Origin of the sequence: Streptomyces sp. NPDC021356, assembly GCF_040641015.1 — a bacterium.
GTDB lineage: Bacteria > Actinomycetota > Actinomycetes > Streptomycetales > Streptomycetaceae > Streptomyces.
The window spans coordinates 113,231-335,738 of record NZ_JBFACU010000005.1 but is presented as its reverse complement, the minus strand read 5'-3'; the positions used below and the strand labels follow the sequence as shown (position 1 = coordinate 335,738).

General features: G+C 73.1%; 200 protein-coding genes, 1 tRNA gene, 2 rRNA genes and 8 pseudogenes (2 of these 211 cut by a window edge). 137 read left to right on the top strand and 74 right to left on the bottom strand.

Annotated elements, in window-relative coordinates; genetic code table 11:
- The 4 genes and pseudogenes from AB0G56_RS09365 to AB0G56_RS09350 form a co-directional block, all read left to right on the top strand.
- Positions 1 to 1,176, top strand: a 23S ribosomal RNA gene (locus AB0G56_RS09365) (it extends 1,794 nt beyond the left edge of the window).
- Between the two features lie 105 nt (positions 1,177 to 1,281).
- Positions 1,282 to 1,398: ribosomal RNA gene (gene rrf / locus AB0G56_RS09360) — 5S ribosomal RNA — on the top strand.
- Between the two features lie 106 nt (positions 1,399 to 1,504).
- Positions 1,505 to 2,356: pseudogene (locus AB0G56_RS09355) on the top strand (tetratricopeptide repeat protein); the annotation flags it as partial.
- Positions 2,357 to 2,746: 390 nt separating this feature from the next.
- Positions 2,747 to 3,580, top strand: a complete 834-nt coding sequence (locus tag AB0G56_RS09350; protein WP_360966072.1) for a hypothetical protein — start codon at positions 2,747 to 2,749, stop codon at positions 3,578 to 3,580.
- Positions 3,581 to 3,689: 109 nt separating this feature from the next.
- Here AB0G56_RS09350 and AB0G56_RS09345 read toward each other — a convergent pair whose 3' ends face one another.
- The gene (locus tag AB0G56_RS09345; protein WP_360966026.1) at positions 3,690 to 4,985 is read right to left on the bottom strand and encodes a DUF1015 domain-containing protein; all 1,296 of its coding nucleotides are present in this window, start codon (positions 4,983 to 4,985) and stop codon (positions 3,690 to 3,692) included.
- Positions 4,986 to 5,058: 73 nt separating this feature from the next.
- Between AB0G56_RS09345 and AB0G56_RS09340 the strand changes: the two genes are divergently transcribed.
- The 4 genes from AB0G56_RS09340 to AB0G56_RS09325 all read left to right on the top strand — a co-directional run bounded on the left by AB0G56_RS09340 (position 5,059) and on the right by AB0G56_RS09325 (position 9,147).
- Positions 5,059 to 6,087, top strand: a complete 1,029-nt coding sequence (locus AB0G56_RS09340; RefSeq protein ID WP_360966023.1) for an HAD-IIA family hydrolase — start codon at positions 5,059 to 5,061, stop codon at positions 6,085 to 6,087.
- 65 nt (positions 6,088 to 6,152) lie between these two features.
- Positions 6,153 to 7,196 (top strand): iron chelate uptake ABC transporter family permease subunit, encoded by a 1,044-nt coding sequence (locus tag AB0G56_RS09335; protein ID WP_360966021.1) that lies wholly within the window; start codon positions 6,153 to 6,155, stop codon positions 7,194 to 7,196.
- A 104-nt stretch (positions 7,197 to 7,300) separates the two neighbouring features.
- Positions 7,301 to 8,302 (top strand): iron chelate uptake ABC transporter family permease subunit, encoded by a 1,002-nt coding sequence (locus AB0G56_RS09330; protein WP_360966069.1) that lies wholly within the window; start codon positions 7,301 to 7,303, stop codon positions 8,300 to 8,302.
- Positions 8,299 to 9,147 (top strand): ABC transporter ATP-binding protein, encoded by an 849-nt coding sequence (locus AB0G56_RS09325; protein ID WP_360966018.1) that lies wholly within the window; start codon positions 8,299 to 8,301, stop codon positions 9,145 to 9,147. The genes AB0G56_RS09330 and AB0G56_RS09325 overlap by 4 nt, the downstream gene beginning before the upstream one ends.
- An 85-nt stretch (positions 9,148 to 9,232) precedes the next feature.
- On the opposite strand, the gene AB0G56_RS09320 is transcribed toward AB0G56_RS09325, so the two are convergent.
- A complete protein-coding gene (locus AB0G56_RS09320) occupies positions 9,233 to 9,580 on the bottom strand; it encodes an SCP2 sterol-binding domain-containing protein (protein WP_360966015.1) in 348 nt (115 codons plus the stop codon).
- A 42-nt stretch (positions 9,581 to 9,622) separates the two neighbouring features.
- Here AB0G56_RS09320 and AB0G56_RS09315 point away from each other — a divergent pair, with 42 nt between their 5' ends.
- The 6 genes from AB0G56_RS09315 (at position 9,623) to AB0G56_RS09290 (ending at position 16,374) form a co-directional block, all read left to right on the top strand.
- On the top strand, positions 9,623 to 9,988 hold the full coding sequence (locus tag AB0G56_RS09315) for a hypothetical protein (RefSeq protein WP_360966012.1): 366 nt from the start codon (positions 9,623 to 9,625) through the stop codon (positions 9,986 to 9,988).
- Between the two features lie 7 nt (positions 9,989 to 9,995).
- The gene (locus AB0G56_RS09310) at positions 9,996 to 10,811 is read left to right on the top strand and encodes a hemolysin (protein WP_360966009.1); all 816 of its coding nucleotides are present in this window, start codon (positions 9,996 to 9,998) and stop codon (positions 10,809 to 10,811) included.
- Positions 10,808 to 11,713 carry an NAD kinase gene (locus tag AB0G56_RS09305; protein WP_360966007.1) on the top strand — a complete coding sequence of 302 codons (906 nt, stop codon included), beginning with the start codon at positions 10,808 to 10,810 and terminating at the stop codon, positions 11,711 to 11,713. The genes AB0G56_RS09310 and AB0G56_RS09305 overlap by 4 nt, the downstream gene beginning before the upstream one ends.
- 152 nt (positions 11,714 to 11,865) lie before the next feature.
- Positions 11,866 to 13,593, top strand: a complete 1,728-nt coding sequence (recN, locus tag AB0G56_RS09300; RefSeq protein ID WP_360966066.1) for a DNA repair protein RecN — start codon at positions 11,866 to 11,868, stop codon at positions 13,591 to 13,593.
- Between the two features lie 155 nt (positions 13,594 to 13,748).
- On the top strand, positions 13,749 to 14,507 hold the full coding sequence (locus AB0G56_RS09295) for a hypothetical protein (protein ID WP_360966004.1): 759 nt from the start codon (positions 13,749 to 13,751) through the stop codon (positions 14,505 to 14,507).
- A 730-nt stretch (positions 14,508 to 15,237) separates the two neighbouring features.
- Positions 15,238 to 16,374: a glycosyltransferase family 4 protein gene (locus AB0G56_RS09290; RefSeq protein ID WP_360966001.1), complete on the top strand. Its 1,137-nt coding sequence runs from the start codon at positions 15,238 to 15,240 to the stop codon at positions 16,372 to 16,374.
- Positions 16,375 to 16,525: 151 nt separating this feature from the next.
- Here the strand turns inward: AB0G56_RS09290 and AB0G56_RS09285 are convergent, their stop codons facing one another.
- The gene (locus AB0G56_RS09285) at positions 16,526 to 18,196 is read right to left on the bottom strand and encodes a PucR family transcriptional regulator (RefSeq protein ID WP_360965998.1); all 1,671 of its coding nucleotides are present in this window, start codon (positions 18,194 to 18,196) and stop codon (positions 16,526 to 16,528) included.
- A 97-nt stretch (positions 18,197 to 18,293) separates the two neighbouring features.
- On the bottom strand, positions 18,294 to 20,096 hold the full coding sequence (locus AB0G56_RS09280) for a glycoside hydrolase family 15 protein (RefSeq protein ID WP_360966063.1): 1,803 nt from the start codon (positions 20,094 to 20,096) through the stop codon (positions 18,294 to 18,296).
- Between the two features lie 512 nt (positions 20,097 to 20,608).
- Between AB0G56_RS09280 and AB0G56_RS09275 the strand changes: the two genes are divergently transcribed.
- From AB0G56_RS09275 to AB0G56_RS09235, 9 genes are all read left to right on the top strand, one after another.
- Positions 20,609 to 22,258: a CTP synthase gene (locus tag AB0G56_RS09275; RefSeq protein ID WP_360965995.1), complete on the top strand. Its 1,650-nt coding sequence runs from the start codon at positions 20,609 to 20,611 to the stop codon at positions 22,256 to 22,258.
- Positions 22,259 to 22,347: 89 nt separating this feature from the next.
- Positions 22,348 to 22,974: an NUDIX hydrolase gene (locus AB0G56_RS09270; protein ID WP_360965993.1), complete on the top strand. Its 627-nt coding sequence runs from the start codon at positions 22,348 to 22,350 to the stop codon at positions 22,972 to 22,974.
- Positions 22,975 to 23,220: 246 nt separating this feature from the next.
- A complete protein-coding gene (locus AB0G56_RS09265) occupies positions 23,221 to 25,329 on the top strand; it encodes a tetratricopeptide repeat protein (protein ID WP_360965990.1) in 2,109 nt (702 codons plus the stop codon).
- Positions 25,330 to 25,463: 134 nt separating this feature from the next.
- Positions 25,464 to 26,588: an alanine dehydrogenase gene (gene ald, locus AB0G56_RS09260; RefSeq protein ID WP_360965987.1), complete on the top strand. Its 1,125-nt coding sequence runs from the start codon at positions 25,464 to 25,466 to the stop codon at positions 26,586 to 26,588.
- Between the two features lie 413 nt (positions 26,589 to 27,001).
- Entirely contained in the window at positions 27,002 to 28,138 is a 1,137-nt protein-coding gene (locus AB0G56_RS09255) for a ParA family protein (protein ID WP_360965984.1), read from the top strand.
- A complete protein-coding gene (locus AB0G56_RS09250; protein WP_360965981.1) occupies positions 28,123 to 28,710 on the top strand; it encodes a hypothetical protein in 588 nt (195 codons plus the stop codon). Before AB0G56_RS09255 ends, AB0G56_RS09250 begins: the two co-directional genes overlap by 16 nt.
- 441 nt (positions 28,711 to 29,151) lie before the next feature.
- Positions 29,152 to 30,207, top strand: coding sequence for a segregation/condensation protein A (locus AB0G56_RS09245; protein WP_360965978.1), 1,056 nt, complete (start codon positions 29,152 to 29,154; stop codon positions 30,205 to 30,207).
- On the top strand, positions 30,204 to 30,878 hold the full coding sequence (gene scpB / locus AB0G56_RS09240) for an SMC-Scp complex subunit ScpB (protein ID WP_360965975.1): 675 nt from the start codon (positions 30,204 to 30,206) through the stop codon (positions 30,876 to 30,878). Before AB0G56_RS09245 ends, scpB begins: the two co-directional genes overlap by 4 nt.
- Entirely contained in the window at positions 30,878 to 31,942 is a 1,065-nt protein-coding gene (locus tag AB0G56_RS09235; protein ID WP_360965972.1) for a pseudouridine synthase, read from the top strand. Before scpB ends, AB0G56_RS09235 begins: the two co-directional genes overlap by 1 nt.
- Positions 31,943 to 32,044: 102 nt before the next feature.
- Here the strand turns inward: AB0G56_RS09235 and AB0G56_RS09230 are convergent, their stop codons facing one another.
- Both AB0G56_RS09230 and AB0G56_RS09225 read right to left on the bottom strand, forming a co-directional pair.
- Complete coding sequence (locus tag AB0G56_RS09230; RefSeq protein ID WP_360965970.1) at positions 32,045 to 32,767, bottom strand: nucleotidyltransferase domain-containing protein; 723 nt, start codon at positions 32,765 to 32,767, stop codon at positions 32,045 to 32,047.
- Between the two features lie 22 nt (positions 32,768 to 32,789).
- Entirely contained in the window at positions 32,790 to 33,269 is a 480-nt protein-coding gene (locus AB0G56_RS09225) for a Rieske (2Fe-2S) protein (protein ID WP_360965967.1), read from the bottom strand.
- Between the two features lie 220 nt (positions 33,270 to 33,489).
- Here AB0G56_RS09225 and aroH point away from each other — a divergent pair, with 220 nt between their 5' ends.
- From aroH to der, 5 genes are all read left to right on the top strand, one after another.
- Positions 33,490 to 33,852: a chorismate mutase gene (gene aroH, locus AB0G56_RS09220; protein WP_360965964.1), complete on the top strand. Its 363-nt coding sequence runs from the start codon at positions 33,490 to 33,492 to the stop codon at positions 33,850 to 33,852.
- Entirely contained in the window at positions 33,849 to 34,934 is a 1,086-nt protein-coding gene (locus tag AB0G56_RS09215; RefSeq protein WP_360965961.1) for a prephenate dehydrogenase, read from the top strand. The genes aroH and AB0G56_RS09215 overlap by 4 nt, the downstream gene beginning before the upstream one ends.
- Positions 34,935 to 35,111: 177 nt before the next feature.
- Positions 35,112 to 35,807, top strand: a complete 696-nt coding sequence (gene cmk / locus AB0G56_RS09210) for a (d)CMP kinase (RefSeq protein WP_360965959.1) — start codon at positions 35,112 to 35,114, stop codon at positions 35,805 to 35,807.
- A 62-nt stretch (positions 35,808 to 35,869) separates the two neighbouring features.
- On the top strand, positions 35,870 to 36,457 hold the full coding sequence (locus AB0G56_RS09205; RefSeq protein WP_360966060.1) for a lysophospholipid acyltransferase family protein: 588 nt from the start codon (positions 35,870 to 35,872) through the stop codon (positions 36,455 to 36,457).
- Positions 36,458 to 36,535: 78 nt separating this feature from the next.
- A complete protein-coding gene (der, locus tag AB0G56_RS09200; protein ID WP_360965956.1) occupies positions 36,536 to 38,020 on the top strand; it encodes a ribosome biogenesis GTPase Der in 1,485 nt (494 codons plus the stop codon).
- An 89-nt stretch (positions 38,021 to 38,109) separates the two neighbouring features.
- On the opposite strand, the gene AB0G56_RS09195 is transcribed toward der, so the two are convergent.
- Both AB0G56_RS09195 and AB0G56_RS09190 read right to left on the bottom strand, forming a co-directional pair.
- Positions 38,110 to 38,487, bottom strand: a complete 378-nt coding sequence (locus AB0G56_RS09195; RefSeq protein WP_360965953.1) for a hypothetical protein — start codon at positions 38,485 to 38,487, stop codon at positions 38,110 to 38,112.
- A gap of 37 nt (positions 38,488 to 38,524) precedes the next feature.
- Entirely contained in the window at positions 38,525 to 39,364 is an 840-nt protein-coding gene (locus AB0G56_RS09190) for a hypothetical protein (protein WP_360965951.1), read from the bottom strand.
- Between the two features lie 639 nt (positions 39,365 to 40,003).
- On the opposite strand from AB0G56_RS09190, the gene AB0G56_RS09185 reads away from it, so the two are divergent.
- Positions 40,004 to 40,219: an I78 family peptidase inhibitor gene (locus AB0G56_RS09185; RefSeq protein ID WP_360965948.1), complete on the top strand. Its 216-nt coding sequence runs from the start codon at positions 40,004 to 40,006 to the stop codon at positions 40,217 to 40,219.
- A gap of 50 nt (positions 40,220 to 40,269) precedes the next feature.
- On the opposite strand, the gene AB0G56_RS09180 is transcribed toward AB0G56_RS09185, so the two are convergent.
- Both AB0G56_RS09180 and AB0G56_RS09175 read right to left on the bottom strand, forming a co-directional pair.
- Complete coding sequence (locus AB0G56_RS09180) at positions 40,270 to 41,292, bottom strand: phosphatase PAP2 family protein (protein ID WP_360965946.1); 1,023 nt, start codon at positions 41,290 to 41,292, stop codon at positions 40,270 to 40,272.
- Positions 41,293 to 41,518: 226 nt separating this feature from the next.
- Positions 41,519 to 42,694, bottom strand: a complete 1,176-nt coding sequence (locus AB0G56_RS09175) for a hypothetical protein (RefSeq protein ID WP_360965943.1) — start codon at positions 42,692 to 42,694, stop codon at positions 41,519 to 41,521.
- 275 nt (positions 42,695 to 42,969) lie between these two features.
- Between AB0G56_RS09175 and AB0G56_RS09170 the strand changes: the two genes are divergently transcribed.
- The gene (locus tag AB0G56_RS09170) at positions 42,970 to 44,571 is read left to right on the top strand and encodes an MFS transporter (RefSeq protein ID WP_360965940.1); all 1,602 of its coding nucleotides are present in this window, start codon (positions 42,970 to 42,972) and stop codon (positions 44,569 to 44,571) included.
- A gap of 84 nt (positions 44,572 to 44,655) precedes the next feature.
- The gene (locus AB0G56_RS09165) at positions 44,656 to 45,855 is read left to right on the top strand and encodes an acyl-CoA dehydrogenase family protein (RefSeq protein WP_360965937.1); all 1,200 of its coding nucleotides are present in this window, start codon (positions 44,656 to 44,658) and stop codon (positions 45,853 to 45,855) included.
- Between the two features lie 57 nt (positions 45,856 to 45,912).
- Here the strand turns inward: AB0G56_RS09165 and AB0G56_RS09160 are convergent, their stop codons facing one another.
- A complete protein-coding gene (locus AB0G56_RS09160) occupies positions 45,913 to 46,350 on the bottom strand; it encodes a cell division protein SepF (RefSeq protein WP_360965934.1) in 438 nt (145 codons plus the stop codon).
- Between the two features lie 288 nt (positions 46,351 to 46,638).
- Between AB0G56_RS09160 and AB0G56_RS09155 the strand changes: the two genes are divergently transcribed.
- On the top strand, positions 46,639 to 47,895 hold the full coding sequence (locus AB0G56_RS09155) for a DUF5685 family protein (protein ID WP_360965931.1): 1,257 nt from the start codon (positions 46,639 to 46,641) through the stop codon (positions 47,893 to 47,895).
- A gap of 43 nt (positions 47,896 to 47,938) precedes the next feature.
- On the opposite strand, the gene AB0G56_RS09150 is transcribed toward AB0G56_RS09155, so the two are convergent.
- Positions 47,939 to 48,898 (bottom strand): ABC transporter substrate-binding protein, encoded by a 960-nt coding sequence (locus AB0G56_RS09150; protein ID WP_360965929.1) that lies wholly within the window; start codon positions 48,896 to 48,898, stop codon positions 47,939 to 47,941.
- Between the two features lie 487 nt (positions 48,899 to 49,385).
- On the opposite strand from AB0G56_RS09150, the gene AB0G56_RS09145 reads away from it, so the two are divergent.
- The 7 genes from AB0G56_RS09145 (at position 49,386) to AB0G56_RS09115 (ending at position 57,919) form a co-directional block, all read left to right on the top strand.
- On the top strand, positions 49,386 to 50,252 hold the full coding sequence (locus AB0G56_RS09145; protein WP_360965927.1) for an amino acid ABC transporter permease: 867 nt from the start codon (positions 49,386 to 49,388) through the stop codon (positions 50,250 to 50,252).
- Positions 50,249 to 52,132, top strand: a complete 1,884-nt coding sequence (locus AB0G56_RS09140; protein ID WP_360965924.1) for an FAD/NAD(P)-binding protein — start codon at positions 50,249 to 50,251, stop codon at positions 52,130 to 52,132. Before AB0G56_RS09145 ends, AB0G56_RS09140 begins: the two co-directional genes overlap by 4 nt.
- Before the next feature lie 79 nt (positions 52,133 to 52,211).
- The gene (locus tag AB0G56_RS09135) at positions 52,212 to 52,973 is read left to right on the top strand and encodes an amino acid ABC transporter ATP-binding protein (RefSeq protein WP_360965921.1); all 762 of its coding nucleotides are present in this window, start codon (positions 52,212 to 52,214) and stop codon (positions 52,971 to 52,973) included.
- Positions 52,974 to 53,090: 117 nt separating this feature from the next.
- Positions 53,091 to 54,128 carry an LLM class flavin-dependent oxidoreductase gene (locus tag AB0G56_RS09130; RefSeq protein WP_360965919.1) on the top strand — a complete coding sequence of 346 codons (1,038 nt, stop codon included), beginning with the start codon at positions 53,091 to 53,093 and terminating at the stop codon, positions 54,126 to 54,128.
- Positions 54,129 to 54,512: 384 nt separating this feature from the next.
- Positions 54,513 to 55,292 carry a DUF1684 domain-containing protein gene (locus tag AB0G56_RS09125; protein ID WP_360965916.1) on the top strand — a complete coding sequence of 260 codons (780 nt, stop codon included), beginning with the start codon at positions 54,513 to 54,515 and terminating at the stop codon, positions 55,290 to 55,292.
- Between the two features lie 252 nt (positions 55,293 to 55,544).
- Entirely contained in the window at positions 55,545 to 56,447 is a 903-nt protein-coding gene (locus AB0G56_RS09120; RefSeq protein ID WP_360965913.1) for a S1 family peptidase, read from the top strand.
- A gap of 389 nt (positions 56,448 to 56,836) precedes the next feature.
- Positions 56,837 to 57,919, top strand: coding sequence for a S1 family peptidase (locus tag AB0G56_RS09115; RefSeq protein WP_360965911.1), 1,083 nt, complete (start codon positions 56,837 to 56,839; stop codon positions 57,917 to 57,919).
- Positions 57,920 to 58,102: 183 nt separating this feature from the next.
- Here the strand turns inward: AB0G56_RS09115 and AB0G56_RS09110 are convergent.
- A pseudogene (locus AB0G56_RS09110) lies at positions 58,103 to 58,258 on the bottom strand (DUF3533 domain-containing protein); the annotation flags it as partial.
- A gap of 222 nt (positions 58,259 to 58,480) precedes the next feature.
- On the opposite strand from AB0G56_RS09110, the gene AB0G56_RS09105 reads away from it, so the two are divergent.
- Both AB0G56_RS09105 and AB0G56_RS09100 read left to right on the top strand, forming a co-directional pair.
- On the top strand, positions 58,481 to 62,239 hold the full coding sequence (locus AB0G56_RS09105) for a DNA polymerase III subunit alpha (protein ID WP_360965909.1): 3,759 nt from the start codon (positions 58,481 to 58,483) through the stop codon (positions 62,237 to 62,239).
- Positions 62,236 to 63,210 carry a hypothetical protein gene (locus AB0G56_RS09100; RefSeq protein WP_360965906.1) on the top strand — a complete coding sequence of 325 codons (975 nt, stop codon included), beginning with the start codon at positions 62,236 to 62,238 and terminating at the stop codon, positions 63,208 to 63,210. The genes AB0G56_RS09105 and AB0G56_RS09100 overlap by 4 nt, the downstream gene beginning before the upstream one ends.
- A 17-nt stretch (positions 63,211 to 63,227) precedes the next feature.
- Here AB0G56_RS09100 and AB0G56_RS09095 read toward each other — a convergent pair whose 3' ends face one another.
- Positions 63,228 to 63,602: a cupin domain-containing protein gene (locus tag AB0G56_RS09095; RefSeq protein WP_360965903.1), complete on the bottom strand. Its 375-nt coding sequence runs from the start codon at positions 63,600 to 63,602 to the stop codon at positions 63,228 to 63,230.
- 107 nt (positions 63,603 to 63,709) lie between these two features.
- Between AB0G56_RS09095 and AB0G56_RS09090 the strand changes: the two genes are divergently transcribed.
- Together AB0G56_RS09090 and AB0G56_RS09085 are read left to right on the top strand one after the other, a co-directional pair.
- Positions 63,710 to 64,156, top strand: a complete 447-nt coding sequence (locus AB0G56_RS09090; protein WP_360965900.1) for a MarR family winged helix-turn-helix transcriptional regulator — start codon at positions 63,710 to 63,712, stop codon at positions 64,154 to 64,156.
- Between the two features lie 242 nt (positions 64,157 to 64,398).
- Positions 64,399 to 65,256: an alpha/beta fold hydrolase gene (locus AB0G56_RS09085; protein WP_360965897.1), complete on the top strand. Its 858-nt coding sequence runs from the start codon at positions 64,399 to 64,401 to the stop codon at positions 65,254 to 65,256.
- Here AB0G56_RS09085 and AB0G56_RS09080 read toward each other — a convergent pair.
- Both AB0G56_RS09080 and AB0G56_RS09075 read right to left on the bottom strand, forming a co-directional pair.
- Positions 65,249 to 65,374, bottom strand: a pseudogene (locus AB0G56_RS09080) (LPXTG cell wall anchor domain-containing protein); the annotation flags it as partial. The gene AB0G56_RS09085 and the pseudogene AB0G56_RS09080 overlap by 8 nt on opposite strands.
- A gap of 469 nt (positions 65,375 to 65,843) precedes the next feature.
- Entirely contained in the window at positions 65,844 to 65,978 is a 135-nt protein-coding gene (locus AB0G56_RS09075; RefSeq protein ID WP_360965895.1) for a hypothetical protein, read from the bottom strand.
- Positions 65,979 to 66,117: 139 nt separating this feature from the next.
- Between AB0G56_RS09075 and AB0G56_RS09070 the strand changes: the two genes are divergently transcribed.
- Positions 66,118 to 66,756, top strand: coding sequence for a class I SAM-dependent methyltransferase (locus AB0G56_RS09070; RefSeq protein WP_360965892.1), 639 nt, complete (start codon positions 66,118 to 66,120; stop codon positions 66,754 to 66,756).
- A gap of 82 nt (positions 66,757 to 66,838) precedes the next feature.
- On the opposite strand, the gene AB0G56_RS09065 is transcribed toward AB0G56_RS09070, so the two are convergent.
- Together AB0G56_RS09065 and AB0G56_RS09060 are read right to left on the bottom strand one after the other, a co-directional pair.
- Positions 66,839 to 67,339, bottom strand: a complete 501-nt coding sequence (locus tag AB0G56_RS09065) for a DUF402 domain-containing protein (protein ID WP_360965890.1) — start codon at positions 67,337 to 67,339, stop codon at positions 66,839 to 66,841.
- Complete coding sequence (locus AB0G56_RS09060) at positions 67,320 to 68,249, bottom strand: GNAT family N-acetyltransferase (protein WP_360965887.1); 930 nt, start codon at positions 68,247 to 68,249, stop codon at positions 67,320 to 67,322. Before AB0G56_RS09060 ends, AB0G56_RS09065 begins: the two co-directional genes overlap by 20 nt.
- A 105-nt stretch (positions 68,250 to 68,354) precedes the next feature.
- Between AB0G56_RS09060 and AB0G56_RS09055 the strand changes: the two genes are divergently transcribed.
- Positions 68,355 to 68,723 carry a GntR family transcriptional regulator gene (locus AB0G56_RS09055; RefSeq protein ID WP_360965884.1) on the top strand — a complete coding sequence of 123 codons (369 nt, stop codon included), beginning with the start codon at positions 68,355 to 68,357 and terminating at the stop codon, positions 68,721 to 68,723.
- Between the two features lie 342 nt (positions 68,724 to 69,065).
- On the opposite strand, the gene AB0G56_RS09050 is transcribed toward AB0G56_RS09055, so the two are convergent.
- Complete coding sequence (locus AB0G56_RS09050; RefSeq protein ID WP_360965882.1) at positions 69,066 to 69,845, bottom strand: DUF72 domain-containing protein; 780 nt, start codon at positions 69,843 to 69,845, stop codon at positions 69,066 to 69,068.
- 66 nt (positions 69,846 to 69,911) lie between these two features.
- On the bottom strand, positions 69,912 to 71,006 hold the full coding sequence (locus tag AB0G56_RS09045) for a DUF5925 domain-containing protein (protein ID WP_360965879.1): 1,095 nt from the start codon (positions 71,004 to 71,006) through the stop codon (positions 69,912 to 69,914).
- Positions 71,007 to 71,012: 6 nt separating this feature from the next.
- Here AB0G56_RS09045 and AB0G56_RS09040 point away from each other — a divergent pair, with 6 nt between their 5' ends.
- From AB0G56_RS09040 to AB0G56_RS09030, 3 genes are all read left to right on the top strand, one after another.
- Complete coding sequence (locus AB0G56_RS09040; RefSeq protein WP_360965877.1) at positions 71,013 to 71,183, top strand: hypothetical protein; 171 nt, start codon at positions 71,013 to 71,015, stop codon at positions 71,181 to 71,183.
- Between the two features lie 553 nt (positions 71,184 to 71,736).
- Positions 71,737 to 72,543, top strand: a complete 807-nt coding sequence (locus AB0G56_RS09035) for an SGNH/GDSL hydrolase family protein (protein ID WP_360965874.1) — start codon at positions 71,737 to 71,739, stop codon at positions 72,541 to 72,543.
- Between the two features lie 364 nt (positions 72,544 to 72,907).
- Positions 72,908 to 73,174, top strand: a complete 267-nt coding sequence (locus tag AB0G56_RS09030) for a hypothetical protein (protein ID WP_360965871.1) — start codon at positions 72,908 to 72,910, stop codon at positions 73,172 to 73,174.
- A 240-nt stretch (positions 73,175 to 73,414) separates the two neighbouring features.
- On the opposite strand, the gene AB0G56_RS09025 is transcribed toward AB0G56_RS09030, so the two are convergent.
- Positions 73,415 to 74,197: an ABC transporter permease gene (locus AB0G56_RS09025; RefSeq protein ID WP_360965868.1), complete on the bottom strand. Its 783-nt coding sequence runs from the start codon at positions 74,195 to 74,197 to the stop codon at positions 73,415 to 73,417.
- Positions 74,194 to 75,150 (bottom strand): ATP-binding cassette domain-containing protein, encoded by a 957-nt coding sequence (locus tag AB0G56_RS09020; RefSeq protein ID WP_360965865.1) that lies wholly within the window; start codon positions 75,148 to 75,150, stop codon positions 74,194 to 74,196. Before AB0G56_RS09020 ends, AB0G56_RS09025 begins: the two co-directional genes overlap by 4 nt.
- A 64-nt stretch (positions 75,151 to 75,214) precedes the next feature.
- Here AB0G56_RS09020 and AB0G56_RS09015 point away from each other — a divergent pair, with 64 nt between their 5' ends.
- Positions 75,215 to 75,928, top strand: coding sequence for a TetR/AcrR family transcriptional regulator (locus AB0G56_RS09015; protein ID WP_360965862.1), 714 nt, complete (start codon positions 75,215 to 75,217; stop codon positions 75,926 to 75,928).
- 183 nt (positions 75,929 to 76,111) lie between these two features.
- Here AB0G56_RS09015 and AB0G56_RS09010 read toward each other — a convergent pair whose 3' ends face one another.
- Genes AB0G56_RS09010 through hmgA form a run of 3 tightly spaced genes read right to left on the bottom strand, consistent with a single transcriptional unit; the run spans position 76,112 to position 79,421 of the window.
- Complete coding sequence (locus AB0G56_RS09010; RefSeq protein ID WP_360965859.1) at positions 76,112 to 77,302, bottom strand: type ISP restriction/modification enzyme; 1,191 nt, start codon at positions 77,300 to 77,302, stop codon at positions 76,112 to 76,114.
- A 26-nt stretch (positions 77,303 to 77,328) separates the two neighbouring features.
- On the bottom strand, positions 77,329 to 78,078 hold the full coding sequence (locus AB0G56_RS09005; RefSeq protein ID WP_360965856.1) for a GntR family transcriptional regulator: 750 nt from the start codon (positions 78,076 to 78,078) through the stop codon (positions 77,329 to 77,331).
- Between the two features lie 26 nt (positions 78,079 to 78,104).
- Positions 78,105 to 79,421: a homogentisate 1,2-dioxygenase gene (gene hmgA / locus AB0G56_RS09000; protein WP_360965854.1), complete on the bottom strand. Its 1,317-nt coding sequence runs from the start codon at positions 79,419 to 79,421 to the stop codon at positions 78,105 to 78,107.
- A gap of 150 nt (positions 79,422 to 79,571) precedes the next feature.
- Between hmgA and AB0G56_RS08995 the strand changes: the two are divergent.
- From AB0G56_RS08995 to AB0G56_RS08970, 6 genes and pseudogenes are all read left to right on the top strand, one after another.
- Positions 79,572 to 80,072: pseudogene (locus tag AB0G56_RS08995) on the top strand (hypothetical protein); the annotation flags it as partial.
- Positions 80,073 to 80,540: 468 nt separating this feature from the next.
- Positions 80,541 to 81,200 (top strand): TetR/AcrR family transcriptional regulator, encoded by a 660-nt coding sequence (locus AB0G56_RS08990; protein WP_360965851.1) that lies wholly within the window; start codon positions 80,541 to 80,543, stop codon positions 81,198 to 81,200.
- 241 nt (positions 81,201 to 81,441) lie between these two features.
- Positions 81,442 to 82,122, top strand: coding sequence for a hypothetical protein (locus tag AB0G56_RS08985; protein WP_360965848.1), 681 nt, complete (start codon positions 81,442 to 81,444; stop codon positions 82,120 to 82,122).
- On the top strand, positions 82,109 to 82,861 hold the full coding sequence (locus tag AB0G56_RS08980; RefSeq protein WP_360965845.1) for a class F sortase: 753 nt from the start codon (positions 82,109 to 82,111) through the stop codon (positions 82,859 to 82,861). Before AB0G56_RS08985 ends, AB0G56_RS08980 begins: the two co-directional genes overlap by 14 nt.
- Before the next feature lie 321 nt (positions 82,862 to 83,182).
- The gene (locus tag AB0G56_RS08975; RefSeq protein WP_360965842.1) at positions 83,183 to 84,571 is read left to right on the top strand and encodes an aldehyde dehydrogenase family protein; all 1,389 of its coding nucleotides are present in this window, start codon (positions 83,183 to 83,185) and stop codon (positions 84,569 to 84,571) included.
- 54 nt (positions 84,572 to 84,625) lie between these two features.
- Positions 84,626 to 85,708, top strand: a complete 1,083-nt coding sequence (locus AB0G56_RS08970; protein WP_360965839.1) for a zinc-binding dehydrogenase — start codon at positions 84,626 to 84,628, stop codon at positions 85,706 to 85,708.
- 552 nt (positions 85,709 to 86,260) lie between these two features.
- Here the strand turns inward: AB0G56_RS08970 and AB0G56_RS08965 are convergent.
- Positions 86,261 to 87,091 (bottom strand): helix-turn-helix transcriptional regulator, encoded by an 831-nt coding sequence (locus AB0G56_RS08965; RefSeq protein WP_360965836.1) that lies wholly within the window; start codon positions 87,089 to 87,091, stop codon positions 86,261 to 86,263.
- 54 nt (positions 87,092 to 87,145) lie between these two features.
- Positions 87,146 to 87,796 (bottom strand): TetR/AcrR family transcriptional regulator, encoded by a 651-nt coding sequence (locus AB0G56_RS08960; RefSeq protein WP_360965833.1) that lies wholly within the window; start codon positions 87,794 to 87,796, stop codon positions 87,146 to 87,148.
- Positions 87,797 to 87,885: 89 nt separating this feature from the next.
- Here AB0G56_RS08960 and AB0G56_RS08955 point away from each other — a divergent pair, with 89 nt between their 5' ends.
- The 3 genes from AB0G56_RS08955 to AB0G56_RS08945 all read left to right on the top strand — a co-directional run bounded on the left by AB0G56_RS08955 (position 87,886) and on the right by AB0G56_RS08945 (position 90,182).
- Positions 87,886 to 89,040 (top strand): acyl-CoA dehydrogenase family protein, encoded by a 1,155-nt coding sequence (locus tag AB0G56_RS08955; protein WP_360965830.1) that lies wholly within the window; start codon positions 87,886 to 87,888, stop codon positions 89,038 to 89,040.
- Between the two features lie 107 nt (positions 89,041 to 89,147).
- On the top strand, positions 89,148 to 89,435 hold the full coding sequence (locus tag AB0G56_RS08950) for a YiaA/YiaB family inner membrane protein (protein WP_360965827.1): 288 nt from the start codon (positions 89,148 to 89,150) through the stop codon (positions 89,433 to 89,435).
- A 105-nt stretch (positions 89,436 to 89,540) separates the two neighbouring features.
- Positions 89,541 to 90,182 (top strand): TetR/AcrR family transcriptional regulator, encoded by a 642-nt coding sequence (locus AB0G56_RS08945; protein WP_360965825.1) that lies wholly within the window; start codon positions 89,541 to 89,543, stop codon positions 90,180 to 90,182.
- Here AB0G56_RS08945 and AB0G56_RS08940 read toward each other — a convergent pair.
- Positions 90,173 to 90,634: a MaoC family dehydratase gene (locus AB0G56_RS08940; RefSeq protein ID WP_360965822.1), complete on the bottom strand. Its 462-nt coding sequence runs from the start codon at positions 90,632 to 90,634 to the stop codon at positions 90,173 to 90,175. The genes AB0G56_RS08945 and AB0G56_RS08940 overlap by 10 nt on opposite strands.
- Positions 90,635 to 90,747: 113 nt before the next feature.
- Between AB0G56_RS08940 and soxR the strand changes: the two genes are divergently transcribed.
- Positions 90,748 to 91,239 carry a redox-sensitive transcriptional activator SoxR gene (soxR, locus tag AB0G56_RS08935; protein WP_360965819.1) on the top strand — a complete coding sequence of 164 codons (492 nt, stop codon included), beginning with the start codon at positions 90,748 to 90,750 and terminating at the stop codon, positions 91,237 to 91,239.
- Between the two features lie 283 nt (positions 91,240 to 91,522).
- On the opposite strand, the pseudogene AB0G56_RS08930 reads toward soxR, so the two are convergent.
- The 3 genes and pseudogenes from AB0G56_RS08930 to AB0G56_RS08920 form a co-directional block, all read right to left on the bottom strand.
- Positions 91,523 to 92,241, bottom strand: a pseudogene (locus AB0G56_RS08930) (3-keto-5-aminohexanoate cleavage protein).
- Between the two features lie 255 nt (positions 92,242 to 92,496).
- Positions 92,497 to 93,102: a hypothetical protein gene (locus AB0G56_RS08925; RefSeq protein WP_360965816.1), complete on the bottom strand. Its 606-nt coding sequence runs from the start codon at positions 93,100 to 93,102 to the stop codon at positions 92,497 to 92,499.
- 15 nt (positions 93,103 to 93,117) lie between these two features.
- Positions 93,118 to 93,273 (bottom strand): hypothetical protein, encoded by a 156-nt coding sequence (locus tag AB0G56_RS08920; protein ID WP_360965813.1) that lies wholly within the window; start codon positions 93,271 to 93,273, stop codon positions 93,118 to 93,120.
- A 98-nt stretch (positions 93,274 to 93,371) separates the two neighbouring features.
- Here AB0G56_RS08920 and AB0G56_RS08915 point away from each other — a divergent pair, with 98 nt between their 5' ends.
- Complete coding sequence (locus tag AB0G56_RS08915) at positions 93,372 to 96,167, top strand: penicillin acylase family protein (RefSeq protein WP_360965811.1); 2,796 nt, start codon at positions 93,372 to 93,374, stop codon at positions 96,165 to 96,167.
- A 21-nt stretch (positions 96,168 to 96,188) separates the two neighbouring features.
- On the opposite strand, the gene AB0G56_RS08910 is transcribed toward AB0G56_RS08915, so the two are convergent.
- Both AB0G56_RS08910 and AB0G56_RS08905 read right to left on the bottom strand, forming a co-directional pair.
- A complete protein-coding gene (locus AB0G56_RS08910; protein WP_360965808.1) occupies positions 96,189 to 97,526 on the bottom strand; it encodes a serine-threonine protein kinase in 1,338 nt (445 codons plus the stop codon).
- A gap of 311 nt (positions 97,527 to 97,837) precedes the next feature.
- Positions 97,838 to 99,085 carry a DUF1343 domain-containing protein gene (locus AB0G56_RS08905; protein WP_360965805.1) on the bottom strand — a complete coding sequence of 416 codons (1,248 nt, stop codon included), beginning with the start codon at positions 99,083 to 99,085 and terminating at the stop codon, positions 97,838 to 97,840.
- A 211-nt stretch (positions 99,086 to 99,296) separates the two neighbouring features.
- Between AB0G56_RS08905 and AB0G56_RS08900 the strand changes: the two genes are divergently transcribed.
- The 4 genes from AB0G56_RS08900 to AB0G56_RS08885 are packed head-to-tail and all read left to right on the top strand — an operon-like array spanning position 99,297 to position 103,347.
- A complete protein-coding gene (locus tag AB0G56_RS08900) occupies positions 99,297 to 100,061 on the top strand; it encodes an SDR family oxidoreductase (protein WP_360965802.1) in 765 nt (254 codons plus the stop codon).
- Positions 100,058 to 101,737 carry an AMP-binding protein gene (locus AB0G56_RS08895; RefSeq protein WP_360965799.1) on the top strand — a complete coding sequence of 560 codons (1,680 nt, stop codon included), beginning with the start codon at positions 100,058 to 100,060 and terminating at the stop codon, positions 101,735 to 101,737. Before AB0G56_RS08900 ends, AB0G56_RS08895 begins: the two co-directional genes overlap by 4 nt.
- A gap of 24 nt (positions 101,738 to 101,761) precedes the next feature.
- Positions 101,762 to 102,355: a TetR/AcrR family transcriptional regulator gene (locus AB0G56_RS08890; protein ID WP_360965796.1), complete on the top strand. Its 594-nt coding sequence runs from the start codon at positions 101,762 to 101,764 to the stop codon at positions 102,353 to 102,355.
- 47 nt (positions 102,356 to 102,402) lie between these two features.
- Positions 102,403 to 103,347: an NADP-dependent oxidoreductase gene (locus AB0G56_RS08885; RefSeq protein WP_360965794.1), complete on the top strand. Its 945-nt coding sequence runs from the start codon at positions 102,403 to 102,405 to the stop codon at positions 103,345 to 103,347.
- Positions 103,348 to 103,381: 34 nt separating this feature from the next.
- Here the strand turns inward: AB0G56_RS08885 and AB0G56_RS08880 are convergent, their stop codons facing one another.
- From AB0G56_RS08880 to AB0G56_RS08865, 4 genes are read right to left on the bottom strand one after another with little or no spacing between them, the layout of a single operon-like run.
- Positions 103,382 to 103,735 (bottom strand): DUF202 domain-containing protein, encoded by a 354-nt coding sequence (locus AB0G56_RS08880; protein WP_360965792.1) that lies wholly within the window; start codon positions 103,733 to 103,735, stop codon positions 103,382 to 103,384.
- Positions 103,732 to 104,124 carry a DUF202 domain-containing protein gene (locus AB0G56_RS08875; protein WP_360965789.1) on the bottom strand — a complete coding sequence of 131 codons (393 nt, stop codon included), beginning with the start codon at positions 104,122 to 104,124 and terminating at the stop codon, positions 103,732 to 103,734. The genes AB0G56_RS08880 and AB0G56_RS08875 overlap by 4 nt, the downstream gene beginning before the upstream one ends.
- A gap of 55 nt (positions 104,125 to 104,179) precedes the next feature.
- Positions 104,180 to 104,695: an NUDIX domain-containing protein gene (locus AB0G56_RS08870; protein ID WP_360965786.1), complete on the bottom strand. Its 516-nt coding sequence runs from the start codon at positions 104,693 to 104,695 to the stop codon at positions 104,180 to 104,182.
- Between the two features lie 47 nt (positions 104,696 to 104,742).
- On the bottom strand, positions 104,743 to 105,636 hold the full coding sequence (locus AB0G56_RS08865) for a DMT family transporter (protein WP_360965783.1): 894 nt from the start codon (positions 105,634 to 105,636) through the stop codon (positions 104,743 to 104,745).
- Between the two features lie 677 nt (positions 105,637 to 106,313).
- Here AB0G56_RS08865 and AB0G56_RS08860 point away from each other — a divergent pair.
- Positions 106,314 to 107,099, top strand: coding sequence for a molybdopterin-dependent oxidoreductase (locus AB0G56_RS08860; RefSeq protein WP_360965780.1), 786 nt, complete (start codon positions 106,314 to 106,316; stop codon positions 107,097 to 107,099).
- Positions 107,083 to 107,709 carry a cytochrome b/b6 domain-containing protein gene (locus AB0G56_RS08855; protein ID WP_360965777.1) on the top strand — a complete coding sequence of 209 codons (627 nt, stop codon included), beginning with the start codon at positions 107,083 to 107,085 and terminating at the stop codon, positions 107,707 to 107,709. Before AB0G56_RS08860 ends, AB0G56_RS08855 begins: the two co-directional genes overlap by 17 nt.
- Before the next feature lie 7 nt (positions 107,710 to 107,716).
- Here AB0G56_RS08855 and AB0G56_RS08850 read toward each other — a convergent pair whose 3' ends face one another.
- The 4 genes from AB0G56_RS08850 to AB0G56_RS08835 all read right to left on the bottom strand — a co-directional run bounded on the left by AB0G56_RS08850 (position 107,717) and on the right by AB0G56_RS08835 (position 111,555).
- Entirely contained in the window at positions 107,717 to 108,751 is a 1,035-nt protein-coding gene (locus tag AB0G56_RS08850) for an L-idonate 5-dehydrogenase (protein WP_360965774.1), read from the bottom strand.
- 10 nt (positions 108,752 to 108,761) lie between these two features.
- Positions 108,762 to 109,526: an SDR family oxidoreductase gene (locus AB0G56_RS08845; protein ID WP_360965771.1), complete on the bottom strand. Its 765-nt coding sequence runs from the start codon at positions 109,524 to 109,526 to the stop codon at positions 108,762 to 108,764.
- A 10-nt stretch (positions 109,527 to 109,536) separates the two neighbouring features.
- Positions 109,537 to 110,934: a gluconate:H+ symporter gene (locus AB0G56_RS08840; RefSeq protein WP_360965768.1), complete on the bottom strand. Its 1,398-nt coding sequence runs from the start codon at positions 110,932 to 110,934 to the stop codon at positions 109,537 to 109,539.
- Between the two features lie 75 nt (positions 110,935 to 111,009).
- Positions 111,010 to 111,555, bottom strand: a complete 546-nt coding sequence (locus tag AB0G56_RS08835; protein WP_360965765.1) for a gluconokinase — start codon at positions 111,553 to 111,555, stop codon at positions 111,010 to 111,012.
- Positions 111,556 to 111,698: 143 nt separating this feature from the next.
- Between AB0G56_RS08835 and AB0G56_RS08830 the strand changes: the two genes are divergently transcribed.
- A complete protein-coding gene (locus AB0G56_RS08830) occupies positions 111,699 to 112,400 on the top strand; it encodes a FadR/GntR family transcriptional regulator (protein WP_360965762.1) in 702 nt (233 codons plus the stop codon).
- A gap of 43 nt (positions 112,401 to 112,443) precedes the next feature.
- Here the strand turns inward: AB0G56_RS08830 and AB0G56_RS08825 are convergent, their stop codons facing one another.
- Positions 112,444 to 112,815: a YchJ family metal-binding protein gene (locus AB0G56_RS08825; protein ID WP_360965759.1), complete on the bottom strand. Its 372-nt coding sequence runs from the start codon at positions 112,813 to 112,815 to the stop codon at positions 112,444 to 112,446.
- A 153-nt stretch (positions 112,816 to 112,968) separates the two neighbouring features.
- On the opposite strand from AB0G56_RS08825, the gene AB0G56_RS08820 reads away from it, so the two are divergent.
- A complete protein-coding gene (locus AB0G56_RS08820; RefSeq protein ID WP_360965756.1) occupies positions 112,969 to 113,292 on the top strand; it encodes a dsRBD fold-containing protein in 324 nt (107 codons plus the stop codon).
- Between the two features lie 11 nt (positions 113,293 to 113,303).
- Positions 113,304 to 114,596: a phosphoribosyltransferase family protein gene (locus AB0G56_RS08815; RefSeq protein WP_360965754.1), complete on the top strand. Its 1,293-nt coding sequence runs from the start codon at positions 113,304 to 113,306 to the stop codon at positions 114,594 to 114,596.
- A 51-nt stretch (positions 114,597 to 114,647) separates the two neighbouring features.
- Here the strand turns inward: AB0G56_RS08815 and AB0G56_RS08810 are convergent.
- Positions 114,648 to 114,732: transfer RNA gene (locus tag AB0G56_RS08810), tRNA-Leu, on the bottom strand.
- A 206-nt stretch (positions 114,733 to 114,938) separates the two neighbouring features.
- Between AB0G56_RS08810 and AB0G56_RS08805 the strand changes: the two genes are divergently transcribed.
- The 3 genes from AB0G56_RS08805 to AB0G56_RS08795 all read left to right on the top strand — a co-directional run bounded on the left by AB0G56_RS08805 (position 114,939) and on the right by AB0G56_RS08795 (position 117,735).
- Positions 114,939 to 116,264 (top strand): M20/M25/M40 family metallo-hydrolase, encoded by a 1,326-nt coding sequence (locus AB0G56_RS08805; protein WP_360965751.1) that lies wholly within the window; start codon positions 114,939 to 114,941, stop codon positions 116,262 to 116,264.
- Between the two features lie 158 nt (positions 116,265 to 116,422).
- The gene (gene chpH / locus AB0G56_RS08800) at positions 116,423 to 116,656 is read left to right on the top strand and encodes a chaplin ChpH (protein WP_018570377.1); all 234 of its coding nucleotides are present in this window, start codon (positions 116,423 to 116,425) and stop codon (positions 116,654 to 116,656) included.
- Positions 116,657 to 116,856: 200 nt separating this feature from the next.
- The gene (locus AB0G56_RS08795; protein WP_360965747.1) at positions 116,857 to 117,735 is read left to right on the top strand and encodes a chaplin; all 879 of its coding nucleotides are present in this window, start codon (positions 116,857 to 116,859) and stop codon (positions 117,733 to 117,735) included.
- Positions 117,736 to 117,853: 118 nt separating this feature from the next.
- Here the strand turns inward: AB0G56_RS08795 and AB0G56_RS08790 are convergent, their stop codons facing one another.
- Positions 117,854 to 118,042: a DUF5703 family protein gene (locus AB0G56_RS08790; RefSeq protein ID WP_037859559.1), complete on the bottom strand. Its 189-nt coding sequence runs from the start codon at positions 118,040 to 118,042 to the stop codon at positions 117,854 to 117,856.
- Positions 118,043 to 118,089: 47 nt separating this feature from the next.
- On the opposite strand from AB0G56_RS08790, the gene AB0G56_RS08785 reads away from it, so the two are divergent.
- Positions 118,090 to 118,866, top strand: coding sequence for a hypothetical protein (locus AB0G56_RS08785; RefSeq protein WP_360965744.1), 777 nt, complete (start codon positions 118,090 to 118,092; stop codon positions 118,864 to 118,866).
- A 90-nt stretch (positions 118,867 to 118,956) separates the two neighbouring features.
- Here AB0G56_RS08785 and AB0G56_RS08780 read toward each other — a convergent pair whose 3' ends face one another.
- On the bottom strand, positions 118,957 to 121,347 hold the full coding sequence (locus tag AB0G56_RS08780; RefSeq protein ID WP_360965741.1) for a helix-hairpin-helix domain-containing protein: 2,391 nt from the start codon (positions 121,345 to 121,347) through the stop codon (positions 118,957 to 118,959).
- Positions 121,344 to 122,327 (bottom strand): aldo/keto reductase, encoded by a 984-nt coding sequence (locus AB0G56_RS08775; RefSeq protein WP_360965738.1) that lies wholly within the window; start codon positions 122,325 to 122,327, stop codon positions 121,344 to 121,346. The genes AB0G56_RS08780 and AB0G56_RS08775 overlap by 4 nt, the downstream gene beginning before the upstream one ends.
- Positions 122,328 to 122,523: 196 nt before the next feature.
- Here AB0G56_RS08775 and AB0G56_RS08770 point away from each other — a divergent pair, with 196 nt between their 5' ends.
- Positions 122,524 to 123,579, top strand: a complete 1,056-nt coding sequence (locus tag AB0G56_RS08770) for an LLM class F420-dependent oxidoreductase (protein WP_360965735.1) — start codon at positions 122,524 to 122,526, stop codon at positions 123,577 to 123,579.
- Positions 123,580 to 123,861: 282 nt separating this feature from the next.
- Positions 123,862 to 124,653 (top strand): annotated as a pseudogene (locus tag AB0G56_RS08765) (ferritin-like domain-containing protein).
- Between the two features lie 123 nt (positions 124,654 to 124,776).
- Here AB0G56_RS08765 and AB0G56_RS08760 read toward each other — a convergent pair.
- A complete protein-coding gene (locus tag AB0G56_RS08760) occupies positions 124,777 to 125,778 on the bottom strand; it encodes a magnesium and cobalt transport protein CorA (protein WP_360965732.1) in 1,002 nt (333 codons plus the stop codon).
- Between the two features lie 61 nt (positions 125,779 to 125,839).
- Here AB0G56_RS08760 and AB0G56_RS08755 point away from each other — a divergent pair, with 61 nt between their 5' ends.
- The 4 genes from AB0G56_RS08755 to mshC all read left to right on the top strand — a co-directional run bounded on the left by AB0G56_RS08755 (position 125,840) and on the right by mshC (position 129,419).
- Complete coding sequence (locus tag AB0G56_RS08755; RefSeq protein ID WP_360965729.1) at positions 125,840 to 126,526, top strand: histidine phosphatase family protein; 687 nt, start codon at positions 125,840 to 125,842, stop codon at positions 126,524 to 126,526.
- Positions 126,527 to 126,605: 79 nt separating this feature from the next.
- Positions 126,606 to 127,196, top strand: a complete 591-nt coding sequence (locus AB0G56_RS08750) for a DUF3090 domain-containing protein (protein ID WP_360965726.1) — start codon at positions 126,606 to 126,608, stop codon at positions 127,194 to 127,196.
- Positions 127,160 to 127,999, top strand: coding sequence for an SCO1664 family protein (locus AB0G56_RS08745; protein WP_360965723.1), 840 nt, complete (start codon positions 127,160 to 127,162; stop codon positions 127,997 to 127,999). The genes AB0G56_RS08750 and AB0G56_RS08745 overlap by 37 nt, the downstream gene beginning before the upstream one ends.
- Positions 128,000 to 128,189: 190 nt before the next feature.
- Positions 128,190 to 129,419 carry a cysteine--1-D-myo-inosityl 2-amino-2-deoxy-alpha-D-glucopyranoside ligase gene (mshC, locus tag AB0G56_RS08740; protein ID WP_360965720.1) on the top strand — a complete coding sequence of 410 codons (1,230 nt, stop codon included), beginning with the start codon at positions 128,190 to 128,192 and terminating at the stop codon, positions 129,417 to 129,419.
- A gap of 82 nt (positions 129,420 to 129,501) precedes the next feature.
- Here the strand turns inward: mshC and AB0G56_RS08735 are convergent, their stop codons facing one another.
- The 6 genes from AB0G56_RS08735 to AB0G56_RS08710 all read right to left on the bottom strand — a co-directional run bounded on the left by AB0G56_RS08735 (position 129,502) and on the right by AB0G56_RS08710 (position 136,892).
- Positions 129,502 to 130,548: a PAC2 family protein gene (locus tag AB0G56_RS08735; RefSeq protein WP_360965717.1), complete on the bottom strand. Its 1,047-nt coding sequence runs from the start codon at positions 130,546 to 130,548 to the stop codon at positions 129,502 to 129,504.
- A gap of 191 nt (positions 130,549 to 130,739) precedes the next feature.
- Positions 130,740 to 131,411 (bottom strand): FadR/GntR family transcriptional regulator, encoded by a 672-nt coding sequence (locus AB0G56_RS08730; protein ID WP_360965714.1) that lies wholly within the window; start codon positions 131,409 to 131,411, stop codon positions 130,740 to 130,742.
- A gap of 216 nt (positions 131,412 to 131,627) precedes the next feature.
- Positions 131,628 to 133,244, bottom strand: coding sequence for a glycerol-3-phosphate dehydrogenase/oxidase (locus tag AB0G56_RS08725; protein WP_360965711.1), 1,617 nt, complete (start codon positions 133,242 to 133,244; stop codon positions 131,628 to 131,630).
- Between the two features lie 18 nt (positions 133,245 to 133,262).
- Positions 133,263 to 134,801: a glycerol kinase GlpK gene (glpK, locus tag AB0G56_RS08720; RefSeq protein ID WP_360965708.1), complete on the bottom strand. Its 1,539-nt coding sequence runs from the start codon at positions 134,799 to 134,801 to the stop codon at positions 133,263 to 133,265.
- A gap of 95 nt (positions 134,802 to 134,896) precedes the next feature.
- Positions 134,897 to 135,691, bottom strand: coding sequence for an MIP/aquaporin family protein (locus tag AB0G56_RS08715; protein WP_360965705.1), 795 nt, complete (start codon positions 135,689 to 135,691; stop codon positions 134,897 to 134,899).
- Between the two features lie 436 nt (positions 135,692 to 136,127).
- Positions 136,128 to 136,892 carry an IclR family transcriptional regulator gene (locus tag AB0G56_RS08710; protein ID WP_360965702.1) on the bottom strand — a complete coding sequence of 255 codons (765 nt, stop codon included), beginning with the start codon at positions 136,890 to 136,892 and terminating at the stop codon, positions 136,128 to 136,130.
- A 317-nt stretch (positions 136,893 to 137,209) separates the two neighbouring features.
- Here AB0G56_RS08710 and metH point away from each other — a divergent pair, with 317 nt between their 5' ends.
- The 3 genes from metH to AB0G56_RS08695 all read left to right on the top strand — a co-directional run bounded on the left by metH (position 137,210) and on the right by AB0G56_RS08695 (position 143,710).
- Positions 137,210 to 140,722 carry a methionine synthase gene (metH, locus tag AB0G56_RS08705; protein ID WP_360965700.1) on the top strand — a complete coding sequence of 1,171 codons (3,513 nt, stop codon included), beginning with the start codon at positions 137,210 to 137,212 and terminating at the stop codon, positions 140,720 to 140,722.
- A 243-nt stretch (positions 140,723 to 140,965) separates the two neighbouring features.
- Entirely contained in the window at positions 140,966 to 141,682 is a 717-nt protein-coding gene (locus AB0G56_RS08700; protein ID WP_360965697.1) for an HAD family phosphatase, read from the top strand.
- A 420-nt stretch (positions 141,683 to 142,102) separates the two neighbouring features.
- A complete protein-coding gene (locus AB0G56_RS08695; protein WP_360965695.1) occupies positions 142,103 to 143,710 on the top strand; it encodes an ABC transporter substrate-binding protein in 1,608 nt (535 codons plus the stop codon).
- 111 nt (positions 143,711 to 143,821) lie between these two features.
- Here the strand turns inward: AB0G56_RS08695 and AB0G56_RS08690 are convergent, their stop codons facing one another.
- From AB0G56_RS08690 to AB0G56_RS08680, 3 genes are all read right to left on the bottom strand, one after another.
- Positions 143,822 to 144,493 (bottom strand): response regulator transcription factor, encoded by a 672-nt coding sequence (locus AB0G56_RS08690; protein WP_360965692.1) that lies wholly within the window; start codon positions 144,491 to 144,493, stop codon positions 143,822 to 143,824.
- Positions 144,494 to 144,751: 258 nt separating this feature from the next.
- Positions 144,752 to 145,684: a PD-(D/E)XK nuclease family protein gene (locus AB0G56_RS08685; RefSeq protein ID WP_360966058.1), complete on the bottom strand. Its 933-nt coding sequence runs from the start codon at positions 145,682 to 145,684 to the stop codon at positions 144,752 to 144,754.
- A gap of 301 nt (positions 145,685 to 145,985) precedes the next feature.
- Entirely contained in the window at positions 145,986 to 146,114 is a 129-nt protein-coding gene (locus tag AB0G56_RS08680) for a hypothetical protein (RefSeq protein ID WP_360965689.1), read from the bottom strand.
- 72 nt (positions 146,115 to 146,186) lie between these two features.
- Here AB0G56_RS08680 and AB0G56_RS08675 point away from each other — a divergent pair, with 72 nt between their 5' ends.
- The 3 genes from AB0G56_RS08675 to AB0G56_RS08665 all read left to right on the top strand — a co-directional run bounded on the left by AB0G56_RS08675 (position 146,187) and on the right by AB0G56_RS08665 (position 149,492).
- The gene (locus AB0G56_RS08675; protein ID WP_360965687.1) at positions 146,187 to 147,731 is read left to right on the top strand and encodes a site-2 protease family protein; all 1,545 of its coding nucleotides are present in this window, start codon (positions 146,187 to 146,189) and stop codon (positions 147,729 to 147,731) included.
- A gap of 59 nt (positions 147,732 to 147,790) precedes the next feature.
- Positions 147,791 to 148,693, top strand: a complete 903-nt coding sequence (locus AB0G56_RS08670) for a tRNA (adenine-N1)-methyltransferase (RefSeq protein ID WP_276109401.1) — start codon at positions 147,791 to 147,793, stop codon at positions 148,691 to 148,693.
- Positions 148,694 to 148,913: 220 nt separating this feature from the next.
- Positions 148,914 to 149,492, top strand: coding sequence for a hypothetical protein (locus AB0G56_RS08665; RefSeq protein WP_360965684.1), 579 nt, complete (start codon positions 148,914 to 148,916; stop codon positions 149,490 to 149,492).
- 122 nt (positions 149,493 to 149,614) lie between these two features.
- On the opposite strand, the gene AB0G56_RS08660 is transcribed toward AB0G56_RS08665, so the two are convergent.
- Complete coding sequence (locus AB0G56_RS08660; protein ID WP_360965681.1) at positions 149,615 to 149,920, bottom strand: ferredoxin; 306 nt, start codon at positions 149,918 to 149,920, stop codon at positions 149,615 to 149,617.
- Positions 149,921 to 150,163: 243 nt separating this feature from the next.
- Between AB0G56_RS08660 and arc the strand changes: the two genes are divergently transcribed.
- From arc to prcA, 6 genes are all read left to right on the top strand, one after another.
- Entirely contained in the window at positions 150,164 to 151,930 is a 1,767-nt protein-coding gene (gene arc, locus AB0G56_RS08655) for a proteasome ATPase (RefSeq protein ID WP_360965678.1), read from the top strand.
- Between the two features lie 235 nt (positions 151,931 to 152,165).
- Entirely contained in the window at positions 152,166 to 153,677 is a 1,512-nt protein-coding gene (gene dop / locus AB0G56_RS08650; protein WP_360965676.1) for a depupylase/deamidase Dop, read from the top strand.
- Between the two features lie 181 nt (positions 153,678 to 153,858).
- Positions 153,859 to 154,077 (top strand): ubiquitin-like protein Pup, encoded by a 219-nt coding sequence (locus tag AB0G56_RS08645; protein ID WP_360965673.1) that lies wholly within the window; start codon positions 153,859 to 153,861, stop codon positions 154,075 to 154,077.
- A gap of 166 nt (positions 154,078 to 154,243) precedes the next feature.
- A complete protein-coding gene (locus tag AB0G56_RS08640) occupies positions 154,244 to 154,732 on the top strand; it encodes an endonuclease VII domain-containing protein (RefSeq protein ID WP_360965671.1) in 489 nt (162 codons plus the stop codon).
- Positions 154,684 to 155,529: a proteasome subunit beta gene (gene prcB / locus AB0G56_RS08635; protein ID WP_360965668.1), complete on the top strand. Its 846-nt coding sequence runs from the start codon at positions 154,684 to 154,686 to the stop codon at positions 155,527 to 155,529. The genes AB0G56_RS08640 and prcB overlap by 49 nt, the downstream gene beginning before the upstream one ends.
- Positions 155,530 to 155,589: 60 nt before the next feature.
- Positions 155,590 to 156,372, top strand: a complete 783-nt coding sequence (gene prcA, locus AB0G56_RS08630) for a proteasome subunit alpha (RefSeq protein WP_360965666.1) — start codon at positions 155,590 to 155,592, stop codon at positions 156,370 to 156,372.
- A gap of 67 nt (positions 156,373 to 156,439) precedes the next feature.
- Here prcA and AB0G56_RS08625 read toward each other — a convergent pair whose 3' ends face one another.
- Positions 156,440 to 157,456 (bottom strand): LacI family DNA-binding transcriptional regulator, encoded by a 1,017-nt coding sequence (locus AB0G56_RS08625; protein ID WP_360965663.1) that lies wholly within the window; start codon positions 157,454 to 157,456, stop codon positions 156,440 to 156,442.
- A 148-nt stretch (positions 157,457 to 157,604) separates the two neighbouring features.
- Here AB0G56_RS08625 and AB0G56_RS08620 point away from each other — a divergent pair, with 148 nt between their 5' ends.
- The 16 genes from AB0G56_RS08620 (at position 157,605) to AB0G56_RS08545 (ending at position 174,693) form a co-directional block, all read left to right on the top strand.
- Positions 157,605 to 158,873: an MFS transporter gene (locus AB0G56_RS08620; protein ID WP_360965660.1), complete on the top strand. Its 1,269-nt coding sequence runs from the start codon at positions 157,605 to 157,607 to the stop codon at positions 158,871 to 158,873.
- A 9-nt stretch (positions 158,874 to 158,882) separates the two neighbouring features.
- Positions 158,883 to 160,244, top strand: a complete 1,362-nt coding sequence (pafA, locus tag AB0G56_RS08615; RefSeq protein ID WP_360965657.1) for a Pup--protein ligase — start codon at positions 158,883 to 158,885, stop codon at positions 160,242 to 160,244.
- A gap of 141 nt (positions 160,245 to 160,385) precedes the next feature.
- Positions 160,386 to 161,399, top strand: a complete 1,014-nt coding sequence (locus tag AB0G56_RS08610; protein ID WP_360965654.1) for an FKBP-type peptidyl-prolyl cis-trans isomerase — start codon at positions 160,386 to 160,388, stop codon at positions 161,397 to 161,399.
- Between the two features lie 60 nt (positions 161,400 to 161,459).
- Positions 161,460 to 161,831, top strand: a complete 372-nt coding sequence (locus AB0G56_RS08605) for an FKBP-type peptidyl-prolyl cis-trans isomerase (RefSeq protein ID WP_360965651.1) — start codon at positions 161,460 to 161,462, stop codon at positions 161,829 to 161,831.
- A gap of 187 nt (positions 161,832 to 162,018) precedes the next feature.
- Entirely contained in the window at positions 162,019 to 163,020 is a 1,002-nt protein-coding gene (locus AB0G56_RS08600) for a WYL domain-containing protein (RefSeq protein ID WP_360965648.1), read from the top strand.
- Positions 163,021 to 163,038: 18 nt separating this feature from the next.
- Entirely contained in the window at positions 163,039 to 164,154 is a 1,116-nt protein-coding gene (locus AB0G56_RS08595; RefSeq protein WP_360965645.1) for a WYL domain-containing protein, read from the top strand.
- On the top strand, positions 164,151 to 164,444 hold the full coding sequence (locus AB0G56_RS08590; protein ID WP_360965642.1) for a hypothetical protein: 294 nt from the start codon (positions 164,151 to 164,153) through the stop codon (positions 164,442 to 164,444). Before AB0G56_RS08595 ends, AB0G56_RS08590 begins: the two co-directional genes overlap by 4 nt.
- A 415-nt stretch (positions 164,445 to 164,859) precedes the next feature.
- The gene (locus AB0G56_RS08585; RefSeq protein ID WP_360965639.1) at positions 164,860 to 165,054 is read left to right on the top strand and encodes a hypothetical protein; all 195 of its coding nucleotides are present in this window, start codon (positions 164,860 to 164,862) and stop codon (positions 165,052 to 165,054) included.
- Positions 165,055 to 165,343: 289 nt separating this feature from the next.
- Positions 165,344 to 165,637, top strand: coding sequence for a Sec-independent protein translocase subunit TatA (gene tatA / locus AB0G56_RS08580; protein WP_360965636.1), 294 nt, complete (start codon positions 165,344 to 165,346; stop codon positions 165,635 to 165,637).
- A gap of 49 nt (positions 165,638 to 165,686) precedes the next feature.
- A complete protein-coding gene (gene tatC / locus AB0G56_RS08575; RefSeq protein WP_360965633.1) occupies positions 165,687 to 166,631 on the top strand; it encodes a twin-arginine translocase subunit TatC in 945 nt (314 codons plus the stop codon).
- A gap of 108 nt (positions 166,632 to 166,739) precedes the next feature.
- Positions 166,740 to 169,592, top strand: coding sequence for a DEAD/DEAH box helicase (locus AB0G56_RS08570; protein ID WP_360965630.1), 2,853 nt, complete (start codon positions 166,740 to 166,742; stop codon positions 169,590 to 169,592).
- A gap of 376 nt (positions 169,593 to 169,968) precedes the next feature.
- On the top strand, positions 169,969 to 171,585 hold the full coding sequence (locus AB0G56_RS08565) for an ATP-binding protein (protein WP_360965627.1): 1,617 nt from the start codon (positions 169,969 to 169,971) through the stop codon (positions 171,583 to 171,585).
- Complete coding sequence (locus tag AB0G56_RS08560) at positions 171,582 to 171,989, top strand: roadblock/LC7 domain-containing protein (protein WP_360965624.1); 408 nt, start codon at positions 171,582 to 171,584, stop codon at positions 171,987 to 171,989. The genes AB0G56_RS08565 and AB0G56_RS08560 overlap by 4 nt, the downstream gene beginning before the upstream one ends.
- On the top strand, positions 171,986 to 172,390 hold the full coding sequence (locus tag AB0G56_RS08555; RefSeq protein ID WP_360965622.1) for a DUF742 domain-containing protein: 405 nt from the start codon (positions 171,986 to 171,988) through the stop codon (positions 172,388 to 172,390). Before AB0G56_RS08560 ends, AB0G56_RS08555 begins: the two co-directional genes overlap by 4 nt.
- A complete protein-coding gene (locus AB0G56_RS08550) occupies positions 172,371 to 172,991 on the top strand; it encodes an ATP/GTP-binding protein (RefSeq protein ID WP_360965619.1) in 621 nt (206 codons plus the stop codon). Before AB0G56_RS08555 ends, AB0G56_RS08550 begins: the two co-directional genes overlap by 20 nt.
- Before the next feature lie 145 nt (positions 172,992 to 173,136).
- Positions 173,137 to 174,693: a cytochrome P450 gene (locus tag AB0G56_RS08545; RefSeq protein WP_360965617.1), complete on the top strand. Its 1,557-nt coding sequence runs from the start codon at positions 173,137 to 173,139 to the stop codon at positions 174,691 to 174,693.
- On the opposite strand, the gene AB0G56_RS08540 is transcribed toward AB0G56_RS08545, so the two are convergent.
- Positions 174,687 to 175,637 (bottom strand): RluA family pseudouridine synthase, encoded by a 951-nt coding sequence (locus tag AB0G56_RS08540; RefSeq protein WP_360965614.1) that lies wholly within the window; start codon positions 175,635 to 175,637, stop codon positions 174,687 to 174,689. The two genes, AB0G56_RS08545 and AB0G56_RS08540, sit on opposite strands and share 7 nt — an antisense overlap.
- Before the next feature lie 77 nt (positions 175,638 to 175,714).
- Between AB0G56_RS08540 and AB0G56_RS08535 the strand changes: the two genes are divergently transcribed.
- The 4 genes from AB0G56_RS08535 to AB0G56_RS08520 all read left to right on the top strand — a co-directional run bounded on the left by AB0G56_RS08535 (position 175,715) and on the right by AB0G56_RS08520 (position 179,036).
- Positions 175,715 to 176,296, top strand: a complete 582-nt coding sequence (locus AB0G56_RS08535) for a GNAT family N-acetyltransferase (protein ID WP_360965611.1) — start codon at positions 175,715 to 175,717, stop codon at positions 176,294 to 176,296.
- A 105-nt stretch (positions 176,297 to 176,401) separates the two neighbouring features.
- The gene (locus AB0G56_RS08530) at positions 176,402 to 177,049 is read left to right on the top strand and encodes a PadR family transcriptional regulator (protein ID WP_360965609.1); all 648 of its coding nucleotides are present in this window, start codon (positions 176,402 to 176,404) and stop codon (positions 177,047 to 177,049) included.
- 185 nt (positions 177,050 to 177,234) lie between these two features.
- On the top strand, positions 177,235 to 178,260 hold the full coding sequence (locus tag AB0G56_RS08525; RefSeq protein ID WP_360965606.1) for an ATP-binding cassette domain-containing protein: 1,026 nt from the start codon (positions 177,235 to 177,237) through the stop codon (positions 178,258 to 178,260).
- Positions 178,260 to 179,036 carry an ABC transporter permease gene (locus AB0G56_RS08520; protein ID WP_360965603.1) on the top strand — a complete coding sequence of 259 codons (777 nt, stop codon included), beginning with the start codon at positions 178,260 to 178,262 and terminating at the stop codon, positions 179,034 to 179,036. Before AB0G56_RS08525 ends, AB0G56_RS08520 begins: the two co-directional genes overlap by 1 nt.
- Before the next feature lie 164 nt (positions 179,037 to 179,200).
- Here the strand turns inward: AB0G56_RS08520 and AB0G56_RS08515 are convergent, their stop codons facing one another.
- On the bottom strand, positions 179,201 to 180,046 hold the full coding sequence (locus AB0G56_RS08515; RefSeq protein WP_360965601.1) for a siderophore-interacting protein: 846 nt from the start codon (positions 180,044 to 180,046) through the stop codon (positions 179,201 to 179,203).
- 172 nt (positions 180,047 to 180,218) lie between these two features.
- Entirely contained in the window at positions 180,219 to 181,124 is a 906-nt protein-coding gene (locus AB0G56_RS08510) for a 5'-3' exonuclease (protein WP_360966055.1), read from the bottom strand.
- Between the two features lie 189 nt (positions 181,125 to 181,313).
- Between AB0G56_RS08510 and AB0G56_RS08505 the strand changes: the two genes are divergently transcribed.
- The 4 genes from AB0G56_RS08505 to AB0G56_RS08490 all read left to right on the top strand — a co-directional run bounded on the left by AB0G56_RS08505 (position 181,314) and on the right by AB0G56_RS08490 (position 186,713).
- Positions 181,314 to 182,405, top strand: coding sequence for a betaine/proline/choline family ABC transporter ATP-binding protein (locus AB0G56_RS08505; RefSeq protein WP_360965599.1), 1,092 nt, complete (start codon positions 181,314 to 181,316; stop codon positions 182,403 to 182,405).
- Positions 182,398 to 185,016, top strand: coding sequence for an ABC transporter permease/substrate binding protein (locus AB0G56_RS08500; RefSeq protein WP_360965596.1), 2,619 nt, complete (start codon positions 182,398 to 182,400; stop codon positions 185,014 to 185,016). The genes AB0G56_RS08505 and AB0G56_RS08500 overlap by 8 nt, the downstream gene beginning before the upstream one ends.
- Positions 185,017 to 185,415: 399 nt before the next feature.
- A complete protein-coding gene (locus AB0G56_RS08495) occupies positions 185,416 to 185,991 on the top strand; it encodes an XRE family transcriptional regulator (protein ID WP_360965594.1) in 576 nt (191 codons plus the stop codon).
- On the top strand, positions 185,991 to 186,713 hold the full coding sequence (locus tag AB0G56_RS08490) for a helical backbone metal receptor (RefSeq protein ID WP_360965591.1): 723 nt from the start codon (positions 185,991 to 185,993) through the stop codon (positions 186,711 to 186,713). The genes AB0G56_RS08495 and AB0G56_RS08490 overlap by 1 nt, the downstream gene beginning before the upstream one ends.
- Here the strand turns inward: AB0G56_RS08490 and AB0G56_RS08485 are convergent.
- Positions 186,625 to 187,866, bottom strand: coding sequence for a TDT family transporter (locus AB0G56_RS08485; protein ID WP_360965589.1), 1,242 nt, complete (start codon positions 187,864 to 187,866; stop codon positions 186,625 to 186,627). The two genes, AB0G56_RS08490 and AB0G56_RS08485, sit on opposite strands and share 89 nt — an antisense overlap.
- 70 nt (positions 187,867 to 187,936) lie before the next feature.
- Between AB0G56_RS08485 and AB0G56_RS08480 the strand changes: the two genes are divergently transcribed.
- A complete protein-coding gene (locus AB0G56_RS08480) occupies positions 187,937 to 188,890 on the top strand; it encodes a LysR family transcriptional regulator (RefSeq protein ID WP_360965586.1) in 954 nt (317 codons plus the stop codon).
- Positions 188,891 to 189,274: 384 nt separating this feature from the next.
- On the opposite strand, the gene AB0G56_RS08475 is transcribed toward AB0G56_RS08480, so the two are convergent.
- Together AB0G56_RS08475 and AB0G56_RS08470 are read right to left on the bottom strand one after the other, a co-directional pair.
- Complete coding sequence (locus AB0G56_RS08475; RefSeq protein ID WP_360966052.1) at positions 189,275 to 190,000, bottom strand: gamma-glutamyl-gamma-aminobutyrate hydrolase family protein; 726 nt, start codon at positions 189,998 to 190,000, stop codon at positions 189,275 to 189,277.
- A gap of 91 nt (positions 190,001 to 190,091) precedes the next feature.
- Positions 190,092 to 190,832 (bottom strand): FCD domain-containing protein, encoded by a 741-nt coding sequence (locus tag AB0G56_RS08470; protein WP_360965583.1) that lies wholly within the window; start codon positions 190,830 to 190,832, stop codon positions 190,092 to 190,094.
- Between the two features lie 96 nt (positions 190,833 to 190,928).
- Here AB0G56_RS08470 and AB0G56_RS08465 point away from each other — a divergent pair, with 96 nt between their 5' ends.
- The 4 genes from AB0G56_RS08465 to AB0G56_RS08450 are packed head-to-tail and all read left to right on the top strand — an operon-like array spanning position 190,929 to position 195,513.
- Complete coding sequence (locus AB0G56_RS08465) at positions 190,929 to 192,293, top strand: glutamine synthetase family protein (protein ID WP_360965580.1); 1,365 nt, start codon at positions 190,929 to 190,931, stop codon at positions 192,291 to 192,293.
- Between the two features lie 11 nt (positions 192,294 to 192,304).
- Entirely contained in the window at positions 192,305 to 193,708 is a 1,404-nt protein-coding gene (locus AB0G56_RS08460; RefSeq protein ID WP_360965577.1) for an aldehyde dehydrogenase family protein, read from the top strand.
- Entirely contained in the window at positions 193,705 to 194,511 is an 807-nt protein-coding gene (locus AB0G56_RS08455; RefSeq protein ID WP_360965574.1) for a 3-oxoacyl-ACP reductase, read from the top strand. Before AB0G56_RS08460 ends, AB0G56_RS08455 begins: the two co-directional genes overlap by 4 nt.
- A gap of 48 nt (positions 194,512 to 194,559) precedes the next feature.
- Complete coding sequence (locus tag AB0G56_RS08450; protein WP_360966049.1) at positions 194,560 to 195,513, top strand: DUF2510 domain-containing protein; 954 nt, start codon at positions 194,560 to 194,562, stop codon at positions 195,511 to 195,513.
- A 27-nt stretch (positions 195,514 to 195,540) separates the two neighbouring features.
- Here the strand turns inward: AB0G56_RS08450 and AB0G56_RS08445 are convergent, their stop codons facing one another.
- A complete protein-coding gene (locus AB0G56_RS08445; RefSeq protein WP_360965571.1) occupies positions 195,541 to 196,743 on the bottom strand; it encodes an amino acid deaminase/aldolase in 1,203 nt (400 codons plus the stop codon).
- A 665-nt stretch (positions 196,744 to 197,408) separates the two neighbouring features.
- Here AB0G56_RS08445 and AB0G56_RS08440 point away from each other — a divergent pair.
- Together AB0G56_RS08440 and mycP are read left to right on the top strand one after the other, a co-directional pair.
- Positions 197,409 to 198,527 carry a hypothetical protein gene (locus tag AB0G56_RS08440; protein WP_360965568.1) on the top strand — a complete coding sequence of 373 codons (1,119 nt, stop codon included), beginning with the start codon at positions 197,409 to 197,411 and terminating at the stop codon, positions 198,525 to 198,527.
- A 38-nt stretch (positions 198,528 to 198,565) separates the two neighbouring features.
- Entirely contained in the window at positions 198,566 to 199,753 is a 1,188-nt protein-coding gene (gene mycP / locus AB0G56_RS08435; RefSeq protein WP_360965565.1) for a type VII secretion-associated serine protease mycosin, read from the top strand.
- Positions 199,754 to 199,802: 49 nt separating this feature from the next.
- Here the strand turns inward: mycP and AB0G56_RS08430 are convergent, their stop codons facing one another.
- Positions 199,803 to 200,840 carry a serine hydrolase gene (locus AB0G56_RS08430; RefSeq protein ID WP_360965563.1) on the bottom strand — a complete coding sequence of 346 codons (1,038 nt, stop codon included), beginning with the start codon at positions 200,838 to 200,840 and terminating at the stop codon, positions 199,803 to 199,805.
- A 106-nt stretch (positions 200,841 to 200,946) separates the two neighbouring features.
- On the opposite strand from AB0G56_RS08430, the gene AB0G56_RS08425 reads away from it, so the two are divergent.
- Entirely contained in the window at positions 200,947 to 201,684 is a 738-nt protein-coding gene (locus AB0G56_RS08425) for an SseB family protein (protein ID WP_360965560.1), read from the top strand.
- Positions 201,685 to 201,696: 12 nt separating this feature from the next.
- Here the strand turns inward: AB0G56_RS08425 and AB0G56_RS08420 are convergent, their stop codons facing one another.
- Complete coding sequence (locus tag AB0G56_RS08420; protein WP_360965558.1) at positions 201,697 to 202,053, bottom strand: DUF1844 domain-containing protein; 357 nt, start codon at positions 202,051 to 202,053, stop codon at positions 201,697 to 201,699.
- Between the two features lie 373 nt (positions 202,054 to 202,426).
- Between AB0G56_RS08420 and infC the strand changes: the two genes are divergently transcribed.
- From infC to AB0G56_RS08370, 10 genes and pseudogenes are all read left to right on the top strand, one after another.
- Positions 202,427 to 203,077: a translation initiation factor IF-3 gene (infC, locus tag AB0G56_RS08415; RefSeq protein ID WP_360966046.1), complete on the top strand. Its 651-nt coding sequence runs from the start codon at positions 202,427 to 202,429 to the stop codon at positions 203,075 to 203,077.
- A gap of 111 nt (positions 203,078 to 203,188) precedes the next feature.
- The gene (gene rpmI, locus AB0G56_RS08410) at positions 203,189 to 203,383 is read left to right on the top strand and encodes a 50S ribosomal protein L35 (RefSeq protein WP_007829094.1); all 195 of its coding nucleotides are present in this window, start codon (positions 203,189 to 203,191) and stop codon (positions 203,381 to 203,383) included.
- A 111-nt stretch (positions 203,384 to 203,494) separates the two neighbouring features.
- Entirely contained in the window at positions 203,495 to 203,878 is a 384-nt protein-coding gene (gene rplT / locus AB0G56_RS08405) for a 50S ribosomal protein L20 (RefSeq protein ID WP_006141703.1), read from the top strand.
- A gap of 204 nt (positions 203,879 to 204,082) precedes the next feature.
- On the top strand, positions 204,083 to 204,946 hold the full coding sequence (locus AB0G56_RS08400; RefSeq protein ID WP_360965553.1) for an RNA methyltransferase: 864 nt from the start codon (positions 204,083 to 204,085) through the stop codon (positions 204,944 to 204,946).
- A 52-nt stretch (positions 204,947 to 204,998) separates the two neighbouring features.
- A complete protein-coding gene (locus AB0G56_RS08395) occupies positions 204,999 to 206,165 on the top strand; it encodes an ATP-binding protein (protein ID WP_360965550.1) in 1,167 nt (388 codons plus the stop codon).
- Between the two features lie 148 nt (positions 206,166 to 206,313).
- Complete coding sequence (gene pheS / locus AB0G56_RS08390; protein ID WP_360965548.1) at positions 206,314 to 207,435, top strand: phenylalanine--tRNA ligase subunit alpha; 1,122 nt, start codon at positions 206,314 to 206,316, stop codon at positions 207,433 to 207,435.
- Entirely contained in the window at positions 207,435 to 209,939 is a 2,505-nt protein-coding gene (pheT, locus tag AB0G56_RS08385; RefSeq protein WP_360965545.1) for a phenylalanine--tRNA ligase subunit beta, read from the top strand. Before pheS ends, pheT begins: the two co-directional genes overlap by 1 nt.
- A 253-nt stretch (positions 209,940 to 210,192) precedes the next feature.
- Complete coding sequence (locus AB0G56_RS08380; protein ID WP_360965542.1) at positions 210,193 to 211,077, top strand: PP2C family protein-serine/threonine phosphatase; 885 nt, start codon at positions 210,193 to 210,195, stop codon at positions 211,075 to 211,077.
- A gap of 273 nt (positions 211,078 to 211,350) precedes the next feature.
- Complete coding sequence (locus AB0G56_RS08375) at positions 211,351 to 212,703, top strand: transcriptional regulator (RefSeq protein ID WP_360965539.1); 1,353 nt, start codon at positions 211,351 to 211,353, stop codon at positions 212,701 to 212,703.
- Between the two features lie 260 nt (positions 212,704 to 212,963).
- Positions 212,964 to 213,506, top strand: a pseudogene (locus AB0G56_RS08370) (NUDIX hydrolase); the annotation flags it as partial.
- Between the two features lie 59 nt (positions 213,507 to 213,565).
- Here the strand turns inward: AB0G56_RS08370 and AB0G56_RS08365 are convergent.
- Complete coding sequence (locus AB0G56_RS08365) at positions 213,566 to 213,823, bottom strand: hypothetical protein (protein WP_360965536.1); 258 nt, start codon at positions 213,821 to 213,823, stop codon at positions 213,566 to 213,568.
- A gap of 184 nt (positions 213,824 to 214,007) precedes the next feature.
- Entirely contained in the window at positions 214,008 to 214,913 is a 906-nt protein-coding gene (locus tag AB0G56_RS08360) for a 3-hydroxybutyryl-CoA dehydrogenase (protein WP_360965533.1), read from the bottom strand.
- 129 nt (positions 214,914 to 215,042) lie between these two features.
- On the opposite strand from AB0G56_RS08360, the gene AB0G56_RS08355 reads away from it, so the two are divergent.
- Positions 215,043 to 216,293, top strand: a complete 1,251-nt coding sequence (locus AB0G56_RS08355) for a family 10 glycosylhydrolase (protein WP_360965530.1) — start codon at positions 215,043 to 215,045, stop codon at positions 216,291 to 216,293.
- A gap of 232 nt (positions 216,294 to 216,525) precedes the next feature.
- On the opposite strand, the gene AB0G56_RS08350 is transcribed toward AB0G56_RS08355, so the two are convergent.
- Together AB0G56_RS08350 and AB0G56_RS08345 are read right to left on the bottom strand one after the other, a co-directional pair.
- Positions 216,526 to 216,729: a DUF1918 domain-containing protein gene (locus AB0G56_RS08350; protein ID WP_360965527.1), complete on the bottom strand. Its 204-nt coding sequence runs from the start codon at positions 216,727 to 216,729 to the stop codon at positions 216,526 to 216,528.
- Between the two features lie 126 nt (positions 216,730 to 216,855).
- Complete coding sequence (locus tag AB0G56_RS08345; RefSeq protein WP_360965524.1) at positions 216,856 to 217,887, bottom strand: DMT family transporter; 1,032 nt, start codon at positions 217,885 to 217,887, stop codon at positions 216,856 to 216,858.
- On the opposite strand from AB0G56_RS08345, the gene AB0G56_RS08340 reads away from it, so the two are divergent.
- Both AB0G56_RS08340 and AB0G56_RS08335 read left to right on the top strand, forming a co-directional pair.
- Positions 217,886 to 219,331, top strand: a complete 1,446-nt coding sequence (locus AB0G56_RS08340; protein ID WP_360965522.1) for a PLP-dependent aminotransferase family protein — start codon at positions 217,886 to 217,888, stop codon at positions 219,329 to 219,331. The genes AB0G56_RS08345 and AB0G56_RS08340 overlap by 2 nt on opposite strands.
- Before the next feature lie 86 nt (positions 219,332 to 219,417).
- Positions 219,418 to 219,805 (top strand): annotated as a pseudogene (locus AB0G56_RS08335) (GNAT family N-acetyltransferase); the annotation flags it as partial.
- Between the two features lie 131 nt (positions 219,806 to 219,936).
- Here the strand turns inward: AB0G56_RS08335 and AB0G56_RS08330 are convergent.
- The 3 genes from AB0G56_RS08330 to AB0G56_RS08320 all read right to left on the bottom strand — a co-directional run bounded on the left by AB0G56_RS08330 (position 219,937) and on the right by AB0G56_RS08320 (position 221,349).
- A complete protein-coding gene (locus tag AB0G56_RS08330; RefSeq protein WP_360965519.1) occupies positions 219,937 to 220,380 on the bottom strand; it encodes a DUF6314 family protein in 444 nt (147 codons plus the stop codon).
- Between the two features lie 124 nt (positions 220,381 to 220,504).
- A complete protein-coding gene (locus AB0G56_RS08325; protein WP_360965516.1) occupies positions 220,505 to 220,927 on the bottom strand; it encodes a carboxymuconolactone decarboxylase family protein in 423 nt (140 codons plus the stop codon).
- The gene (locus AB0G56_RS08320) at positions 220,924 to 221,349 is read right to left on the bottom strand and encodes a MerR family transcriptional regulator (protein WP_360965514.1); all 426 of its coding nucleotides are present in this window, start codon (positions 221,347 to 221,349) and stop codon (positions 220,924 to 220,926) included. The genes AB0G56_RS08325 and AB0G56_RS08320 overlap by 4 nt, the downstream gene beginning before the upstream one ends.
- A gap of 348 nt (positions 221,350 to 221,697) precedes the next feature.
- Between AB0G56_RS08320 and AB0G56_RS08315 the strand changes: the two genes are divergently transcribed.
- A protein-coding gene (locus AB0G56_RS08315) for a YfhO family protein (protein ID WP_360965511.1) crosses the window boundary here: on the top strand, positions 221,698 to 222,508 show its 5' end (the start). The gene runs 2,243 nt beyond the window's last position; the window shows 811 of its 3,054 coding nt (coding positions 1-811); the start codon lies at positions 221,698 to 221,700; its stop codon lies off the right edge, out of view.

Sequence of the window (222,508 nt, the reverse complement as noted above, 5' to 3'; positions counted from 1 at the left end):
GTTCGAGCTGGGGGTGGCCGCAGAGACCAGCGAGAAGCGACTGTTTACTAAAAACACAGGTCCGTGCGAAGCCGTAAGGCGATGTATACGGACTGACGCCTGCCCGGTGCTGGAACGTTAAGGGGACCGGTTAGCTCCATTTCGGTGGGGCGAAGCTGAGAACTTAAGCGCCAGTAAACGGCGGTGGTAACTATAACCATCCTAAGGTAGCGAAATTCCTTGTCGGGTAAGTTCCGACCTGCACGAATGGCGTAACGACTTCTCGACTGTCTCAACCATAGGCCCGGTGAAATTGCACTACGAGTAAAGATGCTCGTTTCGCGCAGCAGGACGGAAAGACCCCGGGACCTTTACTACAGTTTGATATTGGTGTTCGGTTCGGCTTGTGTAGGATAGCTGGGAGACTTTGAAGCATGCACGCCAGTGTGTGTGGAGTCGTCGTTGAAATACCAGTCTGGTCGTGCTGGATGTCTAACCTGGGTCCGTGATCCGGATCAGGGACAGTGTCTGATGGGTAGTTTAACTGGGGCGGTTGCCTCCTAAAGAGTAACGGAGGCGCCCAAAGGTTCCCTCAGCCTGGTTGGCAATCAGGTGTTGAGTGTAAGTGCACAAGGGAGCTTGACTGTGAGACCGACGGGTCGAGCAGGGACGAAAGTCGGGACTAGTGATCCGGCGGTGGCTTGTGGAAGCGCCGTCGCTCAACGGATAAAAGGTACCCCGGGGATAACAGGCTGATCTTCCCCAAGAGTCCATATCGACGGGATGGTTTGGCACCTCGATGTCGGCTCGTCGCATCCTGGGGCTGGAGTCGGTCCCAAGGGTTGGGCTGTTCGCCCATTAAAGCGGTACGCGAGCTGGGTTTAGAACGTCGTGAGACAGTTCGGTCCCTATCCGCTGTGCGCGTAGGAGTCTTGAGAAGGGCTGTCCCTAGTACGAGAGGACCGGGACGGACGAACCTCTGGTGTGCCAGTTGTTCTGCCAAGGGCATGGCTGGTTGGCTACGTTCGGGAGGGATAACCGCTGAAAGCATCTAAGCGGGAAGCCTGCTTCGAGATGAGGACTCCCACCCACTTGATGGGGTAAGGCTCCCAGTAGACGACTGGGTTGATAGGCCGGATCTGGAAGCACGGTAACGTGTGGAGGTGACCGGTACTAATAGGCCGAGGGCTTGTCCTCAGTTGCTCGCGTCCACTGTGTTGGTTCTGAGGCAACGAACCGTTGCCGGCTTTGAGCTGAACTCACAATTAAAGAGTGTGCTTGTTCGCTCGAAACCATTAGGGTTTCGGTGGTCATAGCGTGAGGGAAACGCCCGGTTACATTCCGAACCCGGAAGCTAAGCCTTACAGCGCCGATGGTACTGCAGGGGGGACCCTGTGGGAGAGTAGGACACCGCCGAACAATCTTTGGAGGACCCCTGGTCACCAGCGTTCAGCTGGGACCAGGGGTCCTTTCGTTTTTTCACCGAACACAGCTTGCAGCGCGCCGGGTACCCGGTTGCGCGAGAATGACTTTGCGGTACAGCAGACAGGAGTCACCGATGTCCACCAACTCTCCCGACGAGCGTCCGGAGCGCGATCAGCGCCGCCGGGACGTTGGTGACCGCGGTGAACGCGGTGACCGTGGCGGCTTCCGGGGTGGCCCGCGCCGCAGCAACGACCGTGCGGGATACGGCCGTCGTGACGACGAGCGCGGCGGAGGCTACGGGGGTCACCGTGACGACCGCCGTGGCAGTGAGCGCGGCGACCGAGGCGACCGGGGTGGTTTCCGTCGGGACGACCGGCGTGACGATCGCCGGGACGACCGGCGTGATGACCGGCGTGATGACCGGCGTGAGGGTGACCGTGGTGGTTACGGCGGTCGCCGTGATGACCGGCGTGACGGTGACCGTGGCGGCTTCCGCCGTGAGGGCGACCGTCCCTCCTACCGCCGCGACGACCGCCGCGACGACCGCCGCGACGACCGGCGTGATGGCGACCGCGGTGACCGCGGTGGTTTCCGTCGTGAGGGCCGTGAGGGCGACCGTCCAGCCTACCGCCGCGATGACCGCCGTGACGATCGTCGTGATGGCGATCGCGGTGACCGCGGTGGTTTCCGGCGGGACGACGACCGAGGTGGCTACGGCCGCCGTGACGACCGTGGCGGCTACGGCCGTCGCGATGACCGGTCGGAGCGTCCCGACCGGGGTGGTTTCCGTCGGGACGACCGGCGTGACGATCGCCGGGACGACCGGCGTGATGACCGGCGTGAGGGTGACCGTGGTGGTTACGGCGGTCGCCGTGACGACCGGCGTGACGGTGACCGTGGCGGCTTCCGCCGTGAGGGCGACCGTCCCTCCTACCGCCGCGACGACCGACGTGACGACCGCAGGGACGACCGGCGTGACGGTGACCGCGGTGGCTTCCGCCGTGAGGGCGACCGCCCCTCCTACCGCCGCGACGACCGCCGCGACGACCGCCGCGACGACCGCCGTGACGACCGCCGCGACGACCGCCGTGACGACACCCGCGGTGAGCGCGGCGATCGTGGGGGCTTCCGTGGCCGGGACGACCGTGGCGGCCGTGGTCCCCGCCGTGACGACCGGGGCGACCGCGGTGGGCGCCCGGGCGGCTTCCGCCGTGAGGGCGACCGCCCGTCCTACCGGCGTGACGACCGGCGCGATGACCGTAGGGACGACCGCCGTGACGACCGCCGTGGCGGAGGCCGGTTCCGCGACGAGCGGGACCGGGACCGGGAGCCGATCAAGCGGCTGCCGATCCCCGAGGACGTCACCGGCGAGGAGATCGACAAGGACGTCCGGCAGGAACTCCAGAGTCTGCCCAAGACGCTTGCCGAGGACGTCGCCAGGAACCTGGTGATGGTCGCCCGGCTGATCGACGAGGACCCGGAGGGCGCGTACGGCTACTCCAGGGTGGCTCTGCGCCTGGCGTCGCGCGTCGCCGCCGTACGTGAGGCGGCCGGCTTCGCCGCGTACGCGAGCCAGAAGTACGCGGAGGCGCTCGCGGAGTTCCGTGCCGCCCGGCGGATGACCGGCAACGTGGAGCTGTGGCCCCTCATGGCCGACTGCGAGCGCGGGCTCGGCCGGCCGGAGAAGGCGCTGGACATGGCCGGTGCTCCCGAGGTGCACAAGCTCGACAAGGCCGGGCAGGTGGAGATGCGGCTCGTGGCGGCGGGCGCCCGGCGCGACATGGGGCAGCTGGACGCGGCCATCGTGACGCTGCAGAGCCCCGAGCTGGCCTCCCACTCCGTGCAGCCGTGGACCGCCCGCCTGCGGTACGCCTACGCCGACGCGCTGCTCGCCGTCGGCCGGGAGTCCGAGGCACGGGAGTGGTTCGCCAAGGCCGTCGAGGCCGACCGCGACGGCAGCACCGACGCGTCGGACCGCCTGGCCGAGCTGGACGGTGTGGAGTTCACCGACGCGCTCGACGAGGACCGTGCGGATGGCGCGGATGGCGCGGATGGCGCGGATGGCGCGGATGGCGCGGATGGCGCGGACGGTGCGGACGGCGCGTCCGGCGCGTCCGGCAGCGCCTCCCCGTCCTCCCCGGAGAGCCGCGAGGACGACGGCAGGAACGAGGACTGACCGGGCCTGAGAACGCCTTGAGAACAAGGGGGTGGGCCCTGACCGGATTCCGGTCGGGGCCCACCCCCTTGTCCGTATCTCCCTGCGTCCGCCCGTGCCTCCCCGCGTGTCACAGGTCCAGCGCCCGCAGCACCAGCCCGGACGCCGGCTTCGGGCCGAACGACGTCGACTTGCGGGGCATGGTGACGCCCTGGCGGGCCAGTTCGCGCACCAGGTCCTCACGGACCGGGTGCAGCAGGACGGCCGTTCCGCCGTCGCGCTCGGCCTTCGCGACGGTGGCGGCGGTGTCGTGGATGTAGGCGATGCGGGTGGGATCGTCCTCGGGGATGTGCCAGACGTGCTTCAGGAGCGCGGCGTGCAGGACCGTCGCATCCAGCGTGCGCCAGGCGGCCGGGCGGTCGGCGGGGACCGTACGGGCCAGGAGGCCGGGGTCCGGGCGGTCCACGAGGTGGAAGGAACCGTCGCCGGCCAGCAGGAAGGCGTTGCCGGCGCAGGCCGCGTCCGCCAGGATCTCCAGGGCCTCGGGCAGAGCGGCGCCGTCCAGCCGCCGTACGTGGAACAGGCCGGCCAGCGCCGACAGGGCGTCCGCGACGGGGAGGCCGTGCAGCAGGCGGTGGATGGCGCGGACCCGCAGGGGGTAGCGGGCGGTGTCGACCAGGAGGACGAGACCGTAGTCCCAGGCGCTGGGGGAGGGGTGCTCCGTGCGCAGGCGCCGATAGGTCGCCCAACGGTGGTGCCCGTCGGCGATCAGGGCCTGGTGCCCGGACAGGTCCTCCCGGACCCCGGCCAGGTCGGCGGGGTCGGTGACGGCCCACAGGCGATGGCTGAAACCGTCCTCGGTGGTCGTGGACAGCAACGGCGGCTGTTCGGCGACGCGCTCGACGACCACGGTCGTCGCGGCCGTCGAGCCGTTGCCGCGGTAGGTGAGCAGCAGGGGTTCGAGGTTGGCGCTGGTGGCGCGCATCAGAGCGGCGCGGTCGGCGACGACGTGGGGCATCACGTCCTCGTGCGGCAGCACCACGCCCTCGGCGGGGTCGGACACGCGCAGTGCGCCGATCAGCCCCCGTTGCAGCATGCCGTCGGCGTGCCGCTGCTCGTAGACGTACAGGCCCGGCTGCGGGTCGGCGGTCAGGACGCCCTCGCAGAGCCAGCGGCGCAGGGTGTCGGCCGCCTGTTCGTTGCGGGCGGTGGGCGTGCCGGCCTGCGGCAGGATCAGGCGGACGATGTTGTGGGGGTCGGCGGACTGGAGGTGGTGCAGGCCGTCGGGGCGTACGACGACGTCGTACGGAGGGGATGTCACGGCGGCCAGACTGCCGACCCGGTCGGGGTCGTAGCGGAGGCCTCGGAACGGGGTGAGGTCGAGGCCGCGGCGCGGTGTTGCCGGCGAGTGACCTGCTGTGTTCATCCCGGCATCGTACGTGTGTCAGTGGCATGGGGGATGATCGGGGGAAAACCGGCACCACGAGGAGCGATGCGGAATGAGTCAGGGCGTCAGGACGAGGCCGGAGGGCAGTGGGCAGGCCCTGAGCGAGGCGTACGACACGGCCCTGCTCGACCTGGACGGGGTGGTGTACGCGGGGGGTGACGCGATCGCGCATGCCGTCGACTCCCTCGCCGCCGCACGCTCGGGCGGCATGCGGTTGGCGTACGTCACGAACAACGCCCTGCGCACCCCGGACGCGGTGGCCGCGCACCTCACCGACCTGGGGATAGCGGCCGAGGCCGCGGACGTCGTCACCTCGGCGCAGGCGCTGGCCCGGCTGATCGCGGATCAGGTTCCGCAGGGCGCGCGAGTGCTGGTGATCGGCGGTGAGGGGCTGCGGGTGGCGCTGCGCGAGCGCGGCCTGGAGCCGGTGGAGTCGGCCGAGGACGACCCGGCGGCCGTCGCCCAGGGGTTCGGCGGCCCCGACCTGCCGTGGGGCCGCTTCGCGGAGGCGTGCTACGCCATCGCGCGCGGGGTGCCCTGGTACGCCTCCAACACGGACCTGACGATTCCGAGCGCGCGCGGGATCGCGCCGGGCAACGGCGCGGCTGTGGAGGTCGTCCGGATCGCCACGGGTGCGGACCCGCAGGTGGCGGGCAAGCCGCTGCCGCCCATGCACCGCGAGACGATCCTGCGTACCGGCGCGCGGCGGCCCCTGGTGGTGGGGGACCGGCTGGACACGGACATCGAGGGCGCGTTCAACGGCGGGGTGGACTCGCTGCTCGTGCTGACAGGGGTGACCGACGGGCCGCGGTTGCTCGCCGCTCGGCCGGAGCACCGGCCGACGTACGTCGACGCCGATCTGCGGGGCCTGCTCACCGGGCAGCCGGAAATCACCCCGGAGGGTGACGGTTTCCGGTGCGGCGGGTGGACGGCGACGGCGGGCGGTGACGCGTTGGCGCTGAGCGGCGACGGGCAGCCGCTGGACGGACTGCGCGCGCTGTGCGCGGCGGCGTGGACGGCGGGCGGCGAGAGCGCGTGCACGCTGGACGGCGGGAAGGCGCTGGCCCGGCTGGGGTGGTGACGCACGCACGGGCGGGACGGTGACGCACTGTCGAAGACGTAGCGAGGGTAGGCTAACCTAACTGCGTGTTGGTCGACAGTCCTCCCGAAGAGCGCGCGGCGGCAGCCGCGGCGCCCCCGACCCGTCGCGGAGTGCGAGCCGCCGGGCTGCTCCTGTCCGCCGCGATCCTCTTGCTCGTCGCCCTGGCGAGCATCGCGATCGGGGCGAAGGAGCTGTCCCTGGCGCAGGTATGGCACGGTCTGTTCCAGGACTCGGGGACCTACGGCGACGTCGTGGTCGGCGAGCGGCTCTCCCGTACCCTGCTCGGTCTGCTCGCCGGGGCCGCGCTCGGGCTGGCCGGAGCCGTGCTGCAGGCGCTGACCCGCAACCCCCTGGCCGACCCGGGGATCCTCGGCATCAACGCGGGCGCCTCGGCCGCCGTCGTCACCGCGATCACCTTCTTCGGCGTGACGAGCCTGCGCGGCTACGTGTGGTTCGCCTTCCTCGGCGCAGCCGCCGTGGGAGCGCTGGTGTGGTTCCTCGGCGGCAGCCGGGGCGCGACGCCCGTACGACTCGCACTGGCCGGCACCGCGATCGGCGCCGCGCTCTACGGCTACGTCCAGGCCGTGATGATCACGGACGACGCGGCGCTGGGCCGGATGCGCTTCTGGACCGTGGGCTCCCTGGCCTCCGCCACGAACGAGACCATCGTCCAGGTGCTGCCGTTCTGCGTCGTCGGCACCGTCCTCGCGCTGCTCCTCGCCCGGCCGCTCAACGCGATGTCGATGGGCGACGACACCGCCCGTGCCCTGGGCGCCCACCTCAACCGCACCCGGGCGCTCGCCATGCTCGCCGCGACCGTGCTGTGCGGGGCGGCGACCGCCGCCTGCGGGCCGATCGTCTTCGTCGGGCTCATGGTCCCGCACGTGGTGCGCTCCTTCACCGGGCCCGACCTGCGCTGGATCCTGCCCTACTCCACGGTCCTGTCGCCCGTGCTGCTGCTCGGCTCCGACGTGATCGGCCGGATCGTCGCCCGGCCCGGCGAGGTCCAGGTCGGTGTCGTCACCGCGCTCATCGGCGGCCCGGTGTTCATCCTGCTCGTTCGGCGGCGGAGGACGACCCAGCTGTGAAGACCACCCCCACCACCGGCTCCGAGCGCGCCCCCGGCCGCCCACGGACCCCCGGCAGCACCGGCACTCCCGGCGGCACCCGCGCCGTCCGCACCCCGGGCGGGCTGTCCTTCCGCCTGGAGACCCGGACGCTCACCGTCGTCGTCCTGCTGGTGCTCGCCGCGCTCGCCGCGAGCGTCGTGCTGATCGGCACCGGCGACTTCCCGATCCCCGCCTCCGACGTGCTGAGGACGCTGGTCGGCCAGGGCAACCCGGGCCAGGAGTTCATCGTCCGCGAACTGCGGCTGCCGCGCGTGCTGGTCGGCCTGCTGGTCGGCGCCTGCCTGGGGCTGGGCGGCGCGCTGTTCCAGTCCGTCGCCCGCAACCCGCTCGGCAGCCCGGACGTGCTCGGGCTGTCGCAGGGGTCGAGCGCCGGTGCGCTCGTCGTCATCGTGCTGCTGTCCGGCAACGCGACCGCGGTCACCGCCGGCGCGCTCGTGGGCGGCCTGGCGACCGGGCTCGCCATCTACCTCCTCGCCTGGAAGCAGGGCGTCCACGGCTACCGGCTCGTCCTGGTCGGCATCGGCGTCAACGCCGTCGCCACCGCCGTCAACGGCTACCTCATCACCAAGGCCGACTTCGTGGACGCGGCCCGCGCGGTGAACTGGCTGACCGGCTCCCTCAACGGCCGCGACTGGGCGCAGGTGTGGCCGCTGCTCGCCCTGTGCGCCGTCCTGCTCCCGCTCGTCCTCGCCAACGCCCGCGGGCTGCGCATGCTGGAGATGGGCGACGACGTGTCCTATGCCCTGGGGGTGCGCGTCGAGCGCGTACGGCTGCTGCTGATGGGCTCCGCCGTCCTGCTCACCGCCGCCGCGACCGCCGCCGCCGGTCCCGTCGCCTTCGTGGCGCTGACCGCGCCGCAGCTCGCCCGCCGCCTGACCCGCTCGCCCGGCCCGAACCTGCTCCCGTCCCTGTGCATGGGCGCCGCCCTGCTGGTCACCGCCGACTGGGCCTCGCAGCGGGCGTTCGGCGCCGACCAGCTGCCCGTGGGCGTGGTCACCGGCGTGCTCGGCGGGGCCTACCTGCTGTGGCTGCTGGTCGCCGAGCGCAGGAAGGGCCGCATATGAGCACCCGAAGCACGACCGTGACCGACCCGAGGAGCACCGTGAGCCGCCTGTCCGCCGACAACGTCACCCTGGCCTACGACCAACGGGTCATCGCCGAGCAGTTGTCGGTGGAGATCCCCGACAACTCCTTCACGGTGATCGTCGGACCGAACGCGTGCGGCAAGTCCACGTTGCTGCGCGCCCTGTCGAGGATGCTCAAGCCCAGTGACGGCCGGGTGCTGCTGGACGGTCAGGTCATCCAGTCGATGCCGGCCAAGCAGGTCGCCAGGACGCTGGGCCTGCTGCCCCAGTCCTCGATCGCGCCCGACGGCATCACCGTCGGCGACCTGGTGGGCCGCGGCCGCTACCCGCACCAGGGCATCCTGCGGCAGTGGTCCGCCGAGGACGAGCGGGTCGTCCAGGAGTCCATGGAGCGGACCGGGGTCACCGCGCTCGCCGAGCGGTACGTCGACGAGCTGTCCGGCGGTCAGCGCCAGCGCGTGTGGATCGCCATGGCCCTCGCCCAGCAGACGCCGCTGCTGCTGCTGGACGAGCCGACGACGTACCTGGACATCCAGCACCAGATCGACGTCCTCGACCTGTGCGCGGACCTCCACGAGGAGCAGGGACGCACCCTGGTCGCCGTGCTGCACGACCTCAACCACGCCGCCCGCTACGCCACCCACCTCATCGCCCTGCGCGGCGGGGAGGTCATCGCGCAGGGCGCGCCGAAGGACATCGTCACCGCGGAACTGGTCGAGGAGGTCTTCGGGCTGCGCTGCCAGGTCATCGACGACCCCGAGACGGGCACTCCGCTGGTGGTGCCGGCGGCACGCAGGGCACGCACGCGCGTGACGGCGCGGTAGCGGCCGGGGAGCGGTGCCGCGACAGCTCCCGGGAAGGGGCGCAGCGGCTTCCCGAGAAGCGGTCACAGCAGCTTCCGGGAAGCGGTCACAGCAGCTTTCTGAGCCGGAACAGGTCCAGCAGGCTCGCCTCCAGCTTCACGCGGCCCGAAGCCCAGGCCGAGGCGAAGTTCAGCCCGCCGGCGACCAGCGCGACCAGGTCGTCGCCGGCCATCGCGAGCCGGATCTGGGCCTTCTCGGGCGGCGGCCCCGGCACGGTGTCCCGCACGTCGATCCTGCCGCCGGTGAGGCGGCCGGCGAAGGTGACGTCGAGATCCGTGATGTGGCAGCTCACCGAGCGGTCCAGGGCAGCCGCCTCACGGACCTTCCCGTCCGCGTCCGTCATGCTGTCCGAGAGCTTCTCGAGTGCGGCACGGCACTCCTCGATCGTGGCCATCGTGACCGACGGTACCCCAGGGCTTCGCGGTAGCGTCGGGGCATGAACGACTCTGTGTACGGGACGCGGGACCGTACGGAAGCGGCGGCGAAGGCGCCGTCCGCGGAGCCCGCCGCTGACCTCTCCGCCCCCGGCCCCGGCGATGCCCCCGCCCCCGGCGGGCCCGCCCCCCTCGGCGTGCCCCGTACCCCCACCGGTGACGCGGACGTGGACGCCGTCCTGGAGCGGCTCGGTGACGCCGACCACCTCGACACCGACGGACACCTCGGGGTGTACGAGGATGTACACGGGGGGCTGCGCGACGCGCTCACCGCGCTCGACGCCCGCCCGGACCCTTCCGGACGCCCGGGACCTCCGGGGCCCCCGGCGCCCCCGGCGCCTTCACCGTCGTACCGACACAGGAGCTGAACCGAACGTGGCAGGAGTCGCACGCCGCCGTCTCGACGCGGAACTGGTCCGCCGCAAGCTCGCGCGCTCGCGCGAGCACGCCGGCCAGTTGATCGCCGCCGGACGGGTCACCGTCGGCAAGACCGTCGCGACCAAGTCCGCCACGCAGGTGGAGACCGCCGCCGCCATCGTGGTCACGGCCGACGACAGTGATCCCGACTACGTCTCCCGGGGCGGCCACAAGCTCGCCGGGGCACTGGCGGCGTTCGTTCCCCAGGGGCTCGTCGTCGAAGGGCGGCGGGCGCTGGACGCCGGGGCGTCCACCGGAGGCTTCACCGACGTGCTGCTGCGGGCGGGCGCCGCGCACGTCGTCGCCGTCGACGTCGGCTACGGCCAACTCGCCTGGTCGCTCCGGCAGGACGAACGCGTCACCGTCAAGGACCGTACGAACGTACGTGAGTTGACGCTGGAGGCGATCGACGGGGAACCTGTTGACCTCGTCGTGGGAGACCTGTCCTTCATCCCGCTCGGTCTGGTGCTGCCCGCGCTGGTGCGCTGCGCGCGGCCGGACGCCGACCTGGTGATGATGGTCAAGCCGCAGTTCGAGGTGGGGAAGGAGCGGCTGGGCAGCGGGGGTGTCGTACGGAGTCCGCAGCTGCGGGCGGAGGCCGTGCGGGGCGTCGCCGGGAAGGCGGGGGAGCTGGGGTTCGGGGTGCGCGGGGTCACCGCCAGTCCGCTGCCCGGCCCGTCCGGCAACGTCGAGTACTTTCTGTGGCTGCGTGCCGGGGCGCCCGCCCTGGACCCGGCCGACGTTGACCGTGCAGTGGCGGAGGGGCCGCGTTGACAAAGAGTCATGCTCGTACCGTTTTCCTGCTGGCCCACACCGGGCGGCCGGCCGCCGTCCGCAGTGCGGAGCTGGTGGTCAAGGGGCTGCTGCACTCCGGGATCGGGGTGCGCGTCCTGGAGGCGGAGGCGCGGGACCTGCCGCTGCCGGGCGAGGTGCAGCTGGTCGGCGAGGCCACGCCGCAGTGCCTGGACGGGTGCGAGCTGCTGATCGTCCTCGGCGGTGACGGCACCCTGCTGCGCGGTGCCGAGTTCGCCCGCGCCTCGGGGGTGCCGATGCTCGGCGTCAACCTGGGCAGGGTGGGGTTCCTCGCCGAGGCCGAGCGGGACGACCTGGACAAGGTCGTGGACCGGGTGGTGTCCCGGGCCTACGAGGTCGAGGAACGCATGACCGTCGACGTGATCGTGCACCGCAACGGCGACATCGTGCACACCGACTGGGCACTGAACGAGGCGGCCGTGCAGAAGGTGTCCGCGGAGCGGATGCTGGAGGTCGTGCTGGAGATCGACGGGCGGCCCGTGACCGGGTTCGGCTGCGACGGCATCGTGTGCGCCACGCCCACCGGGTCCACGGCGTACGCCTTCTCCGCCGGCGGGCCGGTGGTGTGGCCGGAGGTGGAGGCCCTGCTGATGGTGCCGATCAGCGCGCACGCGCTGTTCGCGAAGCCGCTGGTGACCTCGCCGGACTCGGTGCTGGCCGTGGAGGTGCTGCCGCACGTGCCGCCGGGAGTCCTGTGGTGCGACGGGCGCCGCACGGTCGAGCTGCCGCCCGGAGCACGGGTGGAGGTGCGGCGCGGCGCCGTGCCCGTACGGCTGGCCCGGCTCCACCACGCGTCGTTCACGGACCGCCTGGTGGCCAAGTTCGCCCTGCCGGTCTCGGGGTGGCGGGGGGCGCCGCACTAGGACCCTTCTGGTGGATCTCCGCGGGAGAAGGACCCTGGGCGTGCCGGCGTCGCGCTCCCGTCGTTGCGCCCGACCACTCGCGTGGGTGACAAGGGCGGGGCGGTCGCACTCGCCGCCCCGGACCTCGTAAGGTCGTGTGCGTGTTGGAGGAGATGCGGATACGGTCGCTCGGGGTGATCGACGATGCGGTCGTCGAGCTGTCACCCGGCTTCACCGCGGTCACGGGTGAGACGGGTGCGGGCAAGACCATGGTGGTCACCAGCCTGGGACTGCTGCTGGGCGGGCGCGCCGACCCGGCGCTCGTACGGATCGGCGCCGGCAAGGCGGTCGTGGAGGGACGCGTGGCCGTGCCCCCGGGCGCCGCGGCGGTCCTGCGGGCCGAGGAGGCGGGCGCCGAGCTGGACGACGGGGCGCTGCTGATCAGCCGTACCGTTTCCGCCGAGGGGCGCTCGCGGGCCCACCTGGGCGGGCGGAGCGTCCCCGTGGGGCTGCTCGCCGAGCTGGCCGACGACCTGGTCGCCGTGCACGGCCAGACCGACCAGCAGGGGCTCCTGAAACTGTCCCGGCAGCGGCAGGCACTGGACCGGTACGCGGGCGACGCGGTCGCCGTACCGCTCGCCAAGTACAGCGAGGCCTACCGGCGGCTGCGGGCGGTCTCCGCGGAGCTGGAGGAGATCACCACGCGCGCGCGTGAGCGGGCCCAGGAGGCCGGCATGCTCCGCTTCGGCCTGGACGAGGTCGCCGCCGTGGAGCCGCGCGCCGGGGAGGACGCCGAGCTGGCCGAGGAGGCCGAGCGGCTCGGGCACGCCGAGGCCCTGTCGTCGGCCGCGACGGCCGCGCACGCCGCTCTGGCGGGCGACCCGGAGGACCCGGAGAGCATCGACGCCGCCACCCTCGTCGCGGGCGCCCAGCGTGCCCTGGAGGCCGTACGCGCGCACGACCCGGCGCTGGCCGCGCTCGCCGACCGGATCGGCGAGATCGGGATCCTGCTGGGTGACGTCGCCGGGGAGCTGGCCGGATACGCCGACGACCTGGACGCCGACCCGCTGCGGCTGGCGGCCGTCGAGGAGCGGCGGGCGGCGCTGACGGCGCTGACCCGCAAGTACGGGGAGTACGACAAGGGCGTCGACGCCGTTCTCGACTGGGCCGAGCGCGGCGCCGCCCGGCTGACCGAGCTGGACGGCGACGACGAGCGGATCGGGGAGCTGACCGCGGAGCGCGACGCGCTGCGCACCGGACTGAGCGGTCTCGCCCAGGCGTTGACGGACGCCCGCGCGGAGGCAGCGCAGCGGTTCGCCGCCGCCGTCACCGCCGAGCTGGCCTCGCTCGCCATGCCGCACGCGCGCGTGTCGTTCGACCTGCGGCAGACCGAGGACCCGGACGGCGTGGAGGTCGACGGCCGTACGGTCGCCTACGGCCCCTCCGGCGTCGACGAGGTCGAACTGCTGCTCGCACCGCACCCGGGCGCTCCGCCGCGCCCGATCGCCAAGGGCGCCTCGGGCGGTGAGCTGTCGCGCGTGATGCTGGCCGTCGAGGTCGTCTTCGCGGGCACCGACCCGGTGCCGACGTACCTCTTCGACGAGGTCGACGCGGGCGTGGGCGGCAAGGCGGCCGTGGAGATCGGGCGGCGGCTGGCGAAGCTGGCCAGGACGGCGCAGGTCGTCGTCGTGACGCACCTGCCGCAGGTGGCCGCCTTCGCCGACCGGCAACTGCTGGTGGAGAAGACCGACGACGGCTCGGTGACCCGCTCGGGCGTGAAGGTCCTGGAGGGCGAGGAGCGGATCCGGGAGCTGTCCCGGATGCTGGCGGGCCAGGAGGACTCCGAGACGGCTCGCGCCCACGCCGAGGAACTGCTGGAGACGGCACGGGCCGACGGGTAGCGGCCCCGGCGGAGCGGGCATCGTCCGCGCGGCGGGCCGTACCCGCGCGCGGGCCGGACGACGTCCGGTACGGCGGACCGCTGGCCGTGACCGCTGGGTTTGATCGCTGGTTGTAGGGGGGTCGCCGTGGAACGGGGAGCGCCTAGAGTGATCGGATGACCATCGCACGAGCGGGCCGGAGCGCCGCCTTCCTCGCCACGGCCGCACTCACCGGGGCGACGGCGTGGGCCCTGCGCACCTGGGCGCCCGGGGGACGAGCGCGCTGGGAGCGCAAGAACCACGCCGGCCGGACGGTCGGGCTGTACGCCGCCCCCGCCACCGCCCTGGCCGCCGCCGTGGGTGCGGCGCGGGTGCGTCCGGCGGCCGGGCTCGCCGTGGCCGCCGCCGGGATCTGCGGGGCGTACGACGACATCGCGGGCGCCGGTGACGCGCGGCGCGGCTTCCGCGCGCACCTGTCCGCCCTGCGCGACGGCGAAGTCACCAGCGGTGCGGTCAAGTTGCTCGGTATCTCGGCGGCCGCGCTGGCCGCCGGGGCACGGCTCAAGGAGCGGCCGGTGGACAAGGTGCTGGCCGCGGTGGTCATCGCCGGGACCGCACACGTCGTCAACCTCGTGGACGTCCGCCCCGGGCGGGCGGCCGGGGCGGTGCTCGCGTTCGGGGCGCCCGGCCTGCTGCGGCGGGGGCCGGGGGCCGAGCTGTCCGCGACCGCCATGGGCGCCGCCGCCGCCGTCCTCCCAGACGACCTCGGCGAGCGCGAGATGATCGGTGACACGGGCGCGCACGCCCTGGGCGCGGCCCTGGGCGCCGCGATCGTCACGGGCAACGGCCGCGCCGGCCTGGCCGCGCACGCCGCCGCGGTGGTGGCGGCCACGGTCTGGGGCGACCGGGTGAGCGAGGGGGCCCGCGGGCGCTGACGCGGGGCGGGGCCCTGGGCCGCGGGAGGGCCTGACCGGCGTGCGGACTGACCGGCGTGCGGAGACGGCGTGTGGGCGAGAGACGCGCGGGCGAAGACGGGGCAGGGACGGAGAGCGGGTTGCGAGCGGGGTGGCGGTCACGGTCTGTCGTGACCGGATGAGCATGTGGGCCCGCTGGCGCTGACGTACGGCGAGACGGCGGGACCGGCGCGCGGCCTGAACGGCCCGCAGCCGCACCGGCCCGTAGCCTCGCGGTGCACGGGCGGAGACGGCGCACGAGCCGAGAGGCGCCGACGCCAGGGGGGTAGGGCACGGCGCACGGGCCGAGAAGGCCGAGAGGGCGCCGACGCAGGTGGCAGGTGGCAGGTGGCAGGGCACGGCGCACGGGCCGAGACGGCGTGAACGTCAGGTGGCAGGGCGCCCCGCTCTGCGCTTGTGCGCCCCTCCGGGGATCCGGGCGCCGGGGTACGTTCACCCGTCCGCGCAAGTGGTCCGTCCCGCACCTCCGTTCCTGCCGCATCCTCACTCGTGCGGATGACGCGCTCCGGCGTGCCCGCCCCCGTCCGCTGTCCCGCGCCGGCGCAGGGCGGGCCGGAACGCCCGTACGTCCTGGCATCCTTGGCGCAGAAGGCGGTGCGCCCAGGAGGCGCGCACGGGCCGCGTCGCGCCCCCGATACCTTCGGTACGTTTCTTCGTGACCGCACCACGCCGAACCAGGAGCCCCGCCCGCGTGAGCCCCGTGAGCAGCAACGCACCGCACGGTCAGTCGCCGCTGCGCACCGTGCAGGTGGTCGGCGGGGGCAACGCGAGCAGCAGTGCGCACGTGCGTTCGCTGGCCGCGGGGCTCGTCGCACGGGGCGTGCGAGTCACGGTGTGCGCCCCCGTGGAGGCCGACCACGCCTACGATTTCACCGGCGTCGGCGCCGACCACGTGCACGTGCCGCGCAGCAGCGATCCCGGCTCGGTGGCGGCGCTGCGCGCGGCCTGTTCGGAAGCTCACCTCGTGCACGCGCACGGGCTGCACGCCTCCTTCCGTGCCGTGCTCGCGCTCCGCGGACGGCGGACGCCCCTCGTGGTCACCTGGCACAACCGTGCCCAGGCCGAGGGAGCACGGGCTCGTTTCCTGCGGCTGCTGGAGCGACGGGTGGTGAAGGCGGCCGCCGTGGTGCTCGGCACCACCTCGGACCTCGTGGACCGGGCCCGCCGCGCCGGTGCCCGGGACGCCCGCCTCGCCGCCACCGCGCTGCCCGGCCCACCCCGGCCCGCCGACGGCGACGACCCGGACCGCACACGCCCCAAACTCCGGGCCGAACTCGGCGCCATGGGGCGCCCGTTGCTCCTCGCGGTCGGTTCCCTCGACCGGCACCGCGGCTACGAGTTCCTGCTGGACGCGGCAGGCGCCTGGCGCCGGCTCGACCCGGTGCCGCTGCTCGTCGTCGCCGGGGAGGGGCCGTTGCGCGCGACGTTGCAGCGGCGGATCGAGGACGAGGATCTGCCGGTCCGGCTCCTCGGGGTGCGCGACGACGTCCAGCACCTGCTCACGGCCGCCGACCTCGCGCTGCTGACCAGCAGTTGGGAGCCGCGTTCCGTGCTCGCCCAGGAGGCGCTGCTCGCCCGGGTGCCGCTCGTCGCGACCGCCGTCGGCGGTGTTCCCGACCTGGTGGGCGACGCGGCCGAACTCGTCCCGTACGGCGATCCGTACGCCCTCGCCACCGCGGTCACCGGGCTGCTGGCCGACCCCGACCGCCGCGAACTGCTCAGGGAGAGGGGCGCGGCCCAGGCCGCCCGGTGGCCCACCGAGGACGAGACCGTCGCCCAGGTGCTCAGCGTCTACGACGAGTTGACCGAACCGGCGAGACCGGTCTGAGGCGGGACTGGCCTGAGGCAGACCGGCCTGGGGCGGGCAGCCGAGGAGCGCGGGCACGGTCGTGCGTCCTCGAGCACGGGCCCCGGCCGATCTCACAGCCCCTGCCGTCCCTGCCGCCGGCCACCCCTGCCCCGGCCGTGCTCACGTGCTCTCAGGACGCGTGTCGGCGTGCCCGCAGAGCCAGGCTCAGCGTCAGGACCGTCTGCGGGTCGTCCAGGTCGGTGCCCAGCAGCTCCCCGATCCGGGCGAGCCGGTTGTAGAGCGTCTGCCGGTTCAGGTGCAGCTCGCGGGCCGTCTCCGCCTTGCGGCCCGCGTGCGCCAGGTACGTCTGCAGGGTGGGCAGCAGCGGCGGCTTGGAGCGGCGGTCGTGATCCTGTAGCGGACCGATGGCACGCTCCACGAACGCCGCCAGGTCAGGATGGCCGCGCAGCCGCCACAGCAGCAGGTCGATGTCGAGGCGGCGGGCGTCGTACCAGGCCCGTTCGGGCAGCCCCTGCGCCGCCGTCGCCGTCTCGGCCGCGTGGCGCAGCCCCGCCGAGGCCGCCGCCCAGCCGCCCGCGACCCCGACGACCACCACCGGCTGGGGACAGCCCCGGTGCGAGGAACCGGTGGGCGTGGCAGGCCGCCGCATCCCCGCCCGCTCCCCGCCGGCCCGCAGCGCCGCCGCGACCCGGTCCGCGACGGCCGACCGCTCGGCCTCCGTGCGCAGCCCGACCAGCAGCAGTACCCGGCCCTCGACCGGCCGTACGCCCAGCAGGGCCGGCACCCCGACCGCGGCCAGCTCCTCGGCGACCGCGCGGGCCAGCACCGCCCAGCCGCCCCCGCCACCGCCCGGTGCCAGGGAGTCACCGAGCCGCATGACCACGGGCAGCAGCGGGCTGCCGCCGGGCTTGAAGCCGAGGACCCGGGCCTGCGCGGGGGCGTCCTCGGCGGTGATACGGCCCTCGGCGAGATCGGTGAGGAAGTCCCCGCGTCCGCGCGCCGCCAGTTCCTCCTCCTGGCGGGCCTGCATCAGCACCACCGCGAGGATCCCGGCCGCCCGCTCGGCGGCCATGCGGTGCACGGGGGCGAGCGGGCCGCGTACGGGCAGCAGGACGAGCCGGGCGCGGACCGAGCCGGGGCCGAGGCCGCCGCCGGGCACGTCCACCAGGACCGAGCCCGCCGGCGGCGGCGTTTCCTTGTGCTGGCCCCGCAGCCCTTCCCAGACCTGGAGCGCGTCGGCGCCCTCGGGGCCGGCGCCCGCCGCGTACAGCAGCCGGCCGTCCGGGGTCTCCAGGAAGACCGGGTTGGAGACGAAGTCGGCGAGGATGCCGAGGACCTGCGGGATCCCGCCGCCGCCGAGCAGGGCCTCGGTACAGCGGCGGTGCACCTCCTCGGCCCGCTGGAGCAGTGCGTAGTGGCCGTTGACGATCTCGGTGTGGATCTCTTCGGTGACCGTGACGAAGGGCACCTCGCGGTGCAGCTGGACGAGCGGGAGACCGGCGGTGCGGGCGGTCTCGACGAGCGCGGCGGGCAGCCGGGCGAAGCGGGGGCCCAGCTCCACGACGAGGGCCGCGATGCCGCGCTCGGCCAGGGTGCGGACGAACGCGCGCTGGTCCGCGGGCCGGGTGCCCAGACCGTAGCCGGTGGTCAGCAGCAGCTCGCCGCCCTTGAGCAGGGAGGCGATGTTGGGGACCTCGCCCGCGTGCACCCAGCGCACGGTGCGGCCCAGCCGGTCGGCGCCGGCCACGGTCTCGGGCAGGCCGCTGCGGAGGCCGGGCAGTTCGAGGGCGCGCTGCACGGTGATCCCGGCGGCGCCCTCGGTGTCGAGTCTGCGGTCCATGAAACCGGACGCTACCTGGGGAAACGACACCGGGACAGTACCGGGTGAACGGCACCCCGGCGGCCGGCGGGCCCCCGGGACGCCGCCCCGGCGCGCCTCAGCCTCCGTACGCCCCGCTCGCCGTCAGGCGCAGGGCGGTGTCGATCAGGGGGACGTGGCTGAAGGCCTGCGGGAAGTTGCCCACCTGGCGTTGCAGGCGGGGGTCCCACTCCTCCGCCAGCAGGCCGAGGTCGTTGCGCAGGGACAGCAGCTTCTCGAAGAGCTTGCGCGCCTCGTCGACGCGGCCGATCATCGCCAGGTCGTCGGCCATCCAGAACGAGCAGGCGAGGAAGGCGCCCTCGTCGCCGGGGAGGCCGTCGACGCCCGCGTGGTCCCCGTCGGTGGGGTAGCGCAGGATGAAGCCGTCCGAGGTGGACAGCTCGCGCTGGATCGCCTCGATGGTGCCGATCACGCGCTTGTCGTCCGGCGGCAGGAAGCCCATCTGCGGGATGAGCAGCAGCGAGGCGTCCAGCTCGCGTGAGCCGTAGGACTGCGTGAAGGTGTTGCGTTCCTTGTCGTAGCCCTTCTCGCAGACGTCCCGGTGGATCTCGTCGCGCAGGTCCTTCCACCGCTCCAGCGGGCCGTCGACGTCGCCGGACTCCATCAGCTTGATCGTGCGGTCCACGGCGACCCACGCCATGACCTTGGAGTGCACGAAGTGCCGGCGCGGCCCGCGTACCTCCCAGATGCCCTCGTCCGGCTCCTGCCAGTGCTTCTCCAGGTAGCGGATCAGCTTGAGCTGGAGCAGCGACGCGTAGTCGTTGCGGGCCAGGCCCGTCATGTGGGCCAGGTGCAGGGCCTCGGTGACCTCGCCGTAGACGTCGAGCTGGAGCTGGTGGGCCGCGCCGTTGCCGACCCGCACCGGTGCGGAGTTCTCGTAGCCGGGCAGCCAGTCCAGCTCCGCCTCGCCGAGTTCGCGCTCACCGGCGATGCCGTACATGATCTGGAGGTTCTCGGGGTCGCCCGCGACCGCGCGCAGCAGCCACTCGCGCCAGGCGCGGGCCTCCTCGCGGTAGCCGGTGCGCAGCAGTGAGGACAGGGTGATCGCCGCGTCCCGCAGCCAGGTGTAGCGGTAGTCCCAGTTGCGCACACCGCCGATGTCCTCCGGCAGGGACGTGGTGGGCGCGGCGACGATGCCGCCGGTGGGGGCGTAGGTGAGGGCCTTGAGCGTGATCAGGGAGCGGACCACGGCCTCGCGGTAGGGGCCGTGGTACGTACAGTGCCCGACCCACTCCCGCCAGAAGTCCTCCGTCGCCTCCAGGGACTGCTCGGGCTCCGGCTCCGGCGGCGCCTCCTTGTGCGAGGGCTGCCAGGAGATGGTGAACGCGACCCGGTCACCGGCAGCGACCGTGAAGTCCGCGTACGTGGTCAGCGACTCGCCGTAGGTGTCCACCGGGGTGTCGAACCACACGGAGTCGGGGCCCGCGACCGCCACGGTGCGCGTCTCGTTGCGGTGCACCCACGGCACGATCCGGCCGTAGGAGAAGCGCATGCGCAGGGCGGAGCGCATGTGCACCCGGCCGGTGACGCCCTCCACGATGCGGATCAGCTGGGGTGCGCCGTCGCGCGGGGGCATGAAATCGGTCACGCGGACGGTGCCGCGCGGGGTGTCCCACTCCGATTCCAGGATCAGCGAGTCGCCCCGGTAGCTGCGCCGGTCCGCCGTGGGGGGCTGGGCGCCCTCCGGGAACGCGGGGCCGAGTCGCCAGAAGCCGTGCTCCTCGGTGCCCAGCAGGCCGGCGAAGATGGCATGCGAGTCGAAGCGGGGCAGGCACAGCCAGTCGACCGTCCCGTCCCGGCAGACCAGGGCAGCGGTCTGCATGTCTCCGATGAGTGCGTAGTCTTCGATGCGCCCGGCCACGTGCAACTCCAGTCGAACGGCCACGTCACCCCGCATGGGGGGCGGTCGCTAGTGCGGTCAAGGGGTTGTGCTGCGTCGTTGAGCGGTCCAGCAGACCGCCGGTCGGCCCTGGGGCAGAACGGCAACCTTTGCTCAACGAACTGACGAGCTCTCGTTGTTCCGGTGAATACGGGCGGGGGTGGTGCCGTTTTGCCGGCCGGGCTCGGCAGCGAGTGTCCGAGCAGGATACGACGCACGTAGATGATCCGCGCGCCGCTCCGGACAACGCGCATGCGCCGAACGGGTGAGCCAACGGTGATGAACCCGTGACCGTCGCGCACCCGTGCCGACGCGTGCGCGGAGCGTGGCCGGAGGCCATCGCCGTCCGGCGCTGATACCCTGGTAGCCCGTGGACCGGTGGTCTCGAAACCCCCGAACCGCAGCGACGGCGCCCCAGCCGGACAACCCGGGTTCCCCGGGCCGGACAGCCGTACCGCACCACAATCCGCGACCACGGGAGCCCCCTCTTGGCCATGCCGCCCAAATCAACGACGACCAAGCACATCTTCGTCACCGGGGGTGTCGCCTCCTCGCTCGGAAAGGGCCTCACCGCCTCGAGCCTCGGCATGCTGCTCAAGGCCCGGGGTCTGCGCGTCGTGATGCAGAAGCTCGACCCGTACCTGAACGTCGACCCGGGCACGATGAACCCCTTCCAGCACGGTGAGGTCTTCGTCACCAACGACGGCGCCGAGACCGACCTGGACATCGGACACTACGAGCGCTTCCTCGACCGCGACCTGGACGGCACCGCCAACGTCACTACAGGACAGGTGTACTCCACGGTCATCGCCAAGGAACGGCGCGGCGAGTACCTGGGCGACACCGTGCAGGTCATCCCGCACATCACCAACGAGATCAAGCACCGCATCCGGCGGATGGCCACCGACGAGGTGGACGTCGTCATCACCGAGGTCGGCGGCACCGTCGGCGACATCGAGTCGCTGCCGTTCCTGGAGACCGTCCGCCAGGTCCGCCACGAGGTCGGCCGGGACAACGTCTTCGTGGTGCACATCTCGCTGCTGCCCTACATCGGCCCCTCCGGCGAGCTGAAGACCAAGCCGACCCAGCACTCGGTCGCAGCCCTGCGCAACATCGGCATCCAGCCGGACGCCATCGTGCTGCGCTGCGACCGCGAGGTGCCCACCGCGATCAAGCGCAAGATCTCGCTGATGTGCGACGTCGACGAGGACGCCGTGGTCGCGTGCCCGGACGCCCGTTCGATCTACGACATCCCGAAGGTCGTGCACACCGAGGGCCTGGACGCCTACGTCGTGCGCAAGCTCGACCTGCCCTTCCGCGACGTGGACTGGACCACCTGGGACGACCTGCTGGACCGCGTCCACAACCCGGACCACGAGATCACCCTCGCCCTGGTCGGCAAGTACATCGACCTGCCCGACGCCTACCTGTCGGTCACCGAGGCGCTGCGTGCGGGCGGCTTCGCCAACAAGGCCCGCGTGAAGATCAAGTGGGTCACCTCCGACGACTGCAAGACCCCGGCCGGCGCCAAGGCGCAGCTCGCCGGTGTCGACGGCATCTGCATCCCGGGCGGCTTCGGCGACCGGGGCGTGCTCGGCAAGGTCGGCGCGATCCGCTACGCCCGCGAGAACAGGATCCCGCTGCTCGGCCTGTGCCTGGGTCTGCAGTGCATCGTGATCGAGGCGGCGCGCAGCCTCGCCGACATCTCGGACGCCAACTCCACCGAGTTCGACCCGGCCACCGCGCACCCGGTGATCTCCACCATGGCCGAGCAGATGGACATCGTCGCCGGTGAGGGCGACATGGGCGGCACCATGCGGCTCGGCATGTACCCGGCCAAGCTGGCCGAGGGCTCGATCGTGCGCGAGGTCTACGACGGCAAGGAGTACGTCGAGGAGCGCCACCGCCACCGCTACGAGGTGAACAACGCCTACCGCGCCGAACTGGAGAAGAAGGCGGGCATCGTCTTCTCCGGCACCTCCCCGGACGGCAAGCTCGTCGAGTACGTCGAGTACCCGCGCGACGTCCACCCCTACCTGGTCGCCACCCAGGCCCACCCGGAGCTGCGCTCGCGTCCGACCCGCCCGCACCCGTTGTTCGCCGGGCTGGTGAAGGCCGCCGTCGAGCGGAAGATCGGCAAGTAACACACCGGTTGTACGGTTGCCGGGGTGCCCGCCGTGATGGTGGGCACCCCGGTGGCGTACAGGTACGGGAACGTGCGGGAGGACAGGGCATGACGATCAAGGACACCCCCGAGCAGTGGGAGGTCCGGGGGAGCCGGACGCCGTTCACCGGGGCCAAGACCTCGATGCGGACCGACGAGGTGGTCATGCCCGACGGCTCCGTCTCCTCCCGCGACTACCAGGTCCACCCGGGCTCGGTGGCCGTCCTCGCCCTGGACGAGGAGGACCGCGTGCTGGTCATCCGCCAGTACCGCCACCCGGTGCGGCAGCGGCTGTGGGAGATCCCGGCCGGGCTGCTCGACGTGCCCGGCGAGAACCCGCTGCACGCCGCCCGGCGCGAGCTGTACGAGGAGGCGCACGTCAAGGCGGAGGACTGGCGGGTGCTGACCGACGTATACACCACGCCCGGCGGCTGCGACGAGGCCGTGCGGATCTTCCTCGCCCGCGACCTGTCCGAGGCGGAGGGCGAGCGCTTCGCGGCGGAGCACGAGGAGACGGACATGGAACTGGACCGGGTGCCGGTCGGGGACCTGGTGCGCGGTGTGCTCGCGGGCGAGCTGCACAACAACTGCCTGGTCGTGGGGGTCCTCGCGCTCGTCGCGGCCCGGCAGGGCGAGGGCCTGGAGTCCCTGCGCCCGGCGAAGGCGCCGTGGCCGGCCCGGCCCTTCGCCTCCTGAGCGGGCGTTCGCTTCCTGAGCGGGCCCCGCGTCCTGAGCGGGTCACACCTCCGTCCGGTGTGACCATCGGCTGATCCGATCGGGCGACCTGCCCGCCGTGCTCGTCCCGGAACGTCGCAGAGCGTGAACTAGGGTCCTTCTGATGGATCTCCGCTGCGGAGATCCATCAGAAGGACCCTAGGCTCTTCAAACGCCCGTGCCGGAGTCCCGGCGGGTATGCGCGTGTGTGGGACGGGAGTGTGGCCCGTGACGGATCAGGCGGTGGACGCAGGTGGCGCGAACCTGTCCGGCAACGACCGGCCGCCCGCGCCCTCCGAGCGTCACTTCCTGGGCCGCACACGGGAGTTGAAGGAACTGCGCGCCGACATCGAGCGCGCCGGACTCGACACCATCTCCGGCCGCAAGGCCCCCCGCGCCCGCGTCCTGCTGGTCGCGGGCAGGCCCGGTTCCGGCCGCACCGCGCTCGCCGAGGAACTGGTACGGCAGGTCGCCCACCGTTACCCCGACGGCGTGCTGCGGGCCCGGCTCACAGAGCCGGACAGCACCCCCGTCCCGGTCGCCCGCGCCGCAGGCGAGCTGCTCACCGCCCTCGGACTGCCCGCCGCGCCGGGCGCCGCCGAGGACGACCTGGCCGGCGCCCTGCGCACCGCCCTGGCCGAGCGCCGCACCCTGCTCCTGCTCGACGACGCGGCCGGCGCCGAGCAGGTCGACGCGCTGCTTCCGGACAACGCCGACTGCCTGCTCGTCGCCGTCTCCCGGGGCCCGCTCACCGGCATCGCCGACGTCCGGCCCTGCACCCTGGGCGGCCTGGACACCAAGTCCGCCCTCGACCTGCTCACCCGGCACATCGACCCGGTGCGCATCACCGTCGACCCCCGTGCCGCGGAGAACCTGGTCGAGGTCTGCCAGGGCCAGCCCGCCGCGCTCACCCTGGCCGCAGGCCGGCTCGCCGCCCACCCCGAAGAGACCGTCTCCGACCTGGCCAAACGGCTGCGCACCGACCCCGGCGAGGGCACCGCGCTCGCCCGCGTCCTCGGCCTCGTCCACGCGGAGCTGCCGAAGTCCGCCGCCCGGATGCTGCGCCTGCTCGCCCTCGCCCCGGCGGGCGACGTCGACCCGCACACGGCCTCCGCGCTCGCCGGCACCTCCCTCGACGGCGCACGGCCCCTGCTCGACCACTTCGCCGCCCTCGGCCTGCTGCGCGTCCTGCCCGCGCCGCTGCCCCGCTACGAGGTGCCCGGCTGCCTGCACCCGCTGCTGCTGTCCCTCGCCGAGCGCGAGGACCGCCCCGCCGAGCTGCAGCTGGCCCGCGCCCGGATGCTGGAGCGGACCGTACGGCTGCTCCAGTCCTGCCGGGCGGTCACCGAGACCGACAGCCCCGAGACCAGGGAGAAGCAGAAGAACCTGCCGCCCGCCCTGCGCTTCGCCACGCCGCGGGCCGCCGAGGAGTGGCTGCGGGCCCGCAGGCCGGCGCTGCTCGCCGCCGCCCGCCTCGCGGTCGCCGACGGCGAGCTGGACACCCTGGCCCGCCGCCTGATGTCGCAGCTGGTGCGGGCCATGGTCGCCCACTTCGGCACCCGGGCCGCGGCCGGCGACCTCTACGGCATCCACCGCCTGGTCCTGGACGTCGCCGAGCGGCAGAACCTGCCCCGGGAGCAGGCCGCCGCCCTGCTGAACCTGGCCGACCTGGACGCCCGTACCGGCCGGACGGCCGAGGCGCTCGCCCGCTACCGCGCCGCGCTGGACGCCGGACGGGTGGCGAACGATCCCTATGCGACCGGCCGCGCGATGGAATCCGTAGGCGCCGCCCACCAGGAGCTGGGCGACCACGACCGGGCGGCCGACTGGTTCGGCCGGGCCCTGGCGCAGCGGCTGGCGCGCGGCGAACATCCGGAGGCCGCCCGGCTCTACGGCCGGATCGCCGCCGCCCACACCTACGCCGGCCATTACGGCGAGGCGCTGCGCAACTGGCGGGCCGCCGTCGCCGCGCACCGCAGGACGGGCGATGTCGCCGCCCACGCGCGGGCGTTGAGCGAACTGGCCCGCGTCCAGGAGTACGCGGGCCGCCCCGAGGAGTGCCTGCGCACCTGCCAGGAAGCGGTCGAGTGGGCCCGCCGCGCCGAGGACGTACGGCTGCAGGCCGCGCTCCAGCTGCGGCTCGCCGACACCCTGGAGCGGCTGGGCGATCCGGCGGCGGCGCACCTGCACCGCGGGGCCGCCGAACGCCTGCTCGCGGGCGAGGACCGGCCGGTTCGGACCACCACGACGGCCGGAGCGGCGGCCGTCCAGGACGACACATCACAGGATCAGGACGCTGATGCCTGCGAAATCCGCAGCACATCCGCTGAAGATTGATGCAATGAAAGGCTAGACAGCGAGAACGCCTTCATTAGACTGGCTCTGCCGCTCGTTCTCCTGCGGTGTCTCCTGGTATGCCCCCGCATGCCGGGGTACGTCTTTATTGCCCCACATTCCCTGAGTCAAGGACCGTGATCGACGTGAAGGTCGGCATCCCCCGCGAGGTCAAGAACAACGAGTTCCGGGTGGCCATCACCCCGGCCGGCGTGCACGAGCTGGTGCGACACGGCCACCAGGTCGTCGTCGAGCGGAACGCGGGCGTCGGCTCCGCGATCCCGGACGAGGAGTACGTGGCGGCCGGCGCCGAGATCCTGGAGACCGCCGACGAGGTCTGGGCCGCCGCCGACCTGCTGCTCAAGGTCAAGGAGCCCATCGCGGAGGAGTACCACCGCCTCCGCAAGGACCAGATCCTCTTCACCTACCTGCACCTGGCCGCGTCCAAGGAGTGCACCGACGCCCTCCTGGAGTCCGGCACCACCGCGATCGCCTACGAGACCGTCGAGCTGCCGAACCGCGCGCTGCCGCTGCTCGCCCCGATGTCCGAGGTCGCGGGCCGCCTCGCCCCGCAGGTCGGCGCCTACCACCTGATGCGCGCGGCCGGTGGCCGCGGCGTGCTGCCGGGCGGCGTCCCGGGCGTGCCGGCCGGCAAGGCCGTCATCATCGGCGGCGGCGTCTCCGGCTGGAACGCCGCGCAGATCGCCATCGGCCTGGGCTTCCACGTGACCCTGCTCGACAAGGACATCAACAAGCTCAAGGAAGCCGACAAGATCTTCGGCACGAAGATCCAGACCGTCGTCTCCAACGCCTTCGAGCTGGAGAAGGCCTGCCTGGAGGCCGACCTCGTCGTCGGCGCCGTCCTGATCCCGGGCGCCAAGGCCCCGAAGCTGGTCACCAACGAGCTGGTGTCCCGCATGAAGGCCGGGAGTGTCCTTGTCGACATCGCGATCGACCAGGGCGGCTGCTTCGAGGACTCCCACCCGACCACGCACGCCGAGCCGGCCTTCAAGGTCCACGAGTCGGTGTTCTACTGCGTCGCCAACATGCCCGGCGCCGTGCCCAACACCTCCACCTACGCGCTGACCAACGCGACCCTGCCGTACATCGTCGAACTCGCCGACCGCGGCTGGGTGGAGGCGCTGCGCCGCGACGCCGCGCTCGCCAAGGGCCTCAACACCCATGACGGCAAGGTCGTCTACAGGGAGGTCGCCGAGGCCCACGGCCTGGACCACGTCGAGCTGGAGACGCTGCTCGGCTGAGTCCCGGCATCGAGGAGTCGACCAAGTCACCCGACGGAAAAAGGCGATACGTCAACACGTGTCGTCAACGCCACGCACCCGGCCGGACCTTGCCCCACAAGGTCCGGCCGGATGTGTGTATGGTCACTTCGCCGCACACGGCCAACTCGCCTCGAACGCAACCATTCGACCGATTCACGCCCCGGTGAAACCTGCTGTGCGACGGTCGTACGCCCTTGACAGAGGGATGTTTCATTGCCGACACATCGGGCCGGGTCCGGCGGATTGTGTTGCTGCGGACGCCCGACACGCCATAGAGTCGCCAACCGTCGGCATGGTGCCACGCTGACCTGTCTAGAAGTTCCCTGGTCACCAAGGAGGTAAGACGACTTGTGAATGAGTCGACATTTTCTCCCGGGGGTGGTCGACCAGGAATGCCTGCGCGGGGCCAGAGCTCCACGGGGCTCGAGGCTGTCGGCTCCGTCGCTGTGCGCACCTTCGCAGCCCACCAGGGTCACCGGTTCCCGCAGGTGACCCAGCCAGGACACCAGAGCATGGATGGCCATCACGTGAACGCCATGGCCGGCGACGGAAGGGGCGCGCCCCACAACCAGTTCGCCGACTACGACGAACTGCCCGAGGGGCACTTCTACGACCCCGACGCCGAGTACGAGCCCGATCCCGAGTACGCGGCCACGCTCGCGCCCGACGCGGCCCGCCAGCGCCGTGAGCGCGTCGGTCCGACCGGACGCCCGCTGCCGTACTTCCCGATCCCCGGGCCGCTGACCGACCACGGACCCGCGAAGATCATCGCGATGTGCAACCAGAAGGGCGGCGTCGGCAAGACGACGTCGACCATCAACCTGGGTGCCGCGCTCGCGGAGTACGGACGCCGGGTGCTGCTCGTCGACTTCGACCCGCAGGGCGCGCTGTCGGTGGGTCTCGGCGTCAACCCCATGGAGCTGGACCTCACCGTCTACAACCTGCTCATGGAGCGGGGCATGTCCGCGGACGAGGTCCTGCTGAAGACGGCGGTCCCCAACATGGACCTGCTGCCCAGCAACATCGACCTGTCGGCCGCCGAGGTGCAGCTGGTCTCCGAGGTCGCGCGCGAGTCGACCCTTCAGCGGGCGCTCAAGCCGCTGATGGACGACTACGACTACATCGTCATCGACTGCCAGCCCTCGCTCGGCCTGCTCACCGTGAACGCCCTCACGGCCGCGCACAAGGTGATCGTGCCGCTGGAGTGCGAGTTCTTCGCGCTGCGCGGTGTCGCGCTGCTGACCGAGACGATCGAGAAGGTCCAGGAGCGCCTCAACCCCGACCTGGAGCTCGACGGCATCCTCGCCACGATGTACGACTCGCGCACGGTGCACAGCCGCGAGGTGCTCGCGCGTGTCGTCGAGGCGTTCGACGACCACGTGTACCACACGGTCATCGGACGCACCGTCCGCTTCCCGGAGACCACGGTCGCCGGCGAGCCGATCACCACGTACGCCTCCAACTCCGTCGGTGCCGCCGCCTACCGCCAGCTCGCCAGGGAGGTGCTCGCCCGGTGTCACGCCGAGTGAGTCTGCCGGGGGCCGACGAACTGTTCCGTACGACAGGGGGGACCGCGCTCCAGGCGTCCACTCCCCGGCGGCAGCCGGGCGGCGAGGCGCGGGTACCGGCTCCGGCGGGCGAGAGCGACCCTGCGGCCGTACCGGCGGAGGACGCCCCGCAGGCGGTGCCCGCCCAGGGCGGTGACGGCGAGGGTGCCGAGCACGCGGCGGCCGACGCCGAACCGGCCGAGGCGGGCGAGTCCCGCAGCCGCGGCACCGCGGGCGGCGGGGCGGAGCGCGCCGGGCGGCGCCAGACGGTGCAGGAAGGTTCCGCGGCGGGCGCCGCGGCGGCCCCCCGCAAACGCGGACGGTCGGCGGCGCGCCGCCCCAGCGGGCGCGAACGGCACGACGAGAAGATCACGGTCTACGTCTCCGCCGAGGAACTCATGGACCTGGAGCACGCGCGACTGGTGCTCAGGGGCGAACACGGCCTGGCCGTGGACCGGGGCCGGATCGTGCGCGAGGCGGTCGCCGTCGTCCTGGCCGACCTGGAGTCCCGCGGGGACGCGAGCATCCTCGTACGCCGGCTGCGCGGCCGGTAACGGTAGCCTGCGGGGGCTATGACCTCGAACGACGTTCCGCCCGCCGGGCCGGGCCCCGCCGCCCGCAGGCGCGCGCTCGGGAGGGGCCCGGGCACGAGCACCCCACCGCCGGAGCCCACCACACCGACGGAGCCCCTCGCACCGACGGAGCCCGCCGACCCGGCCCCGCCGGTCGAGCGGCCCGCGCCGGATGGCCCGCCCGCGCCCGACGAGCGCGCCGAGCCGGAGGAGCACGGCGAGCCGGAAGAGAGCGTCGGCCCGGAAGAGCGGCCCGCAGAGCCGACCGGGCCAATGGCGCCGGGTGCGCGGACCGAGCCGGTGATCCTGGCCGGGCCGGTGGTTGCGGCCACGGCGGCGGTCAGGGCCGAAAGGGACGAGCCCGCCGCGAGGGGCGTTCCCACGGAAACGGGAGCCCTCGCCGCGAGGGGAGCCGGCGCCACGATGGGCGCTCCTGCCGAGACGGACGCCCCCGCCGAGGCGGGCGTTCCGGGGGAGCGGGTCAGGTCGGCCGGGACGCGCGGAGAGCGTCCGGTGCCGCAGGCCGCCGCCCCCGCGCCGCCCAGCACCCACGGGCAGCCGGATTCCGGGCCCGGCGGCCCGGACGGCACCGGCGGTGCCGAGAGCCCCGCGGCGGAGGAGAGCGACGACCGCGTCTTCAAGGTGCGGCTCGCGAACTTCGAGGGGCCCTTCGACCTGCTGCTCCAGCTGATCTCCCGGCACAAGCTCGACGTCACCGAGGTCGCGCTGTCCAGGGTGACCGACGAGTTCATGGCCCACATCCGGACCATGGGGCCGGCCTGGGACCTCGACCGGACGACCGAGTTCCTGGTGGTGGCCGCCACGCTGCTCGACCTGAAGGCCGCCCGCCTGCTGCCCGCCGCCGAGGTGGAGGACGAGGCCGACCTGGCCCTCCTGGAGGCCCGGGACCTGCTCTTCGCGCGCCTGCTCCAGTACCGCGCGTACAAGCAGATCGCCGACATCTTCAACGGGCGGCTTGACGAGGAGGGCCGGCGCCACCCCCGTACCGTGGGACTCGAACCGCACCACGCCGAGCTGCTGCCCGAGGTCGTCATCAGCATCGGCCCGGAGGGGTTCGCGCGGCTCGCGGTCAAGGCGATGCAGCCCAGGCCGAAACCGCAGGTGTACGTGGACCACATCCACGCGCCCCTGGTCAGCGTGCAGGAACAGGCGGCGATCGTCGTCGCCCGGCTGCGGGAACTGGGCGAGGCCGGCTTCCGCGCCCTGGTCGAGGACACCGACGACACCCTCACCGTCGTGGCGCGGTTCCTCGCGCTGCTGGAGCTGTACCGCGAGAAGGCCGTCGCGCTCGACCAGGAGACGGCGCTCGGCGACCTGCTCGTGCGCTGGACCGGCGGGGACGGCGACGCGCGGACGATGGTGACCGACGAGTTCGACCGCCCGCGGGAGGAGCCCGCGGCGTCCGGGGAGCCCGGGGAGCCGGGGGAGCCCGGCGGGGACGAGGAGGAGAAGGCGTGAGCGAGGAGACCACCGAAGTGCCCGCGGGCCTGAGCGGCGTCGCCGGCCTCGACCTCAAGCCCGCCCTGGAGGCCGTCCTCATGGTCGTGGACGAACCCGCCACGGAGGAACTGCTGGCCAAGACGCTCCAGCGGCCCCGGCGGCAGGTCGCCGACGCCCTGCGGGAGCTGGCCGACGAGTACACCGTCCAGGGGCGCGGCTTCGAACTGCGGACGGTCGCCGGGGGCTGGCGCTTCTACACCCGCCCCGAGTACGCCGCGGCCGTCGAGGGCTTCGTCCTGGACGGTCAGCAGGCCCGGCTCACCCAGGCCGCGCTGGAGACCCTGGCGGTGGTCGCCTACCGGCAGCCGGTCAGCCGCAGCCGGGTCTCCGCCGTCCGCGGAGTCAACTGCGACGGCGTGATGCGCACCCTGCTCCAGCGCGGACTGGTCGAGGAGGCGGGCACGGAACCCGAAACAGGTGCGATCCTGTACAGGACGACGAACTACTTCCTGGAGCGGATGGGCCTGCGCGGTCTGGACGAGCTCCCGGAGCTGGCGCCCTTCCTCCCGGAGGCGGAGGCGATCGAGGCCGAGACCCAGGAAGCCGTACCGTCGTTCGACCCGGACGCCCCGGACCCGGACGAGGGTCCGGGGACGCACATGACTGACACGACGACGACGGAACTTTGATGCGAAGCAGCGGCAGCGGCAAGAGCGGCGGGCGCGGTAACCACCGCGGCGCCGGCAATGACAGGGACCAGAAGCAGGGGCAGGGCCGCCCCCGCAAGCCCCGCCCCGAGGAGCGCCGCTACGACGTGGGCCCCGGCGCCACCAAGGACGGTCCGAAGGCCGGGCGCGGCGGGGCGGCCCGCGGCGGCGCGAAGGGCGGTCCGAAGAAGCCCGACGCCCAGCGCGGGCGGACAGCGCCGGCGCGCTCCCGTGAGTACGAGGCGCGCGCCGAGGAGCGCAACCGGGAGCGGTACGCGGGCAAGAAGGACATCAAGCCGCCCAAGACCTTCCCGGGCGCCGAGCAGGAGGGCGAGCGGCTGCAGAAGGTGCTCGCACGCGCCGGGTACGGCTCGCGGCGCGCCTGCGAGGAGCTGGTCGAGCAGGCCAGGGTCGAGGTGAACGGCGAGATCGTCCTGGAGCAGGGCCGCCGGGTCGACCCGGAGAAGGACGAGGTCAAGGTCGACGGCCTGACCGTGGCCACGCAGTCGTACCAGTTCTTCTCGCTGAACAAGCCCGCCGGTGTCGTCTCCACCATGGAGGACCCCGAGGGCCGGCAGTGCCTCGGCGACTACGTCACCAACCGCGAGACGCGCCTGTTCCACGTCGGCCGGCTGGACACCGAGACCGAGGGCGTCATCCTGCTCACCAACCACGGCGAGCTGGCACACCGCCTCACCCACCCCAAGTACGGCGTGCGCAAGACCTACCTCGCGCACATCGTCGGCCCCATCCCGCGCGACCTGGGCAAGCGTCTGAAGGACGGCATCCAGCTGGAGGACGGCTACGCGCGCGCCGACCACTTCCGGGTCGTCGAGCAGACCGGCAAGAACTACCTCGTCGAGGTCACCCTCCACGAGGGCCGCAAGCACATCGTGCGCCGCATGCTCGCCGAGGCCGGTTTCCCGGTCGACAAGCTCGTCCGCACGGGCTTCGGCCCCATCACCCTCGGCGACCAGAAGTCCGGCTGGCTGCGCCGCCTGTCCAACACCGAGGTCGGCATGCTGATGAGCGAGGTCGACCTCTAGGCGTCAGACGTACGGCCCCGGAGCCTGCCGGCCGTCGGGGCCCTCTGCGACGGCTCAGGCGCGCTCCCGGCGGCCGGGGGCGCGCCTGAGCGGTCCCAGGCCTCACACAGGCCCGGCGGGGGCGTCAGGGGCGGCCGGGGCCGATCCCAGCGCCGAGGCGCGGCGGACGCGGTACAGGAAGTCCTCCACGCGGCGCAGGTCGGGCTCCTCGGGGAGCGGGGAGTGCGCGGCGGCCTCGTCCGTGCGGGCGGCCAGGCGGGTCATCCAGGACTCCACCTCGGGCCAGGGGACCTCGCCGCGCCGCACGGCCAGCAGGCGGGCCCGGGCGTCGCCCACCTCGACGGTCAGGCGGCCCGTGCGCAGCAGGTCGCGGGCGCTGATCAGCAGGCGCGGCAGGTGCATCGCGTGCTTCCAGCGCGGGGCGCCGTGCGTCCGTACGTCGGCGTCGAGCCTGCGGCGCTGGGCGAGGGCGTAGCCGGTGAAGGCGGCGTGCACCCGGCGGGAGAGGAACGCCTCGCGCAGCGCGAGCAGTTCGCGGCCGGTGGCGTCGGCGTGCTCGACGAGCGGGGAGTGCAGGCACTCCAGGATGTTCGGGTTGCCGCGCAGCGCCAGTTCGCAGAAGCGTTCCAGTTCCCAGCCGAACTGTTCCGGGCCGGGCCCCTCGACGTGCGTCGGGGGCTTCGCGAAGCGCCGGAAGAGCGGGGCGGGGGCGACGAAGACGCCACGGCGGTCCGTGTCGCTGCTCTCCGTCGCCAGCCCGAAAGCCCGCGAACCCGTCACACAGGCGTAGATCGTGTGGTCGCGTACCAGGTCCTCGGGCCGCATGCCCGGGAGCGTACGCGGATCCTCACGCCAGGCGGATGGAATTTCCCTCCACGTGGATCTCCTTGGCGGCCAGCGGCCGGGACGCCGGGCCGTGGGCCACCGAGCCGTCGGTGACGTGGAACATGCTGCCGTGGCAGGGGCAGGCGATGGTGCCGTCCTCGACGTGGCTGACGGTGCAGCCCTGGTGGGTGCAGACCGCGGAGAAGGCCTTGAACTGGCCCTTCACCGGCTGGGTGACGATGACGCGCTGCTCCTTGAAGACCTTGCCGCCGCCGACCGGGATGTCCTCGGTCCGCGTCAGTTCCGCGCCGGCGGCGGCGCTGTGCGAGGGGGACGCGGCGGCGGCCGTGGTCGGTGGCCTGGAAGGGCTCGGCGGGGCCGAGGAGGCTGCGTCCGCGGCGGACGCACTGCCGTCGCCCGATTTCGAGTCGCTGCAGCCGGCGGCGAGCGCGGCGGCCGCGCCCGTGGCGAGAACCGTGCGCCGGGTCGATCCCTGAGTCATGCCGTCACTCCGAGGGGTGCCGAGGTGGGGGGAAGACGCTCCGAGCGGAGCGGAAGCATCTTCGCACCGAAGACCCCCAAGTCGAAGTAAATCCGAGTCGACTGGTGCAAATGGTTCATCGGTGTGGCGTCTCAGCGGGCGGGCGCCGTGCCTGCCCCGCGTGCCGCCTGACTAGGCTGGCCGCGAACCACCCAGACACACGTCAGCGAGGAGCAGCGCCGTGGCGGTACGAGCGGTCCGGGGGGCCGTCCAGCTGGAACGGGACGACGCCGGTCACATGAGCGAGCAGGTGGAGGCACTGCTCACCGCCGTCCTGGAGCGGAACGGCCTGGCCGCCGAGGACCTGATCAGCATCTGGTTCACGGCCACCCCCGACCTGCACAGCGACTTCCCCGCCGTCGCCGCCCGCCGGCTCGGCATCGTCGACGTACCGTTGATCTGCGCGCAGGAACTGGACGTCGAGGGTGCCATGCCCCGCGTGGTCCGCGTCCTCGCGCACATCGAGACCGACCGGCCGCGCGCCGAGATCGCCCACGTCTACCTGGGGGCGGCGGCCGCCCTGCGCAAGGACATCGCCCAGTGAGGAACGCACTCGTCATCGGCACCGGCCTGATCGGGACCTCGGCGGCCCTGGCCCTCGCCCGGCGCGGGGTGGGCGTGCACCTCACCGACCGCGACCCCGAACAGGTCCGTACGGCCCTCGCGCTCGGCGCCGGAACGGACGCGGCGCCCGACGGCCCCGTCGACCTGGCGATCGTCGCCGCCCCGCCCGCCCATGTCGCCGGGGTGCTCGCCGACGCCATGCGCCGCAAGGTGGCCCGCGGCTACCTCGACGTGGCCAGTGTCAAGGGCGGCCCCCGCCGCGAGCTGGAGGCGCTGGGTCTGGACCTGAGCGCCTACATCGGCAGCCACCCCATGTCGGGCCGGGAGAAGTCCGGCCCGCTGGCTGCGACCGCCGACCTCTTCGAGGGCCGCCCCTGGGTGCTCACCCCGACCCGCGACACCGACACCGAGGTCCTCAACCTCGCCCTGGAACTGGTCTCGCACTGCCGTGCGGTCCCGGTCGTCATGGACGCCGACGCCCACGACCGCGCCGTGGCCCTGGTCTCCCACATGCCCCAACTGGTCTCCAGCACGGTCGCCGCGCGCCTGGAGCACGCCGAGGAGGCGGCCGTACGGCTGTGCGGGCAAGGCATCCGGGACGTGACCCGGATCGCCGCCTCCGCGCCGCAGATGTGGATCGACATCCTCTCGGCGAACCCGGGCCCGGTCGCCGACCTGCTCGCCGACGTCGCCGCCGACCTGGACGAGACGGTACGGGCCCTGCGGGCGCTGCAGTCCTGCGACGAGGCCGAGCGCCAGGAGGGCGGCGCCGGCATCGAGGACGTGCTGCGGCGCGGCAACGCCGGACGGGTCCGGGTGCCCGGCAAGCACGGGTCCGCGCCGCGGGCGTACGAGGTCGTCGCCGTCCTCATCGACGACCAGCCCGGACAGCTGGCCCGCATCTTCGCCGACGCCGGGGCGGCCGGGGTGAACATCGAGGACGTCCGGATCGAGCACGCGACGGGACAGCAGGCAGGCCTGGTGCAGCTGACGGTCGAGCCGAAGGCGGTCCCCGTGCTGACGGCGGCCCTGCGGGAACGGGGCTGGGCCCTGCGGAAGTGAGGGCGTGACCGGGCGGGAGCGCGGGCGCGACCGCGCGCCGGTGAGGGCGGAACCCCGCAGCGGTGAGGGCCGTACCCTCCGGCCGTCGGAGGGTGTCCGGGCAGCCAGTAACCTTGTGCGGGGGCCCCTGGCCCCCGTACACCCGTCCACCACCCTTCACCAGGAAGGTGCCCCGCTGTGGAACACGGCGCCGCCCGGACCGCCCAGCCCGTGATTGTCGCCATCGACGGCCCCTCCGGCACGGGCAAGTCGAGCACGTCGAAGGCCGTGGCCGCGCAGCTCGGCCTGAGCTACCTGGACACCGGCGCCCAGTACCGGGCGATCACCTGGTGGATGGTGACCAACGGGATCGACATCGAGGACCCCACCGCGATCGCCGCCGTGGCCGCCAAGCCCGAGATCGTCTCCGGCACCGACCCGGCCCACCCGACGATCACCGTCGACGGCACGGACGTGTCGGGTCCGATCCGCACCCAGGAGGTCACCTCCCAGGTCAGCGCGGTCAGCGCCGTGCCGGAGGTGCGGACCGTGATCACCGAGCTGCAGCGCTCCCTGGCCGCTGCCGCCGCGAGGGGCATCGTCGTCGAGGGCCGCGACATCGGCACGACCGTCCTGCCCGACGCCGATCTGAAGATCTTCCTCACCGCCTCGCCCGAGGCCCGCGCCGCCCGTCGCAGCGGCGAGCTGAAGAGCGCCGACGTGCACGCCACCCGGGACGCCCTGATCAAGCGGGACGCGGCCGACTCCAGCCGCAAGACCTCCCCGCTGGCCAAGGCGGACGACGCGGTCGAGGTCGACACCACCGACCTCACGCTGGCCCAGGTCATCGAGTGCGTCGTCACCCTCGTCGAGGAGAAGCGGGCCGCCGAGTGACTGCTGAGTCCGTTTCGTCCGAGCGCGGTGCGGAGGTCGGGCGCCGGATCGGCGTCGGGCTGATGTACGGGCTGTGGCGCCCACGGGTGCTGGGCGCCTGGAAGGTGCCGGCGTCCGGCCCGCTGATCTTCGCCGTCAACCACTCGCACAACGTCGACGGCCCGATGGTCATGGGCGTGGCGCCCCGGCCGGTGCACTTCCTGATCAAGAAGGAAGCGTTCATCGGCCCCCTCGGGTCCTTCCTGACCGGCATCGGCCAGCTCCAGGTGGACCGGCACAGCGCCGACCGCACGGCGATCACCCGCGCGCTCGGCGTCCTGGAGCAGGGCGGGGTCCTCGGCATCTTCCCGGAGGGCACCCGCGGCGAGGGCGACTTCGCCTCGCTGCGCGCGGGCCTCGCCTACTTCGCCGTCCGCAGCGGGGCGCCGATCGTCCCGGTGGCCGTACTGGGAAGTTCCGAGCGGCGCGGACGGTTGATACGAGGGCTGCCGCCGCTGCGCTCGCGCGTGGACGTGGTCTTCGGCGAGCCCTTCGACGCGGGCGACGGCAGCGGCAGGCGCACCCGGCGGGCACTGGACACGGCCACCGAGCACATCCAGAAGCAGCTCGCCGACCACCTGGAAAACGCCAGGCGCCTCACCCGGCGCTAGCACACACTCGAGTAGTGGATCACCACGGCCCCGTGATGATCCACCGACCACCACGATGAACTACGAGGTACGGACTTCATGAACGACGACATCCAGCCCGACGGCTCGGCCGAGCACGAGTACGAGCACGGGGCGCTCGGCGACGCCGAGTACGCGGAGTTCATGGAGCTCGCCGCCGAAGAGGGCTTCGACCTGGAGGACGTCGAGGGCGCCATCGAGGCCGCCGGACACGGTCCGCTGCCTGTGCTCGCCGTCGTCGGCCGCCCCAATGTCGGCAAGTCGACCCTGGTGAACCGCATCATCGGCCGCCGCGAGGCGGTCGTCGAGGACAAGCCCGGCGTCACCCGCGACCGCGTCACCTACGAGGCCGAGTGGGCGGGCCGCCGCTTCAAGGTCGTCGACACCGGCGGCTGGGAGCAGGACGTCCTCGGCATCGACGCCTCCGTCGCCGCCCAGGCCGAGTACGCCATCGAGGCCGCCGACGCGGTCGTCTTCGTCGTCGACGCCAAGGTCGGCGCCACCGACACCGACGAGGCCGTCGTCCGGCTGCTGCGCAAGGCAGGCAAGCCCGTGGTGCTGTGCGCCAACAAGGTGGACGGCCCCAATGGCGAGGCGGACGCCGCCTACCTGTGGTCCCTCGGACTCGGCGAGCCGCACCCCGTCTCGGCGCTGCACGGCCGCGGTACCGGCGACATGCTGGACCGGGTCCTGGAGGCGCTGCCCGAGGCGCCGCGCGAGAGCTTCGGCGCCGGCGGCGTCGGCGGTCCGCGCCGCATCGCCCTGATCGGCCGCCCCAACGTCGGCAAGTCCTCGCTGCTGAACAAGGTCGCCGGCGAGGAGCGCGTCGTCGTCAACGAACTGGCGGGCACCACCCGCGACCCGGTCGACGAGTTGATCGAACTGGGCGGGGTCACCTGGAAGTTCGTCGACACCGCGGGCATCCGCAAGCGCGTCCACCTCCAGCAGGGCGCCGACTACTACGCCTCCCTGCGCACCGCCGCCGCCGTCGAGAAGGCGGAGGTGGCCGTCATCCTGATCGACGCCTCCGAGTCCATCTCCGTGCAGGACCAGCGCATCGTCACCATGGCCGTGGAGGCGGGCCGCGCGATCGTCCTCGCCTTCAACAAGTGGGACACCCTCGACGAGGAGCGCCGCTACTACCTGGAGCGGGAGATCGAGACCGAGCTGGGCCAGGTCGCCTGGGCTCCCCGTGTGAACGTCTCGGCGCGCACCGGGCGGCACATGGAGAAGCTGGTCCCGGGGATCGAGACCGCGCTGGCCGGCTGGGAGACCCGGGTGCCGACCGGCCGCCTCAACGCCTTCCTCGGCGAGCTGGTCGCCGCCCACCCGCACCCGATCCGGGGCGGCAAGCAGCCGCGCATCCTGTTCGGCACCCAGGCGGGCACCAAGCCGCCGCGGTTCGTCCTGTTCGCCTCGGGCTTCATCGAGGCGGGCTACCGGCGCTTCATCGAACGCCGGCTGCGCGAGGAGTTCGGCTTCGAGGGCACGCCGATCCACATCTCGGTGCGGGTGCGGGAGAAGCGCGGCGCCAAGAAGAAGTGAGGAAGCCGTTACGACGGCGGAAGGGCGGCCCCCCCCCCGATATCGGGGGGCCGCCCTTCCGCGTGTCCGTACGCCGGTGCGGTGGTGCCTCACGCACCGCGCCGCGGGGCGGGCGGCAGCGCTGCCGGGACGTGCTGCATCCCGGTGCCGCTCTCCTGCCGCCCCAGCGTCCCGACGCGCTGCCACTGTGTTTGCTGCTGGCCGGTGCCGTGCCGGGTGCTGTAGGCCCCCGCGCCGTAGGCGATGTACGCGTTCGAGCCCGTGCGGTGCTGGAGGTTCCCGAACGCGACGAAGCCCAGGTCCTCCTCGCCGCTCCGGTCGCCCGGCAGTGTCCGGTAGGACTTGACGTACTCGGCGTAGAGCGCGTCGTAGATGGGCGTGGCCGAGGGGCCCATCGGATCCTGGGCCGCCCGCGCGGAACGGATCGGCTGGTAGGACTGGCGGCGGGGAACGTCATATGCGTGCACGTATGTCCAAACGACCCCGAACCGGAAGAGATGCGGCTCAGGTCCCGGCGAGCGGCAGCGTCGCCGCGACCAGCCTGCCCTGCGCCGCCGCCTTGTCCAGGGCGTTGCGCAGCAGATCCTCGCGGGGCTGGCGGCCGATGGACCCGACCGGCGCCGCGAACATCAGCACCTGCTGGTGCTTGTTGGCCGCGGCCCGCCAGCCCTCGGTGACCTGGAGCGGCTGGTGCGCCTGCCACCAGGCCGCCGGCCCGCCGCCCTCGGCGCCCGGCTGGAGGACGGCGTGCAGCTGCCCCATGGCGAGCAGCACCGACCACCCGTGCAGCACCGGCGGCACGGAGTCGAGGTCGGCCATGGGCGCGTAGCCCTGCTCGGTGAGCAGCGTCAGGAAGTCGTCGCCGGGACCGGTCGTGCCCGGGCGCACGATGGGCGCGGTGGGCTCGACGACCAGCGCCGGGTGCAGCTCCCCGGCGACCAGTACGAGGCCGCTGGTCACGCCGAGCACGGCCTGCTCCTGCGCCGCCTGCCGGGGGGCGGCCTGCTCCGGTGCGGTCTGCTGCTGCGTGCCCTGCGCGGGCAGCCCGGCGGCGGCCTGGCCGCCCGTGTCCGCGTTGATGGAGCGGACCGCGCCCCGCAGCTGCTCCTCGGTGACCTGGACGACCTGGGAGGGCAGGCAGGTGGAGTGGGCGAAGGCGAGGACGGCGGTCTCGTCGCCGACGAACAGAACGGTGCTGGTGCGCTCCTGCGCGGAGTCGCCGGGGGTACGGCAGGACGTGCAGTCGTAACTGCCCGGGGCGTTCTCTCCGGCGAGCAGCCGGTCGGCTTCTTCGTCGCCGATCTCGGCGCGTACGGCGTCGCTGACGTCGAGCATGCGCGGCACGGGTGGCTCCTCGGGATGCGGTGCGGTGCGTGGCGGGGCCGGGTGGCTCCCGGCCCATGAACCGGGAGGGCCCCCGGCTCATGAAGAAGACAACGGACGATCCGCGGGGGAGTCACGCCCTGCGGGACACGGAATCGAACCTCTTCCCGTGCGTGATCACTTGCTGTAAATGGACGGTCACGCGCTGTCAACTGCCCGGCGGGCGGTGGATCTTGGGGGAGGGAGCCGGACGGCGGTCCCGGGCGCCTGGCGCGCGGGCCGGGCGGGGCGGGAGGGCTGTCCAGGAGCAGTGCATTCCCTGTGCGGATCCGGTTCTCCGGGCGGTGGCGAATGGCGGTGGAATGTCCGGCCGCACGCGTGGCGGCACCGGCCCCTGTTTCTCACGGTGCTTTCCGCGGGGCATTTCCCCGGTGTCTTCGTGACGTACGGGAATTGCGTTCGATTGCCCGTGGAAGGGGGACGGAGCCGCTCGCGCGGGTGACGGAGTTCGAGGAGTCCGACCGTGGTGATCTTGTGATGTAAACGTGACAGGAGGGACCGCGGGGGAGCGTATGAGCTGTCGTGACTACAGAACGCATATGTGATCAGTGGGGCCCTGACGGACTTCCCCGCCCGGGGTTCGCCGCCTAGCGTGGAGCCATGGCACCGATCCCCACTCCGCCCGCGGAGCCCCAGGACAGTCCGGAACGGTACGTCGGCCTGGAGGCCGCTCAGGCCGAGCGGTTCGCGCGTGAGCGGGGCTGGTCCACGGTGCGCTCGCTGCCGCCGGGCGCGATCATCACCATGGAGTACCGGGTCGGACGGCTCAACTTCGAGGTCAGGGACGGGCGGGTGGCCCGCGCCTGGAAGGGCTGAGGGCGCCTCATGCGTCCCGGCGCGGCGTGCTCAGGAGCGGGGCGGCGTGCTCAGGAGCGGGCCGCGGGCGCCGGGGTGGTGTCGCGCGGGACGCGGTCGGGGTGCTGCTGCCTGCGGTTGCCCGCCGGGGGGACCGGGGCGCGTTCGCCGCGGGGTGCGTGCGGGCCGGGGACGAGGTGGGCGGGTGTGCGTGCCGAGCGGCCGGCTGCCGCCCCGTGGGTCGCCGGGGCCTCCTGCGGTGCGGGCGTGCGCGGCTTGTGCACCACGGGCGCGCCGACGGGCAGGGCCGGGGCGGGCACCGGGAGGGGGAGGCCGCGGCGGGCGCGCCAGCGGTCGCGCAGGTCGAAGAGCGCGCTCTCGGTCCGGGCGATCAGCGGCTCGCACCACGGCAGCGCGAGCAGGATCAGCAGGCCCGCGGCCCAGCCGAGGACCACGTCACTGAGCCAGTGCGTCCCCAGGTAGACGGTGGTGAGGCCGACCCCGAGCGAGGTGACCGCCGACAGCGCCGACAGCCAGCGGCGCGCGGTCGGGGTGGAGGCCAGGTAGGCCAGGATGCCCCAGGTCACCACGGCGTTGGCGGTGTGGCCGCTGGGAAATATATCGCCGCCGAGGCCCATCTCGTTGGAGCCGATGACGGTCGCGTAGTGCGGTCCGAGCCGCCCCATGCCGTATTTCGCGGCGCCTACCGTGATGTTCAGCAGCAGCAGCGAGGCGCCGAGGGTGAGCAGCGGGCGCAGCGTGTGCTGCCGCCAGGAGCGCCAGCCCAGCCAGGAGGCGACCATCACGGCGGTGGGGCCGCGCTGGCCGAGGACCACGTAGTAGTCGAGGAACGCGTGGATCTGCGGCCACTGCTGGTACGGCCGGAAGAACATGACCTGCCAGTCCAGCCGGACCAGCCAGGAGGTGGTCACCACGGCCCAGACGATCGCCAGGTAGAAGGCCAGGGTCGCCGAGAACAGCACGACCCGGTGCCTGCTCATTCTCGGCATGTCGATGTGCGCCGGCCGCTGTGGCTCACGGTCCAGCCTGGCGAACACCCGGTCCAGGCGGGTGAGGGTTCCTTCGGTACGCACCTAATCGACGTTACAGCGAGTGAGCGCAGTTCCCTGACGAATCACGTGGTTTGTGATGACGATGTGATGTGGGAAAGCTCTCAACCGGGCCTGATTTCCCTGGATTTCACCAATGGGAGCGCTCACCGGCATGCATTTCCTTTGATCATTCCGGAAGCTCTTATCGAGCCTTTATGAATGCGTTGGTGGAACGCTCCGGTGGAATTCACCGTTCGTACACGGCACGTCACGGCGGTCCCGAGCCGTTCAGCCAGAACGCCCCGTAGACGGCGGAGGCCAGCGCGATCCCGCCCGTCACCCAAGCCGCCCGGGAGACACGGAGCCGGGCGAGTGCCAGGGCGAGCGGCAGCAGCAGCGGGAAGGCGGGCAGCAGCAGGCGCGGCTTGGAGCCGAAGTAGCTCGACGCGCACAGGGCGAGCGCGGTGACGACCCCCGAGTACACCAGCAGCGCGGGCGGCTGCCCCTGCCGTACGCCGGTGACGTAGAGCCGGATCACCAGGGCCACCCCGATGACCAGCCCCAGCCCGGCCAGGGCCGAGGGGAACGAGGTGAACTTGTCGCCGGCGAAGCGCGCGAAGGCGTACCCGCCGTCGAAGCCGTTGCGCCAGCCCGCCTGGACGTCGAGGTAGCCGAAGAGGCCGCCGCCGGTGCGGTGGCCGACCCACAGGACGTAGCCGGCGGCGCCGAGCGGGGCGAGCAGCATGCCGAGCAGGCGGCGGCCGGGACCGGCGGCGGGCAGGGCGGTGGGGGTTGCCGCGCGGCGCTCGCGGACGAGCGAGGCGACGGCCGCCGTCCACACGGCGGCGGCCACGGCGAGCCCGACCGGCCGGGTCAGCCCGGCCAGCAGGGCCAGCGCCCCCGCACCGACCCAGCGGCCGGTCAGCACGCAGTACAGCGACCAGGCGGCGAGCGCAGTGAACAGCGACTCGCTGTACGCCATCGACTGCACGATCCCGACCGGCAGCACCGCCCACAGCAGCACCGCGCAGGTCCCCGCGCGGCGGCCGTACACGTGGTCGGTCACCGCGAAGATCCCCCAGGCCGCCGCGAGCGAGGCGAGCAGGCTGACGGCGAACCCGGCGTCGGCGTACGACAGCGGGCCCACAGCGGCCCCCAGCCGCTCCAGCCAGGGCAGCAGCGGGAAGAAGGCCAGGTCCGCGTGGACGTCCCCGTTCGGCAGGCGCACCTCGTAGCCGTAGCCGCCCCCGGCGACCCTGGCGTACCAGAGGGAGTCCCAGCGGGCGGTCAGCAGGGTGTACCCGCTCTTGCCGCGCGCGGCGCTCCAGACGGTCAGGAGCACCAGGCCCAGGGCGCGCACGGCGGCGTACCCGCACAGGGCCGGGGCGGCCCGGCGCCAGGCTGTCCGGCGGGCTGCCACCACGCGCGTCGCAAGATCGGTCACGGGCTCGATTATCGGCCGTGCGGCGGACCGGCCGGACCGGCGGGGCGGTCTGGCCGGACGGGGGAGTGGTGTACGCCACACGGGTTCCGTCCGGAGTGTGAGAGATGGGCCACGCTCCCGGGCGGGGGACTCGCGTAGGCTGCCGTGTCACTCGCACTTCGCTGCGCGGGCCGGGGGCCACCGCTCCTTCCCGGCCCAGGCCCTGTCGCGGAACGTCCCCACTCCGCGGGCCCGCCGAGGCGAGGGTTCATCTGGGAGGTACGTACATGTCCGGCATGTCCGGTACGACCGCGGCGGCCCTCGGGCAGCGCCGCCGGGCGGCCGGGGACGGTGCGGGCCGCTGGGTCGTCCTGGTCGTGCTCTGCGTCAGCCTGCTGCTGGTCGCGGTGGACGCCACCGTCCTGCACGTCGCGGTGCCCGCCGTCACCGAGGACCTCAGGCCCGGGGCCATCGAACTGCTCTGGATCGTCGACGTCTATCCCCTCGTCTGCGCCTCGCTGCTGATCCTCTTCGGCACGCTGGGCGACCGCGTGGGCCGCAGACGGATCCTGCTGCTCGGCTACGCCCTCTTCGGCGTCGCCTCCGCCGTCGCGGCCTTCGCCCACCACCCCCAGACCCTGATCCTCGCCCGCGCGCTGCTCGGCGTCGGCGGAGCGATGATCATGCCGGCCACGCTGTCGATCCTGCGGCAGGTCTTCCCCGACCGGCGCGAGCGCGCGCTGGCCATCGGCGTCTGGAGCGCGGTCGCGGCCGTGGGCGCCGCGGTCGGGCCGCTGCTGGGCGGCTTCCTCCTCGAACACTTCTGGTGGGGGTCGGTCTTCCTCGTCAACATCCCGCTGATGCTGGTCAGCCTTCCGGTGGGGCGGCTGCTGCTGCCCGAGTCGACGGGCGAGCGCGAAGGGCCCTGGGACGTGATCGGGGCGGTGCTCGCGGCGGCGGGCCTGTTCGGCACCGTGTTCGGCGTGAAGCGGCTCGGCGGCGGTGAAGCGCCGCTCGGCGTGTTGACGCTGGGGCCGCTGGTGCTGGGCGTGGTCCTCCTGGTGACCTTCGTACGGCGGCAGCGGCGCCGGGCGCATCCGCTGGTGGACCTCGGGATGTTCGCGCGGCCCGCCTTCAGCACGGCCGTGGGCTGCATCGTGCTGGCGATGCTGGCACTGGTCGGCCTGGAGCTGATCGCGGCCCAGTACCTGCAACTGGTGCTCGGGCTGTCGCCGCTGAGCACGGGGCTGCGGCTGCTGCCGCTGACCTTCGCCGCGATGGCGGCCGGGCTCGTGGGCGCACGCGTCCTGCGGCGGTTCGGGCCGCGGCGCATGGTGTGCACGGGCTTCTGCCTGACGGCGGCCGCCGTGGTGGTGCTGACCGCGATGGGCGGCAAGGACGAGGCCGGGCTGCTGCTGTGCGGGTTCGTGCTGCTCGGTCTGGGCCTGGAGACGACGCTCTTCGGCGCGTACGAGTCGATGCTGAGCGAGGCGCCGGCGGACCGGGCGGGCGGGGCCGCGGCGATCGGCGAGACCTCTTACCAGTTGGGGGCCGGCATCGGCATCGCCCTGCTCGGGACCGTGATGAACGCGGCGTACGCGCCCGGCGTCGCCCGGGTGCCCGGCGTTCCGGCGGGGGCCTCGCGGCGGGCGTCGCACTCGCTGGGGGAGGCCTACGAGGTCGCCGGCCGCCTCGGCGGCCCGGCCGGGGCGGCCCTGCGGCGGGCGGCCCGGGACTCCTTCGTGCACGGGCTGCACGTGACGCTGCTGGTGAGCGCGGGACTGCTGCTGCTGGGCGCGGCGGCGGCGCTGCGGCTGCCACGCGTGATGCAGTGCGACGAGGCGGCGGTGGAGCTGCCCGCGCAGCGCGAGGTCGAGCGGTCCCGCGTCTCCGCGTGACGCTGGACGCGGACCCCGGCGCGTCGTAACGTCGGGCCGGAGCAGTGTAACTAGCGCTGCTAGTTTAACTAGTCGGAGGTGCCCATGCCGGCGTCGTCACCGAAACCGTCGCTGCCCCCGTTCGACCCCGCCGACCCCCTCGGGATCGACGACCTGCTGGACCCCGAGGACCTCGCCGTCCGCGCCACCGTGCGCGACTGGGCCGCCGACCGCGTGCTGCCGCACATCGCCGAGTGGTACGAGAGCGGCGAACTGCCCGCCGTACGGGAACTCGCACGCGAGCTGGGCGGCCTCGGCGCGCTCGGCATGTCCCTGACCGGCTATGGGTGCGCCGGCGCCACCGCCGTCCAGTACGGCCTCGCCTGCCTGGAACTGGAGGCGGCGGACTCGGGCATCCGCTCCCTCGTCAGCGTGCAGGGCTCCCTCGCCATGTACGCGATCCACCGCTTCGGCAGCGAGGAGCAGAAGCAGCAGTGGCTGCCCCGCATGGCGGCCGGCGAGGCGATCGGCTGCTTCGGGCTCACCGAACCCGACCACGGCTCCGACCCCGCCTCGATGCGCACCCACGCCAAGCGCGACGGCGGGGACTGGGTGCTGAACGGGCGCAAGATGTGGATCACCAACGGGTCCGTCGCTGCCGTCGCCGTGGTCTGGGCGCAGACCGAGGACGGCATCCGCGGCTTCGTCGTCCCCACCGACGCCCCGGGCTTCTCCGCCCCCGAGATCAAGCACAAGTGGTCGCTGCGCGCCTCCGTCACCAGCGAACTCGTCCTCGACGACGTACGGCTGCCCGCCGACGCCGTACTCCCGGAGGTCACCGGGCTGCGCGGCCCGCTCAGCTGTCTGTCCCACGCCCGCTACGGCATCGTCTGGGGCGCCATGGGTGCGGCCCGCTCCAGCTTCGCGGCCGCCGTGGACTACGCGCGCTCGCGCGAGCAGTTCGGCAGGCCCATCGGCGGCTTCCAGCTCACCCAGGCCAAGCTCGCCGACATGGCGGTCGAACTGCACAAGGGGATCCTGCTCGCCCACCACCTGGGGCGGCGCATGGACGCCGGCCGCCTGCGTCCCGAGCAGGTCAGCTTCGGCAAGCTCAACAACGTGCGGGAGGCGATCGAGATCTGCCGCACGGCGCGCACGATCCTCGGCGCCAACGGGATCTCCCTCGAATACCCCGTGATGCGGCACGCGACCAACCTCGAATCGGTGCTCACCTACGAGGGCACCGTCGAGATGCACCAGCTCGTGCTGGGCAAGGCGCTCACCGGGATCGACGCCTTCCGGTGAGCCGGAGGGCCCTGGTACGAGGCCCGGGCGGGGGCAGGGCCGGCGTGCGGCCCTGCCTCAGCTCTGGTTGAAGAAGCCGTCCGACCGGTGCGCCCCCGGGTCCCCGCTGACGATCTCCGTGTCGGCGGGGGAGAGCAGGAACACCCGCGTGGACACCCGGTCGATGGAACCGCGCAGACCGAAGACGAGCCCGGCCGCGAAGTCGACCACACGCTTGGCGTCACCCGCCTCCATCGCCGTGAGGTTGACGATGACGGGCACGCCCTCACGGAACAGCTCGCCGATGGCGCGGGCGTCCCGGAAGCTGTCCGGCGTCACCGTGCCGATCCGGCGGCCCTTGTCCTCGGCCGTGTCCGCGGCGACCTTCACCCGCGGGTCGGTCACCCAGGCGTCCCCGGACTCGGTTCCCTCGGAGTAGTCGTCGTCGTAGTAGCGCTCGTCTTCGTTGTCGTCGACGAGGCCGAGCCACGCACTCGCCTTGCGTACCGATCCCATGGACGCCTCCTCTCACAGCGGTCTTTCTGCTTCTCGCATCCCTATGGTCATCCATGATGCTGACAGCGCGCCAAGTGGATAGACGCCGCACGGGGGGTTTGTGACGGTACTGGTGCACAGCGGATCCGTCGAGGGCCTTGTGCCCCAAGGGTCATGCCCTACACCGATGCTGACCGTGAGTGAAATATGATGGTCGACGGCACTCGGGTGAGCGGTGATGCGTACGGGTGAACAGGGCGGTCGGTACGATGCGGCAGCTCAACGTCGCAGACACCACGGGGGATCGTCGTGTTCGGAATCGTCAGACCCTGCAGTCACCGGCTCGGTGAGCACCTCAAAGCCCAGTGGATGGCCCACTTGTGCGGCCTGTGCCTGGCCCTGCGCGGCGATCACGGGCAGTTCGCCCGGGTCGTGACGAACTACGACGGGCTGCTCATATCGGTCCTGACGGAGGCTCAGGCCGTGTCGGGCCGCCAGGCCGTGGAGGCCGGCAAGGACGGCAGGGCGAGGGCGTGGCGGCGTACCGCCGGGCCGTGCCCGCTGCGCGGGATGCGCACCGCCTCCGTCGCGCAGGGGGAGGGCGCCCGGCTCGCGGCGGCCGTCTCGCTGGTGCTCGCCTCGGCCAAGGTGCGCGACCACGTCGCCGACGGTGACGGACTGCTGGCCCGCAGGCCGGTGGCGCTCGCCGCGCGCAAGGTCGCCGACAGCTGGGGGCGCGCGGGCGCCCGCACCGGCGCCGACGTCGGCTTCGACACCGCCGTCCTCGTCGACGCGGTGGACCGGCAGGTCGGCATCGAGTCGCTGGCCGGACCCGGCACACCGGTCCTGACCGTCACCGAACCGACCGAGACCGCGACCGCCGCGGCCTTCGCGCACACCGCGGTGCTCGCCGGACGGCCGGACAACGCCCAACCCCTCGCCGAGGCGGGCCGCCTCTTCGGACGGCTCGCCCACCTCCTGGACGCCGTGGAGGACCGCGAGACCGACGCCGCGTCGGGCGCCTGGAACCCGCTGACCGCGACCGGCACCCCGCTCACCGAGGCCCGCCGGCTCGCCGACGACGCGGTGCACGGCATCCGGCTGGCCCTGCGCGAGGCCGAGTTCGCGGACGGACGGCTCGCGCACCTGCTGCTCGTCCACGAACTCCCGCGGTCCGTGGACCGTGCCTTCGGCACCGGGTCCTGCGGCCACGCGCCGGACGGGGCTTTCGGTCCGCCGCAGGGGCCGTACGCCCCGCAGCAGCCGCAGGCCCCGCACGACCCGGGCCACCCGCACCCCGGCGGCGGCAGCCCCTTCGGCGGCGAACCGCCGCGCCCCGGCAAGCGGGGCTTCTTCACCGGGTGCGCGGTCGCCGTCGGCCTGTGCTGCACCTGCCGACTGTGCTGCGCCGCCGAGTTCGAGAGCCCGTGGTCGCGGCAGCGGCGCGAGGGCTGGTGCCGCGACTGCGACTGCGACTGCTCCGGGTGCGACGGCTGCGGTGACTGTTGCGACTGCTGCGGGAACTGCTGCAGTTGCGACGGCTGCGACTGCGGCTGCGACTGTTAGGACGCGGGCGGCGGCGGCCGCCGGGACGGCCGCTGCCGGTTCGTCAGGACTTCAGTTCCGGTGGTGAGATCCGGGACGTCCTGATGGCGGACGCCGTCGTGCCCCACTTGTCGAGGATCTTCGCGTACGTCCCGTCGGAGATCAGCCTGTTGACCGCTGCCCGGAAGGCCGGCGCCAGCCTCGTGCCCTTCTTGAAGGCGAAGCCGACGTCGAGGCGGTGGAACTCGTTGAGGAACTTCAGGCCCGGCTGCCGGGCGACCGCGTACCGCAGGCCGTTGATCGTGGACATCACCACGTCGCTGCGGCCCTGCTGGAAGGAGGACCACAGCGCGCCGGACTCGCTGTAGGTCTGCACCTTGTACGCCTTCTTGCCCGCGTCCGCGCACCGGTGCGCGTTCTGCTCCAGGGTGGCCTCGAAGGTGGTCCCCGCGCCGGTGGCGATGTTCAGTCCGCACAGCTGGGCGAGGTCGGTGACCTTGCCCAGCCCGCTGTCCTCGCGGGTGGCGAAGCCCTGGCCGTCGTTGATGTAGGTGACAAAGTCGATGGTCCGGCGCCGCTCCTCGGTCACGCCGAAGTTGCCCGCACCGAGGTCGTACTTGCCGCTGTCGAGGGCGGGCAGGATCGCCTCGAACCCGGCCTGCTGCGTCTTCAGCCGGATACCGAGCACCCGGGCGACCGCGTTCGCGAAGTCGACGTCCTGGCCGGCGAGCGTCTTGCCGTCGCCCAGGTAGGACGTGCCGGGCGGGGTGCCGCCGACGGCGTACGCGATGGTCAGGCTCCGTACACCGGACGGCAGCAGGCGGGCGGCGGCCGCATCCTCGCGGACCCCGGAGACGACGTCCGCGGTCGGGATCTCGGCGGCGGCCTCGGCGGCGCCCGCCACGGAGCCCCCGGATCCGGCGCCGCCCGTGCCGGAGCCGCACGCGGTGAGCAGCAGGGCCGCAGAACTGATCAGGGCAAAGGGGATGAAATGCCGTTTACGGGCGCGCGAGGGCGTACGCATGGTGTGCGGTCTCCTGGAAGGAAAGGGGTGTCAGGCGGCGCGAGGGGAGGGGTGCGCGTGTGAAGGCGAGGAGAAGGACGCGGAAGGCGCGAAAGGAGTGGGAGGCGCGGAAGGCGCGGGCGGGGAAGCGGGGGGGAAGGCGAAGGAAGGTGAAGGAAGGCGAGAACACCGAAGGCGCCCGGAGACACCGGGGCGCGCAGGGGGTCGGCTCAGCTCAACAAGAACAGGACCACACTCGACCGAAGTCGATGTGGGAGCGCGTGACCAGCCACTGCTGCGGATGCATGGGCCAAGTGGAACAGGCATCCGGATTCCCGTCAACCACGTTGAGACGTCCGGCTCATATGCTGGACGCCCTTGACAACGGAGGGAAACCCGCCCGTACTCTCATGGGAACGGCCCTGCTGAGGGGCTCGGCCGCCCAGCGCCCCCGGCGCTCCCGTGTGAAGGCACCACCCGTGTTCGACCTACGTCACGGAGTCTTCGCATGTCTTCCGGCACCCTCGCCCAAGCCCCCGCCGCTCCCGGCAGCCCAGGCACCCCCGAACCGGCCGACGTCCTGCGCATCGTGCCGCGCCGCCGGCCCGGCCAGTGGGCCGCCGCCGTCGTCGTCCTCGCCCTGCTCGGCCTCGCGCTGACCTCGGTCGTGCGCAACAAGGCGTTCCAATGGGACGTCGTCGCCGACTACTTCACCTCCGACTCGGTCCTGCGCGGACTCTGGCTCACCCTGTGGCTGACCGCCGTCGTCATGGCGCTCGGCTTCGTCCTCGGCACCCTGCTCGCCGTCTTCCGGCTCTCCGCCAACCCGGTGCTGCGCGCCGTGAGCCGCGGCTACGTCTGGCTGTTCCGCTCGATACCGATCCTCGTGCAGCTGCTGCTCTGGTTCAACATCGGGGCGCTGTACCCGCACATCCTCGGCGTGAGGACGGTCGACCTCCTCGGACCGGTCACCGTCGCGATCGTCGGCCTCACCCTGCACGAGGCCGCGTACGCCGCCGAGGTGGTGCGCGGCGGCATCCTCTCCGTCGACCGCGGTCAGATCGAGGCCGCGCAGGCGCTCGGCCTGAGCCAGTGGCGGCGCTGGCGGCGGATCGTCCTCCCGCAGGCGATGCGCTCCATCGTGCCCCCGGCCGGCAACATGCTGATCGGCACCCTCAAGGGCACCTCCATCGTCAGCGTCATCGCCGTCCAGGACCTGCTGTACTCCGCCCAGCTGATCTACCACCAGACGTACCAGGTCATCCCGCTGCTGATGGTCGCCACCCTCTGGTACACCGCCGTCACCTCGGTGCTGAGCGTCGGCCAGCACTACGTGGAGAAGCACTACGCGCGCGGCACGGAGCGCACCCGATGACGTCCTCGCTCGTCGTCGTCGGGGCCGGCCCGCGGGGGACCGGTCTGCTCGAACGCATCGCCGCCAACGCCCCCGAGCTGTACGCCGGTGACGGCCTCGACATCCACCTCGTCGACCCCTGGCCGCCCGGCGCCGGCCGCATCTGGCGCGCCGCGCAGTCACCGCTGCTGTGGATGAACTCGCACGCCGAGGACGTCACCATGTTCACCGACGACACCGTCGACATGGCGGGACCGGTGCGCGAGGGCCCCACCCTGCACCAGTGGGCGGGCCTGCCCGGCCGCACCTTCACCGACCGCCGCGTCCAGGGCTCCTACCTGCGCTGGGTGTACGACGAGGCGGTGGCCGCGCTGCCCGCGGGCGTCACCGTCCACCACCACCGGCGGCGCGCGCTCAGGGTCGGCGGGCCGCGCGAGGGCCGCCAGCAGGTGTGGCTGGAGGGCCGCCCGCGCCCCCTGCTCGCCGACCTGGTGGTGCTCGCCCTCGGCCACCTGGACGCCGAACCCGACGACGAACAGGCCCGGCTGGCCGCCTACGCCCGCGACCACGGCCTGGTCCACCTGCCGCCGGGCTTCACCGCCGACAGCGACCTGTCCGCCCTGCGAGCGGGCGACCCGGTCGTCGTCCGCGGCTTCGGCCTCGCCTTCGTCGACCTCATGGTGCTGCTCACCGAGGGCCGCGGCGGTCGCCACGAGCAGGACACCTACGTGCCGTCGGGGCGGGAGCCCGTGCTGTACGTCGGTTCGCGGCGCGGGGTCCCGTACCACTCGAAGATCGGCTACGACCTCACCGGTGAACGCCCGCCGCTGCCCCGGTTCCTCGGTGCGGACGCGATCGGCGCGTTGTCGGCCACGGGCGGTCCGGACGGTGTGGACGGGGCCGGCTTCCGTGGATGGGGGAGCGTCCCGCCCGGGAGCGGCGGCGGAGAAGTCGGCGGGGGAGGCGGCGGCCTGTGGCCGCTGGTCGAGAAGGAACTCGGGTTCGCCCACTACCACCGGCTGTTCACCGCTCACCCCGAGCGCACCGCCATGGCCTGGGCGCACTTCGAGGAGGCGTACGCGGACGGGGGACCCGAGGAGCGCCGGGACCTGGTCGCCGCCGCCGTGCCCGGCCCCGCCGACCGGCTCGACCTCGCCGTTCTCGACCGGCCGCTGCACGGCGTACGGTACGACACGCCCGACGACCTCCAGGCGGCGCTGCGCGGCCGCATCGAGGCCGACCTGCGCCGGCGGCACGACCCCGCCCACAGTGCCGACCTCGGTCTCTTCCTCGGACTGCTGTCCGTCTACGGCCAGTTGACCCGGCTCGGCGACATCGGGCCCTGGTGGCACGGCTTCTTCAGCTCCCTCGCCTCCGGACCACCCGGGCCCCGGCTGCGGCAGATGCTCGCCCTGTCCCGCGCGGGCGTCCTCAGGTTCGTCGGCGCCGACATGCGCGTCACCGCCGAGGACGGTGTGTTCCGGGCGTCGAGCGAGACCGTGCCCGGCGCCGTGGTCGAGGCACGGGCGCTGGTCGAGGCGCGGCTGCCCGAGCCCACCGTGCGGCGCACCCGCGACCCGCTGCTGCGCGCCCTGCACGCCGAGGGGGCCGCCGAGACCCCGGACGGCCTGCTCCGGGTCGACCGCGCCGACGGCCGGATCCTGGACCGGGCCGGCCGCCCGCATCCCCGGCGCTTCGCGCTCGGCCCGTTCACCGACGGCCGTACGCCCGGCGCCTTCACCCGGCCGCGCACGGGCGGCCCCGCGTTCCGGCAGAACGACGCCACCGCCCGCGCGGTGCTGACCTTCCTGCGCGCGCCGGGCCCCCGGCCGGGTCCCGCGGCGGTGCCCGGGGAGGGTTCCGCAGCGGCTCCCGCGTCGGCCCCGCACGTCGTCGGGTGAGTCCGGCCGTCGGCCACCGTCCCCCGAGCATCCTCTTCCCGTCCGTCCCCCCCGCCCCCCGCACCGAAGGAACCCCGCGATGAGCGTCATGGTCGACATCAGGTCCGTCCACAAGAGCTTCGGTTCGCTGGAGGTCCTCAAAGGCATCGACCTCGAAGTGAACACCGGTCAGGTCACCGTGATCCTCGGCCCCTCAGGCTCGGGCAAGTCGACGCTGCTGCGCACCATCAACCACCTGGAGAAGGTGGACCGGGGCGCGATCAGCGTGGACGGCACCCTCGTCGGCTACCGCCGCTCGGGCGACCGGCTGCACGAGCTGCCCGAGCGTGAGGTCCTCGGACAGCGCACCCGGATCGGCTTCGTCTTCCAGAACTTCCACCTCTTCCCGCACCTGACCGTCCTGGAGAACATCGTCGAGGCGCCCGTCGCCGCGCTGAAGCGCCCCCGCGCCAAGGCCCTGGAGGCGGCGCGGCTGCTGCTGGAGCGGGTGGGGCTCGCCGACAAGGCCGACGACTACCCCGCCCGGCTCTCCGGCGGCCAGCAGCAGCGCGTCGCGATCGCCCGCGCGCTGGCCCTGGAGCCCCGGCTGCTGCTCTTCGACGAGCCGACCTCCGCGCTCGACCCGGAACTGGTCGGCGAAGTCCTCGACGTCATCAAGGACCTGGCCCGGCAGGGCACGACCATGATCGTCGTCACTCACGAGATCGGCTTCGCGCGGGAGGTCGCCGACACGGTGGTGTTCATGGACGCCGGGCGGATCGTCGAGCAGGGGCCGCCCGGTGAGGTGCTCGACCGGCCGCGGCACGAACGGACCCGGGCGTTCCTCTCCAAGGTCCTGTGACCCGCGCACCGTCGGCACGGCGCCCCGCCCCCCTGCCCGGCCCGTCACCGACCTCGCCCCGCCCGGCCCGTCACCGACCTCGCCCCGCCCGGCCCGCCACAGAAGGGAACCCCCGCGATGACCGCTCCGCCCGGCCGGAGGCTGCTGCACCTGGCTGCCGCACTGGACCGGCAGTCGGCGTACGACGCCGCGTCCTACGTGGAGTCGGCGCGGCTCGCCGAGAGCGGGGGCCTCGACTTCGTGACGCTCGACGACGGTCCCGCGCGCCCCGGCCCGGCCGCGCTCGCGGTCCTGTCCCAGGTGGCACCCGCCACGCACCGCGTCGGACTGGTCCCCACCGTCACGGCCACGCACACCGAACCCGGCCCCGTCCAGGCGGCCGTGGCGGCCCTCGACCGGGTCAGCCGCGGCCGGGCCGGGTGGCGGCTCGGGGCACCGGCCGGCCCGGCCGCCGCCGAGGCCGCGCGACCGCGGGACGGCACGGAGCCGGGCGGCACGGAGGGGGGCGGCACGGAGGGGGACGGTGCTGAGCGGGACGGTGCTGGGCGGGGTGCTCCGGTCGCGCCGTGGTCCCCGCAAGGGCACCTCGTCCGCGTGGCCGAAGCCACCGGCGGTCACGCGTGCGGTACGGCGGCACGCCACGCGGACGTGGTGCTGGTGAACGCGACGCATCCCGCACAGGCGGCGGCCGTCCGGGACCGGCTCCGTGACGAGGCCGCCCGGTCCGGCCGTGACCCCGGCGCCCTGCGCGTCCTGGCCGGCCTCGCCATCGACCTGCGCGACGGCGAGTACGCGGCGGAAAGGGGAGGGGAATTCCCCCGCTCCGAGCACGGCCGGGAACCCGGCGGCGGGGGAGGCCTGCGCCGGACCGCGCGGGGCCCGCTGTACCGGGGCGGCCCCGTCGACCTCGCCGAACTGATCGCCGCCTGGCACCGCGAGGGCGCCGTCGACGGCTTCCACCTCGTGCCCTCCGACCCGCGCCGGGACCTGGAGCGGCTGGTCAACGGCACCGTGACGCTGCTTCAGCACCGCGGACTGTTCCGCACGTTCTATCCGGGCGGCACCCTGCGCGAGCACCTGGGACTGGCCCGGCCCGTCGACCGCCGTACCGGCCGGTCCGGCGCGCGGCGCGCCGGGGCGGAAGGAGCGGCGTGACCGGGTCGGCACCGCGGTCCTCTCCGCAGGCCGGGCGGCCGTCTTCGTCCCGGGGCCATCCGGTCGTCATCCAGGCGGGGGATTCGGACGGCGGCCGGGGCGGGGAGCCGCGGCCGGGGGCCGCCTGCGCGCCGGCCCGTCGCGGCCGTACCGGGCGTGTCCCCCGCCTCCGGGCGCGGACCGGAACCGCGACCGAGGCCGGAACCGGAACCGGAACCACCTCCGCGACCGTGACCGTGACCGGTACCGGGATCGCGCCCACCACCGCCGAACCCGCCGCTTCCGGCCCCCCGGTGGCTTCGTTCTCCCGTACTCGCTCCAGGGCGCCACGCTGCGCCCGCACCTCGGTTTGGCCGCACGGCCGCACATGGAAGGGTTGATCACATGACGGACGCATCCGACCGGTGGAAGCAGTGGCACGAGGACCGCACCGAGACGGTGTCGGCTCCCTACGGGCCGCTCGCGCTGACCGGCACGCACTGGCTGGAGGACCACCCGGAGGGTCTGCTCCCGGGCGTTTCGGGCAGCTGGGCGGCCGACGGCGACGCGGTCGTGCTCACCGCCGCCGAGGCGGACGGACTGACCGTCGACGGCCGGCCCTTGGCCGGGCGGGTGCGGCTCGGCGCCGACACCGCGGCGGTGGCGGACGCCCGGGTCGCGCTGGGCGAGCGCCGGCTGGTCGTGCTCGTACGCGAAGGCGCATGGGGCGTACGGGACTTCGACCCGGCGTCCGCGGCCCGCGGGGCGTTTCGCGGCATCGCGGCCACCGCGTACGACCCGCGCTGGTCGGTGCCGGGGCGCTTCACCCCGTACGGGGAGGCCCGCACCGTGCGCGTGCCCAACGCGGACGGGCGCGAGCGCGGCCTCGGGCTCGCCGGGGAACTGGCGTTCACGCTCCAGGGGCGGGATCTGTCGCTCCAGGTCGCCCAGCAGCCGGACGGCGGGCTGTGGGCGGTGTTCGCCGACACCACCAGCGGGGACAGCAGCTTCCGCTTCCGTTTCCTGCACCCAGGGGCGCCGGACGACGAGGGCCGCACCACGGTCGACTTCAACCGTGCCGTGCTGCCGCCGTGTGCGTTCGCCGACCACTTCATCTGTCCCTTCCCGCCGCCGGGCAACACGCTGGACCTCGCGATACCCGCGGGGGAGCGCACGCTGCGCTGAGCCGCGACGCACACCGCCGCCACACCGCTGACGCACCGTCAATCCGCCTGGACCGCACACAGTCCACTCGAACCGCACACAGTCGCACGGCCGAAAGGCACTCTTGCGCCGACCGGCCGTTCGGCCGAATACTCCCCCACAGCGCTTGTCAGGGGCACAACGTATCCGGAACCCGGAACTCGCCCCTGGCTCTGCGCCTCACGGGCCCCGACCCCACGCGGGCCCCCGACTTCCTTTGTGGAGGAACGACAAGTGAGGATCAAGCGCACTTCCCCCCGCACCGTCATCACGAGACAGACCCGGCTGGTCGCCCTCGCCTCCGGGCTCGTGGCCGCCGCCGCGTTCGCGGTCCCCAGCGCGCACGCGGCCGACACCAGCACCTTCAGCGCCGCCCAGCTCACCAAGGCGAGCGACTCGGTGCTCAAGGCCGACGTCGCGGGCACCGCCTGGGCCGTCGACAGCAAGACCAACCGTGTCGTCGTCACCGCCGACAGCACGGTCTCCCAGGCCGACATCAACAGGATCAAACAACAGGCCGGAACCGACTCCGGGGCCCTGACCATCAAGCGCACACCGGGCAAGTTCAACAAGCTGATCTCCGGCGGCGACGCCATCTACGCCAGCAGCTGGCGCTGCTCGCTGGGCTTCAACGTCCAGGACTCCAGCGGCAACTACTACTTCCTGACCGCCGGCCACTGCACCGACGGCGCGGGCACCTGGTGGTCGAACTCCGCGCACACCACCACGCTGGGCACCACCGCCGGCTCCTCCTTCCCCGGCAACGACTACGGCATCGTGCGGTACACCAACAGCTCGGTGACCAAGTCGGGTGCCGTGGGCAGCCAGGACATCACGAGTGCCGCCACGCCCTCAGTGGGCACGACCGTCTACCGCCGCGGCTCGACGACCGGCACGCACAGCGGCCGGGTCACCGCCCTCAACGCGACGGTCAACTACGGCGGCGGCGACGTCGTCTCCGGTCTGATCCAGACCACGGTCTGCGCCGAGCCCGGCGACTCCGGCGGTCCGCTGTACGGCGGCAGCACGGCGTACGGCCTGACCTCCGGCGGCAGCGGCGACTGCACCTCCGGCGGTACGACGTTCTTCCAGCCGGTCACCGAAGCCCTGAGCGCCTACGGGGTCCACGTGTACTGACCGCTCCACAGGTGAGTTCGGCCGCCCCCACGGCCGACGGCAGGCGAGCCCCCGCACACGACCGGTGTGCGGGGGCCTTCGTCTGTTCCGGGGGAGGTTCGCAGGTCCGGGGTTCTGGCTCCGGGCCCGGTTCGCGAGGGGCGAGATCCGGACAGGAGTAGACCTCACAGAGCGCCGACAGGTTACTCGCTCGTAGTGTTTGCGGAGCGAACGGGGGTGGTGCGACCTCGGACGCTCAAGCCATAAGGGGCGTACGCCGGTTGACGTACGCCCGTCCAGAACTCGACCTTGTGTGCTCCCTGTGGGCCTCGGAATAGTGGGCGCCCCATCCTTCCGGTCCGCGAGGTCCCCACAACCTCCCGGGCCGGTCCCCCACAGGAGGACGTCAGTTGAAGCACCGACGCATACCCCGGCGCCGAGCGACCGTGGTGGTCGCGGGTGTCGCCGCCCTCGTCGCCGCGGGAGTCACCTTCCAGAGTGCGAACGCCAGCGAGCCGGACCGGACCCCCGCGGCCCGCGCCCTGTCCGCCCCGGCGGCCGGAAAACTCGCCTCGACCCTGCTCAAGGGCCTCGGGGCCGGCAGCACGGCGGGCGCGTACTACGACGCCGGCTCCCATCACCTCGTGGTGAACGTGCTGGACCGGACCGCCGCGCGCACGGTCGAGCGGGCGGGGGCGAAGGCCAGAGTCGTCGAGAACACCCTCGCCGAACTGGACGGCGCCCGTGCGAAGCTCGCGAAGGACGCGACCGTGCCCGGCACCTCGTGGGCGACCGACCCGGTCACCGACAAGGTCGTGGTCACCGCCGACAGAACGGTCTCCGAGGCCGCGTGGACCAAGCTCTCCAGGGTCGTAGAGGGCCTGGGCGGGAAGGCCGAACTCAAGCGGTCCAAGGGGCGGTTCAAGCCCTTCGTCGCGGGCGGTGACGCCATCACCGGCTCGGGCGGGCGCTGCTCGCTCGGCTTCAACGTGGTCAAGGGCGGGCAGCCGTACTTCCTCACCGCGGGTCACTGCACCGCCGCCATCTCCACCTGGTCGGACGCCGACGGCACCGTGATCGGCAGCAACGAGCGCTCCAGCTTCCCCGGGGACGACTACGGCCTGGTGAAGTACACGGCCCCCGTCGACCACCCGAGCGCCGTCGACCTCTACGACGGGTCCACGCGGACGATCACCGCAGCGGGCGAGGCGACCGTCGGCGAGAAGGTGACCCGCAGCGGCTCGACGACCCACGTGCACACCGGCACGGTCACCGGTCTGAACGCCACCGTGAACTACTCCGAGGGCACGGTCAGCGGTCTCATCCAGACCGATGTGTGCGCCGAGCCCGGTGACAGCGGCGGTTCGCTGTTCGACGGCGACACCGCGCTCGGTCTGACCTCCGGCGGCAGCGGCGACTGCACCTCCGGCGGTACGACGTTCTTCCAGCCGGTCACCGAAGCGCTGTCGGCGACCGGCGCCGAGATCGGCTGACCGGCCGGACCCCGGCCCCCCCACGGGATCGGTCCCCGGTACCCCACGGGATCGGTGGGAGCCCCGTCCCCGCACGCGCGAGGGCGGGGCTCTCACGTCTTCATGCCGGTGCCGGTGCCGGTGCCGGTGCCGGTGCCGGTTCCGGTTCCCGGGTCGGTGAAGGTGTCGTCGGGGGGCGGACGGCAGGGCGTTGCTCCGGAAGTACGCGATCGAGCGGGCCGCCCACGTTCCCGCGCCCGGCGGCAGGGCGGGCCCGATCGCCTGCCAGAAGGGCGGCAGCAGCGGCAGCGGGAAGGCACCGCCCGCGCTCGGGTTGTCCGCGATCACCACCGGCAGGATGGGGTGACGGCGTCCTCGACCTCCTGGAGGAAGGGGGCGGTACCGGCGGGCGGGCGGGTGCGTCGTGTCCTCACGCTGCGTGGCGGCGGGCGTTCGCGCAGGTGGGACACGCCCGAACAGATGTCGCACAGACGTTCGGAAATTGGTTTATGGTGGAGGGAGGGTAGTGGAACTGATGTTCGAGAGCTTGTTCGTGCGGGCTCACGAGTGCGGGAGGTGCGTGTGCCGGGCTTCACGCATCTGCACACCGTCTCCGGGTTCTCCCTGCGCTACGGCGCCTCGCACCCGGAACGGCTGGCCGAGCGTGCCGCCGAGCGGGGCATGGACGCCCTTGCCCTCACCGACCGCGACACCCTCGCCGGTACCGTCCGCTTCGCCAAGGCCTGCGCGGCGGCGGGCGTCCGCCCGCTGTTCGGCACGGAACTCGCGGTGGCCGAACCCGAGCGCGTACGCCCGGACCCGGGCCCGCGCCCCGGTGCTCCCGCGCGACGCGGCGACGCCGTGCGGGGCGACGGGTCCCTGCGGCACGGCCTTTTGGCGCGGCACGACGGGTCCGGGGGGCCGCAGCGGCGCCGCTCGCCGGTGCGCGGCGGTGCCTTCGTCGACGAGTCGACCCCGCGCGTCACCTTCCTCGCCCGGGACGGCGCCCGCGGCTGGGCCGACCTGTGCCGCCTGGTCAGCGCCGCCCACACCGCCCCCGAGCCCTCGACTTCGCCCGAGCAGGGGGGACCCCCGTCGGGAACCCCGGTCCTGTCCTGGCCCGACAACCACGCCGACGGCCTGACCGTGCTGCTCGGCCCCGGCTCCGACGTCGGCCGGGCGCTGGCCGCGGGCCGCCCCGACCGGGCCGCGCGCCTCCTCGTCCCCTGGCACGAGGTCTACGGCGACGCCCTGCGCCTGGAGGCCGTCTGGCACGGCCGCACGGGTACCGGGCACGGCTCCCTGCGGCTGGCCGCCCGGACCGTCGGCTTCGCCGCCGAGCAGCGGATCCGGCCCGTGCTCAGCAACGCCGTCCGCTACGCCGACCCCGGCCAGGGCCCGGTCGCCGACGTCCTGGACGCCGCCCGCCGTCTGGTCCCCATCGACGCCACCAAGGAACTGGACTCCGGCGAGGCCTGGCTGAAGGACCCGGGCGCCATGCTGCACGCGGCCGAGCGGATCGTCGAGGCCGCGGGCTTCCGGCGCGAGGCGGCCCACCGGCTGCTGGAGCAGACGCGGGCCACGGCCGCCGAGTGCATGGTCGACCCGGAGGACGACCTCGGCATGGGCACCGTCCACTTCCCCGAGCCGCACCTGGTCGGCGCCGCCCGCCGCACCGCGCAGCGCACGCTGGCCTCCCGGGCGGCGGCGGGCATGGTGCTGCGCGGCTACGCCGGGCGGCGCGCGTACTGGGAGCGGATGCACGACGAGCTGGACGTCATCGCGTACCACGGCTTCGCCTCCTACTTCCTCACCGTCGCCCAGGTCGTCGACGACGTACGGAAGATGGGCATCCGGGTCGCCGCGCGCGGCTCCGGCGCCGGCTCCCTCGTCAACCACCTGCTCGGCATCGCCCACGCCGACCCGGTCGAGCACGGGCTGCTGATGGAGCGCTTCCTGTCCAGGCGGCGGTTCGTCCTGCCCGACATCGACATCGACGTGGAGTCCGCGCGCCGGCTGGAGGTCTACCGGAAGATCATCGGCCGGTTCGGCACCGAGCGGGTGGCGACCGTCGCCATGCCGGAGACGTACCGCGTCCGCCACGCCGTCCGGGACGTGGGCGCGGCCCTGTCCATGGACCCCGCCGAGATCGACCGCGTCGCCAAGTCCTTCCCGCACATCCGCGCCCGCGACGCCCGCGCCGCGCTGGAGGAACTGCCCGAGCTGAAGGCGCTGGCCGGGCAGAAGGAGAAGTACGGCAGGCTGTGGGAACTGGTCGAGGCCCTGGACGCCCTGCCGCGCGGGGTCGCCATGCACCCGTGCGGAGTGCTGCTGTCGGACGCCTCCCTGCTCGCCCGTACGCCGGTCGTGCCGACCAGCGGCGAGGGCCTGCCCATGTCCCAGTTCGACAAGGACGACGTGGAGGACCTCGGGCTGCTCAAGCTGGACGTGCTGGGGGTGCGGATGCAGTCCGCGATGGCGCACGCGGTGGCGGAGGTGCGGCGCACGACGGGGGAGCGGATCGACCTGGACTCCGTGCCGGAGGGGGACCCGGCGACGTACCGGCTCATCCGCTCCGCCGAGACCCTGGGCTGCTTCCAGATCGAGTCCCCGGGCCAGCGCGACCTGGTGGGGCGGCTCCAGCCGGCCACGTTCCACGATCTCGTGGTCGACATCTCGCTCTTCCGGCCCGGCCCGGTCGCCGCCGACATGGTGCGGCCGTTCATCGAGGCGCGCCACGGGCGGGCGCCCGCCCGCTACCCGCATCCCGACCTGGCGCAACCGTTGCGGGAGACGTACGGCGTCGTCGTCTTCCACGAGCAGGTCATCCACATCGTGCACCTCATGACCGGCTGCGGGCGCGACGAGGCGGACCGGGTACGGCGCGGGCTGTCCGACCCGGAGTCGCAGGGGCGGATCAAGGTGTGGTTCGCGCAGCGCGCGGCGGCGAAGGGGTATGACGCAGAAACGATTCGGCGCACCTGGGAGATCGTCGAGGCCTTCGGGTCGTACGGCTTCTGCAAGGCGCACGCGGTGGCCTTCGCCGTGCCCACCTACCAGTCGGCCTGGCTGAAGGCACACCATCCTGCGGCCTTCTACGCCGGGTTGCTCACCCACGACCCCGGCATGTACCCGAAGCGGCTGCTGCTGGCGGACGCGCGGCGGCGCGGGGTGCCGATCCTGCCGCTGGACGTGAACCGGTCGGGGGTCGCACACCGTATCGAACTGGTGTCTGAATCGAAGGTGTGGGGGCTGCGGTTGGCGCTCCGCGACGTGCACGGCATCAGCGAGGCCGAGGCGGCACGGATCGCGGACGGGCAGCCGTACGCCTCGCTGCTCGACTTCTGGGAGCGGGCCCGGCCGAGCCGCCCGGTCGCCGCCCGGCTCGCCCAGGTGGGCGCGCTGGACGCGTTCGGTGCCAACCGGCGGGACCTGCAACTGCACCTGACCGAGCTGCACCGGGGCGCCCGGGGCGCGGGCGGCGGCCAACTGCCCCTGGCCGGAGGCCGGAAGACCGCCGCGGCCGGGCTGCCCGACCTGTCCGACACCGAGCGGCTCAGCGCCGAACTGGGCGTGCTGTCCATGGACGCCTCGCGCAATCTGATGGACGACCACCGGGCGTTCCTCGACGAGCTGGGCGTGGTCTCCGCGCGCCGGCTGCGCGAGGCCCGGCACGGCGAGACGGTGCTGGTCGCGGGCGCCAAGGCGGCCACCCAGACCCCGCCGATCCGGTCCGGCAAGCGGGTCATCTTCACCACGCTGGACGACGGCACCGGTCTGGTCGACCTCGCCTTCTTCGACGACTCCCACGACGCCTGCGCGCACACCGTCTTCCACTCCTGGCTGCTGCTGGTGCGCGGAGTGGTGCAGCGGCGTGGCCCGCGCAGCGTCAGCGTGGTGGGCGCCGCCGCCTGGAACCTCGCCGAACTGGCCGAACTGCGCGCCCGGGGCGGCCTGGAGGAGGTGGCGACCCGGCTGGCCGGACTCGACGGCACGGCGCGGTCCGCCGCAGGAGACGGTGACGGGGACGGTGTGCGGTCCCCCTCGGGCGACGGTGACGGGGACGGTGCGCGGTCCGCCACGGGCGACGGTGACGGGGACGGTGCGCGGTCCGCCACGGAGGACGGTGACGGTGCGCGGCGGGCCCGGCTCGCCGGGTCGGACGGCCGGCCCGCGCCTGCCGGCTCCGCGGCGCCGGACCCGATGGAGACCGCCCGCGACCGCCGTATCCGGATGCCCACCGGATACGAGATGCACCCATGGGCGGATCTGCGCCCGGCGGGCGAAGGGCCCGCGAGCGGAAGGAAGTTGTGGCACCAGAGTCCAGGGAGTGCGGGATGACCATTCTCTGCGTACGTTTCCAGCTGCCCCCGATGTACGAGGCGGCCCTGCCGGGGCTGCTCGGGCTGCTGGAGGAGTTCACCCCGGTGGTCGAGGCGCTGCCGCCCGACGCGGCGCTGGCCGATCTGCGCGGCGCCGAACGGTACTTCGGGCGCGGCGCGATCGAACTGGCGTCGGTGATCCGGGTCCGCGCGCTCGCGCGGTTCGGCGTCGACTGCGCGATCGGCGCCGGGCCGGGCCCGATGCTGGCCCGCGTGGCCCTGCGCGCCGCCCGGCCCGGACTGACCTGCGCGGTACCCGCCGAACCGGCCGCGGTCGCGGAGTTCCTCGCCGACCGGCCCGTCACCGCGCTGCCCGGTGTCGGCACGGCCACGGCCCGCACCCTGGGCGAGTACGGCCTGGACACCCTGGGCCTGGTCGCCGCCGCGCCCCTGCCGACGCTCCAGCGGCTGATCGGTGCCAAGGCGGGCCGCGAACTGCGCGAGAAGGCGAGCGGTGTCGACCGCGGCCGGGTCGTCCCCAACGCCGTCTCACGGTCCCTTGCCACCGAACGCCCCTTCGACCGCGACGAACTGGACCCCGACCGGCACCGCGCCGCGCTGCTGTCGGCCGCCGGGGAACTGGGCGCCCGGCTGCGCGCCCTGGACAAGGTCTGCCGCACCCTGACCCTCACCGTGCGCTACGCCGACCGGTCCGCCACCGTCCGCGCCCGTACGCTGCCGGAACCCACCGCCCACTCGGCGGCGCTGACCGGCCTCGCGTACGGCATGTACGAGGCCCTGGGGCTCCAGCGCGCCCGGGTCCGCGCGCTCGCCCTGCGCGCCGAGGGCCTGGACCCCGCCGAACACGCCTCCCACCAGCTCACCTTCGACCCCGCCGACGACAAGCTCCGCCGCATCGAGGAGGTCGCGGACCGCGCGCGGGCCAGGTTCGGACCGCGCGCGGTGATGCCGGGGACGCTGGCCGCTTGACCCCTTTCCGAGCGCGGTCAGTTGGCCCACGGAGGGGTGAGGACGGTGCCGTCCGCAAGGCGGGCGCGCAGGCCTATGGACGTGGTGACCCAGGAGACGGCGGTGCGGTCCGTGGGGTTCTCCACGGTGAGCGTCGCACCGGGGTTGATGATCACCGTGTCGCCCGCGGTCACGCGCTCGGTGCGCTCGTCGAGCGTGATCAGGAGCTCGCCGTCGAGCAGGTGGAAGATCTCCTCGTGGGTGACGGTGTGGGCGGGCGCCCGGGTGCCGGCCGGGATCTCGCCGCGCCAGGCGCACAGCTCCCTGGAGCCGGTGAGCGGGGCGGCGTACGAGACGAAACGGGCGCCGTGGATCTCATGGGTCACGGCTTCGGACGCGCGGACGACGGGCATGGGGCCTCCTCAGGGGAACGGGAAAAGTGGTCAAGCTGCTTGACCAAGTGTTCGGGATTCATAGTCAAGCAACTTGACCAATTGGTCAAGGGTGTTTCAATGTCCCCGTGCAGAACTCCGAGGCCATGGCCCTGTCCGCCGCCCTGCTCGCCGTCGCCGGCGAGCTGACGCAACGCATCCACGACGGTGTGGTCGCCCGCGGCTTCGAGGGGCTGCGGCCCGCGCACGGCTTCGCGTTCGCGCGGCTGGCACCGGGCGGCGCGACCGTCACGGAGCTGGCCGCCCACCTCGGGGTCACCAAGCAGGCGGCCAGCCAGCTCGTCGACGAGATCGTGCGCAAGGGGTACGCCGAGCGGCGGCCCCACCCCGGCGACGCGCGCGCCCGGCTGATCGTGCTGACCGCGCGGGGCCGGGCCTGCACCCGTGCGGCGGAGGCGTCGGCCGCGGAGGCCGTGCGGGGATGGAGTGCTGCACTCGGCGAGGACGAGGTGCGCGCGCTGGGGGAGCGGCTGGCGCGGATCGCACCGTACGGGCCCGTGCGGCCGGCCTGGTGACCCGGGCGGTCGGCTCGCCGCGGACGGTACGTCGGCATCGTCGCCTTGGTCGGTGACGGCAAGTCAGATTCGTCATCACCCACATGCGTTGGCGCACCCGGCGCCCCGCCAAGTTTTTACTGACGCGTAACTTCACACTTGAGCTACTCGTCCGTAACTTGACGAGTGAACAGCATCCTGGTGATCCGGATCACAGGGCGTAGTGCCGTCGCACCTTCCTTGAGTCGCGAGGAGATCACACGATGCTGCCCTTCCAGCGCGCCCGCAGATACCTGGCCGCCCTGTTCCTGGCCGCCGCCGTCGCCGTCGTCCCGGCCACCGCCGCCCACGCCTCCGCTCCCAGCTCGGGCTGGAACGACTACGGCTGCAAGCCGTCCGCCGCCCATCCCCGCCCCGTCGTCCTCGTCCACGGCACCTTCGGCAACTCCGTCGACAACTGGCTCGGCCTCGCGCCCTACCTCCAGACCCGCGGGTACTGCGTCTTCTCCCTCGACTACGGGCAACTGCCCGGCGTCCCGGTCTTCAACGGCCTCGGCCCCATCGACAAGTCGGCCGGGCAGCTCTCCGCCTTCATCGACAAAGTGCTCGCCGCCACCGGCGCCGCCGAAGCCGACCTCGTCGGCCACTCCCAGGGCGGCCTGATGCCCCGCTACTACCTGAAGTTCCTGGGCGGGGCCGCCAAGGTGAACGCCCTCGTCGGCATCGCGCCCGACAGCCACGGCACCACCCTCGACGGCCTGACCAACCTGCTGCCGTACTTCCCGGGCGCCGCCGGCCTGCTCTCCGCCGCCACGCCCGGCCTCGCCGACCAGATCGCCGGGTCCGCCTTCGTCACCAAGCTCGACGCGGGCGGCGACACCGTGCCCGGCGTGCACTACACGGTCATCGCCACCCGCTACGACGAGGTGGCCACGCCCTGGCGGACCCAGTACCTCAGCGGCTCCGACGTCCACAACGTCCTGCTGCAGGACCTCTGCCCGCTCGACCTGTCCGAGCACGTGGCCATCGGCACGGTCGACCGCATCGCCTTCCACGAGGTGGCCAACGCGCTCGACCCGGCGCACGCCACCGCCACCACCTGCGCGTCCGTGTTCAGCTGACCCGGCGGACGCGTCGCCGCACCGAGCGGAACAGCGCCGCCGCGGCGGTGCCACCGACCGCGACGTACGGGATGGTGCCGTCGCCGCCGGTCTCGGCGAGGTTCTGGCCCCGGCCGGCGGTCGTGGTGGCCTGCGGGGCGCCGCCCGCAGCGGGTGCGGGTGCTGTGTCCGCCGCCGGCCTCGGGCTCTACGGTCCCTCGGCGCAGCACTGGAAAACCCTGCTGACCGGGCCGCCCATCGTGCCGTGCGCGGAGGCGGGAGCGGTCAGGGCGAGCGACGCCAGGCCGGGTGCGGCGAGCTGGTGGCCCGGCGGCGGGGGCGTGCGGGCGTGGCGGAACTCTCCTCGCGACGGTCGTTTCCGACCAGCCCTGGTACGGGTCTGACGGCCCCTGGTACGGGGGACGGATCCCGTGGAGTTGGGGTGGGTCGGAAACCAGCCCCGCGGAACTGGGAGATCGCCTGCTGAGGGCGGTGCGGGGAGATCCTTGGGCTCGCGTCGAGGGAGCGCTGAGACTGCGTTCAGACAGGGGGCGTGCGCGGGGTGCGCGGCAGGCCGGTTCCGGCGCGTCTCAGGCACCGCCGACCGGTCATCCCTCCGGCCACCAGGTGCGCGCGATGTCCTTGCGGACCTCGGGCCGTCCGGCGGGACGTTCGTCGGTCTCCTCGCGGGTCCGGCGGGTGTCGGTCTTCCTCAGGGGCTTCTGCACTGTCATGCGGCGCATCGGTGCCTCCTTCGACGTCTACCGGGTTCCGTGTTCTCACGGAGGTAGACCTTTGTGGCGAGAGTTCCTCATCGGTGCGGGTGTGTCTGTGGCGGCGGTCACGATCCGGCTGTCAGTGGTGGGTGTCACTCTTGGGGCCATGAGTGCACACACGACGACCGATGGTGACGTGGCCGGCCGGAGTCCGGCTCCAGCGGCGGTGGACTGGGACGCGCAGGCGGCCGTCTTCGACGACGAGCCGGATCACGGGCTGCGCGATCCCCGGGTGCGGGCCGCCTGGGCCGAGCGGCTGCGCGAGTGGCTGCCCGAGCGTCCCGCCGAGATCCTCGACCTCGGCTGCGGCACGGGCAGCCTCGCGCTCCTCGCGGCGGAACAGGGGCACCGGGTGACCGGCGTCGACAGCTCCCCGGCCATGGTCGACCTGGCCCGCGCGAAACTCGCGGGGCGCGACGCGGCGTTCCTGGTCGGTGACGCGGCGAGCCCGCCGGTGGGGGAGCGGCGCTTCGACACCGTCCTCGTCCGCCACGTGCTGTGGGCGCTGCCGGATCCCGCCGGTGCGCTGCGGCACTGGCGGGAGTTGCTGCGGCCCGCCGGGCGGCTGGTCCTGATCGAGGGCGTCTGGGGCACGGTCACGCCCGTCGGCATACCCACGGAGCGGCTTCTCACTCTCCTCACGCCCCTCGCCCGGCACACCCGCGTCGACCACCTGTCGGCCGACGCCCTGCTCTGGGGCAAGGAGGTGCCCGACGAGCGGTACGCGGTGGTGGCGCTGACCTGACCCGGCCCGACCCGGCGACCCGGCCCGACCGGCCGGGCGGTGCGCGGTGGTGCCCCGGCACGCGCGAGCGCCCGCGCCCGGCTCAGGCCAGCAGTGCCGTGAACCCGCCCTCGCGGGCCAGGGCCTCCAGCTCGCCGAGGGCCGCCACCGCCGCGCCGGCCGCCGCCGGGTCGCGCTCCGTCAGGCCGCTCCGCGCGAACTCGTCCTCGTCCAGGCGGAGTACGTCCGTGCCGTCCGCGGAGCGCCACAGGTCCAGGTCCAGGTCCTCCACGACCAGCTCCGCGCCCGTGCGCACGGCCGGGCGCGTGATGTCGCAGTACCAGCCCTTCAGCCGCCCGCCCCCGTCGCGGACCTCCTTGACCGCGTACCACCGGTCCCGCCAGTAGTACTCGGTGAAGACGTCGCCCGGCTCGAAGCGCACGAAGCCGAAGTCGCGTACGCCGGCGCCCGCCCACGGCGCGCGCACCACGATCCGTACGCCGTCGTCCGCCACCGGCACGGCGGGGTAACGGATCTTCGTACGGCCGCCCTTGACGAGGACGACGTCCACCGTGCCCGGCGGATCAGTCGAGTTCGCGGACATAGCGCACCTCCGTCGCGCACACCTCGTAGCCGAACCACTTGTTGATCGCGATCATCGGCCCGTTGCCCGTGTCGTTGCCGGTGAACGCCTCCGTGACGCCGGCCGCCCGGGCGCGGTGCAGCGAGTCGTTCTTGGCGAGTTTGGCCAGGCCCCGGCCGCGGAAGGCGCGGGCGGTGCCCGTCATGCCGGTGCTGTAGCGGGTGCCGCCGTCCGTGTACGCCAGGGTGAAGGCCGCCGGACGGCCCTCGACGACCGCCACGGACGTCAGCTCCGGGTTCAGCAGCGGGTGCCGCCAGGTCTCCTCCAGCCAGGCCTCGTAGTCGGTCAACTCCGCGCCCACGTCGCTCGGTTCGTCCGCCACCGTCTCCGCGTCCAGGTCGAACAGCGGGCGCGGGTCGGCGGCGTAGTCCGAGCCACGGCGCAGCTCCACGCCGGGCGGCGGGTCCTGGAGCGGCGGGAGCGGGGCGCCCGCCAGGTCGAGGCGGAGGAAGTGGGCGGAGCGGCTGCTGCGGTAGCCGTGCCGCTCGGCGAAGGCGCGGTTGCCGGGCGCGTCCAGCACCCAGGAGTGCAGCCGCACGGCGCCGTGGGCGGCCAGGTACTCCTCGGCGGTGCGCACGAGCAGGGTGCCGGCACCGCGTCCGGTGTGTTCGGGATGCACGTACACGTTGATGTTGCCCTGGCCGGGCTCCGGGCTCTCGTGGGCCAGGTGCACCTGCGCCGTGCCGATCACCTCGCCGTCCGCGACGGCGACCAGCGGGCGGTAGCGCGCGTCGGGGTGCATGCGGGTGAGGGTGTGGGCGATGGACTCGGGGGTGAACAGGATGAAGGGCAGCGCCAGCCGGCGCACGCGGGCGAAGCCCTCCAGGTCGGCGGGCGCGTCGGGGCGGAGGTCACGGACGATCACGGTCATGGGCGCGCACGCTACGGGGCGGGCCCAGCCGTACGCCTCCCATTTTCCGCCGGTCCGCGGCCCTCCGGTACGCCGGTCGCCGCGCGGGTGCGCGAGAATCACCCCGTGACCCTGAGCATCCATGTCGACGACGGCGCACCGCCCTACGAGCAGGTGCGGGCCCAGATCTCCGAGCAGGCGCGGTCGGGGGTGCTGCCGGTGGGGTACCGGCTGCCGACGGTGCGCGGGCTGGCCGAGTCCCTCGGGCTCGCCGCGAACACGGTCGCCAAGGCGTACCGCGCGCTGGAGGCGGACGGCGTGATCGAGACACGGGGGCGCAACGGCACGTTCGTGGCCGCCGCGGACTCGGCCGCGGCCCGCGAGGCGGCGTCCGCCGCCCAGGCCTTCGCGGAACGCGCGCGCCGACTGGGCCTGGACGAGTCCACGGCCCTCGCGGCAGCTCGGGACGCCCTGCGGGCGGCGTACGGGAAGTAGCGCCGGGGGGAGAGCGGGGCGGGGGCGGGGCGACTCGGGGGACAGCCCTTCCGGCGCCCGGGCGCGACACTTCGACGCTGCCGGGCCCTGCCGCTCCGGGCGCGACGCCCTTCCCGGCCCGGCCGTGCTGCCCGTCGGGGGCGGTCGTGCTGCCCTCCGTGTCCGGCTGCCGCGCGTGAGCCGCCCGTCTCCGGCTGGGCGGGGCCCGTCCGGGCCGGGCGTGGCCGTCGGTCCGGGTACGGGCGCTGCGCTGTTATGGCGTGGCCGTCGGTCCGGGTACGGCCGCTGTTCCTGCGCGGCCGTCGGCCCCGGCGCTACGACCGCCGGGCGGGGGCTCGCCGCTCAGGTGCGGGCGGGCAGTCGGGCGGGGGTGCGGGTGGGGGCCAGGCCCGCGCGGTGGGCCGCGTGGGCGAAGGCCGTCGCGTCCTGGACCGCCGCCGCCGTCGGGTCGTTGTTGAAGTAGGCGTACACGTCCGTGTCCCGGCCGGCCGGCCAGGCCGTGGCGATGCGGTCCGCCCAGGTCTCCAGGGACCTGCGGCCGTAGTGCGGCCACGCCCGTGCGCGGCCCACGTGGAAACGTACGTAGCCCCACCCGGTCGTCGTCCACAACGGGGTGACCGGGCGGCCGTGGACGTCGGCCCAGCACAGGGCGGCGCCCCGCTCCTCCAGCACGGCGCGCACCGGCGGCGTCCACCACGACTCGTGCCGCGGCTCCACCGCGACCCGGGTGCCGGGCGGGAAGCACGCCAGGCAGGCGTCCAGCAGACCGGCGTCGGCGCGCAGCGTGGGCGGCAGCTGGAGCAGCACGGGGCCGAGGCGGTCACCGAGGCCGAAGGCGTGCGCCATCAGGCGGTGCACCGGCTCCCCGGGGTCCTTCAGGCGTTTGACGTGCGTGAGGTAGCGGCTCGCCTTGACCGCGACGACGAAGCCGGGCGGCAGCCGCTCCCGCCAGGTCTCGAAGGTCTCCCGCGACGGCAGCCGGTAGAAGGCGTTGTTGACCTCCACCGTGGCGAACGCCGCCGCGTACTCCTCCAGCCACCGCCGTACCGGACAGTCCTGCGGGTACAGCACCCCCCGCCAGTCCTTGTACTGCCATCCCGACGTCCCGACGAACAGGGTCATACCCCCATCAGAACACCGGCGCGTCCCGCTGTCCCCCCACCGGCCCGGGCGGGAAAGGAGAGCGGGTCACAGGTACAGGCCCGCGTCCGCGCCCTCCCGCGGTTCCGGGAGCGACGTCGGGGAGGTGCCCCGGCGCAGCGCGTACAGCTCGGCCAGCGTCGCGCCGCCCTGGCCCACGCCCTCCTCGGTGCCCAGCCAGTCCACCGCCTCCCGGCGGGTCAGCCGGCCCACCTCGATCCGGGCCAGACAGCGGCCCGGCCGGACCACGGCGGGGTGCAGCCGCTCCAGGTCCTCGTTGGTCGTCACCCCGACCAGGACGTTGCGGCCCTGGCCGAGCAGGCCGTCCGTGAGGTTCAGCAGCCGTGACAGCGCCTGCCCCGCCGTGTGCTTGGCCTCGCCGCGGATCAGTTCGTCGCAGTCCTCCAGCAGGAGCAGCCGCCAGCGGCCCTTGCCCGCCGAGTCCTCCTCGCCGATGGCGATGTCCATCAGGTAGCCGACGTCCGAGAACAGCCGCTCGGGGTCGAGGACGCAGTCCACCTGGCACCAGTCACGCCAGGAGCGGGCCAGGGTCCGCAGCGCGGAGGTCTTGCCGGTGCCGGGCGGGCCGTGCAGCAGCAGGAGCCGGCCCGCGATGTCCTCGGGGGTGGTCTTCATCAGACGGTCCATCGCGTTCGCGACCGGCGCCGTGTAGTTCGCCCGGACCTCGTCCCAGGTGCCCGCGGCGATCTGCCGGGTGGTGCGGTGCGGTCCGCGCCGGGGGGAGACGTACCAGAAACCCATCGTCACGTTCTCCGGCTGCGGCTCCGGTTCGTCCGCCGCGCCGTCCGTGGCCTGGTCGAGGACCCGCTTGGCCAGGTCGGCGTCGGTCGCGGTGACCGTGACGTCCGCCCCGCGGTTCCAGCGGGAGACCAGCAGGGTCCAGCCGTCGCCCTCGGCGAGGGTCGCGCTGCGGTCGTCGTCCCGGGCCACGCGCAGCACCCGGGCGCCGTCCGGCAGGAGCGTGGCGCCGGAACGGACCCGGTCGATGTTGACCGCGTGGGAGTACGGCTGCTCGCCCGTCGCGAAGCGGCCGAGGAACAGCGCGTCGACGACGTCGGACGGCGAGTCGGAGTCGTCGACGTTGAGCCGGATCGGCAGAGCGTCGTGTGGGTTCGCAGACATGCCGCCATGATCTGTCACCGGACCGCCCCGCGCACCCCGTTTCCCGGCCGTGCCTCGCGTGTCGGCCGCCGGCTGCGCACCGTGCCGGCCCGGAGCGTCCGGCTCGCCGCCCTGGCGGCCCGCCGCGATCCGCACCCCGCGCCGCGCCATCCCGCCGTCGGCGCGAACCCGGCGTAGGGGAAAGGGCTCACCGGCTCCTCGGCGCTGTGCGGACGGGCCTGGGACCGTAGCCCGGTCCGCGCCGCCCTGGCGGCCCGCCGCGATCCGCACCCCGCGCCGCGCCATCCCGCCGCCGGCGCGAACCCGGCGTAGGGGAAAGGGCTCACCGGCTCCTCGGCGCCGTGCGGACGGGCCTTGGACCGTAGCGCGGTCCCCGCCGCCCGGTCCGCGCCGCCCGGTCCGCGCCGCCCGGTCCGCGCCGCCCGGTCCGCGCCGCCCGGTCGGCAGAGTGCGGTCGGCGGAGCGCGGCTCGTCGGGGTGGCCCACGCTGATGGCCACGTCGTGATCCCCGTCTGCCCGCCGGAAGAAGAACAGGACTGACGGAACCCGCCCATACGGGTTCTTGTCCGCCTCTGCCTCCGTCGCCCGCGGGCGGGCCATGAGGGGCCGTCAGCACCCCTATACCCCTTTGTTCGGGGGGAGTTCGCGGCTTTTTTGGCATGAACACTTCCAGGTGACGCGCGTAGCTGCTACCACGGATGCGGCAGAGAAGCTGCTAAAGGGAGGTTCCATGAGACGTTCCCGAATTGCCGCATACGTCGGCTCACTTCTGCTGACCGTCGGCCTCGTCCTCACCGGGACGGCCGCGGCGCAGGCAGCGCAACCGGCCGCCGCAGGCGGCTACGTGGCCCTGGGTGACTCCTACTCCTCCGGAGTGGGTGCCGGCAGCTACATCAGCTCGAGCGGCAACTGCGACCGCAGCACGAAGGCGTACCCCTACCTCTGGAACGCCGCCCACACCCCGTCGTCGTTCGCCTTCACCGCCTGCTCCGGCGCCCGGACCGACGACGTCCTCGCCAACCAGCTCGCCCCGCTCAACTCCGGCACGTCCCTCGTCTCGATCACCATCGGAGGCAACGACGCCGGGTTCTCCGACGTCATGACGACCTGTGTGCTCCAGTCCGACAGCACGTGTCTCTCCCGTATCGCGACCGCCAAGGCCTACGTCGACTCGACGCTGCCCGGCAAGCTCGACAACCTCTACTCGGTGATCCGCGGCAAGGCGCCCTCCGCCCATGTCGTCGTGATCGGCTACCCCCGCTTCTACCTGCTCGGCAACACCTGCCTCGGCCTCTCCGAGACCAAGCGCTCGGCCATCAACGGGGCGGCGGACCACATCGACGCCGCCATCGCCAAGGTCGCCGCGAACCACGGCTTCACCTTCGGCGACGTCCGCTCCACCTTCAGCGGCCACGAGATCTGCTCCGGCAGCTCCTGGCTGCACAGCGTCGACTGGCTCGACATCGGTGACTCCTACCACCCGACGGCCGCCGGCCACTCCGGCGGCTACCTGCCGGTGCTCGCCAACGCCGCCTGACCGCTCCCCGTCCGAGCCGGGCACGTGAGATCGCCCACGTTCCGACGGTGGCGAGGACAGCGGTGCGACGCCCGCCCCCATGGTCCGGGGGCGGGCGTTCGTCCGCCCGGGACACGCCCTCGGGCCGCTGCGGTCCCGGCGAAGCCCCACCTCACTCGCCGTGACCGCCCGCCGGTGCGCAAAGGCGTCACAGCCCGCCTGCCAGCCCTTGTTCAACTCGCCGCGGAACCGGTCGGATTCGGAGCGTAGTCGTCAACACCCTTACGGAGAAGGTGAATCCTGCGACCGTGATACACGCATGCCCATGCGGGGCGATAGGGTTAGCCTGCCCGGGCCGGGTGGACTCGTACGGGTGGGGAGTGACATGGAGCAGATAACAGTGCGCAGCAGGGCGAGGGTCCCTGCGATCACCTGCGGAAGCAGCGCGACCAGCTCGCGCCTCGACCGCCATCTCGCGGTGCTGGGCGGTCCTGCCGTCCCGCAGCGCGAGGCAGCCGAGGCGACGCTGCTGATGCGTGAACTGACCGCGCGTGACGTGCACGACCGCACGGGCAGGGGTGCGCGGATGCGCCGGGTGTCGCTGTTCGCGCCCCTGCGCCGGCTGCGCCGCTCGCTGTTCGGCGGGCACTGAGCGACACCGCCGTCTCCGGCCTCTCCGGCACCTCCGGAGGGCGCCGTGGACGCTCCTGGACCTGCGTCCCCCGGGGCACGGGTCCGGGACCGGACCGAGCCACCACTCCGTCCCCGCGCGGCGCCGCGCTCTCGCCGCCCGTCATCCCCACGGCTCGCGGCGCCCGTTCGGCGTGCCCCCGTCGTGGTCGGGGCCTGCCCCGCCCCCTGGCCCACCCGGGCCCACTCCGCCCCGCCGCCGTCAGCCCCCGGCGCGCGCGTACCGCCGTACCGCCAGGGGCGCGCAGACGGCGAGCAGCACCGCGCACCAGGCCAGCGTCCCCGCGACCGGGTGGGCCGTCGGCCAGGCGGCGTGCTGGGGGACCGGGGTATTGCCGAAGAGGTCGCGCAGCGCCGTGGTCATCGCGCTGATCGGGTTCCACTCGGCCAGGGTGCGCAGCCAGGGAGTCAGGTTGCCGGTGGGGATGTAGGCGTTGGACAGCAGCGGCAGGACGAAGGTCGAGGCCCCGAGCTGACCGGCCGCATCCTCGCTCCGCGTGAGCAGTCCCAGCAGGATCCCGACCCAGGTGCACGCGAACCGGAACAGCAGCAGCAGCCCCACGGCGCCCGCCGCGCGCGCGACGCCCCCCTCGATCCGCCAGCCCACGGCCAGTCCGACCAGCAGCAGCGGCACCGTCCCGGCCGCGGTGACGACGAGGTCGGCCACCGCCTGCCCGAGCGGCACGGCCGCCCGGCTCACCGGCATGGTGCGGAACCGGTCCATCACCCCCCGGTGGGTGTCCTGCGCCGCCTGGAACATCCCCGTCATGATCCCGCCGGCCGCCGTCGCCGCCAGCAGTCCGGGCACGAGGAAGGCGCGGTACTCCCGGCCGGGCACCGCCAGCGCGCTGCCGAAGACGTAGCCGAAGAACAGCAGCATGTTGATGGGCATGATCTGGGTGAGGATCGCCAGGCCCGGGTTGTTGCGGACCCGGCGCAGCTGCCGGCCCACCATCGCCGTGCCGTCGTACGTGAGCGTGCTCATGCCGCGATCTCCTCGCTGTCGTGGGACGCTCCGGTCAGCCGGAGGAAGACGTCGTCCAGGGTGGGTGGACTCAGGCTCGCGTCGAGCAACGGCACGCCCGCCGCGTCGAGTTCGCGGACCAGGCGGGGCAGGGTGAGCGTCGGGTCGGTGGCGACCGCGCCGACGGCGCCCCGCTCGTGGTCGAAGACCGGCTCGGCGCCGGTGAGCCGGTCCAGGACGGCCGCCGCCCGCGTCATCTCGTCCGGGTGCGCGACGACGACCTCGGCGCGCGTCCCGATGAGGGCCTTGAGCCGGGCGGGCGATCCGGTGTGCGCGATGCGGCCCCGGTCCACCAGGGCGATGTCGTCGGCCAGCCGGTCGGCCTCGTCCAGGTACTGGGTCGTCAGCACCACCGTCGTGCCCTGCTGCTTCAGCTCGCGCACGGCGTCCCGGATGCGGTTGCGGCTGGCCGGGTCGAGGCCGGTGGTCGGCTCGTCCAGGAACAGCACGGCGGGCGGGCGCAGCAGGCTGGCCGCGAGGTCGAGGCGGCGCAGCATGCCGCCCGAGTAGGTGGACGCGGTCCGGTCGGCGGCCTCGGCGAGCCCGAAGCGCTCCAGCAGTTCTCCGGTGCGCGCCGCCGCGTCGGCCACACGGTGCAGCCGGGCGAACAGCCGCAGGTTCTGGCGTCCGGTGAGGTCCGCGTCCACGGACGTGTCCTGTCCGGTCACCCCGATCCGGCGGCGTACGGCGGCCGGTTCGCGCACCAGGTCGTGGCCCGCCACCCGGGCCGAGCCCGCGTCCGGCCGCAGCAGTGTGGTCAGCAGCCGTACGGCCGTCGTCTTGCCCGCGCCGTTCGGCCCGAGCACGCCGCAGACCGTGCCCTCGGCGACCGCCAGGTCCAGGCCGCGCACGGCGTGGACGTCCCCGAAACGCTTCTCCAGACCCTCACTAAGTACAGCGTACGTAGTTGTCATGGGTCGACCATAGCGCACTGCGTACGGTGTACGTAACTACGATGAGGAGGCGAGGTGGTGATCCATGGCTGGCCGACCGGCCCGACCCGAAGTGATCTGGGCCCGTCCCGAGCGTGCGGGACGCGGGCCGAGACCTGCCTACACCCGCGCCGACATCGCGGCGGCGGCCGTACGGCTTGCCGACGCGGGGGGTCTGGACGCGGTGTCGATGCGGCACGTCGCCGCCGAACTGGGCTGCGGCACCATGTCGCTGTACAACTACGTCCCCCGCAAGGAGGACCTGTACGAGCTGATGGTGGACGCCGTAAGCGGTGAGCACGAGCTGTGGGAGCCGAGCGGCGACTGGCACGCCGACATGCTCCGGGTGGGCCACCAGTCCCGGGACCTCATGCGCCGCCACACCTGGCTGCCGCGCCTGATGTCCGGGATCTACGGCTTCAGCCCCAACGTCCTGCGCTACCTGGAACACTGCCTGGCCTGCCTGGACCCCCTGGAGGCGTCCCACGGCACGAAGATGGAGCTGGTCGCCATGGTCAACGCCGTGGTGACCATGTACGTCTCCAACGAGCTGGCCGTCGCCGAACGCACCCGCTCCCTGCCCTGGACCGAGGAGCAGGAGAACGCGGTGCGGATCGCCTACCTGGGCGGCCAGATCGCCACCGGCGCCTATCCGCGGCTGGCGGCGTCCTTCACCGAGGACGCGGGACCCATCGACCTGGAGGCGGTGTTCGAACGGGCCCTGGGGCGGGTCCTGGACGGCTTCGCGCCGCGCGCCTGAGCCGCGCGCCTGAGCCGCGCGCCCGGCGTGCACGGCGCGAAGGCGGGCGGTGGTGCCAAGGCGTGCGCGGCGCGAAGGCGGGCGGTGGTGCCAAGGCGTGCGCGGCGCGACGGCGGGCGAGGGCGCGGTCGCGAGGAGGGCGCGCCGCTCCGGAGCCTGCCGCCTCGCGGGCTGGCCGCGCGGTCAGATCAGCGTGAACTGCCCGCCGGGGCCCTCCTCGGCGTGGTCGAGGACCGAGGCCGGCCGGCGGGCCGCCTCGGGAACCGGCAGGACCCCCGCCGCCCGCAGTTCGGCGGCCGTGATCGCGTCCCCCGGCGCCGGCACCGCCGAATCCGCCTCCTCCCGGTCCCCCCGCAGCTCGGCCAGCAGCGCCAGTACGGTGATCAGTTCCAGCAGCTCCGAGGTCCACGCCTGCGGCCACGCGGCCGGGCGGATCGCCGCCAGGGTGCCCGGTGCGCCCTCGGCGGTCCGGGCCGCGAACCACTGCTCCAGGACCCGGACCGAGCCCGCCGTGAAGTCCCAGGCCGCCGCGGGCACGGGGGAGACGCGGCCCTCGTCGAGGTGGAGGGTCTCCTCCTCCCGGTCGTAACGGAGGTCGAGCGGGCGGGCCGGCAGCGGCGCGCGGACGTAGGGGCGGCGCCCGCCGGGCAGCTTGGGACGCTCACCGTCGCGGCGCATCAGCCACAGCGCCCGGCGCCCCGAGGCGACACCGCGCGCCCACTGCCCGGCGTCCGCGGTGAGCGGCACGGCGAGCCCGGCCGGGCCCGGACGGGCCGCCGACAGGATCCAGGCCAGCACGTCCACCGGGGCGGGACGGTGCCCGAGCCGGGCCGCCAGATGCTCCGGCAGGCCGGGCGCCAGGTTCGGCTCCGCCGCGCCCGGCCGGCGGTACAGCGGGCGGATCCGGCCCGGCCGCAGGAACGGCGGCAGGGAGGTCGCCAGCAGCGGCGCTTCCGCCGTGCCCGCGGCGGCGCCCGTCTCCACCGCGAAGACCTGCCGTCCGTCCGCCACCCGCCACAGCTCGGGCCGGGCCGCGTCGATCAGCCGGTGGTCCGCGAGGAGCCACTGCTCGTCGAAGGGCGCCAGCAGCACCCGTACCGGCTCCGGACACGGTCCCGAGGCCCGGATCAGCCGCTCGGTGCCGCCGGCCCGGCCGGGCAGCTGCCCGACCGCGCTGTACGGCGTGCGCGAGCGCGTCGGCTCGAACAGGGCCTCCCTCTCGGGCCCCTCGGCCCGCAGCAGGGCCGCCCAGCGGGCCTTCAGGCACGCGGCGTCGGGGGCCGCGGGCCACTCCCGGCCGAGCCGCGGCGGTGCGACGGACCACGGCATGAGGTCCGCCAGCAGCGGGGCGTCGTCATGCGTCACGCGGGGCATCGTACGACGCGTCGACGGCGGGCAGGTCAGGTGGCGTCGAGCGTGACCGTGAAGGAGAAACGGTCCCCGCGGTAGTGGATGACCACCACGTCCAGCGGCCGGCCCGCCCCGTCGTAGGTGATCCCCGTGTAGTGCAGGATCGGGCTGAGCAGCGGCACCTGGAGCAGCCGCGCCGTCTCCGGGTCCGCCAGCCGCGCCTGCACGGTGTCCGTGATCCGGCTGATGTCGGCGCCCACCACGTCCCGCAGCACCTTGGTCATCGGCCAGCGCACCAGGTCGTCCGGCGCTATCCGCTCGGCCAGCTCCGGACGGACGTAGTTGCGGGCGTGGTTGGTGGGTTCGCCCGTCTTCTCGTCGCTGCGCAGCCGGTGGTACGCCGCCACCTCCTCCAGGTCCGGGAAGAACTCGGCGAGGTCACCGTTCACGGCGGCCGGACCGTGGTCCAGCAGCTCCGTCGTCATGCCGGACTGCTGGGCCACGATCGCGTCCACCGAGCCGAGCAGCCGCACCGGGGCGCCCCGGTGGGCCGTGGGCGCGATGAACGTGCCGCGCCGCCGGTGCCGGGTGATCAGACCCTCGTCCTCCAGCTCCTTCAGCGCCTGCCGCATGGTCAGCACGCTCACGCCGTAGTGCCCCGCCAGTTGTTCCTCGGTGGGCAGGCGCAGCGGGTCCCGGGGCGAGCGGCCGAGGATGGAGGCGCGCAGCGACTGCGACACCTGGTACCACAGCGGCAGCTTGCGGTTCAGGACGATCGAATCCGGAGCGAAGGAGGTCACGGGCTATCCGTACCGGTCGGGCCCGCTCAGTGCAACGGCCTGAAGTGCTTCTCCAGGCCCTGCCAGACGTCGTCGTACCGCTGCTGCAGGTGGTCCGCGCGGGCCGCGTGCGGCGTGAGCGTCACCGGCCAGCGCGTCTCGAACATGAACGCCAGCCCGTCGTCGATCTTCTGCGGCTTCAGCTCCGCCGCGCTCGCCCGCTCGTAGGTCTCCCGGTCCGGGCCGTGCGCCGACATCATGTTGTGCAGCGAGCCGCCCCCCGGCACGAAGCCCTCCGCCTTGGCGTCGTACGCGCCCTCGATCAGGCCCATGTACTCGCTCATCACGTTCCGGTGGAAGTACGGCGGCCGGAAGGTGTCCTCGCCCACCAGCCAGCGCGGCGCGAAGACGACGAAGTCCACGCCGGCCAGGCCGGGGGTGTCGCTCGGCGACGTCAGCACGGTGAAGACCGACGGGTCCGGGTGGTCGTACGAGATCGTCCCGATGACGTTGAAGCGGCGCAGGTCGTAGACGTACGGCACATGGTTGCCGTGCCAGGCGACGACGTCGAGCGGGGAGTGGTCGTAGGTGGCCGACCAGAGGTTGCCGCAGAACTTGTTCACCACCTCCACCGGGCCGTCCACGTCCTCGTACGCGGCGACCGGCGCCCGGAAGTCGCGGGCGTTGGCGAGGCCGTTGGCGCCGATGGGGCCGAGGTCGGGGAGGCGGAAGGGAGCGCCGTAGTTCTCGCAGACGTAGCCGCGCGCGGACTCGTCCAGGAGCTGCACGCGAAAACGCACCCCGCGCGGGATCAGCGCCACATGCCCCGGCTCGGCGTGCAGCAGGCCGAACTCCGTGCGCAGCAGCAGCCCGCCGCGCTCCGGCACGATCAGCAGCTCGCCGTCCGCGTCGCTGAAGACGCGCTCCATCGAGGAGTTGGCGTGGTACAGGTGCACCGCCATGCCGGTGCGCTGGGAGACGTCGCCGTTGCCGCCGAGGGTCCACAGACCCGCGACGAAGTCCGTGTCCGGACCCGGCTGCGGCAGTGGGTTCCAGCGCAGCCGGTTGGGGTCGGCCACCGCCTGTGTGAACGGTGCCGTGCGCAGCGTGCCGTTGCCTGCGCGGGTGAACGCCGGGTGGGCGGCCGAGGGGCGGATGCGGTACAGCCACGAGCGCCGGTTGTGCGCCCTGGGCTCGGTGAACGCCGTACCGCTGAGCTGCTCCGCGTACAACCCCAGCGGGGCGCGCTGGGGCGAGTTGCGGCCCTCGGGCAACGCCCCCGGAACGGCCTGCGAGCTGTGCTCGTTGCCGAATCCGGAGAGGTAGTCCAGTGCCTCGGCGGTCTTGCGTGCGTCCCCGCTCATGATCGCTCCCTTGCAACCCGATTCCTATGGCTCACCGTAGGATTGCGTTTTCCCGGGCGCAAGAGGGCCACCGGCCCTCCTTGCGGCGGACGGCCGGAACCAGACCTGAGGGGGATCCGCCCGTCGGACCGCTGTTCTACTCTCCGGTGCATGACGTCGTGGACGCGCCGGCCTCTCGCCGCGCTCGCGGTCGGCGCCCTGCTGCTCGCCGGAGCGGCGGGGTGCGGCGCGGGCGGCGCGCGGGGGAGCGGGGAGGGGAGATCGACCGGCCCGGTGGGCAGGATCACCGACCGCACCGACGAGGAGGGCCGGGCCTACCGCGAGGTGGACAAGAAGGACGCACCCGAGATCGGCGTCGAGGTGCGGCCGGACGCCGCCGGCAGCTGGGACGTGCGGCTGACCCTGCGCCGCTTCCGCTTCTCGCCGGCCGGCGCGGCGGCACACCCCGCCGCCGGGCGCGGCCTCGCCCGCCTGCTGGTCGACGGCCGCCCCGTCGGCCGCCTGCGCACCCCCGAGTACCGCCTCTCCGCCCGCCTGGTGCCCCGGGGCACCCACCATGTCACCGCCCGCCTGTACGCCGACGACGACACGGTGTGGGCGGTGTCCGGCAAGCCGGTGCAGAGCACGGCGGACATCACGGCGTCCGACCCGCACGCCACGGACGACGCGACGCCCACGGCACCGGGGTCACCGGGGCCGCCCACCGCCCCGGTGACCGCCACGCCCGGGGCCCCGGCGGCCACGGGGTCCCGGGCCCGGGCGGGGGAGCCGGGGGAGCCGCCGGTGCCGGTGGCAGCGGCTGCCGGGTCCGGGGGGCCGGGCGGCGGTGCGCGGACCGCGCCGGAAGGCGACGCGAGGTCCGGGGGCCCCGGCGGGACGGAGGCGGCGGCGAACGTCGGTGCGGTGGAGTGCCCGGAGGCGCGACGACGCCGCACGGCGGCGGTGCGGCGGTCACCGCGCCCGGGGGTGCGCCACCGGTTCGGGGCGGGATGACGACGGCCGGGCTTCTCGCCCTCTTCGCGTCGCGCGCGTCGCTCGGATCGGCCCGTGGCAACGCGGGTGACGTGTCCGGCGCGGGACGGGCCCTGCGTGCGCCGGGGGGAACGGGGGACGGGGCGTATGCATCCGGGCGCGCTTCACCCGGATGCCGCCGACAGGCATCATGAACCCGTGCCCCATGCGACCCCGCTCCGCCGCGCACCCGTGCAGCGGCGCAGTGCCGAACGGCTGACCCGGATCCTCGACGCCTGCGCCGACCTCCTCGACGAGGTCGGCTACGACGCCCTGAGCACGCGCGCGGTCGCCGTGCGCGCCGGTGTGCCCATCGGCTCGGTCTACCGGTTCTTCGGCAACAAGCGCGCGATGGCCGACGCGCTCGCCCACCGCAACCTGGAGCGGTACACCGAGCGCGTACAGGAACGCCTGAAGGAGGCGGAGGGCGGCGGCTGGCGGTCCGCCATGGACGCCGTGCTCGACGAGTACCTGGCGATGAAGCGGACCGCTCCCGGGTTCTCCCTCGTCGACTTCGGCAACCAGATCCCGCTCGGCGCCCGGCACGCCGAGCCCAACCACCGTCTCGCCGACCTCCTCACCCGCCTGCTCGCCGGTCACCTGAGCCAGGAGCCGGACGACGACCTGCGCCGCACCTTCCTGATAGCCGTGGAGACCGCCGACACCCTGGTCCAGCTCGCCTTCCGGATCGATCCCGACGGCGACGAGAAGGTCATCGCGGAGATGCGGGAGCTGCTGCGGGCGTACCTCGGCAGAGTGCTGGACTGAGCGACCCCCGTTCGCCTCACGCCGTGAGCGGTCGTCGTGCGCCAGCCCCGGGTGTGTGCGCCGGGTGCCGAACCTCGGGTGTGTGCGCCGTACGGCGCACACACCCGGTGCGCCGTTGCGCCGGACGGATGAAAGTGGACGGCGCGTCGGCGCGGGGTGCGCCGTCTTCGGGAGGGAGTGTGAAAGAGAGTCAGGTGAAAGAGCGATTTATATGAAAATCGTCTGACTCGGAGGAGCGCGCATGCCCACCCTCACACTCCCACGCACCCCAGGCTCCCGCGTCGGTGCCGCCGCGGCCCTGACGGCCCTGACCGCGGCGGGTGCCACGTGGCTGGCAGCGCCCGTCGCCCTGGCCCAGGGGGAAGCCGGCGACATCAAGATCCACCGGGTGGGCGTTCCCTTCGGCGTCTCCAAGGACGATCCGGTGACCTGCCGGTTCTACCTGGACGCCGTCAACTTCGACGTCCTCCCGACCATCGGCTACACCATCCAGGCCATGCCCCCGCTGCCCACCAGCGCCACCGTCACCGGCACGATCGCCCTGGCCGCCGGTGCCGGGCACACCGACCCGCTGGGGCTGGCCGACGGGCAGTACAAGCTCGTCTGGACCGTCGCGGGCATTCCCAAGGAGAAGATCTTCCACGTCAACTGCCACGAGGAGAACGGGCGCAAGGAAGGGGCCCGGGGGCCGGGCGGCCAGATCGAGGACCAGGGCCACGACAACAACGACCAGCACGGCGGGCCGGGGGCCAGGCAGGACCCGCAGGGCCCGAGGGGCGGCGTGCACGCGGGCGGCGGCGGTCTCGCCGCCACGGCAGCGGCGTTTACCCCGGTGGCCGGGGCCGCCGCCGTGGGGCTCGTCGTGGTCGGCGGGGTCGCGTACCTCCGGTTGAACCGCCGGCGCACCCGTGGTGCCGAGTAGGCGCAGACGCAGGCCCTGGCGCCGGACCCGCGCCTACCGCCTCGCCAGGACGACCGTGCTGACGGTCGTCCTGGTGACAATGGGTGTGCGGTGCGAGGGCCACCGCCACCACGGCGCACCCGAGCGTGCGGCGGGACCGCAGGCCGCCGCCACGGCCGCGGCGAGCACGGAGGCGGAGGGCGACGGCCCGGACGGCGTCGGTTCCGGCGGCGCGGGCCCGGACGGCGAGCGGTCCGGCTCACCGGGCGATGCGGCCCCCACGACGCCCCCGCCCCGGCCGCTGCCCCGCTCCCCGGCGACCTCCCTGCGCATCCCCTCCCTCGGCGTCGACGCCCCCGTCATCGGGATCGGCCTCGACACCGACCGGCAGCTCCAGACGCCACCGGTCGACAAGCCCAAGCTGGTCGGCTGGTACCGGGGCGGCCCCACGCCGGGGGAGTCCGGCACCGCCCTCGCGGTCGGGCACCGGGACACGAAGACGGGCGCCGCCGTCTTCGCCGCGCTCGGCCAGGTGGCACCGGGCCGCCACATCGAGGTGCGGCGTGCGGACGGCCGTACCGCCGTCTACACCGTCGACAAGGTACGGGTCTTCGACAAGGCCCGTTTCCCCGACAAGGAGGTGTACGGCCCCGCCCGCAGGCCCGAACTGCACGTCATCACCTGCGGCGGCCTCTACACCCGCCGGACCGGCTACTCCAGCAACGTGGTCGTCTTCGCCCACCTGACATCGACGAAGTGACCCTCGTGGCAGGTGGAGCGCCCCGCCCCGGACGGAGCGCCCACCCCCGCCGCCGCCGACCGGCGGAGCCAGCCACCCGGACGGAGCGCCCACCCCCGCCGCCGCCGACCGGCGGAGCCAGCCACCCGGCGGAGCCAGCCACCGGGCGGCCCCGGGCGCCGGGCGGGGCGCGGGTGTCCCTGGCGCCGCAAAACTATCGGCGCTAGTTTATGGGCTGTCGGCAGGTTGTGATGCGCGACGCCGCGCCCGCGGACACGGACCACGCGCCGTGGACCCCGCGGACGCGGACGACGCCCCGCCCCGGAGGAGCCCAGGAGCACCATGAAGGCACACGACGACATGTACATCGGCGGCGCCTGGCGCCCCGCCCCCGACCGGGACGTCATCGAGGTGGTGAACCCCGCCGACGAACAGGTCGTCGCCACCGTGCCCGCGGGCACCGCCGAGGACGTCGACGCGGCGGTGCGCGCCGCCCGCGCCGCCTTCCCCGGCTGGGCCGCGACCCCGCCCGCCGAGCGGGCCGCCCGCCTGGCCGCCCTGCGGGACGTGCTGGTGGCCCGCGAGGACGAGATCGCCGGGACCGTCACCACCGAACTGGGCGCGCCCCCGCAGTTCTCCCGGACGGTCCACGCGGGCCTGCCGATCGCGGTCGCCGGGTCCTACGCCGACCTCGCGGCCACGTACGCCTTCGAGGAGAAGGCCGGCAACTCCACCGTCCTGCACGAGCCGGTCGGAGTGGTCGGCGCCATCACGCCCTGGAACTACCCGCTGCACCAGATCGTCGCCAAGGTGGCCCCGGCCCTGGCCGCCGGCTGCACGGTCGTGCTCAAGCCCGCCGAGGACACCCCGCTCACCGCCCGGCTCTTCGCCAGGGCCGTCGACGAGGCCGGGTTCCCGGCCGGCGTCTTCAACCTGGTCACCGGCCTCGGCCCGGTCGCCGGACAGGCCCTCGCCGAACACCCGGACGTCGACATGGTCTCCTTCACCGGCTCCACGGCGGTGGGCAGGCGGATCGGCGCGATCGCGGGCGCCGCCGTCAAGCGGGTCGCCCTGGAACTGGGCGGCAAGTCCGCCAACGTCATCCTGCCCAGTGCCGACCTGGCCAGGGCCGTGCACGTCGGCGTCGCCAACGTCATGTCCAACTCCGGCCAGACGTGCAGCGCCTGGACCCGCATGCTGGTCCACCGCGACCAGTACGACGAGGCGGTCGCACTGGCCGCCGAGGCCGCCGCCAAGTACGGCGACCGCATCGGCCCCCTCGTCAACGCCAGGCAACTCGCCCGGGTGCGCGGCTACATCGAGCAGGGCGTCGCCGAGGGCGCGCGTCTGGTCGCCGGCGGCCCCGACGCACCGCGCGCACCGGGCTACCACGTCAGCCCGACCGTCTTCGCCGATGTCACCCCGGACATGACCATCGCCCAGGAGGAGATCTTCGGCCCGGTCCTGGCGGTCCTGCGCTACGACGACGAGGACGACGCCCTGCGCATCGTCAACGGCACGGTCTACGGCCTCGCCGGCGCCGTCTGGGCGGGTGACGAGGCCGAGGCCGTCGCCTTCGCCCGCCGGATGGACACCGGCCAGGTCGACATCAACGGCGGCCGGTTCAACCCGGTGGCCCCCTTCGGCGGCTACAAGCAGTCCGGGGTCGGCCGTGAACTGGGCACCCACGGACTCGCCGAGTACCTCCAGACCAAGTCCCTGCAGTTCTGAGCCCGGCCCTTCCCGCCCCGCAACCCGTCCCCGGTTCCAAGGGAGTCACGCGTCATGGCCGTACGTGCCGCCGTCCTGCCCGCCATCGGCTCACCGCTGGAGATCACCGGCATCGAACTGCCCGGCCCCGGCCCCGGCCAGGTGCGCGTGCGCCTGGCCGCCGCAGGGGTCTGCCACTCCGACCTGTCCCTGACCGACGGCACCATGCGGGTCCCCGTCCCCGCCGTCCTCGGCCACGAGGGCGCGGGCACCGTGCTCGCCGTCGGCGACGGCGTCACCCACGTCGCACCGGGCGACGCCGTCGTTCTCAACTGGGCGCCGTCCTGCGGCAGCTGCCACGCCTGCGCGCTCGGCGAGGTCTGGCTGTGCGCCGACGCGCTGACCGGCGCCGCCGGTGTCCACGCCCGCACCGCCGACGGCACCGACCTGCACCCCGGTCTGAACGTCGCCGCGTTCGCCGAGGAGACGGTCGTGGCCGCCTCCTGCGTCCTGCCCCTGCCGGAGGGCGTCCCGCTCACCGACGCGGCCCTCCTCGGCTGCGCCGTCCTCACCGGCTACGGCGCCGTCCACCACTCGGCGCGGGTGCGGGCCGGGGAGACGGTGGCCGTCTTCGGCGTCGGCGGCGTCGGCCTCGCCACCCTCCAGGCCGCCCGGATCGCGGGCGCCGCGCGGATCGTCGCCGTCGACGTCAGCCCGGAGAAGGAGGACCTGGCGCGCCGCGCGGGCGCCACCGACTACGTCGTCGCCTCCGGCGGCACCCCGCGCGAGATCCGCGCCCTCACCGAAGGACACGGCGTCGACGTCTCCGTGGAGTGCGCGGGCCGCGCCGTCTCCATCCGCGCCGCCTGGGAGTCCACCCGCCGCGGCGGGCGGACCACGGTCGTCGGCATCGGCGGCAAGGACCAGCAGGTCACCTTCAACGCCCTGGAGATCTTCCACTGGGGCCGCACCCTGTCCGGCTGCGTCTACGGCAACTCGAACCCGGCCGAGGACCTGCCCGTGCTCGCCGCCCACGTCCGCGCCGGACGCCTGGACCTGGGCGCGCTCGTGACCGAGCGCATCGCCCTGGACGGCATCCCGGCGGCCTTCGAGAACATGCGGGCCGGCAAGGGCGGCAGGGCGCTGGTGGTGTTCTGAGCGGCCGTCCGGCGGGGCCCGGGGCACTCGGGCCGAGGACACCCGCTCGGGCCGCGGCGCCGCCGCCGCGTCCCCGTCCGCGTGCCTGCGGTCGTGTCCCCGCCGCCCCGGCCGGGCACGGCAGCCCGTCCGCCGGCGTCAGCACGCACCTCGCCCACCACCCGCACGTCGGCACCGGCACGGCACTCGCCCCGGGCCCGGCGCGGACTTCCGCGCCACCGGGCCGCAGGCGTGCCCGACCGCGGTGAGCAGGCACGGCGCCCCGGACGCCTACGGCCGCGAACGCCTGCCCCGCCGCCACCGCGAGCGGCGGGGACCGCCCGCACCGGACATCGGCAGCCCCGCCGTCACCGCGCCCGCCGACGACATCACCACGCCCGTCATCACCACGCCCGTCACCACCACGCCCGTCGGCAGCGGCGGCGGCCCCCTCACGGCGTACGAGACACAGCGCCCCCGGCGCCACGGCCCCGGCCGGCAACCGCCACGGCACCACGCCCACAGCACCACCGTCGCGGCGGCGGCACCGGCGGCCGGGCGCCGCGGGGCTCCTCAGCGCAGTGCGGTCCGCTCGATGCCGAGCAGGTCGGACAGCGCGGCTTCGCCGGCCGGGGTGACCTTCACGGCGCGCTCCGAGCCGATGCGGACGCACCAGCCCGTGTCCAGGGCGTGCCGGCACAGCGCGGCACCCGCGACCCCCGCCAGATGGTGGCGCCGTTCCGTCCAGTCGAGGCAGGCGCGGGCGAGCGGGCGCCTGCCCCGGCGGTCCAGCGCGATGCCGGCGGAGTCGAACCAGTCCAGCCCGGCGTCCGTGAGCGCGAACCCGGTGGCTCCTTCATCGCGCGTTCGCCTCCGGGCCGCTCCAGCCGGTGGCGGGGGACCGGGCGTGCTCGCCCCTTCGGGCCTCCGCGCACCCGGTTCCCCGCCACCGGCGCGGCCCTCCGGCTCACGGGTGCGCAGCAGCCCGCGTACGGTCAGCGCGTCCGTGACCGCGATGCCCAGCCGCCCGGCGAGATGGTCGTAGCAGGTGCGGCCGCGGGCCATCGCGGATCCGGCGCCGGCCTCCCGCAGCGTGCGGGGGCGGCGTGCGTCCCCCGGGGCGACCTGCGCGGCCAGGTCCTCGACCAGCTGGGCCACGCGCGCGTCGGCGAGCCGGACGTACCGGTGCCGGCCCTGCCGTTCCTCGGAGAGCAGGCCGCCCCCGACGAGTTTGCCCAGGTGCTCGCTGAGCGTCGACGCGGCCACGCCCGCGTGCCGGGCCAGCTCACCGGCGGTCCACGCCCGCCCGTCGAGCAGCGCCAGCAGGCAGGCGGCCCGCGTCTCGTCGGCGATCAGCGCGGCGAGAGCCGCCAGGCCGGGCGCTCGGGGGTCCTTGGTGGTCATGCCTCCCAGGATGCGGCACGGACGGTTCGGCGCCCGCCGAACCGTGGGCGCGCGCTACGCCTCCCGCCCGGCCCTCTCGTACGGCCCGTACTGCTGCGCCAGTCCGTCCAGGAGCGCCGCGAGCCCCGTCTCGAAGGCCCGCTCGTCGATCTTCTCCTGCTGCTCGGCGAGGAGGTGGGCCTGCCCGAGGTGCGGGTAGTCGGCGGGGTCGTAGGCGCCGGCGTCGTCCACGAAGCCGCCGGCGAAGGAGCCGAGCGCGGAGCCCATGACGAAGTAGCGCATCAGCGCGCCGATGGAGGTGGCCTGCGCGGGCGGCCACCCCGCGTCGACCATCGCGCCGTAGACGGCGTCGGCCAGGTGCAGCGCGGCCGGCCGGCGGCCGGGGCCGCGGGCGAGGACGGGGACGATGTTCGGGTGGGCGCGCAGGGCGGCGCGGTAGGAGACGGCCCAGTCGTGCAGCGCGGTCCGCCAGTCGCAGCCGTCCTCGAACATCGACAGGTCGACCTGTCCGCTCACCGAGTCGGCGACCGCCTCCAGGATCTCGTCCTTGGTGCGGAAGTGGTTGTAGAGCGAGGGCCCGCTGACGCCGAGTTCGGCCGCGAGCCGGCGGGTGGAGACCGCAGCCAGGCCCTCCGCGTCCACGAGGTCCCGCGCCGTCGCGACGATGCGGTCGGTGCTGAGGAGGGGCTTGCGCGGTCGGGCCATGGCGCACATAGTAGGGCTGCGCCGTAAAACTAGCAGTGATAATTTAAATGTACGGCTTTCAAGATCTGTCATCTGTGGGGTGATCCGTCATGAACCTCGGCCTCAGCGAGGAGCAGACCGCGGTGCGGCAGCTCGCCCGGGACTTCGTCGAGCGGGAGATCACCCCCCATGTCGTCGCCTGGGACCGCGCCGAGGACGTGGACCGGGGGATCGTCAAGAAGCTCGGGGAGGTCGGCTTCCTCGGGCTGACCGTCGGCGAGGAGTACGGCGGCTTTGGCGGCGACCACCTCTCCTACTGCCTGGTGACCGAGGAGCTGGGCCGCGGCGACTCCTCCGTGCGCGGCATCGTCTCCGTCTCGCTCGGCCTGGTCGCCAAGACGATCGCCGCCTGGGGCGACGAGGAGCAGAAGCGGCGCTGGCTGCCGGGACTGACCTCCGGCGAGTACGTCGGCTGCTTCGGCCTCACCGAGCCCGGCACCGGTTCCGACGCGGGCAACCTCACGACGCGGGCCGTGCGCGGCGCGGGCGGGGACTTCGTCCTCGACGGCAGCAAGACGTTCATCACCAACGGCACCTGGGCCGACGTCGTCCTGCTCTTCGCCCGCTCCACCGACGCCCCCGGCCACAAGGGCGTGACCGCCTTCCTGGTGCCCACCGACACCCCGGGCCTGACCCGCCGCACCATCCACGGCAAGCTCGGCCTGCGCGGCCAGGCCACCGCCGAACTGGTTCTCGAGGGCGTGCGCGTCCCGGCCTCCGCGATGCTCGGCCCGGAGGGCAAGGGCTTCTCCGTCGCCATGTCGGCGCTGGCCAAGGGCAGGATGTCGGTGGCGGCCGGCTGTGTCGGCATAGCCCAGGCCGCGCTTGACGCGGCGGTCCGGTACGCCGGCGAGCGCGAGCAGTTCGGCAAGTCCATCGCCCGGCACCAGCTCGTCCAGGAGCTGATCAGCGACATCGCCGTCGACGTGGACGCCGCGCGCCTGCTGACGTGGCGGGTCGCGGACCTGATCGACCGCGGCCGGCCGTTCGCCGTCGAGTCCTCCAAGGCCAAGCTGTTCGCCTCGGAGGCGGCCGTGCGCGCCGCCAACAACGCCCTCCAGGTCTTCGGCGGTTACGGCTACATCGACGAGTACCCGGTGGGCAAACTGCTGCGCGACGCCCGCGTGATGACCCTCTACGAGGGCACGAGCCAGATCCAGAAACTCGTCATCGGGCGGGCGCTGACAGGCGTCTCGGCCTTCTGAGGCCCCGTGCGGCAGGGGTGCGCGGGTTTCTTGGCACCCGGTCTGAGTACCCGGTCTGAGTATCCCGGCGGATGTGGCGGCGGCCACATCCGCCGATGCTGGGCCGCATGAGTGACACACCGGTCAAGCAGCAGAACACGGCCGCCTTCTACGGCCAGGCCGTCGCCTCGTTCGCCGTCGCCATGACGGCCACCGCCCTCGGCATCTTCCGGTTGCACGCCGACGCCTGGGTGCGGTCCTTCCTCGCCATCGCCGTCCTCTACCTCGTCACCTCCGCCTTCACCCTCGCCAAGGTGATCCGGGACCGCCAGGAGGCCGGGCAGATCGTCAGCCGGGTCGACCAGGCCCGCCTGGACAAGCTGCTCGCCGAGCACGACCCCTTCGAGAAGCTCTGACCCCCGCCACTTGGGCCGCCGTACGCCGCCCACCGGGGATGCTAAGCGACCGCTCAGCTTCGGCGGTATGGTGGAGCCTCTGACGCAGAGAGGGGCGAACGAGCGATGAGTACGGCGGAGGAGACGGCCGGCGGGGACGCGCAGCCGTGGGCCGAGGTCACCCCTGACGCGGCCCGGCGGCTGCTCGTGGCCGCCGTGGAGGCCTTCGCCGAGCGGGGCTACCACGCGACGACGACCCGTGACATCGCCGGCCGCGCCGGCATGAGTCCCGCCGCGCTCTACATCCACTACAAGACCAAGGAAGAGCTGCTCCACCGCATCAGCCGGATCGGCCACGAGAAGGCGCTGGAGATCCTGCGCACCGCCGCCCGGCGCGAGGGCGGCGCGACCGAGCGGCTCGCCGACGCCGTCAGCTCCTTCGTGCGCTGGCACGCGGGCGGGCGCACCACCGCGCGCGTCGTGCAGTACGAACTGGACTCCCTCGGGCCGGACGCCCGGGCCGAGATCATCGCGCTGCGCCGACGGGTCGACGCCGAGGTGCGCGGCATCATCGAGGAGGGCGTGGCCGCGGGGGAGTTCGACGTCCCGGACGTGCGCGGCACGACGCTGGCCGTGCTCTCCCTGTGCATCGACGTCGCCCGCTGGTTCAACGTCGAGGGGCCCCGCACCCCGGAGCAGGTCGGCGCGCTCTACGCCGACCTCGTCCTGCGGATGGTCGGGGCCCGGACCGGCGTGACTCAGAGGTAGTAGCGGGACACCGACTCCGCCACGCACACCGGCTTGTCGCCGCCCTCGCGCTCCACCGTGAAGGCGACGGTCACCTGCACGCCGCCGCTGACGTCGTCCACGCCCGTGATCGTGGCGGTGGACCGCAGCCGCGAGCCGACCGGCACGGGGGAGGGGAAGCGGACCTTGTTCGTGCCGTAGTTGACGCCCATCTTCACGCCCTCGACGCGGATCAGCTGCGGTCCGAACAGCGGGAGCAGCGACAGGGTCAGGTAGCCGTGCGCGATGGTCGTGCCGAAGGGGCCCGCGGCGGCCTTCTCGGGGTCCACGTGGATCCACTGGTGGTCGCCGGTCGCCTCGGCGAACAGGTCGATCCGCTTCTGGTCGATCTCCAGCCAGTCGGTGTACCCCAGCTGCTCGCCCACCGCCGCCCTCAGCTCGTCGACGGAGGTGAAGATCCTCGGCTCTGCCATGTGCCCGGCCTCTCGCATCGCGGTACGTCATGTCTAAGCAACTGCTTAGCATGCTCGGTGCCGGGGCCCCTGTCAACGCGGCCGGGTCCGGTCCGGTCGGTAGGCTCCGGCGAGTGCCCCAGATTCCCGAGAAGATCCACGAGCTGACCGTGGGCCAGATGGCCGCCCGCAGCGGAGCGGCGGTCTCCGCCCTCCACTTCTACGAGGCCAAGGGCCTGATCAGCAGCCGCCGCACCGCCGGCAACCAGCGCCGCTACAGCCGTGACGCGCTGCGCCGGGTCGCCTTCGTCCGGGCCGCGCAACGCGTCGGCATCCCGCTGGCCACGATCCGCGAGGCACTCGCCGAACTCCCCGAGGAGCGCACCCCCACCCGCGAGGACTGGGCCCGCCTCTCCGCGGCCTGGCGCGCGGAACTCGACGAGCGCATCAAGCAGCTCAACCGCCTACGCGACCACCTCACCGACTGCATCGGCTGCGGCTGCCTCTCCCTGGACACCTGCGTCCTGTCCAACCCGGACGACGCCTTCGGCGACCGCCTGACCGGCTCCCGCCTGATGGCCGAACGGGGCCCGGCCCCGCGGCCCGCCACCGGCCCGACCGGCTGAGGATCCCGGCCGCGTATCTGACGCACGTGCGCCGCGGGGTCAGCCGGCCCGCCACCCCGGGCACACGCCCCCGTGGGCGGTGCCCGGCGTGGAGCAGGGCCCGGCGCCCGGCTGCCGCCGTCCTCCGTCCTTCCGCCCCGTCCCTCGCCGTGCCGGCCTCCCCGCCGACGGCGGTCCGGTGCCCGCGAGGTGTGGCCGCGGATGCCGAGGGCGGACGGGCGGGCCGGTTGCGGACGGCCTCGGTTGCGTACCGCCTCCCAAGCGCACGGCCCAAGGGGCGGCCCTACGGCTGGGGCATCGCGTGGAGGCGCAGGGCCGCCCTGACCAACTGCGCGTTCGAGAGCGCCCGTTCGCCGTCCGGGAGGAGCAGTGTGTCCTCCAGGCCCGCGCGGGTGGCCAGGCCCAGACGGCCCGCGAGGCGCAGGACCGGCCAGGTGCCGGCCTCCACGCCGTGCAGCAGGACCGGACGGCCGTGCGCGTCGCCGATCGCGGCCGGCAGGGCGCGTGCGGACGCCTCGGCCGTGTCGGCGGCCGGGTCCGTCACCTCGGCCAGGACGCGCAGCACCCGGGGCCCGAGCGGTGAGGCGGCGAACCGGGCCGGACCGTCCGTGCCGGACCACAGGCCGGCCTCCACGCCGACGCCCAGGTCGAGCAGGACGCCTGCCAGTTCCTCCGCGCCCGGCTCGTGCCAGTTGACGGAGGCGAAGTCGGGCAGCGCCGTCCAGTCACGGACGCGCGCCGCCCGGGCCGCCGGGCCGGGCTCGGCCCAGGCCCCGTGGTCACGCCGACCGGCACGGCGACGTGGGCCCGGACCGCCTCGACCGTGGCCGCCACCACGCGCGGCGACAGGCTCTCCCGCCCGCACGGCGTCCGGGGACGGACGTGCACCTCGCCGGCTCCGGCCACGACGGCCCGCGCCGCGGCCCCGGCCACCGCCAGCGGAGTGAGCGGCACCACCGCGCCGTCGGCGGCCGTCCGGGATCCGTTCAGACACGCCTGCATGGTCGGGACAGTGCCCCCGCCGGGCCCAGGGGCAGCCCCCGGGCCGCACACGGAGCACCCCGCCGGGACCGGGCGCACAGCACTCCCCGGGGCCGCCCGCAGAGCGGTCCCGGCGTCCGGCACCCGGGCAGCCCCAGGCCCCGAGGGCCGCGCCCCCGGCACACTCCCGGCGCACCCCGCCGTGCCCGCCGACCGCTTCTCGTCGGCCGTTTCTCGCTCGGCCGTTTCTCGCTCAGTCGCTCGGGACTCGACCGCTCAGGCCGACACCAGCAGCCGCCGTCCGCGCCGGGCGTACGCCAGCGCCTCCGGGGTGAGCACGGGTCGCGGGACCAGGATGCCGCAGTCCGCGCAGACCGGGCCGGCGGACGGCTCGTGGTCCAGGCCGTAGCGCCACACCAGGCGCTCGCCGCCGCACACCGGGCACACCGAGCCGGGCGCGCGCTCCAGCGCGGCGATCAGCCGGCGCAGCACCTCGGCCAGCGGCTCGGACGGGTGCACCCGCGGGTCGTCGCACCAGGCGACCCCGAAGCCGCCCCAGGTCAGCCGGTGCCAGTCGTCCACGCTGCCCGGCCGGCGCAGCCCGTCGTGCTTCTCCTTCCTGCGTCGCCCGGCGAACTCCTCCTCGTACTCGAGCCACACCGAGCGCGCCTCCTCCAGCTCCTCCAGCGCGGCCACGAGCCGCGCCGGGTCGGGAGACCTGTCCTCGGGGCCGAACCCGGCCCGGGAGCACAGGTGGTCCCAGGTCGCCCGGTGGCCGTAAGGAGCGAACCGCTCAAGGCACTTGCGCAGTGAGTAACGCCGCAGCGCCAGATCGCACCGCGGATCCCTCACCTGTCTCGCCAGACTCCGGAAACCCGCCATCGCCCTGCACCTCCGTCACACCTGCACCGGTACTCGTACTCGTCCTTCGGTCACTTCGGCGTCGTCGTACAGAAGCGTCGTACCGACGTCGTCAGGTAGACGTGCCGGGCCGCGATTCGGCTCCATCCGATTTCCGATGTCCGCCATAACTTCGCCCTGGTTGACCGTCATGTCCGTCCCGCAGACTCCAAAAAGTGACGCGTGTTCATCTTCCAACTCGGGGATACCGCCGGTAACGTCCCGCTCCACCCCCGTCGGGAGGAGCAGTCATGCCACGGCGCACCCCACGAAGCGCGCTCGACAGAGTGAGAACTCCCCGCAGATTCCCCGGGTTCCTGAAGACCGCCTCCGTATGCGTCCTCATTGCCGGTCTTTTGTCACCCTTTTCCCAAGCGGTCGCGGCGGACGCGGCACCGAAGGCCACCGCCGCGAACGACTACTGCGGCGGCCGGTGCTCGGACATCCTGCCGCCGGGCGAGAACGGCAACGCCACCCTCGCCCAGATCCTCCTCAACCAGGGCTTCGGCACCCAGCCCGGCCACGCCGAGGACCAGCTCGGCCCCTACGCGAACCTGGCCAAGGGCTACCCGGCGCTCACCGACGACACGATCAACACCTTCTTCAACGACGCCTCGTTCGGCGTCCAGGCCGACCAGGTCGCCTCCACCGAGAAGCCCGCGGGCCGCGGCGACGTCACGATCGTCCGGGACAAGAAGACCGGCGTGCCGCACATCACGGGCACCACCCGCTACGGCACCGAGTTCGGCGCCGGATACGCCGCCGCCGAGGACCGGCTGTGGCTCATGGACGTCTTCCGGCACGTCGGCCGCGGCCAGTTGACCTCCTTCGCGGGCGGCGCCCCCGCCAACCAGGGCCTCGAGCAGCAGTTCTACCGCAACGCGCCCTACACCGAGGCCGACCTCCAGGCCCAGATCGACAGCGCCGTGGCGAAGAACGGCGCGCGCGGGCAGCAGGCACTGGCGGACGTGAACGCCTACCTCGCCGGCATCAACGCCTACATCGACGCCTCCGACTCCGGCCGCTACTTCCCCGGCGAGTACGTCCTCACCGGCCACAAGGACGCGATCACCAACGCCGGCACCATCGACCACTTCAAGGTCACCGACCTGGTCGCGCTGGCCTCGGTCGTCGGCTCGCTGTTCGGCGCCGGCGGGGGCGGCGAGGTGAACAACGCCCTCTCCCTGATGGCCGCCCAGGCCAAGTACGGCGTCGAGGAGGGCACCCGGGTCTGGGAGTCCTTCCGCGAGCGCAACGACCCCGAGGCCGTCCTCACCCTCCACGACGGCCAGAGCTTCCCGTACGCCACCAAGCCCGACTCCCCGAAGGGCGAGGCCCTGCCCGACGCCGGCTCGGTGACGGAGGAACCCCTCCTGTACGACCGCACCGGCAGCGCGACCGCCCGCTCGGCGGGCAGCGCCGCCGCCACGGCCGCGAAGACCGCCCTCTCCTCGGCCCGGCGCGGCATGTCCAACGCCCTCGTGGTCGGCGGCGAGCACACCGCGAGCGGCCACCCCGTCGCCGTCTTCGGACCGCAGACCGGCTACTTCGCGCCCCAGCTGCTGCTGCTCCAGGAGATCCAGGGCCCCGGCATCAGCGCCCGCGGCGCCTCCTTCGCGGGCCTGAGCATGTACGTCGAACTCGGCCGCGGCCAGGACTACTCGTGGAGCGCCACGACCTCCGGCCAGGACATCATCGACACCTACGCCGTCGAACTGTGCCAGGACGACCACCACTACCTCTACCACGGCACCTGCACGGCCATGGACCAGGTCCAGCAGGCCAACGCCTGGAAGCCCACCGTCGCCGACGGCACCAAGGCCGGCTCGTACACGATGCGGGTGTGGCGCACCGCGTACGGTCCGGTCCAGTACCGCGCCACCGTCGGCGGCAAGAAGGTCGCCTACACCACCCTGCGCTCCTCCTACCTGCACGAGGCCGATTCGATCATCGGCTTCCAGATGCTCAACGACCCCGACTTCGTCCAGGGCCCGCAGGACTTCCAGAAGGCCGCGCAGCACATCAACTTCACGTTCAACTGGTTCTACGCCGACTCCCGGCACACCGCCTACTACAACAGTGGTGACAACCCGGTGCGGGCCGACGGCGTCGACGCCGAGTTCCCGGTGTGGGCGCGGCCGGCCTACGAGTGGCGCGGCTGGGACCCGGCGGCCAACACCGCCGACTACACCGCGCCCGCCGCGCACCCCAACTCCGTCGACCAGGACTACTACATCTCCTGGAACAACAAGCAGGCCGAGGACTACGCGGCGGCGCCCTGGGGCGAGGGCTCGGTGCACCGCGGCAACCTGCTGGAGGACCGGGTGAGGAAGCTCGTCGCCTCCGGCGGGGTGACCAGGGCCTCGCTCACCCGGGCGATGGCGGACGCGGCCGTCGCCGACCTGCGCGCCGAGGACGTGCTGCCGGGGCTGCTGAAGGTGCTCGACAGCTCGCCGGTCACCGACCCGGCGGCAGCGGCGGCGGTGGACAAGCTGCGGGCCTGGCTGGCCGCGGGCGCCCACCGCACCGAGACCTCGGCCGGTTCCAAGAAGTACGCCGACGCCGACGCGATCCGCATCCTGGACGCCTGGTGGCCGCTGCTGGTCAAGGCCGAGTTCGAACCGGGCCTCGGCAGCGACCTGTTCACCGCCTTCGGCGCCAACCTGCCCGTCGACGAGTCCCCCTCGGCCGGCCACGGCCCGACCGGCTCGCACGCCGGAAGCGCCTTCCAGTACGGCTGGTGGAGCTATGTCGACAAGGACATCCGGGCGGTGCTAGGCGAGCAGGTGAAGGGCCCGCTGGCACAGAAGTACTGCGGAGCCGGCAGCCTCACCGCCTGCCACGACACCCTGGCCGCCACCCTCAAGCAGGCGGCCGGTCTGACCGCGGCCCAGGTCTACCCGGGCGACGACCAGTGTGCGGCGGGCGACCAGTGGTGCGCCGACTCGATCGCCCAGCGCCCCTTGGGCGGCATCAAGCACGGCAGGATCAGCTGGCAGAACCGGCCCACCTTCCAGCAGGTGGTGGAGTACACCTCCCACCGGTGACGTCCGGGTGCCGGCGGCGGGTCACACGATGCGGCCCGCCGCCAGCACCAGCCGGGCCAGCTCCGGGTGCACGATGTCGCTGTGCGCACCGGCCGGCGGCCCGCCGCGTCTGACCACCTCGGCCGCGTCCACGTTCACGCAGCCGGAGACGGGCAGCGGGCCGCTCGTCGCCTCGGCCAGGGTGCACGCGCGCGTGCCCGGCACCGCCTGCACCCCGTCGTGCCCCATCGCACCCCAGCGGGTGCCGAGCAGCGCGCCGACGTCCACGCCCAGCACCGACCGGTCGTCGTCCGCCATCCGTGACGCCAGCGGGTAGAACGTGCCGAGCGCGGTGTCGAAGTGCGAGGAGCAGCACACCAGGGGGCCGTCCACCCGGTGCTCCTGCCCCTGGAGCACGCCTCCCGCGCGCGGGTCGCCGGGCAGCCGGGCGGCGAACGCGTAGTGCGAGAAGGCCCCCTGGAGCAGGGTCACGGACTTCACCGCCCGCACCCCCGGTGGCAGCCCGCGCAGCGCGAACGACACCAGCCGCCCGCCGAAACTGTGCCCGACCAGATGGACACGCAGGTCCGGGGCCGCCTCCGCGAGCCGGGCGACCGCCGGTCCGAGCCCGCGCTCGCCGACGGCGCCCGCGCGCCGCTTCATCGTGTAGTACGTCGCCTGCCGCAGCAGTTCCTTCGCGCCGTCCCACGGATTCGGCAACGAGAACGACTCGCCCGCTGAACCCGACTGCCCCGCTGGCCCCGACTGCACCGCCTGCGCCGCCGCCTGCGCGAACTCCGCGCAGACGTCCGCCGCCGGCCGCGTGAACATCCCCGGCGCGTGCTCGGGGACGCCCTCCGCCACCGTGTCCGCCGCGAAGTGCGCCTGCGGCCCCGGCGGCACCAACTCCACCAGCAGCCCCACCAGCCGCCCGAACTCCTCCAGGGCGGCCTCGTCGTGGGGGTGCTGGTCCAGCATCCGCGCGAGCCGGTCCACCACCGTGGCCCGCCCCGGGAAGGCCTCCAGGAGAGCGTGCCGGGTGTCCTCGTCGAGCGCCGGGCCGGGCGCGGGCCCCGCCGCGGTGGAGCGCGGGAAGTCGGGGATCGGCTCGTCGCAGAAGCGCATCGACGGCCAGATCACCCCCACGTACCCGATCCGCGCGGCCGGCGCGAGGCCCGGGACGGGGGCGAAGAACTGCCGGTAGAGCCGGGTCGCGCCGGAACGGTCGTTGTTCCAGCCGTGCGCGAAGACGATCAGGTCGCGCACGCCGCTCGCGCGGGCCCCGGCGAGCAGCCGGTCCCGTTCCGGGACGTCCACGTCCCCGTCGGCGTCGAAGGTCAGCTCCCAGTAGGGAGCGACACCCGTCCCCGTGTCCGCCATGGCCGGACCCCCTCGTCCCCCGAAGCGGTGCGATGTGTGGTGCATCGTCCTGCGATCGGGGGACGTTGGCCATACGTCAGGACACTCCCGTAAGGAGTAATTCCGGCCGCCGCACGGGCGGCGCGGCCACCTCCTGGGCACGGCGGCCACCTCCTGGGCACGGCGGCCACCTCCCGGGTACGGCGGCCACCTCCCGGGTACGGCGGCCACCTCCCGGGTACGGCGGCCACCTCCCGGGTACGGCGGCCACCTCCCGGGTACGGCGGGCGCCGCACGGGTACGGCGGGCGTCTCACGGGTACGGCGGGCGTCTCACCGGTACAGGAGGTAGTGCCGGCGCGTCGCGCGGAACGCGGCCAGCTCCTCGCGCCAGCCGCCCGCCACCTCGTCGGTGTCCGCACCCGCGTCGATCATCGTGCGCACCCGCGTGGAACCGGTGAGCCTGTCGATCCAGTCGTCCGGCCGCCAGGCGAAGCCGTCCCAGACCCGCTTCGCGGTCACCAGCAGGGCGATGCCGGTCCGTACCGGGTCGAAGGCGTCCCGGTCGTGCACGTGGATCTGCACCCCGCCGGCCGTCTTCCCCTGGAACTTGGAGAAGGTGGGCGCGAAGTACGCCTCGCGGAAGCGCACCCCGGGCAGCCCCAGCGCGTTCGCGGCGTCCGCCCAGCGCCCGTCGATGCCCTCCGCGCCGAGGAGTTCGAAGGGGCGGGTGGTGCCCCGGCCCTCGGAGAGGTTCGTGCCCTCGAACAGGCAGGTCCCGGAGTAGACGAGGGCCGTGTCGGGGGTCGGCATGTTCGGGCTCGGCGGCACCCAGGGCAGCCCTGAGGCGTCGTAGAAGTCGGAGCGCCGCCAGCCGGTCATCAGGACGGTCTCCAGCCGCACCGGCGTGGTCAGGAACTCCCCGTTGAACAGCCGGGCCAGCTCCGCCACCGTCATGCCGTGCGCCTGCGCGATCGGCTGCCGCCCGACGAAGGTCGCGAACTCCTTGTGCAGGACCGGACCCAGCGCCTGCCTGCCGGTCACCGGGTTCGGGCGGTCCAGCACCACGAACCGCTTCCCGGCGAGCGCGGCGGCCTCCATGCAGTCGTACAGGGTCCAGATGTAGGTGTAGAAGCGGGCGCCGGCGTCCTGGATGTCGAAGACGACCGTGTCCACGCCCGAGGCGGTGAAGACGTCGGCGAGCGGCTGCCCGCTCTTGAGGTACGTGTCGTACACCGGCAGTCCGGTGGCCGGGTCGTCGTAGCGGCCCTCGGAGCCGCCCGCCTGCGCGGTGCCGCGGAAACCGTGCTCCGGGCCGAAGACGGCGACCAGGTCCACCCGGCGGTCGGTGTGCATCACGTCCACGATGTGCCGCACGTCGCGGGTGATGCCGGTCGGGTTGGTGACGATGCCGACCCGCTGCCCGTCGAGCGCCGCGTAGCCGTCGGCGGCCAGCCGTTCGAAGCCGGTCCGCAGCGGCCGGCCGTGGCCCCGCGGCGCCGCCTCGGCCCGTGCGGCCGGCCCGGCCGAGGCCGCGACCGCAGCCGTGCCGGCGAGCAGACTCCGTCTGGACAGCTTCATGCGGCGACCTCCGTGATCAGGGCGGGTGTCATGCGCACGCACGCTAGCGCGCGCCCCGGGCCGCTGGGAACGAACCTGCGGGAGTGCCCGAGGTCTACACCACTGGCTGTGCCACTGGCGCCGCCGGTGGCGTGCCACCTCTTCCCGCGCCACATACCGACCGGTTAGTGTGTTGCGGCAGAGCCGTAGCGTGCCGTGTCGAAGGAGACCGATGGTGCAAGCCGTTCAGGGTGCGGGAGTGGTCGTCACCGGAGCCGGTAGCGGCATCGGAGCCGCACTGGCCCGCCGCTTCGCCGCCGAGGGCGCGAAGGTCGTCGTCAACGACCTCGACGCCGCACGCGCCGCCGCCGTCGCCGAGGAGACCGGCGGCATCGCCCTGCCCGGAGACGCCTCCGCGATCGTCGCCGACGCCCGCGACGCGCTCGGCGGCACCGTCGACGTCTACTGCGCCAACGCGGGGGTCGGCTGCGCCGGTACCGAGGCGGTCGGCGAGGAGGTCTGGGCGCGGGCGTGGGACGTCAACGTCATGGCCCACGTCCGCGCCGCCGAGGCCCTGCTCCCGGCCTGGCTGGAACGCGGCAGCGGCCGGTTCGTCTCCACCGTCTCCGCCGCCGGACTGCTGACCATGATCGGCGCGGCCCCGTACAGCGTCACCAAGCACGGCGCGTACGCCTTCGCCGAATGGCTCGCGCTGACGTACCGCCACCGCGGTATCAAGGTGCACGCCATCTGCCCGCAGGGCGTGCGCACCGACATGCTCGCCGCCACCGGCAGCGCGGGCGACCTGGTGCTCAAGCCCAACGCGATCGAACCGGAGGAAGTGGCCGACGCCCTGTTCAAGGGCATCGCCGAGGACCGCTTCCTCATCCTGCCGCACCCCGAAGTCGCCGGCTTCTACCAGACCCGCGCAGGCGACCCCGACCGCTGGCTGACGCACATGAACCGCATCCAGCGCACCTGGGAGGAGACCCGGTGACCGCCGCCCCTGACCCCGGCTCCCGGTACGCGGCCAAGCCCTGGCTGCGCCTCCTCGACGAGGCCCAGCGCGCCCCCGTCGACCCCGCCGACTCCCTGGTGCACGCCCTGCGCCGGTCGGCCGCCGAAGCCCCCGACCGCACCTTCCTCGCCTACTTCGACGCCCGTCTCACCTACCGCGAGACCGACGAGCTGAGCGACTCGGTGGCCGGGCACCTCGCCGCGCACGGCCTGCGCCGGGGCGACCGGGTGGCCGTCGTCCTGCAGAACTCCCCGCACTTCGTGCTCGCCGTCCTCGGCGCCTGGAAGGCGGGCGCCACCGTGGTACCGGTCAACCCGATGTACAAGTCGGCGGAGGTCGCCCACGTCCTGAAGGACGGCGAGGTGGCCGCGCTGGTCTGCTCCGACCGGGCCTGGGAGTCCTACCTGCGCGCCACGGCCGCCGACTCGCCCGTGCGGATCGTGCTCACCGCGTGCGAACGGGACTTCCAGACCCGCGACGACACCCGCGTGCTCGCCTTCGAACGGCTGCCGCGGGCCGCGGACGCCGACGACCTCACCGCCGTGGCCCGCGCCGGCCACCCGGCCCCCGCCGCCCCCGCCCCGGCAGCCGCCGAGACCGCGCTGATCAGCTACACCTCCGGCACCAGCGGCAAGCCCAAGGGCGCCACCAACACGCACGGCAACATCATGTACAACGCCGAGCGGCAGCGCACCGGCCTGGTCCTGCCCGCGGCGCCCGTCTACTTCGCGCTGGCCCCGCTGTTCCACATCACGGGCATGGTCTGCCAGTTCGGCGCCTGCCTGAACAGCGCGGGCACGCTCGTGCTGGCGTACCGCTTCGAGCCCTCGGTCGTGCTGGAGGCGTTCGCCGAGCACCGCCCGCACTACACCGTCGGCCCCTCCACCGCCTTCATGGCGCTCGCCGCCCACCCGGCCGTCACCCCGGACCACTTCTCCTCCTTCCACGTCATCTCCTCCGGCGGCGCCCCGCTGCCGCCCGCGCTGGTGGAGAAGTTCCGGTCCGCCTTCGGCCCCTACATCCGCAACGGCTACGGCCTCACCGAGTGCACCGCGCCCTGCGCCTCCGTGCCACCGGGGCGCGAAGCCCCCGTCGACCCGGTCTCCGGGACGCTCGCCGTGGGCGTGCCCGGCCCCGACACGGTCGTACGGATCGTCGACGACACCGGTGCGGAGGTGCCCTTCGGCGAGCAGGGCGAGATCGTCGTGCGCGGCCCACAGGTCGTGCCCGGCTACTGGCGGCGCCCCGACGCCACCGCCGAGACCTTCCCCGCGGGGGAACTGCGCACCGGCGACATCGGGTTCATGGACGAGCAGGGCTGGCTGTACGTCGTCGACCGCAAGAAGGACATGATCAACGCGTCCGGCTTCAAGGTGTGGCCGCGCGAGGTCGAGGACGTCCTCTACACCCATCCGGCGGTGCGCGAGGCGGCCGTCGTCGGCGTCCCCGACGGCTACCGCGGGGAGACCGTGAAGGCCTACATCAGCCTCCGCCCGGACGCCGAGGCGGACCCGGACGAACTCGCCGCGTACTGCAAGGAGAGACTGGCCGCCTACAAGTATCCCCGGCAGGTGGAGATCCTGCCGGAGTTGCCGAAGACGGCGAGTGGGAAGATCCTCCGTCGGGAACTGCGTTCCCGGCACGACACCAGGTAGACCACGGAAAGGCAGGTGGCGGCAGTGCCCAGGACGACGGAGACGGCCGGGACCCCCGTGCCCCAGCGGCTGCTGGCCGCCGCCACCCGGCTCTTCGCCGACCAGGGCTACGACCGCACCTCGGTGCAGGAGATCGTCGAGGCGGCAGGGGTCACCAAGGGCGCGCTCTATCACTACTTCGGCTCCAAGGACGACCTCCTGCACGAGGTGTACGCGCGCATGCTGCGCCTCCAGCAGGAGCGGCTGGACGCCTTCGCCGACGCCGACGAACCCGTCGAGAAGCGGGTCCGGGACGCCGCCGCCGACGTCGTCGTCACCACGATCGACAACCTCGACGACGCGATGATCTTCTTCCGGTCCATGCACCACCTCGGTCCGGAGAAGAACAAGCAGGTCCGCGCCGAGCGCCGGCGCTACCACGAACGCTTCCGCGCGCTCATCGAAGAAGGCCAGGAGAAGGGTGTCTTCTCCAAGGCAACCCCCGCCGACCTGGTCGTCGACTACCACTTCGGCTCCGTCCACCACCTGTCCACCTGGTACCGCCCCGACGGCCCGCTCACCCCGCAGCAGCTCGCCGACCACCTGGCCGACCTGCTGCTGAGGGCACTGCGACCGTGAGCGCGTCCCGGGTTGCGTGACGGGCGGCCGGCCCGGAAGGTCGTGCCATGAAGGGCATCAGCTACAGCCGCTACGGCGGACCCGAGGTGCTCGAGTACGGGGAGGTCCGCGACCCCAAGGTCGGCCCCGACTCGGTGCTGGTGGAGGTACGGGCGGCGGCCGTGAACCCGGTCGACTGGAAGTGCCGCGAGGGCCACCTGGACGGCCTGCTCGACCCGGTCTTCCCGGTGGTGCCGGGCTGGGACCTCGCCGGGGTGGTGGTGCGGCCGGGCGCCGCCGTCACCGAGTTCGCGGCCGGCGACGAGGTCATCGGCTACGTCCGCGAGGACTTCCTGTCCCGCGGCACCCTCGCCGAGTATGTCGCCGCCCCGGTGCGCACACTGGCCCGCAAACCGCGCAACCTCTCCTTCGAGGAGGCGTCCGGGCTGCCGCTGGCCGGACTCACCGCCTACCAGGTGCTCGTCGGCACCCTCCGGGTCGAGCGCGGCGAGACCGTCCTCGTGCACGCCGCCGCGGGCGGGGTCGGCTCGTTCGCCGTCCAGCTCGCCACCCACCTGGGCGCCCGCGTGATCGGCACCGCGAGCGAACGCAACCACGACTACGTACGCTCCCTGGGCGGCGAGCCGGTCACCTACGGCGACGGACTGGCCGAGCGGGTGCGCGGACTCGCGCCCGAGGGGGTGGCCGCCGTGTTCGACACGATCGGCGGCGAGACCACCAGGACCTCCGCCCACCTGCTCGCGCCCGGGGGCCGCCTGGCGTCCATCGCCGACCCCGAGGTGGTCGCCCACGGCGGCAGCTACTGCTTCGTCCGCCCCGACGCCGAGGACCTGCTGCACCTGACCGAGCTGGCCGAGCAGGGCGTGCTGGGCGTGCACGTGGCCGAGGCGTTCCCGCTGACCCGCGCGGCGGACGCGCAGCGGCGCAGCCAGGAGGGCCGCACCCGCGGGAAGATCGTCGTGACGGTGGGGTCCCGGAACCAGGGGACGTAGGGCGTGACGGTGGCGTCAGAGGAACGGCGGGGCCTCAGAAGACCAGCACCGCCGCGCACACCGCCATCGCCACCGTGCACAGCACCGCCGCGGTGGCGAGCCGTGCGGTGAGGGCCGGCGGGGCCGCGGTGCCCGCGAGGCGACGGATGCGGAACTGGGCCAGCAGCACGAAACCCAGCCAGAGCAGACAGCACAGGGCGCAGACGAGGACACCGGCGGGGGAGACACCGCCGTGCAGGGCCGTCTTGACGGCGAGCACCGCCGCCACCGTGCCGGACAGCGTCGTACGCCGCCAGGCGAGCCGCGTCCGCTCCGGCTGCAGACCGGGGTCGCGCACGGGAGCGGCCCTGGGCGCGCCGTCCCCGGCCGCCCCGCCCGCCGCACTCACCCCGCCCGTCCCGCCAGGACCACCACGACCATCGCGACGGCCACGACCGCCACGACGATGCCCAGCAGCGCCGGGAAGCGCGACGCGGGCAGGTCCTCGCCGCGGCGCATCGCCCGCTCGCAGCGCACCCAGTGGTTGACCGCGCGCAGCGAGCACAGCACGCCCGCGGCGAGCAGGGCGAGCGCGAGACCGATGCGCCAGGCCCACCCCAGGTGCGGCAGGAACTGGTCCACCGCGAAGCCGCCGCCGATGAGCGCGAGCGCGGTGCGCAGCCAGGCCAGGAAGGTCCGCTCGTTCGCGAGCGAGAAGCGGTAGTCCGGGGTACGGCCCTCCTCCCTGACCTCCTCGGGGGCGAACCACAGGCGGACGTTCCGTGCGAAGTCGATCACGGGAGGGACCCTACCCAGGTGCGTGCCGACGGGCCCCGGAGGGGCACGGGCGCCGTCACCGGGCCGACCTGTGGGCCTTCAGGCGCTCGTAGGCGGCGAGGCCGTCGGGCACCCACTCCCACTCGCCCAGCCGCCGCTCGACCTCCTCCTCGGCCAGGAAGCCGTGCCAGGCGACCTCCTCGGCCTGCGGACGCACCGGCAGCTCGCAGCGGACCTCGTACACCGCCGACCACCAGCTGCGGCCCGCGCCGTCGTCGTACAGGAACTTGAACAGGTACTCGGGCCGGGGCAGCCCCGAAACGCCCAGTTCCTCCTCGGCCTCGCGCAGCGCCGCGTCGTCGTAGCTCTCCCCGGCTCCCACGACACCGCCCACGAACAGGTCGTGCAGGGAGGGGAAGACCAGCTTGGTCGCCGTACGGCGGTGCACGAAGAGCCGCCCCTGGGCGTCGCGGGCCTCGACGAAGACGCAGCGGTGCCGCAGCCCGCCGGCGTAGACCTCCCCGCGGGGGGCCCGCCCGATGACGCGGTCGTCGGCGTCGACGATGTCGAGGATCTCGTCCGCAGCGCTCATGCCCCCCATCCAAGCAGGCCGCGCCGGGAGGCGGTGGCCGGTGCGGATCAGCGCGGTTGCAGCTTCCGTTTCTGCTCGGGAACCGAGGCGCCGCACGGCATCGCCGGGTGCAGGCCGAGCAGGACGATACCCGTCACGATCGCCGCGAGACCCACCGCCTCCCAGGTCAGCGCGCTGATGTCGGTGCGCAGCCGGTCCCCGAGGAAACCGACCCCGCAGGCGATCCCGGCCAGCGGTTCGGACGCGGTGAGCGCGGGCAGCGACATGCGCAGCGGCGCCGTCTCGAAGGCGCTCTGCACGAGGATCAGCCCGGTGACACCGATCACCAGCAGGCCGTACGGCTGCCAGCTCGTGAACAGCTCCGCCCAGCCGCCCGCCGAGAACCGCTGCCCGCTCACCCGGGTGAGCGCGTCCTGCACGCCGTACAGCAGCCCCGCGGCCACCGCGAGCAGCACCGGCCCCCAGCTGAGCCGGGAATGCTTGGCACAGGTGGTCAGCAGCAGCGCCACGCCCACCATGGTCCCGATGATCAGCCAGTGCCGCAGCGGATCGGTGACCGCGCTGCCCGCCCGTGGCTGGCCCGCCAGGATGAACGACGTCACGCCGCCGGCCAGTAGCGCGAGGCCCAGCCAGCCCTGCCGGCCCAACGGCTGCCGGGTCTGTCTGCGCGACAGCGCGAGCGCGAACAGCAGGTTCGTCGCCAGCAGCGGTTCCACCAGGGAGATCTCGCCCCGGCCCAGGGCCACCGCGCCCAGCACCATGCCGGCCACCATCAGGGCGAGCCCGCCCAGCCAGCGCGGCACCTTGACCAGGTCGAGCAGCAGCCGCGGCGAGAGGAAGTCGCTGAGCGGAGCCCGCTGGGCCGCGTTCTGCTGGAGCACGAAACCGAAGCCCAGGCAGCAGGCGGCACTCACGGCGAGAATCAGAACCAGAACCGACACGCTGCGTACCTCGATCATCCGGCCGGGCCACGGGGTGCGTAATGGCCGACTGTAGCGTCCTGGAGCGCCGTTCGCCGGTACGAGTACCCGGATCCGCGCAGTCGACTCGGCCACGACGCCCTGCGTGTCAGGGCGATGGCACGGCGGTACGGCCATGGTGGGCCGCACCGGCGGACTTCGCCATGGCGTACGCCACACGGGTGAGGCGCACGGGTCGGTCACGCGGGCGGGACCGGCCAGTGAGGCGGACCGTGCCCCTCTCGCAAGTACCCTGCGCCAAAGCCGCGTTGACGTGACGTCGCCGAACCGGCCGCCGACCCCGCCGCGTTGACGCAGAGCCGTCGACAGGCGGTCCGCGCGCGCCGCGGACGGGGAGAGCCGGGGGCGCCGTCCCGGCCGGTCCGACGCAACGCAAGAGCGCGTGCGGCAAAAGGCGCGTGCCGCGAAAGGCGCACGACGCGAAAGACGCGTGCCGCGAAAGCTGTGCGACGCGAAAGAAGCGCGACGCGAAAGCTGTGCGACGCGAAAGACGCGCGACGCAAAAGCTGCGCGACACAAAAGTCGCGTGCCGCGAAAGATGCGCGACGCGAAAGCTGCGCGCCCCGAAAGATGACGGAAGTCTGACGGGCGCCGGGGAACCCTGGCACCCCCGGGGGCCGAGGTGCTCGAATGATGACGTGAACCCCGAACCGTCCGAAGGACCGGGCCGCCCCGACGGCCCGCCCGAGGAACCGAGCCACGACCGCTTCCCGCCCGAGGAGCAGGGGCGGCCCGTCGGCCGCCGCGTCTTCCTCGCCACCCTGGGCCTGGGCGCCCTCGGCGTGGTCGCCGCGCCCGGCCTGCAACGCGGCATGGAGGGCTTCCTCGGAGCCGCCTCCGGCAACGACCCCACCGGCCTGACCGGTCTGCTGCCCAACGGCGGCGGTTTCCGCTACTACTCGGTCGCCGCCTCCGTCCCCCGCGAGGACGCCACCGACTACCGCCTGACCGTCGACGGCCTGGTCGACCACCCGGCGACGTACACGCTGGCCGACCTCAGGGCCCTGCCGCAGACCCGCATGGTCCGCGACGTCCAGTGCGTCACCGGCTGGCGGGTGCCCCGCACGGCCTTCGAGGGCGTACGGCTCTCCCGGCTCCTGGAGGCCGCCGGGGTCCGCCGCACGGCGCGGGCCGTCCGCTTCACCTGCTTCGACGGCACCTACACCGAGAGCCTCACCCTCGGCCAGGCCCGCCGTCCGGACGTCCTGGTCGCGTTGCGCATGCAGGACAAGGACCTCGGCCACGACCACGGCGGCCCGGTGCGCCTGTACGTCGCCCCCATGTACTTCTACAAGTCCGCCAAGTGGCTCTCCGGCATCACCGTCACCGACGACGTCCGGGCCGGCTACTGGGAGGACCGGGGCTACGACGTCGACGCCTGGGTCGGCCGTTCGAACGGACGCAGCGATGTCCCCACCGGTTGAGACCGCGGCCCCGCCCGCCCGTGACGTCCGCCGCTTCGGCGCCGCCCAGCGGTGGGTGCACCGCGGCACGGCCGCGCTGATGGGCGTGTGCGTGCTGACGGCCGCCTGCCTGTACATCCCCCAGCTCGCGGTGCTCGTCGGCCGCCGCGAACTGGTCGTCCGCGTCCACGAGTGCGCGGGCCTCGCGCTGCCCGTCCCGGTCCTGCTGGGCCTGGCCTCCCGCGCCCTCCGCGCCGACCTGCGCCTCCTCAACCGCTTCGGCCGGCACGACAAGGTCTGGCTGCGCGCCGCCCTGCGCCGCGACCGGCGGCCCGCCGCGCGTCCCGCGGGCAAGTTCAACGCCGGGCAGAAGATCTACGCCGCGTGGATCGCGGGGGCCGCCCTGGTCATGCTCGGCACCGGCCTGATGATGTGGTTCACCCACCTCACCCCGCTGATGTGGCGCACCAGCGCCACCTTCGTCCACGACTGGCTCGCCCTGACCATCGGTGTCGTGCTGGCCGGTCACATCGGCATGGCCCTCGGCGATCCGGAGGCCCGCCGCGGCCTGCGCACCGGCATGGTGAGCCGGAGCTGGGCGGAGCACGAACACCGGCTGTGGAGGCCGTGAGAGAGGTTCAGCTCCCGGGGTCCCCGAAGTCCAGCAGCACCTTGCAGGACCGCGTGCGGTCCGCCGCCAGCGCGAACGCCGCCTCGGCGTCCCGCACCGGGACCACCGCGCTGACCAGCTCGTCGAAGGCGGGTTCGGCGGCCAGCAGCCGCAGCGCCCCGTCGAACTCCGTACCGAAGCGGAACGCCCCGCGCAGCTCGATCTCCCGGCTGACGACGAGGTTCCCGGCGAACGGCGTCTGCCCGGGCGGCAGCATCCCCAACTGGACGACCACCCCGCCGCGCCGCACCAGACGCAGGCACGCGTCGAGCCCGGCCGCCACCCCGGAGGCCTCCACGGCCACGTCCACCTCGGACGGCCACCCCGGGTCCGCCGGATCGTCGGCCCGTACGACCGTGTCGGCGCCGGCGGCCGAGGCGTACCGCAGCGCGCGCGGCACCAGGTCGGTGACGGTCACGCGGGCCGCGCCCGCCGCCCGGGCCGCCGCGACGACCAGGCAGCCGATCGGTCCGGCCCCGGTCACCAGCACGTGCCGGCCGGTCACGTCCCCGGCCCGGCGCACCGCGTGCAGCGCCACCGACAGCGGTTCGGCGAGGGCGGCCCGGCGCAGGTCCAGGCCCGCCGGAAGCGGCCTGACCTGCCCGGCCGGCACGGCCACGCGCGCCGCGAAGCCGCCCTGGACGTGCGGGAAACGGGCGGCGCTGCCGAGGTAGCGGGTGTCCCGGCAGACGTTCTCACGGCCGTCCGCGCACTCCGGGCAGGTCCCGCACGGGGTCGCCGGGTGCACCGCCACGGCCGTGCCGGGGGCCGGACCGGCGGCGCCGGGGCCGTAGGAGACGACCGTGCCGACCACCTCGTGCCCGAGCACCATCGGCTCCCTCAGCCGGAAGTCCCCGACCCCGCCGTGGCGCCAGTAGTGCAGGTCGGAGCCGCACACCCCGCCGTAGCGGACGGCGACCAGCGCCTGCCCGGGGCCGGGCTCGGGCTCGGGCGCCTCCTCGATGCGCAGGTCGCCCTGGGCGTGGATCACACAAGCGCGCACCGTGGGCCTCCTACAGCACACTCGTCATGCCGCCGTCGACGTACAGCACCTGCCCGGAGACGAAGTCCGCGGCCGGGGAGGCGAGGAAGAGCACCCCGCCCACCAGGTCCCCGGTACGTCCCCAGCGGCCGGCCGGGGTGCGGCGGCGCACCCACCCGCTGAACTCCTCGTCCTCGACCAGGGGACGGGTCAGCTCGGTCTCGATGTAGCCGGGCCCGAGCCCGTTGACCTGCACCCCGTACGGGCCCCAGTCGGCGCACATGCCCTTGGTCAGCATCTTCAGCGCGCCCTTGGTCGCCGCGTACGGCGCGATGCCGGGGCGGACCACCTCGCTCTGCAGCGAGCAGATGTTGATGATCTTGCCGTGGCCGCGGCCGGTCATCCGCCGGGCGGCCTCCCGCCCGACGAGGAAGGCGCTGGTGAGGTTGGTGTCCAGGATCCGGTGCCAGTCCGTGTCCGTGAACTCCAGGAGCGGCGCGCGCAGTTGCATGCCCGCGTTGTTGACCAGGATGTCGAGCGGGCCCACCCGCTCCTCGACGTCCGCGATCCCGGCGGCCACCGAGGCGCCGTCGGTCACGTCGAACGCCGCCGTGTGCACCCGGTCGCCGGGCAGTCCGGCGGCCGCCTCCGCGAGCGTGCCGCCGTCGCGGCCGTTGAGCACGACCGTGCAGCCGGCCTCGGCCAGGCCGCGGGCCAGGGCCAGTCCGATGCCCCGCGAGGAGCCGGTGACCAGGGCGGTCCGGCCGCCGATGTCGAAGAGAGAGTGAGCCGTCATCGCCGTACCCCTACAAGATCAGGGAGAGGGCGAGGACCAGGGCGCCGGCCACCACGGAGAGGATCGTCTCCATCAGCGACCAGGTCTTGATCGTCTGGCCGACCTCCAGCCCGAAGTACTCCTTCACCAGCCAGAAGCCGGCGTCGTTGACATGGCTGAAGAAGAGCGAACCGGCGCCGATCGCCAGCACCAGCAGGGCGGCGTGGGTGGTCGACATGTCGGCCGCAAGCGGCGCGACCAGACCGGCCGCCGAGACGGTCGCCACGGTCGCCGAACCGGTCGCGAGCCGGATCACCACCGCGATCAGCCAGGCCAGCAGCACCGCGGGGATCGACCAGCTCTTGGAGATGTCCAGGATCATCTGGCCCACACCGCAGTCGATCAGCGTCTGCTTGAAGCCGCCGCCCGCACCGACGATGAGCATGACGCCCGCGATGGGCATGAGGCCCTTCTCGACGGTGGAGTTGATCCGCTCCTTGGTGAACCCGGCCGGGCGGCCCAGTGTGAAGATGCCGACGATCACGGCGGCCAGCAGCGCGATCAGCGGCGAACCGACGACGTCGAAGATCCGCTGGGTCATGTTCGCCGGGTCGTCCACGACGATGTCGACCAGTGCCTTGGCCAGCATCAGCACGACCGGCAGCAGTACCGTGGCCAGCGTGGCGCCGAAGCCCGGCCGCCGCTCCAGCTGCTCCGAGGCGCGCTCCGGGAGCATGCGGTCCGGGGCGGGGACGTCCACCCAGCGGGCCGCGACCTTCGAGAACAGCGGACCGGCGATGATCACGGTCGGGATCGCCACGACTATGCCCAGCGCCAGCGTCACGCCCAGGTTGGCCTTGACCGCGTCGATCGCGACCAGCGGGCCGGGGTGCGGCGGGATCAGCCCGTGCATCACCGACAGACCGGCCAGCGCCGGGATGCCGATCCGCATGAGGGAGTAGTTGCCGCGCTTGGCCACCATCAGGACCACCGGGATCAGCAGCACGATGCCGACCTCGAAGAACAGCGGCAGACCGATCACGGAGGCGATCAGCACCATCGCCCACGGCATCGCCCGGCCCCCGGCCTTCGCCAGGATCGTGTCGACGACCTGGTCCGCGCCGCCCGAGTCGGCGAGCAGTTTGCCGAGGATCGCACCCAGCGCGATCAGCACGCCCACACCGGCGACCGTCGAACCGAGACCGCTGGTGAAGCTGGTGATCGCCTTGTCCAGCGGCGCGCCGGCGACCGCGCCGAGCACCAGTGACCCGATGGTCAGCGACAGGAAGGCGTGCAGCTTGAACTTGGTGATGAGCAGGACGATGACGGCGATGCCCGCCAGGACGGCGATTCCCAGCTGGGCGTGTCCGGCCGAGGTGATCGGCGGGGGCGCGTCCGCTGCCAGCATCTCGACGCTGAGTCTGGTCACGGGGAGTTCCCTTGGTGGTGAAGAGGGACGGTGGGTTTCAGAGGTGGAGCGGTCGGCGGCCGTCGGGGAGTGGCGTCACCGCGGGGACGGTTCGGCCGGGACGGACCGCGTGGTGCTGTCGAGGTCGTCCAGCGCGGCCACGGCGCGCGCGGTGATCTCCTCCGGCGAGCCGGAGACGTCCACCGCGACGCCCCGCTCGTCCGCCTGGAGCGGCTGGAGCGTGGCGAACTGGGAATCCAGCAGCGCGGTCGGCATGAAGTGACCCTGGCGGTGCGTCATCCGGTCCTCGATGAGCTGCCGGGAGCCCGTCAGATGGACGAAGACGATCCCGGGAGCCGCCGCCCTGAGCCGGTCGCGGTACGACCGCTTCAGCGCCGAGCTGCTGACCACCCCGCCGAGCCCCGCACGCCCGTGCGCCCAGCCGCCGATGGCGTCGAGCCAGGGCCACCGGTCGTCGTCGTCGAGCGGGATTCCGGCCGACATCTTGTCGATGTTGGCCTGCGGGTGGAAGTCGTCGCCCTCGGCGTACGGGACGCCGAGCCGGGCCGCGAGCAGGGGACCGATCGTGGTCTTGCCCGTGCCGGCGACGCCCATCACCACGACGACGTGGGGGGTGCGCATCACTGCCTCGCTGTCTTCCTCGACATGGGACGCCGACATCCGGCGTCCGCCACACTGAAACCCATTAGGTACGACGAATTCAAGAGACTGTGATGTATAAGTCTGACTTTTTGAATCCGTGACCCGCCCCGTACGCTGAGTGCATGAGCACACCGGGCCGGGGGCTGCACGGCCGCGTACTGGACTCCCTCGGCCCCGCCATCACCGCGGGCGAGTACCCTCCGGGCAGCGTCCTGCGCACCGACGAACTGGCACAGGGTTTCGACGTCTCACGCTCCGTGATGCGCGAGGCGGTGCGCGTCCTGGAGTCCATGCACCTGGTCGCCTCGCGCCGCCGCGTCGGCGTGACCGTCCTGCCCCACAATGAGTGGAACGTCTACGACCCCCAGGTCATCCGCTGGCGCCTGGCGGGCGCCGACCGGCCGCGACAACTGCGCTCGCTCACCGTGCTGCGCTCGGCGGTCGAACCCGTCGCGGCCGGACTGGCCGCCCGGCACGCGGGCCCCGAGCAGTGCGCCGAACTCACCGAGTGCGCCCTCGGCATGGTGGCCAACTCACGCGGCCACCGGCTGGAGGAGTACCTCTTCCACGACATGGCCTTCCACCGGGTGATCCTCACCGCGTCGGGCAACGAGATGTTCGCGCGCCTGGGCGACGTGGTCGCCGAGGTGCTGGCCGGCCGCACCCACCACGAGGTCATGTTCGAGGACCCCGACCCCGCCGCCGTCACCCTCCACGTCCAGGTCGCCGAGGCCGTCCGCGAGCGCGACGCCGAACGCGCCGAACGGCTGACCCGCGAGATCACCGTCGGCGCGCTGCAGGAACTGGACATCCTGGCGCCGTAGAGCGACAAGACCCACGGTGCCAAGGTCCTACGGTTCTACGGTTCTACGCCAGGAAGTCGCCGTCCACGTACGCCCACGCCCCGTCCACTCGCTCGAAACGGCTGCGCTCGTGCAGCGAGCCGCCCCGGTAGGACGCCCGGAACGTCACGGTCCCGGTGGTGTGGAAGGCGGAACCGTCCGCCGCGCCCAGGATCTCCAGCCCCGTCCAGCGCAGCCGCGGATCCAGGTCCAGCCGCGCGGGCCGCGTCCGCGGGTGCCAGGTGCGCAGCAGGTACCCCGCGTCCTGCCGCACGAAGGCGCTGTACCGCGACCTCATCAGCGCCTCGGCGCTCGGGACGGCGGCGCCGGCGTGGTAGCGGCCGCAGCACTTCTCGTACGGCCCGGTCAGCCCGCACGGGCAGGAACGCGTGGTCATGGCGCCCATTGTGCCCGCGCCCGCCGGACCCGGCGCGCACCGCCGGCGCCCGCCCCCGGCACGACCGCGCGGCACGCACGCGCCCGAGGCACAGTGGAAGGGGTGCGAGAGGGAGCCCGCAGTCCCGGCGACGAAGCTGAGGAGGGACCGACGATGACGCGACCCGTGGACACCGCGGACACCGGCCGGCCGGTGTCCGTCAAGGAGTGGCGGCTCAACCTGTACCTGTCCGAGCACGACCCGGACACCACCGCCCGGATCGTCCTGGACACCGGTGACAACGTCCTGGAGAGCTGCGCGGAGGCCCGCAGGAGCCCCTACGACTGCGCGGTGCCCGACATCGGCGACGAACTGGCCGCGGGCCGGGCCCTGATCGCGCTCGGGCGCGACCTGCTGCGCGCCGCCGCCGGCGACATCGAGGCGGTCGGAGCGCCGGAGGCGACCTCCTCCGCGCCGCTGTGGTCCTCCGGGGAGTGAGGGAGCCCCCGGTGCTCTTCACGGACCGGATCGAAGCGGGCAGGCGGCTCGGTGCCCGGCTCGGGCACCTCGCCGGCCAGGACGTCGTGGTGCTCGGACTGCCGCGCGGCGGCGTGCCGGTGGCCGCGGCCGTCGCGGCGGCGCTCGACGCCCCGCTGGACCTCTGCCTGGTACGGAAACTGGGGGTGCCCGCCCAGCCGGAGCTGGCCATGGGCGCGATCGGCGAGGACGGGGTACGGGTCGTCGACGACACGGTCGTGCGCCAGGCACACGTCCCACCGGACGCGCTGGAACGCGTCGAGGAACGCGAGCGGAGGGAACTGCTCAGGCGGGCCGCGCGCTACCGCGGCGACCGCCCGCCGGTCGCCGTCGCCGGGCGGACCGCCGTGGTCGTCGACGACGGGGTGGCCACGGGTTCGACCGCGCGGGCCGCCTGCCGGACGGTACGGGCCAGGGGCGCGGCGCGGACCGTGCTCGCGGTGCCGGTCGCACCACCGGACTGGACCCGGCGGCTCGCGGGCGAGGCCGACGAACTGGTCAGCCTGGAGACCCCCCTCGGATTCTTCGCCGTGGGCCAGTTCTACGGCGACTTCGCCCAGCTCGACGACGAGGACGTCGTCGCCTGCCTGCGGCGCGCACCGGCCGCCGCCCGGCGCGCGGCGGCCGACCGGGAGGTGGAGGTGACGGCGGGCGCCGTGCGGCTGGGCGGGCGGCTGACGGTCCCCGCGGACCCGGCCGGGATCGTCGTCTTCGCGCACGGCAGCGGCAGCGGCCGGCACAGCCCGCGCAACCTCCACGTCGCCGCGGGGCTGAACCGGGCCGGCCTCGGCACCCTGCTGTTCGACCTGCTCACCGAGGAGGAGGCCGGGCACCGGACCAACGTGTTCGACACCCGCCTGCTGGCCGCGCGGCTCGCCGACGCCACCCGCTGGCTGCGCGCCCGGTCCGAGGCCCGTGACCTCGCCGTCGGCTACTTCGGCGCCAGCACCGGGGCCGCCGCCGCGCTGCGGGCCGCCGCGGAACCCGACGCCCGTGTCGCCGCCGTCGTCTCCCGGGGCGGACGCCCCGATCTGGCGGGACCCGCCCTCCCCGCGGTGACCGCGCCCACGCTGCTGGTCGTCGGCGGCGCAGACCCGACCGTCCTGGACCTCAACCGGCAGGCACAGACCGCCCTGACCTGCGAGAACCAGCTCTCCGTGGTCCCAGGCGCGACGCACCTCTTCGGCGAGCCCGGCGCCCTGGAGACGGTGACGGACCTGGCCCGCGACTGGTTCACGGACCACATGAGGGCCACGCGCGCGTGAGGGGCACAACGCGAGAACGGCGCCGACCGTGGTCGACGCCGTTCTCCTGTGTGTCCGAGGGGGGACTTGAACCCCCACGCCCGATAAAGGGCACTAGCACCTCAAGCTAGCGCGTCTGCCATTCCGCCACCCGGACAAGGTGTCTGTCGTGCGGGGTTTCCCTCGCGGCGACGACGTAAACATTACCAGGCTTTCCGGAGTGCCCGATCACCCCGGCCCCCGCGTGAACGGAGTGTGACGGGCCGGGACCGCTCTTGGGGCGGAGCCGGGGAGGGAGGGAGGATGAGGGGACACCACCGGCACACGAGGTGGCCCACCAGCACACCAGCGGGAGGAAGCAGCGTGAGCGAGACGGACACGGCCAGGGGCGTCACCGGCGAGGACGAGGTCGTGGACCTCTGCCGTGAGCTGATCCAGATCGACACCAGCAACTACGGCGACCACTCGGGCCCCGGCGAGCGCAAGGCCGCCGAGTACGTCGCCGAGAAACTCGCCGAGGTGGGCCTGGAGCCGAAGATCTTCGAGTCGCACCCGGGCCGAGCCTCCACCGTGGCCCGCATCGAGGGCGAGGACCCGTCCCGGCCCGCGCTGCTGATCCACGGCCACACCGACGTCGTGCCGGCCAACGCCGACGACTGGACCCACCACCCCTTCTCCGGCGAGGTCGCGGACGGGTGCGTGTGGGGGCGCGGCGCGGTCGACATGAAGGACATGGACGCGATGACGCTGGCCGTCGTGCGCGACCGGCTGCGCAGCGGGCGCAGGCCCCCTCGGGACGTCGTGCTCGCCTTCCTCGCCGACGAGGAGGCGGGCGGCACGTACGGTGCCCGGCACCTGGTCGACCACCACCCGGACCTCTTCGAGGGCGTCAGCGAGGCGATCAGCGAGGTCGGCGGCTTCTCCTTCACGGTCAGCGAGCAGCGGCGGCTCTACCTGATCCAGACGGCCGAGAAGGGCATGCACTGGATGAAGCTGACCGTGGCCGGCACCGCGGGCCACGGCTCGATGGTCCACCGGGACAACGCGATCACCGAGCTGTCGGAGGCCGTCGCCCGCCTGGGGCGCCACAGGTTCCCGGTGCGGGTGACCAAGACCACCCGGGCCTTCCTCGACGAACTCGGCGACGCGCTCGGCACCGAGCTGGACCCCGAGGACATGGAGGGCACGATCGCCAAGCTCGGCGGCATCGCCAAGCTGATCGGCGCGACCCTGAGCAACACCGCCAACCCGACCCAGCTCGGCGCCGGTTACAAGGTGAACGTGATCCCGGGCGAGGCCACGGCGCACGTCGACGGACGTTTCCTGCCCGGATTCGAGGAGGAGTTCCTCACCGACCTCGACCGGATCCTCGGCCCCAAGGTCAAGCGGGAGGACGTGCACGCCGACAAGGCCGTCGAGACGACCTTCGACGGGGACCTCGTGGCGGCGATGCAGTCCGCGCTGCTGGCTGAGGACCCGGCCGCGAAGGCGATCCCGTACATGCTCTCCGGCGGCACCGACGCCAAGTCCTTCGACGACCTGGGCATCCGGGGCTTCGGGTTCGCGCCGCTGAAGCTGCCGCCGGAGCTGGACTTCGCCGGCATGTTCCACGGCGTGGACGAGCGGGTGCCGGTGGACGGCCTGAAGTTCGGCGTGCGCGTGCTGGACCGCTTCCTCGACGCCTCCTGACCTCGGTCAGCTTCCGCTTGACCCCGGTAATCGGCCGCGTGTGCGGAAATGACTGGGAAGGGTGAATGCGACGATAAGCTCGTAGCTCCATTACTCCCTCCTCGTTACAGGTAATGCGATCAGCAACACGGGATCGCTTTTGCCAACTAGGAGGAATAATGATCAAGAAGGTCGTCGCTGCCGCGGTTGCCACCGGTGGGCTGGTTCTCGCGGGCGCGGGCCTGGCCGCCGCCGACTCCGGAGCCCAGGGTGCCGCCGTGCAGTCCCCGGGCGTCGTCTCCGGCAACGTCATCCAGGTGCCCGTGCACGTGCCGGTGAACGTCTGCGGCAACACGATCTCGGTGATCGGGCTGCTGAACCCCGCCTTCGGCAACACCTGCGTCAACAAGTGACGTTGTGCCCCGCCCCGTGAGGGTCTGACTTCATCGACTCCGTGGGGGGTCTGAACCCGTCGGCCCCGGAGCGCGCGCCATGCGCTCCGGGGCCGACCGGTTTTCGCGCGCGGCCGTGACGGTGACGGTGCATTTCCCGCCCGTTCACGAAGAGCGCGTTCCGGAAGCTTCGAAAAGGTCGAGAGCAGGGATTCAGCAAAATGCGACAGGTCACCCGCAAGGGCCTGATGACCGTGGCCGCCGCCACCGGCGTGATCGCCGCGGCGAGCGGTGCCGCGTACGCCGACGCGGGCGCCGCCGGCGCGGCGGCCGGCTCGCCGGGCGTGCTGTCCGGCAACACCGTCCAGGTGCCGGTGCACGTGCCCGTGAACGTCTGCGGCAACACCGTCAACGTCGTCGGGGTGCTCAACCCGGCGGTGGGCAACAAGTGCGCCAATGTCGGTGGCGGCGGTGCCTCCGGCCACGGCCACGGGGGGAAGGGCCACGGCGGGAAGGGGCACGGCGGCCCCGGCGGTGGCGCGCAGGCCGGCGGGCACACCGGGGGATCGCCGGGCGTCGGCTCCGGCAACACCGTCCAGGTGCCGGTGGACGTCCCCGTGAACGTCTGCGGCAACAGCGTCGACGTGATCGGCGTGGGCAACGCGGCGCTGGGCAACACGTGCGCGAACACGGGCGGCGGCCACCACACGCCTCCGGGTGGCGGCCACGGCAACCCGCCCGGTCACCCTGGTCACCCGGGGCACCCTGGTCACCCGGGGCACCCCGGTCACCCAGGCACTCCGGGTACCCCCGGCCACCCCGGCACGCCCGGTCACCCTGGCACCCCGGGGCACCCCGGAGCGCCCGGCACCCCCGGCCACCCGGGTACGCCCACCACCCCGCCCGGCCCGGGAGGCCGGACGCCCGGCGGGGCCGTGCACGTCAACCACCCCGGCACGCAGACCGTCACCGCACCCCGCGGCAGCGGACAACTCGCCCACACCGGCAGCGAACTGCCCCTGGGTCTCGCCCTGCCGGCCGGCGCGGGCGCGCTGCTGGCGGGCGCCGTGCTGTTCCGCAGGGCGCGCGCCTCGGTCTGATCCGGCAACCGGCGCCTCACCCCCGGTAGTCGGGCAGGGGAGCGTCCGGTGAACGGTCACGCGCGCACGACCCAGCGGGCCCCGCGTCGGCGGGGCCCGCTGGGCCGGGAGCCTCAGCTCACCACGTGGCACGCACCTGGCGGATGATCCGCCGGCGCAACCGCACCCTGCGGCTGCCGTCGCGCAGCAGGCTCAGGCGGTACAACTCCCAGTGTCCGTACTCGGCGTGGTCCGTCAGCAGACGCGTCGTCTCCTTGCGGGACACCCCGCGCGGGACGAACACGTCGACAAATTCGTATTCCGGCATCGCATCTATTGTGCGGGCTGGGGCCCGGTACGGATAGCGTCTGCACTATGTCTGATGCTGCGCAGCCCACCGCTGCCGAGGTACGCGCCGCCGCCGAGGCGGTCAAGACCGCGCTCGACCGTCACCTGGCGGCGGTCGAACGCAGGTCGGGGGACGACGACCCGGCCGTCTACGAAGCGTTCAACCAGCTGGCCGCGGCCGCAGAGGCGTACGACGAGCTGCTCTACGACCACTACGACGAGGTCACGCCCTTCGAGATCCCCGGCGACGACGCGCTGCCGCCGTACACCGGCCCCGAGGAGCCGAACGCGATCAGTGTCCTGATCCGCCGCGACTACGCCGTGGCCGAGCCGCAGCGGCTGCTGGCCCAGGCCGGGCGGGTGGAGGCCGCGGACGCCGAGATGGGCACCGGTATGGGCGCGGGCACCTCCGACACGGTGCACGGGGCGCTCGGTGTGCTGTTCGGCGAGTTCGAACCCGACGAGATCGCTTCCCGGCACAAGGAGTTCGGTTTGGAGGAGGGCGACTCCACCCTCTGGGTCACGGCCGCCGACGAGCCCGCCGATCCGGGCGACTGGCTCGAATCACCGTTCGATCAGGTCGACCCGGAACGTGTGGTCTGCCGTTTCGACGTCAGCGCGGTCTTCGACGACGAGCTGGACGAGGACGAGGACGACGACCTGGCGGGCGACGAGGAGCCGGCGGACGACGAGGACGCCGACGCCGGCGACCTCGAATCCGACCTCGACGAGGACGACCTCGGCTCCGGCCTCGACGAGCAGGACGACGAGGACCTGGAGCCACTGGACGCGACCGACCGCTGACGTGCCCGGGCCTACCCGGGTGCCGGCCCCGCCCCGGTCGCAGCACCAGCCAGGGCCGGGACCGGACCGGGACCCGCCCTGGGCCTGCCGCTACTGGGGCCGGGGCCCGTCCTGGGCCTGCGGGGCCAGCAGGACGGGCAACCGTGTCGTGCGCGGCTTGGCCGGAACCTCGGCCACGGCCCTGGGGAGCGCCTGCTCCACACCGTGCACCACCGACAGGTGGCGCTCGGCCCGGCCGAACGCTGTGTAGACCCACGGACGGCTGAGCGCCTGCGCGGCGTCCCCGGGCAGCACCACGACCGCCGCGGGCCACCGGCCGCCCACGGCCTGGTGCGCGGTCAGCGCCCACCCGTGCCGTACGCAGCCGTCCACCCGGTCCCTCGGGACGACCACCGGCATGCCCGCGCACGACAGGTGCAGTCCGTCGGCGTCGGCCTTCACCACCTGGCCGGGCAGCGTACGGCCGGGGGCGGGGGAGTAGGCGACACGGTCGCCCGGGTCGAAGCCGCCGAAGCGGCCGGGGCCCGGATTGAGCCGTTCCTTGAGGGCCGCGTTGAGCACGCGGGTGCCCGCGGCGCCGCCGTGCCCCGGCGTGATCACCACGGTCTGCTCGGCCGGGACGCCGATCGCCCGCGGCACCGAGTCCGCGACGAGCTGCACGGTGCGGTGCACGGCCTCGCCCGCGTCCCGTACCGGGACGATCACGACCTCCTTGCCGGGCGCCTCCACCTGGTTCAGCTCGCCGACGCCGATCCCGGAGACCAGCTCGCCCAGGGGACCGGGGTCCGGCACCCGCGAGGCGACGTGCGGGCAGATCCGCGCCGTCAGCAGGTCCGCGAAGACCCGCCCGGGGCCCACGGACCACAGGACCGCGGGGTCTCCGGCCAGTACCAGCCGGGCGCCGTCCGGCAGCGACTCCACGACCAGCGCCGCCGTCTCGACGTCCAGCTGGGGCGCGTCGAGCACGACGAGGAGGTCCAGGTCGAAGGCGCCGTCCGCGTCCCGGCCCGGCCCCTCGGCGCCGGACAGCAGCCCGGCCACCGTGACGGCGGCGGGCCCGTCCGCCTCGGTGAAGGCGCCCCGGCCGAGCGGGCTGTGGGTGGCGGCCCACGCGCGCAGCCCGAGCCCGCGCGCCTCCCGGAGCAGCCGCGCCGCCTCGCAGCGGGAGGCCTCCCCGCCCGTGTGCAGCACCAGGCCGTGCCGCGCGACCGCTCGGATCAGCTCGGCGGTGGAGCCCCGGGCCGCGGCGGCGGACCGCTCCCAGGCCTCGGCCGGGCCGTCCTCCTTCGGTACGGAGTTGACGAGCCGCTCCAGGCCGTCGGCGAGGCTCTCCTCGGCGAGCGCGTACCGCTCCAGGCCGACGAGGACGCGCACCGGACGCCGCTCGCCGGCCTCCCCGTCGGCTTCGTCCTCGCCGGCGTCCTCACCGCCGCCTCCGGCAGCCGGTGCCCCCGGTTCGTCCAGCGCGTCCTGGAACACCAGGGCCTCGCCCTCCGCGAGCGCGTCCCGCAGGGCGGCGTCCGGGTCGGGCACGCCCCGCTGGGCCAGCGCCGCGGTGAGCGCCGGCGCGTCGAGCGAGGTGTGTCCGGCGAGCGCCGCCTGCTCCAGGAGCCAGACGGTGAAGGCCCGGCCGCGCCGCTCGTCGGCGGGCCCGCACTCCGCGCCGAGCAGGGCCCGCGCGAAGCCGTCGGCCTGCTCGGGCCGCACCCCGGGGACGCGGAGCAACTGCCAGGGGTCGGCCCGCAGAAGGTCCTCGGCGCTCTCGCCGAGAGCCGTGGCGACCGCGAGGGCGAGCGTCTGCGGGGCGCCGCCCTCGCTCAGCACCCGGCCCGCGGCCTCGACGGTCCCGGCGGCGGGAGCCGCGGGCGCGGGGGTCGCGTCGACGGGGGTGGGCGCCGGTCGCCGCACCGGCTCCGGAGCGGGCCTGCGCCGTACCGCCTCCGGCTCCGGCTCGGCGAAGACGGCGGCCGCGGGTTTCTCGCCGCTCTCCACGGCCCGCACCGCGGCGAGCAGATCGGCCGCCCGGCCGCTGAGCTTGGTCCCGCTCTCGATCGGCGCCGTTTTCTCCGCCTTGCGCCGCTCGATGCGCTCCCGCTCGATCCGCTGCGCGGCGATCTCGGCCTCGGCCTCGGACACCCGCCGTGCGTCGTCGGAGCCGTCCTGCTGCCCGCTGCCGGGGTCGCCCTGCCGTGCGTCGTCGGAGCCGTCCTGCTGCCCGCTGTCGGAGCCGTCCTGCGTCCCGGTCCCCGGTTCGGCTCCGTCGCCGTTTCGACCGGCTCCGGCCCCCGCTTCCGCCCCGCCGGTGTCGTCGGCGCCCTCAGTGCCCGTGTCCGCTCCGTCCGCCCGGTCCGTACCGCCGTCGCCCGCGTCGGCACCCTGCCCCTCGGTGCCGGCCGGGTCCGGGCCCGCGCTCCCCGGATCCGGGACGCCGTCCGGGGTCCCCGGCCCGGTGTTCTCCGTGGTCTCCGGCTCCGTGCTCACAGCGTGCTCCAGTCGTGATCGGGATAGCGGTGCACGGGCGCCGACACGTCGTCGAGCGCCCTGCAGATCTCGTCAGGAAGACTAAGGGTCTCCACTGACAATGCGGCCGTGAGCTGCTGCGCCGTGCGCGCGCCCACGATCGGGGCGGTCACGCCGGGCCGGTCCCGGACCCAGGCGAGCGCGACCTGGAGCGGGGTCACCGCCAGCCCGTCCGCCGCCGTGGTCACCGCGTCGACGATGCGGCCGGCCGTGTCGTCGAGGTACGGCTCCACGAACGGTGCCAGGTGCTCCGATGCGCCCCGCGAGTTCGGGGGCATCCCGTCGCGGTACTTGCCGGTCAGCACGCCCCGGCCCAGCGGCGAGGAGGGCAGTATGCCGATGCCGAGGTCGAGCGCGGCGGGCAGCACCTCGCGCTCGACGCCCCGTTGCAGCAGCGAGTACTCCATCTGCGTGCTCGCCAGCCGGGTCCGGGTGCCAGGCGCCGCCAGTTGCCAGGTCGCCGCCTTGGCCAGCTGCCAGCCGCAGAAGTTGGAGACCCCGGCGTAGCGCACCCGGCCGCTGCTCACGGCCAGGTCGAGCGCCTGGAGGGTCTCCTCCAGCGGCGTGTACGGGTCGTACGCGTGCACGTGCCACACGTCGATGTAGTCCGTGCCGAGGCGGCTGAGCGAGGCGTCCAGGGCCGCCAGCAGATGACCGCGGGAGCCGTCGAAGCGTCGGTCGGGGTCCGGGACGCTGCCCGCCTTCGTCGAGACGATCAGGTCGTGGCGGGGGACGAGCCCTTCCATGAGCCGCCCGAGCAGGTATTCGGCCTCTCCGTCGCCGTACACGTCGGCCGTGTCGACGAGGGTGCCGCCCGCCTCCCAGAACGCCTTCAGCATGTCCGCGGCGTCGTGCTCGTCGGTGTCCCGGCCCCAGGTGAGGGTGCCGAGGCCGATGCGGGACACGCGCAGGCCCGTACGGCCGAGATGCCTCTGCTCCATGAACGCCGAGATTACTGGCCACGGATGCCGCGTGGGTGACCTGTGGACAACCCGCCCCCGCCCGCGTGGACAACCGCCCCCGCCCGCCCGGCGCCGGACGAGGCGGCCGTCACACCCGCCGCGATCTGCCGCGCTGCCCGGCCCCGCGCTAGGGTCTCCCGCACAGGCACGTTACTCATGGGTAAGGGGATTGGGCATGCGGCTCGGGATCAACCTCGGCTACTGGGGTGCCGGCATGGACGCGGACAACCTGGCCGTCGCGCAGGAGGCGGACCGGCTCGGTTACGACGTGTGCTGGGCGGCGGAGGCCTACGGCTCGGACGCGGCCACCGTCCTCACCTGGGTCGCGGCGCAGACCGAGCGCATCGACGTCGGCTCGGCCATCTTCCAGATCCCCGCCCGGCAGCCCGCGATGACGGCGATGACCGCGGCCACGCTCGACTCGCTGTCCGGCGGCCGGTTCCGCCTCGGGCTCGGCGTCTCGGGCCCGCAGGTCTCCGAGGGCTGGTACGGCGTCAAGTTCGACAAGCCGCTCGCCCGCACCCGCGAGTACGTGGAGATCGTCCGCAGGGCGATGACCCGCCAACGGCTGACGTACGACGGCGAGCACTGGACGCTGCCGCTGCCCGGCGGCCCCGGCAAGCCCATCAAGCTCACCGTGCACCCGCAGCGCGAGCACATCCCGCTCTACATCGCCGCGATCGGCCCGAAGAACCTTGAGCAGACCGGTGAGATCGCCGACGGCGCCCTGCTCATCTTCCCCTCCGCCGAGCACCTGGAGGAGACGGCGATCCGCCACCTGCGGGCCGGCCGCGAGAAGGCCGGGCTGTCGCTGGACGGCTTCGACGTCTGCCCGACGGTGCCCCTCGCGCTCGGCGACGACAAGGACGTCCCCGCGCTCGCCGACACCTTCCGCCCGTACACGGCGCTGTACGTCGGCGGCATGGGCAGCCGCAAGCAGAACTTCTACAACCAGCTCGCCCGGCGCATGGGGTACGAGAGCGCGGCGGCCGAGATCCAGGACAAGTACCTGTCCGGAGACAAGCAGGGTGCGGCGGCCGCCGTACCCGAGGAGCTGATCGACCGGACCACGCTGCTCGGTTCCGTCGACCGGATCGCGGACCGGATGCAGGCCTACGCGGCGGCCGGTGTCACCACCCTGACCCTCGCTCCGGCGGGCTTCACCCTGGACGAGCGGCTGGCCTCGCTCCGCGCAGGCACGGAGGCCCTGGAGCGCGCCGGGCTCGCCTGAGGCGGCGGGGCGGCGGAGGTGTGAGCTTTCTGCGGCCGTGGTGGGGGCTCGGGGGGATGTTCCCCGCCACGGCCGTCACGGGGAACAACGCGCCGGAGCCCGCCGGGTCACGCCCCGCGCGCCGGTATCCGCTGCCCCGTTCGGCGCAGCCGGCCCCCGCCCGTGTTGCGTCGGCCCCGTGCCCGCACTTGACTCGTCCCCTGCGGCGGTCGGGCGCTTTCGGCGACCCGGCGCTTTCGGCGACCCGGCGCTTCCGGCGGCCCGGCCGGGAGGTGGCCCACGATGCTTTCGCCGAGGAGCCTGTTCCAGGAGATCCTCGACCACGACGAGTCCTTCCGGCTGTTCTGCTCGATCGCCGCCGGCGGGGAGGCGCAGGGCGGCTGGGAGAACGGGCGGATCGCCGCCCTCGTACCCGGGAGCCGACGCGCGCTCGCCCCCAGGATCGCCCGGCACGGAGCGGACGAGGACAAGCACGGGCGCATCTTCCGCGCGCTGCTGAGGAGACGCCGCCTGGACCCCGTCGAGGTGCCCGCCGACACCGACTGCACGATGCTCCTGGAGCGCCGGGGCATCGGCCTCGCGCACACCAGGCTCCGGTCCGAGGAGCCGCTCACCGAGCAGGCCATCATCGTCCACCTGGCGCACAGCAGGGTCACCGAGCAGCGCGCCGCCGAACAGATGGACCTGCTGCGCCGGCACTTCGGCGACCACCCCGACCTGGGGCGCGGTGCGGATGATCGCCCGGGACGAGGACGACCACCTCGCCTACTGCCACGAGGAGCTGCTGCGTCTCGCCGCCGCCGGGCACGGCAGGGCCGTCCAGCGAGCCCTGCACCGCTGCGCGCTCGCCGAGATCCGCGTCCACCGCGACGTCAGCCCCGCGGTCATGGCCCGGACGGGCCGGGCCGCATCCTCGGCTGGTCGAGGGGCCGCTCGGCGCTCCTGGCGGCGGGTGTCCGCGCCGTGTACGGCTACGAGCGGTGCGGCGGCTGGCGCCGCATGGTGACCCTGACGATGCCCGAGCGGCGCGACGCACTCGGCGGCCCCGCGTCCCCCGCCCCGGAATACGCCTGACCGCCCCGAGTACGCCTGACACTCCCGAGTACGCCTGACCACCCCCAAGTACGCCTGACCACCCCCGAGAACGTCTGACCGCCCCCGCGCGGGTGCCCCCACGCGCCCCCCCGGAGCACGCCCTCACAACCACTCCCGCCGTTTGAACTGCCGGTAGAGCAGCACCTCCAGCACGGCCATCACCGCGATCACGGCCGGGTAGGACCACAGCCAGTGCAGCTCGGGCATGTGGTCGAAGTTCATGCCGTAGATGCCGGCGATCATCGTCGGGATCGCGGCCATGGCCGCCCACGCGGAGATCTTCCGCATGTCGTCGTTCTGCTGCACGCTGGTCTGTGCCAGATGCGCGGAGAGGATGTCGGAGACCAGGCGGTCCAGGCCCTCCACCGACTCGTTCACCCGGGTCAGGTGGTCGCTGACGTCCCGGAAGAAGGGGTGCGCCGAGTCGTCCACGAACGGGACGGTCGCGGTGAACGCGCCCACCCCGGTGCCGCCGAGACGGGACATCGGCAGGGCCAGCGGGCCCGTCGCGCGCCGGAACTCGGTGATCTGGCGCTTGAAGTTGTAGATCCGGGACGCGGTGTTCCGCGAACCGCCCCGGTCGGGCGAGAACACCTCCGCCTCCAGCTCCTCCAGGTCCGTCTGCAGCTCGGTCGCCACGTCCAGGTAGTGGTCGACGACCGAGTCGGCGATCGCGTACAGCACGGCCGTCGGACCCTTGCCGAGCATCTCCGGCTCCTGCTCCAACCGGTGCCGTACGCCCGTCAGCCCGTCACCCTCGCCGTGACGCACGGTCACGACGAACGAGTCGCCCAGGAAGATCATGATCTCGCCGGTCGAGACGGCGTCGCTCTGCGGCTCGTACACCACCGGCTTCAGCACCGCGAACAGCGAGTCGTCGTAGACCTCCAGCTTGGGCCGCTGGTGCGCCTTCAGGGCGTCCTCGACCGCCAGCGCGTGCAGCGCGAACTCCTGGCTGACCAGGCCGAACTCCTGCGCGGTCGGCTCGTGCAGCCCCACCCACACGAAGCCCCCGGCCGCCCGTGCCTCGGCCAGGGCGTCGGAGAAGTCCTCCGGGCCCTCCGTGCGGTGCCCGCCGCGGTAGATGCCACAGTCGACGATCACGGAGCGTGTTCTCCCTTCGCCCGGCCCACGCCGGGGCCGCGTATACCCCTACCCTGGCCGCATGCCCACGCTGATCCTCCTCAGGCACGGACGTTCGACCGCGAACACCGCGGGACTGCTCGCCGGCTGGACACCCGGCGTCGCACTCGACGAACGCGGCACCGCGCAGGCCGCCGCGCTGCCCGGCCGGCTCGCCACTCTGCCGATCGCCGAGGTGGTCACCAGCCCGCTGCAACGCTGCCAGGAGACCGTACAGCCCCTCCTGGACGCCCGCCCCGGCCTCGGCGCGCACACCGACGAGCGGATCGGGGAGTGCCACTACGGCGACTGGTCCGGCCGCAAGCTCGCCGAACTCAAGGACGAGCCGCTGATGGAGGTCGTCCAGGCGCACCCGTCCGCCGCGGCCTTCCCCGGCGGCGAGTCCCTGCGCGCCATGCAGACCCGCGCCGCCGAGGCGGTGCGCGAGTGGAACGCGCGCGTGGAGCGCGACCACGGCGCCGACGCGGTCTACCTGATGTGCTCCCACGGCGACATCATCAAGTCCCTCGTCGCCGAGGCGCTCGGTCTCCACCTCGACCTCTTCCAGCGGATCTCCGTCGAACCCTGTTCGGTCACGGCGATCCGCTACACCCGGTTGCGGCCCTTCCTCGTGCGCCTCGGCGACACCGGCGACCTCGCCTCGCTGGCGCCGCGCGAGGAGCCCGCGGGCGGCGACGCACCGGTCGGGGGCGGCGCGGGCGCACCGTGATCGTCGGCCGCAGTAGGGTGAAGCGGTCGCCCGCGACCCACAGATTCCGTCGTTTTCCCGATCCCCATGGAGACAGGACGTGTCCCGTCAGGTGTTCCTCTACGACCTCCCGGACCGTTTCGTGGCCGGTACGGTCGGACTGCCCGGACGCCGTACGTTCTTCCTCCAGGCCACGGCCGGCCCCCGGGTGACCAGCGTGGCCCTGGAGAAGACCCAGGTCGCCGCGCTCGCCGAACGCATGGACGAACTGCTCGACGAGGTCGTGCGCCGCAGCGGCGGCAACGCGGCCGTGCCCGCGGTCGCCCCCACCGAGATCTCCGACACCGGCCCGCTGGACACCCCCGTCGAGGAGGAGTTCCGGGTCGGCACCATGGCCCTGGCCTGGGACGGCGAGGAACAGCGCATGATCGTCGAGGCCCAGGCCCTCGTCGAACTCGACGCCGAGTCCGAGGAGGACCTCGCCGAGGCGGAGGAGCGGCTGCTCCAGGACGAGGAGAACGGCCCTCCGATGCTGCGGGTCCGGCTCACCGGCGCGCAGGCGCGGGCCTTCGCCAAGCGTGCGCTCGACGTCGTCAACGCCGGGCGGCCGCCGTGCCCGCTGTGCAGCCTCCCGCTCGACCCGGAAGGACACGTATGCCCGCGCCAGAACGGATACCGCCGCGGGGCGTGACGCCCGGCCAGGGCCCCGCCGAACTGCTCGCCCGGGGTGAGCTGACCGTGCGCGGCCGCATCCGTGAGGCCTCCAACGCGGCGCTCCTGTGCACCGTCGCGTACGAGGGCCGTCAGGCGTCCTGCGTCTACAAGCCGGTCGCCGGGGAACGCCCGTTGTGGGACTTCCCCGACGGCACCCTGGCGGGCCGCGAGGTCGCCGCCTACGAGGTCTCCGAGGCGACCGGCTGGGGCCTGGTGCCGCCCACCGTGCTGCGCGACGGCCCGTACGGCGAGGGCATGGTCCAGTTGTGGATCGAGGCGCAGGCCGAGGGCTTCGACACCGAACTGCTCGCCCTGCTGGACGCGGAGGAGCCGGGGCCCGGCTGGAAGGCGATCGGCTTCGCCGAGGTCGGCGAGGGCCGTACCGCGCTGCTGGTGCACGCCGACGACGAGCGGCTGCGGCGGCTGGCCGTCCTGGACGCGGTGATCAACAACGCCGACCGCAAGGGCGGCCACCTGCTGCCCGCCCCCGGCGGCCGGCTGTACGGCATCGACCACGGCGTCGCCTTCCACGTCGAGAACAAGCTGCGCACGCTCCTGTGGGGCTGGGCGGGCGAACCGCTGCCCCAGGAGGCGCTGTGCGTCCTCAAGGGCCTCAGGGACGCCCTGGGCGAGGGCGGCGGCCTCGCGACCCGGCTGACCGCCCTGATCTCCCCCGCGGAGATCGACGCCACCCGCGCGCGCGTGGAGGCCCTCCTCACCACTGGCCTCCACCCGGAACCGTCGGGCGAATGGCCGGCGATCCCCTGGCCGCCGGTCTAGCGACGGCGGGGCGGGGCAGAGCGCACCCGCAGCCCCCACCGCGCCCCCCGTGCGCAACCCCCGCACACCCCCGGGCTAGGCACCCCCAGCGCATGCGCAGCACACGCCTCGCGATCCCGCAAGAACGCCTTACCGGCCATCTGCGAGATCCGGTTCGTAGACGGGACCGCGGTCCGGTTACGCTCATGACATGCATGCCTGGCCCGCTTCCGAGGTCCCCGCCCTGCCTGGTCAGGGCCGCGACCTGAGGATCCACGACACCGCGACCGGGGGCCTCGTGACCCTCGACCCCGGTCCCGTCGCCCGTATCTACGTCTGCGGCATCACGCCGTACGACGCGACCCACATGGGTCACGCGGCGACCTACAACGCGTTCGACCTCGTGCAGCGCGTGTGGCTCGACACCAAGCGGCAGGTCCATTACGTCCAGAACGTGACCGACGTCGACGATCCGCTGCTGGAGCGGGCGCAGCGCGACGACGTCGACTGGGTGACGCTGGCCGAGCAGGAGACGTCCCTGTTCCGCGAGGACATGACCGCCCTGCGGATGCTGCCGCCCCGGCACTACATAGGCGCCGTGGAGGCGATACCCGGAATCGTCCCGCTGGTGGAGCGCCTGCGCGACCTGGGCGCTGCCTACGACCTCGACGGGGACGTCTACTTCTCCGTCGAGTCCGACCCCCACTTCGGCGCCGTCTCGCACCTCGACGCCGCCGCGATGCGGCTGCTGTCCGCCGAGCGCGGCGGCGACCCCGACCGCCCCGGCAAGAAGAACCCGCTGGACCCCATGCTGTGGATGGCGGCCCGTGACGGCGAACCCAGCTGGGACGGCGCATCCCTGGGCCGTGGCCGGCCCGGCTGGCACATCGAGTGCGTGGCCATCGCCCTCGACCACCTCGGCATGGGCTTCGACGTCCAGGGCGGCGGCTCCGACCTGGCCTTCCCGCACCACGAGATGGGCGCCTCGCACGCCCAGGTGCTCACCGGCGAGTTCCCCATGGCCAAGGCGTACGTCCACGCCGGCATGGTCGCGCTGGACGGCGCGAAGATGTCCAAGTCCAAGGGAAACCTCGTCTTCGTGTCACAGTTGCGGCGCGACGGCGTGGACCCGGCCGCCATCCGGCTCGCCCTGCTCGCCCACCACTACCGCTCCGACTGGGAGTGGACCGACCAGGTGCTCCAGGACGCCGTCGCGCGGCTGGACCGCTGGCGCGCGGCCGTCTCCCGGCCCGACGGCCCGTCCGCCGAGGCGCTCGTGGGGGAGATCCGCGACGCCCTCGCCGACGACCTGAACGCCCCGGCCGCGCTCGCCGCCGTCGACCGCTGGGCCGCGCTCCAGCAGGAGCGGGGCGGCACGGACACCGGCGCCCCGGGCCTGGTCTCGCGCGCCGTGGACGCCCTGCTGGGCGTGGCCGTCTGACCCGTACGTCCGGTCCCCGTACGGACCTCACCCGTACGCACGTCAGGGGCGGTGCGCGATCCGCGCACCGCCCCTGATCCGTTCACTGCTCCGTGTCGGAGGAACCGGGTGAGCCCGGCGGGTCGTCTCCCGGCTCGGTGCCCCCGCCGTCCCCGGCGTCCGCGCCGTCGGTCTCCGCCTCGGAGCGCGGCGGCTTCGGCGGCCGGGTGCGCCCGCCGGGGCCGTCCCGCAGGAACGAGCCGCCCTCGCCGCCGTCCGCCGTCGCATGCCCGCCGGAGGAGGGGCCGCCGCCGTCCCGGCGCCGCAGATACCGCTCGAACTCGCGGGCGATCGCCTCGCCCGACGCCTCCGGCAGCTCCGCGGTGTCCCGGGCCTCCTCCAGCGTCTGGACGTACTCGGCGACCTCGGTGTCCTCGGCGGCCAGCTGGTCCACGCCCACCTGCCAGGCCCGCGCGTCCTCCGGCAGCTCGCCCAGCGGGATCCGCAGGTCGAGCAGGTCCTCGAGACGGTTGAGCAGCGCCAGCGTGGCCTTCGGGTTGGGCGGCTGCGACACGTAGTGCGGGACCGCGGCCCACAGGGAGACCGCCGGGACACCCGCGTGCGTGCAGGCCTCCTGAAGGACGCCCACGATGCCCGTCGGGCCCTCGTACTTGGTCTCCTCCAGGTCCATCCGGCGGGCCAGGTCCGCGTCGGACGTCGTCCCGCTGATCGGGACCGGGCGCGTGTGCGGGGTGTCGCCGAGCAGGGCGCCCAGGACGACCACCAGCTCCACGCCCAGCTCATGGGCGAAGCCGAGCAGTTCGTTGCAGAACGAGCGCCAGCGCATGGACGGTTCGATCCCGCGCACGAGGACCAGATCGCGCGGTTTGTCCCCGCCGATCCGGACCACCGACAGTCTGGTCGTCGGCCAAGTGATCTTCCGCACACCGTCGTCCATGAACACGGTGGGGCGGTTCACCTGGAAGTCGTAGTAGTCCTCGGCGTCCAGCGCCGCGAACACCTCGCCCTTCCACTCCCTCTCCAGATGCGCGACCGCGGTGGAGGCGGCGTCGCCGGCATCGTTCCAGCCCTCGAACGCGGCCACCATGACCGGGTCGATCAGCTCGGGAACCCCCTCGAGCTCGATCACCCAGCGCCTCCTTCCGACGTGCCCTCGCTTGACCCACCAACCTTACGGCGTTCGACGGGGGCGACCGCGACCCCCTTGCACGGGGGAGTGAACGCATCACTGCCCCGTCCGAGCCACTCGAACACCCATGATCGTCGGCGTGGCCCGCCCCGCCCGGAGCGCCGCCCCACACCTCCGACGGCTGTCCGGCGTCACAGCGTCGAGCGCAGCCACTGCTCGACGCTCGCGATGTGCACCGTCGCCCAGGAACGGGCCGCCTCCGCGTCCCGGTCGCGCAGCGCGCCGAGGATCGCCCGGTGCTCGCGCAGGGTGCGGCCGACGGCGTCCTCCTGGGTCAGGCCGCGCCAGATCCGGGCCCGCGTGGTGGGCCCGGACAACCCGTCGAGCAGGGAGCACAGCACCGAGTTGCCCGAACTGCCCACGATGCCCCGGTGGAACTCCAGGTCGGCGGCGACCAGTTCCTCCACCGACAAACTGCCGCCCAGCGCGTCCAACTGGGCGTCCAGCGCGCTCAGTCGCCGCTCGTCGATGCGCGAGGCGGCCAGCGCGGTCGCGGCCGGCTCCAGGATGCGGCGCACGGCCAGGAACTCCAGCACCGTGTCGTCGCGGTGGAAGTCGACGACGAAACTCAGCGCCTCCAGCAGGAGTTGCGGGTCCAGGCTGGTGACGTACGTGCCGTCGCCCTGCCGCACGTCCAGGATCCGCATCAGCGACAGCGCGCGCACCGCCTCCCGCAGGGAGTTGCGCGACAGCCCCAGATCGGCGGCCAGTTCGCTCTCCTTGGGCAGCCGGTCGCCGGGCCGCAGCGCGCCGGAGACGATCATCCCCTTGATCTTCTCGATCGCCTCGTCGGTCACTGCCATGCTCGGCCTCCTGCCGCCCCGGGGACACGGGATGTCTCAAGACATGGGATGTCTCGCCGGCCATTATGCGACCGGCCCCTCGCACCACGGTCCGGGCAGCACTCCCGGGCAGCACTCCCGGACAGACGGCGGCAGGCGGCTGCGGGCGGCGGGGGTCCCGCACTGCGGTGACCGCCCCCGCCGCCCGCCCGCGGCACGCCTGTCTGCCGGCGCGGCCTACTTCCTGTCGAGCACGTCCTGGACCTTCGCGCGGACCTCGTCCGTGGCCAGGCCGCGGATCGTCAGCGTCGTGCGGCGGCGCAGCACGTCGTCGGGGGTCTCGGCCCACTCGTGGTCGCGGGCCCAGACGACCTGCGCCCAGATCTCCGGGGCGTCCGGGTGGACCCGCTCGCCCAGCTCCGGGTTCTCGTTGGCCAGCCGGGCGATGTCCAGGGCCAGCGAGCCGTAGTGCGTGGCCAGGTGCCGGGCGGTGTCGGCGGCCATGCGCGGGCCGGGCGCCGGACGGTCCACCAGCAACCGGTGCGCGACCGCGCGCGGGTTGGCGATGCCCGGCAGCGGCAGCTTCTTCGGCAGCGTGGAGATCGGCTCGAAGTCGTCGCCCAGCGGGTGACCCGGCAGCGACTCCAGCTTCTTCATCACGGTGCGCCCGATGTGCCGGAACGTCGTCCACTTGCCGCCCGCGACGGACAGCATGCCGCCCTTGCCCTCGGTCACCACGGTCTCGCGCTTGGCCTTGGCGGTGTCGCCGGGGCCGCCGGGCAGCACCCTCAGGCCCGCGAACGCGTAGGTGATCAGGTCACGGTCGAGCTGCTGGTCGCGGATGGAGAACGCGGCCTCGTCGAGTATCTGGGCGACGTCCTTGTCGTTGACCGCGACGTCGGCCGGATCGCCCTCGTACTCCTCGTCGGTGGTACCGAGCAGCAGCATGTCCTCCCACGGGAGGGCGAAGGTGATGCGGTACTTGTCGATGGGGGTCGCCAGCGCGGCCTTCCACGGCGCGGTGCGCTTGAGGACCAGGTGGGCGCCCTTGGACAGGCGGATGGACGGCGCCGCGTTCGGGTCCTCCAGCTTGCGCAGGTGGTCGACCCACGGGCCGGTCGCGTTCAGCACCAGCCGGGCGTCCACCCCGAACTCGTCGCCCAGGAGCCCGTCGCGCAGCTCCGCGCCCGTCACCCGGCCCTTGGTGAAGCGCAGCCCGGTGACCTCGGCGTGGTTGAGGACCACCGCGCCCGCCTCGACGGCCGCGCGCACCGTCATGAGCGCCATGCGCGCGTCGTTCATCTGGTCGTCGCCGTACACGGCCACGGCCTTGAGGTTCTCGGTGCGCAGCTCGGGCACGTCCTGCGCGGCCTTCGCCGGGCTGAGCAGGTGGCCCACGCCGTCACCGAACGCGGAGAGCGCGGAGTAGGCGAACACGCCCGCCCCGAGCTTCGCCGCGCCGTGCGGGCCGCCCTTGTACACGGGGAGGTAGAAGGTGAGCGGGTTCGCCAGGTGGGGGGCCACCTGGCGGGAGACCGCACGGCGCTCGAAGTGGTTCTCCGCCACCAGCTTCACCGCGCCGGTCTGCAGGTAGCGCAGACCCCCGTGGAGCAGCTTGGAGGAGGCGGAGGAGGTGGCGCCGGCCCAGTCGCCGGCGTCGACCAGGGCCACCCTGAGGCCGGACTGCGCGGCGTGCCAGGCGGTGGAGATGCCCAGGATGCCGCCGCCGATCACGAGGAGGTCGTACGTCGCCTTGGAGAGCTGCTCCCGGGTCTCGGCCCGGCTCGGGTTCGAGCCGGAGGCCGGGTGCGTCCCCAGGGCAGGCACGGACTGCAGGGTGGACTGACTGGTCATTGCGGTTCTTACTCCTCGTCAGCTTTCTTCGGCGATCCAGCCCATGGTCCGCTCGACGGCCTTGAGCCAGCTCTTGTACTCACGGTCGCGGGTGTCCGCGTCCATGCGGGGGGTCCATTCGGCGGCCCGGCGCCAGTTCTGGCGCAGGTCGTCGGTGGAGGCCCAGAAGCCGACGGCGAGACCGGCGGCGTAGGCGGCGCCGAGGCAGGTGGTCTCGGCCACCATCGGGCGCACCACGGGGGCGTCCAGGAAGTCCGAGAGCGTCTGCATCAGCAGGTTGTTGGAGGTCATGCCGCCGTCGACCTTCAGCGCCGTCAGTTCGACGCCGGAGTCCTTGGTCATGGCGTCCGCGATCTCCCGCGTCTGCCAGGCGGTGGCCTCCAGGACGGCGCGCGCGAGGTGCGCCTTGGTGACGTACCGGGTGAGGCCGGCGATCACGCCGCGGGCGTCGGAGCGCCAGTACGGGGCGAACAGACCGGAGAAGGCCGGTACGAAGTACGCCCCTCCGTTGTCCTCCACCGACAGCGCCAGCGTCTCGATCTCGGCGGCGGTGGAGATCAGGCCCATCTGGTCGCGCATCCACTGCACCAGGGAGCCGGTGACGGCGATCGAGCCCTCCAGGGCGTAGACCGGCTTCTGGTCGCCGATCTGGTAGCCGACCGTGGTCAGCAGCCCGCTGTAGGAGTTGATGATCTTGTCGCCGGTGTTCATCACCATGAAGGTGCCGGTGCCGTAGGTCGACTTGGTCTCGCCCTCGGCGAAACAGGTCTGGCCGAACAGCGCGGCCTGCTGGTCGCCGAGCGCGGAGGCGACCGGGATGCCGCCGAGCAGGTCGCCCAGCCGGCCGCCCTTGATCTCGCCGTAGACCTCGGCGGAGGAGCGGATCTCGGGCAGGATCCCCGTCGGCACGCCGATGGACTCGGCGATCCGCTCGTCCCACTCCATGTCGTGCAGGTTCATCAGGAGGGTGCGGGAGGCGTTGGTGACGTCGGTGACGTGCTGTCCGCCCTCGACACCGCCGGTCAGGTTCCAGATGACCCAGGTGTCCATGGTGCCGAAAAGGATGTCGCCCGCCTCGGCGCGCTCGCGCAGGCCCTCGACGTTGTCGAGCAGCCAGCGGGCCTTGGGGCCGGCGAAGTAGGACGCCAGCGGCAGGCCGGTCTCGCGGCGGAAGCGGTCCTGGCCGACGTTGCGGCCCAGCTCACGGCAGAGGGCGTCGGTGCGGGTGTCCTGCCAGACGATGGCGTTGTGGACGGGCTCACCGGTGTTCTTGTCCCACAGCACAGTGGTCTCGCGCTGGTTGGTGATGCCGATGGCCTTGATGTCGTCGCGGGTGATGCCGGCCTTCTCGACGGCACCTGCGACGACCTCCTGGACGTTGGTCCAGATCTCGGCGGCGTCGTGCTCGACCCAGCCCGGCTTGGGGAAGATCTGCTCGTGTTCCTTCTGGTCGACGGAGACGATCCGGCCGTCCCGGTCGAAGACGATGCAGCGGGACGAGGTCGTGCCCTGGTCGATGGCGGCGATGAACGGTCCGGCGGTGTGGGCGTCGGTCACTGTCTGCTCCTGAGGTCCGTGGTCAGTGGGGCTGCGCGTGCGGCGCGCGGTGCGGCTCGGCGCTCGCCGCCGGCAAGCGGCGAGCGTGCCGGCCGTCAGGCGAAGGCGACGTTGTAGACGCCCCCGGCGATGGCCGCGCCGATCAGCGGGCCGACCACCGGGATCCACGCGTAGCCCCAGTCCGAGCCGCCCTTGTTGGGCAGCGGGAGGAGGGCGTGCACGATGCGGGGGCCGAGGTCACGGACCGGGTTGATCGCGTAGCCCGTGGGGCCGCCGAGCGAGAGGCCGATGGAGACGACCACGAAGCCGGTGATCAGGGCGCCGATGACGCCGAGGCCGTTGCCCTTGTCGTTCAGGCCCTGCGTGAGGATCGCGATGATCAGTACGAACGTGCCGATGATCTCCGTGATGAGGTTCTGCACCACGTTGCGGATCTCCGGGCCGGTGGAGAAGACACCGAGCACGGGGCCGGCGCCCTTCTCCTGCGCCTCGACCGCCTTGGCGCTGGTCGCCTGGGCGCCGGGTCCGCCGACGATCTCCTTGTCGGTCAGGTGCGCCTGGAACTGGCCGTAGTAGGCGCCCCAGACGAGCACCGCGCCGATCATGGCACCGAGCAGCTGGCCGGCGAGGTAGGTCGGCACGTTCGTCCACGCGCCGTCCTTGATGGCGATGGCGAGCGTCACGGCCGGGTTGAGGTGGGCACCGGAGAGCGGGCCCGATATGTACGCGGCCGTCATGACCGCGAAGCCCCACCCGAAGGCGATGGCGAGCCAGCCGGCGTTGCGGGCCTTGGAGGCCTTCAGGGTGACGGCGGCGCAGACGCCGCCGCCGAGCAGGATGAGTATGGCGGTACCGATGGTCTCGCCGATGAAGATGTCGGAGCTGGACACCCGCGACTCCTTTGTCCTTCGTCCAGGGGTAGCCGAACCCCGGGTCCCTCCGGGGGTCTGGTGCCCTCGGGGTGAGAGCGATGCCGGCCCTTGGCGCTGTCACACTCTAACGCGTTTTTCCGCAAGGTGTTCGACAATGCCGACCGATGGACGCGAGTCTCACCTCGTCGTCACACAGGCGTCAAGAGTTCTTTTGCCCAAAGCACGATCGTTACTGAACGTCCCACGCCCACCGCGCGGAACACCCCCGTGGAACACCCACCGTGTAAAAGCCCCCTGCGGAACGCCTCGCCCGGAACGCCTCGCCCGGAACGCCTCGCCCGGAACGCCCCGGGCGGCACGGCCGTGCGCGGGTACGCGAAAGGCCGGCACGCGCGTGCGTACCGGCCTGGCGGCCCGAAGGGGGCGCAGGTGCGGGGAAAGGTGCGTACGGCGCTCAGAACCGCCCGGCGCCCAGGTCGCGGGAGACCGCGCGGGCGCAGTCGCGCACCGCCGCTATCAGCTCCGGGCGCAGCTCGCCCTCCCGGCACACCCGCTCCACGGCGCCGGTGATGCCGACCGCGCCGACCGGCATCCGCCGCCGGTCGTGGATGGGAGCGGCGATGGACGCCACCCCTTCCCAGGTCTCCTCCACGTCGGCCGCCCAGCCTCGCGCGCGCGTCAGGTCGAGGAGCTGTTCGAAGTCCCGCGTGCCGCACACCGTGCGGTCCGTGAACGCCTTGCGCTCGGTCTCCAGCGCCTCACTGTGCGCGACCGGGTCGTACGCGGACAGGACCTTGCCCAGCGCCGTGGAGTGCAGCGGCTGCATGGCCCCGATCTCCAGCACCTGCCGGCTGTCGTCGGGCCTGAAGACGTGGTGCACGATGAGGACGCCCTGCTGGTGCAGCACACCCAGGTAGACGCTCTCGCCACTGGCGCGGGCCAGGTCGTCGGCCCAGACCAGGGCCCGTGCGCGCAGTTCGTGCACGTCGAGATAGGTGGTGCCCAGGCGCAGCAGTTCGGCGCCGAGCTGGTAGCGGCCCGAGGCGTCGTCCTGCTCCACGAACCCCTCGTGCTGGAGGGTGCGGAGTATGCCGTGTGCGGTGCCCTTGGCGAGGCCCAGCGACGAGGCGATGTCCGACAGACCGAGCCGTCGCTCGCCGCCCGCGAGCAGCCGCAGCATCGCGGCCGCCCGTTCGAGCGACTGGATGTTCCGTGCCATCGCCGTGCTGCCCTCCGTCCCCTTCGACCGCCGACGCGCGACTCCCTGCCGCCGTTCGGCAATGCCGAACACTACCGGTCCATGTCGACTCTCCGCTAATGGTCGGTCCACACCTGTCACGGAACCGGCCACCTCGCCCGGTCACGGCGGCACGCTCGGCCGGGTGTCGTCCGGGTGGTGGACGCCCCTGACCTCCCCGTGCCGGTCCCGGCTACTCTTGCGGCGTGCGCCCTCCTCGGGAAGCCCCGGGCCCATCGCCCGCGCCTGCCGGGGAAGACGCAAAGCCGACAGCCGTCGCACCTTCAGGGAGCCCCTTCATGGCCTCGTTGCCGCCGACCCCTTCCGCCGACAGCCGGACCCGTGTGTCCGCCCTCCGCGAGGCGCTCGCCACCCGGGTGGTGGTCGCCGACGGAGCGATGGGCACCATGCTCCAGGCCCAGGACCCCTCGCTGGACGACTTCCAGCAGCTGGAGGGCTGCAACGAGGTCCTGAACGTCACCCGTCCGGACATCGTCCGCTCGGTCCACGACGCCTACTTCGCGGCGGGCGTCGACTGCGTGGAGACAAACACGTTCGGCGCGAACCACACCGCGGCGGCCGAGTACGAGATCTCCGACCGGGTCCACGAGCTGTCCGAGGCGGGCGCCCGCATCGCCCGCGAGGCGGCCGACGAGTACGCGGCCCGGGACGGCCGCACCCGCTGGGTGCTCGGCTCGATCGGCCCCGGCACCAAGCTGCCCACCCTCGGCCACGTCGGCTACACCACCATCCGCGACGGCTACCAGGCCAACGCGGAGGGCCTGCTGGCCGGCGGCGCCGACGCGCTGATCGTGGAGACCACGCAGGACCTGCTCCAGACCAAGGCGTCGGTCCTCGGGGCCCGGCGCGCCATGGACGCGACCGGTGCCGCGGTGCCGCTGCTGGTGTCGATGGCGTTCGAGACGACCGGCACCATGCTGCTCGGCTCCGAGATCGGCGCGGCGCTCACCGCACTGGAGCCGCTGGGCATCGACATGATCGGGCTGAACTGCTCGACCGGCCCGGCCGAGATGAGCGAGCACCTGCGCTACCTCACCCGGCACTCGCGCATCCCGCTGCTGTGCATGCCGAACGCGGGCCTGCCCGTCCTGACCAAGGACGGCGCGCACTTCCCGCTGGACGCGGAGGGCCTGGCCGACGCCCAGGAGCACTTCGTCCGGGACTACGGCCTGTCCCTCATCGGCGGCTGCTGCGGCACCACGCCCGAGCACCTGCGCCAGGTCGTGGAACGGGTGCGCGAGCTGACCCCGACCCCGCGCGACCCGCGCCCCGAGCCGGGCGCCGCCTCCCTCTACCAGACGGTCCCCTTCCGGCAGGACACGTCGTACCTGGCCATCGGCGAGCGCACGAACGCCAACGGCTCCAAGAAGTTCCGCGAGGCCATGCTGGAGGGCCGCTGGGACGACTGCGTGGAGATGGCCCGCGACCAGATCCGCGAGGGCGCGCACATGCTCGACCTGTGCGTGGACTACGTCGGCCGGGACGGCGTCGCCGACATGGCGGAGCTGGCCGGACGCTTCGCCACCGCCTCCACGCTGCCGATCGTCCTCGACTCCACCGAGGTCGACGTCATCCAGGCCGGCCTGGAGAAGCTGGGCGGCCGGGCGGTGATCAACTCGGTGAACTACGAGGACGGCGCCGGCCCCGGCTCCCGCTTCGCCAAGGTCGCCGAGCTGGCCCGCGAGCACGGCGCCGCGCTCGTCGCGCTCACCATCGACGAGCACGGCCAGGCGCGCACCCCCGAGAAGAAGGTCGAGATCGCCGAACGGCTGATCGACGACCTCACCGGGAACTGGGGCATCCACGAGGAGGACATCCTCGTCGACTGCCTGACCTTCACCATCTGCACCGGCCAGGAGGAGTCCCGCAAGGACGGCGTGGCAACCATCGAGGGCATCCGGGAGCTGAAGCGCCGCCACCCGAAGGTGCAGACCACCCTCGGCCTGTCCAACATCTCCTTCGGCCTGAACCCGGCCGCACGGATCCTGCTGAACTCCGTCTTCCTGGACGAGTGCGTGAAGGCGGGCCTGGACTCGGCGATCGTGCACGCCTCCAAGATCCTGCCGATCGCCCGGTTCGACGAGGAGCAGGTCACCACCGCGCTCGACCTGATCCACGACCGGCGCCGCGAGGGCTACGACCCGCTGCAGAAGCTCATGCAGCTGTTCGAGGGCGCCACCGCGAAGTCCCTGAAGGCGGGCAAGGCCGAGGAGCTGGCCGCGCTGCCGCTTCAGGAGCGCCTCAAGCGGCGGATCATCGACGGCGAGAAGAACGGCCTCGAAGGCGACCTGGACGAGGCCCTGCGCACCCGCAAGGCCCTCGACATCGTCAACGACACCCTGCTGGACGGCATGAAGGTCGTCGGCGAGCTGTTCGGCTCCGGCCAGATGCAGCTGCCGTTCGTGCTCCAGTCCGCCGAGGTCATGAAGGTCGCCGTGGCCCACCTGGAGCCGCACATGGAGAAGACCGACGAGGCCGGCAAGGGCACGATCGTGCTCGCCACCGTGCGCGGCGACGTGCACGACATCGGCAAGAACCTCGTCGACATCATCCTGTCCAACAACGGCTACAACGTCGTCAACCTCGGCATCAAACAGCCCGTCTCGGCGATCCTGGAGGCCGCCGACGAGCACCGGGCCGACGTGATCGGCATGTCCGGGCTGCTCGTGAAGTCCACGGTGATCATGAAGGAGAACCTGGAGGAGCTGAACGCCAGGGGCCTGGCCGCCGACTACCCGGTCATCCTCGGTGGCGCCGCGCTGACCAGGGCCTACGTCGAACAGGACCTGCACGAGATCTACCAGGGCGAGGTCCGCTACGCCCGCGACGCCTTCGAGGGGCTGCGCCTGATGGACGCCCTGATCGGCGTCAAGCGGGGCGTGCCCGGCGCCACGCTGCCCGAGCTGAAGCAGCGCCGGGTCCGGGCTGCCACCGTCGAGGTGGAGGAGCGTCCGGAGGAGGGCCACGTCCGCTCCGACGTGGCCACCGACAACCCCGTTCCCGAGCCGCCGTTCTGGGGCACCCGGGTGAGCAAGGGCATCCAGCTCAAGGAGTACGCCTCCTGGCTGGACGAGGGCGCGCTGTTCAAGGGCCAGTGGGGCCTCAGGCAGGCCCGCACCGGCGACGGGCCGACGTACGAGGAACTGGTGGAGACCGAGGGCAGGCCCCGGCTGCGCGGCCTGCTCGACCGGCTCCAGACGGAGAACCTCCTGGAGGCGGCCGTCGTGCACGGCTACTTCCCGTGCGTCTCCAAGGACGACGACCTGATCGTCCTGGACGAGCAGGGCAACGAGCGCACCCGGTTCACCTTCCCGCGCCAGCGCCGGGGCCGCCGGCTGTGCCTGGCCGACTTCTTCCGCCCGGAGGAGTCGGGGGAGACCGACGTGGTCGGCTTCCAGGTCGTCACGGTCGGCTCGCGGATCGGCGAGGAGACGGCCCGGCTCTTCGCCTCCGACTCCTACCGCGACTACCTGGAGCTGCACGGCCTGTCGGTGCAGCTGGCCGAGGCGCTGGCCGAGTACTGGCACGCGCGTGTCCGGTCCGAGCTGGGCTTCGCCGGCGAGGACCCGGGCGCCATGGAGGACATGTTCGCCCTGAAGTACCGGGGCGCCCGGTTCTCGCTGGGCTACGGCGCCTGCCCCGACCTGGAGGACCGCGCCAAGATCGCCGACCTGCTGAGGCCCGAGCGGATCGGGGTGCACCTGTCCGAGGAGTTCCAGCTGCACCCGGAGCAGTCCACCGACGCCATCGTGATCCACCACCCCGAGGCGAAGTACTTCAACGCCCGCTGAGCTTGACGTTTAACTTCGCGAGGTTGAACGCCAAGCTGAGGCCGCGCGCGCCTGCCCGCGCCCGTCCGCCCGGCCGTCGCGGGCCGACCGGGCGCGGGGACGGCCGGCCGGACGGCGGGGTCGGCTGGGCACACGAGCGGCCCACGAGGCGTTCCTCGCGGCCACGACGTACACTGGTCGGTCCACTGCAGGCCGGTTCCCGCGCGGGAACCGGCCTGATCGTCCCTCAAGGAGGTACGCCGGATGACCAGTACGGTCCCCGCGTTCGGCACCGGAACGGCCGAAGGCTCAGCTCTGCAGGCCGTGCTCCTCGACATGGACGGCACCCTGGTGGACACCGAGGGCTTCTGGTGGGACGTCGAGGTGGAGGTCTTCGCCGCGCTCGGCCACACCCTCGACGAGTCCTGGAGACACGTCGTCGTGGGCGGCCCCATGACCCGCAGCGCCGGCTTCCTCATCGAGGCCACCGGCGCCGCCATCACCCTCGCCGAGCTGTCGGTGCTGCTCAACGAGGGATTCGAGGACCGCATCGACCGGACCCTGCCGCTCATGCCGGGCGCCGCGCGGCTGCTGGCCGAACTGTCCGCGCACGAGATCCCCACCGCCCTGGTCTCCGCATCCCACCGGCGCGTCATCGACCGCGTCCTGGCCTCGCTCGGCCCCCAGCACTTCGCCCTCTCGGTCGCGGGCGACGAGGTGGCGCGCACCAAGCCCCACCCCGACCCGTACCTGCTGGCCGCCTCCCGCCTGGGCGTCGACCCGGCGCGGTGCGCGGTCGTCGAGGACACCGCGACCGGCGTCGCGGCGGCGGAGGCGGCCGGCTGCCGGGTGATCGCGGTGCCCTCGGTCGCCCCCATCGCCCCCGCGCCCCGGCGCACCGTCGTCACCTCGCTCGAAGAGGTCGACCTGCCGTTCCTCCAGTCGCTGATGACGTACCCGGTGCCGCCGAGCGCCGGGTAGGAGTCGCCCCGGCCCGTGCTGCCGTACGGACGATCCCGGTGACGGACGTGCGAATGAATCCGAATCCTGCCGGATGGCCGAATTCCGGTACTGCCCGGCCGAGTTGGCAATGTGACGTTCGCCACAAGAGCCGGGGTCGACACGCGGGCCCGCACCTGCTGTCCGCTCCACGGGACGCCTGAACCGGGCGTCCTTGTGTCCTGATTGGTGAAAGGCTGCACGAATCCTTCCAGTGGCGCGTTTTCGGACCGTCGGCACCCGGTTCCACTGCGTGATGGCAGCCCGCCTCCAGCGGCAGCGAGGCGCCCGACGGGCGCGGACTAGTCTCGTCGCGAGAACATCGTCCTTACCCCGTGATCGGCCGCACCACCCCCCTGCATGCCGGGTACACGGACATGACAGCCCTGGAGAAACTCGAGCATGAACCGCAAGACTTTGGTGCTGCCGGCCGTGGTCGGCCTGCTCGCGCCGGTGCTCGCCGCATGCGGCGGTTCTGACAGCGGCAGCAAGAGCGGTGACGCCATCGTCGTCGGCACCACGGACCGGTTCACCGCTACCAAGGCGGCCCCCGCGCCCCTGGACCCGGCGTACGCCTACGACATCGGCCCCTGGAACCTGCTGCGCCAGACCGTGCAGACGCTGATGATCACGCCCAAGGGCGAGGGCCAGCCGGTCCCCGAGGCCGCCGAGAAGTGCGGCTTCACCGACAGTGGCAACGAGCGCTACGCCTGCACGCTGCGCGAGGGCCTCAAGTTCGCCAACGGCGACCCCGTCACCGCCGCCGACGTGAAGTTCTCCATCGACCGCGCCCGCTCCATCAAGGCGGACACCGGCGTCTTCGCCCTGCTGTCCACCGTCGACACGGTGGAGACCCAGGGCGACCGCGAGGTCATCTTCCACCTCAACACCGCCGACGCCACCTTCCCGTTCAAGCTGTCGACGCCGGTCGCGGGCATCGTCAACCCCAAGGACTACGACAAGAACAAGCTGCGCGACGGCTTCAACGTCGACGGATCCGGCCCGTACACCATGAAGGCCGACGTCAAGAACGACGAACTCGTCGACGCCGTCTTCACCAAGAACCCCCACTACCAGGGGACGTTGAAGGTCAACAACGACAAGGTGGAGATCCGGAGCTTCGCCGACGCCGACGCCATGGGCGCGGCCATCGACAAGGGTGACATCGACGTCATGACCCGCGCGATGTCACCGGAGCAGATCCGCAAGCTCTCCAACGCCTCCGGCGACGGCAAGATCGACCTGGTGGAGATGCCCGGCCTGGAGATCCGCTACCTGGCCTTCAACACCGACGCCCCGAGCGTGAAGAACAAGGCCGTACGCCGGGCCATGGCCCAGCTCGTCAACCGCAGCGACCTCGTCGCGAAGGTCTACGGAACCCAGGCCGACGCGCTGTACTCGATGGTCCCGGCGACCGTCACCGGCCACTCCAACTCCTTCTTCAACAAGTACGGCGACCCGAGCGTCAGCAAGGCCAAGTCGCTGCTGAACAAGGCCGGTGTCACCACCCCGGTCAAGTTCACGATGCACTACACGACCGACCACTACGGCCCGGCGACCAAGAAGGAGTTCGAGGTGCTCCAGCAGCAGCTCAACTCCAGCGGCCTGTTCGACGTCAGCATCCAGGGCACCCCCTGGAAGGTCTTCCACCCGACGATGCAGAAGCGCCAGTACGACGTCTTCGGCATGGGCTGGTTCCCCGACTTCCCGGACGCCGACAGCTTCATCGCGCCGTTCCTGGACGCCGACAACACGCTGAACACGCCGTACGTCAGCAACGACATCCGCAAGAACCTGCTCCCCGAGTCCCGTCGCCAGGCCGACCGGCTCACCGCCTCCTCCAGCCTCACCGGCATTCAGGACATCGTCGCCAAGGACGTCCCCCTGCTGCCGCTGTGGCAGGGCAAGCAGTACGTCGCCGCCCGCGACGACATCACCGGCGCCGCCTACGTCATCAACTCCTCGGCCACCCTGCAGCTGTGGGAGCTGGGCCGCGGTGTGAGCGGCTGACACCGGCCCCGGACTCAAGGGACCACACGAGAAAGGCGCCCCTCCCAAAGGACCGGGAGGGGCGCCTTTCTCCTGCGCGGCCGCCGTCACACGGGTGGCGGCCCGGCACAGTCACTGCGCGCCGGGCCTTACCAGCCCGCTCTCGTAGGCGTACACCGCCGCCTGCACACGGTCGCGCAGACCCAGCTTCGTCAGCACATGCCCCACATGCGTCTTGACCGTCGTCTCGCTGACGAACAGGTCCGCGGCGATCTCCGCGTTCGACAGCCCGCGCGCCACCAGCTTCAGCACCTCCACCTCACGCTCGGTGAGGGTGTGCAGCGTGTCCGGCACCGGCTCGTCACCGGAGGGCAGGTGCGTGGCGTACTTGTCCAGCAGCCTGCGCGTGATGCTCGGTGCCAGCATCGCCTCGCCGGCCGCCACCACGCGGATCGCCTGCACCAGCTCGTCGGCCGGCGCGTCCTTCAGCAGGAAGCCGCTCGCGCCCGCGCGCAACGCCTCCACCACGTACTCGTCGAGATCGAAGGTGGTCAGCACCAGCACCTTCGCCGGCCCGTCGCGCTCCGGGCCGGTGATCTGCCGAGTGGCCTCCACACCGTCCATCCGCGGCATGCGAATGTCCATCAGCACCACGTCGGGCTGCAGGGCACGCACCTGGTCCAGGGCCTGCAGGCCGTCACCTGCCTCGCCCACGACCGCGAGATCCTGCTCCGCCTCCAGGATCATCCGGAATCCGGTGCGCAGTAGTGGCTGGTCGTCGACCAGCAGGACGCGGATGGCCACGTAAGTCTCCTTCGCTGGGACCCCGGTCCGGTTCGCCGGGTCCCTAGGGTCTGTCCGGCGGATCATGCCGCAGCCGGGGGGCTCACCACACCCTCCCCCAAGCTCTTCGAGCAGGGGGGACCCCCAGTGGCGTTGTCGTCGGTCGCCATGGCTCCGCCATGACCCCCTCCCGCGCCTTGCAGCTGCACGCGCCGAGCCCCGCTCACCTCGGCTGATACGCGCCGTCGCTGAGCTGCAGCATGTTCCGCCGCACAGACCCTAGTCCAGCCCCATTCTGCCCTGCGCCCGCGGCTCGGCCGGGCCCAGGGGCAGCGGGTACGGCGGGGGAGTGCCCCCGAACTCCGGGCAGTGCGCCTGGTGGTCGCACCAACCGCAGAGCTTGGTGGGCCGCGGACGCCACTCACCCGTCTCCGTGGCCAGCCGGATCGCCTCCCACAGCGCGAGCAGCTTGCGCTCCACCCGTTCCAGATCGGCCATCACCGGGTCGTACGTCAGCACGTCGCCGCTGCCCAGATACACCAGCTGCAAGCGGCGCGGCACCACCCGCTTCAGCCGCCACACCACCAGGGCGTAGAACTTCATCTGGAACAGCGCGCTCTCGGCGTACTCCGGCCGGGGCGCCTTGCCCGTCTTGTAGTCGACGATGCGCACCTCGCCCGTGGCCGCCACGTCCACGCGGTCGATGATCCCGCGCAGCCTGAGCCCCGAGTCCAGCTCCGCCTCGACGAACAGCTCCCGCTCGGCCGGTTCCAGCCGCGTCGGGTCCTCCAGGGTGAACCAGCGCTCCACCAGCCGCTCGGCCTCCGTCAGCCAGCGCGCCAGTCGCGCGCCGTCCGTGTCGTCGGCGAACAGCTCCACCAGCTCCGGGCGGGACTCCCGCAACCGGTCCCACTGGCCGGGGACCAGCGCCTTGGCCCGGGGCGCGGTGCGCTCCTCGGCCGGGGCGTCGAAGAGCCGCTCCAGTACGGCGTGCACCAGCGTGCCCCTGGTGGCCGCCTCGCTCGGCTTCTCCGGCAGCCGGTCGATCACCCGGAAGCGGTACAGCAGCGGGCACTGCATGAAGTCCCCGGCGCGGGACGGGGACAACGAGGAGGGCGGTGCGGCGGCCCGTGCCGCGGGCGCGCGGTCGCGAGCGTCGCCCGCGACCGCGGGGGCCTGCGGGGCCTCCGCAACGGCCGGGTCCGCCTGCACGGCCGGGTCCGCCGGGACGGCCGGCGTCCCGTCCGGCGCTGCCGCGACCGGCCCGGCCAAGGCCTCCGCGGCCCCGCCGTCCGACCGCCCGCCGTCCGGCTCGGCCCCACCCGGCTGCCCGGCGTCCGGCTCCACGGCGTCCGCCCTGGCCGGTGGCACCGCGTCCGGTGCGACACGGGCCGGCGGAACCGGGCCGGAGGCCGGCGGCCGAGGCAGCGGTCCGGACGGCGGTCCGGACCGCCCGGTGCCGTCCGCGCCGTCCGCCGCCCCGTCCTGCGTGCTCGTCTCCATGCACAGAACCCTACGGTCCGCCACTGACAGTCACCCGCTCACGCACGGTGAAGCGCACGGTGAAGAGCACGGTGACGTGCGCGGTGAAGCGCACGGCAGCGGGTACGACACTGGGGTGCCGGGCGGAACCGTTCGCCACGGCCGCATACCATCGACCCGAGAGCTTCCGGCCCCCCAGGCCCGGGGGCAGCGCTTCGAACGAGGGGACACCGTGGACGTGAGCGGCGGGAGCGGGCAGCCGCGTTCCGGCAACGACGAGCCGACCGAGCCCCCCACGGGCCCCGCGGCCCCGACGCCGCACGACAGCACCGCCCGCCCGAAGCCCCCCGCACAGCAGCCCGCGGCGACCGACCACGACGAACACCCGGCGGACCGGCCCGGCCCGCCCGACCGGTCGGGCGAGTCCACCCCGGACCCGAGCCCGGACCCGGACCGGCCCCCCCACCCCGACAGTGCCCCCGGCCCCGGCGCCGACCCGCACACCTTGGACCCCGGCGCCGACGCGAACACCCCGCACGGCGCCCCCCACGACACCCACCCCGACCGCGCCCTGGCGACCTCCGCCCGCGGGCACGGCCAGCCACCCCCGCCGCGACGGCCCCGCGAACCCGGAGGCGGACTGCTCATGGGGCGCCCCTTCGGCGTGCCCGTGTACGTCGCACCCAGCTGGTTCCTGGTCGCCGCACTGATCACCTGGGTCTTCGGCGGCCAGCTCGACCGCGTCCTGCCCCAGCTCGGAGCCGCCCGCTACCTGGTCTCCCTCTTCTTCGCGGTCGCCTTCTACGGCTCCGTACTGGTCCACGAGCTGGCCCACACGGTGGCCGCCCTCCGCTTCAAGCTCCCGGTGCGCCGCATCCAGCTCCAGTTCCTGGGCGGCGTCTCCGAGATCGAGAAGGAGGCCGAGACCCCCGGCCGAGAGTTCGTCCTCGCCTTCGTCGGCCCGCTGCTCTCCCTGGTCCTCTCCGGCGTCTTCTACCTCGCCCTCCAGCCCGTCGAACGCGGCACGGTACCCGGAGTCCTGCTGGCCTCCCTGATGATCTCCAACCTCATCGTCGCCGCGTTCAACCTGCTGCCCGGCCTGCCCCTCGACGGCGGACGGATGCTCCGCGCCGTCGTCTGGAAGATCACCGGCCGCCCCATGAGCGGCACCGTCGCCGCCGCCTGGGTCGGCCGCGCCCTCGCCGTGTCCGTCCTCATCGGCCTGCCGCTGCTCAGCCAGTCCGGAGCGCTCGGCACCACCGCCGAGGACAGCGTCGGCATGGGTACCGTCACCGACGCCCTGCTCGCCGCGATCGTCGCAGCGATCATCTGGACCGGTGCCGGCAACAGCCTGCGCATGGCCCGACTGCGCGAACACCTGCCCGAACTGCGCGCCCGCACCCTCACCCGCCGCGCCGTCCCCGTCGAGACCACCACCTCCCTCGCCGAAGCCCTGCGCCGTGCCAACGCCGCCGGAGCACGCGCCCTGGTGGTCGTCGACGGCCACGGCGAGCCCCTCTCCCTCGTCCGCGAGTCCGCCATCGTCGGCGTGCCCGAGCACCGCCGCCCCTGGGTCGCCGCCAGCGCACTCGCCCAGGACCTCACCGACGGCATGCGGATCTCCGCCGAACTGGCCGGCGAGCCGCTGCTGGACGTCCTGCGCGCCACCCCCGCCACCGAGTACCTCGTGGTGGAGGAGACCGGCGAGATCTACGGCGTGCTGTCCGCGGCCGATGTCGAACGTGCCTTCGTGAAGGCCATGGCCCGGCCCAGCTGACCACCGACGCCCACCGAGCGGTGGTCGGCGGCCCTCCCGGGGGCCGGTAGGCTGGTCACATGTCCGAACCGACCGGTGCCGCCCGCCGCCGCGGGCCCTTCAAGGTCGGGGACCAGGTACAGCTGACCGACCCCAAGGGCCGCCACTACACGTTCACGCTCGAGGCCGGGAAGAACTTCCACACCCACAAGGGTTCCTTCCCGCACGACGAACTGATCGGCGCACCCGAGGGCAGCGTTGTCCGCACCACCGGCAACGTCGCCTACCTCGCGCTGCGTCCCCTGCTCCCCGACTACGTCCTGTCCATGCCCCGAGGGGCGGCCGTCGTCTATCCCAAGGACGCGGGACAGATCCTCGCCTTCGCCGACATCTTCCCCGGCGCCCGCGTCGTGGAGGCCGGCGTCGGATCCGGCTCGCTCAGCAGCTTCCTGCTGCGAGCCATCGGCGACCAGGGCATGCTGCACAGCTACGAGCGCCGTGCCGACTTCGCCGAGATCGCCCAGGCCAACGTCGAGCGCTACTTCGGCGGCCCGCACCCCGCCTGGCAACTCACCGTCGGCGACCTCCAGGACAACCTGTCCGACACCGACGTCGACCGCGTCATCCTCGACATGCTCGCCCCCTGGGAGTGCCTGGAGGCCGTCTCCAAGGCGCTGGTCCCCGGTGGCATCCTGTGCTGCTACGTCGCCACCACCACCCAGCTCGCCCGGACCGTGGAGTCCATCCGGGAGATCGGCTGCTTCAACGAGCCGACCGCCTGGGAGACCATGATCCGCAACTGGCACATCGAGGGCCTGGCCGTCCGGCCCGACCACCGCATGATCGGCCACACCGGGTTCCTGCTCACCGCCCGCCGCCTCGCCGACGGCGTCGAGCCGCCCATGCGCCGCCGTCGCCCCGCCAAGGGCGCCTACGGCGAGGACTACGAAGGCCCCAACGCCGACGGAGGCGCCGGCCGCTGAGCGGTCCACGCCCCACCGCCCCACCGGCAACGCACATGCGCCGTGGCTCAGTTCCCGACCCCGGCCGGGAACTGAGCCACGGCGCTCACACGTTGAGCCCGTACCAGAAACACGCGGTCAGCGGCCCCGGCGAGTACCCACCCCACCGTTCCCCCGCACTGTGACGTGTGGCACGATGCTGGCCACCCCACCGGCACAGCCCTCACGGGAGACACTCCTAGTGCAGCACTCCGCCGTCCCGGACCTGGCACACACCCACACCCGCCCCATCCACTGGGTCGCCACCGCCGCCGCAGTCGCCGGTGTCGTCGCACTCTCCCCGGTCCTCCAGCCGCTCTCCGCCACCGCCGCCCAGCACGACGGCACCCGGACCGCGAGCGCCCCCGCGGCAGCCGCACCCCCCACCACCACCGGCGTGACGTTCCCCATCCAGTGCGGGACCCTGAAGGCCGTCGTCGCCAAGAAGGCCGCCGGAGACCTCGACCACGACGGCCGCCCGGAGACCGTGGCCGTCGTCCACTGCGACGCCTCCATGGGCACCCCGCCCGACGCCGTCTACGTCCTCACCCACACCCGAGGCACCACCACGCCCCGCGTCGTGGCCACCCTCGTCGACCCCAAGGACCGGTACACGGTCACGGACTTCGCCGTACGCGCCGGCGAGGTCACCGCCACCCTGCTCGGCTACTCCTCGCCCGACGTGCCCAATTGCTGCCCCGACCTGAAGGACAGCGCGAAGTGGCAGTGGAAGAACGGCGCGTTCGTCCGCTCAGGGCCGGACCGGGCACGCAGTGTCTGAGCGGCCCGCCCCGCGGCCGGCAGCCGACCGCGGACCGACCCGCGCGGGGGCGGGTCGGCACCGTGAGGAATCAGACAGCGCTGGCGTGAACAAGGCGGCGGTGACGATGCGGAACCGGACGGTCACTGCGCGTCGGGCCCGTACACCTCGACCTCGTCCGAAACACGGCGCACATGGATGCACTCGCCGGGACACTCCTTCGCCGAGTCCACCACGTCCGTGAGAAGCGGCAGCGGCACGGGCGTTGTCGCCCCCCGCGCCTGGAGCAGCTCGTCGCCCGAGCCCTTCACATAGGCCAGACCGTCGATGTCCAGCTCGAACACCTCGGGCGCGTACTGCGCGCAGATGCCGTCACCGGTGCACAGGTCTTGGTCGATCCAGACCTCCAGCTCCTCGCCACCGTCCGCGATCCGCTGCTGCACGCTCATGTCTCCTGCCGTTTCACGTCGAGCCGGGCGGGAATCAGGCCAGCTCCGACGGGTGTTGAACGTCTCGACCCTACCTCCGTCGGCTTTCCAATCATGTTCGGTGGGTATTCCCCTGGCGTGAGGGAGAGCGCAAGGGTGAAGATCGGACACACCCCGACAGTCTTTGTGATCTAGGGGTTTCAATCGACACCCACCCAGGTAGGGTCTGGAAGCGTCCAGCTCCCCTTGGAGGAGGTGAGGACCGTGGCAGCCCACGACGACGACATGAACCGCGGCATCCGCCCGGGACGAGGGTCCGACGACCCGGCCGGGCAGATCGCCTACCTTGAGCAGGAGATCGCCGTCCTGCGACGCAAGCTCGCCGACTCTCCGCGGCACACGAGGATTCTCGAAGAGCGGATCGTCGAGCTGCAGACCAACCTGGCCGGCGTGTCCGCGCAGAACGAGCGACTGGCGAACACACTCCGCGAGGCCCGCGACCAGATCGTGGCCCTCAAGGAAGAGGTCGACCGGCTCGCCCAGCCGCCCGCCGGGTTCGGCGTCTTCCTGCAGTCCAACGAGGACGGCACCGCCGACATCTTCACCGGCGGCCGCAAGCTGCGGGTGAACGTCAGCCCCGGCGTCGAGCTCGACCAGCTCAGGCGCGGCCAGGAAGTGATGCTCAACGAAGCACTCAACGTGGTCGAGGCCATGGAGTTCGAGCGCGTCGGCGACATCGTCACCCTCAAGGAGATCCTCGAGGACGGCGAGCGCGCCCTCGTGCTCGGGCACACCGACGAGGAGCGGGTGGTGCGGCTCGCCGAGCCGCTGCTGGACGTCACCATCCGCCCCGGCGACGCCCTGCTGCTCGAACCCAGGTCGGGCTACGTCTACGAGGTCGTGCCCAAGAGCGAGGTCGAGGAACTCGTCCTCGAAGAGGTCCCCGACATCGGCTACGAGCAGATCGGCGGCCTCGGCAATCAGATCGAGATGATCCGCGACGCGGTCGAGCTGCCGTACCTCTACCCGGACCTGTTCAAGGAGCACGAACTGCGTCCGCCCAAGGGTGTGCTGCTCTACGGGCCGCCCGGATGCGGCAAGACGCTCATCGCCAAGGCCGTCGCCAACTCGCTGGCCAAGAAGGTCGCCGAGGTCACCGGCCAGGCCGCCGGCAAGAGTTTCTTCCTCAACATCAAGGGCCCCGAGCTGCTGAACAAGTACGTCGGCGAGACCGAGCGGCAGATCCGCCTCGTCTTCCAGCGCGCCCGGGAGAAGGCCAGCGAGGGCACCCCCGTCATCGTCTTCTTCGACGAGATGGAGTCCCTCTTCCGCACCCGCGGCTCCGGCGTCAGCTCGGACGTGGAGAACACCATCGTCCCCCAGCTGCTCGCCGAGATCGACGGCGTGGAGGGCCTGCAGAACGTGGTCGTGATCGGCGCCTCCAACCGCGAGGACATGATCGACCCCGCCATCCTGCGGCCCGGCCGACTGGATGTGAAGATCAAGATCGAGCGTCCGGACGCCGAGGCGGCCAAGGACATCTTCGCGAAGTACCTCACCGAGCGCCTGCCGCTGCACGGCGACGACCTCTCGGAGCACGGCGGCGACAAGGGCGCCACGGTCGGCGCCATGATCCAGACCGCGGTCGAGCAGATGTACGCCGAATCCGAGGAGAACCGCTTCCTGGAGGTCACCTACGCCAACGGCGACAAGGAAGTCCTCTACTTCAAGGACTTCAATTCCGGCGCCATGATCGAGAACATCGTGGGCCGCGCCAAGAAAATGGCGATCAAGGACTTCCTGGAGAAGAACCAGAAGGGTCTCCGCGTCTCCCACCTGCTCCAGGCATGCGTGGACGAGTTCAAGGAGAACGAGGACCTGCCGAACACCACGAACCCGGACGACTGGGCCCGGATCTCCGGAAAGAAGGGCGAGCGGATCGTCTACATCCGCACCCTCATCACCGGAAAGCAGGGCGCGGACACCGGCCGCTCCATCGACACGGTGGCGAACACCGGTCAGTACCTGTAAAAACAGGGCGGCTGCGGGTGCCCTCACCGGGTACCCGCAGCCGACTGCTTTCCAGGGGCCACCGCACGGAGCAGGCAATGACGCAAATGATCTCCCCACCAGCGCAAAGGCGTTCTAGGCTCTTTCGTACCGCCGGGTCGCGCAGTGCGGGGACGGGCACCGCACAGGCACCCGAGCACCAGCGGTACTTGAGCGCCGCCCTCGACCGAGGGCGCCGCCGGGCAAGGAGGGCCGCATGACCGTACGGCGAGTGATGGGCATCGAGACGGAGTACGGGATCTCCGTCCCCGGTCACCCCAACGCCAATGCCATGCTCACCTCGTCCCAGATCGTCAACGCCTACGCGGCGGCGATGCACCGGGCCCGCCGGGCCCGCTGGGACTTCGAGGAGGAGAACCCGCTGCGGGACGCCCGCGGCTTCGACCTCGCCCGCGAGGCCGCCGACTCCAGCCAGCTCACCGACGAGGACATCGGCCTGGCCAACGTCATCCTCACCAACGGCGCACGGCTCTACGTCGACCATGCCCACCCCGAGTACAGCGCACCCGAGGTCACCAACCCGCGCGACGCCGTGCTGTGGGACAAGGCGGGCGAGCGGATCATGGCCGAGGCCGCCGAACGGGCCGCCCAGCTGCCCGGCGCCCAGCCGATCCACCTCTACAAGAACAACACCGACAACAAGGGTGCCTCCTACGGCACGCACGAGAACTACCTGATGCGGCGGGAGACCGCCTTCTCCGACATCGTGCGCCACCTCACGCCCTTCTTCGTCTCCCGCCAGGTCGTCACCGGCGCAGGCCGCGTCGGCATCGGCCAGGACGGCCACGAGCACGGCTTCCAGCTCAGCCAGCGCGCTGACTACTTCGAGGTCGAGGTGGGCCTGGAGACCACGCTGAAGCGCCCGATCATCAACACGCGCGACGAACCCCACGCCGACGCGGAGAAGTACCGCCGGCTGCACGTGATCATCGGCGACGCCAACCTCTCCGAGATCTCCACCTACCTCAAGCTGGGCACGACCTCCCTGGTCCTGTCCATGATCGAGGACGGCTTCATCGCCGTCGACCTGGCCGTGGACCAGCCCGTCCGCACCCTGCACCAGGTCTCGCACGACCCGTCGCTCAAGCGGCTGATCACCCTGCGCAGCGGCCGGACACTCACCGCGGTGCAGCTCCAGATGGAGTACTTCGAGCTGTCGCGCAAGTACGTCGAGGAACGCTTCGGCGCCGATGCCGACGAGCAGACCAAGGACGTCCTCGCCCGCTGGGAGGACACCCTCAACCGCCTGGAGAACGACCCGATGAGCCTGGCCGGCGAGCTGGACTGGGTCGCCAAGCGGGAGTTGATGGAGGGCTACCGGCGCCGCGACGGCCTCGACTGGGACGCCGCCCGCCTGCACCTCGTGGACCTCCAGTACGCCGACGTACGCCCGGAGAAGGGCCTGTACAACCGTCTGGCGGCCCGGGGGCGGATGAAGCGGCTGCTGGACGAGTCCGAGGTCGACCGGGCCCGCAGGAAGCCGCCGGAGGACACCCGGGCGTACTTCCGCGGCCGCTGCCTGGAGCAGTACGCCGACGACGTGGCCGCCGCCTCCTGGGACTCGGTCATCTTCGACCTGCCGGGCCGCGACTCGCTCCAGCGCGTCCCAACCCTGGAACCGCTTCGCGGAACGCGTAATCACGTCAAGGAGCTGCTCGACCGCTGCCGTACCGCGGAGGACCTGGTCAGGGTCCTGTCCGGCAGCTGAGCGGGTACCCGGACCGGACCGGCCGGACAGGGTGGAAAACGCCCTGGCCGGGAATCATCGAGATGGCCCCCGGACGTTGCGGAAACCGTGGGGCCGATGTCGGACCCGGCTTGTAGGGTCTGATCATCACCGATCGGCGGTAACGCCGACCATGTCGGGCGAACTGAGCGGGGTGAGGGTTATGGCAACGAAGGACACCGGCGGCGGCCAGCAGAAGGCGACGCGCGCGACCGAGGAGGTCGAGGAGCAGGCGCAGGACGCACAGGCGGCCGAAGACCTCAAGGAACGCCACGAGAAGCTGAGCGACGACGTGGACGACGTCCTGGACGAAATCGATGATGTACTCGAGTCCAACGCCGAGGATTTCGTGCGGTCCTTCGTTCAGAAGGGCGGGGAGTGAAGGCCTGAGAGGGCTTCGTCCTTAGGTTCGAAGGTGGCGGGGGTGGGAGTGGCTGGCGGCCCGGATGTGCAGGAATGCGGGAAGGGTGAGCGTGAGCTGTCTCCTGCCGCGTTCGCACGGGATCGAGCATCGAAGGGATGGCCTCCAGGCCTACCGCCGGGAGTGCGTGGCGGAGTACGGTGCCGCGCACTACCGGCGCCGGCCGGAGGCCATGGGAAAGCCGGTCCGCGAGAAGGCCGACGTCCCGGCGGGGCACGAGCCCTGCCGGGTGCGTGGCGAAATCGAGCCCCCCGGTGAGTGGCATCGCAACGCGACAGCCTCCGACGGCCTGTCGACCCGCTGCAAGACCTGCCGGGCGATCCGGAGGCAGCAAGATCATCTGAAGCGCCGGTACGGCCTCACCGAAGCTGAGCGCGACGAGTTGATCACCTGCCGGGGAGGCGTCCGCTGTATATGTCTGTCGGCTCCGCCGGAGCATGTGGATCACTGCCATGAGACGGGTAGGGTCCGTGGCGTACTGTGCTTCAGCTGCAACGCCGCACTGGGGCAGTTCAAGGATCGGCCCGATGTCATGAGGCGGGCTGCTGCTTATGTGGAAGGAAACGCGTGGAAGCCAACACTCGTAGCACCGGGCGTCTACCAGCTGCCTTCCTGACGCCTGGGTCCTCGTCCTTCATGGACTTCCTCTCCGAGCACCAGCCCGAGCTGCTGCCCGGCAAGCGGCAGCTGCCGCCCGCGCAGGGGGTGCTGGAGGCGCCGCACGGCACGACGATCGTGGCCGTGACCTTCCCCGGGGGCGTCGTGCTGGCCGGTGACCGGCGCGCCACCATGGGGAACGTCATCGCGCAGCGGGACATCGAGAAGGTGTTCCCGGCGGACGAGTACTCGGCCGTCGGCATCGCCGGTACGGCCGGTCTGGCCGTGGAGATGGTCAAGCTGTTCCAGCTGGAGCTGGAGCACTTCGAGAAGGTCGAGGGCGCGCAGCTGTCGCTGGAGGGCAAGGCGAACCGGCTGTCGACCATGATCCGTTCCAACCTGGGCATGGCCATGCAGGGCCTCGCCGTCGTGCCGCTCTTCGCGGGGTACGACGTCGACCGCGACAAGGGCCGCATCTTCTCCTACGACGTCACCGGCGGCCGTAGCGAGGAGCACGGCTACGCGGCCACGGGCTCCGGTTCGATCTTCGCGCGCGGTGCCATGAAGAAGCTCTTCCGCGAGGACCTGACCGAGGCCGAGGCGACCACGCTGGTGGTGCAGGCCCTGTACGACGCGGCAGACGACGACTCGGCGACCGGTGGTCCCGATGTCGCCCGCCGGATCTATCCGATCGTCACCGTGATCACCGATGACGGCTTCCGCCGGCTCACCGAGGACGAGTCCTCCGAGATCGCCCGCTCGGTGCTGCAGCGGCGTCTGGAGCAGCCGGACGGCCCGAGGGCCGCGCTGCTGTAGCGGCGGCCGGTCCTTGCCCAGGGTGATCGAGTGACCTCTACAGAAAGGGACGGATAACCGGTGTCGACGCCGTTCTATGTCTCACCCCAGCAGGCGATGGCGGACCGGGCGGAGTACGCCCGCAAGGGCATCGCCCGCGGCCGCAGCCTGGTCGTGCTCCAGTACGCCGACGGAATCGTCTTCGTCGGTGAGAATCCGTCCCGTGCGCTGCACAAGTTCAGCGAGATCTACGACCGGATCGGGTTCGCGGCCGCCGGCAAGTACAACGAGTACGAGAACCTGCGGATCGGCGGTGTCCGCTACGCCGACCTGCGGGGTTACACCTACGACCGGGACGATGTGACCGCGCGCGGTCTGGCCAACGTCTACGCCCAGACGCTGGGCACGATCTTCTCCAGCGCGGCGGAGAAGCCGTACGAGGTGGAGCTGGTGGTCGCCGAGGTGGGGGAGACCCCGGAGGGCGATCAGATCTACCGGCTGCCGCACGACGGGTCGATCGTGGACGAGCACGGCTCGGTCGCGGTCGGCGGCAACGCCGAGCAGATCAGCGGTTACCTGGACCAGCGCCACCGGGACGGGATGACGCTGGCCGAGGCGCTGAAGCTGGCGGTGCAGGCGCTGTCCCGCGACACCAACGGCAGCGAGCGGGAGATTCCCGCGGAGCGCCTGGAAGTGGCCGTACTGGACCGGACGCGTCCGCAGCAGCGCAAGTTCAGGCGCATCGTGGGTCCGCAGCTGGCCCGGCTGCTGCGCGGCGGCAGCACCGACACGTCCAAGGACACCGACGAGCCGGAGGACTCCTCCGGGTCCGACGGGACCGGGTCGGACGAGACCGGGAAGTAGCCCGCCGCGGGTGTTCCGGGTGCCCCGGCCGGCGTCTCTTCGACGCCACGGCCGGGGCACCGGTGTCTCAGGAGGGCCGTGGCGGGGCCGTGGAGCCGCGGACCACCAGTTCCACCGGGATGTCGCCGCCGTGCGGCGTACGGCCCTCCAGGACCGCCAGGAGGGCGTGCATGCCGCGTTCGCCGAAGAGTTCCGCGTCCAGCCGCACGGTGGTCAGTTCGGGGTCGATGGCGGTGGCCAGGGCCAGGTCGTCCAGGCCTGTGACGGACAGGTCGTCGGGGACCCGCAGGCCGAGGCGGCGCAGCGCCTTGTAGGCGCCCGCGGCCAGTTTGTCGTCGTCGCAGACCAGCGCGGTGGGACGGGGCCCTGGTGCGTGGAGCGCGGCCTCGGTGGCGGCCCGGGCGTCCTCGATGGAGATCGGGGCGCGGGCGGTGCGCACGGAGGTGTCGGGCCGGGCGCCCACGCGGGCGGCCAGTTCCCTGGAGCGCACCTCGAAGGTCCAGGAGGGCACGTCGGCGGCGAGGTGGAGGAAGCGCCGGTGGCCGAGGCCGAGGAGGTGGTCGGCGACCTGGCGTACGCCGTCGGCGATGTCCAGGTTCACCGTGGCCGCGCCGAGGCTGCCCTCGGGGTCGCTGTCCAGCATGACCAGGGGCAGCTGGTCGCCGCGGATGGCGGTGAGGGCGTCGGCGGCCATGGAGGAGGCGATCACGCCGTCGAGGGCGGCCTGGGCGGAGGCGAAGGGGTTCCGCGCCGGGCCGATGCCTTCCGGGGAGGGGTAGAGGACGACGCCGAAGCCGTGGTCGGCGGCCACCCGGGCGGCGCCGGTGTAGACGCCGGCGAAGAACTCGGTGGTCAGGGCGGGGACGACGAGCAGGACGGTCCGGGTGTGGCCGAGGCGCAGGTTGCGGGCGGCGAGGTTGGGCCGGTAGCCGAGGTCGAGGGCGGCCTGCCGGACCCGCTGGGCGGTCGGCTCCGAGACCCGGCCGCGCCACTTGTCGCCGAGGACCAGGGAGACGGCGGCCTGCGAGACCCCGGCGGCCTGGGCGACGTCCCGGCTGGTGGGGCGCGTGCTTCCTCGTGCCACCGTGGCGCTGCTCCTTAGCTGCTGGGCGTGTGCCGCCGGACGCTCCGGCCCTTCGGTCCACGTCCGTCGTCTGGACTGGTGAACAGCGCACATGGTACGTATGGCGGGAGAAGTTATACGTAAAACTTGGTTCGCTGGAGGGCGTGCGATGGCCGCGGGATTCGCGGGATACCTGGAGATCCTCAGGGCGCGGCACGCCGCCCGGCTGCTGACCGGCACGCTCGTGGGGCGGCTGCCGAACGCGACCGCGGCTATCGCGATCGTGCTGTTCGTCCGCGCCGAGGGCGGCACGTACAGCCTCGCTGGGGCGCTGGCGGCGGTGTACGGCGTCGCGAACGCGGTGGGCCAGCCGGTGCTCGGACGGCTGGTCGACCTCTACGGGCAGCCCCGCGTCCAGCTGCCCGCGGCGCTGGCGGCGGCCCTGGCGATGTCCGCCTTCGCGTTCACCGGGACGCGCTCGCCCGTGCTCGCCTGGGCGGCGGTGGCCGCGGCCGGGCTCTTCACCCCGCCGCTGGAGGGCGGTCTGCGGGCCCTGTGGCCCTCCGTGCTGCGCGGCCAGGAGCAGGTGCACGTGGCGTACGCGATGGACGCGGTGGCGCAGGAAGTCATGTTCACCGTCGGACCGTTGCTGGTGACGCTGTGCGTGTCGCTGTGGTCGGCGCAGGCCGCCCTGGTGGCGCTGAACGTCCTCGGGGTGCTGGGCGCGCTGTCGGTGGTCCTCTCGGCCCCTTCCCGGGCCTGGCGTTCGGCGCCGCGCGAGGCGCACTGGCTGGGTGCCCTGCGCTCGCCCGGTCTGCTGGCCCTGCTGGGGGCGTTCCTGTTCATCGGGATCGCGCTGGGCTCGATCACGGTGGCGGCGGTGCCGTACGCGGACGAGCACGGGGGCGACGCGGTGTACGGCTGGCTGATGGCGGCGCTGGGGCTCGGCGCGCTGGTCGGCGGGGCCGTATACGGGGCGCGGCAGTGGGCGGGTGTGCCCGAGCGGCGACTGCGGGTGCTGGTGGCGCTTCTGGCGGTGTGTTACCTGCCGCTGACGCTGATGCCGGGCGCGGTGGCGATGGTGCTGCTGACGGTGGTGTCCGGGCTGTTCCTGGCGCCGTGCATCGCCTGTGCGTTCATCATCGTGGACCGGCACGCGCCGAGGGGGACGGTGACGGAGGCGTTCTCCTGGCTGGTGACGACGTTCACGGTGGGCGCGTCGGTGGGGACGGGGGTCGCGGGCCCGGTGGTCCAGGCGGGCGGCGCGCTGTGGGGGTTCGCCGTGCCGGCGGGGGCGGGGGCCGTGTCGTTGCTGGTGCTGCTGGCCACCGGATCGGTCCTCGCAGCTCCCGCCGGGCGGCCGGTCGTTGCGGCTTCATCGGAAAATGATCCAAATCGTGCTGTCGAACCCCGTTTCAGCTCGGGGGATCGGGCGTAATGTTCAGTCATGGACCGCCGCATTTTCGGGCTGGAGAACGAGTACGGCGTCACGTGCACGTTCAGGGGACAGCGCCGCCTGTCGCCTGACGAGGTGGCGCGGTACCTCTTCCGCCGTGTCGTGTCATGGGGCCGCAGCAGCAATGTGTTTCTGCGAAACGGCGCCCGGCTCTATCTCGACGTGGGGTCACATCCGGAATACGCGACACCCGAGTGTGACAATGTGACCGAACTGGTCACCCACGACAAGGCCGGCGAGCGCATTCTCGAGGGACTCCTGGTAGACGCGGAACGACGCCTGCACGAGGAGGGAATCGCGGGCGACGTCTACCTCTTCAAGAACAACACGGACTCGGCGGGCAACTCCTACGGCTGTCACGAGAACTATCTGGTGGCGCGGCACGGGGAGTTCTCCCGGCTCGCGGACATCCTCATTCCGTTCCTGGTCACCAGGCAGTTGCTCTGCGGTGCCGGAAAGGTCCTGCAGACACCGCGCGGGGCCGTGTACTGCGTGAGTCAGCGAGCCGAGCACATCTGGGAGGGTGTCTCCTCGGCGACGACCCGCTCCCGGCCGATCATCAACACGCGCGACGAGCCGCACGCGGACGCCGAGCGCTACCGCAGGCTGCACGTCATCGTGGGCGACTCGAACATGTCCGAGACGACGATGCTGCTGAAGGTCGGGGCCACCGACCTGGTGCTGCGCATGATCGAGGCGGGCACGGTGATGCGTGACCTGACCCTGGAGAACCCGATCCGGGCGATCCGCGAGGTCAGCCACGACATCACGGGCCGCCGCAAGGTACGCCTGGCCAGCGGCCGCGAGGCCTCCGCCCTGGAGGTGCAGCGGGAGTACTACGAGAAGGCCGTGGACTTCTGCGAGCGCCGCGGCGTCCGCACCGGCACGGTGGAGCAGGTGCTGGAGCTGTGGGGCCGCACGCTGGACGCGATCGAGAGCGAGGACCTCGACCGGATCGGCACCGAGATCGACTGGGTGATGAAGTACAAGCTCATCGAGCGGTACCGGGCCAAGCACAACATGACCATGTCGCATCCGCGGGTCGCCCAGATAGACCTCGCCTACCACGACATCCACCGCCGTCGTGGGCTGTACTACCTGCTGGAGAAGAAGGGCCAAGCAACGCGGATCTGCAACGACTTGAAGATCTTCGAGGGCAAGTCGGTACCGCCGCAGACCACTCGGGCGCGGTTGCGCGGCGACTTCATCCGGCGGGCGCAGGAGCAGCGCCGTGACTTCACGGTCGACTGGGTGCACCTGAAGCTGAACGATCAGGCGCAGCGCACGGTGTTGTGCAAGGACCCGTTCCGTTCGGTGGACGACCGGGTGGAGAAGCTGATTGCCGGAATGTGACCCGGACGAGGTGAGTGACGCGTTCCCGCGCTGATTGCCGGAACGCCACACGGGCGCCGTACGTTTCACGTGCGGCGCCCTTCTCGCACCGTAGAGTTGCGCGCACGCCATCCACAAGATCGACCGATTACGAGGCCCACCGTGCGCCGACGCTCTCTGCTTCTTTCCGCTCCCGCGGGACTGGTCACCCTGGCCGCCTGCGGCAACGACAAGTCCGGCTCGGGCAGTGCCGGTGACACCGTCTCGCAGTCGCCGTCGCCCACGGCCCCGGCGACGTCCGCCGCACCGCCGCCGAAGATCGTCTCCGGGCCGCTCCCGGCGATCACGGCTGGCACGAAGTTCGGCGAGAAGCCGACCGTCGCCAAGGGCGGAGGCACCCCGTCCAAGGACGTCGCGGTCAAGACGGTGATCGCGGGCGGCGGCCGTACGGTGGCGGAGAACGACTACGTCCAGGCGCACTACCTGGGCCAGATCTGGGACACGGCGAAGGTCTTCGACAACTCCTACGACCGCAAGACGCCCCTGCTCATCCAGCTCGCGCAGGGCACGATCATCGACGGCTGGCGTTACGCGCTGGCCGGCAAGAAGGTCGGCAGCCGGGTGCAGTTCTCGGTCCCGCCGACCTGGGGCTACGGCAAGCAGGGCAACGCTCAGGCAGGCATCAAGGGCACCGACACGCTGGTGTTCGTCGTCGACGTGCAGGACGCGTTCAACTCCAAGAGCTCGGCCAAGGGCAGGACGGTCCCGCAGAACGACGCGAACCTGCCCAAGGTCGGCACCGACACCGACGGCGCGGCCCCCTCCCTCGACGTGCCCAGGAAGCCGGCGCCGAAGAAGCTGGTGGCGGACTACGTCATCGAGGGCGACGGTCCGGTGGTCAAGGCGGAGAGCACCGTGCTCGTGCAGTACAAGGGCGTGCTGTGGGACGGCGGCAAGGAGTTCGACTCGACGTACAAGAGGAACCAGCTGACATCGTTCTCGCTCCAGCAGGTCGTCAAGGGGTGGGCGCAGGGCCTGACCGGCAAGAAGGTCGGCAGCCGGGTCCTGATCGTCATCCCGCCGTCCCTCGGATACGGCGACAACCCGCCGCCGGACAGCGGCATCCAGAAGGACTCCACGCTGGTGTTCTCCGTGGACATCCTGGCCGCGATGTGAGCAGCCGGGGATGTAAGACTGTGGATGTTGCCTTTTCGCAGACAAGCAGGAGCTAGAGACGTGAGCATCGACAAGCCCGAGATCGACTTCCCGGGCGGCGAGCCCCCGGCGGACCTGGAGATCAAGGACATCTGGGAGGGCGACGGCGAGGTGGCGCAGGCGGGTCAGACCGTCACCGTCCACTATGTGGGTGTCGCCTTCAGCACCGGCGAGGAGTTCGACGCCAGCTGGAACCGGGGCACCCCCTTCCGCTTCCCGCTGGGCGGCGGCCGTGTCATCCAGGGCTGGGACCTGGGCGTGCAGGGCATGAAGGTCGGCGGCCGGCGCCAGCTGACCATCCCGGCCCACCTGGCCTACGGCAACCAGAGCCCGACCCCGGCGATCCAGCCCGGTGAGACGCTGATCTTCGTCGTCGACCTGCTCGGGGTCTGATCGCCGTCGGCCGTCTCCGGGGCTGATCGCCGCCGCGCGGATCCGTCCGGGAAGCCGGTCGGTCCCCGCGGGATGGGATTCCCCTGGGGCCCATGCCCGGCCGGGCATGGGCCCTCGGCTTTTGCCACCGCGCCGCGGGGCGGTACGGTCATCGGCAGTAGCACCATGAGGAAGGTGACGGGCGTCGATGGCCATTGCCAAGGCCGAGCGGCTGATGAACCTCGCGCTGTGCCTGCTCGGGACCCGGCGGCCGCTCAGCAAGCGCGAGCTGCGCGAGTCCATCGAGGCCTACGTCGAGGCCTTCGGACCGGGCAGGGGCACGGCCCCCGGACCGGACAGGGGTGCGTCGGGATCCGACGACTCCTTCAACCGCATGTTCGAGCGGGACAAGGACGACCTGCGCGAGCTGGGACTCGTCATCGAGACCGTGGAGAGTCTGGACGGCGAGGTCGGCTACCTGGCCCGCCGGGACAGCAACCGGCTGCCGCCCATCACCCTGGACGCCGAGGAGGCCGCCGCCCTGGGGCTGGCGGCCAAGGTCTGGCAGCAGGCCCGGCTCGCCGGGGCCGCCAGCGGCGCCCTGCAGAAGCTGCGTGCGGCCGGGCTGCCCGAGGACGTCGACCCGTACGAGGCGCACAGCGCCCTGGAGCCGCGCATCCCGGTGCACGAGGCCGCGTTCGAGCCGCTGATGCTGGCCTGCCGCGACCGCCGCCCGGTCCTCTTCGACTACCGCAAGGCCAGCGCCGCCCGCCCCGAGCCCCGGCACGTGGAGCCGTGGGCGCTGGAGTGCTGGCGCGGCCACTGGTACCTGGCCGGCTTCGACCGCGACCGCGGCGCCGAGCGGGTGTTCCGGCTGTCGCGGATCACCGGCAAGGTGCGCTCGCGCGGCGCCCGGTTCACCGCTCCCGTGCCGGACGTCGTCACCGTGCGGGAGACCGTCGCGGGCTGGGCGGGCGAGATCGCCGACCGCTCGGCGCGGATCCGGCTGCGCTCGGGGGCCGGGTACCCCCTTCGGGCGAAGGCGACCGCCGTCCGGGAACTCGGCGACGGCTGGGACGAGTTGGACATCCCGTACGGGCACGGACTGGACGCCTGGCTGGTGGAGTTCGGACCGGACGTGGTGGTCCTGGAACCCGCCGAGCTGCGGGCCGACGTGGTGGACCGGCTGCGTGCCGTGGCCAAGGGCTGAGGGGGAGCGAGCGACACAGTGGCAGGCAAACCGGTCAGGCCCACGAACGCCATCGACCAGACCCGGCGGATGCTCTCCCTGGTGACCTACCTGAGGGAGCGCCCGGGCGCCCGGATCGAGGACGTGGCGCGCGCCTTCGGCATCAGCGAGGACGAGCTGGTCTCCGACCTCGACGTGCTGCCCATGTGCGGCACCAGCTTCCGCGGCGGCGACCTGCTCGACATCGACACCGACGGCGAGCGCATCTGGTGGCACAACCCGGCCGCGCTCGGCGCGGACGCCGCCGAGCCGCTGCGGCTGGCCGCCGACGAGGCGACCGCGCTGCTCGTCGCGGCCCGCGCGGTGGCCACCCTGCCGGGGCTGCGCGAGAGCGACCGCCAGGCGCTGCTGCGGGCGACCGCCAAGGTGGAGACCGCGGCCGGTGAGGTGGCGGGCGCCAGCTCGCGCCTCTCGGTGACCTTCGAGTCCGAGGGCGGCGTCTTCGCCGACGTCGACCGGGCCATCTCCGAGCGGCGCCGCCTGTGGATCCGCTACTACTCGCCCGCGCGTGACGAGGTCACCGAGCGCGAGATCGACCCCATCCGCCTGGTCAGCGTCGGACACACGTACGTGGAGGCCTGGTGCCGCCGCTCCGAGGCGCGCCGCACCTTCCGGCTCGACCGGGTCGCCGAGATCAAGATCCTCGACGAGCCGTCCGCACCCCCGGAGATAGAGCTGCGCGACCTGTCCGAGGCGCTGGTGCAGCCCGCCGCGGAGGACCCCGAGGTCGTCGTCGAGGTCGGCCCGGGCGGGCGCTGGGTCGCCGAGTACTACCCGCACGACAGCGCCGAGGAACTACCCGAGGGCGGGCTGCGCATCACGCTGCGCACCCCCGACCCGGCCTCGCTCAGACGCCTGGCGCTGCGCCTGGGCCGGGACGGCCGGATCGTCGCCCCGGCCGCGCTGGCCGACAGCGCCCGCCGGGCGGCGCGCGACGCCCTCGCGGCGTACGACGGCGTCGTGGAGGAGACCGGCCGGGAACGGCGGACCGGCGGGGCGGTCGCGGCGGCCGGGCGCACCCCGGCCGGCCACACCGCGCACGGCGGCTCGCCGGAGCCTGCCCGGCCCCACGACAGGCAGGAGCGGGCGCTGTGAGCGAGACGACGACCCCCGGAGGCGGGGGGATGTCGGTGGCGGCGGCCTTCGCCGGGATGCGCAACGTGACGCCCGCGGTGTTCCGCGCGGGCTGCCCCGACTGCCGGGCCTGCTTCGAACTCGACGCGAGCGCGCTGCGTCTGGTGGTCGGCGCCAGCAGCCGTACCACCTTCTACTCCTTCACCTGCCCCGCGTGCGGCGTCTCGGCCCGCAAGCCCGCGGGGGAGCGCATCGTCGAACTGCTCACCAGCGGTGGGGTCAGGGCGCTGCGACTGCACGGCGCCGTCTGAGGCCGGACCGCGGGGCGGCCCGGCGAGCGGGCTGACGTCCGCGTCCACTGATGTGAGGCACGGCCCGGGGGACCCGGGAGGGCGGCAGGGACGCGGCCGGTGTCGGCACGCGGGAGCCCGGGCCTCTTCCCGCGGGTCTTCGCCGCCGGGAAGAGAGCAGGGGGACGCGGGCCCGCCGGACGGATCGCACCCGGACCGGCAGGACCGGATCGGCCGGCCAGGAGGAGGCGCCTGATCCGCAGGTGAGGACATCCGCGTGGCGCCGCCGGCGTACGGACAGCCCGGTACCTGACCTGACGGAACGGGCGGGCACGGGCCGGTCGGGGACCCGCCGAGGCCGTTCGCAGCCGCGACGCCCGCCCTGAGGCCGTCGGCCCGGACGGAGCGCCTTCCCGGACCGTCTAGGCTCAGGGGCATGGTGTGGCCGATGTTCGCGGTAGCTGCGGGGTTTCTGGGACTTGCCGTCCTCGGTGTGCTGGCGGTCCGGGTCTTCCTGGAGGCGCAACGCCTCGGCAGGCAGGTGTCGGACTCGGCGCGGCGCATCAACAGGGCCGCCGAGGATCTGGAGCGGGCTGCCGTGAGCGCGGCGCGGGCCGCCGACCCCCGATGAGCCCGCGCCTGAGCCGGTCCCGGCCGGGCCGGAGCGGCCCGGGAACTTCTGTGAAGTTCGAAACGTCAGGTCCGGTGGAGTGCCGCGGCCTGTACCCACGCTCTTGTGGCTGGGTACGCTCTAGGCGCGGCCCGGTGATCGAGGCGCGGTCCGCACGGCACGAGTACACGTGGGGATGGTTTCGAGTTCATCCCCGGGCGATACGATCGCTGTCAGCACGATGGTCAGACCCCTGTCCGTCCGGTCGGTCAGGACCCGCCGCCCCGCCTCAGTGAGAAGGTGAAGACAGATGTTCCGCAACGCACTCGAGCCGTGGCACCTGGTGCTGTTGATTCTCGTGATCGTCCTGGTGTTCGGCTCGAAGAAGCTGCCGGACATGGCGCGCTCGCTCGGCAAGTCCGCTCGCATCCTGAAGAGCGAGGCCAAGGCGATGAAGGGCGACGGCAAGGCGTCCTCGACCACCGCCCAGCCGGCCGAGGAGGAGCAGACCCCGCAGGCGCAGCGCACGATCCAGGCCTCCCCCGGTGACGTGACGAGCTCCCGCCCGGTCGCCGAGCCGACGGACACGACTCCCCAGCGCTGACGCGAGGACCGGGACCTCTCCGGTCCACTGCACGAGATGAGGATGTGGGTTGCTCAAGCCTGCCCCCAAGAAGGAGAGGGATCCCGAGGGGCGTATGCCGCTCGCGGACCACTTGCGTGAGCTGCGCAACCGGCTCGCGAAGGGTGTCGCGGCGATTCTCGTCGTGACGGTGGTGGCGGCCTTCTACTACAAGGACATCACCAACTTCATCACGAAGCCGGTGCTGGACTCCATCGGGTGCCCGCAGACCTTCGGGCAACTGGCGAAGGCCAAGGACAACCACTGCGCCCACCTCACGGTCAGCGGTCTGCTCGCGCCCTTCACCCTGGCCCTGAAGGTCGCGCTGACGACGGGCATCGTGCTGGCGGCGCCGGTCTGGCTCTACCAGCTGTGGGCCTTCGTCGCGCCGGGTCTGCACCGGCACGAGAAGAAGTACGCCTACGCCTTCGTGGCGTTCGGCTTCCCGCTCTTCCTGGCCGGCGGCTACCTCGCATACAACGTGCTGCCGACGACGGCGAAGTTCCTGATCGACCTGACGCCCAGCCAGGCGGAGAACCTGCTGCCCCTGGACGACCTGCTCGACCTGAGCATCCGCATGGTCGTCGTCTTCGGCCTCGCCTTCGAGATGCCGCTGCTGCTGATCATGCTCAACCTCACCGGCGTCCTGTCCGGTCGGCGCATGCTCGGCTGGTGGCGCGGCATGATCGTCGGCATCGCCGCCTTCGCCGCCGTGGCCACGCCCAGCCCCGACCCCGGCACGATGCTGTCCCTGGCGGCGCCGATCTGGGGTCTGTTCTTCATCGCCGTGGCGTTCTCCCTGCTCAACGACCGCCGCAGGCTCCGCCGCGCCGGGACGGGCCTGTCCGACGACGAGGCCTCCGACCTCGACCTCACCCCCGAGGACATCGGCGACGTGGAGCCGGTCTCCGCCAACCGGGCCCTGCCGGAGCAGTCCGGCACGGAAAGGGTCAACGGCTACGACGACGTGACCTGAGCCGCCCCGCGCACCGGGCCGGCCGCTCGCCCCGCGAGCGGCCGGCTTCTGTCTGTCCGGGGCCCGTGGGTGCCGTGACGGCGGTCGGCTCCCGGCCCGATCGGGATAATGATCGTCCTGTTGTCAGTGCGGCCCGGTACGCTCGAAAGCACGATGACTCAGGACCTCTCACCGGCCGAGCGGTACGCGGCAGCGCGCAGGCGAGCTGCCGAGCAGGCCACCGCGCTCGCGGGTTTCCGCGAGATGTACGACTTCGGCCTCGACCCGTTCCAGATCGAGGCCTGCCGGGCCCTTGAGGCGGGCAAGGGCGTGCTGGTCGCCGCGCCCACCGGCTCCGGCAAGACGATCGTGGGCGAGTTCGCCGTCCACCTCGCCCTCCAGCAGGGCAAGAAGTGCTTCTACACGACACCCATCAAGGCGCTGTCCAACCAGAAGTACTCCGACCTGTGCCGCCGTTACGGCAGCGGCAAGGTCGGTCTCCTCACCGGCGACAACAGCGTCAACTCCGACGCCCCGGTGGTCGTGATGACCACGGAGGTGCTGCGGAACATGCTGTACGCCGGCTCGCAGACGCTGCGCGGCCTCGGCTACGTGGTCATGGACGAGGTGCACTACCTCTCCGACCGCTTCCGCGGCGCCGTCTGGGAGGAAGTGATCATCCACCTGCCGGAGTCGGTGACGCTGGTGTCACTGTCGGCGACCGTGTCCAACGCCGAGGAGTTCGGCGACTGGCTGGACACCGTGCGCGGCGACACCGAGGTGATCGTCTCCGAGCACCGGCCCGTCCCGCTGTTCCAGCACGTGCTGGCCGGCCGCCGGATGTACGACCTGTTCGAGGAGGGCGAGGGCCACAAGAAGGCCGTCAACCCCGACCTGACGCGCATGGCCCGCATGGAGGCCAGCCGCCCGTCGTACCAGGACCGCAGGCGCGGCCGGAACATGCGCGAGGCGGACCGGGAGCGCGAGCGCCGCCAGCGCTCCCGGATCTGGACGCCGAGCCGCCCCGAGGTCATCGAGCGGCTGGACGCCGAGGGCCTGCTGCCCGCCATCACCTTCATCTTCAGCCGCGCCGCCTGCGAGGCGGCGGTCCAGCAGTGCCTGTACGCGGGCCTCAGGCTCAACGACGAGGAGGCGCGGGGAAAGGTCCGCGTCCTCGTCGAGGAGCGCACCGCCGCCATCCCGCGCGAGGACCTGCACGTCCTCGGCTACTACGAGTGGCTGGAGGGCCTGGAGCGCGGCATCGCCGCCCACCACGCAGGCATGCTCCCGACCTTCAAGGAGGTCGTCGAGGAACTGTTCGTGCGCGGCCTGGTCAAGGCGGTCTTCGCCACCGAGACCCTCGCCCTGGGCATCAACATGCCCGCCCGCTCGGTGGTCCTGGAGAAGCTCGTCAAGTGGAACGGCGAGCAGCACGCCGACATCACCCCCGGCGAGTACACCCAGCTGACCGGCCGGGCGGGCCGGCGCGGCATCGACGTCGAGGGCCACGCGGTGGTGCTGTGGCAGCGCGCCATGAACCCCGAGCACCTGGCGGGCCTGGCGGGCACCCGGACCTACCCGCTGCGCTCCAGCTTCAAGCCGTCGTACAACATGGCGGTCAACCTGGTCGAGCAGTTCGGCCGGCACCGCTCCCGGGAGCTGCTGGAGACCTCCTTCGCGCAGTTCCAGGCGGACAAGTCGGTCGTCGGCATCTCCCGGCAGGTGCAGCGCAACGAGGAGGGGCTGTCGGGCTACAAGGAGTCGATGACCTGCCACCTCGGTGACTTCGCGGAGTACGCGCGGCTGCGCCGCGAGCTGAAGGACCGGGAGAACGAGCTGGCCCGGCAGGGCGCCGTCCAGCGGCGGGCCGAGGCCGCCGTCGCCCTGGAGAAGCTCAAGCCCGGCGACGTCATCCACGTGCCCACCGGCAAGTTCGCGGGCCTGGCGCTGGTCCTCGACCCGGGCCTGCCGGCCGGCCGGGCGGGCGGCCACCGCGGCTTCGAGTACCAGGACGGCCCGCGCCCGCTCGTCCTGACCGCCGAGCGGCAGGTCAAGCGGCTGGGGGCCATCGACTTCCCGGTGCCCGTCGAGCCGCTGGAGCGGATGCGGATCCCGAAGTCCTTCAACCCCCGCTCCCCGCAGTCCCGCCGCGACCTGGCCTCCGCGCTGCGCACCAAGGCCGGGCACATTCCGCCCGACCGGCACCGCAAGCGGCGCTCGCAGGCGGCCGACGACCGGGAGATCGCGCGGCTGCGCACCGCGCTGCGCGCCCACCCCTGCCACGGCTGCAACGACCGTGAGGACCACGCCCGTTGGGCCGAGCGCTACCACCGGCTGATGCGCGACACCAAACAGCTGGAGCACCGCATCGAGGGCCGTACGAACACGATCGCGCGCACCTTCGACCGGATCGTCGCCCTCCTCACCGAGCTGGACTACCTGCGCGGTGACGAGGTGACCGAGCACGGCAAGCGGCTGGCCCGGCTGTACGGCGAACTCGACCTGCTCGCCAGCGAATGCCTGCGCGAGCGCGTGTGGGAGGGCCTGGGTCCGGCCGAACTGGCCGCCTGCGTCTCCGCGTTGGTCTACGAGGCCCGGGTCGGAGACGACGCCATGGCGCCCAAGCTGCCCTCCGGCAAGGCGAAGGCCGCGCTCGGCGAGATGGTGCGCATCTGGGGCCGCCTCGACGCCCTGGAGGAGGACTTCCGCATCAGCCAGACCGAGGGGGTCGGCCAGCGCGAGCCCGACCTCGGCTTCGCCTGGGCCGCGTACATGTGGGCCTCGGGCAAGGGGCTCGACGAGGTGCTGCGCGAGGCGGAGATGCCGGCCGGGGACTTCGTGCGCTGGTGCAAGCAGGTCATCGACGTCCTGGGGCAGATCTCGGCGGCGGCTCCGCCGGAGAACTCCACCGTGACGAAGAACGCGCGCAAGGCGGTCGAAGGGCTGCTGAGGGGAGTGGTCGCCTACTCGTCGGTCGGGTGAGGTTCACCCGTTCGGGGCAGGGGGCGTGACGGTGTGCGGTCGATCCGCGCACCATCACGCCCCCTGACGTCTTTCTCACCCGTCCCGGTGAGGGATTTCGTATGCCTGTACGCCTATCCGTATACCGTCACATTCGGTGTTCGAATGAATTCGGGGCGTACAGAACCGCCGAGGGTACTCCTGTCCCCCGCGCCGTTTCAGGCCCTTGCGGAATATGACACGGCGTTGATCCGGTCGGACTAAGCTCGCCCGCAGCGCACCGAGTTGAGGTGTATTCGTGCGCTTGTTCCCAAACATCTCAAAGGTCCGACAGTTCCATGACATACCCCACTGGAAGCTGCCCCGAACCCCAGCCGATTCGTCACAGAGGGCTTACATGGTGAGTGTCCAATCGCCTCCTGGCGGCCGCGAACTTCCTTACGCGCGCGTGCTGCTGCTGCCGGTCATACTGATGGCGGCGGTCACCGGAGCCGCCGTCGCCCTGGTGACGGAACCGGCCCGCCTCGCCGTCGGCTGCTGCGGCGCCGTCGCCACCCTTCTCGTGCTCCTCACCGCCGCCGAAGCGGTGCGCCGCGGCCGTACCGTCCGCGAGCAGCGGGCCGAACACGCCCGCCGCACCGAGTACCTCCAGGAGCGCATCGCCGGCCACGACGAGCAGATCGCCTACCTCGCCTCGGAGATCCTCCCGGCCGCCGTCGACTACCTGCGCGCCAGCCACACCCCGCGCGAGGTCATGCGCGACCTCATCGACGGGGACCCGGAGTGGTGCCGCCTGCCCGAGCCGCAGCGCGCGGTGGTCCGCATGATCCTCAAGATCGTGGACCAGGAGGAGTCGATGCGCGACTCCACCCAGCGCTCCTTCGTCAGCATCGCCCGCCGCGTCCAGGCCATCGTGCACCAGCAGGCCAAGGAACTGAGGGAGATGGAGGAGGACCATGGCCGCAGCCCCGAGGTCTTCGACGACCTGCTGCGCATCGACCACGGCACAGCGCTGATCGGCCGCCTCGCCGACTCCATCTCCGTTCTCGGCGGCGGCCGGCCCGGCCGCCAGTGGCCCAACCCGGTCACCCTGTACAGCGTGCTGCGCGGCGCCATGTCCCGGATCCTGGAGTACCGCCGGATCGAGCTGCACTCCATCGCCAAGGTCAACATCAAGGGCACCGACGTCGAGCCGGTCATCCACGCCGCCGCCGAACTCCTCGACAACGCCACCCGCTACTCGCCGCCGCAGACCAAGGTGCACGTCACCGCCGTCGAGGTGCAGACCGGCGTCGCCATCGAGATCGAGGACGGCGGTGTCAGTCTCAACGAGGAGTCCCGCGACCGGATCGAGAAGATGGTCGAGGCGGCCAAGGCCGGGGTCGACCTCCAGGAACTGGGCGAGAGCCCGCGCCTGGGCCTCGCCGTCGTGGGCCGCCTGTGCACGGCGTACAAGATGCAGGTCTCCCTGCGGGCCTCCGCGTACGGCGGGGTCCGCGCGGTCCTCGTCGTGCCCAGCGACATGATGACCACCGACCCCGCACCGGGGCTCGCCCACGGCATCGGCGCCACCTCCATCCCCCGGCCCGGCGAGGACGCGGTGGAGGGCCCCAAGCGCGCCCCCAAGAAGCGCCGCCCCACCAGCCCGCGCATCCCCGCCTCCGTTCCGATGGAGGACGAGGTCCCCGAGGTGACCGAGTGGACCCCGAACGGTCTGCCGCAGCGTCGCAGCCGGGTCAAGATCCCGCTCAGCCAACGCATCGCCGAACAGGTCGCCGCCGAGCGCGCCGAGCAGGAGGGCGGCTCCGTGTGGAGCACGCCCCGGGCCGCCGTCCCCGAGCCCGCCGAGAAGGAACCCGAACCGGGCCTGTGGGTCGAGGCGTTCTGGGACGGCCTGAAGAAGGACAACCCCGGCCCGGACCCGACCGCGTTCACCCGGGACCCGACCGCATTCCTGCACCTGATCGAGAAGCCGGCCCGTGACGGAGCCGACGACGAGGGGGACCTCAAGTGATCCAGCAGCGCGCCAACTTCGACTGGATGCTCAAGGAGCTGAACGACGGCGTACCGGGCATCGAGATGATCGTGGTGCTCTCTGCCGACGGTCTGCGCATCGCCCGCTACGGCGGCGACCCGGACGCGGCCGACCGGGTCGCGGCGGCCTGCGCGGGCCTGCAGAGCCTGGCGAGCGCCGTCGCCGTCGAGATCCCCGACAGCGACGGCCGGATGAAGCTGGTCGTCATCGAGATCGGCGGCGGCTACTTCTACCTGATGTCCGCCGGTGCCAACGCCTACCTCGCCGTGCTCGCCGACATCCGGACCGAACCCGGCATGATGAGCGCCCGCATGCGCGACCTCGTGGTGCGCATCGGCGCCCACCTGACCAGTCCGCCCCGGCACGGTGGGCAGAGCGTATGACGCCTCCGCGACGCCAGAGGCGCTTTCCCGCGCACGAGCCGCCGCCCCCGAAACCCGCCAAGCAGGGTGAAGAGAAGAACCCGGAGCGGCTGTACGTGGTCGCCGGAGCCGGTGAGGACGGTGCCCGTGCCGCCCTCGACCTGGTCACCCTCGTGGTGGCGCGCGCCGAACCACCGCCGTCCGCCACCCCCGAGCAGACGGCACTGCTGCGGCTGTGCACCGCCCCGCTGTCCGTGGCCGAACTGTCGGCCTACCTCAACCTGCCGTTCAGCGCGATGACGGTCCTGATCACCGAGCTGCTGACGGCCGAACTGGTACAGGCGCGCGCCCCGATCGTGCGCCAGGCGGTCCCCGACCGTTCCCTCCTCGAAGCGGTGATGCATGGACTTCAACGGCTCTGACACCCTCCCCGGCCCGCGGACCGAGGACCACCTGCCGCACACGGCCCAGGCCGCGGTGAAGATCGTCATCGTCGGCGGTTTCGGGGTCGGCAAGACCACGATGGTCGGCTCGGTCAGCGAGATCAGGCCGCTGACCACCGAGGAGACCATGACCCAGGCCGGTATCGGGGTCGACGACGACTACGGCTCCGAGTCCAAGACGGCCACCACCGTGGCCATGGACTTCGGCCGCATCAGCATCACCGACCAGCTGGTGCTCTACCTCTTCGGCACCCCGGGCCAGGAACGCTTCTGGTTCCTGTGGAACGGGCTGTTCGAGGGGGCGCTCGGCGCGGTCGTCCTCGTCGACACCCGCCGCCTGGAGGTCAGCTTCGACGTCATGGGGCGGCTGGAGGAGCGCGGTGTGCCCTTCGTGGTGGCCATCAACTCCTTCCCCGACGCCCCCCGTTACCCGATCGCCGAGCTGCGGACGGCGCTCGACCTGGCCGAGGAGATCCCGATGGTCGAGTGCGACGTGCGGCGCCGGGCCTCCAGCCGGGACGTGCTGATGACGCTGATGCGCTTCCTGCACTCCCTGGCCATGACCGGCTCGCCCACCTGAGCCGCCCGGCCCCTCCCGCACTCACCCGCCCTCGCTTGCCCGCCCGTTCTTCCCCGCCCTTCCCCGCCTTTCCCCGCCGTCCTCGTCCTTCTCCTCCCGTCCTCGTCCTTCCCCTTCCGTCCTTTCCGTTCCGAAAGCGACCGTTGTGACGCCTGAACCCCAGTCCCTGACCGGTCCGGACGACCGCACCCCCGCCCCGCCCCCCGGCTGCCCCGCGCACGGCATCGGCGCCGGCGGCCTGCACCGGCTCCACGAGGCGCTCGACCTCGGTGACCTCTACGAGCAACTGCGCGAGCAGCACGGCCCGGTGGCCCCCGTGCTGCTGCACGACGACGTCCCCATGTGGGTGGTCCTCGGCCATGCCGAGAACCTGCACATGGTGCGTACGCCGTCGCAGTTCACGCGGGACAGCCGCATCTGGACGCCGCTCAAGGAGGGCATGGTCAAGCCGGACCACCCGCTCATGCCGCACATCGCGTGGCAGCCCATCTGCTCGCACGCCGAGGGCGACGAGCACAAGCGGCTGCGCGGCGCGGTCACCGCCGCCATGGCCACCATCGACCACCGCGGTCTGCGCCGCCACATCGGCCGCGCCACCCAGCGCCTGGTCAACCGGTTCTGCGAGACGGGCCGCGCCGACCTCGTCGACCAGTTCGCCGAGCACCTGCCGATGGCGGTGATGTGCGAGGTCCTCGGCATGCCCGAGGAGTACGACGACCGCCTCGTCCAGAGCGCCCGCGACATGCTCAAGGGCACCGACACCGCCATCGCCAGCAACGAGTACATCATGGGCTGCCTGCGCCGGCTGGCCGCCCGCCGCCGCGCCCGGCCCGAGGACGACTTCACCAGCCACCTCATCACCGACCCGGCGGGCCTGAACGACGACGAGGTCGGCCAGCACCTGCGTCTCGTGCTCATCGCCGCCTACGAGGCGACCGCGAACCTGCTGGCCAACACCATCCGCCGGGTCCTCACCGACCCGGGCTTCCGCGCCCAGCTCAACGGCGGGCAGATGACGGTGCCGGAGGCGGTCGAGCAGTCCCTGTGGGACGAGCCGCCCTTCAGCACGATCTTCGCCTACTTCGCCAAGCAGGACACCGAGCTGGGCGGCCGGCGCATCCGCCGCGGCGACGGGTTGCTGCTCGGCATCGCGCCGGGCAACGTCGACCCCCGGGTGCGGCCCGACCTGGACGCCGACATGCAGGGCAACCGCTCCCACCTCGCCTTCAGCGGCGGCCCGCACGAGTGCCCCGGACAGGACATCGGCCGTGCCATCGCCGACGTGGGCGTCGACAAGCTGCTGATGCGGTTGCCCGACATCCGCCTCGACTGCCCCGAGGAGGAACTGAGCTGGACCGAGTCGATCGCCTCGCAGCACCTGGTGGAGCTGCCGGTGCGGTTCACCCCGCGCCCGCAGCAGGACGTGATGGCCCAGCCGAGCCACACCCCGATGCCGGTGCCGCAGCAGCGGACGGCCTGGGAGATCAGCACCGTGCTGTCCACCCCGCCGGAGCCGTCCTGCGAGTCCGTCCCGGCGGGGGCCGCGGCCGGTGAGGCGCCCCCGGCCCCCTTCCGGACCGCGGTGGCCGCCGCCCCGTCCGCGCCGCCCGCACCACCGGCTCCGGCCACGGACGCCGAGTTCGCGCGGGACCGCCCGCGCGGGCCCTGGCAGCGCTTCCTGCGGTGGTGGCGCGGCTACTGACCCGCCCAGTCCGGGTACGACGACCAGGCCTGGAGCATCCGCGTGCTGCGGAACCGGCGCTCCACCCCCGTGACCGGGTCGGTGAACTCCAGCTCCCGCGCCAGCAGTTGCAGCGGGCGCCGGAAGTCACCGGCCGGGCCGGGGCCGGTCCCCTCCGGGTAGAGCGGGTCGCCGAGGATCGGCACGCCCAGCGCGCTCAGGTGCACCCGCAGCTGGTGCGTCTGCCCGGTGGCGGGTGTCAGCCGGTACCGGGCGAGGCCGTCCGCGCGGTGTTCGACCAGTTCCACGCGCGTGATCGCGTTCGGCTCGCCCGGCACCTCGTGGGCGGCGAGCACCCCGCGTTCCTTCACGATCCGGCTGCGCACGGTCCGGGGCAGGGCGAGCGCCGGATCGTAGGGCGCGACGGCCTCGTAGACCTTGCGCACCCGGCGGTCGCGGAAGAGTGTCTGGTACGCGCCGCGTTCCTCGGGCCGCACCGTGAACAGCACCAGTCCGGCGGTGAGCCGGTCCAGGCGGTGTGCGGCGCCGAGCGTCGGAACGCCCAGCTCGCGGCGGAGCCGGGCCAGCGCGGTCTCGGTGACGTGCGTGCCGCGCGGGGTGGTGGCGAGGAAGTGCGGCTTGTCCACGACGACGAGGTGGGCGTCGCGGTGGACCACCTCCAGCGGGAAGGGCACCGGTACCTCCGCGGGCAGCTCCCGGTGGAACCACACGCACATCCCGGGCTCGTACGGCGCGTCGGCGGGTACCGCCCGCCCGTCGGCCCCGACGACCTGCCCCGCCTCGAACATCGCGGCGACCGCCCCGGGCGCCGCCCCCGACAGCCGTTCCACCAGGTGCCCGCCCACGGTCGCCCACGGCCCGTCGGCGGGCAGCCGCACCCGCACCGGGTCCACCCCCTGGCGCTGGGGGAGGGGAGCGGGCGGAGTGCGGGTCCTGCGTCTCATCCGTCGAAGCCTACGAGGCGCCGTACGCCACGGAAAACCACTGGGTGCACCGCCCCCGCCCGGGCAGGATGCGGACCATGCCTGATCTCATCGCTCCCGTGCTGCCCGCGGACACGTTTTCCCGGTCCCCCCAGCCCACCGTTCCCGCCGGCGACGGCCTTGTCCTGCGCCCTTTCCGGCCCGCGGACGCGCCCGCCGTCCACGCCGTCTTCCAGGACCCGGTGATGCACCGGTGGCACGCCCGGTCCGCCGGCTCCGAGGCCGAGGTGGCGGGCTGGATCGGCCAGTGGCGCGACGCCTGGGCGGCGGACCGGGAGGCCCAGTGGGCGGTGGCCGAGGAGGACACCGGGCAACTGGTGGGCCGGGTCGCGCTGCGCGAGGTGCGGTTCGCCGACGGCGCGGCCGAGGTGGCGTACTGGACGGCGCCGGACGCCCGCGGCCGGGGAGTGGCCGCGCGGGCCACCGCCGCCCTCGTCCGCTGGGCGCTGGAGGAGACGGGCTTCCACCGGCTCGAACTGCTGCACGCCGTACGCAACGAGGCGTCCTGCCGCGTCGCCGCCCGGACGGGTTTCTCGCTGGAGGGCACCAAGCGCAGCTCCGGCCTGCACGCGGACGGCTGGCACGACATGCATCTGCACGCGCGGGTGCGCGGTGAGTGACAGGAGAGAGGTGCGTGCCGCGACGCGATACATCGCGTGTCCGTTGACGGATCCGTGGAGTCGCGATATGTTCGGTCACGGATATTCGAAAGCGAGGTGATCGCTGTGGCCGGGAAGCGCCGCAAGCTCGGCAACCCGTTGGCCCTCGCCGTCCTGGCGACCCTCCGGCAGCACCCGATGCACCCCTACGAGATCGCCCAGACCCTGCGCCGGCAGGGCAAGGACGCCAGCATCAAGATCAACTACGGCTCCCTCTACACCGTCGTGCAGAACCTGGAGAAGCACGGCTACGTGGAGGTGGCCGACGTCGAGCGGCAGGGCAACCGGCCCGAGCGCACCGTCTACGGCCTCACCGAAGCCGGACGCCGGGAGATGACCGAGTGGATGTCGGACCTCGTGGCCGTCCCCGCCAGGGAGTACCCGATCTTCGAGGCGGCCCTGTCGCTCATGGGCGTCCTCCACCCCGACGACGTCGTACGGCTCCTGCGCGAGCGGCTCAGCACCCTGGAGGTGCAGATCGCGAGCGGACGCGGCGGGCTGGAGAAGCTGTACGAGACGCTGCCGCGGCTCTTCCTCGTGGAGAACGAGTACCAGCTCCACATGCTCCAGGCGCAGGCCACGTGGGTGCGCGCCTTCCTGGCGGAGCTGGAGGGGGGTCTGCTGCCCGAGGTCGAGGGCTGGCGGCGGTTCCACGAGACGGGCGAGGTCCCGCCCGAGTTCCTGACGGGGGAGGCGCCCGGCAACCCGACCTGACACAGAAGCGAACAAGACCCCGGCGGAGTTGTTGCAGCAGCCCCGCCGGGGTCCCCAACCCCGAGCCGGATCCACCAGGGGGCTTCTCCGGGCGATCGAGGTGCGGCACACCCAGGATAGCCCGGCACCCCTGAAGCGGACCGGCCGACGATCACTCGTCAGTCATCCAGCAGGAGAGTTCCGTCATGAGCGCAACCCGTGCGCCCGCCGTCGAGGCGCGCCGACTGGTCAAGACCTATCCCGGCGACGTCACCGCCCTGGCCGGCCTGGACGTCACCGTCGAACAGGGCACCGTCTTCGGCCTCCTCGGGCCCAACGGCGCCGGCAAGTCCACCACCGTCAAGATCCTGACCACCCTCGCCCGCCCGGACTCCGGTACGGCGACCGTCGCCGGCCATGACGTGCTGCGCCACCCGGACCGGGTGCGCCGCGCCATCGGTGTCGTCGCGCAGGGCTCGGGCGCGGACCCGGTGGCCACCGGCCGCGAGAACCTCCGGCTCCAGGGCCGGCTGTACGGCCTGAACGGCGCGGCCCTCGACCGGCGGGTCGAGGAGCTGCTGGAGCGCTTCAGCCTCGCCGAGGCCAAGGACCGTCCGGTCAAGGGCTACTCGGGCGGCATGCTGCGCCGCCTCGACGTCGCGCTCGGCCTGGTGCACCGGCCCGAGGTGCTCTTCCTCGACGAGCCCACCACCGGACTGGACCCGGAGGCCCGCAGCGCGATGTGGGCCGAGATCGGCCGGCTCGCCGGCGAGGAGGGCCTGACCATCCTGCTCACCACGCACTACCTGGAGGAGGCCGACCGGCTCGCCGAGCGCGTCGCCATCGTCGACCGCGGCCGGGTCGTCGTCGAGGGCACCCCCGACGCGCTCAAGGGCGAACTGCGCGGCGACGCCGTCCGCATGGAGCTGCGCGAACCGGTCGGCGAGGCCGGCCGCACCCTGCTGGCCGGTACCCTCGGCGCGCTGCGGGGCGTGCGCGAGGTGGTGATCGAGGGGCGGGGGATCAGCGCCCGCGCCGACGACGGGGGAGCCGCGATGCCCGCGCTGCTGACCGCCCTCGAACGGGCCGGGGTGAGCGTGGCCACCGCGACGGTGGCACGCCCCTCCCTCGACGACGTCTACCTGCGCCATGCCGGACGCCGCTACGCCGAGGCGGGCTCTGCCGCCGCGCCCGGCGGGGCGGACGCCCTGGCGCTCCTGGGAGGTGCGTGATGAGCACGGCGATCCCGCAGACCTGGTACATGACCCAGCGCCACCTCATGGTGTTCGCCCGCCAGCCGGCGTACGCGGTCATCACGCTTGTCCAGCCGGTCATCTGGCTGTTCGTCTTCGGCAGCCTGTTCAAGAAGGTCGTCGGACTCGGTGGCTTCGGCACCGGCTCCTACCTGGACTACCTGGTGCCGGGTGTGGTCGTGATGAGCGCGCTCAGCGCCAACCTGTGGGCGGGCATGGGCACACTGGAGGAGATCCAGCGCGGCACCCTCGACCGGTTCCTGACCACCCCGGTCGGCCGGGGCGCCCTGATGAACGGCAACGTCATCAGCAGCAGCCTCGTCACCGCCCTGCAGTCGGTCGTCATCGTGCTGCTCGGGCTGCTGGGCGGCGCCGACTACCCCGGCGGCGTCGCCGGCATCGCCGTCCTGGTCGTCGCCTCGATGCTGCTGGGCACTGTCTTCGGCGCGCTGTCCAACGCGCTGGGCATGCTGGTGCGGGAGCGGGAGTCGATCATCGGCATCAACACCTTCCTGCTGCTGCCGCTCACCTTCCTGTCCAGCGCCTTCATGGCGCCCGGGCAGATGCCCTCCTGGATCCGGCACGCCGCCGGCCTCAATCCGCTGGACTGGGCGATGGTGGCGGGGCGTTCGGCGCTCTCCGCCGACCCCGACTGGAGCGGGGTGGGGATCAGGGCCGGGGCGCTGCTGGTGCTGGCGGTGGCCGCGGTGTGGCTCTCCGTCCGCACGTTCCGGTCCTACCAGCGGTCGGTGTGAGCGTCCCGGCGCGGTCCGTGGGCGCGTCCTGCCGGCGGCCGGTGCGAGCCGCTGCTGCCGCCGGTGTGACGTGAGTCGAGTCGATCAGGCGGAGTGGACGTGAGGGGGGGCGGCACCCGGATGTCCGGCTGCCGCCCCCCTCGATCACGTCACGCCACGTCGTCTCACGCGGCCGGCGCCGCGCCCTCCTGCTCGGCCTCGACCCGGGCGTTCCACTCGCGCTTGGAGGCCTGCCAGCCGTCCTCGTTGTGGCCGAGGCGCCAGTAGCCGGAGATCGACAGGTCCTCGCGCGGGATCGCGTGCTCCACCCGCAGCAGCCGCCGCAGTTCCTTCACGAAACCGGCCTCGCCGTGCACGAACGCGTGCACCCGGCCCGCGGGGAACTCCAGGGCCCGTACGGCTTCCACCAGGGCCGCGCCGACGGGCCGGTCGCCGCGGTGCAGCCAGACGACCTCCACGTCGGAGTCGATCTTCTGCTCCTCCTCGGGTCCGGAGACCTCGACGAAGGCGTGGGCGGTGGCGCCCGGCGGCAGCGCCTCCAGGGACCGGGCGATGGCCGGCAGGGCGCTCTCGTCACCGGCCAGCAGGTGCCAGTCGGCGCTCGGGTCGGGGGCGTAGGCGCCGCCTGGGCCCATGAAGCGCACGGTCTCGCCCGGCCGTACCAGCAGCGACCACGGGCCGGCCAGGCCCTCGTCGCCGTGGACCACGAAGTCCAGCGTCAGTTCGCGGTGCTCGGGGTCCCAGGCACGCACGGTGTAGGTGCGGGTCACCGGCCACTGCTCGGGCGGGAACTCCTCGCGGATCCGCTGCATGTCGAAGGGCTCGGGGTAGGTGACGCCCGCGGCCGGGAACAGCAGCTTCACGTAGTGGTCGGTGCACGTGCCGACCGGGAGGTCGGCGAGGCCTTCGCCGCCGAGGACCACGCGCTGCATGTGCGGAGTGAGCCGTTCGGTGCGGACCACCCGCGCGGTGTGGGCCCTTCGCGGCTTGCGCGCCGGACGTTCTGCCATGACGGCCTCCCAGTTCCCTTGCTTAGGCTTACCTAAGTTAGCACCTTCCCTCCGGCAACACCTCTTTCCAGGGCCCTTCTTCCGTGTGCGTCAGCTCCTGGCTCTGTGCCCGTCTTCCGTGCGCGTCAGCTCCTGGCTCTGTGCCCGTGTCCGCTTCCGCGTGCTTCGGCGCTCACGCCTCCAGCGTGCCGAGCAGGCGCTGCAGGGAGCCGCCCAGTCCCCAGCGGCCGGCCAGCTCCTCCAGGGCGGCCGGGTCGCGCGGGGCGCGCGGCAGGGCGGTGTCGACGTCCGGCAGGGGCACGTCCCCGGCCACGCGCACGACCTTGGGGGCCACCGCGAGGTACGGCCGTGCCTCGTCGAGGCGGCGGCGCTGCGACGGCGTGAGCTTCGCCTTCGGGTCGTCGACGGCCGCCATGATCCCGGCCAGGTCGCCGAAGTCGGCGAGGAGTCTGGCCGCCGTCTTCTCCCCGATGCCGGGCACGCCCGGCAGTCCGTCGCTCGGGTCGCCGCGCAGCAGCGCCAGGTCCGCGTACCCGCCGCCGTCGACCCCGTACTTCTCGCGCAGCACCGCCTCGTCGGTGCTCTGCAGGGTGCCGACGCCCTTGAGCGGGTACAGCACCCGTACCCCGCGCGCGTCGTCCACCAGCTGGTACAGGTCGCGGTCGCCGGTGACGATGTCGACCGGGCCCGTGGCGCGGACCGTGAACGTGCCGATCACGTCGTCCGCCTCGTACCCGGCGACGCCCACGCGGGCGATGCCGACCGCGTCCAGGACCGCCTCGATGACCGGGACCTGCGGGGAGAGGGTGTCCGGGACCTCTTCCTCGTCGGGGCCGCCGGGGTGCTCCTCGGCCACGCGGTGCGCCTTGTAGGAGGGGATCAGCTCCACCCGCCAGTGCGGTCGCCAGTCGGCGTCCATGCAGGCCACCAGATGGCCGGGCCGGTGGTCGCGGACCAGGCGGTCGATGAAGTCGAGCAGCCCGCGCACGGCGTTCACCGGCGTGCCGTCCGGGGCCTTGACCGACTCGGGGACGCCGAAGTAAGCGCGGAAGTACAAGGAAGCGGTGTCGAGGAGCATCAGTCGTCCGGTCACGCCTCGCATCATGCCGTACGCCTCTGACAGTCACCGGCTTCGATGTGAGGCGGGTCACTTTCCGTTTGCCCTGCATGGACCTGGGAAGGCGCGCGCCCGAGCGAAGGTAGTTGCGTTATTCAACTGTTACTGATCCTTCGCATCTGTCCCTGTCCCCTATGACGAGAGGTGCGCGTGGCATCCAGGCTTGAGGCCCAACACCTGTACAAGGTGTTCGGCAGACGACCCGACGATTCAGTGGAGAAACTCCGGCAGGGTGCCGATCGCGACGAACTGCGGGCGGGCGGCGCCACCGCCGCCGTCATCGACGCCTCCTTCACCGTGGACCCCGGACAGATCTTCGTCGTGATGGGACTGTCCGGTTCCGGTAAATCCACACTCCTGCGCATGCTCAACGGGCTGCTGGAGCCCACCGCCGGGCAGGTGCGATTCGACGGCCAGGACCTGACCGCGCTCACCGACCGGGAGCTGCGCGAGGTCCGCTCCAGGAAGATCAGCATGGTCTTCCAGCACTTCGCGCTCTTCCCGCACCGCAGCGTCCGCGACAACGCCGCCTACGGCCTGGAAGTGCAGGGCGTGCCCCGCGCCGAGCGCGGTCGCCGCGCCGACGAGGCGCTCGCCCTGTGCGGCCTGGCCGGCTGGGAGAACTCCTGGCCCGACGAGCTGTCCGGCGGCATGCAGCAGCGCGTCGGCCTCGCCCGCGCGCTGGCCACCGACGCCGACCTGCTGCTGATGGACGAGTCCTTCAGCGCCCTGGACCCGCTGATCCGCCGCGACATGCAGGACCAGCTGCTGCAGCTGCAGAAGACGCTGAAGAAGACGATCGTCTTCATCACCCACGACCTCAACGAGGCCATGCGCCTGGGCGACCGCATCGCCGTCATGCGCGACGGCCGGATCGTGCAGAACGGCACCGCCGAGGACATCCTGCTGCGCCCGGAGGGCGACTACGTCGCCTCCTTCATCCAGGACGTCGACCGCTCCCGCGTGCTGACCGCCGAGGCGGTCATGGACCGCCGGGTGCGCGGCGACGAGGCCGACTGCGGCTGCGAGACGGCCGCACCGGACACCCCGTTCACCGAGCTGTGCGCCATCAGCGCCCGGCTGTCCCACCCGGTCGCCGTGCTGAACGAGCACCGCGACCTCGTGGGCGTGGTCCCGCGCCGGCGGCTCGTGGCCTTCCTCGGTGACGAACGCGACGCCACCCCCACCGCGTGCGACACACCGCGCGACAAGGGCGGCAGGAAGGCGGTGGCCCGTGCCTAGGATCCCGCTCGGCAACTGGGTCAACTCCGCGGTCGACTGGCTGCTCGACCACGTGTCCTGGCTCTTCGACTTCTTCAAGACCGTCTTCACCGGCGCCTACGACGGCATCAACGCCGTCCTCCAGGCGCCCCAGCCGCTGCTGCTCGCCGGCATCTTCGCCGTGCTCGCCTTCTGGCTGCGCGGCACGCTGGCGGGTGTCCTCACCTTCGTCGGCTTCGCCTTCATCGACTCCCTCGAACTGTGGGACGACGCGATGGTCACCCTCGCGCTCGTCCTGGTCGCGACGATCATCGCGCTGGTGGTCTCCGTGCCGGTCGGTGTCTGGGCGGCCCGCTCGGACCGGGTCAGCGCCGTCGTGCGGCCGTTCCTGGACTTCATGCAGACGCTGCCCGCGATGATCTACCTCATCCCGGCCATCCTGTTCTTCGGTACCGGCGGGCCCGCGGGCATCGTCGCCACCCTGATCTTCGCGCTCGCCCCCGGTGTGCGCATGACCGAGCTGGGCATCCGGCAGGTCGACAAGGAGCTGGTGGAGGCCGCCGAGGCCTTCGGCACCACGCCCCGCAGGACCCTGCTGCGCGTCCAGCTGCCGCTGGCGCTGCCCACCGTCATGGCCGGCGTCAACCAGGTGATCATGCTCGGCCTGTCCATGGCCGCGATCGCCGGCATGGTCGGCACCGGCGGCCTCGGCGGCGACGTCAACGAGGCCATCGGCCAGCTCGACGTCGGCCTCGGCTCCGAGGCCGGTGTCGCCATCGTGATCCTCGCGATCTACCTGGACCGCATGACCAGCGCCCTGGGCACCCAGGTCTCGCCGCTCGGCCGGCGCGCCGCCGCCCGGGCCCGGGCCCTGCAGGGCCTGAAGATCTGGTCCTACCGGCCGAGCCCGCAGATCGCCGTGGTCGGCGTGGTCGTCCTCGCGCTCGTCGCCGGCGGCATGGGCGTCTTCGGAGGCGGCGGCGGCAGCACGACGGCCGCCGCCGACGGACAGGACGTCGGCAAGGGCAAGAAGATCACCCTCGGCTACATCCCGTGGGACGAGGGCGTCGCCTCCACCTTCCTGTGGAAGGAGATCCTCGAACAGCGCGGCTACAAGGTGGAGGCCAAGCAGTTCGACGCCGGACCGCTCTACACCTCCCTCGCCCAGGGCAGCGTCGACTTCGAGACGGACTCCTGGCTGCCGACGACCCACGCCCAGTACTGGAAGAAGTACGGGAAGCAGCTCGACGACCTCGGCTCCTGGTACGGGCCGACGTCGCTGGAGCTGAGCGTGCCGTCGTACATGAAGGACATCAACTCGCTGGACGACCTCAAGGGCAAGGCCGCCCTGTTCGGCGGGAAGATCACCGGCATCGAGGCCAGCGCGGGCGAGATGGCCCTGCTCAAGAGCAAGGTCCTCAAGGACTACGGCCTGGACAAGGAGTACAAGGTCGTCGACAGCTCCACGCCCGCCATGCTGGCCGAGCTGAAGCGCGCCTACGCCAAGAAGCAGCCGGTCCTCGTCACCCTGTGGTCGCCGCACTGGGCGTACAACGACTACGACCTGAAGAAGCTGAAGGACCCCAAGGGCGCCTGGGGCAAGGGCGACGGCGTGCACACCCTGGCCCGCAAGGGCTTCGCGGCCGACAACCCCGTCGTCGGCACCTGGCTGAAGAACTTCAAGCTGGACGAGAAGCAGCTCACCAGCCTGGAGGCCGAGATCAACAAGGCCGGCAAGGGACAGCAGCAGGACGCCGTGCGGACCTGGCTCAAGGCCAACCCCGCAGTCGTCGACAAGCTGGCCCCGGTCCCCGGCGGCTCCGGCTCCACCCCGGCCGAGGCCAAGCGGCCCCTGAACGTCGCCTGGTTCCCCTGGGACGAGGACGTCGCCGTCACCCACCTGTGGAAGCACGTCCTGGAGCGCCGCGGCTACAAGCTGAACCTGAAGCAGATGGACGTCGGCCCCGTCTACACCGGCCTGGCCGGCGGCGACATCGACCTCAACTTCGACGCCTGGCTGCCCTACGCCCAGAAGAACTACTGGGACAAGAGCAAGGACAAGCTCAAGGACCTCGGCACCTGGTACCAGCCGACCTCCCTGGAGATCGCCGTCCCCTCATACGTCAAGGACGTGAAGTCCCTGGAGGACCTCAAGGGCAAGTCGTCCCTGTTCGGCGGGAAGATCATCGGCATCGAACCGGGCACCGGCGAGATGGACCTCCTCAAGAACAAGGTCATGCCGGGCTACGGCCTGGACAAGGAGTACAAGGTCGTCGACGGCTCCACGCCCGCCATGCTCGCCGAGCTGAAGCGCGCGTACGCCAAGAAGCAGCCCGTCGCCGTCGTGCTGTGGTCGCCGCACTGGGCGTACAGCCGCTACGGCCTCACCAAGCTCAAGGACGACAAGAAGCTCTTCGGTGAGGGCAACACCGTCCGCACCATCTCCAGCGAGAAGTTCCCCGAGCAGTACCCGCAGCTCACTGAGTGGATCAAGAACTTCAAGATGAGCGAGGACGAGCTGGGCAGCCTGGAGAGCGAGATCAACGCGCGCGGCAAGGCGCACGAGGACGAGGCGGTCGACGCCTGGATCGAGCAGCACCCGGACGTCGTGCAGCGCATGACCCCGCAGTGAACCGGCGGACGGCCGCCGGGTGAGCCGGCCGGACACCTCCGGGTGAACCGGCGGAAGGAACCCGCGGTGGCCGCCGCACCGCACCGCCCGAGGGGCGGGCCCGACCACGGTCCTGACGCCGTGGGAACGGGCCCGCCCCTCGGGCCGTCCACGGCAGGATCCGGCCAACCACGCACAGTCACCCCGCCGTCCCGCCCGACCCCGTACCGTGGGCTTGAGCACGGCCGGTCCGCCGACGCGCACCGCGACACCGCCGGTGCGCGCACCGCACGGGGAAGCGACGGCGGCAGGAAACGGTTTGCCGGACATGCGTAGGGTGCAGAGAACCCGACAGGACACGTGCGCACCGGCACGGGTCCCAGGAGAGCGGACCGACGAGCGAAGGAGGGAGCCGGAGCGATGGGCGACCACAAAGAGCAGCCCCTTCGAGTGGGCGCGGCCGTACGACGGCGGCGCCGGGCGCTCGACCTCACCCTCGCCGTCGTGGCCGAGCGCAGCGGCCTGTCGGTGCCCTTCCTGAGCCAGATCGAGAACGACCGGGCCCGCCCCAGCAGGAGCTCCCTGGAGAAGGTCGCCGACGCGCTGCGCACCACCGCCGTGGAGCTGCTGGCGGCGGCCGACCCCGCCTGCAGCGTCGACGTCGTACGCGCCGAGATCCCCGAGACGGCCGAACCGGAGCCGGATCCCCGGGTGCGTGCCCTGGTGCGCGGCCACCACCAGCTGCACGCCTCCGAGTACACCGGGGACCACGACGCGGGCCGCGAGTTCCAGCACCGCAACGACGAGCTGATGTACGTCGCCGACGGCGCGGTCGAGGTCGAGGCGGAGGGCCGCGCCTACCGGCTCGTCCGCGGCGACACCATGTACCTGACCGGCGGAGTGCGCCACCGCTGGCGGGCGACGGTCGCCGACACCCGCGTGATCGTGGTCGCGGTGGCCGAGCACATCGAGGCGGTCCAGGACCGGACGCGCTGATGACCCGGGTCGTCTCCCTGGTCCCCTCGCTCACCGAGGCCGTCGCAGTGACACTGCCCGGCGCCCTCGTCGGCGCCACCGACTGGTGCAGCCACCCGGCCGGTCTGGACGTGGTCCGCGTCGGCGGGACCAAGAACCCGCAGACCGGCAAGGTCGCCGCCCTCGGCCCCGACCTGGTGATCGCCAACGAGGAGGAGAACCGCGCGGCCGACCTCGACGCCCTGCGCGCGGCGGGCGTCGAGGTGCTGGTCACCGAGGTGCGGGGCGTGCCGCAGGCCTTCCGCGAGCTGGCGCGGGTCCTGTCCGCCTGCGGGGCGGCGACCCGGCCGAGGTGGCTGGACGAGGCGGAGGCCGCCTGGTCGGCGCCGCCCGCGCCCGGCTACCGTACGACCGCCGTCGTCCCGGTGTGGCGGCGGCCCTGGACGGTGCTGGGCCGGGACACCTTCGCCGGTGACGTCCTGGCCCGCCTGGGCGTCGACCACCTCTACGCGCGCCACGCCGAGCGTTACCCGCGCGTCCCCGTCGAGGAACTGCGGGCCGCGGCCCCCGGCCTCGTCGTCCTGCCGGACGAGCCCTACCGCTTCACCGCCGGGGACGGGCCGGAGGCCTTCCCCCGGCTGCCCTGCGCGCTGGTCAGCGGACGGCACCTGACCTGGTACGGACCCTCGCTCGCCGAGGCCCCGCGGGTGCTGGGCCGGGCGCTGCGAGCAGCGCGCCGCTGACCAGCCCCCGGGCCGTGTGCACCGCCGCGGCGGCCCAGGCTGCGACCAGGACGGCGTAGAGGGCGACCGCGAGGGAGTCGTACACGGCCAGGTGCGTGCGCCGGGCCAGCGCCGACGCACCGGTCACGCAGGTGCCCACGGGGAAGGTGAAGGACCACCACGTCATCGCGAAGCCCATGCCCCGCCGGCCGGCCCGCACCACCTGGGCGGCGGCGAAGGCGAACCAGAGCACGGCGAAGCCCATCACCGGCACCCCGTACAGCAGGGCGAGGACGGCGAAGCCGGGGCCGTAGGGGGCCGGTACGACACCGGGCGCCGCGTCCGCGAAGGCGCCCACGGCCGTCGTCGACTGCCCCAGCGGGCCCAGGACCAGGAACAGCGTCGGGGTCAGCGCGAGCGGCAGCGGGCCGACGACGAGCAGCCGGTTCAGCACCAGCGGCAGCAGGGCCAGTGTCGCCAGCAGACTGAGCCCGAACATCGCCACGCAGCCCAGCAGCAGGGTCTGCCGCGGCTGACCCGCCGGCAGGTGCGCCACCAGCGCCGGGCCCAGCGCGGCGGACACCATCGGCGCGACCACCGGCAGCAGCCACACGGGCGTCACCTGGTGCGGCTCGGTGCGGTGGCGCACGGCCATGAGGTACGGCACCGCCACCGCGCCCACCAGCCCGACGACCGTGCCGGCCGTGAACAGCACGGTGTCCAGGGCGAGCGCGGCCGGGGTGCCGATCCAGTCCCGCCCCACCGAGAGCGCGCCGCCGCCCACCGCCAGCAGCGCCATGGACAGGCAGCCGTAGAAGGGGGCCGCCGTCGGGTCGAGGAGGTGCGCGCGGGCCTGGTCGCGGTGGTGGGTCCAGTGCAGGGCCCGGGCCGTGAGCAGCACGGTGAGCTGGACGAGCGCGAGCGCCCAGACGGCCGTGCACACGGTACGCAGCCCGGGGACGTGGACCGGCAGCACGGCGCCCGCCGCGGCGACGGCGGCGGTACCCATGACGGAGCCGTACCAGTTCGGGCCGAGGTGGCGCAGGGTGGGGAAGCGCGGCCGGGCCGGGTCCGCCGGCGGGACGGAGGGCGTACGGGACCCGTGGGACCCCTGTGACCGGCGCGGCCGATGTGACCGGGACGGACGTGCGGGGGAATGCGCTGCGGTGACCATGACTTGAGGTTTTCGCAGGCCCACGGCCCCCACCAGGGGGTTTGTCCCTATCAAGGCATAAGCTGGGTTTATGAGGAGGTCGGAGGTGGACGCAGCCAACGGCGGGGGGCGGACGCACGGGGCGGCGCCGCTGGCCCACCGGGTGCCGGACCTGGGCGCGCTGGAACTGCTGCTGGCGGTGGCCCGGCTGGGCAGCCTGGGCGGCGCGGCCCGCGAACTGGGCATCACCCAGCCGGCGGCCAGCAGCCGGATCCGTTCCATGGAACGGCAGCTGGGTCTCGCGCTGGTGGACCGCTCGCCGCGCGGGTCCCGGCTGACCGACGCGGGCGCGCTGGTCACGGACTGGGCGCGGCGGGTCGTCGAGGCCGCCGAGGCCTTCGACGCGGGAGCCCAGGCGCTGCGGGACCGGCGGGACTCGCGGCTGCGGGTGGCGGCGAGCATGACGATCGCCGAGTACCTGCTGCCCGGCTGGCTGATCGCCCTGCGCACGCTGCGCCCCGACACGGCGGTGTCGCTGCTCGCCGGGAACTCGGCGGTGGTCGCCGAACGGCTGCTGGCGGGCGAGGCGGACCTCGGCTTCGTGGAGGGGCTGTCGGTGCCCGCCGGGCTGGACTCCGTGGTGATCGCCCACGACCGCCTGACCGTGGTGACCGCCCCCGCCCACCCCTGGGCCCGGCGGCGGCGCCCGCTGGAGGCGGCGGAACTGGCGGCGACCCCGCTGATCCTGCGGGAGACCGGCTCCGGGACCCGGCAGGTCCTGGACGCCGCGCTGGGCGGTCTGGCCCGTCCGCTGATCGAGCTGTCCTCGACCACGGCGGTGAAGGCGGCGGCCGTCAGCGGAGCGGGCCCGGCCGTGCTGAGCGAACTCGCCGTGGGTGACGAGCTGTCCCTGCGGCGCCTGGTGACCGTCCCGGTCGAGGGTGTCGCCCTGCGGCGGGACCTGCGCGCGGTCTGGCCCACGGGCCACCGCCCCACGGGGCCGGCCCGCGACCTGCTGTCACTGACCCGCTCGGGCGCGGCGTGAGCGGGGCGGTTCACGGGGGGCGGGGGCGGGGGCGCGTGCGTGGTTTCTGGTCGCGTTCGGTTGAGCTGGGCGTTCGCTTGGGTGTGGTGGGGGCGCGTGCGTGGTTCTGGTCGTGTTCGGTCGGGCCGGGCGTTCGGTTGGGCCGGGTTTCGCTTGGGTGCGGTGCGGTGCGGTGCGGTGCGGTGCGGTGCGGTGCGGTGCGGTGCGGTGCGGTGCGGTGCGGGGCGGGGCGGGGCGGTGCGGTGCGGTGCGGTGGATGTGATGCGGTGCGGTGTCGGGCGCGTGCGCGGTCGCGTTCGGCTGAGCCCGGCGTTCACGCGCCTGGGGCCGGGGGCACACCCCCGGCCCCAGGCGCGGCCACCGGTTCGGCCGGCGAACGCGGGGTCACCGGCACGCCCCGGCCGCGTGGGCGGCAGCCGCTCGGACCAGTGCCCGCATGACCCGGGGGTCCTCGCCCATCTCCGGGTGCCACTGCACTCCCAGCACCCAGTGGGCGGTGGGCGGTGGCTCCACCGCCTCGACCGTGCCGTCCACCGCGTGGGCCGAGGCGACGAGACCCGAGCCGAGCCGGTCCACGGCCTGGTGGTGGTAGGCCGGGACGGTCGCCGGCTCCGGGACCGCCGCCGCGTACCGGGTGCCGGGCACCGCAGTGACCGTGTGGGTGCCGAAGACGCCGGCGGTCCCGGCGTGCCCGTCCAGGTGCTGGACCAGGGTGCCGCCCAGCGCGACGTTCAGCAGCTGCATGCCCCGGCAGATGCCGAGCAGCGGCAGCCGGACGGCCAGTGCGGCCTCGATCAGGGCGAGTTCCCAGGCGTCCCGGGCCGGGGCCGGCGGCCCCGTGCGGGGGTCAGGCTCGGCGCCGTAGCGCACCGGCTCCACGTCCGGGCCGCCCGCGATGACCAGCCCGTCCAGCCGGGCCACGGTCTCCGCGGCCCGGTCGGGCGCGTCCGGCGGCAGCATCGCGGCGAGCCCGCCCGCCCGCTGCACCAGCCTCGGGTAACCGGCGGGCAGCAGCGCGGCCTCCAGCTCCCACACGCCCCACCGCGTCGCCGCCTCCAGGTACGTACTGACGCCGATCAGCGGTCGCCGTGCGTCGTCCTTCGCGGTCATCCGGCCTCCCGGTTCCCGCTCCCGGTCCGCAATGGTGTGCACCGGTACCTCCTCACCTCAGACACGTCTTCATGCCACCCGTCTCCTGCCGTCACGTCAGAAAGCCCCGCAGGAGCGCCGCCGTCCCCGCGCAGTGCTCGCGCATCGCCTCCCGCGCACCGTGCGCATCCCCCGCCAGCACCGCCGCGACCAGCGCCGCGTGCTGCCGCTGGGAGTGCTCCAGGTTGCGCACCAGCAGGGGTATGCAGTCGAGCAGGTCGTTCAGCGTGGCCCGGACCGCCGCGTACCGCGCGGTCAGCGTGGGGGAGCCGCACGACTCGGCGAGGGTGAGGTGCAGCAGCGTGTCCCGGCGCCGGTAGTCCGCGGGCGGCGCGTCGTGCGTCCGCTCCAGCGCCTGGCGCAACCGTGCCGCCTGCCGGCCCGTCAGCCCCTGCTGCGCGCACAGGCCCGCCGCGCCCACCTCCAGCACCTCGCGGAAGCGCAGCACGTCGTCGACGTCCGCCCCGGCGACCCGGCGGCGCAGCTCGTCCCCGTCGGCCGCGTCCGCGCGGGGGCGCACGAACGTACCGCCGTAGCGCCCCCGCCGGGCCTCGACGAGCCCCTGTTCCCGGAGCACCTTCAGCACCTCGCGCAGCGTCACCCGGCTGATCCCGAGCCGCCGGGCCAGCTCGCGCTCGGCGGGCAGCCGCTCACCCGCCGCCACCAGGCCCAGCCGCACCACCTGGAGGATCTGCTCCAGGGCCTCCTCGAAGCCGTTGCCCGCGCGCACCGGCCGCAGCACCGCCGTGAGCCGGTCCTCGCCCGCCCCGGCCGCGCCCGTCTCCCGGGTCATCCGGTCGCGCCCCCTTCCCAGGCAATGGTTCAGGGCAATACCTTATGGCTCCCGGCAGCGGCCGACGAGGCCGGAGCAGCCCGAGGAGGCCCGCCCGTGGCAGACCGCACACCCCCGCTCACCGTCGAGGAACTGCGGGCACTCGTCGCCGGCGGCGAGATCGACACGGTGGTCCTGGCCTTCCCGGACATGCAGGGACGGCTCCAGGGCAAGCGCTTCGCCGCCCGCTTCTTCCTCGACGAGGTCCTGCGGCACGGCACCGAGGGCTGCACCTACCTCCTCGCCGTCGACGCCGACATGAACACGGTCGACGGGTACGCCATGTCCTCCTGGGACCGCGGTTACGGCGACTTCGCCATGCACCCCGACCTCGCCACCCTGCGCCGCATCCCCTGGCACCCCGGCACCGCCCTGGCCGTCGCCGACCTCGCCTGGAACGACGGCTCGCCGGTGGCCGCGGCCCCCCGGCAGATCCTGCGCCGCCAGCTCGCCCGCCTCGCCGAGCACGGCTGGAGGGCCCAGGTCGGCACCGAGCTGGAGTTCATCGTCTTCAAGGACACCTACGAACAGGCCTGGGACGCCGGATACCACGGGCTCACCCCGGTCAACCAGTACAACATCGACTACTCCATCCTCGGCACCGGCCGCATCGAGCCCCTGCTGCGCCGTCTGCGCAACGACATGGCCGGCGCCGGCCTCACCGTCGAGTCCGCCAAGGGCGAGTGCAACCCCGGCCAGCACGAGATCGTCTTCCGCTACGACGAGGCGCTCGTCACCTGCGACCAGCACGCCCTCTACAAGACCGGGGCCAAGGAGATCGCCGCCCAGGAGGGCGTCTCGCTCACCTTCATGGCCAAGTACAACGCGCGCGAGGGCAACTCCTGCCACATCCACCTCTCCCTCGCCGACGCCGACGGCACCAACGTCATGGCCGGGGCGGAACCGGGGGAGATGTCCGAGGTGATGCGGCACTTCCTCGCCGGACAGCTCGCCGCCCTGCGCGACTTCTCCCTGCTCTACGCCCCGGGCATCAACTCCTACAAGCGGTTCCAGCCCGGCTCCTTCGCCCCGACCGCCGTCGCCTGGGGCCACGACAACCGCACCTGCGCCCTGCGCGTCGTCGGCCACGGCCGCTCCCTGCGCTTCGAGAACCGGCTGCCCGGCGGCGACGTCAACCCGCACCTGGCCGTCGCCGCACTGGTCGCGGCCGGCCTGTACGGCGTCGAACAGCGCCTGCCCCTGCCCGAGCCGTGCCGGGGCAACGCCTACACCGCCGACCACGAGCACGTCCCCACGACCCTGCGCGAGGCCGCCGAGCTGTGGGAGAACAGCCCCATCGCCAAGGCCGCCTTCGGCGACGACGTCGTCGCGCACTACCGCAACATGGCCCGCGTCGAACTCGACGCGTTCGACGCCGCGGTCACCGACTGGGAGCTGCGCCGCTCCTTCGAACGCATGTGAGAGGCCCCGCCGTGCCGCACGAGCCCCGACCCGAGCCCCAGCCCGAGCCCGAGCCCGAGTTGCTGGTCCTCAACCCGGCCACCGAGGAGACCGTGGCCACCGTCCCCGCCGCCGGCGCCGCCGACGTCGAGCGCGCCGTCACCCGCGCGGCCAGGGCCCAGCAGGCCTGGGCGGCCACCGCCCCCGCCGACCGGGCCCGGCTGCTGCGCCGCTTCGCCGACGTCGTCGACGGCCACATCGAGGAACTGGCCCAGCTGGAGGTCCGCGAGGCGGGCCACCTCGTCGGCGACGCCCGCTGGGAGGCCGGCAACGCCCGCGACCTGCTGCTGTACGCGGCCGGTGGCGCCGAGCGGCTGCTGGGCCGGCAGATCCCGGTACCCGGCGGCTGGGACGTCACCTTCCTCGAACCCCTGGGCGTCATCGGCGTGATCGCCCCCTGGAACTTCCCCATGCCGATCGCCGCCTGGGGCTCCTTCCCGGCCCTCGCCGCCGGCAACGCGGTCCTGCTCAAGCCCGCCGAGACCACCCCGCTCACCGCACTGCGCCTGGCGGAGCTGGGCCTTGAAGCGGGCCTGCCCGAGCACCTGTTCCAGGTCCTGCCCGGCCACGGCCGCACCGCCGGCCGCGCCCTGGTCGACCACCCCGGCGTCGCCAAGATCGTCTTCACCGGCTCCACCCGCACCGGCCGCGAGGTCATGGAACGCTGCGCCCGGCACATCAAGCCCGTCACCCTCGAACTGGGCGGCAAGAGCCCGAACATCGTCTTCGCGGACGCCGACCTCAAGGCCGCCGCCGACCCGTTCTCCTTCCTGGACAACGCCGGCCAGGACTGCTGCGCCCGCACCCGCGTCCTCGTCCAGGACTCCGTGTACGACGAGGTCCGCGAACTGCTCGCCGAGGCGCTGGCCGCCGTGGTGGTGGGCGACCCGGCCGACGAGAAGACCCGGATGGGCCCGCTGATCTCCCGCGGGCAACGCGAGCGCGTACGCTCCTACGTCCCACCGCAGGCACCGGCCCTGCGCGGCACCGCACCCGACGGGCCGGGCTTCTGGTTCCCGCCGACCGTGCTCACCGGGGAGCGCCCGGACTCCGCCGCCGCCCGCGAGGAGATCTTCGGACCCGTGGCCGTCCTGCTGCCCTTCACCGGTGAACAGGACGCCATCCGCCTCGCCAACGACACCCCCTACGGCCTGTCCGGCTCCGTCTGGACCCGGGACGTCGGCCGCGCCCTGCGCGTCTGCCAGGCCGTCCGGGCGGGGAACCTGTCCGTCAACTCGCACGCCAGCGTCCGCTACTGGACCCCCTTCGGCGGCGCCAAGCAGTCCGGCGTCGGCCGCGAACTCGGCCCCGACGCCCTGACCGCCTTCACCGAGACCAAGAACGTCTTCATCAGCACGGAGGGCCCCGCACAGTGACCGAAGAGACAGCGACCGAAGCGACCCCCGCGGCGGTCTGCCGCCGACTGGTCGGCCGCACCGCCGTCGTCACCGGAGCAGGCAGCGGCATCGGCCTCGCCGCGGCGCGCCGGCTCGCCTCCGAGGGCGCCCACGTCGTCTGCGGCGACATCGACGAGAGGAGCGGCAAGGCCGCGGCCGAGGCGACCGGCGGCCTGTTCGTCCAGGTCGACGTCACCGACCCCGGCCAGGTCGAGGCGCTGTTCAGGGCCGCCCACGACACCTACGGCAGCGTGGATGTCGCCTTCAACAACGCCGGCATCTCGCCGCCCGACGACGACTCCATCCTGGAGACCGGCCTGGAGGCCTGGCGGCGCGTCCAGGAGGTCAACCTCACCTCCGTCTACCTGTGCTGCAAGGCCGCCCTGCCCTACATGCGGCGCCAGGGGCGGGGCTCCATCATCAACACGGCCTCCTTCGTGGCCCGCATGGGCGCGGCCACCTCGCAGATCTCCTACACCGCGTCCAAGGGCGGTGTGCTGGCCATGTCCCGGGAACTGGGCGTGCAGTTCGCCCGCGAGGGCATCCGCGTGAACGCCCTGTGCCCCGGACCGGTCAACACCCCGCTCCTGCGGGAGCTGTTCGCCAAGGACCCCGAACGCGCCGCGCGCCGCCTCGTCCACATCCCCCTCGGCCGGTTCGCGGAGGCCGAGGAGATCGCCGCCGCCGTCGCCTTCCTCGCCAGCGACGACTCGTCCTTCGTCAACGCCACCGACTTCCTGGTGGACGGCGGCATCTCGGGGGCGTACGTCACCCCGCTGTAGACACCCCTGCGGCGGCCCGGCGATCCGTCCTACAGTGCCGGAGTGAGCATGACACCCCCGCCCGGCTGGTACCGCGATCCGTCGGCCCCGCACGGGGAGCGCTGGTGGGACGGCTCGTCCTGGACCGACCACCGGCGCACTCCCGGGGCTCCCGAGGACCGGCCGCTCGCGCCGCCGCCCTCCGCGCCCGCCGGGGCCGGGCCCCGCCGGGCCAAGGCGGCGGCCCTGACCACGGCCGGCGCGGTCCTCGCCGCCGCGATCGTCACCGGCGCGGTCCTGCTCGGCCGGGGCGGCGGCGAGGACGCCACCGCGCCGAGCGCCGGCCCCGGCGGACCACCCGCCTCGCAGGCCCCCGCGGCACCGCCCCGTTCACTGCCCGCCTCCCCGTCCGCGTCCCCTTCCGGCTCCTCGTCCGGGGCCGCCACCGGCGGTCCGTCCGCCGTCGTCGACCAGCTCAACGGCATCACGCTTCCGCTGCTCCCCGGCTGGCAGGAACCGCAGTACGTCTTGGCGGACGACGTGGTGATGACCACGCACGGCACGTACGACTGCCCCGCGGGCGCCGGACTGTGCCGGCACGGCCTGGTGAGCACCCGGACGCCCAGCGCGGCCGACGGCACCCCGCCCCGGACCCTGGCCGGGAACGACATCGCCGACGCCGCCGACGCGGCGTACGAGGAGAACGCGGCCGGCGCGCGCCCCTACGACGGCATCACCTCGCACCAGGCGGTCGCCTCCGGGCAGGTGGCGGTCGCGGGCCGCGCCGGATACTTCGTGCGCTGGCGCGTCCGTACCGGCAAGGGCCCCGGCGGCTACGTCGAGTCGCTGGCCTTCGCCTCCAGCACCGGAACCGAGGCCCCCGTCATCGTCCGCTTCGTCTTCGACGCGGGACCCGGCGGACCGCCCCTGGCCGACATGGACCGGATCACCAAGGGCATCCGGCCGGTCGGCGACACCGGCACCGGGGGCGGGGTCGGCAGCAGCATCGGCCCGCCCGGGTGAGCCTGGCAGGCTCACCGGCTCACCGGCTCACAGGAAGGTGCGGCCCTCGCCCCGGTACGTCGGCACGGTCGCCGTCACCCGGTCGCCCTCGACCAGGTGCAGCGCGTCGAACCGCTCGCACAGCTCCCCGGCCTTGGCGTGCCGGAACCACACCTTGTCACCGATCAGCAGGTCGTCGGCGGGCGAGCCGAGCAGCGGGGTCTGCACCTCGCCGGGCCCCTCCTGCGGGTCGTAGCGCAGGCCCTCGGGCAGGTACGGCACCGGCAGCCGGTCCTGCCCGGCCACGCCGGACGCCGGATAGCCGCCGCCCAGGACCGTCACGATCCCGACCCCCGGGCGCCGCACCACCGGCTGGGCGAACAGCGCCGCCGGACGGCCCCTGAAGGACGTGTAGTTGTCGAAGAGCCGCGGCACGTACAGGCCCGAGCCCGCGGCGATCTCGGTCACGGCCGCCTCCGCCGCCGTGTGCTGGACACTGCCCGTGCCACCGCCGTTGACGAACTCCAGGTCCGGGGCCACAGCGCGGACCGCCCGCACCACCGCGGCCCGCCGCTCGGCCAGTTCGCGGCGCGCCGCCGCCTGCATCAGCCGGACCGCCCGCGAACGCAGCGGCCGCCCGGCCACCGCGTCCCCCACGCCGGCGATGTGCCCCTCGTACGCCATGATCCCGACGAGCCGGAACCCCGGCCGCCGGGCCACCGTACGGGCCATCTCGGCGACCTGGGCGGGGGAGTACAGCGGGGAACGGCGCGCGCCGACGCGGACCCGGCCGCCGAGCAGCTTCAGCGACGTGTCCAACTCCAGGCACACCCGCACGACTTCGCCTCCGCCCTCGCGGGCGGCGTCGATCAGGTCGAGCTGCGCCGGATCGTCGACCATCACCGTGACGGCGGCGGCGAGCTTGGGATCGGCGGCCAGTTCGGCGAAATCGGCGCGGTCGGCGGACGGGTAGGCGAGCAGGACGTCGTCGAACCCGGAGCGGGCCAGCCACAGCGACTCGGCGAGCGTGAACGACATGATGCCCGCGAAACCGTCCTTGGCCAGGGCCCGTTCGAGCAGTGCACGGCAGCGCACGGACTTGCTGGCCACCCGGACCGGTTTGCCGCCGGCGCGGCGCAGCAGGTCGTCGGCATTGGCGTCGAAGGCCTCCAGGTCGACGATCGCGACGGGGGCGTCGAGGTGGGCGGTGGCCCGGTCGTAACGGGCCCGGTCTGCGGCGCGTGCGGTCATGGACGCAGCCTGCCAGACAGGATTACCGCAGGGTAGGGGGACGTTCCGGGCAGATGTCCCCGTGCGCGCGGACCGGTTCCCGTCCGCGCGCGCTCAGCCCGTAGAGTGACGCGCACGTACGGCGCGGCGGCGGCACGTTCCCGGCCGCCGGCCTGAGTCGGGATGGCACTTCGTTCGTACGGGTATGCGTGTCCGGTGACGGCGAGTCGGCACCGGGCGGGGCAACGAGAACGGCGGCCGGGCACGAGGGCACGGCCCGGGCACAGCGAAACGGGGGGTGCATGAGTACGGAAGCACGCCACGCTCCGATACCCCCGCGCCCCCCGAGACCACCCCGCCCCCCTGCCCCCGCACGCGGCGCCACGGCACCACCCGGCCACTCGGCGGCCGCCCCGGCCACGGCGCGGAGCAGCGATGACGGCGGCGCACCCGCGGCGGACGCTTCCGCAGGGGACGTCGCGTCCTGGTACGGCACCGCGCCGACGGCCGCGCCCGGCACCGCGCCGACGGCGCCCGGCGTCCGGCCGGCCGTTCCGGCGCGAGCCGCCCGGGCTGCGGAGGAGCCCACGCCCCCGGCCGCCCAGCCTCCGCCCCCGGCCTTCCCGCCCCCGGCCTTCCCGCCCCCGGCCTTCCGGACTCCGGTCCGGCGGCCCGCGGAACCGGCCGTGCCGCCCCCGCCGCCCGCCTCGGCCCGCTTTCCCGATGCGCCGCCGCGTACGGACTTCGCCGGACCGGTCGCCGGGGAGGCCTCCGTCCGCCCCGCCCGCGACCACGGGCGCGACACCTGTTCCGCCCCGGGCGGCAGCGGCGGCGTGCCCGGACCGGCGCTGTCCTGGAGCGCGTCCGTCGCCTCCGCGCCGCCCGGGAGCCGATCCGGCGCCGTGGCGCGGCCCTTCGTGACCCTCGGGGAGCCCGAGGGGTACGACGAGCACGGGCGGGGCCGCGCCCTCGGTGTGCGCATACGGCCCCGGACCGCCCTGGCCGCCCTCTGCGTGGTCCTCGGCCTCGGGCTGATCGGCGGCGCCTTGACCGGCAGTTGGCTCACCGGGGAGACGGGCGACGACGGCACCGCCGGGTCCTTCACCACGGCGGGCACCCTCTGGCACAGCATCCCGGTCGACCGGCTCTTCCCGCCCACGGTGGACGGCCAGGGCGCCGGACCCGGCGGAGCCGACCGCACCTGGACCCGGGTCGCCGTCGCCCCGGACAGCGGCTGCGCGGACACCTTCGACCCGCTGCTGCGCAAGGCCCTCGCCCCCGTCGGCTGCAGCCGCCTGCTGCGCGCCACCTACACGGACGCCACCCAGAGCTTCGTCACCACCGTCGGCCTGCTCTTCACCAAGGCCGACGCCCCCGCGATGGGTTCCCTGGCGGCCCGGTTCCGGAGCGAGGGGCTGGGCCGGCGCACGGACCTCATGCCCCGCCCGTACGCGGCCAAGGACACCGTCGCCGCGTCCTTCGGCCTGCGGCAGCGCGCGTCCTGGACCGTCTCCGTGCTGACCGAGGCGCCCGTGGTCGTCTACGCCGTCTCGGGCTGGGCCGACGGCCGCACCGTCGACACCCCGCAGTCCGCCGCCGACGCGATGAAGGCGGGCGCCGGCACCGCCGTGGCCCAGGCGGGGCTCGGCAACGAGGCGCAGGGCCTTGCCGACCGCATCGAACGCGGTTTCCGCAGGACCGCCGGCTCCGAGACCGCCGGCTCCGAGACCGCCGGCTCCGAGACCGCCGGCTCCGAGACCGCCGGCTCCGAGACCGCCGGCTCCGCCACGGAGAAGCCCTCGTGACAGCCTCGGCCACCTCTCCCGAATCCCCGGTATCTCCCGTGAAAGCCTTCCTCACCCGGCGGAGCGGCGCCCTGAGCCTCCTGCTCGCCGCGTGGCTCGCCCTCGTCCCGGCCACCGCCGCGCACGCCGACGGCATCCGGGCCCAGCAGTGGGCCCTGGACTCCCTGCACGTCCAGCAGGCGTGGCGCCTGACCAAGGGCAAGGGCGTCACCGTTGCCGTACTGGACACCGGTGTGGAGGCCGACCACCCCGACCTCACCGGCAACGTCCTGCCCGCCAAGGACCTGATCGGCTTCGGCGCGCGGCGCGGCGACGACACCTGGGCGCGGCACGGCACCGCCATGGCCGGCATCATCGCCGGGCACGGCCACGGTCCCGGCGGCGCCGACGGAGTCCTGGGCCTCGCCCCCGAGGCGAAGATCCTGCCCGTCCGGGTGATCCTCGAGGACGGCGACGCGGCCCGCGCCCGCGCCCGCACCACCCGGGGCGACGCGCTCGCCGACGGGATCCGCTGGGCCGCCGACCACGGCGCCGACGTCATCAACCTCTCCCTCGGCGACGACTCCGACTCCGCGCACCCCGAGCCCGCCGAGGACGAGGCCGTCCAGTACGCGCTGAAGAAGGGCACGGTCGTCGTCGCCTCGGCGGGCAACGGCGGCGACAAGGGCGACCACGTCTCCTACCCGGCCGCCTACCCGGGAGTGATCGCGGCGACCGCCGTGGACCGCTACGGCACCCGCGCCGCCTTCTCCACGCGCCGCTGGTACGCCACCGTCAGCGCGCCCGGCGTGGACATCGTCATCGCCGACCCGGACCACAGGTACTACAAGGGCTGGGGCACGAGCGCGGCCTCCGCCTTCGTCTCCGGCGCCGTCGCCCTCATCGAGGCCGCGCACCCCGGCCTGACGCCCGCGCAGATCAGGAAGCTCCTGGAGGACACCGCCCGCGACGCCCCGGTCGGCGGACGGGACGACTCCCGCGGCTTCGGCATGATCGACCCCGTCGCCGCCATCGAGGCCGCCGGCCGTGTCAAGCCCGTGGGGCTGCGCGCGGCGGCGTACGGCGAACGGTACTTCGGGCCCGGCCCCGACACCGCGGTGAAGGACGACGGCGCCGACTGGGCGGGCCCCCTCGCGGGCGGCGCCGGGGGCGTCCTGCTGGTCGCCGCGGCCGTCCTGTGGCGCGGACGGCGCGAACGGGACGACCTCCACGACTTCCAGCCGTAGCGGCCCGGGGCCCGGGGCGGGCGTGCGGCGGAGCCCGCCCCGCCCGTCGTCAGCCGGCCGTGGAAGAGGAAGGCGCAGCGGACGACGGAGCGGAAGGCGCAGCGGACCGCGCGGCCGCAGCGGCGGGCGTCGTGAACACCGACACCGCCGCCCGTGCCGACGCCTCCACCAGCGAGATGCCGGCCTCCTTCGTCGCGTTCCCGTGGGACAGGGCCGCCACCAGGTAGTCGTCCCCGCCCACCGTCACCCGCCCGATGCTGTTGACGACCCACAGACCGGTGGTGCTGCGCGGCAGCCAGCCGTTCTTCAGGGCCCACGCGGAGCCGTCGGCGGCGGCGGACACGCCCCAGTCCTGGTCGTCCGCGACCCCTCCCATCAGGCCCTGGAGGTACGCCCGCGACGCCGCGCTCAGCTTCGACTTGCGCCCGAACACCTGCTTGAGCAGGGCGAGCTGGTCGGCGGAGGTGGTCCGGGTCAGCCCCCACAGCGTGCCGTCGCCGCCGGAGGTCGCCGTCAGGCCGAACCGGCGGTTCGCCGCGTCCAGCCCGCCGGCCTCGCCGATGCTCCGCCAAAGCGCCGACGCCGAGTCGTTGTCGCTGTCCTCGATCATCGCGGTGGCGTACGTCCGCTCCCGCGCGGTGAGCCGTCGCCCGGCGTCCTGGGCCTGGAGCAGCAGGGCCGCCAGGATGTCGACCTTGACGACGCTCGCCGTCTCGAAGACCCCGTCCCCGTACCCGGCGCCCTGCCCGGAGTCGAGGTCGAGGACCGCGACCGAAACGGCGGCGCCCGCCGCCACCGGCACCGATCCCATCGCCGTGGCCAGGAGCGCCGTCCGGCCCGCCACCGGCTCCCTCACCGCCTCCACCCCCGCTCTCCCGCTCGTCCCCGTCGGCGCCGGGGCCGGCGCCGACGGGGACGATACGGCGCCGGAGACCGTGCGGGCCGAGCCCGTGCGGGCCGTCAGGTACGCGGTGCCCGTGGCCGTGACGCCGACGAGGACGGCGCAGACGAACGCGGCGCGCAGCGGGCGCCCGCGTCGGCAGGGGCGCGGGCGGCGACGGTGGTGGCCGGGGGCCGGGGACTCCATGGCCGCGATGGTCGTGGCGGCGGCTGTGCGTGCCGTGGGGCCGGCGTGAGACGCGGGTCGGGGGAGCCTGAGAAAACGGTGAACGGCCCCCGATAGGCTCGGGGACGTGGCGAACAAGAACATCCCCGACCCCGGTTTCTCCGACGACGACGGCTCCGCCGACCCGCGGCTGAGCGCGGCGCTCGCCGCCTGGGCCGAGGACCGCACCGCCGTGGACCCGGTGCTGGGCGCGCTCGCGGGCGCCCGGCTGCTCGTGCCCGTCGTCGCCGTGCTCGGTGAGGTGGAGGAGGACGAGAGGGGCCTGCGCCGCGAGAAGACCAGCGACATGGCCGTGCCGACCCTGAAGGCCGGTCACCGCACCGCGCTGCCCGCCTTCACCTCCACCGCCTCCCTGGCGCTCTGGGACCCGGCGGCCCGCCCCGTGGCCGTACCCCTGCGCCAGGCGCTGGAGGCCGCCGCGCACGAGCAGGCGGACACGGTCGTCCTGGATCTGGCCGGGCCGGTCCCGTTCGAGCTGACCGGGTCCGCGCTGCGCGCGCTCGCCGAGGGCCGCACGACCGCCGACCCGCTGGCGGACCCGGCGGTCGTGGCGGCCGTACGGGACGCGGTGGCCGCCGAACCGGCCGTGCTGAGCGCCTGTCTGGGGCCGGGGCAGGCCGACGGCACCCTCGCCCTCGTCCTCGACCCGGCGGCCACCGCGGCCCCGGCCGACACCGCCCGTGCCGTCGCCGGGCGCCTGGCCGCCAGCGACACACTGAGGGCCCGCCTGGTGCGCGGCCTCGACCTGGCACTGCTGCCGGCCGGGGCGACGCCGCCGGGCGAGCCCTTGTACGTGCGGGGGTAGGCGGGGGCGGGATCAGCCGTAGATCGGGCCCGTGTACTTCTCGCCCGGGCCCTGGCCCGGCTCGTCCGGGACCAGCGAGGCCTCGCGGAAGGCCAGCTGCAGCGACTTCAGGCCGTCGCGCAGCGGTGCCGCGTGGAAGGAGCTGATCTCGGTGGCGCTCGCGTCCAGCAGACCGGCGAGCGCGGTGACCAGCTTGCGGGCCTCGTCCAGGTCCTTGTAGGTGTCGCCCTCCTCGGTCAGTCCGAGCTTCACGGCGGCGGCGCTCATCAGGTTGACGGCGACCGTCACGATCACCTCGACCGCGGGAACCTCCGCGATGTCGCGGGTCATGGCGTCGAAGTCGGGGGTCTCAGGAGGGGTCTCACTCATGTCCCACACGATAGGTGGTCCCGCCGGTCGCGCCTCGATTAGCCCTTGTCAAGCGATCCTGCTAATCTGGTGGGCGACCGGCTGGACGCGCGTGCTCCACGGCTAGCGAGTCCGGCCCACAAGTGGAGGCTTCGAACTCCCACCTGACCGCCCCCAGGGCGGCGGGTCACCGGTCAGGCGGTCCCGTCCCAGCGGCGGCGACCCGCCCGAAATGCGCGCCCCGCGGCCATCGCGGCGGTCGCTCCGGTAGTTCGAGGAGCCCCGCCTGTGATCGTCCGGGGCATTTTTTCTGCTTCGGCGCGGTTAGGTCTTAGGAACACAGACGTACGCGGCTGTCCGCCAGACCGTCGCGTGGTGCTACCGAGGAGGATCCATCAGCGCCGAGCCCCGCATCAACGACCGGATTCGCGTTCCCGAGGTGCGACTTGTCGGTCCCAGTGGCGAGCAGGTGGGCATCGTCCCGCTGGCCAAGGCACTGGAGCTTGCGCAGGAGTACGACCTGGACCTGGTCGAGGTCGCGGCGAACGCCCGTCCGCCCGTGTGCAAGCTCATGGACTACGGGAAGTTCAAGTACGAGTCGGCCATGAAGGCCCGTGAGGCGCGCAAGAACCAGGCGCACACGGTCATCAAGGAGATGAAGCTCCGGCCGAAGATCGACCCGCACGACTATGACACCAAGAAGGGTCACGTCGTCCGGTTCCTCAAGCAGGGCGACAAGGTCAAGATCACGATCATGTTCCGTGGTCGCGAGCAGTCCCGCCCCGAGCTGGGCTACCGACTGCTGCAGCGCCTCGCGGAGGACGTCCAGGACCTCGGTTTCATCGAGTCGAACCCGAAGCAGGACGGCCGGAACATGATCATGGTTCTCGGTCCGCACAAGAAGAAGACCGAGGCGATGGCCGAGGCCCGCCAGGCGCAGGAAGCCCGCAAGGCGGACGCGAAGGCCAACCCCGGCCGCTCGCAGAACGCCGCGGAGATCGAGGCGCCTGACGAAGAGCCCGCCGAGGAGCACGCCGAGGCGTGACCCCCGGGACCTCGCGTCCCAGGTTGTAACCGAAACAAGAGCGACGCTCCATCCGTGCCCGGTTCTCGTGACCGGGCACCGGAGCGCCACCGACGAGGAGAGAACGGCGCTATGCCGAAGAACAAGTCGCACAGCGGTGCCAGCAAGCGCTTCAAGGTCACCGGCTCCGGCAAGGTGCTCCGTGAGCGCGCCGGCAAGCGCCACCTGCTCGAGCACAAGTCGTCCCGTCTGACGCGTCGCCTGACCGGCAACGCCGAGATGGCCCCGGGCGACGCCAAGAAGATCAAGAAGCTTCTCGGCAAGTGACGCGGCGGCGCGTGATCCCACGATCACCGCGCGCCGTACGTCAGGACCGGGACCCAATCGTTTCCGGGCCGTGTGAGCACAACCACGGCCCCGCTACAAGGAGTCAAACAAGTGGCACGCGTCAAGCGGGCAGTCAACGCCCACAAGAAGCGCCGGGCGATCCTCGAGCAGGCCTCCGGCTACCGCGGTCAGCGTTCGCGCCTGTACCGCAAGGCCAAGGAGCAGGTCACCCACTCGCTGGTCTACAACTACAACGACCGCAAGAAGCGCAAGGGTGACTTCCGCCAGCTGTGGATCCAGCGCATCAACGCCGCTGCCCGCGCCAACGGCATCACGTACAACCGCTTCATCCAGGGTCTGAAGGCCGCGAACGTCGAGGTCGACCGCAAGATCCTCGCTGAGCTGGCCGTCAACGACGCGAACGCGTTCGCCGCGCTCGTCGAGGTCGCCCAGAAGGCTCTGCCGAGCGACGTCAACGCGCCGAAGGCCGCGTGACGCTGCGCTGGCTCGAGTCGGTGTTGTAGGACCCGCAAGCTTTCAGGCTTGCGGGTCCTGCTGTTGGGCCTGCGGCCGTTGCCGTCCGGCTGCGGGTCCGGTCGTGGTTGCTCGCGCCCACGCGGCGGAGCCGCATATCGAAACAGCCCGCACCCCTTTCAGGGGCGCGTACGCCACCGCACGTAGTTATCCGAAGGTAAGAGGATGCCCCCCGCCACTCCCGAGCTGATCTCACCCCGTTCCGCCCGTGTGGCCGCCGCGCGGCGGCTGGCCAAGCGGAACTTCCGGGGGAAGGACCGGCTCTTCCTCGCCGAGGGGCCGCAGGCCGTGCGGGAGGCCGCCGCGCACCGCGCCCCGGGCGGCGACGCCACGCTCGTGGAACTCTTCGCCACGGTGGAGGCCGCCGAGCGCTACGCCGACATCGTGGGGGAGGCCCGCGCCGCCGGCGCCCGGATCCACCTCGCCGCCGACGAGGTCATCGCCGACATCTCCACCACCGTCACCCCGCAGGGCCTCGTCGGGACCTGCCGGTTCCTCGACACGCCGTTCGAGGAGATCCTCGCCGCCCGGCCCCGCCTCGTCGCGGTCCTCGCGCACGTACGCGACCCCGGCAACGCCGGTACGGTGCTGCGCTGCGCCGACGCGGCCGGCGCCGACGCCGTCGTCCTCACGGACGCCTCCGTCGACCTGTACAACCCCAAGGCCGTACGCGCCTCCGTCGGCTCGCTGTTCCACCTGCCGGTCGCCGTCGGCGTCCCCGTCGAACAGGCCGTCGCCGCCCTCAAGGGCACCGGGGTGCGCATCCTCGCCGCCGACGGCGCGGGCAGCGACGACCTCGACGACGAGCTGGACAAGGGCACCATGGGCGGCCCCACCGCCTGGGTGTTCGGCAACGAGGCCTGGGGCCTGCCCGAGGAGACCCGGGCCCTGGCCGACGCCGTCGTCCGCGTCCCCATCCACGGCAAGGCCGAGAGCCTGAACCTCGCCACCGCGGCCGCCGTATGCCTCTACGCGTCGGCCCGCGCCCAGCGCGCCCGCGGAGGATGCCGCTCCCTCACCTCGAACTAGTAGGGTGACCAGCTCGGGGGCCCGCTGCACCGTCGGGAAGGTGGGGTAAGGGATGAGTGTCGGCACCAGCGGGGCGGTACCGGGCGCACGCGGGGCGGTACCGGGCGCACGCGGCGCGCGCCGGGCAGCCGCGCCACCTGCCGCTGCCGCTGCCGCCGCCGGCCCGGCCGTCGACCCGGACGAGCTGCCCGACGGCCTGGTGATCGCCGACGAGAACGGCCGCGTCACCTGCTTCAACACCGCCGCCGCCCGCATCACCGCCGTCCCCGCCGGCCAGGCCCTCGGACAGCACCTGGACAAGGCCCTGCCCCTGGAGGACCTGGAGGGCCGCCGCTGGTGGCAGCTCACCGACCCCTACGGCGGCCTGGCCATCCGCGTGGCTCAGCCCGAACGCAACCTGCTGCTGCCCGGCGGCCGGGAGGTCCTGGTGTCGGCCAGCTACGTCCGCGACCGGCCCACCGGACCCGTCCGCCGCGTGATCGTCTGCCTGCGCGACACCGAGGCCCGCCGCCGCACCGAACGCAGCCACGCCGAGCTGATCGCCACCGTCGCCCACGAACTGCGCTCGCCGCTGACCTCCGTCAAGGGCTTCACCGCGACCCTGCTCGCCAAGTGGGAGCGGTTCACCGACGACCAGAAGCGGCTGATGCTGGAGACCGTCGACGCCGACGCCGACCGCGTCACCCGGCTCATCGCCGAACTGCTCGACATCTCCCGCATCGACTCCGGCCGGCTGGAGGTGCGCCGCCAGCTCGTCGACATAGGGGCCGCGGTCGGCCGGCACGTCCAGGCCTACGTCGCCGCCGGCCAGCCCGCCGACCGGTTCCTCGTCCGCCTGGAACAACCGCTGCCCGACCTCTGGGCCGACCCCGACAAGATCGACCAGGTGCTGAGCAACCTCATCGAAAATGCGGTGCGGCACGGCGAGGGAACGGTCACCATTGACGTCACGCCCGCGGCGTCCCCCCGAGAGGGGGAGGACGCCGGGACGTCGGTCACGGTGAGCGACGAGGGGCCCGGCATCCCGGAGGAGTCCATGAACCGCGTCTTCACCCGCTTCTGGCGGGGCAGCAAGCGCGGCGGCACGGGCCTCGGGCTCTACATCGTCAAGGGCATCGTCGAGGCCCACGGAGGCACCATCACGGTCGGCCGCGCCGTCGGCGGCGGCGCGCGGTTCCGATTTACCCTGCCCGTGGGCACCCCGGCGCACCTCCTCTGAGGAGCGGCCGAGGCCCCACGGGCGCATCCGCTTTCCCCCGCCCCGTTAGACTCGGCCATTGGCACCTTTGTGTCCCACCACTGGAGACGGAATGTCCACGAGTCGGTGACGGGGACCGTCAGCCAGCCGATCGGAAACACGGGAAGAGATGTCCGCACCCAATAAGTCGTACGACCCTGTCGAGGTCGAGACGTTGAAACCGGAAGAGATCGAGCGCATGCGGGACGAGGCGCTCGCCGCCTTCGCCGCCGCGGACTCCCTCGACGCGCTCCACGAGGCCAAGGTCGCCCACACCGGCCCGGCCTCCCCGCTGGCGCTCGCCAACCGCGAGATCGGCGCCCTGCCCCCGCACGCCAAGGCGGACGCCGGCAAGCGCGTCGGCATGGCCCGCGGCGCCGTGAACAAGGCCCTCGCCACCCGCCAGGCCGAGCTGGAGGCCGAGCGCGACGCCCGCGTCCTGGTCGAGGAGGCCGTGGACGTCACGCTGCCCCACGACCGCGTACCGGCGGGCGCCCGGCACCCGCTGACCACCCTCTCGGAGCGCATCGAGGACATCTTCGTGGCCATGGGCTACGAGGTCGCCGAGGGCCCCGAGGTCGAGGCCGAGTGGTACAACTTCGACGCCCTGAACATCGGACCGGACCACCCGGCGCGCAGCGAGCACGACACGTTCTTCGTGCGGGGCGGTGACGGCGGCGCCGACTCCGGCCTCGTGCTGCGCACCCACACCTCGCCCGTGCAGATCCGCTCCCTGCTGGAGCGCGAGCTGCCCGTCTACGTGATCTGCCCCGGCCGGGTCTACCGCACCGACGAGCTGGACGCCACGCACACCCCGGTCTTCCACCAGGTGGAGCTGCTCGCGGTGGACGAGGGCCTGACCATGGCCGACCTCAAGGGCACCCTGGACCACATGGTGCAGTCGCTGTTCGGCGAGGGGATGAAGACCCGGCTGCGGCCGAACTTCTTCCCGTTCACCGAGCCCAGCGCCGAGATGGACATGGTCTGCTACGTGTGCCGCGGCGAGTCCGTCGGCAACCCCGACCGCCCCTGCCGCACCTGCTCCAGCGAGGGCTGGATCGAGCTGGGCGGCTGCGGCATGGTCAACCCGCGGGTGCTCACCGCCTGCGGCGTCGACCCGGAGAAGTACAGCGGCTTCGCCTTCGGGTTCGGCATCGAGCGGATGCTGATGTTCCGCCACAACGTCGAAGACATGCGAGACATGGTCGAGGGTGACGTCCGGTTCACCCGGCCGTTCGGGATGGAGATCTGATGCGGGTCCCGCTTTCTTGGCTGCGGGAGTACGTCGACCTGCCGGCGACGGAAACCGGCCGCGACGTCCAGGAGAAGCTGGTCTCGGCCGGCCTCGAGGTCGAGACCGTCGAACACCTCGGCGCCGACCTCAAGGGCCCGCTCGTCGTCGGCCAGGTGCTGACCATCGAGGAGCTGGAGGGCTTCAAGAAGCCGATCCGGTTCTGCACCGTCGACGTCGGCCGGGCCAACGGCACCGGCGAGCCGCAGGAGATCGTCTGCGGCGCCCGCAACTTCGCCGTCGGCGACAAGGTCGTCGTGGTCCTGCCCGGGGCGACGCTGCCCGGCGGCTTCTCCATCAGCGCCCGCAAGACCTACGGCAAGACCTCGCACGGCATGATCTGCTCCGCCGACGAGCTGGGCATGGGCGACGACGGCACGCACGGCATCATCGTGCTGCCGCCCGAGCACGAGGTCGGCGCCGACGCCATCGAGCTGCTCCAGCTCGTCGACGAGGTCCTGGACATCGCGGTCACCCCCGACCGCGGCTACTGCCTGTCGATCCGCGGCGTCGCCCGCGAGGCCGCCATCGCCTACGGCCGCCCGCTGCTCGACCCGGCCCTGCTGGACGTACCGGCGCCGAACGCCTTCGGCCACCCGGTGAAGATCTCCGACCCGTTCGGCTGCGACCGCTTCACCGCCCGTACGGTGACCGGCCTCGACCCCGAGGCGCGCTCCCCGATCTGGCTGAGGCGCCGCCTGCAGAAGGCCGGCATGCGGCCGATCTCGCTCGCCGTCGACATCACCAACTACGTGATGCTGGAACTGGGCCAGCCGCTGCACGCCTACGACCGCTCCCGCGTCCAGGGCGCCATCGGGGTGCGCCGGGCCGAGCGCGGCGAGCAGCTGACCACCCTCGACGGCGTCACCCGCACACTGTCCGCCGAGGACCTGGTCATCACCGACGACCGCGGCCCGATCGGCCTCGCGGGCGTCATGGGCGGCGCGAACACGGAGATCGACGACACCGAGGGCACCACCACCGAGGTCGTCGTCGAGGCCGCCCACTTCGATCCGGTCGCCATCGCGCGCACCGCCCGCCGGCACAAGCTGACCTCCGAGGCGTCCCGCCGCTTCGAGCGGGGCGTCGACCCGCAGGCCGCCTCCGCCGCCGCGCAGCGCACCGTCGACCTGCTGGTCCTGCTCGCCGGCGGTACCGCCGAGGCGGGCGTCACCGAGATCACCGCACCGGCCGCGCCGCGCACCATCGCCATCCCGGCCGACCACCCCGACAAGGTCGCGGGCGTCACCTACGGCCGCGAGACCGTCGTACGGCGGCTCCAGCAGGTGGGCTGCGACGTGTACGGCCAGGACGAGCTGATCGTCACCGTGCCGTCCTGGCGGCCCGACCTGACCGACCCGAACGACCTGGCCGAAGAGGTCATCCGCCTGGAGGGCTACGAGAACCTGCCCTCCACGCTGCCCCGGCCGCTGCCCGGCCGCGGCCTGACCGCCCGCCAGCGGCTGCACCGCCGCGTCGGCCGCGCGCTGGCCGGCGCCGGCTACGTCGAGGCGCCGAACTACCCGTTCATCGGCGAGGCCGTCCTCGACCAGCTCGGCCTGGACGCCGACGACCCGCGCCGCACCGTGGTCACCCTCGCCAACCCGCTCTCCGACGAGGAGCCCGCCCTGCGCACGACGCTGCTGCCGGGCCTGCTCGGCGCGCTGCGCCGCAACGACGGGCGCGGCAGCCACGACCTGGCGCTGTTCGAGACCGGCCTGGTCTTCCGGCCCACCGGCCAGGAGGAGGCTGCGGTCCGGCTGCCCGCCGACCGCCGGCCCGCCGCCGACCAGCTCGCCGCGCTCGACGCCGCGCTGCCGCGCCAGCCCCGCCGGGCCGCCGTGGTGCTCGCCGGCGCCCGTGAGCAGGCCGGCTGGTGGGGCAAGGGCCGCCCGTCCGACTGGGCGGACGCGATCGAGGCGGCGCGGACCGTGGCGCGCGAGGCCGGGGTGGAGCTGAGCATCCGCGCCGACCAGCACGCCCCCTGGCACCCCGGCCGGTGCGCCGCGCTGTACGCCGAGGTGGACCGCGCCGAGACCCTCGTCGGCCACGCCGGCGAGCTGCACCCGCGCGTGGTCAAGGCGATGCACCTGCCGGAGCGCACCTGCGCCATGGAGATCGACCTCGACCTGCTCCAGCGGGCCGGGGACGGCGTCGCCCGGGCGCCGCGGATCTCCGCGTTCCCGGTCGCCACGCAGGACGTCGCCCTGGTCGTCGACAAGCCGGTCCCGGCCGTCGAGGTCGAGGCCGCGCTGCGCGAGGGCGCCGGTGAACTCCTGGAGTCCCTGCGGCTGTTCGACGTCTACGAGAACGCCGAGCAGCTCGGTGACGGGCGCAAGTCGCTGGCGTACGCGCTGCGGTTCCGCGCCCCCGACCGCACGCTGACGGTGGACGAGGCGTCAGCCGCCCGCGACGCGGCGGTGGCGCTGGCCGCCGCGCGGACCGGGGCGGAGCTGCGGAGCTAGCTCCGCAGCGTCCCCGGGAAGGGGCGGGGGACTGCCGGCCGGTCGCCGGGCGCGGGTCGTCCTTCGGCCGGCCGCGCCCGCGGCGGAGCCGCTGTCGACAGCGCCCCGTGCCCCTTTCGGGGGCGCTTCGCGGGCCCCCTCACTCGTTCGGGTGGCAGAGGCCGGGGTTCCGGTTCCCTGCCGCGGACGCGATCGACAGAATCGGACCGGCCCTTCGGGGCCGGTCCGCGCTGTCAGCGCCTCTTGGGGGGCCATGGTCATGATCCGCATCAGGGCTGGGGCTCCCCGCGGAGTGCGGCCGGGCGCCGTGTTCCTGGCCGTGAGCACCTGCACCGGCCTCTTCCTGCACGCCCGCCGGGCCATGCTGCGCGAGCTGCGGCAGGCCCGCGCGGTCGCGGGCGCCGCGCAGAGCGTGCTGCTGCGGCCCCTGCCGCCCCGCGTCGCCGACCTGGACGTGGCGGCGGCCCAGCTCTCCGCGGACCCGGGCGCGGCCGTCGGCGGTGACCTGTACGAGGTGATCCCCACCGAGCACGGCGTACGGATCGTCATGGGCGATGTGCGCGGCCACGGTCTCGCCGCTCTGGGCACCGCCGCCACCGTCCTCGGCAGCTTCCGCGAGGCCGCCCACGACGAGGCGGACCTCGCGGGCGTGCTGCGCCGCCTGGACCGGGCCCTGGCCCGCCACCAGCGCGCCCGGGACGATGCGCGGGAAGCGGCGGCCGCCGAGGACTTCGTCACCGTCCTCCTGGCGGAGATCGCCGCCGACGGCACCCTGCTCGCCCTCAACTGCGGGCACCCGTGGCCGTACCGGCTGGGCGGCGGGACGGCCACGCCCGTGTCCCGCCGCGAACCGCTGCCGCCGCTGGGCCTGTTCCCCCTGCCGTCCCGCCTGCCCGTCGCGGAACTCGGCCGCCTGCTGCCCGCCGAGACACTGCTGCTGCACACGGACGGAGTGGAGGACGCACGGGACGCCCGCGGCCGGTTCTTCCCGCTGGGAACCGTCCTCGCGCAGACCGCCCGCGCCGGTCCCCTCTCCGCGCAGTCGGTGCTCCGGGCCGTCTTCACCCGCCTCCTGGGCCACACCGGTCACCGCCGCGCCGACGACGCCGCCGTCCTCGTCGTCCAGCGCCGCCCGTAGGGCGCTCGCGGTGCCCGTCCCGGCACCTGGTCGCCGCCCGCCCCGCCACGGAGTGTCGGGCAGACGGCGGAGCGGGCGGCGCGGCAGCGGGCCGCCGCACGGTGCGAGGGGGAGCGGGCGGCCCGGCCGGCCTCTTGGCGAGGCACCTCAGTCAACCGGCAGCCCCCGCCACGCGACAGTGCGCGCACCGCGCGGATGCGGGCACTTGCTTCACACCCCGTGTGAACCGCCCCGCACTACGCTGTCCGCACCGAGCCACCCGGGGGGTTCGACATGCAGCCCAACACTCTGCTCGACGCGATCCTGGACGAGGCGGGCATCTCGCACGCCGGTCTGGCCGCGCACGTCAACCAGGCGGGCCGGGCGCGCGGCCTCGCGCTCCGCTACGAACACACGGCCGTGGCCCGGTGGTTGAAGGGCCAGCGGCCACGCGGTCAGGTGCCCGATCTGATCTGCGAGGTGCTGGCCGCCCGCCTGCACCGGCCCGTCACCCTCGACGACATCGGCCTGGGCGTCCCCGGCGGGCCGTCCGTCCCGCACGGCACCTCCCTGTCCGGTTTCGTCGAACGGGCCACCGCCCTGTGGCGCTCCGACGAGCAGCAGCGCCCGCACGTCCTGGGCGCCCCCGCCGTGACCGGCACCCCGGCCGTGATGCCGGTGTGGGAATGGGAGAACCCGCCCGAGGACGTGGACGTCTCGCGGGGCGGCCGGCACCGGGTCACCCCGGCCGACATCGAGATGCTGCGCGCGGCCCGTACGCACTACGAGCAGATGTACCGCAAGGCCGGCGGGGTGGCGACGCGCAGCCGCATCGTGGGCTTCCTCAACACCGAGGCGGCCCCGCTGCTGCGCGGCGGCTACACCGACGCCACCGGCCGCCAACTGCACCGGGCCACCGGCGGGTTGGTGGCGGTCGCCGGGATCTGCGCGTACGACTCCGACGCGCACGGCCTCGCCCAGCGCTACTTCCACCAGGCGCTGCGGCTCGCCAAGGCCAGCGGGGACCGGGGGCTGGGGGCCTATGTGATAGCGCTACTGGTCAACCAGGCGCTGTTCATGCGGGAGTACCGGCAGGCCGTCGCCTTCGCCGAGGCGGCGCTGCGCACCGCCGGCCGGCACATCACGCCCGCGCTCGCCTCCGACCTGTTCGCGATGCAGGCCAAGGCGTACGCCCATCTCGGCGACGGCACGAGCGCGCTGTCCTGCATCCGGCGAGCCGAGCAGGCCGCCGAACGCATCCGGCGCGGACACGAGCCCGACGAGACCGGATACGTCCAGCCGGGCCTGGTCAACGTCCAGGTGGCGGAGGCGCTGCTCAGTCTCGGCGAGCTGGCCGCGGCCGAGGAGCACGCCACCGAGGCGGTGGACAACCCCGCGCACGACCGCGGCCGGGTGCACCGCCTGGCCATGCTCAGCACCATCGAGCTGCGCCGGGGCAACGTGGAGCAGGCGGTGGCCACGGCGGTCAGGATGACCGAGCAGGCCCGGGGGATGGAGTCCCAGCGGCTGCGGGACCGGCTGCGGGCGGTGCGCGAACACCTCGTGCGCAGCGGCTGCGCGGGCACGGCCGAGGCGGCCGAACTCATCGACGGGGCCCTGCGCGTACCGCTGTTCACGACCCGCTGACCCCCGACGGCCTGTGCCCCTGGGCCGGCTACGGCCGCGCCCGCCCGGCGGCCCGCGGCCCTGGGCCGGCCCACGGCCCTCCCCGTCCGTCCCTGCCGTCCCTCCCCGTCCGCCCCCAACGGCCCACCCCGGCCCTCCCCGTCCGCCCCCGCGGGCCGCCCTGCGCCCGCCGCTGCGCCGTGCGCGGCACGCCGTGCGCCTGCCTCCCGGGTCGCTGGGGCTGCGATATTGCCACTGACCCCACGGAAGGTGGCAGAACCGTGCAGTGGACGAAACAGAACGAACAAACTGTGTACGCAAACCGCTGGTTCACCGTCAACCTCGCGGATGTGGCGCTGCCGGACGGCCGGCACCTCGACCACTTCCTGATACGGCTGCGGCCCGTCGCCGTGGCCACGGTGGTGAACGACGCCCAAGAGGTCCTCCTCCTGTGGCGCCACCGCTTCATCACCGACAGCTGGGGCTGGGAGCTGGCGGCAGGCGTCGTCGAGGACGGCGAGGACGTCGCGCACGCGGCGGCCCGCGAGCTGGAGGAGGAGACCGGCTGGCGGCCGGGACGGCTGCACCACCTGATGAGCGTGGAGCCGTCCAACGGCCTCACCGACGCCCGGCACCACATCTACTGGTCGGACGAGGGCGAGTACGTCGGACACCCCGTGGACGACTTCGAGTCGGACCGCCGGGAATGGGTCCCCCTCAAAGTCGTCCCCGACCTGGTCGCCCGCGGTGAGGTCCCGGCCGCCAACATGGCGGCGGCGTTACTGCTCCTGCACCACCTCCGGCTCGGGCAGGACACCCGGCCCGGTGGCCGGGGGGACCAGGTCCTGTCGTCGCGGGGCAGGCGGGAACGTGACGACAGGAGCTAACGGCACAGTGCCTGCCACAGGGCCACGACCAGGGCGCCCACGGCCGCCAGTGCGGAGACCGTGGGCAGCGGCCAGCGGGAGTGCTCGACGGTGACGAGCCGCGCGCTCAGCTCGTCGAGTTCCTTCGCGGTCTCCTCGGTGCGATGGTTCAGCAGGGCCAGGCCACCCTCCACGCGGGCATATGCCACGTCCAGACGGCGCCGTAACTCTGCGAGGTCTCCGGGAACGGCCGGATGCTCGGGATCGACGGTCACGGACCCGCTCCTTTCTGTAGTCGTCTCACGTCCCTTGCATGTGCATGAGGAGTCAACTCGCCTGGTGGGCGTGGGGGGAGAGTGTGTGAACGGCATATGCGAGTCCGGTGCGCACACGGCGTGTGAACGCCGCGGGCCCGGCACCTTCCCGGTGCCGGGCCCGCGGGGGCGTCGCGCTGCGTGGTCAGCCGTAGGTGTAGAAGCCCGAGCCGCTCTTGCGGCCCAGCCGGCCGGCGTCGACCATGCGCTGGAGCAGCGGGGGAGCGGCGTACAGCGGCTCCTTGTACTCCTCGTACATCGAGTACGCGACCGAGGCGACCGTGTCCAGGCCGATCAGGTCGGACAGCTTCAGCGGGCCCATCGGGTGGGCGCAGCCCAGCTCCATGCCGTTGTCGATGTCCTCGCGGCTGGCGATGCCCGACTCGAACATCCGGATCGCGGAGAGCAGGTAGGGGATCAGCAGCGCGTTGACCACGAAGCCCGAACGGTCCTGGGCGCGGATCGCGTGCTTGCCGAGCACCTTCTCGGTGAACAGCTGGGCCCGGCTCAGGGTGCCCTCGGACGTGGTGAGCGCCGGGATCAGCTCGACCAGCTGCTGCACCGGGGCCGGGTTGAAGAAGTGGATGCCGATGACCTGGTCGGGGCGCGCGGTGGCGACGGCCAGCTTCACCAGCGGGATCGAGGAGGTGTTGGACGCCAGGATCGCGTCCGGCCGGGTCACCACCTGGTCGAGGACCTGGAAGATCTCGGTCTTGACCTGCTCGTTCTCCACCACGGCCTCGATCACCAGGTCGCGGTCGGCGAACTCGCCGAGGTCGGTGGTGAAGGTGAGCCGCGCCTGCGTCGCGTCCCGCTCCTCCTCGGTGATCTTGCCGCGCTCGGCCGCCTTGGCCAGGGAGTTGAACAGCCGGGTGCGGCCGATCTCCAGGGCCTCGCCGGTGGTCTCGGCGACCTTCACGTCCAGTCCGGCCCGGGCGCACACCTCGGCGATGCCCGCACCCATCTGGCCGCAGCCCACGACTCCGACGCGTTCGATGTCGGTCACATCGTCCCTTTCGCTGCTGATCTTCGGCTGTGGCAGGCGGCCCATGTGTGCGGTGCCTGCTCCGATCGAGCACGTTACCCCCGTCGTGACGCAGATCGACGGGCCGGGTCGTGCATGCTGGCCCGGTGCACGATCCGTGACGGCGCGGATCCACGGCGTACTGGGGGTGCCCGGATGGGCCGAGTGACACGACGGGCGTTCACGGTGGCAGCCCTGTCGACCGTGGCGGTGACACCGGGCGCGACGGCGGCGCCCCAGCCTCCCGGCGCGTCGGCCGGGGCCCGCGGCGGGCGCGCCACCACCGAGATGCGCGGGATGTGGCTGGCGACGGTGGCCAACCGCGACTGGCCCTCGCGCACCGGCCTGAGCGTGGCCCGCCAGCGCGGTGAACTGACCGCGCTGCTGGACGCGGCGGTGCGCCGCCGCCTCAACACTGTCGTCCTCCAGGTGCGTCCCACCGCCGACGCGCTGTGGCCCTCGCCGTACGAGCCGTGGTCGCAGTTCCTCACCGGCACCCAGGGCAAGGACCCCGGCTGGGACCCGCTGGGCACGGCGGTCGAGGAGGCGCACGCCCGGGGCCTGCGCCTGCACGCGTGGTTCAACCCCTACCGGGTCGCGCTGCACGACGACCCGTCCCGGCTCGCCGCATCCCACCCGGCCCGCCGGCACCCCGGCTGGGTGGTGGCGTACGGCGGCGCCCTCTACTACAACCCGGGCCTGCCCGAGGTCCGGGCCTTCGTGCAGGAGGCGATGCTCGACGCGGTGCGCAGGTACCCCGTCGACGGCGTGCACTTCGACGACTACTTCTACCCGTACCCGGTGGCCGGCCGGTCCTTCGACGACGGTGCGGCCTATGCCCGCCACGGCTCCGGCTTCGCCGACCGGGCCGCCTGGCGGCGGGACAACGTCGACCGGCTGGTCCGGGAGACGGCCGCGGGCATCACGCGGATCCGGCCCGGCACGCAGTTCGGGATCAGCCCGTTCGGCGTGTGGCGCAACGCCTCGGCCGACTCGCGCGGCTCCGACACGAAGGCGGGCGCCCAGTCCTACGACGACCTGTACGCGGACACCCGCACCTGGGTCCGCAAGGGCTGGATCGACTACATCGTCCCGCAGCTGTACTGGAACATCGGCCTGAGCGCCGCCGACTACGCCAAGCTCGTGCCCTGGTGGGCGGAGGTGGCGCGGGGCAGCCGCACCCGGCTCTACCTGGGCGAGGCGCTGTACAAGGCCGGGGACGCGAGCCAGGGCAAGGCCTGGCGGGACCCGGACGAACTGTCCCGGCACCTCACGCTGGCGAAGAAGTACCCGCAGGTGCGCGGGCACGTCTTCTTCGCGGCCAAGGAGGTCGCCGCGGACCCGGCGGGCGCTATGGCACGGGTGGTCGCCGACCACTACCGGCAGCCGGCTAGGCCCCCGCGCTGAGTCCGGACCCGGGTCCGGGTCGCCCCGTGCTGTGGCCGGAAAGGTTCACCGGCTCGCGACGCCCGGCACGGCTCCCCCAAGCTCTTCGAGCAGGGGGACCCCCAGCCGCGTTGTCGCATCACCCGAGTACATCCAGTACGCGGGTGATGCTCCCCCACTGCCTGAAGGGCGTGGGAGGTACCCCCAGCACCGGACGCCGCGAGCTTCCCGGCAAACCTTTCCGGCCACAGCACTAGTACTGTTGCTGTTCCTTCTCGTGACGGCGGACCTGGCAGTCGGGGCCGGGGGACATCACGGCCTCGTGCCCGTCCGGGAAGCGGACGCGGTAGGGCGGACTGCCCTCCGAGCCCATCACTTCGACGACTTCGCTGACCTGGTCGTGCTGGCCGACCACCCGGCCGTGCTGCACGAGCTGGTCGCCTTTGGCTGCGCGCATCTGCGGGGCCTCCTCACCATGCGGGGGAGCAGCGGTCCTCGGTTCCCGAGTCTACGGCGCGGAGCGCGGCCGGAACCGGTCCGCGGCCGGAAACCGGGTGTGCGGTCGGCGCCGGATGTGGCCCGGTCAGCCGCGCGCCCGCTGGGTGACGGCGATGCAGACGAGCACGGCGGCGGCCGTCAGCGGGGCGGCCGGCGTCAGATGCTCGCCGAGCAGCAGCACCGACCACACCAGTGTGAGCAGCGGCTGGGCCAGCTGCAACTGGCTGGCCTTGGGGATGCCGACGGCCGCCATGCCCCGGTACCAGACGACCAGCCCGAGGAACTGCGAGCCCGCCGCGACCCACAGCAGGCCGGCCACGCTGTGCACGCCCAGGTGCACCGGCTCGAACGACAGCGCGACCGCGGCGGCCGGCACGGTGACCGGCAGGCACAGCACCAGGGCCCAGCCGATGACGTGCCAGCCCGGCATGATGCGGGCCAGCCGGCCGCCCTCGGTGTAGCCCGCCGCGCACACCAGCAGCGCGCCGAAGAGATAGCCGTCGGCGGTGGTCAGCGCGCCACCGCTCTGCTGCACGGTGAAGGCGACCACGGCCGCCGCGCCCGCCAGCGCCGCCGCCCAGAACGTCCTGGACGGGCGGGCCCCGACCCGCAGGGCCGACAGCAGCGCCGTGGTGAGCGGGAGCAGGCCGACGACGACCGCCGCGTGCGCGGTGGTCGAGGTCTTTAGGGCCAGGGTGGTGAGCAGCGGGAAACCGAGGACCACCCCGGCGGCGACGACCGCGAGTCCGGGCCAGTGGCGGCGGGCGGGCGGCGGCACGCGCAGCGCCAGCAGGCAGCCGCCCGCGATGACGGCGGCGAGCACGCTGCGCACGGCCACCAGCGACCAGGGGCCGAAGCCCTCCAGACCCCAGGCGGTGGCCGGGAAGGTGAGGGAGAAGGCGAGCACACCGAGCGCGGCCTGGAGGAACCCGGACCGCGTCCGGGACGAAGCCCCGGCCGGGTCCGCGGCTTCTTCCCGCGCGGCCGGTCCGGTGGGCCCGGCGGCCCGGGCCGCTTCCGCCTCGGGCCCGGCCGCCGCTTCCGCCTCGGCCGCCTTCGGCGCCGGGCTGTGGACCGCTATCCGGTTCGGCGCAGTAGCGCTACTCTTTGCTTCCATGCATGAGCGTAGCAGTGTGGGCGAGCTGGCCCAACGGCTCCGACGGGATCTCGACCGCTACTCACCGGGTGGAAAGCTCCCGTCCAGCCGGGCGCTGGTCGAGCGGTACCGGGTGAGCCCGGTGACCGTCTCCCGGGCCCTGGCGCAACTGGCCGCCGAGGGGCTGGTCGTCACACGCCCCGGCGCGGGCGCCTTCCGGGCCGCGCCGCCCGCCCCCGCCCCCGCGGCCGGGGACACCTCCTGGCAGGCCGTCGCGCTCAGCGCCGACGCGGCCGCCGGCCTCGTACCGCGCACGGTGGACGCCTCCGGCGTCACGGTCTCGCTCGCCGCCCCGCCGCCCGGCGTGATCGAGTTCAGCGGCGGCTACCTGCACCCCTCGCTCCAGCCCGAGCGGGCGATGGCCGCCGCGCTCTCCCGCGCGGGCCGCCGCCCCGGGGCCTGGGGCAGACCTCCGCTGGACGGGCTCGTGGAACTGCGCGAGTGGTTCGCGCGGAGCATCGGCGGCCCCGGCGGCACGGTGACCGCCGCCGAGGTCCTGATCACGGCGGGCGGCCAGTCCGCGCTCACCACAGCGCTGCGCGCCCTCGCACCGCCCGGCGCCGCGGTGCTCGTCGAGTCGCCGACCTACCCGGGCATGCTGGCCATCGCCCGCTCCGCGGGGCTGCGGCCGGTCCCGGTCCCGGTCGACGCCGACGGGGTGCGCCCGCGGCTGCTGGCCGACGCGTTCCGGGCGAGCGGCGCGCGTGTCTTCGTCTGCCAGCCCCTGTTCCAGAACCCCACGGGCGCCGTGCTCGCCCCGGACCGGCGGGCCGAGGTGGTGCGGATCGCCCGCGAGGCCGGCGCGTTCGTGATCGAGGACGACTTCGTGCGCCGGCTCGTCCACGAGGACGCGGGCCCCCTGCCGCCGCCGCTGGCCGCCGACGACCCGGACGGGGTCGTCGTGCACGTCGCTTCGCTGACCAAGGCGACCTCGCCCAGCTTCCGGGTGAGCGCGCTGGCCGCCCGCGGCCCGGTCCGCCAGCGGTTGCGCGCGATCCAGGTCGTCGACACCTTCTTCGTGCCGGGGCCGCTGCAGGAGGCGGCGCTGGAGCTCGTCGGCTCGCCCGCCTGGCCGCGCCATCTGCGTGCGCTGGCGGCCGAGTTGAAGGCCCGCCGGGACGCGATGACGAGCGCCCTTCGGCTGCACCTGCCCGAACTGGTCCTCCCGCACATCCCGTCCGGCGGCTACCACCTGTGGGTGCGCCTGCCCGACGGCACGGACGAGGCCGCCCTCACCGCCGCGGCCCTGCGCGCGGGGGTCGCGCTCACCCCGGGCCGCCCGTACTTCAGCGCGGAGCCCCCGGCCGCGCACGTCCGGCTGAGCTTCGCCGCGGTCGGCGGCATCGCCGAGATCACCGAGGGCGTACGCCGTCTGCGCACGGCCTGCACCGAGGCGCTCGCCTGACGACCGGGCGCGGACGGTGTACCGGAACCCGCTTAACAGGGTCCGCCCGGGCCTGTCAGCCTCCCGGCACGACTGCCACCCCGCGCCTGGCCGACGGCTACGAGATCTCCACCGACCCCGCCCGCAGACGCCGCACGTGTGCACGAGTGGCTCTCCACGCAGACGTACTGGGCGCGGGGCCGCACACGGGAGAAGCAGGACCGGGCCATCGACGGCTCGCTGAACTTCGGTGTGTTCGACACCGCCCGCGGTGACCAGGTCGCGTACGCCCGTGTGATCACCGACCTGACGACCTTCGCCTGGCTGTGCGACGTGTATGTCGATCCGGCCGTGCGCGGCAAAGGCATCGGCACCGCTCTCGTCGGCGCCGTCCGCGAGCACCTGCGCCCTCACGGGCTGCGGCGGATCGTTCTGGCCACCGACGACGCGCACGGCGTCTACGAGAAGCTGGGCTTCCAGCCGCTGGAGCGGCCCGGTCACTGGAGCGGCCCGGTCAGTGGATGGCGCTCGTCTTCGAGTGAGCCTCGCCGCGGCCCGCGCGAAGGCGGGGCCCGCGCGAAGGCGGGGCCCGAGCAAGGGCGGGCCGCGCGGGCGGCCGGGTGGGTTCAGCCTTCGCGCGTGTAGTCGGTGGTGAGGACCAGGTCCTTGGCCGGGCCGCCCACGCGCCACACCGTCCGCCAGTGGTCCGCGTCCCGCACGGTGAACTCGCCGCGGTACAGGTCGGCCGAGCAGGGGTGGTCGGCGATGTGCCGGCCCGAGGCCAGGTCCAGGTCGTGGAAGGGCCGCCCGTCGGCGAACCGCACGTCAGCCCCGCCCGGGCGGGTGCCGGGCAGGAAGCGCAGGGTGCGCTCCGCGGGCCGGGCGACGCCCCGCCAGACGAACGTGCCCGACTCGTGGTGCAGCAGCCCCCCGCCGTCCAGCGGACCGAAGTCGGTCACGCCGGTGAAGGAGCCCTCGCCGCCGCCGGCCAGGTCCCGCACCGACCGCTCGACCCGCCACCGCCCGGCCAGGTAGGCCAGCGCGTCCGGCACCGGCCAGTACTCGCCCATCGTCTTCCGCCTCCGCTCGTGTTCGCCGTTCCCGGCCCGGGCCGCTGCCCGCCCATGGACGTGCCCCGGCTGCCTGCCCCGCCCATCTTGCCTTTCGGCGCACCGAGCACTCTTCGACGGGCCCTCAGGCCGGCGTGGACCGCCGGCCGAGCGGCAGCAGCCCACGCTCGGTGAAGACCTTCTTGGCGACGAAGGTGGCATTGAGGGCCTTCGGGAAACCGCAGTAGCCGGCCGCGTGCAGCATCGCCTCGACGATCTGCTCCGGCGTGAGACCGACGTTGAGGGCCGCGTTCACGTGCACCTCCAGCTGGGGCTCGCAGCCGCCGAGCGCGGTCAGCATCCCGAGCGTCACCAACTGGCGGTCGCGCGGGGCGAGTTCCGGTCGGGCGTAGATCTCGCCGAAGCCCCAGGAGACGATCTGGTGTCCCAGTTCGGGGCTGATGTCGGCCAGCGAGTCGACGACCCGCTGCCCCGCCTCGCCGTCCACGCTCCGCAGCACCTCGAGGCCGCGGTCGAAGCGCTCTTCACGGGTGGTGCTCTCGCTCATCTCGCATCGTCCGTCCCCGCCTGCCGCTCGTGCAGCAGTCGTTCGTAGTGATCGATCTTGTCGTCCAGCGCGCCCGCGCTGCGGCGCAGCGCCCGCATGCGCGCGGCCAGTTCGGCCCGGTGCTCACGCAGCAGCGCCAGCCGGTCGGCGACCGTCGCGTCGCCCCCGGCCCGCAGGCGGGCGAAGCGCTGCATGCCGGCGATCGACATGCCCGTCTCGCGCAGCCGCAGCAGGAACTCCAGCCAGGCCAGGTCGGCCGCCTCGTACCGCCGCTGGTTGCCGGTGCTGCGGCCGACCCGTTCGATCAGGCCGGCCCGCTCGTAGTAGCGCAGGGTGTCGTGGGAGAGGCCGGTGCGCTCGGCGACCTGGGCGATGGTCAGAGTCGTTGCCCGGACCCCGGGGAGGGGCTGTCCGCTGGTCATGGGAAGACCGTAGAACCTGGAGCACGCTCCAGGTCAAGCTCCGCCGCCGGGCATCTCGCGGCGGGGCGGTCGCGAGTCCTCCCGAGCACCACCGGTCATCGCCCCCGAACCCGACGGCAATTCAATTAACCCCTGGATCATTTACGCGACGGTTCGAGTTTCCCTGACGGAAACAGGGTGCCGGAGAATACTGCTGCGCATTCGAATTCACGGCCCCCGCCCCGGGCGACGGCACAGCCGTCGCGAAGCCCGCCGTCCAGGCCCGTAGATCGACGACGCGCGGGGAGTGACCTCCCCTTCCCGACGAGACGCCGTACGTCCCGAAATTCCCCTGGGAGCCTGCCGAGAATGGATCGTCCAAGCCTGCCGAGGGCCGTTCTCAAAGCCGTGCGGCGACGAGCGGACGGGGGCGACGGCGCCCCGGAGGACGGCTCGCCCCGCATACCCTGGTGGCGGCGGCCGGGGCAGTCCGCCACCCTGCTGGCCGCGCTGCTCACCGCCACCGCCTTCTGCGCCGCCGACGCCGTCGCCGGCAGCTACCCCTTCGGTCCCCGCACCCGCAGCGTCAACGACCTGGGCAACCAGTACGTGCCCTTCCACGCCCACCTGTGGGACCTGCTGCACGGACGCGCCGACGGCGGCCTGCTGGTCAACTGGCAGTCCGGGTACGGCTCCAGTTTCCTGCCCGACCTCGGGACCTACCTCAGCAGCCCCTTCGCCCTGCTGGTCGCGTTCTTCCCGCGGGACGAGATCCACCTCGCGGTCTACGTCGTCACCGTGCTGAAGACCATGTCCGCCGGCGCCGCCATGGCCTGGCTGCTGCTCCGCCTGCGCCCGGGCCGCTGGTGGGCGGCGGGGCTGCTGGGCGCCGCCTACGCCCTGTGCGGGTGGTCCCTGGCGGACGCCTCCTACAACCCGATGTGGCTGGACGGCCTCGTCGCGCTGCCCCTGCTCTGCCTGGTCGGCGAATGGGCCCTGACCGGGCGGCGCCGGCTGCTCGGCGTGGTGATCGTGGCGCTCGCCTGGATCGCCAACTTCTACACCGCCTACATGGCCACCCTCGGCGCCGGCCTGGTGCTGCTGCTGCGGCTGTGGCTCGGCCGGGTGCCGCGGCGGCGCGCGCTGGTGGCCGCGGGCCGGGCCGCGGCCACCGTCGTCC

Excerpts from the sequence above, each read along its gene's own strand:
- AB0G56_RS08825 (WP_360965759.1), bottom strand. The coding sequence starts at position 112,815 with ATGACCACGCGTTCCTGCCCGTGCGGGCTGACCGGGCCGTACGAGAAG.
- AB0G56_RS09035 (WP_360965874.1), top strand. The coding sequence starts at position 71,737 with ATGAGACGTTCCCGAATTGCCGCATACGTCGGCTCACTTCTGCTGACC.
- AB0G56_RS08380 (WP_360965542.1), top strand. The coding sequence starts at position 210,193 with ATGGTCATGATCCGCATCAGGGCTGGGGCTCCCCGCGGAGTGCGGCCG.
- AB0G56_RS09125 (WP_360965916.1), top strand. The coding sequence starts at position 54,513 with ATGACGGACGCATCCGACCGGTGGAAGCAGTGGCACGAGGACCGCACC.
- AB0G56_RS08525 (WP_360965606.1), top strand. The coding sequence starts at position 177,235 with ATGAGCGCAACCCGTGCGCCCGCCGTCGAGGCGCGCCGACTGGTCAAG.
- AB0G56_RS09030 (WP_360965871.1), top strand. The coding sequence starts at position 72,908 with ATGGAGCAGATAACAGTGCGCAGCAGGGCGAGGGTCCCTGCGATCACC.
- AB0G56_RS08820 (WP_360965756.1), top strand. The coding sequence starts at position 112,969 with ATGACGCGACCCGTGGACACCGCGGACACCGGCCGGCCGGTGTCCGTC.
- AB0G56_RS08520 (WP_360965603.1), top strand. The coding sequence starts at position 178,260 with ATGAGCACGGCGATCCCGCAGACCTGGTACATGACCCAGCGCCACCTC.
- AB0G56_RS09255 (WP_360965984.1), top strand. The coding sequence starts at position 27,002 with ATGCCTGCGCGGGGCCAGAGCTCCACGGGGCTCGAGGCTGTCGGCTCC.
- AB0G56_RS08695 (WP_360965695.1), top strand. The coding sequence starts at position 142,103 with ATGAACCGCAAGACTTTGGTGCTGCCGGCCGTGGTCGGCCTGCTCGCG.
- AB0G56_RS08945 (WP_360965825.1), top strand. The coding sequence starts at position 89,541 with ATGAGTACGGCGGAGGAGACGGCCGGCGGGGACGCGCAGCCGTGGGCC.
- AB0G56_RS09040 (WP_360965877.1), top strand. The coding sequence starts at position 71,013 with ATGATCTGTCACCGGACCGCCCCGCGCACCCCGTTTCCCGGCCGTGCC.
- AB0G56_RS08535 (WP_360965611.1), top strand. The coding sequence starts at position 175,715 with ATGCCTGATCTCATCGCTCCCGTGCTGCCCGCGGACACGTTTTCCCGG.
- AB0G56_RS09095 (WP_360965903.1), bottom strand. The coding sequence starts at position 63,602 with ATGCCCGTCGTCCGCGCGTCCGAAGCCGTGACCCATGAGATCCACGGC.
- AB0G56_RS08950 (WP_360965827.1), top strand. The coding sequence starts at position 89,148 with ATGAGTGACACACCGGTCAAGCAGCAGAACACGGCCGCCTTCTACGGC.
- AB0G56_RS09185 (WP_360965948.1), top strand. The coding sequence starts at position 40,004 with ATGGCACCGATCCCCACTCCGCCCGCGGAGCCCCAGGACAGTCCGGAA.
- AB0G56_RS09010 (WP_360965859.1), bottom strand. The coding sequence starts at position 77,302 with ATGCCCCGCGTGACGCATGACGACGCCCCGCTGCTGGCGGACCTCATG.
- AB0G56_RS08755 (WP_360965729.1), top strand. The coding sequence starts at position 125,840 with ATGCCCACGCTGATCCTCCTCAGGCACGGACGTTCGACCGCGAACACC.
- AB0G56_RS08515 (WP_360965601.1), bottom strand. The coding sequence starts at position 180,046 with ATGGCAGAACGTCCGGCGCGCAAGCCGCGAAGGGCCCACACCGCGCGG.
- pafA (WP_360965657.1), top strand. The coding sequence starts at position 158,883 with ATGGACCGCCGCATTTTCGGGCTGGAGAACGAGTACGGCGTCACGTGC.
- AB0G56_RS08320 (WP_360965514.1), bottom strand. The coding sequence starts at position 221,349 with ATGACCAGCGGACAGCCCCTCCCCGGGGTCCGGGCAACGACTCTGACC.
- AB0G56_RS08885 (WP_360965794.1), top strand. The coding sequence starts at position 102,403 with ATGAAGGGCATCAGCTACAGCCGCTACGGCGGACCCGAGGTGCTCGAG.
- AB0G56_RS08900 (WP_360965802.1), top strand. The coding sequence starts at position 99,297 with ATGGTGCAAGCCGTTCAGGGTGCGGGAGTGGTCGTCACCGGAGCCGGT.
- AB0G56_RS08430 (WP_360965563.1), bottom strand. The coding sequence starts at position 200,840 with ATGGAGTCCCCGGCCCCCGGCCACCACCGTCGCCGCCCGCGCCCCTGC.
- AB0G56_RS08925 (WP_360965816.1), bottom strand. The coding sequence starts at position 93,102 with ATGGCGGGTTTCCGGAGTCTGGCGAGACAGGTGAGGGATCCGCGGTGC.
- AB0G56_RS08485 (WP_360965589.1), bottom strand. The coding sequence starts at position 187,866 with ATGGTCACCGCAGCGCATTCCCCCGCACGTCCGTCCCGGTCACATCGG.
- pheS (WP_360965548.1), top strand. The coding sequence starts at position 206,314 with ATGTCCGCACCCAATAAGTCGTACGACCCTGTCGAGGTCGAGACGTTG.
- AB0G56_RS08550 (WP_360965619.1), top strand. The coding sequence starts at position 172,371 with ATGGACTTCAACGGCTCTGACACCCTCCCCGGCCCGCGGACCGAGGAC.
- AB0G56_RS08585 (WP_360965639.1), top strand. The coding sequence starts at position 164,860 with ATGGTGTGGCCGATGTTCGCGGTAGCTGCGGGGTTTCTGGGACTTGCC.
- AB0G56_RS08450 (WP_360966049.1), top strand. The coding sequence starts at position 194,560 with ATGACACCCCCGCCCGGCTGGTACCGCGATCCGTCGGCCCCGCACGGG.
- AB0G56_RS08835 (WP_360965765.1), bottom strand. The coding sequence starts at position 111,555 with ATGCGCACCCCCCACGTCGTCGTGGTGATGGGCGTCGCCGGCACGGGC.
- AB0G56_RS08480 (WP_360965586.1), top strand. The coding sequence starts at position 187,937 with ATGAGGAGGTCGGAGGTGGACGCAGCCAACGGCGGGGGGCGGACGCAC.
- AB0G56_RS08490 (WP_360965591.1), top strand. The coding sequence starts at position 185,991 with ATGACCCGGGTCGTCTCCCTGGTCCCCTCGCTCACCGAGGCCGTCGCA.
- AB0G56_RS08325 (WP_360965516.1), bottom strand. The coding sequence starts at position 220,927 with ATGAGCGAGAGCACCACCCGTGAAGAGCGCTTCGACCGCGGCCTCGAG.
- AB0G56_RS08340 (WP_360965522.1), top strand. The coding sequence starts at position 217,886 with ATGCATGAGCGTAGCAGTGTGGGCGAGCTGGCCCAACGGCTCCGACGG.
- AB0G56_RS09270 (WP_360965993.1), top strand. The coding sequence starts at position 22,348 with ATGACGATCAAGGACACCCCCGAGCAGTGGGAGGTCCGGGGGAGCCGG.
- AB0G56_RS08965 (WP_360965836.1), bottom strand. The coding sequence starts at position 87,091 with ATGACCACCAAGGACCCCCGAGCGCCCGGCCTGGCGGCTCTCGCCGCG.
- AB0G56_RS08600 (WP_360965648.1), top strand. The coding sequence starts at position 162,019 with ATGGCCATTGCCAAGGCCGAGCGGCTGATGAACCTCGCGCTGTGCCTG.
- AB0G56_RS09050 (WP_360965882.1), bottom strand. The coding sequence starts at position 69,845 with ATGACCCTGTTCGTCGGGACGTCGGGATGGCAGTACAAGGACTGGCGG.
- AB0G56_RS09025 (WP_360965868.1), bottom strand. The coding sequence starts at position 74,197 with ATGAGCACGCTCACGTACGACGGCACGGCGATGGTGGGCCGGCAGCTG.
- dop (WP_360965676.1), top strand. The coding sequence starts at position 152,166 with ATGACCGTACGGCGAGTGATGGGCATCGAGACGGAGTACGGGATCTCC.
- AB0G56_RS08955 (WP_360965830.1), top strand. The coding sequence starts at position 87,886 with ATGAACCTCGGCCTCAGCGAGGAGCAGACCGCGGTGCGGCAGCTCGCC.
- AB0G56_RS08375 (WP_360965539.1), top strand. The coding sequence starts at position 211,351 with ATGCAGCCCAACACTCTGCTCGACGCGATCCTGGACGAGGCGGGCATC.
- AB0G56_RS08660 (WP_360965681.1), bottom strand. The coding sequence starts at position 149,920 with ATGAGCGTGCAGCAGCGGATCGCGGACGGTGGCGAGGAGCTGGAGGTC.
- AB0G56_RS08345 (WP_360965524.1), bottom strand. The coding sequence starts at position 217,887 with ATGGAAGCAAAGAGTAGCGCTACTGCGCCGAACCGGATAGCGGTCCAC.
- AB0G56_RS09295 (WP_360966004.1), top strand. The coding sequence starts at position 13,749 with ATGACCATCGCACGAGCGGGCCGGAGCGCCGCCTTCCTCGCCACGGCC.
- AB0G56_RS09235 (WP_360965972.1), top strand. The coding sequence starts at position 30,878 with ATGCGAAGCAGCGGCAGCGGCAAGAGCGGCGGGCGCGGTAACCACCGC.
- AB0G56_RS09340 (WP_360966023.1), top strand. The coding sequence starts at position 5,059 with ATGAGTCAGGGCGTCAGGACGAGGCCGGAGGGCAGTGGGCAGGCCCTG.
- AB0G56_RS09140 (WP_360965924.1), top strand. The coding sequence starts at position 50,249 with ATGACGTCCTCGCTCGTCGTCGTCGGGGCCGGCCCGCGGGGGACCGGT.
- pheT (WP_360965545.1), top strand. The coding sequence starts at position 207,435 with ATGCGGGTCCCGCTTTCTTGGCTGCGGGAGTACGTCGACCTGCCGGCG.
- AB0G56_RS08400 (WP_360965553.1), top strand. The coding sequence starts at position 204,083 with ATGCCCCCCGCCACTCCCGAGCTGATCTCACCCCGTTCCGCCCGTGTG.
- AB0G56_RS09230 (WP_360965970.1), bottom strand. The coding sequence starts at position 32,767 with ATGCGGCCCGAGGACCTGGTACGCGACCACACGATCTACGCCTGTGTG.
- AB0G56_RS08470 (WP_360965583.1), bottom strand. The coding sequence starts at position 190,832 with ATGACCCGGGAGACGGGCGCGGCCGGGGCGGGCGAGGACCGGCTCACG.
- AB0G56_RS09225 (WP_360965967.1), bottom strand. The coding sequence starts at position 33,269 with ATGACTCAGGGATCGACCCGGCGCACGGTTCTCGCCACGGGCGCGGCC.
- AB0G56_RS08775 (WP_360965738.1), bottom strand. The coding sequence starts at position 122,327 with ATGGAGCAGAGGCATCTCGGCCGTACGGGCCTGCGCGTGTCCCGCATC.
- AB0G56_RS09020 (WP_360965865.1), bottom strand. The coding sequence starts at position 75,150 with ATGACAACTACGTACGCTGTACTTAGTGAGGGTCTGGAGAAGCGTTTC.
- AB0G56_RS08830 (WP_360965762.1), top strand. The coding sequence starts at position 111,699 with ATGAGCACACCGGGCCGGGGGCTGCACGGCCGCGTACTGGACTCCCTC.
- AB0G56_RS08795 (WP_360965747.1), top strand. The coding sequence starts at position 116,857 with ATGCGACAGGTCACCCGCAAGGGCCTGATGACCGTGGCCGCCGCCACC.
- AB0G56_RS08790 (WP_037859559.1), bottom strand. The coding sequence starts at position 118,042 with ATGCCGGAATACGAATTTGTCGACGTGTTCGTCCCGCGCGGGGTGTCC.
- AB0G56_RS09100 (WP_360965906.1), top strand. The coding sequence starts at position 62,236 with ATGACCATTCTCTGCGTACGTTTCCAGCTGCCCCCGATGTACGAGGCG.
- AB0G56_RS08475 (WP_360966052.1), bottom strand. The coding sequence starts at position 190,000 with ATGACCGCGAAGGACGACGCACGGCGACCGCTGATCGGCGTCAGTACG.
- AB0G56_RS08555 (WP_360965622.1), top strand. The coding sequence starts at position 171,986 with ATGACGCCTCCGCGACGCCAGAGGCGCTTTCCCGCGCACGAGCCGCCG.
- AB0G56_RS09275 (WP_360965995.1), top strand. The coding sequence starts at position 20,609 with ATGCCGCCCAAATCAACGACGACCAAGCACATCTTCGTCACCGGGGGT.
- AB0G56_RS09315 (WP_360966012.1), top strand. The coding sequence starts at position 9,623 with ATGAACGACTCTGTGTACGGGACGCGGGACCGTACGGAAGCGGCGGCG.
- AB0G56_RS09345 (WP_360966026.1), bottom strand. The coding sequence starts at position 4,985 with ATGAACACAGCAGGTCACTCGCCGGCAACACCGCGCCGCGGCCTCGAC.
- AB0G56_RS09060 (WP_360965887.1), bottom strand. The coding sequence starts at position 68,249 with ATGACCGTGATCGTCCGTGACCTCCGCCCCGACGCGCCCGCCGACCTG.
- AB0G56_RS08645 (WP_360965673.1), top strand. The coding sequence starts at position 153,859 with ATGGCAACGAAGGACACCGGCGGCGGCCAGCAGAAGGCGACGCGCGCG.
- AB0G56_RS08445 (WP_360965571.1), bottom strand. The coding sequence starts at position 196,743 with ATGACCGCACGCGCCGCAGACCGGGCCCGTTACGACCGGGCCACCGCC.
- mshC (WP_360965720.1), top strand. The coding sequence starts at position 128,190 with ATGCATGCCTGGCCCGCTTCCGAGGTCCCCGCCCTGCCTGGTCAGGGC.
- AB0G56_RS09065 (WP_360965890.1), bottom strand. The coding sequence starts at position 67,339 with ATGTCCGCGAACTCGACTGATCCGCCGGGCACGGTGGACGTCGTCCTC.
- AB0G56_RS08730 (WP_360965714.1), bottom strand. The coding sequence starts at position 131,411 with ATGGCAGTGACCGACGAGGCGATCGAGAAGATCAAGGGGATGATCGTC.
- AB0G56_RS08670 (WP_276109401.1), top strand. The coding sequence starts at position 147,791 with ATGTCCGAACCGACCGGTGCCGCCCGCCGCCGCGGGCCCTTCAAGGTC.
- recN (WP_360966066.1), top strand. The coding sequence starts at position 11,866 with ATGCGGATACGGTCGCTCGGGGTGATCGACGATGCGGTCGTCGAGCTG.
- AB0G56_RS09245 (WP_360965978.1), top strand. The coding sequence starts at position 29,152 with ATGGGCGCTCCTGCCGAGACGGACGCCCCCGCCGAGGCGGGCGTTCCG.
- AB0G56_RS08845 (WP_360965771.1), bottom strand. The coding sequence starts at position 109,526 with ATGACGGCTCACTCTCTCTTCGACATCGGCGGCCGGACCGCCCTGGTC.
- AB0G56_RS08960 (WP_360965833.1), bottom strand. The coding sequence starts at position 87,796 with ATGGCCCGACCGCGCAAGCCCCTCCTCAGCACCGACCGCATCGTCGCG.
- AB0G56_RS08975 (WP_360965842.1), top strand. The coding sequence starts at position 83,183 with ATGAAGGCACACGACGACATGTACATCGGCGGCGCCTGGCGCCCCGCC.
- der (WP_360965956.1), top strand. The coding sequence starts at position 36,536 with ATGAACGACGACATCCAGCCCGACGGCTCGGCCGAGCACGAGTACGAG.
- AB0G56_RS08710 (WP_360965702.1), bottom strand. The coding sequence starts at position 136,892 with ATGGCACGGAACATCCAGTCGCTCGAACGGGCGGCCGCGATGCTGCGG.
- AB0G56_RS09205 (WP_360966060.1), top strand. The coding sequence starts at position 35,870 with ATGTACGGGCTGTGGCGCCCACGGGTGCTGGGCGCCTGGAAGGTGCCG.
- chpH (WP_018570377.1), top strand. The coding sequence starts at position 116,423 with ATGATCAAGAAGGTCGTCGCTGCCGCGGTTGCCACCGGTGGGCTGGTT.
- AB0G56_RS08725 (WP_360965711.1), bottom strand. The coding sequence starts at position 133,244 with ATGACCAGTCAGTCCACCCTGCAGTCCGTGCCTGCCCTGGGGACGCAC.
- AB0G56_RS09150 (WP_360965929.1), bottom strand. The coding sequence starts at position 48,898 with ATGCGTACGCCCTCGCGCGCCCGTAAACGGCATTTCATCCCCTTTGCC.
- AB0G56_RS08510 (WP_360966055.1), bottom strand. The coding sequence starts at position 181,124 with ATGCTCCTCGACACCGCTTCCTTGTACTTCCGCGCTTACTTCGGCGTC.
- AB0G56_RS08785 (WP_360965744.1), top strand. The coding sequence starts at position 118,090 with ATGTCTGATGCTGCGCAGCCCACCGCTGCCGAGGTACGCGCCGCCGCC.
- AB0G56_RS09285 (WP_360965998.1), bottom strand. The coding sequence starts at position 18,196 with ATGGACCGCAGACTCGACACCGAGGGCGCCGCCGGGATCACCGTGCAG.
- AB0G56_RS08330 (WP_360965519.1), bottom strand. The coding sequence starts at position 220,380 with ATGGGCGAGTACTGGCCGGTGCCGGACGCGCTGGCCTACCTGGCCGGG.
- AB0G56_RS08570 (WP_360965630.1), top strand. The coding sequence starts at position 166,740 with ATGATCGTCCTGTTGTCAGTGCGGCCCGGTACGCTCGAAAGCACGATG.
- AB0G56_RS08855 (WP_360965777.1), top strand. The coding sequence starts at position 107,083 with ATGTCCCCACCGGTTGAGACCGCGGCCCCGCCCGCCCGTGACGTCCGC.
- AB0G56_RS09085 (WP_360965897.1), top strand. The coding sequence starts at position 64,399 with ATGCTGCCCTTCCAGCGCGCCCGCAGATACCTGGCCGCCCTGTTCCTG.
- AB0G56_RS08700 (WP_360965697.1), top strand. The coding sequence starts at position 140,966 with ATGACCAGTACGGTCCCCGCGTTCGGCACCGGAACGGCCGAAGGCTCA.
- AB0G56_RS09170 (WP_360965940.1), top strand. The coding sequence starts at position 42,970 with ATGTCCGGTACGACCGCGGCGGCCCTCGGGCAGCGCCGCCGGGCGGCC.
- AB0G56_RS09145 (WP_360965927.1), top strand. The coding sequence starts at position 49,386 with ATGTCTTCCGGCACCCTCGCCCAAGCCCCCGCCGCTCCCGGCAGCCCA.
- AB0G56_RS08620 (WP_360965660.1), top strand. The coding sequence starts at position 157,605 with ATGGCCGCGGGATTCGCGGGATACCTGGAGATCCTCAGGGCGCGGCAC.
- AB0G56_RS08770 (WP_360965735.1), top strand. The coding sequence starts at position 122,524 with ATGCGGCTCGGGATCAACCTCGGCTACTGGGGTGCCGGCATGGACGCG.
- AB0G56_RS08495 (WP_360965594.1), top strand. The coding sequence starts at position 185,416 with ATGGGCGACCACAAAGAGCAGCCCCTTCGAGTGGGCGCGGCCGTACGA.
- AB0G56_RS09135 (WP_360965921.1), top strand. The coding sequence starts at position 52,212 with ATGAGCGTCATGGTCGACATCAGGTCCGTCCACAAGAGCTTCGGTTCG.
- AB0G56_RS09015 (WP_360965862.1), top strand. The coding sequence starts at position 75,215 with ATGGCTGGCCGACCGGCCCGACCCGAAGTGATCTGGGCCCGTCCCGAG.
- AB0G56_RS09045 (WP_360965879.1), bottom strand. The coding sequence starts at position 71,006 with ATGTCTGCGAACCCACACGACGCTCTGCCGATCCGGCTCAACGTCGAC.
- AB0G56_RS08395 (WP_360965550.1), top strand. The coding sequence starts at position 204,999 with ATGAGTGTCGGCACCAGCGGGGCGGTACCGGGCGCACGCGGGGCGGTA.
- metH (WP_360965700.1), top strand. The coding sequence starts at position 137,210 with ATGGCCTCGTTGCCGCCGACCCCTTCCGCCGACAGCCGGACCCGTGTG.
- AB0G56_RS08355 (WP_360965530.1), top strand. The coding sequence starts at position 215,043 with ATGGGCCGAGTGACACGACGGGCGTTCACGGTGGCAGCCCTGTCGACC.
- AB0G56_RS08990 (WP_360965851.1), top strand. The coding sequence starts at position 80,541 with ATGCATCCGGGCGCGCTTCACCCGGATGCCGCCGACAGGCATCATGAA.
- AB0G56_RS09320 (WP_360966015.1), bottom strand. The coding sequence starts at position 9,580 with ATGGCCACGATCGAGGAGTGCCGTGCCGCACTCGAGAAGCTCTCGGAC.
- AB0G56_RS09130 (WP_360965919.1), top strand. The coding sequence starts at position 53,091 with ATGACCGCTCCGCCCGGCCGGAGGCTGCTGCACCTGGCTGCCGCACTG.
- AB0G56_RS08565 (WP_360965627.1), top strand. The coding sequence starts at position 169,969 with ATGGTGAGTGTCCAATCGCCTCCTGGCGGCCGCGAACTTCCTTACGCG.
- AB0G56_RS08915 (WP_360965811.1), top strand. The coding sequence starts at position 93,372 with ATGCCACGGCGCACCCCACGAAGCGCGCTCGACAGAGTGAGAACTCCC.
- AB0G56_RS08360 (WP_360965533.1), bottom strand. The coding sequence starts at position 214,913 with ATGGGCCGCCTGCCACAGCCGAAGATCAGCAGCGAAAGGGACGATGTG.
- AB0G56_RS08985 (WP_360965848.1), top strand. The coding sequence starts at position 81,442 with ATGCCCACCCTCACACTCCCACGCACCCCAGGCTCCCGCGTCGGTGCC.
- AB0G56_RS08905 (WP_360965805.1), bottom strand. The coding sequence starts at position 99,085 with ATGAAGCTGTCCAGACGGAGTCTGCTCGCCGGCACGGCTGCGGTCGCG.
- hmgA (WP_360965854.1), bottom strand. The coding sequence starts at position 79,421 with ATGAGCGGGGACGCACGCAAGACCGCCGAGGCACTGGACTACCTCTCC.
- AB0G56_RS08350 (WP_360965527.1), bottom strand. The coding sequence starts at position 216,729 with ATGCGCGCAGCCAAAGGCGACCAGCTCGTGCAGCACGGCCGGGTGGTC.
- AB0G56_RS09325 (WP_360966018.1), top strand. The coding sequence starts at position 8,299 with ATGAGCACCCGAAGCACGACCGTGACCGACCCGAGGAGCACCGTGAGC.
- AB0G56_RS09070 (WP_360965892.1), top strand. The coding sequence starts at position 66,118 with ATGAGTGCACACACGACGACCGATGGTGACGTGGCCGGCCGGAGTCCG.
- AB0G56_RS08870 (WP_360965786.1), bottom strand. The coding sequence starts at position 104,695 with ATGAGCGCTGCGGACGAGATCCTCGACATCGTCGACGCCGACGACCGC.
- AB0G56_RS08970 (WP_360965839.1), top strand. The coding sequence starts at position 84,626 with ATGGCCGTACGTGCCGCCGTCCTGCCCGCCATCGGCTCACCGCTGGAG.
- AB0G56_RS08940 (WP_360965822.1), bottom strand. The coding sequence starts at position 90,634 with ATGGCAGAGCCGAGGATCTTCACCTCCGTCGACGAGCTGAGGGCGGCG.
- AB0G56_RS08540 (WP_360965614.1), bottom strand. The coding sequence starts at position 175,637 with ATGAGACGCAGGACCCGCACTCCGCCCGCTCCCCTCCCCCAGCGCCAG.
- AB0G56_RS08920 (WP_360965813.1), bottom strand. The coding sequence starts at position 93,273 with ATGACGGTCAACCAGGGCGAAGTTATGGCGGACATCGGAAATCGGATG.
- tatA (WP_360965636.1), top strand. The coding sequence starts at position 165,344 with ATGTTCCGCAACGCACTCGAGCCGTGGCACCTGGTGCTGTTGATTCTC.
- AB0G56_RS09075 (WP_360965895.1), bottom strand. The coding sequence starts at position 65,978 with ATGCGCCGCATGACAGTGCAGAAGCCCCTGAGGAAGACCGACACCCGC.
- AB0G56_RS08745 (WP_360965723.1), top strand. The coding sequence starts at position 127,160 with ATGCCCGCGCCAGAACGGATACCGCCGCGGGGCGTGACGCCCGGCCAG.
- AB0G56_RS08910 (WP_360965808.1), bottom strand. The coding sequence starts at position 97,526 with ATGGCGGACACGGGGACGGGTGTCGCTCCCTACTGGGAGCTGACCTTC.
- AB0G56_RS08420 (WP_360965558.1), bottom strand. The coding sequence starts at position 202,053 with ATGAGTGAGACCCCTCCTGAGACCCCCGACTTCGACGCCATGACCCGC.
- AB0G56_RS09165 (WP_360965937.1), top strand. The coding sequence starts at position 44,656 with ATGCCGGCGTCGTCACCGAAACCGTCGCTGCCCCCGTTCGACCCCGCC.
- rpmI (WP_007829094.1), top strand. The coding sequence starts at position 203,189 with ATGCCGAAGAACAAGTCGCACAGCGGTGCCAGCAAGCGCTTCAAGGTC.
- AB0G56_RS09160 (WP_360965934.1), bottom strand. The coding sequence starts at position 46,350 with ATGGGATCGGTACGCAAGGCGAGTGCGTGGCTCGGCCTCGTCGACGAC.